Source organism: Arthrobacter sp. Leaf234 (assembly GCF_001422665.1).
Lineage (GTDB): Bacteria > Actinomycetota > Actinomycetes > Actinomycetales > Micrococcaceae > Arthrobacter_D.
Window position 1 is genome coordinate 112,452 of record NZ_LMLU01000005.1, and the last position, 221,847, is coordinate 334,298.

215 protein-coding genes, 1 pseudogene and 2 riboswitches (2 of these 218 running past the window's edge) are annotated in these 221,847 nt (G+C 69.5%); of the genes and pseudogenes, 108 read left to right on the forward strand and 108 right to left on the reverse strand.

Features of this window, described 5'->3' with window-relative positions:
- A protein-coding gene (locus tag ASF21_RS08370) for a TM0106 family RecB-like putative nuclease (protein WP_055769627.1) crosses the window boundary here: on the reverse strand, positions 1 to 2,078 show its 5' portion. 1,552 nt of this gene lie to the left of the window's left edge; only the first 2,078 of its 3,630 coding nucleotides appear in the window; the start codon lies at positions 2,076 to 2,078; its stop codon lies off the left edge, out of view.
- A 155-nt stretch (positions 2,079 to 2,233) separates the two neighbouring features.
- On the opposite strand from ASF21_RS08370, the gene ASF21_RS08375 reads away from it, so the two are divergent.
- The 9 genes from ASF21_RS08375 (at position 2,234) to ASF21_RS08415 (ending at position 6,204) form a co-directional block, all read left to right on the forward strand.
- A complete protein-coding gene (locus ASF21_RS08375; RefSeq protein WP_055769630.1) occupies positions 2,234 to 2,707 on the forward strand; it encodes an Asp23/Gls24 family envelope stress response protein in 474 nt (157 codons plus the stop codon).
- A gap of 88 nt (positions 2,708 to 2,795) precedes the next feature.
- Positions 2,796 to 2,978, forward strand: a complete 183-nt coding sequence (locus ASF21_RS08380) for a DUF2273 domain-containing protein (RefSeq protein WP_055769632.1) — start codon at positions 2,796 to 2,798, stop codon at positions 2,976 to 2,978.
- Positions 2,979 to 2,983: 5 nt separating this feature from the next.
- Positions 2,984 to 3,403, forward strand: coding sequence for an Asp23/Gls24 family envelope stress response protein (locus ASF21_RS08385; RefSeq protein ID WP_055769634.1), 420 nt, complete (start codon positions 2,984 to 2,986; stop codon positions 3,401 to 3,403).
- Complete coding sequence (locus tag ASF21_RS08390) at positions 3,400 to 3,960, forward strand: DUF6286 domain-containing protein (RefSeq protein WP_055769636.1); 561 nt, start codon at positions 3,400 to 3,402, stop codon at positions 3,958 to 3,960. The genes ASF21_RS08385 and ASF21_RS08390 overlap by 4 nt, the downstream gene beginning before the upstream one ends.
- Before the next feature lie 57 nt (positions 3,961 to 4,017).
- A complete protein-coding gene (locus ASF21_RS08395) occupies positions 4,018 to 4,623 on the forward strand; it encodes a hypothetical protein (protein ID WP_055769638.1) in 606 nt (201 codons plus the stop codon).
- A 61-nt stretch (positions 4,624 to 4,684) separates the two neighbouring features.
- Positions 4,685 to 4,879, forward strand: coding sequence for a CsbD family protein (locus tag ASF21_RS08400; RefSeq protein ID WP_055769639.1), 195 nt, complete (start codon positions 4,685 to 4,687; stop codon positions 4,877 to 4,879).
- 117 nt (positions 4,880 to 4,996) lie between these two features.
- A complete protein-coding gene (locus tag ASF21_RS08405; protein ID WP_055769642.1) occupies positions 4,997 to 5,455 on the forward strand; it encodes a DUF3817 domain-containing protein in 459 nt (152 codons plus the stop codon).
- Between the two features lie 7 nt (positions 5,456 to 5,462).
- Positions 5,463 to 5,942: a hypothetical protein gene (locus ASF21_RS17150; protein WP_082471375.1), complete on the forward strand. Its 480-nt coding sequence runs from the start codon at positions 5,463 to 5,465 to the stop codon at positions 5,940 to 5,942.
- The gene (locus tag ASF21_RS08415) at positions 5,935 to 6,204 is read left to right on the forward strand and encodes a DUF3253 domain-containing protein (protein ID WP_055769644.1); all 270 of its coding nucleotides are present in this window, start codon (positions 5,935 to 5,937) and stop codon (positions 6,202 to 6,204) included. The genes ASF21_RS17150 and ASF21_RS08415 overlap by 8 nt, the downstream gene beginning before the upstream one ends.
- A 104-nt stretch (positions 6,205 to 6,308) precedes the next feature.
- Here ASF21_RS08415 and ASF21_RS08420 read toward each other — a convergent pair whose 3' ends face one another.
- From ASF21_RS08420 to ASF21_RS08440, 5 genes are all read right to left on the reverse strand, one after another.
- A complete protein-coding gene (locus tag ASF21_RS08420) occupies positions 6,309 to 6,545 on the reverse strand; it encodes a hypothetical protein (RefSeq protein WP_157365816.1) in 237 nt (78 codons plus the stop codon).
- A 123-nt stretch (positions 6,546 to 6,668) separates the two neighbouring features.
- The gene (locus tag ASF21_RS08425) at positions 6,669 to 7,661 is read right to left on the reverse strand and encodes a glycoside hydrolase family 43 protein (protein ID WP_235498726.1); all 993 of its coding nucleotides are present in this window, start codon (positions 7,659 to 7,661) and stop codon (positions 6,669 to 6,671) included.
- Positions 7,658 to 8,548, reverse strand: a complete 891-nt coding sequence (locus tag ASF21_RS08430) for a carbohydrate ABC transporter permease (protein ID WP_082471376.1) — start codon at positions 8,546 to 8,548, stop codon at positions 7,658 to 7,660. The genes ASF21_RS08425 and ASF21_RS08430 overlap by 4 nt, the downstream gene beginning before the upstream one ends.
- Positions 8,545 to 9,522 (reverse strand): carbohydrate ABC transporter permease, encoded by a 978-nt coding sequence (locus tag ASF21_RS08435; RefSeq protein WP_082471377.1) that lies wholly within the window; start codon positions 9,520 to 9,522, stop codon positions 8,545 to 8,547. Before ASF21_RS08435 ends, ASF21_RS08430 begins: the two co-directional genes overlap by 4 nt.
- Before the next feature lie 5 nt (positions 9,523 to 9,527).
- The gene (locus ASF21_RS08440; RefSeq protein ID WP_055769648.1) at positions 9,528 to 10,841 is read right to left on the reverse strand and encodes an ABC transporter substrate-binding protein; all 1,314 of its coding nucleotides are present in this window, start codon (positions 10,839 to 10,841) and stop codon (positions 9,528 to 9,530) included.
- A gap of 170 nt (positions 10,842 to 11,011) precedes the next feature.
- On the opposite strand from ASF21_RS08440, the gene ASF21_RS08445 reads away from it, so the two are divergent.
- From ASF21_RS08445 to ASF21_RS08455, 3 genes are read left to right on the forward strand one after another with little or no spacing between them, the layout of a single operon-like run.
- Positions 11,012 to 12,040 (forward strand): LacI family DNA-binding transcriptional regulator, encoded by a 1,029-nt coding sequence (locus ASF21_RS08445; RefSeq protein WP_055769650.1) that lies wholly within the window; start codon positions 11,012 to 11,014, stop codon positions 12,038 to 12,040.
- 42 nt (positions 12,041 to 12,082) lie between these two features.
- The gene (locus ASF21_RS08450; RefSeq protein WP_055769652.1) at positions 12,083 to 13,918 is read left to right on the forward strand and encodes a glycoside hydrolase family 2 protein; all 1,836 of its coding nucleotides are present in this window, start codon (positions 12,083 to 12,085) and stop codon (positions 13,916 to 13,918) included.
- Positions 13,915 to 14,781 carry a phytanoyl-CoA dioxygenase family protein gene (locus ASF21_RS08455; protein WP_082471378.1) on the forward strand — a complete coding sequence of 289 codons (867 nt, stop codon included), beginning with the start codon at positions 13,915 to 13,917 and terminating at the stop codon, positions 14,779 to 14,781. Before ASF21_RS08450 ends, ASF21_RS08455 begins: the two co-directional genes overlap by 4 nt.
- 109 nt (positions 14,782 to 14,890) lie before the next feature.
- On the opposite strand, the gene ASF21_RS08460 is transcribed toward ASF21_RS08455, so the two are convergent.
- Genes ASF21_RS08460 through ASF21_RS08470 form a run of 3 tightly spaced genes read right to left on the reverse strand, consistent with a single transcriptional unit; the run spans position 14,891 to position 17,044 of the window.
- Positions 14,891 to 15,919, reverse strand: coding sequence for an isopenicillin N synthase family dioxygenase (locus ASF21_RS08460; RefSeq protein ID WP_055769655.1), 1,029 nt, complete (start codon positions 15,917 to 15,919; stop codon positions 14,891 to 14,893).
- 44 nt (positions 15,920 to 15,963) lie between these two features.
- A complete protein-coding gene (locus ASF21_RS08465; protein WP_055769657.1) occupies positions 15,964 to 16,398 on the reverse strand; it encodes a YkvA family protein in 435 nt (144 codons plus the stop codon).
- Positions 16,399 to 16,402: 4 nt separating this feature from the next.
- On the reverse strand, positions 16,403 to 17,044 hold the full coding sequence (locus ASF21_RS08470) for a TetR/AcrR family transcriptional regulator (RefSeq protein WP_055769659.1): 642 nt from the start codon (positions 17,042 to 17,044) through the stop codon (positions 16,403 to 16,405).
- A gap of 66 nt (positions 17,045 to 17,110) precedes the next feature.
- Between ASF21_RS08470 and ASF21_RS08475 the strand changes: the two genes are divergently transcribed.
- From ASF21_RS08475 to ASF21_RS08485, 3 genes are all read left to right on the forward strand, one after another.
- Entirely contained in the window at positions 17,111 to 17,986 is an 876-nt protein-coding gene (locus ASF21_RS08475) for an ATP-binding cassette domain-containing protein (RefSeq protein ID WP_055769661.1), read from the forward strand.
- Between the two features lie 3 nt (positions 17,987 to 17,989).
- A complete protein-coding gene (locus ASF21_RS08480; RefSeq protein WP_055769663.1) occupies positions 17,990 to 20,332 on the forward strand; it encodes a YhgE/Pip family protein in 2,343 nt (780 codons plus the stop codon).
- A gap of 105 nt (positions 20,333 to 20,437) precedes the next feature.
- On the forward strand, positions 20,438 to 20,758 hold the full coding sequence (locus ASF21_RS08485; RefSeq protein WP_055769665.1) for a putative quinol monooxygenase: 321 nt from the start codon (positions 20,438 to 20,440) through the stop codon (positions 20,756 to 20,758).
- Between the two features lie 10 nt (positions 20,759 to 20,768).
- Here ASF21_RS08485 and ASF21_RS08490 read toward each other — a convergent pair whose 3' ends face one another.
- The gene (locus ASF21_RS08490; RefSeq protein WP_055769667.1) at positions 20,769 to 21,323 is read right to left on the reverse strand and encodes a GNAT family N-acetyltransferase; all 555 of its coding nucleotides are present in this window, start codon (positions 21,321 to 21,323) and stop codon (positions 20,769 to 20,771) included.
- A gap of 211 nt (positions 21,324 to 21,534) precedes the next feature.
- A complete protein-coding gene (locus ASF21_RS08495) occupies positions 21,535 to 23,340 on the reverse strand; it encodes a bifunctional metallophosphatase/5'-nucleotidase (protein ID WP_055769669.1) in 1,806 nt (601 codons plus the stop codon).
- Positions 23,341 to 23,500: 160 nt separating this feature from the next.
- Between ASF21_RS08495 and ASF21_RS08500 the strand changes: the two genes are divergently transcribed.
- Entirely contained in the window at positions 23,501 to 24,490 is a 990-nt protein-coding gene (locus ASF21_RS08500; RefSeq protein ID WP_055769671.1) for an alpha/beta hydrolase, read from the forward strand.
- A gap of 110 nt (positions 24,491 to 24,600) precedes the next feature.
- Here ASF21_RS08500 and ASF21_RS08505 read toward each other — a convergent pair whose 3' ends face one another.
- The 5 genes from ASF21_RS08505 to ASF21_RS08525 form a co-directional block, all read right to left on the reverse strand.
- Positions 24,601 to 24,981, reverse strand: a complete 381-nt coding sequence (locus tag ASF21_RS08505) for a hypothetical protein (protein WP_055769672.1) — start codon at positions 24,979 to 24,981, stop codon at positions 24,601 to 24,603.
- A gap of 165 nt (positions 24,982 to 25,146) precedes the next feature.
- Positions 25,147 to 25,710 carry a dihydrofolate reductase family protein gene (locus ASF21_RS08510; RefSeq protein WP_055769674.1) on the reverse strand — a complete coding sequence of 188 codons (564 nt, stop codon included), beginning with the start codon at positions 25,708 to 25,710 and terminating at the stop codon, positions 25,147 to 25,149.
- Between the two features lie 241 nt (positions 25,711 to 25,951).
- Entirely contained in the window at positions 25,952 to 26,839 is an 888-nt protein-coding gene (locus ASF21_RS08515; RefSeq protein WP_200914802.1) for an alpha/beta fold hydrolase, read from the reverse strand.
- A complete protein-coding gene (locus ASF21_RS08520; RefSeq protein WP_235498727.1) occupies positions 26,836 to 27,687 on the reverse strand; it encodes an SDR family NAD(P)-dependent oxidoreductase in 852 nt (283 codons plus the stop codon). The genes ASF21_RS08515 and ASF21_RS08520 overlap by 4 nt, the downstream gene beginning before the upstream one ends.
- Positions 27,684 to 29,198, reverse strand: a complete 1,515-nt coding sequence (locus ASF21_RS08525; RefSeq protein ID WP_055769676.1) for a flavin-containing monooxygenase — start codon at positions 29,196 to 29,198, stop codon at positions 27,684 to 27,686. Before ASF21_RS08525 ends, ASF21_RS08520 begins: the two co-directional genes overlap by 4 nt.
- Positions 29,199 to 29,267: 69 nt before the next feature.
- Between ASF21_RS08525 and ASF21_RS08530 the strand changes: the two genes are divergently transcribed.
- The gene (locus ASF21_RS08530; RefSeq protein ID WP_082471380.1) at positions 29,268 to 30,353 is read left to right on the forward strand and encodes an AraC family transcriptional regulator; all 1,086 of its coding nucleotides are present in this window, start codon (positions 29,268 to 29,270) and stop codon (positions 30,351 to 30,353) included.
- Positions 30,331 to 31,311 (forward strand): LacI family DNA-binding transcriptional regulator, encoded by a 981-nt coding sequence (locus ASF21_RS08535; protein WP_055769678.1) that lies wholly within the window; start codon positions 30,331 to 30,333, stop codon positions 31,309 to 31,311. The genes ASF21_RS08530 and ASF21_RS08535 overlap by 23 nt, the downstream gene beginning before the upstream one ends.
- 130 nt (positions 31,312 to 31,441) lie before the next feature.
- On the opposite strand, the gene ASF21_RS08540 is transcribed toward ASF21_RS08535, so the two are convergent.
- Positions 31,442 to 33,355 (reverse strand): hypothetical protein, encoded by a 1,914-nt coding sequence (locus tag ASF21_RS08540; RefSeq protein ID WP_055769680.1) that lies wholly within the window; start codon positions 33,353 to 33,355, stop codon positions 31,442 to 31,444.
- A 243-nt stretch (positions 33,356 to 33,598) separates the two neighbouring features.
- On the opposite strand from ASF21_RS08540, the gene ASF21_RS08545 reads away from it, so the two are divergent.
- Together ASF21_RS08545 and ASF21_RS08550 are read left to right on the forward strand one after the other, a co-directional pair.
- Positions 33,599 to 33,913, forward strand: coding sequence for a DUF6457 domain-containing protein (locus tag ASF21_RS08545; protein ID WP_055769682.1), 315 nt, complete (start codon positions 33,599 to 33,601; stop codon positions 33,911 to 33,913).
- Complete coding sequence (locus ASF21_RS08550; protein WP_055769684.1) at positions 33,910 to 34,311, forward strand: pyridoxal-phosphate dependent enzyme; 402 nt, start codon at positions 33,910 to 33,912, stop codon at positions 34,309 to 34,311. The genes ASF21_RS08545 and ASF21_RS08550 overlap by 4 nt, the downstream gene beginning before the upstream one ends.
- 25 nt (positions 34,312 to 34,336) lie before the next feature.
- Here ASF21_RS08550 and ASF21_RS08555 read toward each other — a convergent pair whose 3' ends face one another.
- Both ASF21_RS08555 and ASF21_RS08560 read right to left on the reverse strand, forming a co-directional pair.
- Entirely contained in the window at positions 34,337 to 35,641 is a 1,305-nt protein-coding gene (locus tag ASF21_RS08555) for an MFS transporter (RefSeq protein WP_082471381.1), read from the reverse strand.
- A gap of 260 nt (positions 35,642 to 35,901) precedes the next feature.
- Positions 35,902 to 38,316 carry an FdhF/YdeP family oxidoreductase gene (locus ASF21_RS08560; RefSeq protein WP_082471382.1) on the reverse strand — a complete coding sequence of 805 codons (2,415 nt, stop codon included), beginning with the start codon at positions 38,314 to 38,316 and terminating at the stop codon, positions 35,902 to 35,904.
- 247 nt (positions 38,317 to 38,563) lie between these two features.
- Between ASF21_RS08560 and ASF21_RS08565 the strand changes: the two genes are divergently transcribed.
- The 3 genes from ASF21_RS08565 to ASF21_RS08575 all read left to right on the forward strand — a co-directional run bounded on the left by ASF21_RS08565 (position 38,564) and on the right by ASF21_RS08575 (position 42,071).
- Complete coding sequence (locus ASF21_RS08565) at positions 38,564 to 39,139, forward strand: MarR family winged helix-turn-helix transcriptional regulator (RefSeq protein ID WP_082471383.1); 576 nt, start codon at positions 38,564 to 38,566, stop codon at positions 39,137 to 39,139.
- Positions 39,139 to 41,055 carry an MFS transporter gene (locus tag ASF21_RS08570; protein WP_200914803.1) on the forward strand — a complete coding sequence of 639 codons (1,917 nt, stop codon included), beginning with the start codon at positions 39,139 to 39,141 and terminating at the stop codon, positions 41,053 to 41,055. Before ASF21_RS08565 ends, ASF21_RS08570 begins: the two co-directional genes overlap by 1 nt.
- A 281-nt stretch (positions 41,056 to 41,336) precedes the next feature.
- Positions 41,337 to 42,071 (forward strand): glutamine amidotransferase, encoded by a 735-nt coding sequence (locus tag ASF21_RS08575; protein WP_055769686.1) that lies wholly within the window; start codon positions 41,337 to 41,339, stop codon positions 42,069 to 42,071.
- Positions 42,072 to 42,083: 12 nt separating this feature from the next.
- On the opposite strand, the gene ASF21_RS08580 is transcribed toward ASF21_RS08575, so the two are convergent.
- From ASF21_RS08580 to ASF21_RS08590, 3 genes are all read right to left on the reverse strand, one after another.
- A complete protein-coding gene (locus ASF21_RS08580) occupies positions 42,084 to 43,088 on the reverse strand; it encodes a class C sortase (RefSeq protein WP_235498728.1) in 1,005 nt (334 codons plus the stop codon).
- 9 nt (positions 43,089 to 43,097) lie between these two features.
- Complete coding sequence (locus tag ASF21_RS08585) at positions 43,098 to 44,588, reverse strand: SpaH/EbpB family LPXTG-anchored major pilin (protein WP_055769687.1); 1,491 nt, start codon at positions 44,586 to 44,588, stop codon at positions 43,098 to 43,100.
- Positions 44,589 to 44,686: 98 nt separating this feature from the next.
- Positions 44,687 to 49,060, reverse strand: a complete 4,374-nt coding sequence (locus ASF21_RS08590; protein ID WP_055769689.1) for an LPXTG cell wall anchor domain-containing protein — start codon at positions 49,058 to 49,060, stop codon at positions 44,687 to 44,689.
- 443 nt (positions 49,061 to 49,503) lie between these two features.
- On the opposite strand from ASF21_RS08590, the gene ASF21_RS08595 reads away from it, so the two are divergent.
- From ASF21_RS08595 to ASF21_RS08610, 4 genes are all read left to right on the forward strand, one after another.
- The gene (locus ASF21_RS08595; protein ID WP_235498729.1) at positions 49,504 to 50,805 is read left to right on the forward strand and encodes a CapA family protein; all 1,302 of its coding nucleotides are present in this window, start codon (positions 49,504 to 49,506) and stop codon (positions 50,803 to 50,805) included.
- Positions 50,806 to 51,289: 484 nt separating this feature from the next.
- A complete protein-coding gene (locus tag ASF21_RS16785) occupies positions 51,290 to 51,475 on the forward strand; it encodes a hypothetical protein (protein WP_157365817.1) in 186 nt (61 codons plus the stop codon).
- Positions 51,476 to 51,604: 129 nt separating this feature from the next.
- The gene (locus ASF21_RS08605; protein ID WP_414826619.1) at positions 51,605 to 52,822 is read left to right on the forward strand and encodes an NAD(P)/FAD-dependent oxidoreductase; all 1,218 of its coding nucleotides are present in this window, start codon (positions 51,605 to 51,607) and stop codon (positions 52,820 to 52,822) included.
- A gap of 102 nt (positions 52,823 to 52,924) precedes the next feature.
- A complete protein-coding gene (locus ASF21_RS08610) occupies positions 52,925 to 53,161 on the forward strand; it encodes a hypothetical protein (protein ID WP_055769694.1) in 237 nt (78 codons plus the stop codon).
- Between the two features lie 69 nt (positions 53,162 to 53,230).
- On the opposite strand, the gene ASF21_RS08615 is transcribed toward ASF21_RS08610, so the two are convergent.
- Positions 53,231 to 54,130: a serine hydrolase gene (locus ASF21_RS08615; RefSeq protein ID WP_055769696.1), complete on the reverse strand. Its 900-nt coding sequence runs from the start codon at positions 54,128 to 54,130 to the stop codon at positions 53,231 to 53,233.
- A gap of 157 nt (positions 54,131 to 54,287) precedes the next feature.
- On the opposite strand from ASF21_RS08615, the gene ASF21_RS08620 reads away from it, so the two are divergent.
- Together ASF21_RS08620 and ASF21_RS08625 are read left to right on the forward strand one after the other, a co-directional pair.
- A complete protein-coding gene (locus ASF21_RS08620; protein ID WP_055769698.1) occupies positions 54,288 to 55,289 on the forward strand; it encodes an acetamidase/formamidase family protein in 1,002 nt (333 codons plus the stop codon).
- Positions 55,290 to 55,339: 50 nt separating this feature from the next.
- On the forward strand, positions 55,340 to 56,101 hold the full coding sequence (locus tag ASF21_RS08625; RefSeq protein ID WP_055769699.1) for an SDR family NAD(P)-dependent oxidoreductase: 762 nt from the start codon (positions 55,340 to 55,342) through the stop codon (positions 56,099 to 56,101).
- A gap of 134 nt (positions 56,102 to 56,235) precedes the next feature.
- Here ASF21_RS08625 and ASF21_RS08630 read toward each other — a convergent pair whose 3' ends face one another.
- Entirely contained in the window at positions 56,236 to 57,069 is an 834-nt protein-coding gene (locus tag ASF21_RS08630) for an alpha/beta fold hydrolase (RefSeq protein ID WP_055769701.1), read from the reverse strand.
- A 96-nt stretch (positions 57,070 to 57,165) separates the two neighbouring features.
- On the opposite strand from ASF21_RS08630, the gene ASF21_RS08635 reads away from it, so the two are divergent.
- Positions 57,166 to 57,744 carry a TetR/AcrR family transcriptional regulator gene (locus ASF21_RS08635; protein ID WP_055769703.1) on the forward strand — a complete coding sequence of 193 codons (579 nt, stop codon included), beginning with the start codon at positions 57,166 to 57,168 and terminating at the stop codon, positions 57,742 to 57,744.
- On the opposite strand, the gene ASF21_RS08640 is transcribed toward ASF21_RS08635, so the two are convergent.
- Together ASF21_RS08640 and ASF21_RS08645 are read right to left on the reverse strand one after the other, a co-directional pair.
- Positions 57,745 to 58,038 (reverse strand): GNAT family N-acetyltransferase, encoded by a 294-nt coding sequence (locus ASF21_RS08640; protein WP_055769706.1) that lies wholly within the window; start codon positions 58,036 to 58,038, stop codon positions 57,745 to 57,747.
- 81 nt (positions 58,039 to 58,119) lie between these two features.
- Positions 58,120 to 58,479, reverse strand: a complete 360-nt coding sequence (locus ASF21_RS08645; RefSeq protein ID WP_055769708.1) for an STAS/SEC14 domain-containing protein — start codon at positions 58,477 to 58,479, stop codon at positions 58,120 to 58,122.
- Between the two features lie 130 nt (positions 58,480 to 58,609).
- On the opposite strand from ASF21_RS08645, the gene ASF21_RS08650 reads away from it, so the two are divergent.
- From ASF21_RS08650 to ASF21_RS08675, 6 genes and pseudogenes are all read left to right on the forward strand, one after another.
- Positions 58,610 to 59,368, forward strand: a complete 759-nt coding sequence (locus tag ASF21_RS08650) for an SDR family NAD(P)-dependent oxidoreductase (protein ID WP_055769711.1) — start codon at positions 58,610 to 58,612, stop codon at positions 59,366 to 59,368.
- 97 nt (positions 59,369 to 59,465) lie between these two features.
- Positions 59,466 to 59,579, forward strand: a riboswitch (SAM riboswitch).
- A gap of 36 nt (positions 59,580 to 59,615) precedes the next feature.
- Positions 59,616 to 60,989 (forward strand): annotated as a pseudogene (locus ASF21_RS08655) (LLM class flavin-dependent oxidoreductase); the annotation flags it as partial.
- A gap of 151 nt (positions 60,990 to 61,140) precedes the next feature.
- Positions 61,141 to 62,184: a methionine ABC transporter ATP-binding protein gene (locus ASF21_RS08660; RefSeq protein ID WP_082471384.1), complete on the forward strand. Its 1,044-nt coding sequence runs from the start codon at positions 61,141 to 61,143 to the stop codon at positions 62,182 to 62,184.
- Positions 62,181 to 62,885 (forward strand): methionine ABC transporter permease, encoded by a 705-nt coding sequence (locus ASF21_RS08665; protein ID WP_055769713.1) that lies wholly within the window; start codon positions 62,181 to 62,183, stop codon positions 62,883 to 62,885. The genes ASF21_RS08660 and ASF21_RS08665 overlap by 4 nt, the downstream gene beginning before the upstream one ends.
- Positions 62,886 to 62,983: 98 nt before the next feature.
- The gene (locus tag ASF21_RS08670; protein WP_055769715.1) at positions 62,984 to 63,910 is read left to right on the forward strand and encodes a MetQ/NlpA family ABC transporter substrate-binding protein; all 927 of its coding nucleotides are present in this window, start codon (positions 62,984 to 62,986) and stop codon (positions 63,908 to 63,910) included.
- A gap of 176 nt (positions 63,911 to 64,086) precedes the next feature.
- On the forward strand, positions 64,087 to 64,740 hold the full coding sequence (locus tag ASF21_RS08675; protein ID WP_055769717.1) for an SDR family oxidoreductase: 654 nt from the start codon (positions 64,087 to 64,089) through the stop codon (positions 64,738 to 64,740).
- Positions 64,741 to 65,168: 428 nt separating this feature from the next.
- Here the strand turns inward: ASF21_RS08675 and ASF21_RS08680 are convergent, their stop codons facing one another.
- From ASF21_RS08680 to ASF21_RS08690, 3 genes are all read right to left on the reverse strand, one after another.
- Entirely contained in the window at positions 65,169 to 65,714 is a 546-nt protein-coding gene (locus tag ASF21_RS08680) for a heme-degrading domain-containing protein (RefSeq protein ID WP_055769719.1), read from the reverse strand.
- Positions 65,715 to 65,828: 114 nt separating this feature from the next.
- Complete coding sequence (locus tag ASF21_RS08685) at positions 65,829 to 66,821, reverse strand: peptidase (RefSeq protein ID WP_157365818.1); 993 nt, start codon at positions 66,819 to 66,821, stop codon at positions 65,829 to 65,831.
- Between the two features lie 214 nt (positions 66,822 to 67,035).
- Positions 67,036 to 67,992 carry a hypothetical protein gene (locus ASF21_RS08690; protein WP_055769721.1) on the reverse strand — a complete coding sequence of 319 codons (957 nt, stop codon included), beginning with the start codon at positions 67,990 to 67,992 and terminating at the stop codon, positions 67,036 to 67,038.
- Between the two features lie 236 nt (positions 67,993 to 68,228).
- Here ASF21_RS08690 and ASF21_RS08695 point away from each other — a divergent pair, with 236 nt between their 5' ends.
- Positions 68,229 to 68,705: a hypothetical protein gene (locus ASF21_RS08695; protein ID WP_055769723.1), complete on the forward strand. Its 477-nt coding sequence runs from the start codon at positions 68,229 to 68,231 to the stop codon at positions 68,703 to 68,705.
- Positions 68,706 to 68,815: 110 nt separating this feature from the next.
- A complete protein-coding gene (locus ASF21_RS08700; RefSeq protein ID WP_055769725.1) occupies positions 68,816 to 69,685 on the forward strand; it encodes a Rieske 2Fe-2S domain-containing protein in 870 nt (289 codons plus the stop codon).
- A 64-nt stretch (positions 69,686 to 69,749) separates the two neighbouring features.
- Here the strand turns inward: ASF21_RS08700 and ASF21_RS08705 are convergent, their stop codons facing one another.
- Positions 69,750 to 70,985 carry a saccharopine dehydrogenase family protein gene (locus tag ASF21_RS08705; RefSeq protein ID WP_055769728.1) on the reverse strand — a complete coding sequence of 412 codons (1,236 nt, stop codon included), beginning with the start codon at positions 70,983 to 70,985 and terminating at the stop codon, positions 69,750 to 69,752.
- Positions 70,985 to 72,544 carry an APC family permease gene (locus ASF21_RS08710; protein WP_055769730.1) on the reverse strand — a complete coding sequence of 520 codons (1,560 nt, stop codon included), beginning with the start codon at positions 72,542 to 72,544 and terminating at the stop codon, positions 70,985 to 70,987. The genes ASF21_RS08705 and ASF21_RS08710 overlap by 1 nt, the downstream gene beginning before the upstream one ends.
- A gap of 99 nt (positions 72,545 to 72,643) precedes the next feature.
- Between ASF21_RS08710 and ASF21_RS08715 the strand changes: the two genes are divergently transcribed.
- Complete coding sequence (locus ASF21_RS08715; RefSeq protein WP_055769732.1) at positions 72,644 to 73,186, forward strand: TetR/AcrR family transcriptional regulator; 543 nt, start codon at positions 72,644 to 72,646, stop codon at positions 73,184 to 73,186.
- 142 nt (positions 73,187 to 73,328) lie between these two features.
- The gene (locus tag ASF21_RS08720; RefSeq protein ID WP_055769734.1) at positions 73,329 to 73,820 is read left to right on the forward strand and encodes a hypothetical protein; all 492 of its coding nucleotides are present in this window, start codon (positions 73,329 to 73,331) and stop codon (positions 73,818 to 73,820) included.
- Positions 73,821 to 74,054: 234 nt separating this feature from the next.
- Here ASF21_RS08720 and ASF21_RS16790 read toward each other — a convergent pair whose 3' ends face one another.
- Together ASF21_RS16790 and ASF21_RS08725 are read right to left on the reverse strand one after the other, a co-directional pair.
- Entirely contained in the window at positions 74,055 to 74,228 is a 174-nt protein-coding gene (locus tag ASF21_RS16790) for a hypothetical protein (RefSeq protein WP_157365819.1), read from the reverse strand.
- A gap of 112 nt (positions 74,229 to 74,340) precedes the next feature.
- Positions 74,341 to 74,664 carry an NIPSNAP family protein gene (locus ASF21_RS08725; protein ID WP_055769736.1) on the reverse strand — a complete coding sequence of 108 codons (324 nt, stop codon included), beginning with the start codon at positions 74,662 to 74,664 and terminating at the stop codon, positions 74,341 to 74,343.
- 252 nt (positions 74,665 to 74,916) lie between these two features.
- Here ASF21_RS08725 and ASF21_RS08730 point away from each other — a divergent pair, with 252 nt between their 5' ends.
- Positions 74,917 to 75,213, forward strand: coding sequence for a hypothetical protein (locus ASF21_RS08730; RefSeq protein WP_055769738.1), 297 nt, complete (start codon positions 74,917 to 74,919; stop codon positions 75,211 to 75,213).
- Positions 75,214 to 75,290: 77 nt separating this feature from the next.
- On the opposite strand, the gene ASF21_RS08735 is transcribed toward ASF21_RS08730, so the two are convergent.
- The 3 genes from ASF21_RS08735 to ASF21_RS08745 form a co-directional block, all read right to left on the reverse strand.
- The gene (locus ASF21_RS08735) at positions 75,291 to 75,992 is read right to left on the reverse strand and encodes a GntR family transcriptional regulator (protein ID WP_055769740.1); all 702 of its coding nucleotides are present in this window, start codon (positions 75,990 to 75,992) and stop codon (positions 75,291 to 75,293) included.
- A 5-nt stretch (positions 75,993 to 75,997) separates the two neighbouring features.
- Positions 75,998 to 76,951, reverse strand: a complete 954-nt coding sequence (locus ASF21_RS08740; protein ID WP_055769742.1) for a hydroxymethylglutaryl-CoA lyase — start codon at positions 76,949 to 76,951, stop codon at positions 75,998 to 76,000.
- 82 nt (positions 76,952 to 77,033) lie between these two features.
- Entirely contained in the window at positions 77,034 to 78,266 is a 1,233-nt protein-coding gene (locus tag ASF21_RS08745) for a CaiB/BaiF CoA transferase family protein (protein WP_055769744.1), read from the reverse strand.
- 346 nt (positions 78,267 to 78,612) lie between these two features.
- Between ASF21_RS08745 and ASF21_RS08750 the strand changes: the two genes are divergently transcribed.
- Genes ASF21_RS08750 through ASF21_RS08760 form a run of 3 tightly spaced genes read left to right on the forward strand, consistent with a single transcriptional unit; the run spans position 78,613 to position 83,357 of the window.
- Positions 78,613 to 80,709, forward strand: a complete 2,097-nt coding sequence (locus tag ASF21_RS08750) for a hydantoinase/oxoprolinase family protein (RefSeq protein WP_055769747.1) — start codon at positions 78,613 to 78,615, stop codon at positions 80,707 to 80,709.
- Positions 80,710 to 80,712: 3 nt separating this feature from the next.
- Complete coding sequence (locus tag ASF21_RS08755) at positions 80,713 to 82,584, forward strand: hydantoinase B/oxoprolinase family protein (protein WP_055769749.1); 1,872 nt, start codon at positions 80,713 to 80,715, stop codon at positions 82,582 to 82,584.
- Positions 82,584 to 83,357 carry an isochorismatase family protein gene (locus ASF21_RS08760; RefSeq protein WP_082471385.1) on the forward strand — a complete coding sequence of 258 codons (774 nt, stop codon included), beginning with the start codon at positions 82,584 to 82,586 and terminating at the stop codon, positions 83,355 to 83,357. Before ASF21_RS08755 ends, ASF21_RS08760 begins: the two co-directional genes overlap by 1 nt.
- A gap of 53 nt (positions 83,358 to 83,410) precedes the next feature.
- Here the strand turns inward: ASF21_RS08760 and ASF21_RS08765 are convergent, their stop codons facing one another.
- The 3 genes from ASF21_RS08765 to ASF21_RS08775 form a co-directional block, all read right to left on the reverse strand.
- Positions 83,411 to 84,964 carry an LTA synthase family protein gene (locus tag ASF21_RS08765; protein ID WP_055769751.1) on the reverse strand — a complete coding sequence of 518 codons (1,554 nt, stop codon included), beginning with the start codon at positions 84,962 to 84,964 and terminating at the stop codon, positions 83,411 to 83,413.
- A 199-nt stretch (positions 84,965 to 85,163) separates the two neighbouring features.
- On the reverse strand, positions 85,164 to 86,717 hold the full coding sequence (locus tag ASF21_RS08770) for a sulfatase-like hydrolase/transferase (RefSeq protein ID WP_055769753.1): 1,554 nt from the start codon (positions 86,715 to 86,717) through the stop codon (positions 85,164 to 85,166).
- Positions 86,718 to 86,926: 209 nt separating this feature from the next.
- Positions 86,927 to 87,724, reverse strand: a complete 798-nt coding sequence (locus tag ASF21_RS08775) for a nitrilase-related carbon-nitrogen hydrolase (RefSeq protein ID WP_055769756.1) — start codon at positions 87,722 to 87,724, stop codon at positions 86,927 to 86,929.
- 135 nt (positions 87,725 to 87,859) lie between these two features.
- Here ASF21_RS08775 and ASF21_RS16795 point away from each other — a divergent pair, with 135 nt between their 5' ends.
- From ASF21_RS16795 to ASF21_RS08790, 4 genes are all read left to right on the forward strand, one after another.
- On the forward strand, positions 87,860 to 88,033 hold the full coding sequence (locus ASF21_RS16795) for a hypothetical protein (protein ID WP_157365820.1): 174 nt from the start codon (positions 87,860 to 87,862) through the stop codon (positions 88,031 to 88,033).
- Between the two features lie 26 nt (positions 88,034 to 88,059).
- Positions 88,060 to 89,493 carry a purine-cytosine permease family protein gene (locus tag ASF21_RS08780; protein WP_055769758.1) on the forward strand — a complete coding sequence of 478 codons (1,434 nt, stop codon included), beginning with the start codon at positions 88,060 to 88,062 and terminating at the stop codon, positions 89,491 to 89,493.
- Entirely contained in the window at positions 89,490 to 90,587 is a 1,098-nt protein-coding gene (locus tag ASF21_RS08785) for an alcohol dehydrogenase catalytic domain-containing protein (RefSeq protein ID WP_055769760.1), read from the forward strand. The genes ASF21_RS08780 and ASF21_RS08785 overlap by 4 nt, the downstream gene beginning before the upstream one ends.
- A gap of 86 nt (positions 90,588 to 90,673) precedes the next feature.
- On the forward strand, positions 90,674 to 91,288 hold the full coding sequence (locus ASF21_RS08790; protein ID WP_055769763.1) for a TetR/AcrR family transcriptional regulator: 615 nt from the start codon (positions 90,674 to 90,676) through the stop codon (positions 91,286 to 91,288).
- A 24-nt stretch (positions 91,289 to 91,312) separates the two neighbouring features.
- On the opposite strand, the gene ASF21_RS08795 is transcribed toward ASF21_RS08790, so the two are convergent.
- Together ASF21_RS08795 and ASF21_RS08800 are read right to left on the reverse strand one after the other, a co-directional pair.
- Complete coding sequence (locus ASF21_RS08795; protein WP_055769765.1) at positions 91,313 to 92,683, reverse strand: ammonium transporter; 1,371 nt, start codon at positions 92,681 to 92,683, stop codon at positions 91,313 to 91,315.
- A 124-nt stretch (positions 92,684 to 92,807) separates the two neighbouring features.
- Entirely contained in the window at positions 92,808 to 93,506 is a 699-nt protein-coding gene (locus ASF21_RS08800; protein WP_082471462.1) for a TetR/AcrR family transcriptional regulator, read from the reverse strand.
- Positions 93,507 to 93,706: 200 nt separating this feature from the next.
- Between ASF21_RS08800 and glnT the strand changes: the two genes are divergently transcribed.
- The 3 genes from glnT to ASF21_RS08815 all read left to right on the forward strand — a co-directional run bounded on the left by glnT (position 93,707) and on the right by ASF21_RS08815 (position 97,060).
- Positions 93,707 to 95,068 carry a type III glutamate--ammonia ligase gene (gene glnT / locus ASF21_RS08805; RefSeq protein ID WP_055769767.1) on the forward strand — a complete coding sequence of 454 codons (1,362 nt, stop codon included), beginning with the start codon at positions 93,707 to 93,709 and terminating at the stop codon, positions 95,066 to 95,068.
- Between the two features lie 6 nt (positions 95,069 to 95,074).
- Entirely contained in the window at positions 95,075 to 96,070 is a 996-nt protein-coding gene (locus tag ASF21_RS08810) for an alpha/beta fold hydrolase (protein ID WP_055769768.1), read from the forward strand.
- 105 nt (positions 96,071 to 96,175) lie between these two features.
- Positions 96,176 to 97,060, forward strand: coding sequence for an NAD-dependent epimerase/dehydratase family protein (locus tag ASF21_RS08815; protein ID WP_055769770.1), 885 nt, complete (start codon positions 96,176 to 96,178; stop codon positions 97,058 to 97,060).
- A gap of 223 nt (positions 97,061 to 97,283) precedes the next feature.
- On the opposite strand, the gene ASF21_RS08820 is transcribed toward ASF21_RS08815, so the two are convergent.
- From ASF21_RS08820 to ASF21_RS17435, 8 genes are all read right to left on the reverse strand, one after another.
- The gene (locus ASF21_RS08820) at positions 97,284 to 98,984 is read right to left on the reverse strand and encodes an HNH endonuclease signature motif containing protein (RefSeq protein WP_055769772.1); all 1,701 of its coding nucleotides are present in this window, start codon (positions 98,982 to 98,984) and stop codon (positions 97,284 to 97,286) included.
- Between the two features lie 189 nt (positions 98,985 to 99,173).
- Positions 99,174 to 100,052 carry a GntR family transcriptional regulator gene (locus ASF21_RS08825; protein WP_157365821.1) on the reverse strand — a complete coding sequence of 293 codons (879 nt, stop codon included), beginning with the start codon at positions 100,050 to 100,052 and terminating at the stop codon, positions 99,174 to 99,176.
- A gap of 20 nt (positions 100,053 to 100,072) precedes the next feature.
- The gene (locus ASF21_RS16800) at positions 100,073 to 100,216 is read right to left on the reverse strand and encodes a hypothetical protein (RefSeq protein ID WP_157365822.1); all 144 of its coding nucleotides are present in this window, start codon (positions 100,214 to 100,216) and stop codon (positions 100,073 to 100,075) included.
- Positions 100,217 to 100,313: 97 nt separating this feature from the next.
- Positions 100,314 to 101,339: a 4-hydroxythreonine-4-phosphate dehydrogenase PdxA gene (gene pdxA, locus ASF21_RS08830; protein ID WP_055769777.1), complete on the reverse strand. Its 1,026-nt coding sequence runs from the start codon at positions 101,337 to 101,339 to the stop codon at positions 100,314 to 100,316.
- Complete coding sequence (locus tag ASF21_RS16455) at positions 101,336 to 101,884, reverse strand: nucleotide-binding domain containing protein (RefSeq protein ID WP_082471387.1); 549 nt, start codon at positions 101,882 to 101,884, stop codon at positions 101,336 to 101,338. The genes pdxA and ASF21_RS16455 overlap by 4 nt, the downstream gene beginning before the upstream one ends.
- Positions 101,885 to 101,887: 3 nt before the next feature.
- Positions 101,888 to 102,634: a four-carbon acid sugar kinase family protein gene (locus tag ASF21_RS08840; protein ID WP_055769782.1), complete on the reverse strand. Its 747-nt coding sequence runs from the start codon at positions 102,632 to 102,634 to the stop codon at positions 101,888 to 101,890.
- The gene (locus ASF21_RS08845) at positions 102,631 to 103,275 is read right to left on the reverse strand and encodes a 2-keto-3-deoxygluconate permease (RefSeq protein ID WP_268753682.1); all 645 of its coding nucleotides are present in this window, start codon (positions 103,273 to 103,275) and stop codon (positions 102,631 to 102,633) included. Before ASF21_RS08845 ends, ASF21_RS08840 begins: the two co-directional genes overlap by 4 nt.
- Positions 103,167 to 103,589, reverse strand: coding sequence for a 2-keto-3-deoxygluconate permease (locus tag ASF21_RS17435; protein ID WP_268753683.1), 423 nt, complete (start codon positions 103,587 to 103,589; stop codon positions 103,167 to 103,169). Before ASF21_RS17435 ends, ASF21_RS08845 begins: the two co-directional genes overlap by 109 nt.
- An 88-nt stretch (positions 103,590 to 103,677) precedes the next feature.
- On the opposite strand from ASF21_RS17435, the gene ASF21_RS08850 reads away from it, so the two are divergent.
- The 4 genes from ASF21_RS08850 to ASF21_RS16465 all read left to right on the forward strand — a co-directional run bounded on the left by ASF21_RS08850 (position 103,678) and on the right by ASF21_RS16465 (position 111,435).
- On the forward strand, positions 103,678 to 105,645 hold the full coding sequence (locus tag ASF21_RS08850; protein WP_235498824.1) for a type I restriction-modification system subunit M: 1,968 nt from the start codon (positions 103,678 to 103,680) through the stop codon (positions 105,643 to 105,645).
- Positions 105,642 to 107,000: a restriction endonuclease subunit S gene (locus ASF21_RS16460; RefSeq protein WP_082471388.1), complete on the forward strand. Its 1,359-nt coding sequence runs from the start codon at positions 105,642 to 105,644 to the stop codon at positions 106,998 to 107,000. The genes ASF21_RS08850 and ASF21_RS16460 overlap by 4 nt, the downstream gene beginning before the upstream one ends.
- A gap of 2 nt (positions 107,001 to 107,002) precedes the next feature.
- The gene (locus ASF21_RS08860) at positions 107,003 to 110,104 is read left to right on the forward strand and encodes a type I restriction endonuclease subunit R (RefSeq protein ID WP_055769788.1); all 3,102 of its coding nucleotides are present in this window, start codon (positions 107,003 to 107,005) and stop codon (positions 110,102 to 110,104) included.
- A gap of 569 nt (positions 110,105 to 110,673) precedes the next feature.
- Entirely contained in the window at positions 110,674 to 111,435 is a 762-nt protein-coding gene (locus tag ASF21_RS16465; RefSeq protein WP_082471389.1) for a pentapeptide repeat-containing protein, read from the forward strand.
- A gap of 105 nt (positions 111,436 to 111,540) precedes the next feature.
- Here ASF21_RS16465 and ASF21_RS16805 read toward each other — a convergent pair whose 3' ends face one another.
- The gene (locus tag ASF21_RS16805; protein ID WP_157365823.1) at positions 111,541 to 113,142 is read right to left on the reverse strand and encodes a P-loop ATPase, Sll1717 family; all 1,602 of its coding nucleotides are present in this window, start codon (positions 113,140 to 113,142) and stop codon (positions 111,541 to 111,543) included.
- A 215-nt stretch (positions 113,143 to 113,357) separates the two neighbouring features.
- Here ASF21_RS16805 and ASF21_RS08865 point away from each other — a divergent pair, with 215 nt between their 5' ends.
- Together ASF21_RS08865 and ASF21_RS08870 are read left to right on the forward strand one after the other, a co-directional pair.
- Positions 113,358 to 114,023, forward strand: coding sequence for a dihydroxyacetone kinase subunit DhaK (locus ASF21_RS08865; RefSeq protein WP_235498730.1), 666 nt, complete (start codon positions 113,358 to 113,360; stop codon positions 114,021 to 114,023).
- The gene (locus tag ASF21_RS08870; RefSeq protein ID WP_055769790.1) at positions 113,914 to 115,746 is read left to right on the forward strand and encodes a GAF domain-containing protein; all 1,833 of its coding nucleotides are present in this window, start codon (positions 113,914 to 113,916) and stop codon (positions 115,744 to 115,746) included. The genes ASF21_RS08865 and ASF21_RS08870 overlap by 110 nt, the downstream gene beginning before the upstream one ends.
- Before the next feature lie 72 nt (positions 115,747 to 115,818).
- Here ASF21_RS08870 and ASF21_RS17550 read toward each other — a convergent pair whose 3' ends face one another.
- Complete coding sequence (locus ASF21_RS17550; protein WP_414826624.1) at positions 115,819 to 116,154, reverse strand: alpha/beta fold hydrolase; 336 nt, start codon at positions 116,152 to 116,154, stop codon at positions 115,819 to 115,821.
- Positions 116,155 to 116,352: 198 nt separating this feature from the next.
- Here ASF21_RS17550 and ASF21_RS08875 point away from each other — a divergent pair, with 198 nt between their 5' ends.
- The 3 genes from ASF21_RS08875 (at position 116,353) to ribA (ending at position 119,005) form a co-directional block, all read left to right on the forward strand.
- Positions 116,353 to 117,663 (forward strand): ISL3 family transposase, encoded by a 1,311-nt coding sequence (locus ASF21_RS08875; RefSeq protein WP_055769792.1) that lies wholly within the window; start codon positions 116,353 to 116,355, stop codon positions 117,661 to 117,663.
- Between the two features lie 254 nt (positions 117,664 to 117,917).
- Entirely contained in the window at positions 117,918 to 118,376 is a 459-nt protein-coding gene (locus ASF21_RS17555) for a DUF4231 domain-containing protein (RefSeq protein WP_414826625.1), read from the forward strand.
- Positions 118,376 to 119,005 carry a GTP cyclohydrolase II RibA gene (gene ribA, locus ASF21_RS08880; protein ID WP_082471391.1) on the forward strand — a complete coding sequence of 210 codons (630 nt, stop codon included), beginning with the start codon at positions 118,376 to 118,378 and terminating at the stop codon, positions 119,003 to 119,005. The genes ASF21_RS17555 and ribA overlap by 1 nt, the downstream gene beginning before the upstream one ends.
- A gap of 116 nt (positions 119,006 to 119,121) precedes the next feature.
- Here ribA and ASF21_RS08885 read toward each other — a convergent pair whose 3' ends face one another.
- Positions 119,122 to 119,913, reverse strand: coding sequence for an alpha/beta fold hydrolase (locus ASF21_RS08885; protein ID WP_055769796.1), 792 nt, complete (start codon positions 119,911 to 119,913; stop codon positions 119,122 to 119,124).
- A 103-nt stretch (positions 119,914 to 120,016) separates the two neighbouring features.
- Between ASF21_RS08885 and ASF21_RS08890 the strand changes: the two genes are divergently transcribed.
- Complete coding sequence (locus ASF21_RS08890) at positions 120,017 to 120,517, forward strand: SRPBCC family protein (RefSeq protein ID WP_055769798.1); 501 nt, start codon at positions 120,017 to 120,019, stop codon at positions 120,515 to 120,517.
- 24 nt (positions 120,518 to 120,541) lie between these two features.
- Here the strand turns inward: ASF21_RS08890 and ASF21_RS08895 are convergent, their stop codons facing one another.
- A complete protein-coding gene (locus ASF21_RS08895; RefSeq protein ID WP_055769801.1) occupies positions 120,542 to 120,979 on the reverse strand; it encodes a GlcG/HbpS family heme-binding protein in 438 nt (145 codons plus the stop codon).
- Between the two features lie 172 nt (positions 120,980 to 121,151).
- Here ASF21_RS08895 and ASF21_RS08900 point away from each other — a divergent pair, with 172 nt between their 5' ends.
- The 5 genes from ASF21_RS08900 to ASF21_RS08920 all read left to right on the forward strand — a co-directional run bounded on the left by ASF21_RS08900 (position 121,152) and on the right by ASF21_RS08920 (position 125,320).
- Positions 121,152 to 122,015, forward strand: coding sequence for a class II fructose-bisphosphate aldolase (locus ASF21_RS08900; RefSeq protein ID WP_055769803.1), 864 nt, complete (start codon positions 121,152 to 121,154; stop codon positions 122,013 to 122,015).
- Between the two features lie 2 nt (positions 122,016 to 122,017).
- Positions 122,018 to 122,833, forward strand: coding sequence for an HAD-IA family hydrolase (locus ASF21_RS08905; protein ID WP_055769805.1), 816 nt, complete (start codon positions 122,018 to 122,020; stop codon positions 122,831 to 122,833).
- Complete coding sequence (dhaL, locus tag ASF21_RS08910) at positions 122,830 to 123,462, forward strand: dihydroxyacetone kinase subunit DhaL (RefSeq protein WP_055769807.1); 633 nt, start codon at positions 122,830 to 122,832, stop codon at positions 123,460 to 123,462. The genes ASF21_RS08905 and dhaL overlap by 4 nt, the downstream gene beginning before the upstream one ends.
- Before the next feature lie 47 nt (positions 123,463 to 123,509).
- Complete coding sequence (gene dhaK / locus ASF21_RS08915) at positions 123,510 to 124,505, forward strand: dihydroxyacetone kinase subunit DhaK (RefSeq protein ID WP_055769809.1); 996 nt, start codon at positions 123,510 to 123,512, stop codon at positions 124,503 to 124,505.
- Positions 124,506 to 124,579: 74 nt separating this feature from the next.
- A complete protein-coding gene (locus tag ASF21_RS08920; protein WP_055769811.1) occupies positions 124,580 to 125,320 on the forward strand; it encodes a hypothetical protein in 741 nt (246 codons plus the stop codon).
- A 7-nt stretch (positions 125,321 to 125,327) separates the two neighbouring features.
- Here ASF21_RS08920 and ASF21_RS08925 read toward each other — a convergent pair whose 3' ends face one another.
- The gene (locus ASF21_RS08925) at positions 125,328 to 126,035 is read right to left on the reverse strand and encodes a hypothetical protein (protein WP_055769813.1); all 708 of its coding nucleotides are present in this window, start codon (positions 126,033 to 126,035) and stop codon (positions 125,328 to 125,330) included.
- Between the two features lie 189 nt (positions 126,036 to 126,224).
- Between ASF21_RS08925 and ASF21_RS08930 the strand changes: the two genes are divergently transcribed.
- On the forward strand, positions 126,225 to 126,839 hold the full coding sequence (locus ASF21_RS08930; RefSeq protein ID WP_055769815.1) for an NUDIX hydrolase: 615 nt from the start codon (positions 126,225 to 126,227) through the stop codon (positions 126,837 to 126,839).
- 93 nt (positions 126,840 to 126,932) lie between these two features.
- Here ASF21_RS08930 and ASF21_RS08935 read toward each other — a convergent pair whose 3' ends face one another.
- Together ASF21_RS08935 and ASF21_RS08940 are read right to left on the reverse strand one after the other, a co-directional pair.
- Positions 126,933 to 127,703, reverse strand: a complete 771-nt coding sequence (locus tag ASF21_RS08935; protein WP_082471392.1) for a hypothetical protein — start codon at positions 127,701 to 127,703, stop codon at positions 126,933 to 126,935.
- 255 nt (positions 127,704 to 127,958) lie between these two features.
- Positions 127,959 to 128,642, reverse strand: a complete 684-nt coding sequence (locus tag ASF21_RS08940) for a class F sortase (RefSeq protein ID WP_055769817.1) — start codon at positions 128,640 to 128,642, stop codon at positions 127,959 to 127,961.
- Positions 128,643 to 128,900: 258 nt separating this feature from the next.
- Here ASF21_RS08940 and ASF21_RS08945 point away from each other — a divergent pair, with 258 nt between their 5' ends.
- Positions 128,901 to 130,361 carry an excalibur calcium-binding domain-containing protein gene (locus tag ASF21_RS08945; RefSeq protein WP_268753684.1) on the forward strand — a complete coding sequence of 487 codons (1,461 nt, stop codon included), beginning with the start codon at positions 128,901 to 128,903 and terminating at the stop codon, positions 130,359 to 130,361.
- Between the two features lie 73 nt (positions 130,362 to 130,434).
- Here ASF21_RS08945 and ASF21_RS08950 read toward each other — a convergent pair whose 3' ends face one another.
- Both ASF21_RS08950 and ASF21_RS08955 read right to left on the reverse strand, forming a co-directional pair.
- Positions 130,435 to 131,337 (reverse strand): aldo/keto reductase, encoded by a 903-nt coding sequence (locus ASF21_RS08950; protein ID WP_055769821.1) that lies wholly within the window; start codon positions 131,335 to 131,337, stop codon positions 130,435 to 130,437.
- Between the two features lie 18 nt (positions 131,338 to 131,355).
- Positions 131,356 to 131,916: a GNAT family N-acetyltransferase gene (locus tag ASF21_RS08955; protein ID WP_055769822.1), complete on the reverse strand. Its 561-nt coding sequence runs from the start codon at positions 131,914 to 131,916 to the stop codon at positions 131,356 to 131,358.
- A 98-nt stretch (positions 131,917 to 132,014) separates the two neighbouring features.
- Between ASF21_RS08955 and ASF21_RS08960 the strand changes: the two genes are divergently transcribed.
- The 5 genes from ASF21_RS08960 (at position 132,015) to ASF21_RS08980 (ending at position 135,996) form a co-directional block, all read left to right on the forward strand.
- A complete protein-coding gene (locus tag ASF21_RS08960) occupies positions 132,015 to 132,866 on the forward strand; it encodes a helix-turn-helix transcriptional regulator (protein ID WP_055769824.1) in 852 nt (283 codons plus the stop codon).
- Positions 132,867 to 133,011: 145 nt separating this feature from the next.
- Entirely contained in the window at positions 133,012 to 133,587 is a 576-nt protein-coding gene (hxlB, locus tag ASF21_RS08965) for a 6-phospho-3-hexuloisomerase (protein ID WP_055769826.1), read from the forward strand.
- Between the two features lie 47 nt (positions 133,588 to 133,634).
- On the forward strand, positions 133,635 to 134,258 hold the full coding sequence (gene hxlA, locus ASF21_RS08970; protein WP_055769829.1) for a 3-hexulose-6-phosphate synthase: 624 nt from the start codon (positions 133,635 to 133,637) through the stop codon (positions 134,256 to 134,258).
- Between the two features lie 147 nt (positions 134,259 to 134,405).
- Positions 134,406 to 134,597 (forward strand): hypothetical protein, encoded by a 192-nt coding sequence (locus ASF21_RS08975; protein ID WP_055769831.1) that lies wholly within the window; start codon positions 134,406 to 134,408, stop codon positions 134,595 to 134,597.
- A 7-nt stretch (positions 134,598 to 134,604) separates the two neighbouring features.
- The gene (locus ASF21_RS08980) at positions 134,605 to 135,996 is read left to right on the forward strand and encodes an amidase (protein ID WP_055769832.1); all 1,392 of its coding nucleotides are present in this window, start codon (positions 134,605 to 134,607) and stop codon (positions 135,994 to 135,996) included.
- 38 nt (positions 135,997 to 136,034) lie between these two features.
- Here ASF21_RS08980 and ASF21_RS16810 read toward each other — a convergent pair whose 3' ends face one another.
- Complete coding sequence (locus ASF21_RS16810; RefSeq protein ID WP_157365824.1) at positions 136,035 to 136,730, reverse strand: DUF6318 family protein; 696 nt, start codon at positions 136,728 to 136,730, stop codon at positions 136,035 to 136,037.
- A 175-nt stretch (positions 136,731 to 136,905) separates the two neighbouring features.
- Between ASF21_RS16810 and ASF21_RS08990 the strand changes: the two genes are divergently transcribed.
- Together ASF21_RS08990 and ASF21_RS08995 are read left to right on the forward strand one after the other, a co-directional pair.
- A complete protein-coding gene (locus ASF21_RS08990) occupies positions 136,906 to 138,138 on the forward strand; it encodes an amidohydrolase (protein ID WP_055769836.1) in 1,233 nt (410 codons plus the stop codon).
- The gene (locus ASF21_RS08995; RefSeq protein ID WP_055769838.1) at positions 138,135 to 139,544 is read left to right on the forward strand and encodes an amidase; all 1,410 of its coding nucleotides are present in this window, start codon (positions 138,135 to 138,137) and stop codon (positions 139,542 to 139,544) included. The genes ASF21_RS08990 and ASF21_RS08995 overlap by 4 nt, the downstream gene beginning before the upstream one ends.
- Before the next feature lie 18 nt (positions 139,545 to 139,562).
- Here the strand turns inward: ASF21_RS08995 and ASF21_RS09000 are convergent, their stop codons facing one another.
- The 7 genes from ASF21_RS09000 to ASF21_RS09030 form a co-directional block, all read right to left on the reverse strand.
- Positions 139,563 to 139,931, reverse strand: coding sequence for a PH domain-containing protein (locus tag ASF21_RS09000; protein ID WP_055769840.1), 369 nt, complete (start codon positions 139,929 to 139,931; stop codon positions 139,563 to 139,565).
- Positions 139,932 to 140,020: 89 nt separating this feature from the next.
- Positions 140,021 to 141,181 (reverse strand): hypothetical protein, encoded by a 1,161-nt coding sequence (locus ASF21_RS09005; RefSeq protein ID WP_055769842.1) that lies wholly within the window; start codon positions 141,179 to 141,181, stop codon positions 140,021 to 140,023.
- 36 nt (positions 141,182 to 141,217) lie between these two features.
- Positions 141,218 to 142,045: a nuclease-related domain-containing protein gene (locus tag ASF21_RS09010; protein ID WP_235498731.1), complete on the reverse strand. Its 828-nt coding sequence runs from the start codon at positions 142,043 to 142,045 to the stop codon at positions 141,218 to 141,220.
- Between the two features lie 173 nt (positions 142,046 to 142,218).
- Entirely contained in the window at positions 142,219 to 143,082 is an 864-nt protein-coding gene (locus ASF21_RS09015; RefSeq protein WP_235498732.1) for an ABC transporter permease, read from the reverse strand.
- On the reverse strand, positions 143,072 to 144,139 hold the full coding sequence (locus ASF21_RS17315) for an ABC transporter ATP-binding protein (protein ID WP_235498733.1): 1,068 nt from the start codon (positions 144,137 to 144,139) through the stop codon (positions 143,072 to 143,074). Before ASF21_RS17315 ends, ASF21_RS09015 begins: the two co-directional genes overlap by 11 nt.
- Positions 144,075 to 145,271 (reverse strand): LolA family protein, encoded by a 1,197-nt coding sequence (locus ASF21_RS17030; RefSeq protein ID WP_055769846.1) that lies wholly within the window; start codon positions 145,269 to 145,271, stop codon positions 144,075 to 144,077. The genes ASF21_RS17315 and ASF21_RS17030 overlap by 65 nt, the downstream gene beginning before the upstream one ends.
- A 220-nt stretch (positions 145,272 to 145,491) precedes the next feature.
- Positions 145,492 to 145,752, reverse strand: coding sequence for a GlsB/YeaQ/YmgE family stress response membrane protein (locus ASF21_RS09030; RefSeq protein WP_055769848.1), 261 nt, complete (start codon positions 145,750 to 145,752; stop codon positions 145,492 to 145,494).
- Positions 145,753 to 145,943: 191 nt separating this feature from the next.
- On the opposite strand from ASF21_RS09030, the gene ASF21_RS09035 reads away from it, so the two are divergent.
- Positions 145,944 to 146,426, forward strand: coding sequence for a PGPGW domain-containing protein (locus tag ASF21_RS09035; RefSeq protein WP_082471396.1), 483 nt, complete (start codon positions 145,944 to 145,946; stop codon positions 146,424 to 146,426).
- 110 nt (positions 146,427 to 146,536) lie between these two features.
- Complete coding sequence (locus ASF21_RS09040) at positions 146,537 to 146,941, forward strand: four-helix bundle copper-binding protein (protein WP_055769852.1); 405 nt, start codon at positions 146,537 to 146,539, stop codon at positions 146,939 to 146,941.
- Between the two features lie 37 nt (positions 146,942 to 146,978).
- Here the strand turns inward: ASF21_RS09040 and ASF21_RS09045 are convergent, their stop codons facing one another.
- The 7 genes from ASF21_RS09045 to ASF21_RS09075 form a co-directional block, all read right to left on the reverse strand.
- Positions 146,979 to 148,208: a helix-turn-helix domain-containing protein gene (locus tag ASF21_RS09045; protein WP_055769854.1), complete on the reverse strand. Its 1,230-nt coding sequence runs from the start codon at positions 148,206 to 148,208 to the stop codon at positions 146,979 to 146,981.
- A 102-nt stretch (positions 148,209 to 148,310) separates the two neighbouring features.
- Complete coding sequence (locus tag ASF21_RS09050; RefSeq protein WP_055769856.1) at positions 148,311 to 149,009, reverse strand: glycosyltransferase; 699 nt, start codon at positions 149,007 to 149,009, stop codon at positions 148,311 to 148,313.
- Positions 149,006 to 150,373, reverse strand: coding sequence for a bifunctional PIG-L family deacetylase/class I SAM-dependent methyltransferase (locus tag ASF21_RS09055; protein WP_055769858.1), 1,368 nt, complete (start codon positions 150,371 to 150,373; stop codon positions 149,006 to 149,008). The genes ASF21_RS09050 and ASF21_RS09055 overlap by 4 nt, the downstream gene beginning before the upstream one ends.
- Complete coding sequence (locus ASF21_RS09060) at positions 150,367 to 151,416, reverse strand: acyl-CoA dehydrogenase family protein (protein ID WP_157365826.1); 1,050 nt, start codon at positions 151,414 to 151,416, stop codon at positions 150,367 to 150,369. Before ASF21_RS09060 ends, ASF21_RS09055 begins: the two co-directional genes overlap by 7 nt.
- Positions 151,417 to 151,558: 142 nt before the next feature.
- Positions 151,559 to 152,827, reverse strand: coding sequence for an MFS transporter (locus ASF21_RS09065; protein WP_055769859.1), 1,269 nt, complete (start codon positions 152,825 to 152,827; stop codon positions 151,559 to 151,561).
- A complete protein-coding gene (locus ASF21_RS09070; protein WP_082471398.1) occupies positions 152,824 to 153,438 on the reverse strand; it encodes a TetR/AcrR family transcriptional regulator in 615 nt (204 codons plus the stop codon). Before ASF21_RS09070 ends, ASF21_RS09065 begins: the two co-directional genes overlap by 4 nt.
- A gap of 154 nt (positions 153,439 to 153,592) precedes the next feature.
- Positions 153,593 to 154,042 (reverse strand): hypothetical protein, encoded by a 450-nt coding sequence (locus tag ASF21_RS09075; protein ID WP_055769861.1) that lies wholly within the window; start codon positions 154,040 to 154,042, stop codon positions 153,593 to 153,595.
- A 291-nt stretch (positions 154,043 to 154,333) separates the two neighbouring features.
- Here ASF21_RS09075 and ASF21_RS09080 point away from each other — a divergent pair, with 291 nt between their 5' ends.
- On the forward strand, positions 154,334 to 155,716 hold the full coding sequence (locus tag ASF21_RS09080) for an MFS transporter (protein ID WP_055769863.1): 1,383 nt from the start codon (positions 154,334 to 154,336) through the stop codon (positions 155,714 to 155,716).
- A gap of 126 nt (positions 155,717 to 155,842) precedes the next feature.
- On the opposite strand, the gene ASF21_RS09085 is transcribed toward ASF21_RS09080, so the two are convergent.
- Positions 155,843 to 156,748, reverse strand: coding sequence for a LysR family transcriptional regulator (locus tag ASF21_RS09085; protein ID WP_055769865.1), 906 nt, complete (start codon positions 156,746 to 156,748; stop codon positions 155,843 to 155,845).
- Between the two features lie 121 nt (positions 156,749 to 156,869).
- Here ASF21_RS09085 and mmsB point away from each other — a divergent pair, with 121 nt between their 5' ends.
- A complete protein-coding gene (gene mmsB / locus ASF21_RS09090; protein ID WP_055769867.1) occupies positions 156,870 to 157,760 on the forward strand; it encodes a 3-hydroxyisobutyrate dehydrogenase in 891 nt (296 codons plus the stop codon).
- A gap of 23 nt (positions 157,761 to 157,783) precedes the next feature.
- Positions 157,784 to 159,268: a CoA-acylating methylmalonate-semialdehyde dehydrogenase gene (locus tag ASF21_RS09095; protein ID WP_055769869.1), complete on the forward strand. Its 1,485-nt coding sequence runs from the start codon at positions 157,784 to 157,786 to the stop codon at positions 159,266 to 159,268.
- A gap of 131 nt (positions 159,269 to 159,399) precedes the next feature.
- Here the strand turns inward: ASF21_RS09095 and ASF21_RS09100 are convergent, their stop codons facing one another.
- From ASF21_RS09100 to ASF21_RS09110, 3 genes are all read right to left on the reverse strand, one after another.
- Positions 159,400 to 160,242 (reverse strand): NAD(P)-dependent oxidoreductase, encoded by an 843-nt coding sequence (locus ASF21_RS09100; protein WP_055769872.1) that lies wholly within the window; start codon positions 160,240 to 160,242, stop codon positions 159,400 to 159,402.
- A 62-nt stretch (positions 160,243 to 160,304) separates the two neighbouring features.
- Positions 160,305 to 160,970: an SDR family NAD(P)-dependent oxidoreductase gene (locus ASF21_RS09105; protein WP_055769874.1), complete on the reverse strand. Its 666-nt coding sequence runs from the start codon at positions 160,968 to 160,970 to the stop codon at positions 160,305 to 160,307.
- A gap of 78 nt (positions 160,971 to 161,048) precedes the next feature.
- Complete coding sequence (locus tag ASF21_RS09110) at positions 161,049 to 162,188, reverse strand: ROK family protein (protein WP_157365827.1); 1,140 nt, start codon at positions 162,186 to 162,188, stop codon at positions 161,049 to 161,051.
- Positions 162,189 to 162,393: 205 nt separating this feature from the next.
- Here ASF21_RS09110 and ASF21_RS09115 point away from each other — a divergent pair, with 205 nt between their 5' ends.
- Positions 162,394 to 164,028 (forward strand): glycoside hydrolase family 13 protein, encoded by a 1,635-nt coding sequence (locus tag ASF21_RS09115; protein ID WP_055770725.1) that lies wholly within the window; start codon positions 162,394 to 162,396, stop codon positions 164,026 to 164,028.
- A gap of 372 nt (positions 164,029 to 164,400) precedes the next feature.
- Positions 164,401 to 164,934 carry a DUF1992 domain-containing protein gene (locus ASF21_RS09120; RefSeq protein ID WP_082471465.1) on the forward strand — a complete coding sequence of 178 codons (534 nt, stop codon included), beginning with the start codon at positions 164,401 to 164,403 and terminating at the stop codon, positions 164,932 to 164,934.
- A 13-nt stretch (positions 164,935 to 164,947) separates the two neighbouring features.
- Here ASF21_RS09120 and opgC read toward each other — a convergent pair whose 3' ends face one another.
- Positions 164,948 to 167,557: an OpgC domain-containing protein gene (gene opgC, locus ASF21_RS09125; protein ID WP_055769876.1), complete on the reverse strand. Its 2,610-nt coding sequence runs from the start codon at positions 167,555 to 167,557 to the stop codon at positions 164,948 to 164,950.
- Positions 167,554 to 169,626, reverse strand: a complete 2,073-nt coding sequence (locus ASF21_RS09130; protein ID WP_082471399.1) for a glycosyltransferase — start codon at positions 169,624 to 169,626, stop codon at positions 167,554 to 167,556. The genes opgC and ASF21_RS09130 overlap by 4 nt, the downstream gene beginning before the upstream one ends.
- Positions 169,627 to 169,900: 274 nt before the next feature.
- A riboswitch (cyclic di-GMP riboswitch) is annotated at positions 169,901 to 169,975 on the forward strand.
- Positions 169,976 to 169,990: 15 nt separating this feature from the next.
- On the opposite strand from ASF21_RS09130, the gene ASF21_RS09135 reads away from it, so the two are divergent.
- A complete protein-coding gene (locus ASF21_RS09135) occupies positions 169,991 to 171,310 on the forward strand; it encodes a glycoside hydrolase family 16 protein (RefSeq protein ID WP_055769878.1) in 1,320 nt (439 codons plus the stop codon).
- A gap of 50 nt (positions 171,311 to 171,360) precedes the next feature.
- On the opposite strand, the gene ASF21_RS09140 is transcribed toward ASF21_RS09135, so the two are convergent.
- The 3 genes from ASF21_RS09140 to ASF21_RS09150 form a co-directional block, all read right to left on the reverse strand.
- Complete coding sequence (locus ASF21_RS09140; RefSeq protein ID WP_055769880.1) at positions 171,361 to 172,044, reverse strand: NADPH-dependent F420 reductase; 684 nt, start codon at positions 172,042 to 172,044, stop codon at positions 171,361 to 171,363.
- A gap of 79 nt (positions 172,045 to 172,123) precedes the next feature.
- Positions 172,124 to 172,876 carry a response regulator gene (locus tag ASF21_RS09145; RefSeq protein ID WP_055769882.1) on the reverse strand — a complete coding sequence of 251 codons (753 nt, stop codon included), beginning with the start codon at positions 172,874 to 172,876 and terminating at the stop codon, positions 172,124 to 172,126.
- On the reverse strand, positions 172,873 to 174,465 hold the full coding sequence (locus ASF21_RS09150; RefSeq protein WP_235498734.1) for a sensor histidine kinase: 1,593 nt from the start codon (positions 174,463 to 174,465) through the stop codon (positions 172,873 to 172,875). Before ASF21_RS09150 ends, ASF21_RS09145 begins: the two co-directional genes overlap by 4 nt.
- A gap of 218 nt (positions 174,466 to 174,683) precedes the next feature.
- Here ASF21_RS09150 and ASF21_RS09155 point away from each other — a divergent pair, with 218 nt between their 5' ends.
- From ASF21_RS09155 to ASF21_RS09175, 5 genes are all read left to right on the forward strand, one after another.
- On the forward strand, positions 174,684 to 175,691 hold the full coding sequence (locus ASF21_RS09155) for a Bug family tripartite tricarboxylate transporter substrate binding protein (RefSeq protein WP_055769886.1): 1,008 nt from the start codon (positions 174,684 to 174,686) through the stop codon (positions 175,689 to 175,691).
- A gap of 3 nt (positions 175,692 to 175,694) precedes the next feature.
- Positions 175,695 to 176,237: a tripartite tricarboxylate transporter TctB family protein gene (locus tag ASF21_RS09160; RefSeq protein WP_055769887.1), complete on the forward strand. Its 543-nt coding sequence runs from the start codon at positions 175,695 to 175,697 to the stop codon at positions 176,235 to 176,237.
- Positions 176,230 to 177,849 (forward strand): tripartite tricarboxylate transporter permease, encoded by a 1,620-nt coding sequence (locus tag ASF21_RS09165; RefSeq protein ID WP_082471400.1) that lies wholly within the window; start codon positions 176,230 to 176,232, stop codon positions 177,847 to 177,849. The genes ASF21_RS09160 and ASF21_RS09165 overlap by 8 nt, the downstream gene beginning before the upstream one ends.
- Positions 177,846 to 178,241 (forward strand): universal stress protein, encoded by a 396-nt coding sequence (locus tag ASF21_RS09170; RefSeq protein ID WP_055769889.1) that lies wholly within the window; start codon positions 177,846 to 177,848, stop codon positions 178,239 to 178,241. The genes ASF21_RS09165 and ASF21_RS09170 overlap by 4 nt, the downstream gene beginning before the upstream one ends.
- Positions 178,242 to 178,501: 260 nt before the next feature.
- Complete coding sequence (locus tag ASF21_RS09175) at positions 178,502 to 179,098, forward strand: GAF domain-containing protein (RefSeq protein WP_082471401.1); 597 nt, start codon at positions 178,502 to 178,504, stop codon at positions 179,096 to 179,098.
- 18 nt (positions 179,099 to 179,116) lie between these two features.
- On the opposite strand, the gene ASF21_RS09180 is transcribed toward ASF21_RS09175, so the two are convergent.
- Positions 179,117 to 179,533 (reverse strand): VOC family protein, encoded by a 417-nt coding sequence (locus ASF21_RS09180; protein ID WP_055769893.1) that lies wholly within the window; start codon positions 179,531 to 179,533, stop codon positions 179,117 to 179,119.
- Positions 179,534 to 179,641: 108 nt separating this feature from the next.
- On the opposite strand from ASF21_RS09180, the gene ASF21_RS09185 reads away from it, so the two are divergent.
- Positions 179,642 to 180,661: an LLM class flavin-dependent oxidoreductase gene (locus ASF21_RS09185; RefSeq protein WP_055769895.1), complete on the forward strand. Its 1,020-nt coding sequence runs from the start codon at positions 179,642 to 179,644 to the stop codon at positions 180,659 to 180,661.
- Between the two features lie 12 nt (positions 180,662 to 180,673).
- Here ASF21_RS09185 and ASF21_RS09190 read toward each other — a convergent pair whose 3' ends face one another.
- Together ASF21_RS09190 and ASF21_RS09195 are read right to left on the reverse strand one after the other, a co-directional pair.
- Complete coding sequence (locus ASF21_RS09190; protein WP_055769897.1) at positions 180,674 to 181,294, reverse strand: sigma factor-like helix-turn-helix DNA-binding protein; 621 nt, start codon at positions 181,292 to 181,294, stop codon at positions 180,674 to 180,676.
- Positions 181,291 to 181,578 (reverse strand): hypothetical protein, encoded by a 288-nt coding sequence (locus tag ASF21_RS09195; RefSeq protein ID WP_055769899.1) that lies wholly within the window; start codon positions 181,576 to 181,578, stop codon positions 181,291 to 181,293. Before ASF21_RS09195 ends, ASF21_RS09190 begins: the two co-directional genes overlap by 4 nt.
- A gap of 416 nt (positions 181,579 to 181,994) precedes the next feature.
- Between ASF21_RS09195 and ASF21_RS09200 the strand changes: the two genes are divergently transcribed.
- A complete protein-coding gene (locus tag ASF21_RS09200; RefSeq protein ID WP_055769900.1) occupies positions 181,995 to 182,366 on the forward strand; it encodes a hypothetical protein in 372 nt (123 codons plus the stop codon).
- A gap of 79 nt (positions 182,367 to 182,445) precedes the next feature.
- Here ASF21_RS09200 and ASF21_RS17035 read toward each other — a convergent pair whose 3' ends face one another.
- Complete coding sequence (locus ASF21_RS17035) at positions 182,446 to 183,165, reverse strand: GAF and ANTAR domain-containing protein (RefSeq protein ID WP_055769902.1); 720 nt, start codon at positions 183,163 to 183,165, stop codon at positions 182,446 to 182,448.
- A 240-nt stretch (positions 183,166 to 183,405) separates the two neighbouring features.
- On the opposite strand from ASF21_RS17035, the gene ASF21_RS09210 reads away from it, so the two are divergent.
- The gene (locus ASF21_RS09210) at positions 183,406 to 184,146 is read left to right on the forward strand and encodes a GAF and ANTAR domain-containing protein (protein ID WP_055769904.1); all 741 of its coding nucleotides are present in this window, start codon (positions 183,406 to 183,408) and stop codon (positions 184,144 to 184,146) included.
- Positions 184,147 to 184,242: 96 nt separating this feature from the next.
- Here the strand turns inward: ASF21_RS09210 and ASF21_RS09215 are convergent, their stop codons facing one another.
- The 3 genes from ASF21_RS09215 to ASF21_RS09225 all read right to left on the reverse strand — a co-directional run bounded on the left by ASF21_RS09215 (position 184,243) and on the right by ASF21_RS09225 (position 186,846).
- Positions 184,243 to 184,953, reverse strand: a complete 711-nt coding sequence (locus ASF21_RS09215) for a GAF and ANTAR domain-containing protein (RefSeq protein ID WP_235498735.1) — start codon at positions 184,951 to 184,953, stop codon at positions 184,243 to 184,245.
- A gap of 119 nt (positions 184,954 to 185,072) precedes the next feature.
- Complete coding sequence (locus ASF21_RS09220) at positions 185,073 to 186,041, reverse strand: hypothetical protein (RefSeq protein ID WP_157365830.1); 969 nt, start codon at positions 186,039 to 186,041, stop codon at positions 185,073 to 185,075.
- Between the two features lie 61 nt (positions 186,042 to 186,102).
- Positions 186,103 to 186,846, reverse strand: coding sequence for a DUF429 domain-containing protein (locus ASF21_RS09225; RefSeq protein ID WP_055769909.1), 744 nt, complete (start codon positions 186,844 to 186,846; stop codon positions 186,103 to 186,105).
- A 342-nt stretch (positions 186,847 to 187,188) separates the two neighbouring features.
- Here ASF21_RS09225 and ASF21_RS17155 point away from each other — a divergent pair, with 342 nt between their 5' ends.
- Complete coding sequence (locus ASF21_RS17155; protein WP_191931883.1) at positions 187,189 to 187,344, forward strand: hypothetical protein; 156 nt, start codon at positions 187,189 to 187,191, stop codon at positions 187,342 to 187,344.
- A 106-nt stretch (positions 187,345 to 187,450) separates the two neighbouring features.
- On the opposite strand, the gene ASF21_RS09230 is transcribed toward ASF21_RS17155, so the two are convergent.
- Together ASF21_RS09230 and ASF21_RS09235 are read right to left on the reverse strand one after the other, a co-directional pair.
- Positions 187,451 to 187,684 (reverse strand): hypothetical protein, encoded by a 234-nt coding sequence (locus ASF21_RS09230; protein ID WP_055769911.1) that lies wholly within the window; start codon positions 187,682 to 187,684, stop codon positions 187,451 to 187,453.
- A 100-nt stretch (positions 187,685 to 187,784) separates the two neighbouring features.
- Positions 187,785 to 188,231, reverse strand: a complete 447-nt coding sequence (locus ASF21_RS09235) for a hypothetical protein (RefSeq protein ID WP_055769913.1) — start codon at positions 188,229 to 188,231, stop codon at positions 187,785 to 187,787.
- A gap of 83 nt (positions 188,232 to 188,314) precedes the next feature.
- On the opposite strand from ASF21_RS09235, the gene ASF21_RS09240 reads away from it, so the two are divergent.
- Positions 188,315 to 189,127, forward strand: a complete 813-nt coding sequence (locus ASF21_RS09240) for an SDR family oxidoreductase (protein ID WP_055769915.1) — start codon at positions 188,315 to 188,317, stop codon at positions 189,125 to 189,127.
- Positions 189,128 to 189,236: 109 nt separating this feature from the next.
- On the opposite strand, the gene ASF21_RS09245 is transcribed toward ASF21_RS09240, so the two are convergent.
- Complete coding sequence (locus ASF21_RS09245; RefSeq protein WP_055769917.1) at positions 189,237 to 190,934, reverse strand: amidohydrolase; 1,698 nt, start codon at positions 190,932 to 190,934, stop codon at positions 189,237 to 189,239.
- A 161-nt stretch (positions 190,935 to 191,095) separates the two neighbouring features.
- Positions 191,096 to 192,070 carry an aldo/keto reductase gene (locus ASF21_RS09250; RefSeq protein WP_055769919.1) on the reverse strand — a complete coding sequence of 325 codons (975 nt, stop codon included), beginning with the start codon at positions 192,068 to 192,070 and terminating at the stop codon, positions 191,096 to 191,098.
- Positions 192,071 to 192,264: 194 nt separating this feature from the next.
- Between ASF21_RS09250 and ASF21_RS09255 the strand changes: the two genes are divergently transcribed.
- The 3 genes from ASF21_RS09255 to ASF21_RS09265 all read left to right on the forward strand — a co-directional run bounded on the left by ASF21_RS09255 (position 192,265) and on the right by ASF21_RS09265 (position 196,657).
- On the forward strand, positions 192,265 to 194,295 hold the full coding sequence (locus ASF21_RS09255) for a putative bifunctional diguanylate cyclase/phosphodiesterase (RefSeq protein ID WP_055769921.1): 2,031 nt from the start codon (positions 192,265 to 192,267) through the stop codon (positions 194,293 to 194,295).
- 66 nt (positions 194,296 to 194,361) lie between these two features.
- Positions 194,362 to 195,687: an AI-2E family transporter gene (locus ASF21_RS09260; protein WP_162237526.1), complete on the forward strand. Its 1,326-nt coding sequence runs from the start codon at positions 194,362 to 194,364 to the stop codon at positions 195,685 to 195,687.
- Complete coding sequence (locus ASF21_RS09265; RefSeq protein ID WP_055769926.1) at positions 195,680 to 196,657, forward strand: D-2-hydroxyacid dehydrogenase; 978 nt, start codon at positions 195,680 to 195,682, stop codon at positions 196,655 to 196,657. Before ASF21_RS09260 ends, ASF21_RS09265 begins: the two co-directional genes overlap by 8 nt.
- On the opposite strand, the gene ASF21_RS09270 is transcribed toward ASF21_RS09265, so the two are convergent.
- Entirely contained in the window at positions 196,654 to 197,607 is a 954-nt protein-coding gene (locus ASF21_RS09270; protein ID WP_200914804.1) for an NAD-dependent epimerase/dehydratase family protein, read from the reverse strand. The two genes, ASF21_RS09265 and ASF21_RS09270, sit on opposite strands and share 4 nt — an antisense overlap.
- Before the next feature lie 123 nt (positions 197,608 to 197,730).
- Between ASF21_RS09270 and ASF21_RS09275 the strand changes: the two genes are divergently transcribed.
- On the forward strand, positions 197,731 to 198,483 hold the full coding sequence (locus tag ASF21_RS09275; RefSeq protein WP_055769928.1) for a TetR/AcrR family transcriptional regulator: 753 nt from the start codon (positions 197,731 to 197,733) through the stop codon (positions 198,481 to 198,483).
- A 42-nt stretch (positions 198,484 to 198,525) separates the two neighbouring features.
- Positions 198,526 to 199,785 carry a glycosyltransferase 87 family protein gene (locus ASF21_RS09280; protein ID WP_055769931.1) on the forward strand — a complete coding sequence of 420 codons (1,260 nt, stop codon included), beginning with the start codon at positions 198,526 to 198,528 and terminating at the stop codon, positions 199,783 to 199,785.
- Here ASF21_RS09280 and ASF21_RS09285 read toward each other — a convergent pair.
- A complete protein-coding gene (locus ASF21_RS09285; RefSeq protein ID WP_055769933.1) occupies positions 199,772 to 200,623 on the reverse strand; it encodes an SDR family oxidoreductase in 852 nt (283 codons plus the stop codon). The genes ASF21_RS09280 and ASF21_RS09285 overlap by 14 nt on opposite strands.
- A 202-nt stretch (positions 200,624 to 200,825) precedes the next feature.
- Between ASF21_RS09285 and ASF21_RS09290 the strand changes: the two genes are divergently transcribed.
- On the forward strand, positions 200,826 to 201,323 hold the full coding sequence (locus ASF21_RS09290; protein ID WP_055769934.1) for an SRPBCC family protein: 498 nt from the start codon (positions 200,826 to 200,828) through the stop codon (positions 201,321 to 201,323).
- 242 nt (positions 201,324 to 201,565) lie between these two features.
- Here the strand turns inward: ASF21_RS09290 and glsA are convergent, their stop codons facing one another.
- The 3 genes from glsA to ASF21_RS16820 form a co-directional block, all read right to left on the reverse strand.
- Positions 201,566 to 203,380, reverse strand: a complete 1,815-nt coding sequence (gene glsA, locus ASF21_RS09295; protein ID WP_055769937.1) for a glutaminase A — start codon at positions 203,378 to 203,380, stop codon at positions 201,566 to 201,568.
- Between the two features lie 45 nt (positions 203,381 to 203,425).
- Positions 203,426 to 203,890, reverse strand: coding sequence for a hypothetical protein (locus ASF21_RS09300; protein WP_055769939.1), 465 nt, complete (start codon positions 203,888 to 203,890; stop codon positions 203,426 to 203,428).
- Positions 203,891 to 203,960: 70 nt separating this feature from the next.
- A complete protein-coding gene (locus ASF21_RS16820; protein ID WP_157365831.1) occupies positions 203,961 to 204,107 on the reverse strand; it encodes a hypothetical protein in 147 nt (48 codons plus the stop codon).
- A gap of 39 nt (positions 204,108 to 204,146) precedes the next feature.
- Between ASF21_RS16820 and ASF21_RS09305 the strand changes: the two genes are divergently transcribed.
- The gene (locus tag ASF21_RS09305) at positions 204,147 to 204,818 is read left to right on the forward strand and encodes a pentapeptide repeat-containing protein (RefSeq protein WP_055769941.1); all 672 of its coding nucleotides are present in this window, start codon (positions 204,147 to 204,149) and stop codon (positions 204,816 to 204,818) included.
- A gap of 124 nt (positions 204,819 to 204,942) precedes the next feature.
- Here the strand turns inward: ASF21_RS09305 and ASF21_RS09310 are convergent, their stop codons facing one another.
- On the reverse strand, positions 204,943 to 206,367 hold the full coding sequence (locus ASF21_RS09310) for a CPBP family intramembrane glutamic endopeptidase (protein ID WP_055769943.1): 1,425 nt from the start codon (positions 206,365 to 206,367) through the stop codon (positions 204,943 to 204,945).
- Positions 206,368 to 206,371: 4 nt separating this feature from the next.
- Positions 206,372 to 207,112, reverse strand: coding sequence for a YoaK family protein (locus ASF21_RS09315; protein WP_055769946.1), 741 nt, complete (start codon positions 207,110 to 207,112; stop codon positions 206,372 to 206,374).
- A gap of 144 nt (positions 207,113 to 207,256) precedes the next feature.
- Between ASF21_RS09315 and ASF21_RS09320 the strand changes: the two genes are divergently transcribed.
- From ASF21_RS09320 to ASF21_RS09345, 6 genes are read left to right on the forward strand one after another with little or no spacing between them, the layout of a single operon-like run.
- A complete protein-coding gene (locus tag ASF21_RS09320; RefSeq protein ID WP_082471405.1) occupies positions 207,257 to 208,948 on the forward strand; it encodes an ABC transporter substrate-binding protein in 1,692 nt (563 codons plus the stop codon).
- Between the two features lies 1 nt (position 208,949).
- Positions 208,950 to 209,903, forward strand: a complete 954-nt coding sequence (locus ASF21_RS09325) for an ABC transporter permease (protein WP_055769948.1) — start codon at positions 208,950 to 208,952, stop codon at positions 209,901 to 209,903.
- Entirely contained in the window at positions 209,903 to 210,793 is an 891-nt protein-coding gene (locus ASF21_RS09330; RefSeq protein ID WP_055769951.1) for an ABC transporter permease, read from the forward strand. The genes ASF21_RS09325 and ASF21_RS09330 overlap by 1 nt, the downstream gene beginning before the upstream one ends.
- 5 nt (positions 210,794 to 210,798) lie before the next feature.
- Positions 210,799 to 212,607, forward strand: a complete 1,809-nt coding sequence (locus ASF21_RS09335) for a gamma-glutamyltransferase family protein (protein WP_055770743.1) — start codon at positions 210,799 to 210,801, stop codon at positions 212,605 to 212,607.
- Entirely contained in the window at positions 212,591 to 214,249 is a 1,659-nt protein-coding gene (locus ASF21_RS09340) for a dipeptide ABC transporter ATP-binding protein (RefSeq protein ID WP_055769954.1), read from the forward strand. The genes ASF21_RS09335 and ASF21_RS09340 overlap by 17 nt, the downstream gene beginning before the upstream one ends.
- Positions 214,239 to 214,955 carry a GntR family transcriptional regulator gene (locus ASF21_RS09345; protein WP_082471406.1) on the forward strand — a complete coding sequence of 239 codons (717 nt, stop codon included), beginning with the start codon at positions 214,239 to 214,241 and terminating at the stop codon, positions 214,953 to 214,955. Before ASF21_RS09340 ends, ASF21_RS09345 begins: the two co-directional genes overlap by 11 nt.
- A 44-nt stretch (positions 214,956 to 214,999) precedes the next feature.
- Here ASF21_RS09345 and ASF21_RS09350 read toward each other — a convergent pair whose 3' ends face one another.
- Together ASF21_RS09350 and ASF21_RS09355 are read right to left on the reverse strand one after the other, a co-directional pair.
- Entirely contained in the window at positions 215,000 to 216,256 is a 1,257-nt protein-coding gene (locus ASF21_RS09350) for a phospholipase D-like domain-containing protein (protein ID WP_055769957.1), read from the reverse strand.
- Positions 216,257 to 216,305: 49 nt separating this feature from the next.
- A complete protein-coding gene (locus ASF21_RS09355) occupies positions 216,306 to 217,049 on the reverse strand; it encodes an MBL fold metallo-hydrolase (RefSeq protein WP_055769960.1) in 744 nt (247 codons plus the stop codon).
- 221 nt (positions 217,050 to 217,270) lie between these two features.
- Here ASF21_RS09355 and ASF21_RS09360 point away from each other — a divergent pair, with 221 nt between their 5' ends.
- Positions 217,271 to 217,537: a hypothetical protein gene (locus ASF21_RS09360; protein WP_055769963.1), complete on the forward strand. Its 267-nt coding sequence runs from the start codon at positions 217,271 to 217,273 to the stop codon at positions 217,535 to 217,537.
- Here ASF21_RS09360 and ASF21_RS09365 read toward each other — a convergent pair.
- The 5 genes from ASF21_RS09365 to ASF21_RS09385 form a co-directional block, all read right to left on the reverse strand.
- On the reverse strand, positions 217,534 to 218,289 hold the full coding sequence (locus tag ASF21_RS09365; RefSeq protein ID WP_055769966.1) for an SOS response-associated peptidase: 756 nt from the start codon (positions 218,287 to 218,289) through the stop codon (positions 217,534 to 217,536). The genes ASF21_RS09360 and ASF21_RS09365 overlap by 4 nt on opposite strands.
- Positions 218,290 to 218,359: 70 nt before the next feature.
- Positions 218,360 to 218,770 (reverse strand): hypothetical protein, encoded by a 411-nt coding sequence (locus tag ASF21_RS09370; RefSeq protein ID WP_055769970.1) that lies wholly within the window; start codon positions 218,768 to 218,770, stop codon positions 218,360 to 218,362.
- 75 nt (positions 218,771 to 218,845) lie between these two features.
- Entirely contained in the window at positions 218,846 to 219,244 is a 399-nt protein-coding gene (locus tag ASF21_RS09375; protein WP_055769972.1) for a hypothetical protein, read from the reverse strand.
- Positions 219,241 to 219,852 carry an Asp23/Gls24 family envelope stress response protein gene (locus ASF21_RS09380; RefSeq protein WP_055769975.1) on the reverse strand — a complete coding sequence of 204 codons (612 nt, stop codon included), beginning with the start codon at positions 219,850 to 219,852 and terminating at the stop codon, positions 219,241 to 219,243. Before ASF21_RS09380 ends, ASF21_RS09375 begins: the two co-directional genes overlap by 4 nt.
- A complete protein-coding gene (locus ASF21_RS09385; protein ID WP_055769977.1) occupies positions 219,849 to 220,424 on the reverse strand; it encodes an RNA polymerase sigma factor in 576 nt (191 codons plus the stop codon). Before ASF21_RS09385 ends, ASF21_RS09380 begins: the two co-directional genes overlap by 4 nt.
- A gap of 243 nt (positions 220,425 to 220,667) precedes the next feature.
- Here ASF21_RS09385 and ASF21_RS09390 point away from each other — a divergent pair, with 243 nt between their 5' ends.
- Positions 220,668 to 221,537, forward strand: a complete 870-nt coding sequence (locus ASF21_RS09390; protein WP_414826620.1) for a phosphodiesterase — start codon at positions 220,668 to 220,670, stop codon at positions 221,535 to 221,537.
- A gap of 84 nt (positions 221,538 to 221,621) precedes the next feature.
- On the opposite strand, the gene ASF21_RS09395 is transcribed toward ASF21_RS09390, so the two are convergent.
- Positions 221,622 to 221,847: the 3' portion of an MSMEG_6728 family protein gene (locus tag ASF21_RS09395; RefSeq protein WP_055769982.1), read on the reverse strand. 572 nt of this gene lie beyond the right edge of the window; 226 of the gene's 798 nt are visible here — the last part of the coding sequence; its start codon lies beyond the right edge, outside the window — the gene reads right to left on this strand; the stop codon is at positions 221,622 to 221,624.

The following is a 221,847-nucleotide window of genomic DNA, read 5'->3' on the forward strand; positions in this document are numbered from 1 at the left end:
TCGTAGAGGGTGAAGTACGAGCCCCCGGCCCGGAAGTCCGCGCCCGCCTCGAGCCGTGCGGTGACCGACAGGGTGCGCACGGGGTTGGACCGGGCCGTGGGCTTCTCCCAGTCGCTGATCACGTCGACGGTGCGGAAGGGCATCACCTCCCTGGACTGCTCCCACTCCGAGGTCGGTGCTCCGAGGCGGTCGAAGTGGGCCCACCAGAACTGCTTCCGCTCACGCCGGTGATAGCCGACGGCGGCGGCGACCAGGGCCACCGCACGCGGACCGGGCTCCATGGCAGCGGCCGGAGTCAGGCCCGCGAGATAGTCCTGGAGCTGCGTCTCCTCGGCCTCGGGTGGAGCCTGGGGAACGGCATCGGCAGCAGCATCGGTGCTGCTGCCGCCGGCGGGGTCCATCCCGGGTGAATCCGGACCAGCACCGGACGCGGACCGCGACGCCTCCTCGGACTCGGGTGCGAGCCCGAGGAGCCAGTCCCGCAGCTTCAGCGTGGAGAGGCAGTCGTAGCGGTTGTAGTCGCTGATGTCCTCGAGGATCGCCGCAGCCTCCTCGGCGTCACCGGCGTCGCGCGCGGTGCAGTAGGCGGCGTAGGCGACCACGGAGGCGCCCGCGTCCGTCACGTCCCCCGCGCGGAGGGTGGACCCCATGTACAGGGGTTCGAGCTTCTTGATGCTGTAGGACCGCTCGGAGATCCGGAGGCTGTGCCGCACGGTCTCGTAGAGATCCACCAGGACCCCCTCGCGCAGCAGCGTGTCCACGGCGTCCTCACCGATGATGTGCTGGAGCGAGAGCCGGCGCAGGGCGCTCTTCTCATAGGCGGCGTAGTGGTAGATGTGCAGGTCGGGATACTGCCGGCGCCGCTCGTCCACGTAGTCGAGGAACTGCATCAGGGCGGTACGTTCCTCGGCCCGGGAGTGGGCCCAGAAGGGCCGGAAGGGTGGTTCGGCGGAGGCGCCCGGCCCGGCGGCGGGCTGCTCGACGACGCCGAACAGGTACTCGAGGCCCCACCGCCCGTCCGCCGGGTCCTGCCACAGGGGATCGCCCTCGACGTCGAAGAAGATGTCCCCGGGGCTGGGCGCGGGGAGGGCGGCAAGGGTGTGCTCCGGCAGGATCCGGTAGGAGACGGAGTGCTCCGTCCCCTCAGCGTCCCTGGAGGAGACGCTGCCGTCCACGGCTCCCACACCGGTCTGCAGCCGTGCCTGGTCCCGCAGCCGGGTGAGGGACGCGTCGTCCGGTCTCGCGGGCATCGCCGCCAGCTGGTCGATCGTGGTGATGCCCTCACCCCGGAGCCGCGCCCGGCGGTCGCCGGTCATCGAGGCGACGAGCAGCAGGTCCCGCGCGGCGACCACCTGCTCGGCGCAGTAGTCGCACCGACCGCAGGCCGAGTGCCCGCCGTCGCCCCATGCCACCGGCGCGGACCCGCTGCGGTGCGCCTCGACGAGGTCGAGGAAGCGCGCCCGGCGCTCCCGGAAGACGGGCAGCAGGTCCGTGAGGCTGTGGGTGCTCCTCGACCGGTCACCGAGCACGAGTGTCACCTCCGGCGACGTCGGGATGCCGGCTGCCTGCAGCTGGTCCCCGTAGGCGGCGAGCTGCAGCAGCGCTCCCACCTTCGCGTGCCGGGCGAGCTTCGTGTCCCAGACCGCGTACGCTCCGTCCGCCTGGCGCACCAGGAAATCGGAGCGGCCGTGGAACGTGCCGTCGAAGAACGCCGCCTGGAACACCACCGACGCCCCTGAGCCGAGGGCGGTCAGGGACTCCTCGTGCTTGGCCGTGAGGGTGGCGCGATCCATCGAGTCCGCAGGTTCGACGTCGTACACGCCCCGCGGATTACCCGGCGACCAGATGCCGTGGTCGGCCACGAGCTCGTCGAGGATCCTGTGCTCGTGGACGTCGCCGAGGACGGCGGCCCGCTGCAGCATCCCGTCCGGGGCGAAGGAGGCCCGCGGGGCGCGCCCCAGCTTCTCGTCGAGGACGCGCAGCAGGCGGTAGCCGCACTCCGAGGCGGTGACGAGGTCCGTCGCCGAGAACACCAGGTCCCGCCGGTCGGAGCTGCCGTCGGCGTCGAGCAGGAACATGCGCCAGGTCCTTTCGTCGGGAGCGGCCAGTGGATCACGCACCTCCGACCTTCTGTGACGCAGGTCTCGGAACTGGTGCGTGCGGATTGCGGTGGACGGGACGACTTACCTGTGTACGACGCAGCTGAACGCAACGACAGTAAAGGATACGCATCATGGTCGAGACCGCTACCGCCCAGAAGTCCACCACCGGCTCCGAGTCCGCAGCGCCCGTCCGCAAGGGCCCCCTGCAGACCGACAAGGGCAGCACCACCATCGCCGAGACCGTCGTGCAGAAGCTCGCCGGTGTCGCCACCCGCGAGGTGCCCGGCGTCTTCGCGATGGGCAATGCAGCCCGCCGCGCCTTCAACCAGATCACCGAGCGCATCCCCGGCTCGCAGACGAACGTCAGCGGCGGAGTGAGCGTCGAGAAGGGCGAGCGCCAGGCCGCGATCGACGTGAGCATCGTCGTGGAGTACGGCAGCTCGATCGTCGAGGTCAGCGAGAACATCCGTCGCAACGTCGTCAACTCGGTGGAGCGCGCCACGGGGCTCGAGGTCCTCGAGGTCAACGTGAACGTCACCGACGTGCACCTGCCGGGTGACGACGACGAGGACGACTCGTCCAAGAGCGGCACCGAACTCGAGTAGCACCTGCGGCTCCGACCGTGCGGCGGGAGTACCCGCCGCACGGTGCACGGACCGACACCCCCCTCCGCCCACCAGACAGGACAGCATCATGTCGCGCAGCACCATCGGATTATTCGCAGGTCTCCTGCTGGGGATCGTCGCCGTCTTCGGCGGTTTCCTCCAGTTCATCGCCGTTGTCTTCTTCGCGGCGGTGGGCCTGCTCATCGGCCGTTACCTCGAGGGCAGGCTCGACGTCCAGGACCTGCTGAGCCGCCGCAGCTCGAAGGGCTGAGCGCCATGAGTACGCTCGCGGGCCCTGCGCCCGGTGTCCTCGACCCTGCCGGAAGCACGCACGGCGACCCCGCCACGAGGGGCACCCTCGTCACCAAGGAGAAGGTCCTGCGGAAGATCGCCGGACAGGCCGCCTCCGAACTGCCGTTCATCGGCGGACGGAGCGGAGGACTGCTCGGCCTCGGCGCCTCCGGCGACCTCGACGCCCGCCCGCAGGCCGAGGTCGACCTCGACGGGACCACGGCCTTCGTCTCGCTGACCGTCGCGATGCTCTACCCCACGCCGCTGCGTGCGGGTACCGAGCAGCTGCGCAGTCACGTCACGGAGGTCCTTGAGCGCACGACGGCGGTCCACGTGGGCCGTATCGACGTCACCATCGTCTCCCTCGAGACCGGCACGGCCGGTAGGGGAAGGAGCCTCGAATGAGCAGCACACCCACCCGGACGCTGAGGCGCCGCCCCAGCCGTACCGTCCCGGCCACCGTCACGGCGCTGGTCCTGGTCCTCGGCGGGGCCGCGCTCGCGTGGGCCGGTATCGCGGGACTGACCGGTGACACCACCCTCGCCGAGGGCTCGCTCGCGGCGGGTTCCGGTCTCGCCTGGGGCTCGCCCGCCCTCTACGCAACCGTCGCGGTGTTGGCGGTCCTCGGGCTGGTGCTGCTGTTCGCGGCCCTGGTGCCCGGGCGACGCACGCTCCTGACGGCCGGATCCACATGGGGTGGACCCGAAGGGACGACGACGGTACTCAGCCGATCGGCGGTGGAGCGTTTCGCCGCCGCACGGGCGGAGCAGATCGATGGCGTCTCGTCGGCCAAGGGCAGTCTCCGGGGCTCCCGGCTGAAGCTGTCCGTCACGACCTATCTCCTGTCCACAGGTGATCTTCAGCAAACGGTCAGGAACGCCGTCCAGTCTTCAGTAGACGACCTGGGTCTGGAATCCGCTCCGCGGGTCCGAACGAGCATCCGGACGGAGCACGATGACTGACCCGACGACCGACCTGCATCTGCGCACCCTACCCACCGCTTCGGAAAGGACACGGCCATGAGGCAGTCACCCGCCGCACTCAACCGATCCTGGCTCGCCATCATCGGTGTGCTGCTCCTGCTCGGTGCCGCCGCACTCGTCGTGGCCACCGCAGGACTCCTCGACACCGTGATCCCCGGCGCGGCCGCTCCCGAGAACGGGACACCACTGCTCGCCGTCGACCCTGCGGCGACCGCCGCGGCACCCGCCGTCCTCGGTGGCGCCGCCGGCGTCGGCGTCCTGCTGGCCCTCCTGGGGCTGGCCTGGCTCGCGGCGCAGGTCCCCAGGCGTCGTCGGACCCGGACCTACCGGCTCCACGGAGCCGAGGACAACGGGCTCGTCACGATCAACCCGGCCGTCCTCGAGGGAGCACTCAACGCGGACATCGAGCGCCTGCCGGGCGTGGAGAAGTCGCGGAGCGTGCTGCGGGGGAGTTCCACCGCGCCGGACGTCACCATCCGCACCACGGTGGACCACCGTGCGTCCATCGGCGACACGGTACGTTCCATCCGCGGTGGCGCGGTGGAACGCCTCGCCGGATCGCTCGAGGCGATGCCCCGGACCGTCGCCATCATCGTCGACGTCAGCACCTCGACGTCGAGGACCAGGAACGTTACGCAGTAACGCCCGTTCCGGGATTTCCCGGGATCGGAGAACACCAGCAACCCAGCGGAAGGACACGCACATGAGCTTCATCGACAAGGCGAAGAACAAGGCCGAGGAACTGTCGGGCAAGGCCAAGGAGGCCGTGGGCGACGCCACCGACAACCACGATCTGAAGGCCGAGGGCCAGGCGGACCAGGCGTCGGCGACGACCAAGCAGGCCGGCGAGAACGTGAAGGACGCCGCGACGAACGTCAAGGACGCCTTCAAGTCCTGATCCTGTTCGGCTGAAGCCCCGGAGTGGACGGCTCCGGGGCTTCTCCGTGTCCGGCGTCGGGCACGGACGGGGCGGGATGGAAGAATTGGCTGTACCCACCTGAACCAGGAGCAGACCATGAATCCCCGCACGCTCTTCCGTATCGTCGCCGTGGCCGAGGCGGTGACCTGGGCCTTCCTCCTGCTGGGCATGTTCCTCAAGTACGTCACGCGCACCACGGAGGCCCTCGTGCCACCCGCGGGTGCCGTCCACGGCTTCGTGTTCCTCTGCTTCGTGGTGACCACGGTCTTCATCTGGATCAACCAGCGCTGGTCGGTGATGACGGGCCTGCTCGGCCTCGCTTCCGCGATCGTCCCCTTCGCGACCGTCCCCTTCGAGCGGTGGATCGAACGCCGCGGCCGGCTGGGCGGTGGGTGGCGCCTGGCCCCGGGTGCCGAGGCACCCCGGAATCCCGCGGAGCAGGTGCAGGCCTGGGTGCTGCGGAGCCCGATCGTGGCCCTGCTCGTCGCGATCGTCGGGATCTCGGTCGTCTTCACCGTCCTGCTGCTCGTCGGCCCGCCCGGTTCGTCGAGCTGAGGCGGGCATGCTGGATCTCGCGGACACCACCGACGACGAACGCTTCTTCCTCCACAGCGGGCGGCGCTGGCGGAAGACCGATCCCACCCTTCCCGCGGATGTGCGGGCCCGGCTGATGTCCCACCTCGGCCGCGGCCGCTCGGGCGTCCGCACCAGTGCCAAGGGTGACGACGGCGCAGCACTGCCGCGCGCGCGGCGGACCGTGCAGCTCGCGAAGGAGGGACTCGGCGAACGCGGGACCGCCTGGTGGGACCAGACCGCGGCCGAGCGCGAGGCCCGCTGGACCGCCGCCCTCGAGGAACTCGATGCCCTGCACCCGAAACGGCCCGAGCCGGCCGACCGGGTGGATCGCGCGGATCGGGCCCAGCAGTCGAACCACAGTGAGCACCCGGAGCGGGCCGAGCCTCCGAAGCAGCCGGGCCGCGCACAGGGCCGGACCGGGAAGCGCGACGGCGGTTCGGCCCCGCAACATCCCGGGCATGCCTGATCACCCGTCCGAGAGCGAGCTTCGGGCGGAGATCCTCCGCATCGCGGAGCAGCGCGGGCCGGAGAAGACGCTGTGCCCGTCGGACGCGGCGCGGAGTATCGACGGCGGGACGTGGCGGGACCTCATGCCGGCCGCCCGCCGGCTGGCCTTCGACCTGGCCGCGGAGGGGCGGGTGGAGGTCACGCAGCACGGCGAGGGCGTGGACCGCGATGCCCGCGGTCCCATCCGGATCCGCTGGGTCGGCCCGCCCGGATCGGCGTGACCCTTCCCGGGCGGGCGCTCGGCGGGACGGCCGGGACGTACGGAAGCCGCCGTCGGCACCGGTAGGCGCCGACGGCGGCTTCCCGCCACCCTGCCGAAATGCGGCTACGAGGCCTTCGCCGTGCTCCGGCGGACGGCGTAGGTTCCGCCCGCCGCGGCCACGAGGACCAGTCCGCCGCCCAGGGCGATCATGCCGGTGGTGTTCGACGAGGCCTCCCCGGCCACGCCGGTATCCGCGCCGCCGGACAGCATGGCGCCCATCTGGGTCCTGGCCAGGGTTCCGCAGAGCGCGGGGGAGGTGGCGCCCAGGGGGAGGTCCGTCGCAGCCGGCGCCGTCCCCACCGAATCGGTCTCGGCCGTGCAACCCGGGGTGCGCCCCCGGTCCTCATCCTGACGCGGGCCGGCCGCGTGGCACAGCGGCCGGCGGACCCGGTGCATGCCGTGACACCACCCGGATCGCCCGTGTCACTCCTGCGTGAACTGCAGGTCGGAGCCCTGCCACTCGACGGGTTCGGCGTGCATCGACCGGTAGGTGACCGCGGCGTCCCAGCTGTGGAAGAGCAGGTAGGTGGTGCCGTCGGGTGCCGTCGCGAGGTCCTGCCCGCCCGGCCCGATGTAGCGGTCCCCGCCGAACGAGTCGGAGGAGAGGATGGGCTCGGGGGACTTCTCCCACGGGCCTTCCAGTGCCGGGGCGGTTGCATACCCCACGTTGTACGAGCTGTCCCCGTAGAAGTTGCTGGAGTACAGGAGGGCGAAGCCGTCGTCGCGCGGGACCACGGTCGGCGCCTCGACCAGCAGGCCCTCCCAGTCCAGGGTCTGCTTGACGAGCTTCGTGGTCGGTCCTGCCAGCGCCAGGCCGTCGGCCGAGAGCGGTGCCGTCTGGATCCAGGTGTCCTTGTCGCAGCAGTTGCCGTCGTTCTTCCAGACGAGATTCAGGCCGGTGTCCGTGGCGAACGTGCTGGCGTCGATCGCGCCGCCCTCGTCCTCCGGGCACACCAGCATCCGGTCACCGGCCACCGTGAAGGGTCCCGCCGGATCGGTGGACGTCGCCACGCCGATGCACTGGAGGGCGGGCTCGAAGTTCGTCGTGGTGAAGTACAGGACGAACTGCCCGTCCGCCACCTCGGTCACCTCGGGCGCCCAGGTCTTGCCCGGGATGGTCCAGGACGGCAGCTCCGGCAGGGCGTCGTCGTCGAGCATCTCCCACTCGAGGAGGTCGGTCGATGTCGCGACCTGGACGTTCTTCCGGTTGCCGGCGGAGGCGTACGCGTAATAGACGCCGTCCACCTCGAGGATGTCCGGGTCCGCGAACTCCTCGTCGAGAACCCGGGTGGGGTTCGCCTCCTCGGTCGGGGCGGCGTCGTCGGGAGTGTCCGACGGCGAGCAGCCGGCGGTCGCTGCGGCGAGCGCACCGACCGCCAGCAGGCCGAGGACCCGGCGCAGGAGCGGAGGGATCACCCCTTGACCCCGGACCGTGAGACGCCCTCGATGATGAAGCGCTGGAGGAACACGAAGAGCGCGAGGACGGGAAGGCTGGCGATCACGGCACCGGCCATGAGGAGGTCGTACCGGACCGCGTTCGCCGACTGCAGCGTCGACAGGCCGGGGGGCAGCGTCTGCACCTCGGGTGTGAAGAGCACGTAGACGGGCCACAGGAAGTCGTTCCAGTTGCCCAGGAAGGCCAGCAGTGCGAGCGTCGCCATGGCGGGCTTGGCGAGCGGCAGGATGATCCGGGTGAACATCTGGAAGCGGTTGGCGCCGTCGATCCGCGCCGCCTCCTCCAGGTCGTCCGGCAGCGAGATGAAGAACTGCCGCATGAAGAACACACCGAACGCCGAGGCCGCCGTGGGTACGATGATCGCGATCAGCGAGTTCAGCCAGCCGAGTTCGCTGACGAGCAGGTAGTTCGGGATGACCAGGATCACCGGGGGGACCAGCAGGGTGGCGACGATGACCGCGAAGACGATCTTCTTCCCGCGGAAGTTCATCCGTGCCAGCGGGTACGCGGCCAGCGACGCGGTGACCACGACGAGCGCGGAGTGGATGATCGCGGCCAGCATGCTGTTCGCGAACCACCGCAGGACCGGCGTGTTGGTCCCTGGCGCGAGGATCTCCTTGTACGCGTCGAGCGAGAAGGGATTCGGGATCCACGACGGCGGGATCGCTGTCGCCTCGCTCCGCGTCTTGAACGACGTCACGATCATGAAGATGAGCGGGCTGACGAAGATCAGCGCCACCAGCGCGAGGAGGACGATCTTCAGGACGGTCCGGGGCTGGAGCCTGCGCTGCGGCTTCTCCGCAGGGCCGGCCCCCCGGGGGGTGCGTGTCTCGACACTCGAGCTCATCGGGCGTCCTTCCGTTCGCGGAACAGCCAGAAGACCACGAGGCTCAGGCAGATGAGGAAGAGGGTCAGGACGTAGCTCATGGCGGCTGCGCTGCCCATCTGGAAGTTACGGAGGCCCGTGTCCGCGATCTGGTAGATCGCGGTGCGGGTCTCCCTGCCCGGGCCGCCCTGGGTGATCAGGTAGGACTGCCCGAACATGTTCACCGACGCGATCAGCGTGGTGAGGGTCACGAAGGACAGCACCGGCCGGAGTCCTGGCAGCGTCACATTGACGAACTGCTGCCACGGACTGGCCCCGTCCATGCGGGCGGCCTCGTAGAGCTCCGAGGGGATGTCCTGCAGGCCGGCCAGGTAGATGACGGCATTGAAGCCGAGGGTCCACCACACGGTCACCCCGACGAGGGCCACCCAGGCGGCCGGGGTGGAGGTGGTCCAGGCGATGTCGTCCGGCAGGCCGATCAGGCCGAGGTAGTAGTTGACGAGGCCGATGTTGTTGTCGAGCAGGTAGCGCCACATCACGGCGACGACGGCGACGCCCAGGACGTAGGGCGCGAAGTAGATGGCGCGGAAGAAGTTGCGGCCCGGGAACTTCTTCGCCATGAGCAGTGCCACGGCGAGCGGGATGGTGAGCAGGAGCGGCACGCTGAACAGGGTGAAGATGCCGGTGGCGCGCACCGATCCCCAGAAGTTGGTGAACTGCCCGCTGCCGGACCGGAAGAGCTCGGCATAGTTCTCGAGGCCGACGAAGGGCTTGAGCGGGCGCGTGTAGTCCCAGGTGTGCAGGCTGATCCAGGCGCCGAAGACGATCGGGACGAGCACGAAGGCGATGAACAGGACCAGGTACGGGGCCAGGAAGAGCCAGGGCGTGGCTGCCGCCTGCTTGCGGATCTCACGGGACGGCGACGCCGTCCCCGACGGGCGGGGTGCCCCCTTGCGTGCGGGGGCACCCCCTTCTCGTTCCCTCAGCGTGGTCATGGTGCTTACTCCCCGAACGACGCTTTGTTCTCTTCCATGAGCTTCGAGGCGTTGTCCGCTGCCTCGGTCATGGCGTCCTCCGGCGACTCCTCGCCGAGGACGGCCTTGCTGACGGCGACCTCGAGGGTCTCCGTCTGCACGGCCCCGATGCCGGGGACGGCCGGGAGGAACCGCATGGAGTCGATCTGCTCGGCGATGGGAGCCTGGGGGAGGCCCTCGAGGGCGCCGGCGGCACGGACGGACTCACGGGCGGGGATCATGCCCGAACCGGCCCATTCGGCCGAGTTCTCGCTCAGCCACGCGATGAACACCTTGGCGGCGTTCTGCTTGTCCGGGTCCGGCTGCGCCTGGCGGGGGAGGAAGAAGTTGTGCGAGTTGGCCCAGACGGCCTGCTCGTCCCCGATGGTGGGGATGGGAGCCGCCGCGTACGGCAGGCCGGACGCGTCGAGGTCGTTGACCTGCCAGATGCCGTCCCAGGTGATCGACGTCTCGCCGTTCTTGAACGCGACGTACTGCGAGTCGATCGCCACGGACGAGGGGCTGTAGCCGTCCTCGACGATGCTCCGCTGCCAGTCGATGGCCTCGAGGCCTTCCGGCGAGGCGAAGTTGGCCTTGGATGCCTCGGCGTCAAACGGTTCGTTGCCGTACTGCCACTGGAGCGAGAGGTTCATCAGGTGGCTCGGCCACAGGGTCGGCATCCAGAACGGGTTCTCGTAGCCGGCGGCCTGGAGCTTGGTGAGCGCGTCCTCGAAGGACGCGGCGTCGGTGGGGGCCTCGGTGATTCCGGCCTTCTCGAAGTGCTCCGTGTTGTAGTACATGGCCAGGGAGTGGACATCCAGGGGGATGCCGAAGCGCTCGTCCTGGTAGACGCCTGCGTCCCAGACCTCCTTGGTGAAGTCGTCGCCGCTCAGTTCCAGCGTCTCCGCGAGGTCGTCGACCGGGACGATCACGTTGCGCGCGGCCATCGTGGAGAGCTGGTCGAGGTGCATGACGCCGACGTCCGGTCCCTCGCCGGCCGTCACGGCCGCCGGGAGGCGCTGGTAGAAGTCCGCCCACTGCATGGTGTTCGAGCTGACCTTGATGTTCTCGTGCTCGGCGTTGAAGTCCTCGATCATCTGTTCCATGAACGGTCCGTCGCCGCCCGTGAACCCGTTCCAGAAGGAGAGTTCCACCGCGGGTCCGGTGTATTCGCCGGTGAACTCGCTGGCGGCCTCTTCGCCACCGGAGCCGCCGCAGGCGGTCAGTCCGAGCAGCGCGACGGCGCCGATGGCCGTTGCAGCCCTCAGGCGCCCGCGCAGGGATCGCTTCGTATGGATCATGGTGTCCTCCTCGTTGAAAACGTGCACGCCGCGTAGTGAGTGGCGCGGCGTGTGACCGAGCTTACAGCGCTGTAAAAAAACTGTCCAGAGTCCCTTTCCGGTCCTGTTCCGGAGGCGACGGGGCGGATTGCCACCCGTCCTAGACTTGGGGTGAGCCCGAGGAGCAGCAGATGAGAAAAGTCCGACTCGCCGATGTGGCAGCGGTCGCCGGCGTATCGATGAAGACAGTGTCGAACGTCGTCCACGACTACCCCCACGTGACGCCCGAGATGCGGCGGAAGGTCCAGCAGGCCATCGACGAGCTCGGGTACAAGCCCAATCTCACCGCGCGGCGCCTGGCGACGGGGAAGACCGGCATGATCGCCCTGGCCATCCCCGAGATCGACCACCCCTACTTCTCGGAGCTCTCCCGGTACATCGCCGAGGAGGCGAGCGCACGCGGCTACCGGGTGCTGGTCGAGCAGACCCTGAGCAACCCTGCCGCGGAGCGCGCGGTGCTGAACGACCGCGAGGCCGGGGTGGTCGACGGCGTCATCTTCCACCCCGTCAGCATGAACTCGATGGAGGTCGCGAGGCTCAAGCGGGACGTCCCGGTGGTGCTGCTCGGTGAGTCCACCATGCCCGTCACCGCGGACCACGTGATGATCGACAACGTCGTCGCGGCCCAGGAGGGCGTGGCGCACCTGCTGGCGCAGGGCAGGCGGCGGATCGCCTTCCTCGGCGTGGTCGAGGGCGACGTCACCGGATCCACGGACCAGCGGCTCCTCGGCTACCAGCAGGGCCTGGTCGACGCGCGCATGCCGCTCGATCCCCGGTTGATCCTGTCGGTCACCGACTTCACGCCCGAGGAGAGCGCCCGCGCGGTCCGGGAGGCACTGGCGGCGGGGCTCGGCTTCGACGGCCTGGTCTGCCGTGACGACCGCTTCGCCACGGGTGCGCTCTACGCCCTCCGGACCGCCGGCGTGGGCGTGCCGGAGGATGTCGCCGTCGTCGGCTGGGACGACACCGAACTGGGACGCTGGGCCACGCCGACCCTGACGTCGATCGCCCCGGACAAGCGTGAGCTGGCCGCAACCGCCCTGCAGCTCCTGGGCGAGCGGATCGACGGGTACCAGGGCATCGGCCGCCACCGCATCGTCTCCCACTCGCTGATCGTGCGGGAGAGCGCCCCGCTCGCGGCAGCCGTCCTGTCATCGTGAGGTTGCCTTTACAGCGCTGAAAATGTGCGGCAGGATATCGGCATGCGGAATCCAGATGTGTCGACGGCCAGCCTCCAGGACGGGACCTACCCCCGGCCTCAACTCGTCCGCCGACGGTGGGCGGATCTCGGGGGAGAGTGGGACTTCAGGTACGACGACGAGGATGCCGGCGTCGCCGACGACTGGTTCGCCGGGGCGACGCCGTTCCCCCTGACCATCACCGTCCCGTATCCGCCGGAGTCCGTCCGATCCGGCGTGAACGACACGACCTTCCACCCCGTGGTCTGGTACCGGCGGACCCTCACCCGGGCGGACTTGGTCGAGAGCGGGAGGTCCGCAGCGGACGACCGTCTGCTGCTGCACTTCGGTGCCGTCGACTACCGGGCCACGGTCTGGATCAACGGCGCCCTCGTCGGGACCCACGAGGGCGGCCAGAGCCCTTTCAGCTTCGACATCACCGATCATGCGGCTGCCGCCGCCGAGCTGTCCCTGGTGGTGCGAGCCGAGGATGATCCGCACGACGTCGCCCAGCCCCGCGGCAAGCAGGACTGGCTGGAGGACCCCCACGTCATCTGGTACCACCGCACCACGGGCATCTGGCAGCCGGTCTGGCTCGAATCCGTGCCGGCCGCCTTCATCGAGGGCGCCGTCTGGGAGCCGGACGTCCCGAAGGGATCGGTCCGCCTCGAGCTCGAACTCTCGCCGCAGCGGCACACAGCCCGGACCGTGCGCGTGGACCTCAGCTATGCGGGCCATCCGCTCGGCAGCTACACGGCATCGGCCTCGCAGCCCCGTGTCGTCCTCGACTGCGTCATCCCGCACCAGGCCAACGGCCAGGCCTACGAGTCGCTGCTGTGGTCTCCCGAGGATCCCCGCCTCATCGACGCGACGGTGGCCCTGCTCGACGGCGACGGGTCCGTCGTCGACGAGATCTGGTCCTACTTCGGCCTGCGCAGCGTCGGTACCGCCGGGCGCCACTTCCTGCTCAACGACCGCCCCTACTACGTCCGCTCCGTCCTGGAGCAGGGCTACTGGCCGGAGTCGCTCCTCGCGGCGCCCGACGCGCACGCCCTCCGCGAGGAGGTGCAGCTGATCAAGGACCTCGGCTTCAACGCGGCGCGCCTCCACGAGAAGGTCGAGGACCCGCGCTTCCTGTACTGGGCGGACCGGCTGGGCCTGCTCGTCTGGGGCGAGATGGGCAGCACCTTCGAGTTCTCGCCCACCGCCATGGAGCGGGTCTCCCGCGAGTGGGTCAGCGTGGTCCAGCGTGACAGGTCGCACCCCTGCATCGTCACGTGGGTGCCGCTCAACGAGAGCTGGGGGGTGCAGCAGATCGCCCACAGCGCCGAGCAGCGCCACTTCGCCCAGGCCATGTACCACCTCACCAAGGCCCTCGACGGCTCCCGACCCGTCATCTCCAACGACGGCTGGGAGCACGTGGAGTCCGACCTCTTCACGGTCCACGACTACGCCACCACCTACGAGGACCTCCATGCGAGCTACCGGGATGCTGCCGCGTTCGACGCCGTGGCCCGGGGAGTGGGACCGGCGGGCCGCCGGCTGAGCGTGCTGCCGGACCTGCCCCGGACGGAGCCCGTGATGGTGTCCGAGTTCGGCGGGATCCTCTACGCGCCGAACAGCCCCATCGAGACGTGGGGCTACTCCACGGCCGACTCCGACGAGGACTTCGCCCGGCGCCTGCAGGCGCTCTTCTCCGCGCTCTACGACAGCCCGGTCCTCTCGGGCTTCTGCTACACCCAGCTGACCGACACGCTGCAGGAAGCCAACGGACTGACGGACGAGAACCGGAAGCCGAAGCTGCCGGTGGCCGAGATCCGGAAGATCGTCATGGGACCGACCTGGAGGGAACACGCATGAGCGACATCGCAGCAGGGACGCCGCCCCGGGAGATCCCGGTACCGGAGGGCGCGTCCCCCGAGGCGACCGCCGCCGCGCAGGGGCTCTACACCCGCGGGGTGATCGCGCAGCAGGGCGCATTCACGCGCGAGTGGGCCGCGGGGATGCGCGAGGACATCGATGCAGCCCTCGCCGAGGCACTCGCGCGGCCGGACGGCGCCGTGGGCCGTGGCCCGAAGCGACACTACGTGGAGATCCACCCGGAACAGCTGCGCGGCTGGGTGGATCTCGTGGACCACCCGTGGGTCCGCATGGTCAGCGAAGCAGTGCTCGGCCCGGACTACGAGATCGTGGAGCTCGGGTACGACGTCCCCGGGCCCGGGGCGGTCAATCAGCCGTGGCACCGCGACTTCCCCATGCCGGCGGAGACCAGGGAGCACGGGCGGCTCACCTCGCTCGCCTTCAACCTCACCGCGGTGGACACCGAGGAGGACATGGGGCCCTTCGAGGTGGCGCCGGGGACGCAGTGGGACCTGCCGGAGGGCTTCGACCACGAGATGTTCCCGCCGAAGTCCGCCTACCCGCGGTACGAGGCCCTCGCCGAGCGGAAGTATCCGCGCATGGGTGACATCTCGGCGCGCTCCGCGCTGACCATCCACCGCGGCACGAAGAACGAGTCGCAGAAGTCCCGGCCGGTCCTGGTGCTCGGCGTCGACGCGCCGGGAGCCGGGAACGCGGAACACCACTCCATGGCAGTGACGAAGCCGTTCTTCGACGCACTGCCGGAGCGCGTGCGGCGCCACGTGGTGTGCCCGGTCGTCGACGAGCTGACGCCGATCACGCAGAAGCACTCCATCGAGGGCCTCATGATGGGCGAGGCCTGACAGCCTCCCGGAGTACGACGACGACGGCGGCACCCCCGTGGGTGCCGCCGTCGTCGTTCCTGTGCCCCGCGCCGTGGCGGGTCGATCCTCCCTCCGGATGACGCCCGGCCTACCGGCGGGCGAGCTCCGGATGGTGGAGCTCGGTGACGTCCGGGTGCGCGCGGACGCGTCCCTTCAGGACGTTCGAGCCGTACGAGGACAGCATGGGGTTCTCGGGGTCGTCCGAGATGCCGCGGGCGGCGGCACGCAGTTCCGCCGTCAGCGGTACCGGCTCGATCACGGCATCCAGGCGGGGCGACCAGAAGAACGGGATGGCGTAGCGGTCGACGCCGGGGGCGGGTGCGGTGACGCGGTGGACGGTCGCTGCGAGGTAGCCCTCGGTGGCGACCTCGAGCATCTCGCCGAGGTTCACCACGAGGGCGCCCGGGATCGGCGTGACGGGGACCCACTGCCCGGTCCCGTGCGGGAGGACCTCGAGGCCCCCGACGGCGTCCTGCAGCAGAAGCGTCACGAAGCCGTAGTCGGCGTGGGAGCCGACGCCCTGCGAACCGGCGCCCTCGACCACGCCGCCCACGTAGTGCACGAGCTTCGCCATCCACGCGGGTGAGCCCTCGAACGGCCCCGCGAAGTAGTCCTCCGGCAGGTGGAGCGCGACGGCGATGGCCGAGAGCAGTTCAGCGCCGACCCGGGACATGAGGGCGGCCCACTCCATGGCCCGGACCTCGAGCTCCGGCAGTGCCTCGCGCGGCCACAGGTTCGGGCCCTGCAGGAGCCAGTAGGGCTCGTCCGCGGGGTGGTCGGTGACGGGCTCGCGTTCGGGGGAGAAGTCGATCTGCTCCCGGGCGTCCGGTCGGCCGCGCGTGATCTCGGTGCCGAGTCCGGCGTAGCCGCGGAAGTGCGGTGAGGTGCGGTTGAGGATCGTCAGGCGTTCCTCGAGCGGCAGGGCGAAGAAGCGGCGGGTGATGTCGAAGAGGTCGTCGACCTGCCCGGGGGCCGCGCCGTAGTTGACGATGTGGAAGAAGCCGACGGTGTGGGCGGCGTTGCGCAGTTCCTCGATGAAGCCGGGGGTGAAGGAGCCATCGGTGGAGCGTGCGCTGCTGAGGTCGAGTGTGGGGATCTGCCCCGGTGTGTGCTGCATCTGCAGGAGATTACGCCTCGGCGAAAGACGCGCCCGCGTTTCCGTTACGCCGTATTGCGCTCCTCACCCGGGTCCCTGAGACCGGCCAACGCGCGCACCAGGCGGAGGCCGCCGTCGGACCCCGGCCAGTGGCGCCGCAGTGCGTCCGGGCCCGCGGAGCGCACCACCGCGCGGAGCACGACGGCGATCAGGACGAGGTCGTCCGCGTACCCGACGACGGGCAGGACGTCCGGAACGAGGTCGATCGGCAGCAGGAGGTAGGCGAGCAGCCCCAGGAGCAGCAGGCGGCTCCGCCGAGGCAGTGCACGGTCCGCGGCGAGCCGCCGGACGAGCCGGAGGATGTCCGGGGCGAGGCGCAGTGCGTCGGTCAGCGAGAGCACGTCCGGGTGTCGCCGTGCGTAGACCGCGAGGCAGGCGAGGAAGAGGGCGTAGGCCAGCACCAGGGCGACGACGACCGACAGGACGGCGTGCCGGTCCACGGGTTCAGGCCGCCAGGGCGGCGCGGAGGACGGCGGAGATACTGCCCGTGATCTGCTCCTCCGTGACAGCCTCCGGATCGGCTGCGCACTCCACGGCCATGCCGTTGATGGTGGCCAGCAGGATCGTCGCGAAGACGGTGTAGTGCTCCGGGTCGGACGGCGCGCCGAACGGTGCGGCCCGCTCCGCGAGGGTCGTGGCGAGCAGTGAGCGGCGGTTGCGCCGGTGCTCCCTGAACACGGCGCCCACGTCGGGGTCGCGACCCGCCTGGAGTGCGAACTCGACGACGAGCGCATGCCACCGCTGTTCGCGCAGGACGCCGCGGGCGAGATGACGGGCTGTCCGCGCGATCGTCTCGTCGAGCGAGGTCAGGTGGTCGAGCTGGCTGAGGACGTCCGCGGCGGTGTCGGCGAGGCGTTCGCCCAGGAGGGTCGCGAACAGCTCCTGCTTGGACCCGAAGTTCGAGTAGACGGCGCCCTTCGTGTAGCCGGCGCGCTCGGCGATGGTGTCGAGCCGGGCTGCGACGTAGCCGATCTCCTCGAAGACCTCCAACGCGGCCGCGAGCAGTCCCGCACGCACGTCCTCCCGGCGCGGCCGGCGGCGTGGTCGTCCGGCCGTGGTGTCCGGCATGTCCTTCTGCGTGGTCATCTGCCCTCCTGCAAAGACGATACCATTGGTACTGAATACCGAAAGTATTGAAAATCGAAGGATGTCATGACCCTCTTCCCGCTCGCGCACCGGCCGGATGCCTCCGCGGACGCGCCCCCGGCCGTCGTCGTCGACGGCCTCACCCTGCAGGCAGGGAAGCGCACCGTCTTCGAGGGCATCTCCTTCACCGTTCCCGCCGGTGTCCTCGCGGTCCTCGCCGGCCCGTCCGGCGCGGGCAGGACCGCCCTGGCGCTCGCACTCGCCGGCCGGCTCGCGCCCTCCGGCGGCCGCCTCTCGGTGCTCGGCCTCGCCCTCCCGCGCCGGGCCGGTGCCGTCCGGCGGCGGGTCGGGATCGCAGCCAACGCCACGGTGGCGCCGCTCGACGAGACCCTCACCGTGCGGCACCACGTGGCCGAGGCACTCACGCTCGCCGGCCCCTGGTGGAAGCCCGCCGCCTCACCCCGGCAGGTCGACAGGACGATCTCCGCGGCCAATGACCTGCTCGGCGCGCTCGAGGACGCCTTCGGCGATGATCCCGCTGCCGCGTCCCTCCACCAGGCCAGGCTCCATCGCGGCGAGCTGATCCGGGACACCGCGCCGATCGCGCGTTTCACCCTCAGCCTGCTCCTCGCGCTCATCCCCTCTCCCGACCTGCTCGTCGTCGACGACGTGGACCAGCTCCGCACCGTCGGGGAGCGGCGGGCCGCCTGGGGAGCGCTGCTCACCGTCGAGCGCACGGCCCGCGCCGGCTCGGGCGCCCTGACCGTCGTCGCCACCTGCCAGGAGCGGCGTGAACTCGACGACGTCCTCGACCCGACGCATCGGGTGAGCGCCCTGCCCCTTCGGCCCGTCGCCGTGCAGGTCCTGGCGACTCCCGCCGCGCCCGCCCCCACTCCAGCGGCCTCCCTCGCTCCCTCGGAACCCACCCCAGAAACCAGGTGACGCGTGTTCTCCCTGATCCGCACCGAACTCTCCCGCTTCCGCACCACCCTGCTGTCCAGGGCCGCGCTCATCGTGATCGCCGTCATCCCCGCCCTCTACGGCGGGCTCTACCTCGCGGCCAACTGGGATCCGACGGGCAACCTCGAGCACCTGACGGCCGCGGTCGTGAACGAGGACCAGCCCGCACCGGCCACCGGACCCGACGGCTCGGACACCACGGTCTCGGCCGGCGAGGACCTCGCCGCCTCGCTGACCTCCTCCGGCGACGCCGGCTTCACCTGGGTCGCGGTGACCCGGGCCGAGGCGGAGGATGGCCTGCAGGACGGGACCTACGCGGCAACCCTCGACATCCCGGCCGACTTCTCCTCCCGCCTCGCCTCGCTCGGTGGTGACTCACCGGATCAGGCGATGCTCGACATCACCACCGACGACGCCGACAGCTTCATCGTCGGCCAGGTGGGCAACACCGTGGCCGCCACCCTGCAGCGCCAGGTGCAGTCGGGCGCCACCGAGGACTACCTCGACGGCATCTACCTGGGCTTCTCGTCCCTGCACGGGAAACTGGTGGAGGCGGGCGAGGGCGCGGACAAGCTCGCCGACGGCGCCCGCAGTGCGGACGAGGGATCCGCTTCCCTCGTCGTCGGCCTGGGGGACATCGTGGACGGGACCGCGCAGCTGTCCACCGGCAGCGCGCAGGTCGCCGCCGGTGCCGCGGACCTCGCGGCCGGGTCGGGTGAACTCTCAGGTGGCCTGGCCGGCCTCGACGCCGCCACGGCGGACCTCGTCCCGCAGTCCCGGCAGCTCGCCGACGGTGCGGCCGCGGCCTCCGCCGGCGCGGCGACCCTGCGCGACGGCGCCGCACAGCTGGCTACCGGAGCGCAGTCCGTCGCCGACGGCGCCACGGCACTCGCCCCGTCCGCCTCCGCCCTCGCGGACGGCACCCGGCAGGTCGCCGACGGCGTCGGCCAGGTGGGGCAGGGTGCCTCGGCACTGTCGGCAGGTGCCGGCCAGGTCCAGGGCGGCGCCGAGCAGGCGGCCGCCGGGTCGAGGTCGGTGGCGGACGGGCTCGCCCGTCTGCAGCAGACCTTCGACGCGCTCACCGACGCCGAGCGACTCGCGGCACTCCAGCAGCTCGCCGCAGGAGCGGACGCCGCGGCAGTCGGGTCGGAGCAGGTGGCCGCCGGTGCCGGGACCCTCGCGTCCTCGGCGTCGGACCTCGCCGCCGGCGCGGACGCCGCGGCCACGGGTGCGTCCACCGCCGCCGACGGAGCGGGGAGCCTCGCGACGGGCGCGGCGCAGCTCTCCGCCGGCGCCACCGACGCGTCGGCTGGGGCCACGCAGATCGCCCGGGGCGCGGCGGACCTGGCCGACGGAGCGGGTCAACTCGAGGCCGGCACCGCGACGCTCGCCCGGAACACCCCGGCCCTCCGCGACGGGATCGTCGCGGCGTCCGACGGTGCGGATACGCTCGCTGCCGGAGCGTCGACGCTGAGCACGGGTGCGGGCGACGTCGCCGGCGGGGCAGCAGTGCTGGCCGACGGGTCCGGCGAGGCCTACGACGGAGCCACGAGCCTCGAGGGCGGGCTGGGCTCCCTGTCGACGGGCTCACAGGACCTCGCGGCGCAGCTCGGCGAGGGCGCCGGCCAGGTGCCGGACCACGACGACGCGGAGCGGGCCGAGCTCGCGTCCGTGGGCGCCTCACCCGTCTCGATCGAACGGACGCACGCCAACGCGGTGGACGCCTACGGCGAGGGCATGGCGCCCTACTTCATCCCCCTGGCGCTCTGGGTCGGCGGGATCGTGACCTACACCGTGCTCCGCGCCGTCTCGCCACGGGCCCTGGCCTCCTCGGCGGCATCCTGGCGCGTGTCCGCCGCCGGGTACCTGCAGGGCGCGCTGTTCGCCGTGCTCCAGGCCGGGGTCCTGCTCGCGATCCTGCTGGACGGCCTCGGCCTGACCACGCCGCACCCGGTGGGCCTGATCGCCTTCACCGTCCTCACGGCGCTCGTGTTCACGGCGATCCACCAGGCGCTCGTCGGGCTGCTCGGCGGGGTGGGGCGGCTCGTGGCGCTCGTCCTGCTGATGCTGCAGCTGACCTCCGCCGGGGGCACCTATCCCGTCGCGACGGAGCCCGGCTTCTTCCAGGTCCTCAGCCCGCTGCTGCCCATGACGCACGCCGTCACCGGGCTGCGGCACCTCATCGCGGGAGGCGACACCGGCATCGTCTGGGCGTCCGTCGCCCAGCTGCTGATCGTCTTCGTCCTCGCCGCCGCCCTCTCCGTGTACGCGTCGCACCGGCGTCGTTCGTGGACCCTGGAGAAGCTCCACCCCAGCCTGTCGATCTGACAACAGTCCTCCACAGGTGTGCCGTCCGCCTGCGGCGGCCGGCCCGGAGCTTATAGGTTGGAGGGGCATGTCCGAGCAGTTCCTCCACCAGGAAGGCACCATCCCATGATCTTCATCGTCGTCAAGTTCACCGTGAAGCCCGAGTGGAGCGACCGCTGGATCGACCTCACGCGTGACTTCACCGAGGCCACCCGCCGCGAGCCGGGCAACCTCTGGTTCGACTGGTCACGCAGCGTCGAGGACCCCAACCAGTTCATCCTCATCGAGGCGTTCCAGGACGACGCGGCCGAGGCACACGTCAACAGCGACCACTTCTCGCAGGCAATGAAGGACATGCCGCAGGCGCTCGTCGAGACGCCGGAGATCATCAGCGAGCGGATCGCCGCCGAGGGCTGGGGCCGCATGGGCGAGCTGACGGTCGAGTAGCGCCCGGACGTCAGACGGCGTCGGGCGCCACCGCGGGGAGGGCCTGCTCCATGATGAAATCGTCCTCGAAGCGGTCCCCCAGCCGGAAGCGCTTGGTCCCCACCACGTCGAAGCCGTGCTTCCGGTAGAACCGGAGGGCGCGGGCGTTCTCCTGGTTCACGCCGAGCCAGATGCCCGGGAGGCCGGACCCCGCGGCGTGCTGCAGCGTGGCCTTCATCAGGGCCGATGACGAGCCGCTGCCGTGCAGGTCGGGGTGGACGTAGAACTTGCTCAGTTCCGCCGTCGGAGTGAGCGAGAGGGCCGCGAGCACGTCCGCGTCCGACGGCTGATCCAGGACCACCATGCTCCAGCCCATCACCCGGTGCCCCTGGCGGATGCACAGGACGGTGTGCCCCGGCCGGGCGAGCACCTCGGCGAAGCGCTCTTCCGAGAGGTGCGTCTCGATGTGCCGCTGGATCTCCTCCGGTGGGGAAGCGGGCGGGCAGGCCAGGGGGAACGTGACGGCGGCGCAGACGGCGAGGGCCGCCGCGTCGGCGACGGTCGCCGTCGTGATGTCGATGCTCATGCACCAAATCTAGGACGAACGGCAGCAGGACGCGGACACCGGGTCCACGTCCTGCTGTCATTCGTCCACGGCGTCCGTCGGTTCCGGCGGATGCTTGCGCCGGTGCCGTTCGTCCTGCTCCGTTCGTCCCGCTCCGTTCGTTCTGGTCCGTTCGTCCCGGTACTGCGGACGCACGGCACCGGAACGCCGGGGGCGGCGCCGCCGTGAGCGGCTACTCGATAACGGGCAGGCCGTCGCGGGTGAGCTTCCAGTTCTCCTCGAAGAACGTGCTCGGATCGATCGTGCCCTCGGCGATCAGGTAGTCGATGAGCAGCTGACGGATCTCCGTGGTCTGGTTGACGAGGACCGGAGCCGTGGCGATGTGCGGGAAGTTCCCGCCGCCGGACTGCCGGTAGTTGTTCGTCGCCACCGCGAACCGCTGCGCGGGATCGATCGGCGCACCGGCGTAGCTCAGGTCGACGATGCGCTGTCCCACGGGCCGGCTGATGTCGATGTCATAGCTGACGCCGGACATCATGTCGTAGTTGTAGTCCGGCGTGCCCGCGGCATTGGTCAGCGTGGCCGGGTCCACCGGAGCGCCGACGGCGGTCTGGGTGAAGTACTTGGCCGAGTACTCGAGGTAGTCCTTGACCTGGGCGCCGGTCATCTCGACGCCGAACAGGGTGTTCGGGAAGACGTACAGGCCGGCCATGTCGCGGATGGTGACGGGCCCCTCGGGGATCACCGCCGCGCGGTTGAAGGGCGCGACGATGGACAGGACCGGCAGGTCGGCGTTCGGGGTCCCGTCGAGGGCCGTGTCGACGGCCCTGGCCTGGACGTCGTTGACGAAGTCCATGACGGCGGTGTCGCGGAAGCGCGAGTCGGCCGCTGACATGGTCTCCATCGCCGTACCGATGGCCGTGTTGACGTAGTCGATCGTCGTCCGGTGCTGCTCGGCCGCGATCGCCGAGATCTTCGGGTCGGCAGGCACGGTGTTGGAGTTCAGCAGCTCGGAGTTCGCCGACGCGACGTCCCACTGGCCCCGTACCTTGACGAGCTCGAAATCCATGACGGACAGGCGCATGCCCCAGTTCTTCGGCTCGGTGAGCAGGACCTGCTCACCGGTCTGCCGGTTGGTGACGAACCGCTCCGGGATCTCCTGGTGCTCGTGACCGGCGAGGATCGCATCGATGCCCGGCACCTGCTCGGCGATCAGCGTCGACGCGTTCTCGATCGGCAGGTCGCCGCCGTAGGAGGACGTGCCCGAGGGGCCGGAGTGCGAGCTGACTACGACGACGTCCGCTCCCGCGGACTTCATCTCCGGAACGTACTTCCTCGCCTGCTCCACCATGTCGAGGAACTCGAGCTGCCCGTCGACGTTGTTCCTGTCCCAGATGGCGCTGCCGGGCGTGGTCAGCCCGAGGATGCCCACCTTGATGGGCTTCTGGCCCTTGAGCTTGAGCGTCTTGATCACGTAGGGCGTGAAGGCGTCCCCGCCGGTGGTCGCGTCCTTGACGTTGGCACCGAGCAGCGGGAAGTCGAGCTGCTCCTCGTAGGTGCGCAGGAGCGGCAGCCCGTAGTTGAACTCGTGGTTGCCGAGCGTGGTGGAGTCGTAGCCCATGGCGTTCATCGCGGCGGCCATGGGGTGCATCTCGCCGGTCTCGTCCACCGGCTGGGTGGTGGCGTAGTAGTCCGTGAGGGACGTTCCCTGGATGGTGTCGCCGTTGTCGATCAGCAGGGTGGACCCGGCGCCGCGGTCTGCGCGGACCTGGTTCACGAGCGTCGAGATCTTGGCGATCCCGACGTCGTTCCCGGCGGCGTCGTCGTAGTCGGCGTTCTTGAAGTAGTCCCAGTTCTCGATGTAGCCGTGGAGATCGCTGGTGCCCATGACGGTGATCGAGACCGTGTTGTCCTTGGGTCCGCCCTTGCCTCCGCCGGGTGCGGCGGTCGCTGCGGGTGCGAGGGTGAGGGCGGCGGCGCAGCCGACGGCAATGGCCGTGAGTGCGCGACGGTGCCCTCGGTTGAGGCTGTGTGACACGGTGAATCAGCTCCTGTTGGTGTGCGGTGGCGTCAGCATACCGGTGACCGATGACACACTGGTGACCGGGACATGGCGGCGGATGAACGCCCGATGTCCGCCGCCGAGGACCGGCGGCGGACCGGTCCCCCCACCCGCTCGAGGTCAGGGAGGACCACCAGTGACGACGACGCCGGAGTATCAGGACGAGTACCGCGAGGACCTCCTGGGCGCAGGATACGAAGCGCGGACGCTCCCGCTGGCGAGCGACGACGAGGGCGAGGTGGTGGCGACGCTCGTCCGGCGTCGCGCCGCGGGGACCTCGCGCCGGGCGGTCCTATACGTGCACGGCTTCGTGGACTACTTCTTCCAGACGAACCTCGCCGATGCCTGGCTGGAGGCCGGGTTCGACGTCTACGCACTGGACCTGCGCAAGTACGGCCGGTCGCTCCGCGAGCACCAGACGCCGAACTACATCACCGCGCTCGAGCACTACGACGAGGAACTCGACGCTGCTGCACGCATCATCCGGGAGGACGAGGGCCATGACGTCCTCGTGGTGATGGGCCACTCGACCGGTGGCCTCATCACCTCGCTGTGGGCGCACCGGCGGCGCGGCCGCGGGATCGTCGACGCACTCGTGCTCAACAGCCCCTGGTTCGACCTCAACGCGAGCGTGTTCCAGCGCACCGTCGGGACCGCCGCGGTCCACCGGATCGGCGCGCTCAAGCCCCGCACCGTCGTCGGCACGCTCGGGTCCGCGTACGGGCGCTACCTCCACAGCGGCAGCGGAGGGGAGTGGACCTACGACCTCGCGTGGAAGCCGCACGGCGGGTTCCCCGTGGTGGCCGGGTGGTTCGCCGCCGTCCGGCGAGCCCACGCCGAGCTCAACCGCGGGCTAGCCGTCGACTGCCCGGTCCTCGTGGCCTGTTCGGACGCGACGTCGAACCCGGTGAAGGAGCCCGCCAGGATCTCCTCGACGGACGTGGTGCTCGATGTCGCGCACATCGCTGCCCGGTCGCCGCGCCTCGGGCGCCACGTCACGCTGGTGCGGATCCGTGGGGGCATTCACGACCTGGCCCTCTCGCCCGAGCCGGCCCGCTCGGAGTACTTCACGGAGCTCGCGCGGTGGCGGGATACGTATGTGCCGGAGGCCGGCACCGCGCCGTGATCCGTTCCCTGCCGTGAGCCGTTCCGTGCGGTGAGGTGAGGTCAGGTGAGGGGGTGGGTCGGGTGGGGGGTGGGGCGTGTCGTGAGGTGACGCCGGACGACGGCGGCGGCTCAGGCGAAGCGGCGCATCGCGAGGCGTTCGGCGAACGCCTGCTCCTCGCAGAGCGACGAATGCGCCAGGGTGAAGATCCGGGCGTCAGACCGCAGCTGCCCGATCAGGGCGAGCGCCGTGCGGGCGTCGAGGTCAGCGGCGAGCAGCAGTGCCGCCGTCGCCTGGACCCGCCCCGCGCCGGCGGTCGCCGCGGCGCTCCGCAGCCCGGCGACGGCGTCGTGCCACTGGGTGGGATCCGCACTCCGGAAGGAGCGCTCGATGACGAGGATGCGCTCGTCGAGCAGATCGGTGAAGCGCGAGACGAACGACGCCGCTGCGCGCGGCGAACCGATGTCGGCAGCAAGCCGGGAGACTGCTGCCGTGTCGATGATGGGCTGCATCTCGGGTCCTTTCGAACTGTGCGGACCGACGGGTGGACAGGACTCGGGAGGGCCTTGTCCAGGTCCCCACCGGGATGCCCAGTCTTGCGCAGCTACTTGAAGCTGGGGCGCAGGAATACTCGGGTTTTCATCAAGAAGAGGAGGGGAACGTCCGCCGACCCGCCCTCATCGACCGCCGCGGTCGACGTCGTAGGTCAGCACGGCGAACTGTCCCTGCTGCTCCACGGTGCGCAGGACGAGCCGGTCCGCCCCGACCCGGAGCGGCAGCAACGGCGCCCCGCCGGCGAGCGCGGCGGGTGCGACGGCGAGCTGGATCTCGTCCAGCAGCCCGGCGGAGAGGAACTGGCCGGCCAGGTCGCCGCCGCCGACCACCCAGATGTCCCGCGCGCCTGCCGCTTCGCGGATCCGGTCGATCGATGCGCGGACATCGCCGGAGACGAGCCGCACGTCGGCTCCCTCGGGGATCGGCAGGTCCCGGGAGGTGAAGACGAACGTGGGGCGCTCGCCGTACAGCGTCGGCCACTTCCCGGGGTCCTCGATCAGCCCCTCGAAGGCGAGCACCCATGCGTAGGTCGTCGACCCCTCCACCAGGACACCCACGGAGTCGAGGAAGCGCTCGTGGTGTTCCGGCGGCGGGGGTTCCACGGCGAACAACCAGTCCAGCGAGTCGTGCTCGTCCGCGATGAAGCCGTTGATCGAGGTGGCGGTGGAGAAGATGATCCGGGTCATGCGTCATTGCACCACGCAGCTCCGACGATCAGCACGCACGGCCAGGCGTCGCCAGGAGCCCGGCTGCCCTTCGCCGCTGGTCGGCCCGAACCCGTGACGAACCTGCGCCGGCGGGCGTGCCCGGCTGCGCTCCCTCCCACCGACCGGACGCTCCCAGTGGGAACAGTCCATCCTTCCCGCTGACGACCTCCGGTGAGTGGGAGGGACAGCGGCGCCGGGGCGGGCGTGGGCCGCCGTCGGCCTAGTCTGCTGCGGCGTCGACCCGTCCGACGAACTCGCGCACCAGGGCGTCGAACTCCTCCTCCCGCTCGATCTGCGGCATGTGACCGCAGCGCTCGAACAGGTGGAACTCCGCGTGGGGGAACGCCGTGCGCGCGTGGTCGAGGTGCGAGGCCGGCAGCACGCGGTCCTCGTCGCCCCACACCACGAGCGTCGGCTTGTGCTGGGCCGCGACGGTGCGCAGCAGTTCGGTCCGCCAGCGGCGGCGCACCCCGCGGAACGTGCCGAGGTGGCGGGCGACGGCGAGCAGGACGTCGTCGTGCACGGGGTTGCCGCCGACCTGCTGGGCGTGGTCGAGGCGTTCCTCCGTGACGAACCGCTTGTCGAAGAACAGGGCGCGCTCGGTGCGGTAGGCGGCCTTCCGGGACTTGTCCCGCATGAGCCGCCGGCCGAGGGGCCGGATGGCGAGCAGCCGCAGCGCGATGGTGACCTCCTTGCCGAAACCGGCGCTGTTCACGAGGACGAGGCTGCGGACCCGTGCCGGTTCCAGGGCGCTGATCTTCAGGGCCACGGCGCCGCCCAGCGAATTGCCCACCACGTGCAGCGGCCGGTGCTCTCCGAGGGTGTCGAGCCCGGCGATGACGAAGCGGGCCATCGATTCCATGGAGTACCGGCCCTCCGTCCGCTCGGACAGTCCGAACCCCGGCAGGTCCAGGCTGATCACGCGGTGATCGGGGGCAAGCCGTCCGTACAGCCCCTCCCAGTCCTCGAGGCTCCGCCCGATCCCGTGGATCAGCAGCACGGGGGGCCGGGTGCGGTCGCCGTCGTCCCGGTAGCGCACCCACACGCCGTCGACCACCAGCAGGCCGTCGTCGTGCGTGGCGGACCGCTCCACGCGGGCCCCGCTCACCGGCGGATCTTCCGGGCCAGCCGGGCGAGCTTCGTGGCGCGGCGCTCCAGGGTGCCGAAGGACATGGGCGCCAGGCGGGCGACGACGTCGGGGATCTTCGCGCTGAGGCCGATCAGCAGGCGGGGCTTCCGCGCCTTCACGGCCTCGAGCATGAGCTCCGCGGCCTTGTCGGCGGGGAAGGTGAGGAGCTTGTTGAACTCGTCCTTCGCCTTCCTGACATCGACGTCGCTGAGGTTCCCGCCGATCCGCGCGTTCAGCGCGATGCCGGTCCGGATGCCGCCCGGGTGCACGGAGGTGATACCGATGCCGCGGGGCAGCAGCTCGTTGCGGAGGGCCTCGGTGAAGCCACGGAGGGCGAACTTGCTGGCGGAGTAGGCCGTCTGGCCTGCGGGACCCACCAGGCCGAACAGGCTGGAGACGTTGACGATGTGCCCGCCGGGCTTGATCCGCGGCAGCAGGTGGTGCGTGAGCAGGACGGGCGCATGGAAGTTGATGGCCAGCACCCAGTCGAAGTCGTCCATGCTGATCTGGTCGAAGCGTCCGGCCAGGGCCACGCCTGCGTTGTTGATCAGCAGGTCGATGCGCTCCGTCGCTGCGAGGAGGTCAGCGGCCACCCGCTCGACGGCGTCACGCTCGGCGAGATCGGCCACGAACGTCCGCACGCTGCTGCCCGGGAAGGTGGAGCGGATGGAGGAGGCGACGGCGTCGAGCTTCGCCGCGTCCCGGTCGACGAGCAGCAGGACGCTCCCGCGTTCGGCGAGACCGCGGGCGAGGTGCTCGCCCATGCCTCCCGCTGCTCCGGTGACGACGGCGGTGGCGCCGGTGAACTGGAAGGGCTGGATGCTCACGCGTGGATCTCCTGGAGGTCGGGGGCGGGGGTGCCGCTGGGGGGTACGGGGGTGTCGAACACCATGTTCTTCGAGAGTCTGCCGCGCAGGGCCGTCGGGGCGTCGAGCAGGTAGTTCTGCCGCATGATCCACGGCTGGCGGTCGCCCTGCTTCGGGAAGGCGGACACCGCGCGCTGCACGTAGCCCGAGGTCAGGTCGAGGATGGGCCGGGCCGTCATCGCGCCGTCGACCGCCGGGGCGCCGTAGCGGTGGCCATGGCGGTCCATGTACCGGATGAGGCGGCAGACGTAGCGCGAGCTGAGGTCGGCGCGCAGCGTCCAGGACGCGTTGGTGTAGCCGACGCAGAGCGCCAGGTTCGGGACGCCGCTGACCATGAGCCCCCGGTACACCCAGGAGTCGCCGAGGTCCACCGGCCGGCCGTCGACCGTGAAGCGTGCGCCGCCGAGGGGCAGCATCGAGAGACCGGTGGCCGTGACGACGACGTCCGCGTCGAGTTCCCGCCCCGAGGCGAGGCGGATGCCGGTCGGGGTGAAGGTGTCGATGGTGTCGGTGACCACGGATGCCGAGCCGGACTTTAGGGCCTTGAAGAGGTCGGCACTCGGCGCCACGCAGAGGCGCTGGTCCCACGGGTTGTAGGCGGGGGTGAAGTTCTCGCGGACCGAGGCCTCGTCACCGAGGATCCGCTCGGTCTGGGTGCGGATGAGCTTCTTGGCGAGCTCGGGCCGGCGGCGGCAGAGCTGGTAGAAGGCCTGCGTGAACAGGACGTTCTTGGCCCGGGCCAGGTGGTGCGCGGGGCCGGCGGGGAGGCGGCGGCGGACGGCGTCGGAGAACGTGTCCCGGCTGGGCACGGCGGTGACGTAGGTAGGGGAGCGCTGCAGCATGGTGACGTGGGCGGCCTCCTTCGCCATGGAGGGGACGAGGGTGACGGCGGTGGCGCCGCTGCCGATCACCACGACCCGCTTCCCCGCGTAGTCCAGGCCCTCGGGCCAGAACTGCGGGCGGACGATCTCGCCGGTGAAGGAGTCGAGGCCGGCGAAGGACGGCTCGTGGCCGCGGTCGTAGTTGTAGTAGCCGCTGCACAGGTAGAGGAAGCCGCAGGTGAGCTGCCGGCGTTCCGTGCCGCCGTCGTCGTCCGTGTCATCGAGGTCGAGGGTCCAGCGCGCGTCCTCCGAGGACCAGGCTGCCCCGACCAGCTTCGTGCGGAAGCGGATGCGCTCGCGGATGCGCGGATCCTCCGCGGTCTCGCGGATGTAGGAGAGGATCGAGGAGCCGTCGGCGATCGCCTTGGCCTCGGTCCACGGGCGGAAGGGGTAGCCGAGCGTGAACATGTCGCTGTCGGAGCGGACGCCCGGATAGCGGAAGAGGTCCCACGTGCCGCCGATCGCGCCCCGGGCCTCGAGGACGGTGAAGCTCTTGCCGGGCAGGCCGGTGGCCACGCGGTAGGCGGCGCCGATACCGGAGAGCCCGGCACCCACGATGACGACGTCGAGGTGCTCGAGTGCTGTTTCCATGCCTCCATCCTTCCGTCTTACGCTGCACACCGCTTGACTTCGTGCGACAGCTATTTACCCTTGGACGACATGGGCTCTGTCATCCGCTCCGCCGGCATGCGCGGCTTCCGCGACGTCGTCGAACAGTTCGGCGGCGATGCCGAAGCGCTCGCAGCGCAGTTCGGGGTGCCGCTGGACGCGCTCGACGGCGACGACGTGCTCGTGTCCGACGTCGCGATGGCCCGCCTGCTGGAGGGGGCGGCGCGCGCGCTGCCGTGCCCGGACCTCGGCCTGCGCATCTCCGCGTACCAGGACATCGGGATCCTCGGCCCGCTCGCCGTCGCGGTCCAGAACTCACCGACCGTGGGGGCGGCGCTCGAGTGCGCGTCGCAGTTCCTGTTCCTCCACAGCCCCGTGCTGCGCTTCACCCTCGTGGCGGATCCGGAGGGGCGGCCGGGTGATGTGGGCCTCTGCTACGGATCCTCGGAGGGGACGCCGCCGCGCCAGGCCACGGACGCGATCCTCGCCTTCTCGCACCGCATGATCCGTTTCCTCCTCGACGGCCCGTACGGACTGCATTCGGTGCACCTCTCGCACCTGCCCAGGGCTCCCGCCTCCCGCTACACGGAGTTCTTCGGCGCCGAGGTGCGCTTCGGTCAGGCCGCCTCGCTCCTGCGGGTGCCGCGGAGCCTGCTCGACCGCCCGCTCGCCGGCGTCGACGACACCCTGCGGGAGATCGCCCTCGACTACCTCCACAGCCACTTCCCCGAACCGGGCCGCGTGGTCGCACCCCGGGTCAGGAACGCCATCGACCGCATGCTCGGCAGCTCGCCGCCGCGCATCGACTCCGCCGCCCGGCTCCTCGGCATGCACGCCCGGACCCTGCAGCGCCGGCTGGCCGGCGAGGGCACCAGCTTCGAGTCCCTGCTCGACGACGCCCGCCGCGACGCGGCGCTGCGGCTCCTCACCCGCACGGACCTGCCGCTGCAGCAGGTCGCGGGGCTCGTGGGACTGTCGGAGCAGTCGGCTCTGACCCGGTGCGTCCGCCGGTGGTGCGGCACGACGCCGAGTGGTGTGCGGGCGGGCAGCGCGGGAGTCTCGGAGGCCCCCACCTACACTGACAGGCAAGGATTCACGGCGGGAAGGGGGAGCGGTGGCAGGGATCACGAGCGCTGACGTGGCCCGCGAGAGCGGCGTCTCCCGCACCACGGTCAGTTATGTCCTGACAGGGCGCGACGGCGTCAACATCTCGGAGGAGACCCGCCGCCGGGTCCGGGAGACCGCCACCCGCCTGGGGTACGCGCCGTCGGCCGCAGCCCGGGCGCTGCGCACCGGGCGGAGCGACCTGGTGCTCTGCATCCTGCCGGACTGGCCCGTGGGGCCCGTCATCGAGACCCTGCTCGACGCACTGGCGGACGAGCTCTCCGGCCGCGGTCTCTCCGTGCTCGTGCACCACGGACGCGGCGCACGGCCGCTCGCGGATCTCTGGCGGGCCGTGACCCCGAGGGCGGTGATCGGCTTCGCGCCCTTCGCGGAGGACGACCTGCTGGCCATGCGTCAGGGCGGCATCCAGGTGCTCGGGACGCTCGGTGAGGACAATCAGCCCCACCCCGATCTGCCGTCCGAGAGCCAGCTGCGGATCGGTGCCCTGCAGGCGGAGCGCCTGATGATCCGAGCGACCCGGCTCGGGTATGCCTGGCCGGCCGACCCACGTCTCGCGGTCTTCGCCCGTGACCGCCTGCTCGGGGTCCGGCGGATCTGTGCCGAGCTCGGTCGTCCCGAGCCCGTCGTCCTCCCCGTCGGGCTCGACGTGGGTTCCGCGGCCGAGGCCGTCCGGGCCTGGCGTGGGCTCGGCATCACGGGTGTCGCGGCCTACAACGACGACGTCGCCCTCGCGGTCCTCGCCGGGACGCGGGCCGAGGGCCTGTCCTGTCCCGACGACTGCGCGGTGGTGGGCGTCGACGACATTCCGGCCGCACGGCTCGCTGCTCCCGCGCTGACGACGGTCTCGCAGTCCATCGAGGTGCAGGCGCGGTATCTGGCGGCCCTGGTCGTGGCGGACCTCGACGGCTCGGGGGAGAACCCGGGCCATCCGGGCCACGGCCTGCATCTCGTGGAACGGGACTCCGCCTGACCCTGCGCACCGGGGGTGACGTAGCCGGGTAGGGCGACCTACGTGCACCGCCACTACCGACAGGTGCGGACGCATGCCACACACAGGAAGGGCCGGAGCAATGCCCCGGCCCTTCCTGTGGTGCGACGCTCTACGGGTAGCGCACCAGGTAGCTCGGGGTGCCCGTGTTCGCGTTGCTCACGGGCGCTCCGGTGGTGTTCACCACGTGGTCGATCGTGCCGGCACCGAGGTTGACGGTCAGCACGTGGTTCAGGACGACGCCGGCCGTGTCCGGCACCTCGAACCCGCGGGTGGCGTGGATGGTCGGGTCCACGTTGGTGAAGATGTACGAGCCGCCACCCCACAGGGTGTGCTGCTTCACGCCGTCGGCCACCTTGTAGCCCGCCCAGCCGAGGACGCCGTCGTGCTGCCACGCCGCCTGGTTGGGCGGGTCGTAGGGCAGCTCGTTCTGGTAGAGCACGGTGCGGCCGCGCTCGCCGTTCCAGATGGTGTTGTACTCCTGGTAGTGCTCCACGAACAGGCCCGTGGCCGTGACGTCGTCGCCGTTGATGATGACGCCGTTGCGGCCCGTGCTGACGTCCCAGCCGAACGCTCCCTCGTTGCCGTGGTCCGCGCGCCACACCCAGATGTGGTCGATCAGCACGTTGTCGCTGTTGACCTCGAGACTGGTGTCGGCCTTGCCCACGTGCGGGCCGCCGATGCGGAAGTAGACGTCGCTGAGCGTCGTCGGGTTCGCCGGATCGTTCTTCGTCGCCCCGTTGTTGCCGTTCTTCGTCCCGATCTGCAGGAGGACGGGGGAGTTGACGGTGCCGCCGTCGATCGTGACACCGGCGATCACCACGCCCGGCACATCGGCGACGCGCATGGGGACGGCGCCGTTCACGGCGGTCAGGGTCGCGTGGCCGAGGCCGAGCACCACGGTGTCGGCCCGCTTCACCCGGATGGTGTCGGCGATGTCGTAGACGCCCGGCGTGAGGAGGAGATGCTTGCCGCGGGCCAGGGCGTTGTTGATGGCCTGCACGGAGTCGCCCGGGCGGGCGACGAAGAACTCGGAGAGCGGGACGGTGCGGCCCGGCGTCACGCCGTCACCCCACGAGATGCCGCGGGAGTTCGTCTCGGCCGAGGGCACGCGCACGCTGTAGGTGCCGCTGCCGTCCGCGAAGAGGTAGGGCTTCTCGCGGCTGACCGGGGTCTCGTCGAGGGTCGTGTACGGGGGCGTGGGGAAGCTCTCGTCGGTCGGCGCTCCCACGGTGCCCGAGAACACCTGGTTCCAGACGCCGTTGGACCAGCTGTCGATCTCCGCGTTGCGCGTCAGCCACTGCTGCTGGGAGCCGTTGACGATGTCCCCGGCCTTCGAGTCGGCGAGGTAGCCACCGCTCGCGAACTGCGGACCGGCCGTGCAGTAGTCCATGAGGGAGAGCGTGCCGCCCGTCACGTTCACGCGGCGCAGGGAGACGGCCTGCGAGACCGCCCAGAAATTCGCGGTCGCCCGGCAGCCGTCCTGCCCCGCCCCGTTGACCTGCAGTGTCAGGTTGGAGAGCGTGCGCCAGAAGTTGTTCAGCGCGATGCAGTTGCTCGTGCCGTTGTCCTCGAGGCAGCGGTTGTAGACCTCGATCTTGCCGTTGATGGTCACGTCCGACGGTGACGCGCCGAGCCCGGCGACCTCCGTGTAGTAGCCGACCTTGAACTGCAGCGGCTCCGCGTCGGTGCCGTAGGTGCCGGGCAGGAACAGGAGCGCCTCGCGTCCGGTGCCCATCTCGTCATCGATCTGGCGGGCGTTGACGGCGTCGACCTCCGCCTGGATCTCGCTGACCGGCATGCTCGGATCGAAGATCGTCACGTTCGGGCCGAAGTCGGGCGACGACGACGGCGGGGCCTTCTTCGCCGTCACCGGCATGCTCTGGGCCGGGGCCGGGGCCTGTGCTGGGGTGGTGGGTGGGGCGGCGATCGCGGTGGCTCCCGTGCTGGTGGCCAGGAGCACGGATGCTCCGAGCAGAGCTGCGAGCCGGGTGCGTCCGGTCCTGGTGGGGCGGGGGATGGTCATGCTGAACGGTTCCTCTCCGTCGAGGTGGTCCTGCCGAGGGCGGCGAAGCGACGATGGTGAATCGTGTCACCAGGCCGTGAGGGAATTACATCCCCGGCGCGCGGTGAAGTCAAGGAAAGTTCGGATGCCGCCCGTGACGGTCGGTCATTGAAGGGTTGCGCAGCCGGTGGTAGAGCTTGGGGGAGCGACGCCGGCGCAGTCGGCTCGCGTACGCGTCCGACAGCCCCGACCCGAGGAGACACCATGGCAGCGCCCGACGACGAAGAACGCAGCCTCAGCGAGTGGAGCCGGACCCTGGCACAGGCCCTGCAGGTCCTGGACCTCGAGGTCGATCATCCGAGGATCGTCGAGGTCGCCGAGCGCTCCTCGCGCCTACTCACCCCGCACGCCGGAGCCATCAGTGCGTTCATGATCGGCTATGCGGCGGGCACCGTGACCACGGACGGTCGGGACGAGACGAGCGCCGCCGTGGAGAAGGCCGCGAAGACCGTCCTGACGGTCATCGAGAAGGACGAGGAGACGAGCGAGGAGGAAGGCTGGACCGGCTCGGCACAATGACGACCGCTGAGCGGCAGGAGCAGACACCGACCCGCGCCCGGCTCGGATCCTGGCCGACGCCCCTCGAGCCTGCGCCCCGTCTGTCCGCCGCTCTCGGACTGAATCCCGACGACCTGTGGATCAAGCATGACGACCTCAGCGGGTTGGGAGGGGGAGGCAACAAGGTCCGGAAGCTCGAGTGGACCGCCGGCACGGCCCTGGCTCGCGGGGCGGACGTCCTCGTCACGACCGGCGCGGCGCAGAGCAACCATGCGAGGCTGACCGCGGCGGCCGGGGCGAAGCTCGGCGTCGGCGTCGACGTCGTGCTCGTGCTCACCGTGACGGACGGGACCGTCGTCGTCCTCGAGCGGTTCCGGCTCGTCGGCCTGGCGCCGGCAAAGGCCGGGCAGCACCGCTGATCTACCCGACTGCGGGAGGCCCCGGTCAGACGCCGGCCGGCGCCGCCGATCGGGACCGTGGCAGGCGCGCGAGCGTCCAGGCCAGCAGGACAGCCACCAGCACGGCCGCGGCCAGCCCGAGCCCCGAGTAGCCCATCAGGACGAGCGCCGGTCCGGCAAGGGCTCCGCCGGTGGCACCGGCGAGATTCATGAGCAGGTCGGAGGTGCCCTGGACGGGCGCGCGCTCGCCGACATCGACCGCTCCCGCCAGCAGTGCCGACGCCGACACCACGCTCGCCGACCAGCCGAGGCCGAGGAGGATCAGGCTGACCGTCACGGCCACCTCCGACTCCGCACCCCGCCAGGCCACCAGCAGGGCTGCCAGGAGGAGGATCTGCCCGCAGAGGATCCCGCGAGCCGCGCCGGCGCGGTCCGCGATCCAGCCGAACACCGGTGACAGCGCGTACATCCCCGCGACGTGCAGGCTGATCGTCAGCCCGACGACGGACAGACCGGCGCCGTGATCGTGCAGATGGATGGGCGTCATGGACATCAGGGAGACCATCGCCGCATGGCTGACCATGAGGGTCACGACGGCGAACCGTGCGCCGCTGTTACCCGCCAGGACGGCGAAGCCCCGCCGCTTCAGGGGCACCGGGGTGTCGGCGCGACGATCGGCCGCCTGGCGCCTGAGTGCGGTCAGGAGGGGATCGGGCCGCAGCCCCACCGTGTACACCAGGGCCGCCGCGACCTGGGCGGCGGCGGTGAACACGAATCCGCCGCTGAGCGCGGGGATCCCGAGGAACCCGGCGACCACCTGGCCGGGCTCGAACAGGTTGGGACCGAGGACGGCGCCGATGGTGGTCGACCAGACCACGAGTGAGAGGCTCCGCCCACGCGTCGATTCGGTGGCGAGGTCGGTGGCCGCGAAACGCGCCTGCAGGCCGGTCGCGGATCCCGAACCCAGCAGGACCAGTGCGACGAGCAGCAGGGGGAAGAGGGAGAGATACGCCGCGGTGATCGCGAGCAGCGCCCCGCAGCAGGCGAGGACGGAGCCCGTGGCGAGGGAGACGCGGCGTCCCCGCCGTTGGGCGAGGCTCGCGAGGGGGACGGCGGCTGCAGCGGCTCCGAGGGTCGCCATCGTGGCGGCCATACCGGACCACGCGCTGGATCCGGACGTCTCGGCGGCGAGGAGGGCGCCGAGGGACAGCGTGGCACCTGCACCGAGTCCGCCGAGGATCTGCGCGACGACGAGGACGCGGACCACATGCCGCTGGGCGACGTCGATCCCGGGGGCCTTCGCCGGTGGATCGTCGTGCCGCCGGTCCGCGTGCCGGTTGTCCTGCCGCATCCGCCCGCTCCTCCTGGTCGCCGTGACCGGAGCAGTCTATCCGCGCCGACAAGGCCCCCCACGGCCGAGGCGCTTGCACGGCGACCTGCACACCGGAGCGCCGACCGGCCAGGCCAGGCACGGCAGACCTGGCGCACCGACACGCACATCCGTGCGCGCCGACCTACCCGGCCCGCCACGGCAGGGCCGGCGCAGCGAGCACGACGTCCGGCCGCCGTCGGACCATCCCCTGAAGGGCGTCCGACGGCGGCCGGGTCGGGTCAGGCGTTCGCCGCCTCCGCCACCTTCGCGGGCGTGGTGTCAGCGCCCGTGAAGCCGTCCGGCTCCGGCTTGGGTGCCGGAGCGGTGGCAGCGACATCGTGCTCGGTGGGAGCCGTGTGGGAACTGGGCTCGAACCGCACGATGATCTGCTTGGAGATGGGGGTGTTGCTGCCCTGCGCCACGCGGTCGAGCGGCACGAGGACATTCGCCTCCGGGTAGTACGCGGCGGCGCAGCCGCGCGCGGTCGGGTACGAGACCACGCGGAAGGCCCGCACCACGCGGTCGATGCCGTCGTCGTACACGCCGTGGATGTCGACGTTTTGGCCGTCCTTCAGGCCCAGTTCGCGGATGTCCTCCGGGTTGATGAACACCACGTGGCGGCCCTTGTGGATGCCCCGGTAGCGGTCGTTGTGGCTGTAGATGGTGGTGTTCCACTGGTCGTGGGCGCGGAGCGACTGGAGGATCAGCGTCCCCTCCGGGCGTTCGAGGTACTCGAGGTCGTTGACGGTGAGTACCGCCTTGCCGGTCGGCGTGTTGAACGTGCGCGAGTCGCGCGGACCGTTCGGCAGGATGAAGCCGCCCTCCTGGCGGATCTTCCGGTTGTAGTCCTCGCAGCCCTCCACCACGTTGGCGATGTGGTCGCGGATGAGGTCGTAGTCCTTCTCGAAGCCCGCCCAGTCGGCGTCGATCTTCCCGTCGATGGTGGCGCGCGCGAGCCGGCTGATGATCGCCGGTTCGGAGAGGAGGTTGTCCGAGACCGGCTCCACGCTGCCCCACGAGGGGTGGACGGCGCAGACCGTGTCCTCCACCGAGACGAACTGCTCGCCGGTCTCCTGGCGGTCGATCTCCGTGCGGCCCTTGCAGGGGAGGATCAGCGCCTCCTTGCCGGTGATGAGGTGGGAGCGGTTGAGCTTGATGGAGATCTGGACGGTCATGTCGGTGTTCTCGAACGCCTTCTCAGCGACCTGGGTGTCCGAGATGGCCGAGACGAGGTTGCCGCCGAGGGCCACGAACGCCTTGATCTCGCCGTCGCGCATGCGCTTGATGGTCTCGACGGCGTCGGCGCCGTGCTCGCGCGGCGGCTCGAATCCGAACTCCTTGCCGAGGGCATCCATGAACGTGGGCGGCATCTGCTCCCAGATGCCCATGGTGCGATCACCCTGCACGTTGCTGTGCCCGCGGATGGGCGAGGCGCCGGCCCCGGGCTTGCCCATGTTGCCGCGCAGCAGCAGGAGGTTGATCATCTCCTTGATGGTCGCGACGCCCTTCTTCTGCTGCGTGATGCCCATGGCCCAGGTGATGATGACCTTCTCCGAGGCGATGTAGCGCGCGGCGAGCTCGTCGATCTCCTCGGAGCGGAGTCCCGTGGCTTCGAGGACCGTGGTCTCGTCGAGCTTCAGGAGGTAGTCGCGGAGCTCGTCCAGCCCCTCGCAGTGCTCCTCGAGGAACGCATGGTCGAGGACGGTGCCCGGGTTCTTCGCCTCGGCCTCGAAGACACGCTTGGACACGGCCTGCAGGAGCGCCATGTCTCCGCCGAGCCGCACCTGCAGGAACTGGTCGGCGATCTCGGTGCCCTTGCCGGCCACCCCCCGGACCTTCTGCGGGTTCTTGTAGCGCTTGAGTGCCGCTTCCGGGAGCGGGTTGACGGCGACGATCTGTCCGCCGTTGCGCTTGCAGTTCTCGAGCTCGGTGAGCATGCGCGGGTGGTTGGTCCCGGGGTTCTGGCCCATGACGATGATGAGGTCGGCGTTCTCGTAGTCATCGAACGTGACCGTGGCCTTGCCGATGCCGATGGTCTGCCCCATGGCCCAGCCGGAGGACTCGTGGCACATGTTGGAGCAGTCGGGGAGGTTGTTGGTGCCGAAACCCCGGACGAACAACTGGTAGAGGAACGCGGCCTCGTTGGAGGTGCGGCCGCTGGTGTAGAAGGCGGCCTCGTCGGGGGAGTCGAGGCTCTTGAGCTTGCTGCCGACGATCTCGAAGGCCTCGTCCCAGCTCACCGGCCGGTAGTGGTCCTCTCCGGCAGGCTTGTACACGGGTTCGACGAGGCGTCCCTGCATGCCGAGCCAGAACTCCGAACGCTCCCGCAGCTCGCTGATCGAGTGCTCGGCCCAGAAGTCGGAGGAGATGATGACGGGTGCGGCCTCCCACGTGACGGCCTTGGCGCCGTTCTCGCAGAACTCGAACGTCTTGCGCTTGTCCGGGTCCGGCCAGGCGCAGCTCGGGCAGTCGAAGCCGTCCTTGTGGTTCATCTTCAGGACGGTCCTCAGGGTCCGCTCCACCCCCATGTGCTCGATGGCCGGCTTCATGGAGTAGTACACACCGGGGATCCCCGCGGCCCAGTCCTTCGGCCGCTTCCCGACCCGGAGGTCCTTCTCGTCGAATTCCTCGACCACGGGTTCCTTGCGCGTCATGGCGACCGTCCTTCTCCGCGGCCCCGGCGGGGGCCTTCCTCGGCAGGCGGGTGACCTGCCTCGATTGTCGGGCTTGTACATCAGGCCTAACAGTGTTGCGGTGCAGGCCGCAAGCCTCGGGATGCCCGCTGTGCATCGCTTGACGTGCTCTCCGCCGTTCGTGACACCATTTGTTTAGTTGACCTAACGAAACGGGAAGAGTACCGTTACTTAGAGCAACGAACTATATGAGGGTCTGGAGTCCGCGATGTCGGTAGCGCATCACACCGCTGCAGAGCTGGTGCACAACATCTTCGACCTGCAGCGAGCCCTCCGGGGCGTCACCACGGCAGGCATGAAGTACTCGGAGCTGGGGCCGGCGCACACCGGTGTCCTGTTCTTCATCGGGGAGGGCGGTCCACTGAGGGCGTCGGCGCTCGCGTCACGCCTCGGGATCGGGCCGTCCGCCCTCAGCAGGCAACTCGCGGACCTGGAGCAGTTCGGCTTCGTGGTCCGCAGCCCGGATCCGCTGGACGGCCGGGCCTGCCTGCTCTCGCTCTCCGAGGACGGCCGGACCTACCTCGCGGACACGTACGAGCGGCGGGCCGAGACCCTGCGGGAGATCCTCTCCGACTGGACCGAGAGCGAGGCGGAAGCGGCGTCGTCCTCCGTTCAGCACCTCACCGAGGCATTCCGGACCGCGACCGCGCAGCACGGCGGGGGAGGGCATGCGACGACCGCCGATCCCCGCCGCTTCCCCCGCACCACCACCGAATCGAGCACGGGCAACGACGGCCGTCACCACCTGGACCCAGCGTCCGAGAGCACGAAGGAAGATCACTGATGGCCACCCACTCCGCCACGGCGACGACGGCCGAGGCCGTACCGCAACCCGCGCCGCATCCCCACAAGGCCGCCGACCCCATGAGCCACAAGCAGATCCTGCAGGCCCTCACCGGCCTGCTGGCGGGCCTGTTCACCGCGATCCTCAGCAGCACGATCGTCGCGAACGCCCTGCCCACGATCATGAGCGACCTCAACGGCTCGCAGACGGATTTCGCCTGGGTGATCACGGCTGCGCTGCTCGCCAACGCGGCCACCACGCCCATCTGGGGCAAGTTCGCCGACCTGTTCGACAAGAAGATGCTCGTGCAGGTGAGCATCGTGATCTTCGTGCTCGGCTCGGTGCTCGCGGGCTTCGCGCAGACCATCCCGCTGCTCCTCACCGCCCGCGTCATCCAGGGCGTGGCGATGGGCGGGCTCACGGCACTGGCACAGGCCATCATCGGCACCATCATCGCCCCGCGTGAGCGCGGCCGGTACTCCGGCTACATGGGTGGCGTGATGGCTGTCGCGACGGCGGGCGGACCGCTCCTCGGCGGATTCATCGTCGACTCGCCGCTGGGCTGGCGCTGGACGTTCTTCGTCTGCGTCCCCCTGGCGATCATCGCCCTCGTGCTGCTGCAGCTGACCCTCAAGCTCCCCGACACGCGCCGTAAGGCGCGGATCGACTGGCTCGGATCCATCCTCCTGACCGCCGGCGTGAGCCTGCTCCTCATCTGGGTGTCGTTCGCGGGCAAGGAGGGCTACTACGCGTGGTTCTCCCGTGAGACCGCCCTCATGGTGGGCGGCAGCGTGATCCTCCTCGCGCTCCTCATGGTGGTCGAGACCAAGGTGGCCGAGCCGATCATCCCGCTGAAGATCATCTCCGAGCGCACCACGGCCCTGGCCATCGTCGCCTCGATCGCCGTCGGGATCGCGCTGTTCGCCAGCTCGAGCTATCTCGGCCAGTACTACCAGGTGGCCCGCGGGGCCACCCCCACCGAGGCGGGCCTGCTGACCCTCCCCATGATCGCGGGCAACCTGATCGGCTCCATCGGCGCCGGGCAGCTCGTCACCAAGTACGGCAAGTGGAAGCGCTACCTCGTGGCGGGTTCCCTGTTCCTCATCGCCGGTCTCGGTTTCGCCGGCACCATCGACCACCTGACGGAACTCTGGCTCGTCGGCATCTACACCTTCGTCTTCGGCCTGGGCCTCGGCCTCATGCTTCAGAACCTCGTCCTCGCCGTCCAGAACACCGTGGCGGTCAAGGACATCGGCTCGGCCAGCGCCTCCGTCGCCTTCTTCCGCTCCATGGGTGGAGCGGCGGGAGTCGCCGTCCTCGGTGCCGTCCTCGGCACGCAGGTCACCACGAAGACCACGGAGGGACTCGCCGCGGCGGGCGTCCCCAGCACGGGCGGCGCGGCGGGCGGCTCGCTGGACCTCGTCGACCTGCCCGCGCCGATCGCCGAGATCGTCCGTGCGGCCTATGGGGACAGCACGGCGTTGATCTTCACGATCACGGCGGTCATCGCGGTCCTCGGCCTCATCTGCGTCCTGTTCATCCGGGAGACGCCGCTGCGCCGCACCGTCGACTTCGCGCAGGCTGCCCCCGCAGGTCCCGCGGCGTCGATGTCCCCTGCGGCCACGGGCACCACGCCCGCCGTCGCCGGCGGCTCGGCGGACACCGCGACGACGCAGGCGGACACCGCGGCAGCGGGTAGTCCCGCGTCGCCGGTCATCGCCGGACACGGCACGGGGACGCCGTCCGGCGGCGGCGCCACCACGGCCGACGACGAAGATGTCGTGGCACTGCAGCCGTCGCACGGCCGGCACAGCGCCGGGCCGGTCGCGATCCTGAAGTCCGACGTCGACCGCGTGGCGCGCGAGCTGTCCGAACTCGAAGCGGGATCATCGGCACGAGCTCACGCACAGCGCTAGTCCACGGTGCGAAGGGAGAGGTCATCGGGGAGACCCGGTGGCCTCTCGCCGTCCCGGCCGAGGCGTTTGCCGGACGGGTCCTCGGGGGAGTTCCGCGTGTCCCGCTCCGAGGACGGGTATCGCGTCTCGGGTCCGCCGGGTGTGGCCTTCCGGGCGCGACGGGCGGGTGCCCCGGAGATCGCGTCCGACGGCGGCAGCGCGGAGCTGGGGTAGGAGTCCCCCCGTCGGGGCCACGCCCGGCCCCGGGCCGGCGGTGTGCGGGTGGCCAGTAGCATCGAGGGGTGAAACCCTTCCTGCTCCTGGCCACCCGCGCCGAGGACTTCGCCGCCGACGCCGAGTACCGCAGCTTTCTCCGGTTCGGCGGACTCGCGGAGGGCGAGCTCCGGCGCATCCGTCTCGAGTCCGGGCCGATGCCCGAGCTGGACCTCGCGGACTACTCCGGCATCTTCCTCGGTGGCAGCCCGTTCAACTCCTCCGATCCGGCGGAGTCGAAGAGCGCCGTCCAGGTGCGCGTCGAAGACGAACTGGGGGCACTGCTGGACCGTGTGGTCCCCGAGGACTTCCCGTTCCTCGGAGCCTGCTACGGCGTCGGCACCCTCGGCCGGCACCAGGGGGCCGTCGTCGACACCACCTATGCGGAGCCGATCGGCTCCGTCGAGATCACCCTGACGGACGGCGGCGCGGCGGATCCGCTGCTGGCCGGGCTGCCGCCGTCGTTCGCCGCCTACGTGGGACACAAGGAGGCGTGCGCGGCGCTGCCGTCCTCCGCCGTGCTGCTGGCCTCCTCGCCCACCTGTCCCGTGCAGATGTTCCGTGTGGGACAGAACGTGTACGCGACGCAGTTCCACCCGGAACTCGACGTCGAGGCGCTCGTCGGACGGATCAGCACGTACCGCCACGCGGGCTACTTCCCGCCGGAGCAGGCGGACGAGTACATGGAGCGTGCCCGCGCGACCGTCGTGGACCAGCCCGAGGCGATCCTGCGCGCGTTCGTCACCCGCTACGCGCGCAGGTGAGGCGGCTCCGACTCACGGTCGACGGCCGCGGACCTGCAGCTGCACCGGCCGTGGTGGCCGCCCCGATGCCCACACATACGTGGTGGTAGCGACGACGACGCCGCCCGCGATGTACATCCACCACGGGAAGCCGGGGATGTCGGGAGCGTCACCTGCGGCGTCGATGTCGGCCTGCGGGGTCGGCGAGATGCGTTCACCGGTGACGAGGATACGGTGGCTGTTGATGCCCAGCGGGGTGCAGGTGACGAGGGTCATGAGGTCCTCACCGGGTTGGATCAGGAGACTCTCCGTGTCCCGGGGGTCGACGACGAGGGTTTCCACGACGCGGTAGGCGAGTGTCTCGCCGAAGACCTCGATGGTGAACGTGTCGTCCACCTGGACGTCGTCGAGGTTCGTGAAGAGCTCCGAGGTCGCGAGGCCCCGGTGCCCGGTGATGACGGAGTGGGTCGAAGGGCCGCCGACAGGAAGCGCCGTGCCCTCGAGGTGGCCGATCCCGCGCTCGAGGACGTCGTCGCCCGTCCCGTGGTAGATCGGCAGGTCCACGGCGATCGAGGGGATCCTGATCCGCGCCATGAGGCCCTCGGAATCGCCCCTGAGCATCGAGCGGTAGTCCTCCTCGTTGCCGGAACGGGGATCCTGCGCCAGCGGGAGACGCTCGTTCGCGGCCACGTCGGCCCCGCTGCCGCCCAGGCTCTGGTTGTACCTGCGCGCATCGGCGAGCCTCTCCCTGAGGGTCTCGGCGCCGAGGTCGTTGATGCCCTGGGTCAGTTTGTCGATCTCGTGCGACTGCTCGACGGAGCTGAACCAGCCGGCCGCGGTGGGGTAGAGGAGAAGCGCCGCTCCGGCGATGACAGCCAGGGCAACCAGCAGGGGGAGCAGGCGCAGTCGCCACCCACGGCGACGTTCCCGTGCACGGTGCGCTCGCATGGGCTCCGTGGCGTCGACGATCGCCTCGCTGTTGTCCCCCTCGACGTCAGAAGGCGGGGCGCCCTGCTGACGCCCCGCCTTCGACTTCACGCTGCTACGTTACGCCGTGGCCGGCACAACGGACGCGCGGCGCCGCGCCGCGACGATCGCGGTTCCCAGGGCGAGCGTGAGCAGGCCGGTCCCACCGACCGTGAACCAGAGGGCACCGTCACCACCCGTGAGGGGCAGTGCGAAGGCCGGAACCTGGTCGTGCTCGAATTCGACGTAGTTCTGGACAGGGGCGGTGGTCGAACTCGGGCCGGCGACGACCTGCGTCTGGACCTGGTTCGGAGCGGGGATCTGGAACCCGCCCGGCGGCGTGATCTCACGGACGTAGTAGTTGCCCGGCGTGATGATCGGGATCGCGACGAATCCGTTCGCGCCGGTCGTCCAGTTCTGGATGCCGTCGATGAACACGGCATTCTGGCCCAGGTTGGCGTCGTTCTGGTTGAGGAACACCTGGTACACGGCACCTGCGAGGGGTGTCCGCACCCCGTTCTCGCTCTGGAACGAGAACACGGTGAGCTGGCCGATCGGGGTGCTTCCGGTGACCGTCTCGGTGCTCCCGTTCACGACGCTCGTGGCCGTGTTGGTGATGATGCCGCGGGCGGGGATCGTCACTGCGCGGCTCAGCACGGTGAGCGTCACGTCACCGTTCGGCAGCGACCTGAGTCGGGTGAGGCCGGCGGGGGTGAACGAGGCGGTGAGATTGCGCGTGGCCTGGTCGTAGGCGAGCGTGTACTCGGTTCCGGCGGCGAAGTTCTGGACCACGCCGGCTGCGTTGGTCACCTGCACGCTGGTCGGGGCGATACCTGTCGGACCTGACTCCAGGTATTCGAGTTCCACCGGGAGGCTGTCGGTGAGCGTGAAGACGTCCAGGGTGTCACCTGCGGCCAGGGTCGGGATGCCCGAGTTGATCGCCCAGCGGATGAGGTCAGGGTTCCTCGCCTCCACCGAGTTGGCAGGTGCCGGGACGCGGGTCTTCGTCAGATCGGTCACGGAGTTCTTGGGATAGGCGTGCACGTCGTAGATCCACTGGTTCGACGGCGCGCCACCCGGCCCCGTCGGGAACGGCAGCGTGACGAGGAACGGTGCAGCCGGGTTGGTGGCGCCTGTCGGCAGCACGGTCTCGGTCACGAGGTAGAGCCCGACGGGCAGGGTGTTGAAGACCGCCACACCGTTGGTGCCGGTGGTCGCGGTGAAGGTGTCGGGGAGGGTCACACGCGAGGCTGCCGTTGCCGGGGTGAGCGAGGAGACCTGCGTCCAGCCCTCCGGTGTCGTGAGATCGACACCCTGGACCAGCGCAGCGGTGAAGGTGGCGCCGGCAAGCGGCGTGCCCGGGACGGAGACCTCCTGGCCGGTACCGATGTTCTGGCCGTTGTCCGCGCCGAGCGCGAACTTGTGGATGGTCAGGGTTCGGGGCGTATCGGGATTGATGTTGCCCGCCTGGGTGACGGCGGTCGCCGGGGAGACGGCGACGAACGCTGCCGCCGTGCTCAGCGCCAGCACGCCGAGCGCGGCCGAGAGCCGCCGGAGGATGGGAATGGACACGAGATATCTCCTATGAGTGAGGTGATGCGAGGGTGAGACCAGGAACTGAAGGTCAGGATCAAGAGCAGGAACAGCGGACAGGAAAGTGAGTGTGCGCATCAGCGGAAGGCGCCCCGCATCCGTCGACGGCTGTTCCACGCCATGAGGGCGAGGGCCGCGACGAGCAGCGCTCCTCCTCCGATGTAGAACGCGTCGGCGCTGGTACCGCCCGTGAGCGGCAGCGTGGTCGGCGCCACCGGGGCGTTGACGAAGCGGTAGACCGCCGTCTGGCCCGCTGGTGGAGCGGAAATGGTTCGTGCGGCCACCGGGACCCAGGTCGAGCCGGACAGGCGCTCGAGACGAAGTTCCTGGTAGGCGAGCTTGCGGGTGGGGTCGGTGGCGGCTTCCGACAGCGTGTAGCCGTGGCCCGGCCGCACGTCGAAGGTGCTCGCGGGGTTCCCGGATGCGACGTACTCGGCGCCGGGCCGGGTCTCCGTCGTGAGGGTGGCACCCGGCAGGGCGGCTGGGGTCGCCGTGACCTTCCAGTCCGCGGCCTGGAACCCCGGCCGCGGGTCGATCACCTGTTTGAGGATCGTGAGGGCCGCCGTCGCGTTCGTGACGGTGCAGGTGATCGCGGCACCGGCTGCCGGGGTGACGTCTCCCGACGCCGTGACGGTGACGTTGGCACCCGCTGGGGTGCGGCACCGCCAGGTGCCGGTCTGCACGTAGGTGGGCGGACCACCTGCTTCGGCCAGTCGGTAGGCCGTGCCCGGGGTCACCGGGACATTCGACGCCGCACCCGATCCGGAGCGCCCGGAAGGGCCGGGCAGGGCGCCGGCGGGGCCCGTGGCGCTGAGGGTCCAGTCGGTCGGCAGCGCGGAGCCGAACGTCACCTCCTTCACGAGCGTCAGGAACGCCGTGGGCCGGTTCACCAGGGCGCAGTCGATCGCCGCACCGGGAGCTATGCCCGTGAGGCTGGCGCTGACGGTCTGCCCCGCGGCAGCGTCGGCCGGCGCGAACGTGGTCGGGACGGCGCTACCGTTCACCGTGCAGGAGCCGCTGACGAAGGCGAAGCCCTCCTGCTGGACCTCCGACACCACGACGGTTGCCCGTGACGCCGTCGACGCGTACAGCACCTGCCAGGTGGCCTGCCCTGCGGCGTCGGTCTGCTGTCTGGGGACCTCGCTCGGCAGGGCCGTCGCGCTACCCGTGGTCGCCGTCGCGGTCGTCCCCACGGTCCAGTCGACCCCGGGGCGGGTGAGGCCCGAGGCCTCCCGGATGGTCTTCGTGATTCGTACACTCGTCTCGGCGACGGGGCCGGGAGAGTTGACGAAGGTGCAGACCACGTTGACGCCCAGACCGTTCGGCATCGTGACGGTACCCGTGGTGGCGTTGCCGGCAGTCAGCCGCACCCCGCCCGCGAAGCAGTCGTAGGAGGCCCTGTAGCCGGAGAGCGCCGAGCCGGAGCCGGCGGCCATGGTCTCGGAGATGGTGATCGTGCTGCCCCCAGCCGCAGGGAAGGGACCGAGCTGCTCGGCCTGGCGCCCGGTCGCGGCTCCGGACGTCGTCGCCGACGCGATGGTCGACAGCGGCGACCCGGTGGCCGCGGTCAGTGTGAACTGATCGCTCGAGGCCTGACGTGCCACCACGTTCTTCTGGACCGTGAGGGTCGAGGGCGTCGTGCAGCCGGCGAGGTCGGTGGAGTTGACCAGGACGCGCGGTGTACCCGGGACACGCTCACCCGTGGTGGCGTCGAACTCGTAGGCACTCCCCGCGTTGCCGATGTAGAGGGTACCGCGCGGCGAGAATGCGACGCCATTGGCGGCGGCGAAGGTCGCGTCCGTGCCGGTCAGCGGTTTCGGCGTCGATTGGCTGACCGCCAGCGCGCCGCCGTTCGCCGCGGTGAGCGTCGCCCTGGAGATCGTGTAGACCGTCGCAGACGTCGTGGTGGTGCTCGCAGGCGCTCCAACCACGTAGAGGTTGCCGACGGCATCGAAAGCCATGTCGCCGTTCGCCGATGCACTGGCAGCAGCGAAGGAGCCGACGTACGCGAATCGGGTGGCGGTCGGGTTGCTCTCGGTGAAGCTCCAGATGTGGAACCGGCTGTTGTTGAACTTCCCGAAGAGATAGCGGCCACTCGAGAGGTCGACGGCACCGGCGACGATCGCGCCGTCAACCACTGTGCCGCCCGTGGCCACGGTGGTGTACGACGTGGTGGGGAGCTTCACGAATCCGCCGCCCGGGGTCCATTTGAGGACCGAGAGGACGTCGGTGGAGTCTGCCGACCTGTCGAGCGCGTACGCAAGAGAGCCGCCCGCGCCGACACCGAGTGCGTTCGCCGATGTGACGCTCGCCCAGGTTCCGATGGACGCGGGAGCACCTCCTGCGGCGATGTCCGCCTGCTCCAGCGTGCCGGTGGCCGTGATCGAGTAGAAACGGTTGGTGTCGCAGAAGAGGCGCTGGGTCTGCACCGTGTTCGTGAAGGTGCAGGTGACCTCCGCCCCGGCCTCGGCAGGGATGGTGATCGTGCCCGCGGCTCCTGCCCCGGAGGCGATCACGGTGCCGGCGCGGGTGCACTCGTAGGCGTTGGAATAGCCGAGACCCGCGTTGTTCGCCGAAGCCTCGGAGATCGTATAGGTGGCGCCCGGGCGCACGGTGGCGCGCGTGATCTGCGCCGACTGCACCCCGGTGGCCGTTCCGGTGGTGGTGGCCGATGCCAGGGTGTTCGTCCCCTCCCGGAGTGACAGGACGAACTGATCGGCCGGCGTCGTCCGCGTCGGGAGGTTCTTGCGGACCGTGATGGTCGTCAGGGGATCGACCACGAGGTCGATGGGCGCCGAGGGGACGAGTCCACTGGCGCTCACTGTCCCGCTGGAGAACGTCCCCGGCTGCGCTGCGACGACGGCGACCTGGATCGTGCACGAGCTGCTGCCGGCGGCGAGGTCCCCGCCGACGGACGTGATGCTTCCCGACCCTGCCGCGGCGGTGACCGCAAATGCCGTTCCCCCGATGTCCCTGCACGTGCCTCCGATGGCCGGGGCCGTTGCCACCCTGAGCCCTGCCGGGAGTGTGGCGGCGAAACCCCAGTCGGTCTTCGCGTAGAGATCGGCGGTGTTGGTGATCGTGTAGGTCAGGATGGTCGGCGTCGTCGCCGTTGCCGGCGTTGGGTCGTAGGCGACATCCAGCGCAGGCGTGACATCGAGCACCCTGACGTCGTCGACACCGAAACCGCCGCCCGTACCAGCCTGGGAGTTGACGAGCTGCACCCTCGCGGAGGAGATCTGCGCAGGCGTCAGGAGCGCGGTGTTCGTGCCGGTGAAGGTCGCCGCTCGAACGGAACCGGTCAGCACGGGATCGGTGGCGCCGGCAACCGGGGCGAGAGCCGGTGATGTGTAGAAGACATTGCCTGTGCCGGCGCAGGGGACGACCGGGGCAGCGAACCCGGTCAGGAGAGTGACAGGTGTCGCGGCTCCGGTGACCAGGTTCAAGGCGAGCGAGGCATTGCTCGTGCCGCACCGCGTGCCCGCAGCATCCATCGCGAGTGAGTAGTAGCGGGCGTTCGGAGCGCCGAGACCGATCCCTGCAGTCGACTGGAGGACCGTTGTGCCGCCCGCGACCGTGGTGTACGGCAGCGACACGAGCGCGTGGTTGCTCCGTGTGGTGGCGGTGGAACCGTTCGCCGCCGCGGTGGCGGAGCCGCCGGGTACGCCGGCCTGGACCTGTCCGAGGACGTCCGCGATGCGTCTGGCTTCCCGGGCTGCTGACGACCCTCCGGTGGTCTGGGACGGGCAGAACGCGGTGTTCGGGTAGGGCGCTACGTAGTTGAGGAGGATCCCCGTGCAGTTCGTCCCGGTCGCCCACCCGCTCGAGATCGTGTACCGATTCGCGGCATAAGCGGTGATCCCGCTGGGAGCGTTCGTCAGTCCCTGCTCGAAGGTGTCGATCCACGCCGGGCGGGGGGACTCGGGTACTCCGGCGGCCAGGAGTCCGACGTCGGCGGACCTCCCGAAGGACTCCATGCGGGCCACGCCCGACGGCGCCTTGCTGTCCCCCGGCGCAGGCTCGTCGATTTCGGCGCTGTCGTCCGGAGCCATGCCGGGGTCGGCGCCAGGTGCGGGTTCCGGCACAGGTTCCGGTGAGGGGGCGGGCGCTGGAGCGACGGACTCGTCCGGCTCCGGCTCCGGCTCTGCGGACGGTGGTCCGGACGTCGGCCCGGACGTCGGCGTGGCCGCCGGGCTCTCGACACCGGAGGAGCCCTCGGGAATCGGCGGGGCGGGCGCCATCACGCCCGCCTCCTCGACGGGTTCGGGTGGCGACGTGGCTTCCCCGGACAGGTGGGCGGACACCGCGTCTGCCGGGCCGGGTGGCTGGGCTGCAGCGGGTCCCCAGCCGCCCGAGACGATGACGAGTGCGACCACGGCTGCGACGATGCCGAGGGGACGACGGGATCCCGAGCGGGCAGCGTCGGGCTTCGGTCGCTTCGGCTTGTCCACGGGGACAGTGCGCCTTCCGGTGACGGGGTCGGGGGTCGGTGACAGGGGCCGGCGCGAGAACCATCGGGGGCGCGCTGGAAGGACAGGCGAGACCGAAGGACGCCGAGACCGGGACCGAGAATGAGACACAGATGAAACCCCCACGCGCACGCTAGGGGTCATCCGACAGCCCGGGCAAGGCATCGACTCCGTCTTTCCGGCATCCTGCGGATCTCCTGAGCATCGGGAGCCGGAGAGCCGGGGAGCCGGGGAGCCGGGGACGGGAGCCGGAGCCGGTCAGATGCCGCTGGTCGGCCGGAGGCCGTCCGATGCGAAGTGACGGCGCCATGGTGTTCAATGGCGGCTACGGAAACAGACCGGCTGGCTCCGCCGTTCATCCCCGGAGCATCGAGGCCGGTCCGGCCCGGCGTCGACGCCGGGCCCGCACCCTGGAAGGTGGTGGCGTGACATACGGACCGATGACAGGAGAGCGCCGGCCGTCGCGGGTGGGCCCTACGGCCCCGGCCTCGGCGCTCCTGGTGGCGGCGCTGGTGCTCGCCGGCTGCTCGTCCCCGCCGAGCGGCACCGATGAACCGACATCGGGCGCCACGACCGCCACGCCATCGTCCTCCGGGTCCGCCCGTGCCTCGGCCGGTCCGGCGCCGAGCCCGTCGGCGACAGTGTCCGCCGGACCAACCGCTGATGCACCGGCGACGATCGCCTGCGACGGCTGCCTCGACGTCGTCGTCAGCGGTGATCTCCTGGTGCACCCGCAGCTGTGGGACCAGGCGGCCGTCGATGCGGCCGTCACGGGGAAGGGCGCGCTGGACTTCGAGCCACTCCTCGCCGGCCAACGGCCCTACCTGGCGACGGCGGACCTCGCCATCTGCCATCTCGAGACGCCGGTCGCCGGTCCCGACGGCCCCTTCAGCGGCTATCCGCAGTTCAACGTCCCGCCCCAGATCCTGACGGCAGCGGCCGACGTCGGCTACGACGCCTGCACCTCCGCGAGCAACCACTCGATCGACGCGGGAACCGAGGGGCTGCTGCGGACCCTGGCGGCGCTCGACGCTGCCGGGCTCGAGCACACCGGGTCCTATGCCACGGAGGAGGACGCGGCGAAGGTGCTCATCCTCGACCAGCCCGAGGCGCGTGTCGCCGTCATCGAGGCGACCTACGGCCTCAACGGGCTCGTGCCGGACCAGCCATGGCGCGTCGACATGCTCGACGCCGACGTCATGATCGCCAAGGCCCGAGCAGCCCGAGCAGCCGGGGCAGACGTCGTGCTCGGCGCCGTCCACGCGGGCGACGAGTACGTGCCGACGCCGAACGCGCAGCAGGTGGAGATCGCCCATGCACTGGCCGACAGTGGAGAGTTCGATCTCCTCTACGGACACCATGCACACACTGTCCAGCCGATCGAGAAGTACAACGGCACGTGGATCGTGTACGGCCTGGGCAACGGCGTCACCGAACTCTCACCCGTGTACGACGTCAACAACGAGGGGATCACCGTCCGGGCGAGTTTCAGCAGGGACGACGCCGGCGCCTGGTCCGTCTCGGACCTCGTCTGGCTACCGTCACTGATCGAGCGTGACCCCTACCGGTGGTGTGCGCTGGCGCCGGACCGTCCGCCGGGGGAATGCTCGTCGCCCGAGCGGGAGGCTGCCTCACGGGAACGGACGCGATCGGTCGTCGAGTCGCTCGGCGCCCGGGAGGACGGAGCGCGGCCATGGGACCTGTCCGAGGAAGCGGGCTCCCGATAGGCGTCACGACGGGCGGTGCCACCGCCCGTTGCGGTGATCCTGAGCGAACACTGCGGGTCACGGGGGCTGGCCCTTCCTAGACTGATGCCATGGGGACAGGGACACGGTGATGCCGGGCGATGACGACCGCCCTCGTTCTTCCATGGACGAACCAGGCGCCCGGCGCGCGGCCGAGACCGCGGAGTTCCTCCGCCGGGAACTGACCCACGCCCAGGTCGAGCTGTATCGGTTCGAGCGGTCACGGTTGCAGCCCGTCGGAGGAGCTCACCTGGCCTGGCCCGGAGCAACCGGTCGGGCCACACCGTCCGGTAGCGCCAAATCCTCCGGGCGCACCCCATCGTTCGGGCGCACCCCATCGTCCGGTAGCACCCCATCGTCCGGTTCGCATCCTGACGGCACCGGCACCGGCACCGGCACCGGCACCGGCTCTTCCGTCGCGGCTGCGGCCCCCGTCGTCGTTCCCGCCGCGCCCCGACGTCGGAGCGTGCGCACCCTCCATGTCGTCGGACGTCGGCGCGGCACCGGGCTCGCTGTATGGCTGATGATCCTCTACCTCCTGCTGACCGTGCTGTCCCTCGCACCGGCGGACGAGAACGGCGCCCGGCCCGCCCACGGGCCGAGCGTCGTCGGACACGCAGAAGGTCCGTCCGGGGACCTTCCTGCGCACTGACGGATCTTCCCTGCCCGGTGTCGGTGACGGGCGGTACTGTCGGGAGGACAGGCCGCGCAGGGTGAAACGGAAGAGGTAGCTGTCATCGGTTCCAGGACGAACGCCGCGCCCGCGGGCCGCACGGTCCCCGTGGTGCCCACCGCCGGGGAGAAGCGCCACCACCAGGTCCTCATCATCGGCGGAGGCAACGCGGGTGTGTCCCTCGCCGGGCGCCTCCTGCGGTACCACGTGAAGGACGTCGCCGTCGTCGAGCCGCGCAGCCGCCACCTCTACCAGCCCCTGTTCTCCCACATTGCCGGCGGGACGGCTGATGCGTTCGAGGCCGTGCGGTTGCAGTCGGCGGTCATGCCCCAGGGCGTGGTCTGGATCCAGGACAAGGCCACGGACGTCAGCACCGGCACCAGCACGGTGCTGCTCGAGTCCGGTTCCGCCGTCACCTACGACCACCTGGTCGTGTGCCCCGGCATCCAGAACGACTGGACCTCCATCCCCGGACTCAAGGAGGCGATGGAGGGACCGTACGGCGGATCGAACTACGAGTACGAGCTGGCCCCGAAGGCCTGGAAGCTGTTCAAGGACCTCAAGCGCGGAACCGTCGTGTTCACGCAGCCGCCGGGTCCGGCATCCTGCGACGGCGCCGCCCAGAAGCCGATGTACCTCGCCTGCGACCACTGGCGCCGGCAGGGCGTTCTCGGGGACATCCGCGTGGTCCTCGCCGTCGCCACGCCCACGATCTTCGGCATGGACATCATCGACGAGGAACTGAATCGCAAGATCGACGAATACGGCATCGAGGTCCGGTACAGCACCGAACTCGCGTCCGTCGACCCGTCGGGCCGCACCGTCGGGCTCACGAACACCGCGACCGGAGCATCCGAGACCATCGCCTACGACGTGCTGCACGCCGTTCCCCCGCAATCCGCTCCGGAATGGTTGAAGACCACCGACCTCCCGGCCCCCGGCAATCCCGGCGGTTTCGTCGAGGTGGATCCCCTCATCCTCCGGCACCCCCGTTTCCCGGCCATCTGGTCCCTCGGCGATGCCGCGTCCACCCTGAACTCGAAGTCCGGAGCCGCCCTGCGCATGCAGACGAAGGTTCTCGCGAAGAACCTGAAAGCCGTCCTGAAGGGCAAGAAGCCCACCGCGCAGTACAACCAGTACTCGGCCTGCCCGTTCGTGGTCAGCAAGAACACCGTGGTGTTCTCCGAGTTCGACGACAAGTACGCGCCCATGCCGACCGTGCCGGGCTGGGACAACCTGGCGCGTGAACGGCGCCTCACCTTCATCGCCGAGCGGGTCCTGCTGCCGAAGGTGTACTGGAACCTCATCCTGCGCGGACGCGCCTAGGAACCACCGACCCCCGGCCTTCCTCCGGTACAGGGCCGGGGCGGCAGCAGGGCCGTAGGCTTCAGCCATGACCAGGGGGAAGCAGTCAGGCAGGGCCGTGCGGTGATCGAGGTGATCGGACTCGTCGCCAGGATCGTGTTCGAGCTGGTGATCGAGTCCTTCCCGTATTGGGGGTCCTCCGACCGCAGGACCTACCGGAGGTACCGGCGCGAGCTGCCGGCGGGGAAGAAGCTCCTCACCCGGAGGGAATGGCGTGCCGCCGAGCGTCCGGTGGGACCGCGCGGGCGGGCGACGGACCCCGAGGGCCGAACCGATGACCGGGCGCACGGGCAGGAGTAGGCCGGTGGCCACCGGCCAGGACTACCGTCCGGCCGGAGGCCCGGGGCGAGGCTCGTGCCTCGCCGATCCTCAGCTGCCCGTCGGGAACAGGGCGGCCTCGGCGGTCCGGGTCACCGCGCGGATGAGCTCGGTCTGCTCGGACGTGCTGCCCTCCTCGGGTGCCTCCGTGTAGACCACGAGGGCGACGGTGGATCCGCGGTAGGTGAGGAGTGCCGCGTCGTGGAGCTCGCCCGCGACCTGCCCGTACTTGTGCTGCACCAGGACGTCGGGGCGGGACCCGGCCGGGATGAGATCCTCCTCGTTGGTGTCCTGCATGGAGCCGAGCAGCTCCGTCGTGTGTTCCTCGTCGAGGAGTTCACCCGCGGAGAGCCGACGCAGCACCAAAGCCATGTCCGCGGCGGTCAGCAGATTCTCCTCCGGGTCGTACTCGACACCGAGCGACGAGGCGTACGCCGTGAGCTCGGAGTGACCGACGGCGTCCATGAGCAGGAGCCACGCGTCATTGCTGCTGGTGTTGACCATGGCGTGGAGCTGGAAGGCGGCATCGTAGTCGCCGAGGGGTTCGTCCAGGCGCGCTTCCCCTGTCTCCACCCGGTGGTAGTAGGCGGCCGCGGTGATGATCTTCGCCGTACTGGCGGCGAAGAACGGATCGCGGTCCCCGAATGTCCGCGTGACTCCGCCCGACACATCGGCAAGGGCTACTCCGACGCGGTATTCGCCCGCTTCGTCGAGGATCGCCGCCATGTCCTGGTCCAGCGACGGCGGTGCGGCAGCCACCGGTGCGGTGGGGACGGCGACCGGCTCCGACACGCCCGGTCCGTCGTCGCCCGACGCCCGGATGAGGGGCACGAGGACCGCCACGGTGGCGAGCGTGAGGGCGGTGGCTCCCCACAGGGTGCGTCTCCGCCGGACCCGGGTCGAGGGTCCCCGGCGTGCGATGGCGTGACCTCCGGGACGGCCCTGCATCATCCTGTCCCTCCTTCCGGCGGCGCTACGTCGTGTGACCACGGGCTGAGCGCACCTCGATCACGTCCGGCCGATCGTCTCCGCCTGCTGCAAGCCTACTGACCGGTACGGCCCGCGCCGGACCCTTGTCGGGGTCGGGGCCGCCCCGTAGCATCCGGTCATGGAGATCATCGAGTACCACCCGCGGCGGGACCAGCTCGTCTACACCTTCGGCGGCAGCGCCCCCGTGCTGAGGGTGCAACCGGGTACCGCCCTGCGGCTCTGGTCCGAGGACGCGTTCAACAACGCCCTCACCTCGATCGACGACGTCAGCGGGGAGAAGGTGGACCTCGACTTCGTCAACCCGCAGACGGGGCCGTTCTACGTCGAGGGCGCGGAACCGGGGGACACCCTGGCCCTCCACATCGCAGATCTGACGCCGGCCCGGTCCTACGGCGCCTCGGCCACCATCCCGTTCTTCGGCGGCCTGACCAGCACGGACCGCACCGCCACGCTCCAGGAACCGCTGCCGGACATCACGTGGATCTACCACGTGGACACCGAGCGGCGGACGGTGGGCTTCCAGTCGCGACGCGGGGATTTCGAGGTCGCCCTCCCGCTCGAGCCGATGCTCGGGACGGTCGGGGTGGCACCTCCCGGAGGCGAGGTGCGGTCCAGCTTGGTGCCGGAACGGTTCGGCGGCAACATGGACGCCCCGGACGTGAAGGCGGGCACCACGGTGTACCTCGGCGTGAACGTCGAGGGTGCCCTGTTCTCGATCGGCGACGGCCACTACCGGCAGGGCGAGGGTGAGGCGTGCGGCACGGCCGTCGAGGGGGCCATGCACTCGACCATCATCGTGGACCTCGTCAAGGGCGGTGCGCCGGCGTGGCCGCGCATCGAGACCGACTACCACTGGGGCGCCGTCGGCTCCTCGCGTCCCATGGAGGACTCGTGGCGGATCGGGCAGGTGGAGATGGTGCGCTGGTTCGGTGATCTCTTCGGCCTGCACCAGCTCGATGCCTACCAGCTGCTGACGCAGACGGCCCTCGCGCCGATCGCCAACGCCGTCGACGCGAACTACAGCGTGGTGGTCAAGGCGCCCAAGGCACTGTTCCCCTCCGCCGACGCCTACGGGGGCCTGCACGCACACCTCCGGCGCCAGGCCGTAGACCTGCGCTGACGTCCCGCGCCCGGACACCCGTCCGGCGCCAGTCCGACCGAAGGAGCACCATGGACCTGCAGCTGACCGGCACCACCGCCCTCGTGACCGGAGGCACGAAAGGCATCGGCAGGGCCATCGTCCGGTGCTTCGCCGCGGAGGGGGCGAACGTCGCGTTCTGCGCACGGGACGCCGCCGAGGTCGCGGCGACCGAGCAGGCGTTCGCGTCGTCGTCGGGCCGCGTCAGCGGCTCCGTGCTCGACGTCGGCGACGGGGTGGCGGTGGCCGGCTGGGTGGACGCCGTGGCGGCTGACTTCGGGGGGATCGACGCGGTGGTGAGCAACGTCAGTGCGCTCGCGATCGAGGACACGGAGGAGAACTGGGAGGCGAGCCTCCGGGTCGACCTGCTCGGGACGGTGCGCCTGGTCAAGGCGGCCCTCCCTCACCTGGCGAGGAGTTCGACGCCGTCGATCACGGCGATCTCGAGTGTGTCCGGCCGTGAGGTGGACTTCGCCTCCGGACCCTACGGCACCGTGAAGTCGGCGCTGATCGCGTACATGGCGGGCCTCGCCTTCCAGCTCGCCGGGCAGGGCATCCGGGCGAATACCGTCTCGCCCGGCAACACCTACCACGAGGGCGGTGTGTGGGAGAGCATCGAGGGCGGTAACCCGGAGCTCTTCGCCACCGCGATGGGGCTCAATCCCACGGGTCGGATGGGCACGCCGGAGGAGGTGGCGGACGCCGTCGTCTTCCTCGCCAGTCCCCGGTCCAGCCGCACCACGGGCGCCAATCTCCTGATCGACGGCGGACTCACCCGCGGCATCCAGTTCTGACGGGCGCGCCCTGCACACCCGACCGGATGCAGGGGGACGCCGGCAGCCCGGACCGGATTCAGCGGGCCGGGCGGTGGCGCCGCCGGTGACGTGCGCCGGTCACGGGACCGGCGCACTGTCCCCTCGGTCAGGGCCTACGTGGCGAGGAACGGGAGGAGGATCCCGTTGATCTCCGCACCGTGGGTCCAGAGCATGCCGTGGGGCGCACCCTCGATCTCGACGTACTCGGCGGCGGGCAGGCGCTTGGTGAACTCGCGTCCCGTCGCGTCGATGGGCAGGATGCGGTCGTCGGTGCCGTGCGCGATCAGGGTGGGGACGGTGATCTTCTCGATGTCGGCGCGGAAGTCCGTCAGCCAGGAGTCGACGACGGCGAAGGACGCGTACCAGGACGAGCCCGAGGCCACGTTCCAGGCGTTGCGGAGGGCTTCCTCGCTCAGGCGGTTGCCGAGGAAGGTGTCGGTGTTGAAGAAGTCGGCGTAGAAGTTCGTGAACCAGGCGTAGCGGTCCTCGATGGCGGCGGCGCGGATGCCGTCGAACACGGTCGAGGGGACGCCCGTGGGGTTGTCGTCGGTCTGCAGCAAAAACGGTTCGAGCGAGGCGAGGAAGACGGTTTTGGCGACACGGGCCTCGCCGTAGGTAGCGATGTACCGGCCCACCTCGCCGGTGCCCATCGAGAATCCGACGAGCACTGCGTCGTTGAGGTCGAGGATCTCGAGCACCGTGCTGAGATCGGCGGCGAAGGTGTCGTAGTCGTAGCCGGTGGTGGGCTTGCTGGACCGGCCGAAGCCCCGGCGGTCGTACGTGATGACGCGGTATCCGGCGTTCAGGAGGGCCGCGGTCTGCTTCTCCCAGGAACCGCCGTCGAGCGGGTAGCCGTGGATGAGCACGACCGGCTGGCCTGTGCCGTGGTCCTCGTAGTACAGGTGGAGGTCCGTGCTGTTCTCGGTGCCGACCTTGATGAAAGCCATGATCCGTTCCCTTTCCTCGAGCGGCGAGAACGACCGTTCTCTCCTGCTGTCCACAGCGTATAGAACGATCGTTCTCACAGCAAGTAGAATGGCTGGATGACTTCTGACGACGTGCGGACGCGCATCATCGCGACCGCCGATGACCTCTACAATGCGCGCGGTATCCAGTCCGTCGGCATGGACGAACTGCGGACGGCCGCCGGGGTCTCGCTCAAGAAGCTCTACCAGGAGTTCCCCTCGAAGAGCAGCATCGTCATGGCCGTCCTCGAGCGGTGGCACGCGTCATGGACCGAAGGGCTGGATGCGCGGGTACGGCAGGCCGACGCACCGAGGGACCGGCTGCTGGCGATGTTCGACTACCTGGCCGAGTGGTTCGGGCAGGACTCGTTCCGCGGCTGCGGCTTCATCAACAGCTTCGCGGAGCTGGGTGCCGTGAGCCCGGACGTCGCCGAGTACGCCCGCAGGCACAAGGAGTCCTTCCAGGTCTACGTCGGCCATCTGGCAGCGGACGCAGGAGCGCCGTCGGATCTCGCCCCGCAGCTGTCGATCCTCGCCGAGGGTGCACAGACGACGGCGGCGATCGCCGGCACCCCGGATGCCGCCGGCCACGCACGGAGGGCTGCCGAGGTGCTCGTTGACGCTGCGCTCGCGCACCCGTCACGTCCTACCGGCTGATCAGCCGACCAGGTCGCGGTACTCGGGGTGGTCGTCGATGAACGCGGCGACGAACTCGCACTCGGGCACCACCGTCAGGTGCCGGTTCCGTGCGTCGTCGAGCGCGTGGCGGATCAGGGTGCTGCCGACGCCGCGGCCCTCCACATCCTCGTCGACCACGGTGTGCGTGAAGACGATGGTGTCACCGGAGAGCTCGTAGGCGGCGATGCCCGCCGGATCGCCGTCGAGTGCTGCCTCGTAACGGCTCTTCGCCTCGTTGTCGGTGACGTCCAGGCCGGGGTGCTCGCTGCTCATGCAGCCACTCTGGCACCCGCGCCGACAGGCGGTCAACGGCACGACGGCGGGCGTGCGCGGATCCGCTCCTGCTCCCGGGAGCTAGGCCGGAGCGTGCGACGAGCTCGATTCGAGGAGCCAGGCGACGGCGTCGGTCTCCGACGTGAAGTACCGGGTCGTCGTGGGGGAGCGGTGGGAGAAGCCCGACATCACCTCGTCGACGACGTCCTGGCCGACCAGCGCCACCCTGGAGAACCCGCGGTAGCTGCTCATGCCGATCCGGGCCTCGGGAGTGATGCCGGTGATGCCGTGCATGTGGACGAGCAGCGGAAGGGCCGTCGGTCCGTGGAACTCGGCGAGGGCCGCGGCCGCAGCGACCGCGTACGGGTGGGTGATCTCGACCCCGCGTCGCCAGCGCAGTCTCAGGATCCCGCGGTCGAAGTTCGCGGTGAACGGGTCCATCGGAGTCCTTTGATCGGCGGCTGGGGTCATTGATCCGCCAGCGTAGCAAGACGCACCCCCGGATCGCTCCGTCCGTTCACAGGTGACCACTCCGCCCTGCCGGAGCCGTGCAGGTTGTACCCTCCTGTGCATGACACTGAGCATTCTGGTGACCGGCGCCAGTCGGGGTATCGGCGCAGCCATCGCCCTGGACCTGTCCGCGCGGGGGCACCGCATCGCCGTGCACGCGGGGCGGGACAGGGCGGCGGCGGAGGCCGTCCGCGACCGACTCCCCGGGGCGGGTCACACCGTCGTGGTCGGTGATGTCGGTGATCCTGACGCATGCCGGCGCATCGTCGACAGCGCCGTCGACGACCTCGGCGGGATCGACGTGCTGGTCAACAACGCGGGCATCTTCGAGGCGCATCCCGTCGACGGCACGTCCTTCGAGGAATGGCAGCAGGCCTGGCGCCGCACGCTCGACGTGAACCTGCTCGGTCCGGCGAACCTCGCCTGGCTCGTGGCGCGCCACCTCCTCGGACGCCCCGCAGGTCCGGAGGGCGGACGCCTCATCAGCGTCGGGTCGCGGGGCGCGTACCGCGGCGAACCCGCCACGCCCGCCTACGGTGCGAGCAAGGCGGGGCTGCACGCACTGACGCAGTCGCTCGCCGTCGCCCTCGCGCCGCACGGGATACTCGCAGCCGCCGTCGCGCCCGGGTTCGTCGAGACCGACATGGGCCGGACCGTCCTCGACGGGCCGGGCGGGGACGCGGTGCGCGCGCAGAGCCCGTTCAACCGTGTGGCGACGCCGGAGGACATTGCCCGGACGGTGGGCTGGCTCGCCACCGACGCGCCGCTCTGGGTCAGCGGGACCGTGGTGGACGCCAACGGGGCGTCCTACCTGAGGTGAGGCGTGCCCGGCGGGCCGTCCACCACAGGGCCTCGTGACGTTCTGTGACGACGGCCGATGGACGCCCGCAGGGCCTCGCCCTTAGGCTCGGGAGCAGAATCAAGAGTTCCAACGCAAAACCCTGGTTTGTTGGACGGCAACCCTCTCGCTGTAGCGGGGTGCCCCAGGTGAGGATTCGGCCCGTCATGCACCGTGCGGGCAAGTATGGCGCTTCCTTCCGGCAGTGCCCCCGACATGAGGATCCTTCATGACCTCTGCACCGCGCCGTATCCGCTTCAACGCCTTCGACATGAACTGCGTGGGCCACCAGTCGCCCGGTCTGTGGCGTCATCCCGAGGACCAGTCCTGGCGCTACAAGGACCTGCGCTACTGGGCGGACCTCGCGCAGACACTGGAGAAGGGCCTGTTCGACGGCATCTTCATCGCGGACGTCCTCGGCACCTACGACGTCTTCGGCGGCTCCAACGAGGCGACCCTGCGCCAGGGGACGCAGACGCCGGTCAACGACCCTTTCCTGCTCGTCTCCGCGATGGCCCTCGTCACGGAGCACCTCGGCTTCGGCGTCACGGCCGGCACTGCCTACGAGCACCCGTACCCCTTCGCGCGGCGCCTCTCCACCCTCGACCACCTGACCGACGGCCGCGTGGGCTGGAACGTCGTCACCGGCTACCTACCCTCCGCGGCCCGCAACATGGGCCACGAGGACCAGCTGGAGCACGACCAGCGCTACGACCACGCCGACGAATACCTCGAGGTGCTCTACAAGCTTCTCGAAGGCTCCTGGGAGGACGACGCCGTGGTCCGGGATCGTAGGACCGGCGTCTTCACCGATCCGGCGAAGGTCCACGAGATCCAGCACGACGGCACGTTCTTCACCGTTCCCGGCATCCACCTCAGCGAACCGTCGCCCCAGCGCACCCCCGTCATCTACCAGGCGGGGGCCTCCCCTCGGGGTATCGCCTTCGCGGCAGGCAACGCGGAAGCGGTCTTCGTCGGCTCGCCCACGAAGGCCCTCCTGAAGGACGCCGTCCGCAGGATCCGCGACGCCGTCGAGGCCGAGGGGCGCGACCGCTACTCCGTACGCATCTACACGATGCTGACCGTCATCACGGACGAGACCGAGGAGAAGGCGCACGCCAAGCACGCCGACTACCAGCAGTACGTCAGCTACGAGGGCGCGCTCGTCCTGCTCTCCGGCTGGCTGGGCATCGACCTCAGCGTCTACGACCCCGACGAGCCGATCGGCACTGTGCAGTCCAATGCCATCCAGTCCGCGGTGGCGAACTTCCAGAAAGTGAACGACGACGGCCTCCCCTGGACCGTCCGCGACATCGCCGCGTGGGCCGGTATCGGCGGGCTGGGGCCGAGGGTCGTCGGGTCCGGCGCGCAGGTGGCCGACGAGCTGCAGTCCTGGGTCGAGGAGACGGACGTGGACGGGTTCAACCTCGCCTACGCCATCACGCCGGGCTCCTTCGAGGATGTCATCACCCATGTGGTGCCCGAGCTGCAGAAGCGCGGCGCGTATCCGACGGCCTACGCGGAGGGGACGCTCCGCCAGAAGCTGTTCGGCAAGGGTGACCGGCTTCCCGCCGAGCACCGCGGTGCAGGCTACCGGCTCCAGCCCGCCCGCCCTGACGCACCCGTCCCGCCGCACCTCCGCGACACCCCGCTCCCGCTCGCCCCTGGCGCACCCGTCCGACCGCACATCCACGGCGCCCGCGACGCTTGCACTCCAGCCCATCCCGACCCGCTCGACCTTCCCGAGGAACCCCATGATCTCGCTGAGACACCTGACCAAGACCTACGGCCGCGGCGACGCCGCCGTCACCGTGCTCGACCACCTCGACTTCGAGGTGCCCACCGGGCGGATCGCCGCCGTGGTCGGCCCGAGCGGTGCCGGCAAGAGCACCCTCGCGCAGTGCATCAACCTCCTCGAACGCCCCACGTCGGGGTCCGTCGTCGTGAACGGTGAGGACCTCTCCGGCCTGCCCGAGAAGCGCCTCCGCGACGCCCGGCGCCGGATCGGCACCGTCTTCCAGTCCTCGAGCCTGCTCAGCCGCCGCACGGCCGCCGAGAACATCGCCCTGCCCCTCGACTTCCTCGGAGTGACTCCGCAGGAGACGAGGAGCCGGGTCGGTGAACTGCTGGAGCGCGTGGGACTCACCGACAAGGCGGGCCACTACCCGTTCCAGCTCTCCGGCGGGCAGGCCCAGCGCGTCGGCATCGCCCGGGCGCTCGCGCTGCGTCCCTCCATCCTCCTGGCCGACGAAGCCACGTCCGGGCTGGACCCGGACACCACGCGCTCCGTCGTCGGACTCGTCCGCGAACTGCGCGACGACCTCGATCTCACGGTCGTGTTCATCACCCACGAGATGGACACGGTGCGGCAGGTCGCCGATACCGTCGCCCGGCTCGACCACGGGAGAATCGTAGAGCAGGGCAGCCTCGTGAACCTGCTGACCTCGCACGGCTCCCGCCTCGGGCGCTCGCTGCAGCCCCGTCGCGGCCACGCGGGACCGGAAGCCGGCACGCGGACCTGGTTCGTCACCTACGATTCCACCACCGTGCCCGGCGACTGGATCCAGCGCGTGACCGCCGACCTCGGCGCGAGCGTGCACCTCCTGGGGGCGTCGGTCGAGACCGTGCACGGCGTCAACACGGGCAGTGCGACGCTCGGCATCGGAACGGACGACGACGCCCGCGTCGTGGCGGCGCTCGCCCGGTGCGGACTGAGCGGCACTCCCGACCACTCCGCCGCATCCTTCGGTCCGACCGACGAGCGGATCCTCGCCGGAGCCCTCGAGGACGCGGCATGAGCGCCGTCGTCCTGCCGCGCGCCGACGTCCCCCTCGGGGACCTGCCCGCCCTCCTGCTCCCCGCCTACGGGCAGACCGTCACCATGGTGGGCATCGTCATGGCCGTGGTCCTCGCGATCGGGACCCCCCTCGGTGTGCTGCTCCACAACGCGGCTCCCGGCGGGCTCCACGAGCGCCCGGCACTGCACACCCTGCTCAGCTGGATCATCAGCATCGGCCGGTCGCTGCCCTTCCTCATCCTCATGGCGGCGATCGTGCCGTTCACGCGCTTCGTCACGGGTACGAACATCGGCATCGCCGCAGCGGTCGTGCCGATGTCGCTCGCGGGCATCGCCTTCTTCACGCGTATCGTCGAGAACGCCCTGCGCTCGGTGCCGCCGTCCATCATTCAGGTGGCACGGGCCGCGGGCGGGTCCCACCTCCAGATCATGCGGTCCGCGCAGTTCGGGGAGGCCGTCCCCGCGGTGATCGGCGGCCTCACCATCCAGGTGATCGCGATGATCGAGTACTCGGCCATCGCGGGCACCATCGGTGCCGGGGGCATCGGCTACGTCGCCGTCACCTACGGCTACCAGCGGTTCGACAACACCGTGATGCTCGCGACGATCGTGATCCTCGTCGTCACCGTCGCCCTCGTGCAGGTGGCCGGCGACCGCCTGGTCCGGTTCACCACGCCGCAGAAACGGCTCCAGCGCGCCTGACGCCGCGGCGTCGTCGGCTCCATCCCGCTCCACCGCCACCCGGTTCCCCTGCTCCACCCGACACCGCGCCCTCCGGCGCGCCCAGAAAGGCCTCCACCATGTCCGAGAACACCCCTTCCCCCTCCGCCGGCACACCGACCCCCGAGGCCGATCACGGCTTCACGCTCCGCACACGGCGCAGGGCCCCGTGGATCGCGGGAGGCGCCGTCGTCGTGCTCGCGGCCGGTGCCTTCATCGCCGTACCGCTCCTGAATCCCGCGGAATCCGCAGCCGAGACGGAGGGCGCCACCCTCCTCGTCGCCACCGCCGAGGGGAACCACGCCGAGCAGGCGCTCATCGAGTTCATCGACCGCGAGGTCGCACCGAAGTACGGCATCGACATCGAGTTCACGGGGCTCAGCGACAGCAACACCATCAACCGGGCGGTGAGCGAGGGCGAGGTGGCAGCGACCGTCTACCAGCACGAACTGTGGCTCGGGCAGGTCCTCGAGGCCAACCCGGACTTCCGCGAGACCGCGGTGGCGCCGGTGTTCCGCTGGGGCTTCGGCATCTGGTCGGACAAGTACACGAGCGTCGACCAGATCCCCGACGGCGGCACCATCTCGCTGTACTCCGACCCCGCCAACGAGGCCCAGGGGCTGTGGCTGCTCGAGCGGGCCGGCCTGATCACCCTGAAGGACGGCGTGGACAAGTGGGCGGCCACCCAGGACGACATCGCGACCAACCCCAAGAACCTCACCTTCACGCTCCTCGACTTCGGGGCGCAGTCGAGGGCGCTCCCGGACCTCGATGCCGCCGTCGGCTACACGGAGTACTACACCGCGGCGAAGGTACCCCTGGAGAAGCAGATCTTCGCGCCGGCGGCGCCGGACGAGTTCGCCTCGCAGCTGACCGTCGGCACCGACTACCTGGAGACGGAGAACATCCAGAAGCTCACCGAGGCCTTCGCCGACCCTGCCGTCCAGGAGTTCCTCACCACGGACCCGAGCGTGAAGGACCTCCTGCTGCCGATCGACGCCTCCTGAGCGCTGCGTCCGGGGACCGCGCGTCCCACCGTGCCAGAGCCCGGGCGCGGGAGGCACGGCGTCCGCGTGATGGGGATACGGGTGCGCTCCGGGCTGAACCCCCCGGAAGCGGTGGCTTCGGCGCGGGGTGGGGACTAGCGTCGGGACCAGACAATCAATCGATCGAAGGAGTTCCCATGTCACGCGTAGCCATCATCGGCGGGCACGGCAAAGTAGCGCTGCACCTCACGAAGATCCTCACGGACCAGGGCCACCAGGTCAGCTCGATCTTCCGCAACCAGGACCACGCCGCCGACGTCGAGCAGGCAGGCGCCACGCCCGTCGTCGCCGACCTCGCGGAGCTCTCGGTGCAGGACATGGCGGACGTCTTCAGCGGGCACGACGCCGTGGTCTGGTCCGCCGGATCCGGTGGCAGCAGCCCCGAGGCCACGTACGCCATCGACCGCGACGCCGCGATCCGGTCGATGGACGCCGCCGAGCAGGCCTCTGTGGGCCGGTACGTCATGGTGTCCTACCTCGGGGCGGGCAAGGACCACGGCGTGCCCGAGGACAACAGCTTCTTCCACTACGCCGAGTCGAAGGCCGCCGCCGACGAGCACCTGCGCAACTCGAAGCTGGCCTGGACCATCCTCGGTCCCGGCTCCCTGACCACAGATCCGGGGACCGGCACCATCGAGGTGTCCGACAAGCCCCAGCAGGATTCGGTGCCCCGCGAGGACGTGGCCCACGTGGCCGCCGTCGTGCTCGGGGACCTCGGGACGGTGGACCGGACCATCCAGTTCAACAGCGGTCCGACGCCGATCGCCGAGGCGATCGAGGCAGCCATCTAGGGCGCGCACCACCGAACGATGACGGCGCCGGGCCTGGTCCGGCGCCGTCGTCGTGTGCCGGGCCTGTGTGTTCCGGGCTTGGTCGCCGCGTCCTTCCCGCATCAGCCGGCCTGGCTGCCCTGTGACTGGCGTCGCGACGGGGCAGGCCGCAGCGGGTAGACGCCGCTGCTTCGTGCATGCCTTTCACGCCCCGAACCGCGTGTCACGGCGCGACACGCCGCGAAGGACCGGCCTACCGACCGAAAGGCGTGCACGAAGGCACACCCGGAGGCTGATTCGGGGCGGGTGGGACGACGACGGCGGCCGAGAGGCCGCGCGCGAGAGCGCACCCCGGAGGTTGACTCGGGGCGGGCGGACGGGCGGACGGGACGACGGCGGCGGCTGGGAGTGTGCGCACGAGGGCATACCCCGGGCGGGGAGGAACCCGGTTAGAGCCCGTCGGCGGCGTGGAAGGTGCGGAGCGCCTCGACCACGAGCTTGTGGTCCTCGAGTTGCGGCAGGCCGGACACCGTCACGGTGGCCACCGGTCCCACCCCGCGGATGTACAGGGGGAAAGAGCCGCCGTGGGCCGCGTGGGTCGTCGGGTCCACCATCGGGTTGCCCTCGAAGCTGCCGCCGTTGCGCCGTGCCCTCAACCCGACGAGCAGTGACGGCACCAGGTAGCGGGCAGCGGTGCGGCTCTTGGCGTCGAGCCAGAAGTCGTTGTCGGGTGTGGCGCCGTCGAGCGCGGCACGGAAGAGGATGTGGTTCGGTTTGCTGATGCCGATGGCGATCGGCAGGTTCCGGCCGACCCCCATCTGGACGAGGAGCTGACCGAGCGCCACCGCGTCGTCGTTGGTGAAGCGGGTGAACTGGAGCTCGGCAACCTCTCCCTCGACCTTCGCGATGAGCGCTTCGAGTGCTTCCGCGGGCTGGTCGCCGCCTCCGTCGGGATCGAACGGACGGAGGACTGTCGAGGGGGCATCATTGCTCATTGGCCAAATCTACGTGGTCGGGAGTGGTCGGCGGAATCGCCGGCGGCGGACGATCTCCGGTGGTCTTGACACCGCGCGGAAGCGGCGTCCGTGCGGCTCGGACGGCGGGCGGGGTCAGTGTCCGGGCGCGCAGGGTCCGGACCCGAGGAGCGCGAGGCCGGCCCGGTCTCCCGGGCCGAAGGACACCAGCCCGGTGTTCGCCGCGTACATCAGCTCGCGCGGATCATCCACGTGGTCGAGCCCGACGACATGGGCGAGTTCGTGCATGAGGGTCGCGCGGACGAGGTCCCTTCCCGCGGGGTACGCCAGCATCCCGGTCGCATCGGGTGCGTCGATCTGCACCTGCCCACCGACATAGACGAGCGGCTCTCCGGGGACGTACGCGTACTCACTGCCACCCAGTCCGGCGATGTCGCCGGCGAGCTGGGGAATCTCCGCGGGGCTCGTCCAGGTGATGAGGACGGGGGCCCAGGTCCGGCCGTAGAGCTCTGGCTGGTAGAGGTCGCGTTCCTCGGACGGCCCCTCCGTCGTCAATCCGTCGTCGACGAAGTGCAGCCCGGTGGCCGCGGACACCTCCGCCACGGCTTCCTGCACGAGCCCTTCCGTCCCCAGCGGCGCATTGTCCGGGCGGACGACGTAGTGCACCGGGCGGCACGGGTCGACAGCCACCCAGTCCTGCGACTCGGTGGGCGACGGGAGGAGCTGATAGGCGCCCGATGCCGGAACGAGCGGTGGTACGCCGAGCGGACTGTCCTGTGCCTCGACGCCCCGGGGTGGCACATTCGCTCCGGGCAGGTAGGGCAGGGCGATCGGCAGGACGAAGCGATCGAACAGCGACGGCGTCGCGTACAGGAGGGCGAGGAGCAGGACGACCCCGATCGCGGCGGTGGAGGACCGGGTTCGGGACGCCCGCCGTCGTGATCCTCGGAGCCCGGCCCGCCTGCTCCGCCGGGAGTCGGTCGCAGGAGCGCGCCATGGGTGAGGATCACTCGCCACGCCCACGGCGTCGTCCAGCGCCCACTGCGGGACCCTGCCCGAGGGTGAGCGCCGCAGCTTGCCGGCCCCGTCCCTGCGCTCGTGGTACCAGTCCCGATCCATCGCACCCATGTGCAGCCCCCATCCTGTCCCTCCCATGCTGAGGGAGGTCGTGGACGTGGGCGGACGGCAGGGCGGGTCCTTGGGCAAAGCTGCGGCAAGGCTGAGCGGAACGACGTCGGCCCCGCCTCCTGCTGTGCGGCAGTGATCCGCGCGATCCCGGGAACGACGACGGCCCCGCCTCCTGCCGCACGGGCAGGTGACGGGGCCGTCGGCCGGGATCGGCCTAGGAGGTCGTGATGTCCCTCGTGGCGTAGTCGAAGCGGAACGTGACCGACGTGTCCGAGAGCAGGTGCAGTTCGTGGTTGGCGCCGTCGCGCACGCCGAACCGGCCGTAGTTCTCGTCCCAGCCGCCGTTCACGAGGATCTTGAACTGATAGGTGCCGGCGGGCAGCTGCAGCGTCTGCTTCCAGAGGTTCTCGGTCGGCTCCCACACGAACTGCAGCTCGCGGAGGTCCGTGCTCCAGTGGCCCGCCTCGCCGAACAGCGGATCGAAGTCGCCGGAGAGTGCGACGGACTGCGGCTGACCCTGCCAGGCCTCGTCGGCCGGGGTGCGGGTCGGTACCTGCTCGGTGGCGACGTCGGGGGAGACCTCGAGGGTCGGGGCGACGTCGGGCGGGGTGGGGTCCTCGGAGTTCGTGGCGTCGGCGGGGGCGAGGTCCGCCATGGTCTCCGAGATGTCCGACTCCTCGGCTGTCGCGGGCGGCTCCGATCCCTCAGCCGACGCCGTCACGCCCGCCTCCGGGTCGGCCTGGACGGCCTGCGCGTCCTCGCCGAGGGACTCGGGGGACTGCGGCGCGTGCGTGACGGCCGGGGCCTGCTCGGGCACGGGGGCGCCGCTGATCATGGCGTTGATGAACTGGTCGGGATCGGCGAACGCGTGGACCGCGCGGATGCCCTCGTCGGTCGCCGTCCAGCCGGAGCGGCCCTTGACCAGCCAGCCGGCCTTCACGAGCTTGGCCGTCGCCGTCGTCAGGGCCTTGTACCCGCGGGGGACGCCGCCGGAGAGGAGCTCTGCCTCCTTGGCGTCGAAGGGGACTGCCGCCACAGCCTGCGACATCACGTCGCTGGGCGCGACGCTGTTCCCGGCGTCCTGGTGCTCGGCGAGCAGGGCGAGGGTGGTGCGCAGGCGGACGTTGGTGCTGTTCCGGGGGGCGATGACGATCTCCTTCGTGGTGTTCATACGGCGTGCTGCGGTCCATCATGACCGCGGGTCCCCGCGCGCGGTGAGGAATCTGTGGAGCGCATGCTCCTACCCAGGCGGATCGCGGCGTGCTAGGACTGCGGACGGCAGCACATTGATGGTATCGAAGGAACCCCGCCCGGTGCGCCCCGGGGCGCCGGATGACGGCCCGACATCCGGGGGCGACGCCGTGGACCCGGCCGTGCCATCCGGTGGGACGGTGCTAGGTTCGCGGGATGGCAACCAGACCAGCGATCAGGACGAGACCCGGACGGACGGCGCCCACCTCGCTGCCCCGCACCATCGCGCGCTTCGTGCTCGGGGCGTTCCTCCTGTTCGCGGGGACCGCCCATCTCACCGTCGCGCGGTCCGAGTTCGCCGCGCAGGTGCCGTCCTGGCTGCCCCTCGACACGAACGTCGTGGTGATCGCGTCCGGCGTCGTCGAACTGCTCCTCGGTGCGGCGCTCGTCGCGCTCCGGCGGTACCGGGTCGTCGTCGGGTGGGTGGTCGCCGCGTTCTTCGTCGCGATCTTCCCGGGCAACATCGCCCAGTACGTCGAGGGTGTGAGCGCCTTCGGCCTGGACACCGACGCGGCACGCCTGACGCGGCTGTACTTCCAGCCCGTGCTCGTCCTCTGGGCGCTCTGGTCCACGGGCGCCTGGCGGGACCGTGCGGTCCTGAGCCGGACCGGGCGGAACCGTCCGCGGCCCTAGGGTACGCGGCCCGATCCGGCAAGAGCCCACCACCCGCCGGTGTTCATCAGTATGCTTCCCATATCAGCTGGTGGTGTTCGCCGCCCGGACCTGCGATATGGGAGAACTCCATGAAGACACTCCGTCCCCTCCAGTCCATCGACAAGCTCGAGAACGCTGCCGCACTGGATCCGGTGGCCAACAAGGTCCGTGACGTGGTGCAGGCCGTGCTCAAGCCCGGTGCCCTGCGTGATGTCCTGCACGGTGTGCCCATCGGCCACCCGCTGCACCCCCTGATGATCCTCGTCCCGACCGGAAGCTGGCTCTCCGCGGCGGTCCTGGACCTGATCCCGGGATCCAACAAGGCGTCCGCCGTCCTCATCGGCACCGGTGTCGCCAGCGCTGCCCCCACGGCGCTCGCCGGCTGGGCCGACTGGTCCGAAGGCCACGAGCAGCAGTTGCGCGTCGGGATCGTGCACGCGACCGCCAACCTGATCGCCGTCGGCCTGTACACCGGCTCGCTCGTCCAGCGGCTGCGCGGCAGGTCCGGCAAGCTGCTCTCCTACACGGGCCTCGTGGTCGTCTCGGCCGGTGGCTTCCTCGGTGGGCACATGTCCTACCGGCAGTCGCTCGGCGCCAACCACAACGAGGACGTGCCGCACCGCATCGAGGCCGGCTGGCACTCCATCGGGTCCCTCGAGGAACTGCAGGAGGGCATGCTCGAGAAGCGCGTGCTGGGCGAGATCCCGCTCGTCGTCTTCCGCCGGGGCAGCGAGGTCTCGGTGCTCTCCAACACCTGCAGCCATCTCTCCGGGCCGCTGAACGAGGGCAAGGTCACGGTCGACGACGGCGATCCGTGCGTCGTCTGCCCGTGGCACAACAGCGGGTTCTCCCTGAAGACCGGTGAGGTGGTGCAGGGTCCTGCGACCTCTCCTCAGCACTCCTTCGAGACGCGGGTGATCGCCGGCCAGGTCGAGGTGTCGCTCCCCAACGCGGGCTGACGTCCGCGCTCGGTCGGATCCCGACGGCGGCGCGGGCGGAAGCGCTCGCCGCCGTCACCCCGGGTCAGGCCGCGTCGGCGTCGCGCTCCTCGAGGCCCCACGGCGAGCCGTAGCCGGCGGGGGCGTCGGCGGCGAGCAGGTCCAGGAACGGCTGGGCGTCGAAGGCCTCCGGGCCGAGGACGCCCGATCCGCTCCAGGTACCGGAGGCCAGGAGTTCCAGGGCGATCACCGGGTTGACGGCGGTCTGCCAGACCACGGCCTGCGAGTTGTACTCCGCCATGGACCACGCGTTGTCCACGACGTGGTAGAGGTACACGGCCCGGGGGGCGCCGTCCGTCCCGGTACCCGTCACGTGGACCCCGGCGCAGGTCTTGCCCTTCATGCGGCTGCCGAGCGTCGCCGGATCCGGCAGCGCGGCGGCCACGACGTCGCGTGGCGCCACGGACACGCCCTTCACGTCGAGGGGTGCGGTCGAGTCCAGCCCGAGGGTGTGCAGCGTCCGGAGCACCGTGATGAATTCCTCGCCGAGCCCGTACTTGAAGGTGACCCGGCGGGCCTTTGTCCAGCGCGGCATGAGGATCACCTCCTCGTGCTCCACATTGACGCACTCCACCGGACCGATCCCCTCGGGGAACTCGAACACCTCCGGCTCGCTGAACGGGGCGGTGGTGAACCAGCCACGCTCCCGCTCGAAGATCACCGGTGGATTCAGGCATTCCTCGATCGTGGTCCAGATGGAGAACGACGGCGCGAAGTCGTACCCCTCGACGGTGAGATTGGCGCCGTCGCGCACCCCGAGTTCCTCGATGGAGGAGAAGAGATGGTCCTCCGCGTAGCGCGCGAAGACGTCGGAGAGGCCCGGTTCCACGCCCATACCGACGAGCGCGAGGCGGCCGGCGGCCTCCCATTGCGTGGACGCGGCGAACTGCTCGTCGCCGAGCATCACCCCGGTCTGCTCGTGCGGGTGGTCCGGGTGCGGTGTGGACAGGCTCATCGCCATGTCGAGGTACGTGGCGCCCGCCTCGAAGCAGCCCTCGAAGATCGGCATCACGAAGCGCGGGTCCACGGCGTTGAGGACGTGCGTGATGGAATGCTGGCGGACCACGGCGGCGACGGCGGACGACGACGACGCATCGATCTCCGCGGCGACCAGCCGGGGGTCGCCGAGTTCGTCGACGAGCGCCTGCGGGCGGGCGGGGTCGTAGTCGGCGATCACGAGGGCGTCGAAGAACGGCCGCCGGACGGCGATCCGGGCGGCGGCCGAGCCGACGCCGCCGGCGCCGATGATGAGGATGCGCATCAGGAGAGTCCTCCGTCGATGGAGCGTCGGTAGATGTCAGGGGAATCGGGGACCAGGACGGGGGAGTCCTCGGTGAGGGTCTTCCCGGCGAAGAACGGGCGGGAGGAGGGGCGGGTGCGCCAGAGCAGCATGAGGACCAGGCCGAGGGCCAGGGATCCGATGCCCACCACGAACGTCCCGCCGATGCCGAACAGGACGCTGTACCCGTAGTCGACGTCGGCCATGTCGATGGCGGACTTGATGAAAGCCGCGGTGAGCATCAGGGCCCCGAGCAGGGGGAGCAGGAAGCGGAAGACCACATTGTGCCGGGAGTCGAAGAGCTCGCGGCGGAAGTACCAGACGCAGGCATAGCCCGTGATGGCGTAGTAGAAGGCGATGGCCAGGCCGAGCGAGAGGATCGAGTCGGCGAGGATGTTCTCGCTGATGATCGTCATGACGATGTAGTACGCGATCGCGGCGATGCCCATGACCAGTGTGGAGAACGACGGCGTCCGGAACCGGGGGTGGACGATGGCGAAGCGCTCGGGCAGGGCCCGGTACACGGCCATCGACAGTGTCCCGCGGGCCGTCGGGAGGATGGTGGTCTGCGTGGAGGAGACGGCCGAGACCAGCACGGCGATCACGAGCAGCCAGGACCACGGGCCGAGCACCACGTCCTTGAGTGCCAGAAAGACGTCGTCGGCGTTGGCTTCGTTGCCGAGGCCCACGCCGTCCTCGCCCACGCCCGCGTACATCATCGCCGCGACGGTGACACCGACATACGTCACCAGCAGCAGGACGGTCGAGATCAGGGCGGCGCGGCCCGGAATGCGCCGGGCGTCCTTCGTCTCCTCGTTGAGGGCCAGGCACGCGTCCCAGCCCCAGTAGATGAAGAGCGCCAGGAGGATCGCCTCGGTGAAGCCCTCGACGCTCTCGAAGGCGAAGGGGTTGAACCAGTCCGCCGACGGCGCCGTCGCGTTCTCCGCGGTTCCGTTGGCCACACCCACCAGTGCGAAGACCACGAAGAGGGCCAGCGCGAGGTACTGCACGGCCAACAGGATGTTCTGGAGGCGGGCACCGATCTCCACGCCGCGATAGCTCACATAGGTCATCAGGGCGATGAACACGACGCCGGTCGCCGTGACCACGAGCGGATCCTCGGCGAGTGACCCGTCCCCGACGAGCAGCCAGAGGTAGATGCCGCCGATCTGCGCGAGGTTGGCCAGCACGATGATCCCCGCGACGGCGACGCCCCACCCGGCCATCCAGCCGGCCCAGGGGCCGAAGGCCTTCGTCGCCCAGGTGAAGGACGTCCCGCAGTCCGGGACGGCCTCGTTGAGTTCACGGTAGGCGAAGGCGACGAACAGCATGGGGATGAACGCCACGATGAAGGCGATCGGCGCCTGGGCGCCGACGGCGAGGACCACGAAGCCGAGGGTGGCGACGAGCGAGTAGACCGGGGCTGTCGAGGCCAGGCCGATCACCACCGAACCCCACAGTCCGAGTGTCCCGGCGGCGAGCCCCTTGCCCTGGGTGTGGGGGTCGCCCGAAAGGGTGTGGTCGGCGGGGCTGAGCGGCATGGCGACCTCGACTCCTCGGCGGCGTCGGTCCTCCGACACCGTGATGCAGCACACAATACCGACCAGTCGGTTTTCTGACCAGCCCCTAGACTTCCCCTCATGCGCCTCGCCCCACGGACCCCCCAGCGACTGCTCGACGCCTACGAGGACCTGCTGGTGACAGAGGGGGAGCGCGGTGCGACACTCGATGCCATCGCGCAGCGCGCCGGCGTCTCCAAGGGCGGCCTGACCTACCATTTCCGCTCGAAGGACGAGCTGACCGCAGCCCTCTTCGACCGGTTGCGCGTCCTCGTCGAGGAGGATCTCGGGATCATGCGCGCGGCTCCCGCCGAGGCCGCGCGGTACTACATCAGGAGTTCGCTCGACATCGCGAGCCCCCTCGAGCGCTGCAACGTCGCGGTGACGCGGCTGGCACAGGGTTCCAACTCCGGGGCCAACGAGCTGCTCGCCTGGTGCCGCGTCCAGTGGTTCGACGTCCTGCTGCAGGCCCTCGGCGACGAGGACATGGTGCACCTGGTGATGCTGCTCGGCGACGGCATCTACTTCACCGCTTCGCTCAGCGGGACGGGCGCCATGCCGTCGGAGACCGATCCTGCGACGATCGACCGCATCATCGGCCTGATCGACACCATCACGCCCTGATCCCGCGGCTGGACGTCCCGCCGTGGACTGCGGGACCGGGGTGTCCCTCCGATCGTCACACGCAGGGCGAGGCGCGTTCACCCGGACGCCATGTTCGGTTCGTAGACAGGGATGGACCCGTCCGTCCTGACCCGGGAGCAGCATGCCGTCACCCACCTCCACCTCTCGCATCACCGCCCGGCGCGCGGCGATGCACCGCACCGCCGCGCGAGCAGCTGCCGTGCTCGCGGCCGTCATCGTCGGCGGCGCGGGCCTGCTCGCGCTCCCGGCCAGCGGCGCCGTCGTTCCAGCCGTCAGCTCCTCGGCCCAGGCCGCTGTCCTGACGCTCGGGGACACGGGTCACGACAAGAGCATCGGGTCCGATCAGGATCTTGGCGACGACCGGAGCGTCGGCTCAGCTGGGAACGTCGTTCATGAAGGGAGCGTCGGGTCCGACGCAAGCTTCGTTCATGACGGGAGCGTCGGGTCGGATGACCGGTCGGACGACGACGTGGTGTTCAGTCCGACGGGCGAACTGGCGTCGACCGGGGCGAGCGGACTCCTGCTGGCAGCAGCGGGCGTCGTCTTCGCCCTCCTCGGCGTCCTGCTCCTGGTCCTCCGGCGCCTGACCCGCGGTGACGCCACGACCGCCTGACCCTTGATCCACGACGTGGACCGGCCGAGACCGAACCCGAGGGCGCAGAGGGCGCGATGGTGCGTCGTGCAGCGGCACTGCGAACTCCGCGGCGACGTCGATCCGCCCGTAGTTCTTCCAGCGCCTCGCCGGGGCATGGATGGTCGTGTGGGTCCGGGTCCTGCGTAGCCGTGGCCCCGGACACGACGATGCCCGGCACCGAAGGCGCCGGGCATCGCGATGAATGGGGATGGGTCAGTTCGTGGCCATCCGGCGGCGGACGACGAAGGCGCCGCCGACGACGGCCAGCACGAGGCCGCCGCCGAGGGCGAGGGCCGCGGAGTCATCGCCCTGCGGGGCCTGGGCGACGCCGGTGTCAGCGCCACCGACGGGCATCTGGCCCATCTGCTGCGGCACGGTCGGCGTCATGACGGGCGGGGCGACCGGGGTGTTCGCAGGTGGCGGCTGCTCACATGAGGCGGGGACAGCTGACCTCAGGAAGAGGTTGCAGAGCGCAACTACATGGCCTATGCGGTCGGGATTACGGCTTGAGGAGCACCGGCACCAGATCGGTCGCGTCGAGCATGACGGCCTCGATCTTCTCCGTCAGCGAGCCGTCGATCTCGGACGCCGCCTTCGCGTCGATCCACCGTTGGTCCGTGCCGAACGCCGTCCAGTTCGCCTTCGGATCGCCGTCGTGCTGGAGGAGGTAGATGAGGACCTCGGTGTTGTCGACGGGCGTCCAGTAGCCGAGGCTCGTCATGTTGTGCTCGGTTAAAAGGTCGATGGTGACGGAGCGGAAGCGCTCCATCAGCGCGTCCATCCTGCCGGGTGTCGCGGTGTAGGTGCGCAGTTCGTAGGTCATCCCTTGATCCTGTCGCAGAAGGAGTTCTACGTCGAGCCGGTCGCTGAAGGATGGGACTCTCTGCCCCGGCAGTGTTGCCTGAGGCCCCCGTCCTTCCCCCGGTGGCCCGCGCTGAGTAGAGTTCGCCGCACGGGCCCCCGTGGGCTCGTCGGGAGCAGACCTGCGCTGGGCAGAGTCGTGGTGTGCGACCACTGTTGAACGTGTGTCTGCGGCCTGGAAGCAAGGACACTTCTCCAGAGATCGAGGCACGTCATGTACAAGACATCACTGTTCGGCGCCGTCGTGTGCGTCGTCGCACTTGCAGGTGCAGGAGCCGCTCCTGCGTCGGCCCAGGGCCAGGTGGAGCGAGGCCCCGCGCACGCCAATTCCATCTGTTCGTACTCGGGCCAGAATGACGAACCCGACGCGGACTTCCCCGAGGGCGGTCGGGTCCAGTCCTACGGGCAGTTGGTCAAGGCCGGCCTGAAGGGACAGGTCCCGAGCCCCGGGATGCTGTGCAACGGGCACCTGTTCCCCTTCCCTGAGGGGTTCGGGCCGGAGGTTCCCTAGTCCATCGACACGTCGGCCCCCGGTCTCGGGGCCGGTGTGCCGGCACTGCGGACCAGACTGCCTCGTATGCGCGGGAGCTACCGCGTCGAGGGGTTCGCGCCCGCCGCGTTCCGCGCCGCGAGGATGTGGGTGCGCATCACGGACTCCGCCCATTCGCCGTCGCGCGCCTCCGCCGCGGCCACGAGCTCCGCGTGGTGCTGCATCGATCGACGGAGCGCCTCGCCGCTGTACTTGCGGAACGTGTGCGCGACGACGGCGGGCCGCATGACGGCCTGCAGCGCCGTCGCGACGTGCCGGTTGCCGCACCGCTCGATGAAGATCCCATGGAACGCCGCATTGAGGGCGCTCAGCCCCTCCATGGCGCCGCCGTCCGCGACCACGGCCTCCATGCGCTCCGACAGCGCTGCGAGCTCGACGACGTCCTCGTCGGTCAGGTTCGGCACCGACAGCAGGACGGCGTGCGGCTCGAAGCCCGCACGGACGTCGTACAGGCCGGCGACGTCCTCGGGAGAGAAGTCCACCACCTGCGCGCCCTTGTTGCGGCTGAGTTCCACGAGCCCCTCGGCCGCCAGCCGGCTGAGCGCCTCCCGGATGGGCGTCCGGCTGACCCCGATGCGTTCGGCGAGATTGGCCTCGCGCAGCCATGACCCGGCGGCCAGCTCCCCGGAGGCGATCATCGACCGCAGCCGGCCGTAGGCGCTCTCGTCCCGCGGGGTGTCCCGCGGGGCGTCGGTCAGCGGTGCGGGGGGAGCGGGTGCAGCGGCAGCAGTCGTCTCCATGCCCGTCACGCTATCGCGTCGGGCCACGACGCGGCGGCCAGCGAGGCGCGGGTACCACCCCTCGACACGAACGACGACGACGCCCGCCCGGTGAGCTCGACGATCCGGTCCGAGGCCAGCATGTACCGGTCGAGGTCGATGCCCGTGGCGATGCCGAGCCCGTCGCACAGGTGCACGAGGTCCTCCAGGGCGGCGTTGCCCAGCACCGACGGATCGCCCGGGAACCACAGGTCCCCGCCGAGCCCGGCGAAGGATCCCTCGAGCCAGGTGGCACCGGCGAGCATCGCCGCGAGCGCGTTGGCGGGCGCGAATCCGTTGCGGTTGTGCAGGTGCACGCCGAGGTCCAGTCCGGGGTAGAGGCGCCGTACCTCGGCGATGCCGTCGTACATCTCGCCCGGCTCCTCCTCGCCCGAGGTGGCCGCCAGGTACACGCCGTCGGCCCCGGCCTGCACCGCGGCGCGCACCACGCGGAGGCGCTCATCCCGCGTCACGGGCCCGCGGGCGGGAGCGAAGAAGGCGCAGGCGACGGCGACGACGAACCGGATGCCCGAGCGGTCGGCGAGCGCTCCGATGCGCTCGACGTCGGCGAGGATCTGGTCGACGGTGAAGCGCTGGTTCCGGAGGCTCACCTCCTCGTCGGCGGACACGACGACGACGAGCTCGTCCAGTCCGCAGTCCACGGCGCGTTCGGCGCCCCGGAAGTTCGGCGCGAGCCCGCGGTACCGGACGCCGTCGATCCTGGGGACGGCGGCCATGACCTCGGCGGCGTCGGCGAGCTGCGGGAGGACTTTCGGGTGCGCGAAGCTGACGGCCTCGATCTCGCGGACCCCGGCATCGATGAGGAGCTGCACCAGCTCCACCTTCTCCGCTGTCGGCACCATCGCGGGCACCGACTGCAGGCCGTCACGCAGCCCCACCTCGACGAGCCGGATCGACGACGGCAGACCGGGGATGCTCATGCACGCCCCCGCTCGGGCAGGGAGGTGAGAGCTGCGCGGTCGGCCCCGACGTCGACGACCCGGCGGTGGTGCAGTGACGTGCTCATGCGAGCCCCCGCCCGCGCAGGGAGGCGAGGGCGTCGTCGTCGACCCCCACCTCCGCCAGGACCGCGGCCGTGTGCTCCCCGAGCGCCGGCCCGGGCCAGCGGACCGTACCCGTGGTGCGGCTGAGCCGGGGGAAGACGTTCTGCTGCGCGACGGGGCCGAGGACGGGATGCTGCACCTCGGTGATGGACTCCCGCGCCAGATACTGCGGGTCGGTGAGCATGTCGACGGGGCGGAAGATCTTGCCGGCGGGGACACCGTGCGCCTCGAGCGCGGCCTCGAGGACGGCAGCGTCCTGGGTGGAGGTGTAGCCGCCGATCAGGGCGTCGAGCTCGGCCTGCCGTTCCCCGCGGGCGCCGTGCGTCGCGTACCGGGGATCCGTGGCGAGATCCGGCTGCCCGATGGCTGCGGCGAGCCGCCCGAACACCGTGTCCTGGTTGGCGGCGATCAGCAGCCAGGAGCCGTCCGCGGTCGGGTAGACGTTGCTCGGCGCGACGTTCGGGAGGATGGCGCCGGTCCGCTCGCGCTGGTAGCCGGAGATCTGCCACTCGGGGACGAGGGACTCCATGACGCCGAGCACCGCCTCGTAGATCGCCGAGTCGACCATCTGCCCGCGGCCGCTCACCTCGCGCTCGCGGACCGCGGCGAGCGCCCCGATGGTCGCGAACAGGGCCGCCAGCGTGTCCCCGATCGAGATGCCGACCCGCGAGGGCGGCGTCGAGGGATCGCCGACCACGTAGCGGAGGCCGCCCATGGCCTCACCGATGGCACCGTACCCGGCCCGCTGCGCGTAGGGTCCGTCCTGGCCGAACCCGGAGACGCGCACCATGATGAGGCCCGGATTCAGGGCGGCGAGGTCGGCGTACCCGAGGCCCCAGCGCTCCATGGTGCCGGGACGGAAGTTCTCGATCAGGATGTCCGCGCCGGCGATCAGCTTCCGTGCGAGGTCCTGGCCCTCCGCCTCGCGCAGGTTGAGGGTCACGGACCGCTTGTTCCGCCCCACCACGGACCACCACAGGGACTGCCCCTCGGGGAGCTGCCGGCCCCACTGGCGAAGGGGATCACCCTTGGCCGGGTCCTCGATCTTCACGACGTCGGCCCCGAGGTCACCGAGCATCTGGCCGCAGAACGGGCCGGCGAGCAGCTGTCCCAGCTCGACGACGCGGAGGCCCGCGAGTGGTCCGGTCGACGCCGGTGGCTGGTCGGGGGAGGGAGTCTTACTGGCGGTCATCGGCAGGCCTCCGGGGCATCGGAATGTCCGGACAGAGTGGCCGAACGTATACAACTTTGCACTCACACGCCGAGATGGCAAGGGATGATCCACCCTGTTTCAGAAAGTTGTATGCAACCCATTGACGCTCCCGCCCGACGCTCCTACGCTTTCACCAGCGGACGGCGTGACGCACGCCACTTCGTGCCGGAGCCCCCCTTCTCCTGCACGGGTTCGTGCGACACCACCCGTCCGCGAGTGCACCACCAGCCCTGCGCGACGCGCCGCGTCCCCCATCCGGCGCGTCGCGCAGCCCACGGCCCCGTCTAGGCAGCACCCTGATCCACCCCCACCCAGAGGAGACCTGATGGCGTTTCGGCTCGGCGTAGACGTGGGCGGCACGTTCACTGACATCCTCCTCATCAATGAGGCCACCGGCGAGACCCACCGGTACAAGACGGCGTCGACGCCCGAGGACCAGTCCATCGGGGTGCTCCACGGCATCGAGCAGGCCTGCCGCGCCGCAGGGGTCCCGACGTCGGAGGTGACGGAGGTGCTGCACGGCACCACCGTGGCCACGAACGCGATCCTCGAGCACAAGGGTGCCCGCGTGGGCCTCGTGACCACCAAGGGTTTCCGGCAGGTGCTGCAGATCGCCCGGTCCTTCGTGCCCGGCGGCCTGGCCGGCTGGATCATCTGGCCCAAGCCCGAGCCCCTCGCCGACCTCGAGGACACGGTCGAGGTGAACGAGCGCGTCACCACCAGTGGCGAGGTGCGCATCGAGCTCGACGACGACGACGTCCGCACCCAGCTACGGAAACTCAGGAAGCGCGGCATCGAGGCCCTGAGCATCAGCCTGATCAACTCCTTTGCGAACGGCAGCCACGAGGCGCGGATCGCCGAACTCGCCGCCGAGGAACTGCCCGGCGTCCCCGTCTCCGTCTCCTCGGTGGTGCTGCCCGAGCTCCGCGAGTACGAGCGCACCATCACCACCGTCGCCAACGCGTACGTGCAGGGCCAGGTCTCGCGCTACGTCGGCAATCTCGAGGACAAGCTCACGGCGGCCGGCATCGAGGGCCACCTCTCCATCCTCAGGAGCGACGGCGGACTCGTCTCCGGGAGGGTCGCCGCCGACAACCCCGTGTCCCTGCTGCTCTCCGGCCCGGCGGGCGGCGTGACCGGCGCCGTCTGGGCCGCCGAGCAGGCCGGCTTCAAGAATCTCCTCACCTTCGACATGGGTGGCACGTCCACCGACGTCGCCCTCGTCCAGGACCTCACCCCGCGGATCGGCCGCGAGACGACGGTCGGTGACCTGACGGTTCGCGCCACGTCGGTGGACGTCCGGACGGTCGGCGCCGGTGGCGGGTCGATCGCCCACGTCCCGCAGCTGACCGGTGCGCTCCGGGTCGGTCCGCAGTCCGCGGGCGCGGTGCCCGGTCCGGCGTCGTACGCCAAGGGTGGGACCGAGCCGACCGTGACGGACGCGAACGTGGTACTCGGCTTCCTGCCGTCCCAGCTCGCCGGGGGTGAGATCGGCCTCGACGTCGAGGCCGCCGGCACTGCGGTGAAGACCATCGCGGAGGCGATCGGCCTCGACGGCGTCGAGAGCGCGGCCGAGGGCATCATCGACATCGTCAACGAGAACATCTACGGCGCCCTGAAGCTCGTCTCCACGCAGCAGGGCTTCGACCCGCGGGACTTCGCACTCGTGGCCTTCGGCGGCGCGGGTCCGCTGCACGCCAACGCGCTCGGCAAGCTCACGGGTGCGTGGCCGGTGATCATCCCGCCGTCGCCCGGTGTGCTGTGCGCCTACGGCGACGCGACCACGAGCCTCCGCGACGAGTCCGCCCGGACCCTCGTGCGGCGCTTCAGCGAGCTCGACGACGCCCAGGTGCGCGGTGTCCTCGAGGACCTCGCGGCCACGGCGAAGGAGTCGCTCCTCGCCGCGGGCCTCGCGGAGGAGGACCTGACCGTCACCTACTCGGCGGACCTCCGCTACCACGGGCAGGGGTTCGAGATCCCCATCCCGGTGGACCTCCGGACCTTCAGGGACAGCGGCGACGACGGCGGCCTGACGGCGCTGCGGGCCTCCTTCGACACCGAGCACGAGCGGCTCTTCGCCTTCCTCCTCGACAACGAGCACGAACTCGTCACGGCCCGTGCCACGGTGAGCGGACCACGTCCACAGGTCGCGAGCGTCACGCTCGACGCCGGACCGGCCGACCCGCTGCCGGCGCTTCGCAGCACGCACTCCATCTTCGTGGGCGGTGAGCACCATGAGGCCTCCATCTACGACCGGCACCTCCTGAAGGCCGGGAACGTGATCACCGGTCCCGCGGTCGTCGCCGAGATGGACTCCACCACGCTGGTGCTCCCGGGGCACGCGGCCACGGTGCACCACCACGGGAGCCTGCTGATCAGGCCGATCGAGAACGACGCAGCAGCAACCACGAGTGAGGACTGACCCATGGCCCAGCTGATCGAGACCGCCACCTCGGAGCTCACCGCGGTGGACGTGGACGTGGTGACGCTCGACCTCATCGAGAACGCGCTCCGCAGTGCCCGCTACGAGATGGACGAGACCCTCTTCCGCACCGCGCTCTCCCCGGGCATCCGCGAGCAGCACGACGAGTTCCCGCTCATCGCCGACCCCGAGGGCAAGATGATCGTGGGACAGTTCGGGCTCTCCATCCCCGACTTCCTGGCGAACTTCAGCGGCACCATCGAGGAGGGGGACGTCCTCATGACGTCGGACCCCTACTCGTGCGGGGCGGCGATCAGCCACGCGAACGACTGGCTCGTGGTCATGCCCATCTTTTTCGAGGGGCGGATCGTCGGGTGGGCGTCGCAGTTCGGGCACATGACCGACGTCGGCGGGAAGACGCCCGCGTCCATGCCGACGGACGCGCGGACCATCTTCGAGGAGGGCGTGATCATCCCGCCCTTCAAGCTGTACCGGAAGGGCGAGCGGGACGACACGGCGCTCGGCATCATCCTCAACCAGGTGCGGAAGCCGGACTGGAACCGGGCGGACCTGAACGGGATCGTCGCGGCGTGCCGGACGGCGTCGCGCCGGGTGCAGGAGATGTGCGTGCGGTTCGGGGTGGACACGTACACCTCCGCACTGAACGCCCTGCTGGACCGGAACTACCGGGCCATGAAGGCTCTGCTGGCGCTGGTGTTCGAGGAGGGCAAGCCGCTCTCCTTCACCGACTACATCGACGACGACGGCCGCGGCTACGGTCCGTACGAGCTGACGATGACCATCACGCGAACCGGCGACAAGGTGCTGATCGACCTCACCGGCAGCGCCCCGCAGGCGCAGGGGCCCATCAACTACTACATCAACGAGAACCTGATCCGGATGTTCTTCGGCATCTACATGATCACCGTCGCGGACCCGCAGATCCTGTGGAACGACGGCTTCTACCCGCTCGTGGACGTGGAGATCCCGGAGAACTCGTTCTGGAAGCCGGCCTACCCGGCGGCGCTCAACGGCCGCAACCACGGCATCGGCCGCCTGTTCGACCTCTTCGGCGGGCTCCTCGGCCAGGCCAACCCGGACCTGCTGAACGCCGCCGGCTTCTCCTCATCACCGCACTTCATGTACTCGGGGAACTACAGCGAGGGCGAGCGGAAGGGGGAGTGGTTCCAGCTCTACTCGATCGGGTTCGGCGGGATCCCCGGCCGTCCCGTGGGCGACGGTCCCGACGGCCACTCGCTCTGGCCCTCGTTCGTCAACATCCCCTGCGAGTACCTCGAGAGCTACTACCCGCTCATCATCGACCGCTGGGAGACCATCCCGGACAGCGGCGGGGCGGGCCTGCACCGCGGCGGCAACGGCGTCGACGTCGCCTACCGGTTCCTCGAGGCCGGCACCATCGCCATCCACGACGACCGCTGGCTCACCTACCCGTGGGGCGTGAAGGGCGGCGAGCCCGGCGCGCGCGGGACCAAGTGGATCGACCGGGCGGACGGCACCCGCGTGGTGCTCGCGTCCAAGGTGCACGACGTCGCCGTCGGCACGGACGACGTCCTCCACTTCGTGACATGGGGCGGCGGCGGCTGGGGCGACCCGCTGGCCCGCGATCCGGAACTCGTGTGCAAGGAGGTACGGCGCGGCCTCGTCACGCGGGCCGGTGCCCGCACCTACGGAGTGGTGTGCGACGACGACGGCGACCTCGATGCTGCTGCCACGTCCTCGCTGCGCGCCTCGATGCGCGAGGGTCGTGAGGAGCCGCTGCCGCTGTTCAACCGGGGCGATTCCATGGAGAACCTCCTGGCCAACAGCCTTGCCGAGACCGGGCTGCCGGCACCGACCCCACCGCTGGCGGTGTAGTGGCTGCTGCAGCCGACCCTTCCGGTTCCACGCCTGCGGGGTCCGGGGAGTCGCCGCCGTCGGGCTCGCTCTCGGGGTCACCCGCTGCGGGGGCCGGCGATGTATCGTCCGCCGGGTCGTCCGCCGGGTCGTCCGCCGGGTCGTCCGCCGGGTCGTCCTCCGGGTCGTCCTCCGGGTTCTCCTCCGGCTTCGACGGGACGCTGACGCCGGGGCCGCGCCGCGCGGTCATCGCCGTCGACCTCATGCGGGCCTACTTCGACGACGCCAGTCCGCTGTGCCTGCCGTCGTCGTCGTGCCTCCACGGAGCCGCAGCCGTCCTGGCAGCCGCACGCGCGGCCGGGTATCCCGTCTTCCACACGGTGGTGCGCTTCGACGACGCCGCGCACGGGGGAGTGTTCCTCCGGAAGGTGCCCGCTCTGCATCTGCTCATCCGGCCGGCGCCGGACGGGGTGCCGCCCCTGGGCGAGCTCATGCCCGGGGTCGCGCCGATCGAGGGGGAGACGGTGCTGGTCAAGCAGTCGGCCAGCGCCTTCTTCGGCACCGACCTGGCAGCGCTCCTCCACGAGGCAGGGGTGGACACCGTCATCATCATCGGCGTCAGCACGAGCGGCTGTGTCCGGGCGACGGCGGTCGATGCGATCCAGCACGACTTCGTGCCGATCGTCGTCCGCGATGCCGTCGGCGACCGGGACGACGCGGTGCAGCGGGCCACACTGTACGACCTGCAGGCCAAGTACGCCGAAGTGGTGGGCCTCGACGAGCTCACCTGGTGAGGCGGCTCTCCCCGGCCGGTCACTGCGGCCGGCAGGTCAGCGGGACCCCAGGATCAGGACGTGCCCTCGGCCGCCCACGCCCTCGCGTAGAACGGGAGCGAGAGCGAATCCAGGAGGATGTCGTAGGCCTTCGGAGCGAGGGCCTGGGACGAGTTCGCCGGGATCTCCGGTGTGAAGACCGAGACGCCGAGCCCGGCCGCACCGTCCTGCAGGGTCAGCCCGGCGGCCTCCAGGAGCGTCGGGTACAGGCTGAACTGGTCCGCGTTCTGGCGCAGCGGGACGGGCCCGCTGCCGCCCGGGATCCAGATGCGGTTGAAGATGGAGCGGGTGGGATTGCCGTCCAGCTGCTCGTGCAGCGGATCGGTGGGGGGTGATCGCCGGAGGTGGTCGCCCACGATCACCACGGCGGTGTCCTCGAGATAGCCCTGGTCCCTCATGTGGTTCACGAGCCCTGCCACCTGGGCCACGGAGCACGAGTTCACGGAGAGCACGTCGATCTCGGTGTCGACCTGGCAGTAGTCGTAGATGTGGGACGGCTCGTGGGTGTCGAGCGTCAGCATCGAGAGGTTGAATCGCTGTCCGGTCCGTTCCGACTCGGCGTGCAGCCGGTCGACCTCCAGCTTGGCCTGGTTCATGAGGCTGCCGTCGCTCAGCCCCCAGTCCTCGCGGAAGGCCTCGGGCGGTTCGTCGGAGGCACGCCAGTCGTTGAGGTCCTTCACGTCGGTGTAGCCGTGCGTCCGGAGGTAGGTCCCCTTGCCGGCGAACGCGGCGTTGGCGCCGGTCAGGAACACGCTGGTGTAGCCGTGATCCTTCAGCACATCGCCCGAGCAGGTCAGGCCGCCGAGATAGGTGGGGGTGTCGGTGCCGAGGTCGTTGGTCAGGGGCTCGCTCGCGGCGGCGCCGGTGGCCTTCAGCGGTACCCCGCACTCGGACGCGACGATGCCGGACATGGTCCATCCGCCACCGCGGTACTGCCGGAGGGATCCGGTGTTCACCCAGCCCTCGGACGGCTGGGTCACCTCCTTGATGGGAGCGAAGGCGTCCTTCTCGAACAACCGCTCGTCCTCGAGCGTGGCCTCTCCCGATTCGAGGTAGACGACTACGAGGTTCCGCGCATTCTCGTCACTGGTGACGACCGGCTCCACGTAGTAGTCGCCGAGGTCGGCGTCGGAGTTGGCCGCAGCGATGTAGTCGGCCACGCCCACGGTGTTGGCGAACGCCGTCGTACCGCTCACGACGACGACCCCCACCAGGGCGACGGCCAAAGCCCGGGTCCTGGCGGCGGACGCCGCCCGGCGCATGTGGCGACCGGGCAGATCACGGGGGTGGCGCCACCGGTAGTGCAGGAATCCTATGGCCGCGCTGATCAGGATGGGGGCGACACCGATGCCGAAGATCCCTATCCAGACGATGGAACCGCCACCGCCCTCGGTCTCCACGGACACGAGGTTGAGCATCATCTGGCTGACGGAGATGTCGCCCCAGTAGTGGCGGATGCCGAGGCCGGCGATCAGCAGCACGAGGCCCGCCCACAGCAGGAGGTAGAGCAGCGCGTAGGCCAGGGCAACAGCGATCGGTCGGGCCGACTGTCGAATGCTCCAGGACATCGCTCCACCTCCTCTTCAACATGTCCGCGGACGTCGGCTCGCCACAGTGGCAGAACTCTCGGGGGACCATCGGATCCTAGTGGCGCTGCGTCGTTCGTTCAACAACCGTTCGAGTGTCGTTAATCATCTGTTAGCTCCGCAGGTGACACGAAGGCATCCGGTGCGCAGCCATCCGGACTGTCCCGCCACGGGAGCGTGCCTACGGTGCCACAGCTTCGTCCGCCCACGCGTCGGAGTAGAAGGACGGCGAGTTCGAATTCAGGAGCTCGGCGTAGAAGTTGTCGTCCAGCGCCTGCGCGGAATCCACCGGGATGTCCGGCGAGAAGGCCGAGACGCCGACGCCGGCCTCGCGGTCCTGGAGCGTCAGGCCCGTGGCCTCGAGCATCGTCGGGTAGAGGTTCAGCTGGTCGATGCCGGAGCGCGGTGTGAGCTCGGCGCCGCCCGGGATCCAGATGCGGTTGAAGACGGTGCGGTTCTCGTGGTGGTCCAGCTGCTCGTGGAAGGCGTCGCCGGCGCTCATGTGCTTGAGGTGGTCGCCCATGATCACCACGGCGGTGTCCTCGAGGTAGCCCTGTTCCTCCATGTGGTCGACGAAGCCGGCCACCAGCTCCATGGAGCAGGCGAACACTGAGGTGACCTCCTGCTCGGTGTCGACCGAGCAGTAGTCGTACACGTGGACCGGTTCATGGGTGTCGAGCGTCAGGACGGAGAGGTTGAACGGCTGGCCCGTCTGCTTCGACTCCGCATGCAGCGAATCGAGCTCCTCGCGGGCGTTGGCGAGCAGGCGCTCGTCGCTGAGGCCCCAGTCGGGGCGGAAGTCCGAGGTGGATTCGCCGACGGCGCGCCATTGGGCGAGGCCCTTGATCGAGGAGTAGCCGTGGCCCCGGAGGAAGGTGTCCTTCGCGGCGAACGAGGAGTTCGCGCCGCCCAGGAAGGTGCTGGTGTAACCGTGCTCGCCCAGGACGTCGCCGAGGCAGGTGGCGCCGCCGAGGTAGGTGTCGACGTCGCTCTCCGGCACGGCGGCGCGGCCGCTGCTCTCGTCCGACGCGCTGCCACCCTTGAGGGGGATACCGCACTGGGTCCCGACGAGGCCGGCCATGGTCCAGCCGCCGCCCTGGTACTGCTGGAGGTCCTCGATGGTCTGCCACCCGTCGGCGGCCTGCGTGACGTCCTTCAGCGGCGCGAAGGCGTCCTTCTCGAAGAGCTGGTCGTCGGCGAGGGTCTGCTCACCGGACTCGAGGTAGATCAGGACGAGGTTCCGCTTGTCCTCGTCGCTGGTGACGACGGGCTCGGCGTGGAAGTCCTGGATGTCCCAGTCGGAGGTCGACGCCCGGATGTAGTCGGCGACGCCCACGGTCGTGGAGAACGCCGTCGTGCCGCCGACGACGACGGCCGCCACCAGTGCGGTGGACACGGCGCGCTTGACGAGGGGCCCGCGGGACGGGCGTCCGCCGTCGTCCGCCTGGCGGCGCTTCCGACGCCGGAGGAACTGGACGAGCGCGATGCTGCCGGTGATGAGGAGGGGCGCGACGCCGATGGCGAGGATGCCCCTCCACAGGAAGTCACCGCCGCCATCCGTCTCGACGGAGACGAGGTTGAGGCGCATCTGGCCCACGGAGATCTCGCCCCAGTAGTAACGGATGCCGGCGGCGGCGATGAGGAGGGTGAGGCCGGCCCAGATGAGCAGGTAGACCAGCAGCCGTCCGACGACGACGCCGACCCGTCGGGTCACGCCGGGGATTCGGGACTGCATGGCAACACCTCACGTTCCAACCATCAGGTGCCTGCCGGGCACCACTGACGTCCGACCTTTCGCAAAGGGTGGACAAGACTAGTGCCCTAGGGTACCCGTTCAACCTTGGTTCATCCTGTGTTCACGGGTTCGGTGGTATAACCGGTGCCCGAAGTGGAAGCGGGATCGTCAGGTCGACGGCGTCGAATCGAGTCGACGGCGTCGCCCGATCAGGCGTAGAGGTCCGGGCGGCGGCAGGTCAGGTAGGTGTTGAGCTCCCGGGCGCGGAGGACCTCGGCCCGGGACACCTCGGCGATCAGGAGTTCGTCACCCTGCCCGGCGAGGCCCAGGAAGGTGCCGTACGGACTGGTGATGCAGCTCATCCCGGTGAAGTCCGGAGCGGTGTGGTTGGCGTAGGCGATGTAGAGGCCGTTCTCGAGGGACCGCGCCGGCACCAGGAGGGTCGAGATGCGCTCGGCGTTGTAGGTGGCGTGTGCGGGGCGATTGCCGACGTCGCCCGTGGCCGGGACCGCCGTCGGGATGAGGAGGAGATCGGCACCACGCTGCGCGGTGTTCCGTGCGTACTCCGGGAACTCGATGTCGTAGCAGATGCCGAGGGACACCGTCAGGCCCAGGAGGGGCACGAGTTCCGGGATGTCACTTCCCGGGAGGAAGGCCGACTGTTCCTCGGCGCCGAAGAGGTGCGCCTTCCGGTAGCGGGTGAGTTCGGCTCCGCGGTGGTCGAACAGGGAGGCGCTGATGTACCGACCATGCGCTGTGGCGTCGACGGTCGAACCGACGACGGCGATGCCGCGGCGCTGCGCAATGGACGAGAGCCCAGCGCGGATGCTCGGCCCGTCCGAATCGGCCACGCGCTCGGGGGCGTAACCCGTGGCGAACAGTTCCGGGGTGACGAGGATCTGGACCCCCTGCCCGGCAGCCCGTTCGGCGGCGCCGTCGATGCGGCGCAGATTCTCCTCGACGGCACCGGCGGTCCCGGTGGCCTGCAGTACTGCCAGAACCGGCATGATCCGTCCCTCCGGGTACCGCCCCGGACCTGTGGTGCACGCCACATGATCCGGGACAAAACCATTGACAGCCCTCATGATAGGCACAACTATTGAGCCGAACCGAATGACATTCGATTATTGGAGGCGGTATCAATGGACTCAGCAGATGCGGTGCCCGAGGACGGTTTGCACCGTCGGCTCACCGAGATCTCGCACGAGGAGCAGGGGCACCCCTCCCGCGCCGCGCTCTCGGCGAAGGACCTCGTCCTCTACATCGCGGTGACCCTCGGGATCACCGCGATCGGCTTCCTGGTCCTCGCGCTGTGAGCGGCAGCACCAGCAGGGACGGGGCTGTGGAGGCGGACACTTCCAGTGGATCGCTCGGGTCGCTTCCGCTGCTGCGGAAGGAGCGAATCTGGAACGGCGCCGATTTCACCGGCGTGAACATCAGCCTCGCCATCGCGACGTGGGCGTTCCTCGTGGGCGGGTCGACGGCGCTGCTCGTCGGCTTCCAGCAGGGCATCGCGGCGATGGTCATCGGCAACGCGATCGGGCTGGGCTTCATGGTCCTCGCGAGCGTCGTCGCCAGCCAGCGCTACGGCGTGGAGCAGTACACGATCCTCCGGCCGGTCTTCGGGATCGTCGGCGTGGGCATCCTGGTCTTCACCGTCATCCTCATCACCGAGATGGGCTGGTCTTCACTGCTGGCCATCATGGTGGGCCGAGCGGTCACCCAGGTGTCCAATTCGGCGTTCGGCACCGGCTTCGACCCCGAGAGCCTGATGGTCACGTTCTTCGCGCTCGTCGCCATCGCCGTGTCCTGGTGGATCCTGTCGCGCGGCCCCGTGACGATCGGCCGGTTCAACAAGTTCATCGCGCCGGGCCTGATCGTCGTGACCGTCTTCCTGATGATCTTCCTCGTCCTCAACACCTCCTGGGACACGCTGCTCACCGCCGCCCCGCTCGCCCCGTTCGAGGACGACCGCCTCAACTTCGCCCTCGCCGTGGAGTTCAATGCCGGCGTCGGCGTCTCCTGGTACCCCGTCATGGGTTCGCTCGCCCGGCTGACCAAGACCCCTAAAGCAGCCCTCTGGCCCTCCTACCTCGGGCTGCTCGGCGCCACGCTGATCGCGCAGGTCGTGGGGATGGCCGCAGCACTGACCCTCGGGGACTCGGACCCGACCGTCTGGATGCTGCCCTTCGGCGGACCCGTGCTCGGGGCGTTCATCCTGCTCTTCATCGCGTTCGCCAACATCACCAGTACGTCGTCGATCGTCTACTCGACCGTCCTCGCCATCCGGCAAGCCAGCGGCAACCTGCTCTCACGGGTCCGGTGGGCGTGGCTCTGTGCCGCGTTCTTCGTGCTGCCGGCCATCCTCGCCTTCTTCCCGGGATTCATGTACCAGCGGTTCATGACCTTCGTGACGCTCAGCGGAGCCTTCCTCGCGCCCATGTGCGGTGCGATCATCGCCGACTACTTCCTGCTGCGCCGCCAACGGGTGGCGCTCGAGGATCTCTACCGGCACCGCGAGCAGAGCGCCTACCACTTCTCCGGTGGGATCAACTGGGCAGGGCTCGGGGCCGTCGTCGTCGGTGCTGCCTTCTACCTCGTGATCTACAACCCGGTCACCCTCACCACACTGCCCGTCTTCAGCTACATCACGGCGTCGCTTCCTTCCGCGATCGTCGGTGCGCTGGTCTACCTCGTGCTCGCGCGCGTCCTGTACGTGGGCCGCGGCGTCGGCGACTACGCTCCCACCACCACGAAAGTCGAGGGCCGTTCATGAGCCGCACGTCCCGAGCAGCCGTCCACCGCAGCGGCAGGCCGGATCTCGACCTGACGACCGTCGACGTCGCCGATCCCGTACCCGGAACCGTCCTCGTCCGCATGGGTGCCTCGGGTGTCTGCGGGTCCGACCGGCACGTGCTCGACGGCGACTGGACGCTGCCCTCGCCCACGGTCATGGGCCACGAGGGCGCAGGAACCGTCGAGGCGATCGGCGACGGCGTCACCGACGTCGAAGTGGGCGACCACGTGATCCTCTCGTGGTTCTACCCCTGCCGGCGCTGCACCGCCTGCCTCTCCGGGAAGTCCTACGTCTGCTCCGGCAGCCGATCCGAGGAGTGCCTCCTGCCGGACGGCAGCACCCCGCTCTCGCTCGACGGCGAGCGCGTGTTCCCCTACCTGACCGTCGGGTCCATGAGCGAGTATGCCGTCGTGCCCGAAGCCGGCGCGATCCGCGTGCCGAAGGACGTCCCGTTCGACGTCGCCAGCCTCATCGGGTGCTCGGTTGCCACGGGCTTCGGCGCCGTGGTCAACGACGCCTGCGTGGAGGCGGGCACGTCCGCCGTCGTCGTCGGCACCGGGGGCGTGGGCCTCTCCATCATCATGGCGCTGCGGCTGGTCGGTGCGAACCCGATCATCGCCGTCGACCTCAGCGAGGAGAAGCTGACTGCCGCCCGGGACTTCGGGGCGACCCACACGCTCGTGCCCTCCGCGGACCTGGTGGAGGAGATCGGCACGCTGACGGGGGGAGGCGCGGCCTATGCGTTCGAGGCGATCGGCCGGGTGCAGACCATCGAGTCGCTCCCGTCGCTGATCGCAGCGGGTGGCAAGGCCGTCATCGTAGGGCTGCCGCCCGAGGACAGCCCGGTGTCGATCGACGCTCTGGCGCTCGCGGAGAGTGGCAAGTCGCTCATCGGCTCGAACTACGGGTGCACGGTACCGGGGCGGGACTTCCCCCGGCTCGCGGAGCTGTTCCTCGCCGGTAGGCTGCCCGTCGACCGGCTCATCTCGGACCGCATCGGGCTCGACGACGTCAACGAGGCCTTCGAGGCGATGCGGCGGGGGGAGCGCGCGCGGAGCGTTATCGTCTTCTAGCGACGGCTTGTCGGGCGACGACGGCGTTTTCCGCCTCGCGACCCGGAACATTACTCGGCGGCTCGGCCGCTTCTGTCAGGGGGACCATGGGGCGGCCACGCCAGGCGATTCTGTCGCCGGAGAAGATCTATAGGGCTGCACTGGACCTGGTGGACGAGTTCGGCGACTTCACGTTGCCCGGGCTCGCGAAACGGCTCTCGGTCAGTCCGTCGTCGATCTACCACCATGTGCAGGGGCGGCCGGAGATCATCAACGGGATCCGGTCGGTCATCGGTGCCGATGCCCTCGCGTCGGGCGACTTCTTCACGGCGGGAGCCGACTGGCGGGACAGGGCAGCGGCGTGGGCACGAAGCTATCGGAGGGCCCTGGGGCAGCACGCGAAGTGCATCCCGCTGCTCGTCGGAGAGGCCGTGACGGACCACGCGACACTCGAGATCTACGAGCACCTCGCCGCGCTCTTCGTCGAGCAGGGCTTCTCCGCCAATGACGTGGTGGTCGCGGTGACGGTGCTCGACAACTTCATGCTCGGATCGGCCCTGGACGTGGCTGCGCCCGAGTCGGCCTGGCTCGCCGATGCCGAGGCCCAGCCCGCGCTGCACGCCGCGTTCGCCGATGCATCCCTGGCCGGGCCTCGCTCAGATCTCAGCTTCGAGGTGGGGGTGGCGGCGATCATCGCGCACCTGGGGACGCTGGTGGCCTGACCGGCACCAGCGCCCCGGGTGCCGTCACGGATGACGCTGCGGCTCGACGTTGTCCGCGACATCGGACTCCACGCGCGGGTCGGCCTCCAGCTCATGCAACTGCTCGGCGTGGCCACGGGGTGAGTGGGCCTTGTCCGAACCGTTCTCGTAGGCGTTCTCGGCGTGGAGCGCGAGATCGAGCCCGCGTGCTTCGACGTCGCCCGGGACCCGGATGCCCATGGTCCTGTCGAGGACCTTCGCCAGCGCCCAGGTGACGGTGAAGGTGTAGGTGAAGACGGCCAGGATGGCGATGGCCTGGCGGCCCAGGAGATCGAAGCCACCACCGTAGAGCAGGCCCGTCGCTCCACTCGGGGCCTCCGGCGTCGCGATGAGGCCGATCAGCAGGCCGCCCACCACGCCCCCGATGAAGTGCAGGGCCGTGACGTCGAGCGCGTCATCGAAGCCCAGCTTGTACTTCAGCGACACGGCGAAGTAGCAGACGGCACCCGCTGCGGCGCCGATGGCCAGGGCGCCGAGGGGCGTGACCGCACCGCACGACGGCGTGATCGCGACCAGCGCGGCGATGGCGCCGGAGGAGGCGCCGAGCGTGGTGGCGTGACCGTCCCGGAGGCGCTCGACCAGAAGCCACACGCAGACGCCGGCGCAGGTGGCGGCGACCGTGTTGAAGACCGCGACGGCCGCGTTGTTGTCGGCGGCACCGAGGCCGCTGCCGTCGAAGCCGATCCACCCGGTGAACAGGAGCCCTACGCCGAGCAGTGTGAAGGGCAGGTTATGTGCCTTCGGCTGGACGGGCCAGGTGCGGCGCTTGCCCAGGACCAGCGCCAGTGCGAGGGCTGCGACGCCCGAGTTGACGTGGATGGCCGTGCTTCCGGCGTAGTCGATGGCGCCGAGGGTGTCGGCGATCCAGCCGCCCTGCACGGCACCGTCCGCCGAATCGAAGGCGAAGACCCAGTGCGCCACCGGGAAGTACACGAGGGTGGCCCACAGGCCGGCGAAGACGAGCCAGGCGCTGAACTTCATGCGGTCGGCGGCGGCGCCGGCCACGATGCCCGCGGTGAGGCCGGCGAACATCAGGTGCAGGGCGGCGAGGGCGAGGGGTGGCAGGGCGGCGTCGTCGGGGGCCGTGAGCAGTTGGCCCAGGCCGGCGTACTCGAGCGGGTTGCCGAGCAGGCCCAGCCCGCCGAGGGACGAACCGAAGACCGCGGAGTAGCCGAAGGCCACCCACAGAACTCCGACGACACAGAAGGAGCCGAACACCATGAGCATCATGTTCATGGTGGTCCGACGGCTGACCATCCCGCCGTAGAAGAGGGCGAGCCCCGGAAGCATCAGTGCGACGGCGACGACGGCGGTCAGAACCCACGCCGTGTTGCCCGCGATTGCAGCAGTGTCCATTCGATTCTCCATGACGGCTAGAAGCAGGCACCCCGCGGTGGCCGCAGGTAGCAGCGTTTCGATACGCTATCTAAATGCTCGGGGCATGCCTTTTCGATGCCATATCGATATCGTTACGGCCGCGTTAACTCTCCGTCGAGAGGTCGACGCTTGCGGACAGGGCGGCCGCCTCGATCCGGACCGCGGGGAGATCGTCGGGGGCCCGGAGGAGCGAGGCGAGCGTGGTGTCGGCACTCAGGGCGGAGACGTCGTCGGCCGTGTAGGTGCGCAGGCCGGGGAGTGGTTGGCGGTAGTGGCGCTGAAGGCCCTCGTTGAGGCTCAGCGCGGCGGTCGCGGCCGCCTCCGGGTCGACGTCCCTCAGCTCGCCGGCGTCGATGCCCTGCCGGATGATCGATGCGGCCAGCCGATGCAGTTCGCTGTAGTCCTCGAAGAAGGCGCCGAAGTTCTGCGGTTGCGAGCGTGCCACGCGTTCGAACTCGTAGAAGTCCAGGGGAGAGGCGCACAGCTGGACGGCGTCCGCGTGGAGTACCGCATAGAGCCTGGCTGCTGCGGAGCCCGGTGCGGGTTCCAGCGCCTCTGCCACCTGGAGGGAGCCGCGATTCTCCTCGAGGAGGGCCTGCAGGATGTGCTCCTTGCGGGCGAACCAGTAGTAGACAGAGGACTGCCGCAGCCCGGCGCTGCGGGCGATCTCGCTCATCGTCGTCTCGGCGTATCCCTTCGCGACGAACAGTGCCGTCGCCTCGCGGATGATCTCCTGGCGGGGGGATTCGCCCGTCGATCCGCTCAGGCGGGGACGGCCCGCCGTCGCTCCGGTGGTCTTCATCGCTTCCATTCCTGCTCCTCGTGTCATCCGGCGTGCGGCCCGACGGCAGACTATGTCGCCGATCCGTCGGGCAGGCGCGCCCGGCCCGGGTTTTACGCTGCCGTAACAATATCGACACTCTATCGAAATTGCTCGGCGCCAGACTTTCCATAGCTTATCGAAATACTGGTGGGCGTCCCGGAACCGAACAGGAGATCGTCATGAGCGTCACAACAGCGGAAGCAGCCGTCGAGACCGTCCAGCGCAGGCTTCGGGAGGCGGGCGTCAAGTATGCGATGTCGAGCTTCGTGGACCTCCACGGCAACATCAAGACCAAGTTCGTCCCCCTGGCTCACCTGCCGCAGATGGCCGCGGGATCGGAGCTCTTCACCGGCGCGGCACTGGACGGACTGCCGCAGGACATCAGCGACGAGGAGCTCTCGGCGCGGCCCGATCTCGACAGCGCCGTCCAGCTGCCCTGGCGCAAGGACGTCGCGTACTTCTCCAGCGACCTCTACCACGAGGGCCAGCCGTTCGAGGCGGCTTCGCGGAACATCCTCAAGCGCCAGCTGGAGGCAGCCAGGGAGCTCGGGTTCACGTTCAACCTGGGCATCGAGACCGAGTTCTTCGTCCTCAAGGACACCCCCGCCGGCCCCGTGGAGGTCAGCGACCGGGACAACCTCAGCAAGCCCTGCTACACGGCGCCCGCCGCGCTGGACAACTTCGAGTGGCTCACCGAGATGGTGGAGGCGATGAACGAGATGGGCTGGGGCGTCTACTCCTTCGACCATGAGGACGCCCAGGGCCAGTTCGAGATCGACTTCACGTATGCCGACGCCCTCACGATGGCCGACCGCGCCGTCTTCTTCCGCCTGATGGCCAACGAGATGGTCCGCAAGCACGGCTACTTCGCCACCTTCATGCCCAAACCTTTCGCCGACCGCAGCGGGTCCGGCGCGCACTTCAACATGTCCCTCGCCGACATCAAGAGCGGCGAGAACCTCTTCGAGACCGACGACGACCCCCGCGGCTGCGGCATCTCCGCCCTCGGCTACCAGTTCATCGCCGGCGTCCTCAAGCACGCGCCCGCCATCTGCGCCGTCATCGCACCCACTGTGAACAGCTACAAGCGGCTGGTCCGGAAGGGCAGCATGTCCGGGTCCACGTGGGCGCCGGTGTTCGTGAGCTACGGCAACAACAACCGCACCAACATGATCCGGGTGCCCCTCGTGGGTGGACGGGTGGAGTGCCGTGCCGCGGACATCAGCGGCAACCCCTACCTGGGTGCCGCGATCATCCTCGCCGCCGGGCTGGAGGGCATCCGCGAGAACCTCGACCCGGGGGAGCCACATACTGAGAACATGTACAACTACAGCGAGGCGGAGATCATCTCCAACGGCCTCGGCCTGCTGCCCCGCAGTCTGGGGGAGGCCATCGAGGAGTTCGCGGCCGACAGCCTGTCCCGCGAGGTCTTCGGCGAGAAGATGTACAACGCCTACATCGACTACAAGAGCCAGGAATGGGACGAATACCAGGCACACGTCTCCGAGTGGGAGACCAAGCGCTACCTGAAGTTCTTCTAGGTCGCCATGCTCGCTGACTTCGACCTCGGCAGGTTCGGGCTTGTCTCCGGCTCGGATCTGCCCTCGGCGCGCCTCGCCTACGAGACGCACGGGAACCTGAACGACGACGGCAGCAACTGCATCCTGCTGCCCTCCTACTACACGGGCACGTCCGCAAGTTATGCGCCGTGGATCGGCCCGGGCCGACTGTTCGATCCGGCGGACTGGTTCATCGTCGCGGTCAACCTCTTCGGGAATGGAGTGTCGACGTCGCCCTCACGGGCCCATCCCGACGTCGCCGGGGCGAACTTCCCCGACGTCGACATCGCCGACAACGTGATCGCCCAGCACCGGCTCCTCACCCAGCTGGGCGTGAGGCGGATCCGCCTCGTCGCGGGCTGGTCGATGGGGGCCCTGCAGGCGTACGAATGGGCGGTCCGGTACCCGGACCTGGTGGTTGCGATCCTCCCGATCGCCGGAGCGGCACGATGCTCACCCCACAACCTCGTCTTCCTCGAAGGGGTGAAGACGGCACTGCTGGCCGATCCCGCGTTCGGGGAGGGGCGCTACGTCACACCACCGGTAAAGGGGCTCCGCGCGTTCGGCACGGTCTACGCGGGGTGGGCGTACTCGCAGGCCTTCTTCCGCGACGGGATGTACCGAGAGCTCGGGTATTCATCAGTGGACGCGGTGATCCAGAGCTGGGCCACCGATCATGAGCGGGAGGACGCGAACGACCTCCTCGCCATGCTCGGCACCTGGCAACGGGCCGACGTCGGGAAGTACCACCCGGGCGGGTTCGCGGGGGCAATGGGAAGCATCACGGCCCGGGCGATCGTGATGCCCGGCAGCACCGACCTCTACTTCCCGCAGGCCGACAGCGAGCGGGAGGTGGAGCTTCTCCAGCATGGGGAGCTGCGTCCGCTGGTGTCCGACCTGGGTCATGTCGCGGGGCGTCCGGGTGTCCGGGAGGCCGAGACTGCGCAGATCGCCACCGTGGTGCGGGAGCTGCTGCGAGGGTGACTCCGTCGGGTGGATGACCGCGGCGTCGTGTATAGGTGAGGACATACGTTCAGAGGTCATCCGTGGCCTGATGCTCGTCACAGCCGTCACCCTCAAGGAGAGTTCATGAAAGTCCTGATCACCGGAGCACACGGCAAAGTAGGCCGAGCCACCACCCAGGCGATGATCGACGCCGGGCACGAGGTCATGACCACCGATCTGACCCGCCCGGGCTTCGACCGCAAGCCCGAGGGCGCCCCGAAGTACACGATGGCCGACCTGACGGACGCGGGCGAGGCTTATGCCGTCGTGCGCGGCGTGGACGCCGTCGTCCACATCGCTGCTATCCCGGAGCCGACCGGCAACCCACCCCACGTGGTCTTCCAGACCAATCTGATGGCGACGTTTAACGTCCTCGAGGCCGCCATCAGCTTCGGGATCAAGCGATTCGTGTACATCTCGAGCGAGACCGTGCCGGGCTTCTTCTTTCCGGAGCGGGATTTCCTCCCCGACTACGCTCCCGTGGACGAGGAGCACCCCATCCGTCCCCAGGATCCGTACGCACTATCAAAGCATTTCGGTGAGCAGCTGATGGACGCGGCCGTTCGGCGGTCGGACATCCAGTGCATCTCGATCCGCCCGTGCTGGGTGCAGTTCGAGGGCAACTACGAACTGAACCTCGGCCCGCAGATCCGCGACAGTTCCGTGTTGAGCCCCAATCTGTGGAGCTACATCGACGCCTACGACCTGGCCGACGCCATCGTGCTCGCCACGGAATCGGACCTGCCGGGTCACGAGGTGTTCTACATCGCGTCGCCCGACAACGTGGGGGGCTACGACTTCGCCGAAGTCCTCGCGCAGTACTACGGCGACCAGATCGAACTCCGTGAGCTGAGCCGGCCGGACGCCTCAGGCATCTCGAGCGCGAAGGCACAGCGGATGCTGGGCTGGACGCCCAAGCGTTCGTGGCGCGACTACCTCGATGCGGACGGCAAGGCCGTTCAGCAGTAGTGCCTGGTACGACACAGGGCGGGACTGGCGTCCCGCCCTGTGTCAGGTCTCGACCGCGCACCCCCTCTCAGTGGGTCCGGTCGGTCCCACGCCTGGCCGCGCTGTCCCTCGCGGGGAAGCTGCCCGTGGACCGGCTGATCTCGCACCGCATCGGCCTCGACGAGGTCAACGAGGCGTCCGACGCAATGCGTCGCGGCGAGCGCGCCCGGAGCGTCATAGTGTTCTAGCCGACGACGACGGCGGAGGTGGCTGGGGCGGCCGTCGTCGAGTACAGCAGCGGGGCGCTTGCAGCAGACCGTCCGCGTTCGGCGCCACGAAGCTGCTCGTGGACGGCGTCCTCCACCTGCCAGTAGGTATTTCTTCGGGGACTCCGATTCGGGTCAAGGTATCCCGGTGGAGTGAACCAAGGGATTCCGTACTTCGGTTCGACGTTCCACTTCCCTTCGTGAATCACATGATGATGCCGCGAGCACAGGAGGACGCCTTGGCTGATACTCGTTGTGCCACCTTTGGCCCAGGGCGTTATGTGGTGGGCCTCGCACCAGGTTGCCGGAATGGAGCAGTCCGGGAACGCGCAGCCCTTGTCTCTCGCAACGAGTGCCCGTCGCAGATGGGCGGGGAAGAGGCGTTGTGCCCGCCCGATGTCGAGGATCTGACCTTGTCCGCCGAGGACCATCGGAATGATGTCTGCATCACAGGCCAGCGTGCGGATGCTCCGTGCGCTCATCTGCTGCCCGAACACAGCGTGGCCGGCACGCTCCATCTGGCCAACGAGGTCGGAATAGCTGATGGTCACCATGACCTGGGGCCGGTGTCCGGCTGCTGCGGGAAGCCTGTCGGTCGACAAAGCGATCCTGCAGGCTGCGACCAGCCCGTCGAGGAGGCTTTGCGGGCGTGTCGGCCGATCTGTATCGCCCGCGCGGATGTCGGCCACGCCGTCATCGCCGGCTTCGCTCTGGCGCCTGCCCGTGGCGCTCCCACCGACGCCACACTCTTCGTTCTCGGCGGCCATCATGTCGGCTCTGTCTCCACCGATGATCGGGTCCCCGGTGTTCTGAAGGGTAATCACATTCCTCCTCGGATTCGTCGCGGTGTTCATGACGGTGACCAGATGCTCGAACTGCTCGTCGGTGGCGCCGATCTCCAGAAGATGCAGACCGTTGCGTCTGCCCTTGAGGAAGACACCCTGCCGTGCCTTGAGGACCTTTTCGGTGGGTTCCAGCCCGTCCTGGTTGAGCACGCCCTCCCAGCGTCGCGCGAGGACCCGCAGGAGGTCTTCGTCCGATTCGACTGCTTGCCGCGTGAGGTGCTGCTCCATCGAAGCGAGTTGCACCGGCGTTGCGAAGGACCGCACCCGTTGCACCGCCTCATGGACGATCGAAGCAGCGCGTCCGCTGACCTGGCCCGCGCTCGTTGCAGCACCGAGGGTGCTCATCGACGCGGGAGTGGCAGAGCCGATTGCAGTGACGCCGGGCAGGAGACTTGCCGCGAGCCTCAATCGGCGGTTCGCCTCAGTGCGGCTGATGCCGAGCCGGGCCCGCAGGAAGTCAGCACAGGTCCTGAATTCGGGGCGGAACCCATCATTGTTCCGCTGTTCGGCGCCTGCTGAAGTGCTGCCGCCGTCGTTGACGTCGTCCTGCACTGTCGACAGGCTTTGCTGCGCCCGCACGCGGAGGGATCCAGCGGCCTCCTGCTCCCCGGCGCCGGTGACTCCGTGTTCCTGCGCAGCTCCAGCGGCAACGATCTGGAGATGATCGATGACCTTCGAGAGCTCTTCGATGTCCACGAGTGCTCGCACGACGTCGTGCCTGCTGAGAAGGAGGTGACGCCCCTTCAGTTCCCGCGCGAAAGCGAGCAAGTCCGACCGCATCGACTCCAGGGAGGTACCAAGTCCGTCGGAATGCTCGAGCGGTGCGATGTCCATGCCTCATTTTATCGAACACGCGTACTATTACAGTGGGCCCGGACTCTTTGTGGAGGAGGAGTCGAGCACTCTTCCTCCACCGCCGTCGGCTGTCATCGCCGGTCGTGCCAGCGAGTCGGTGTACCGGAAAATCGCCGAGCCGTGGCGCCATCAGGCACATCTTGCTCGTACAGCCTGGGCTGAAGCCGATCAGCGCTCCGTGGTCGAGAGACCATCCGCGAAGCGCATGAGCTCTGCGCCCAGCCGGCGGGCGCGGTCGGCCAACGCCTCAGCGGTATCAACAGCAGACGGCGCCGGGCTGCCCGCCGGAACCTGCGCGACGGGCTCCCGCTGGATGTCGATGTCGAACACCACATGGTCCGGGTGGTGCCAGGTCGAGAAGACCTCGACCGGCCGCCCGTCCTGATCGAAGCTCGTTCCCTCCAGCAGGAGTACGGGGGACGACGCTTCCAGCTGCAGCAGCCGCAGCAGGTCGCCGTCGCCCGGAACCGCCCGGATCTGCCGCTTGCCGGAGGTGATGCGCACTCCGTACTTCTCACCGAGCACCTCATGGAGGGACGCATCGTGTAGGGCTTCCGCGGTCAGGTCGGCGAATGTCGGTGCCGGTAGCCACGTGTGGATGACGGCGATGGGCACGCCGTCGGCCGTCCGCAACCGCTCGAGGAAGAGGACCTGCGGCGTCGCGAGGACCGCGGTCGATGGATCGGCGTCCTGCAGGGACAATGACAGCACTTCAGTACCGACGCTCGCCCCGGTACTGCCCAGCTGTGCCGATAGCCCTGAGGTGCGGTGCACCAGCCGGTGGTGTTCCCGCCGGGGGGCAACGGTGCTGCCGCGCCCGCGGCCGCGCTCGATCAGCCCTTCATCGGTCAGTGCACCGAGGGCCTGGCGCACCACGGACCGGGACACGCCGTAGCGCACCTGAAGCTGCGCCTCGCTGGGCAGCGAGGTGCCCGGCGGCAGTGAATGGTTCAGAATCTGCGCTCGCAAATGCCCTCGGAGCTGCAGGTGCAGCGGCTCGCTGCTCCCCGCGTCGAGGAGGCGGCCAGGGGTGTCAGGTGTGTCCATCTCGACCACTGTCCCTGCCGTCAGGACGCAGAGTCGGACTCATCCGCCTGCGCCGGATTGTCGTCGTCGTGCTCTTCGAGGACCTTGCCGTCGTGGACCCGCTTGAGCTCGATGCCCTCGAGGTAGCTGGGGATGGGTGGGTCGAGGTCTTCGTCGCTGGTCATGATTCCGATCCTAGGCGTCCGGAGAGGACAAGCCGCGACGGCGTCGGTGGCTTGTCCTCTCCTGGTCGTCGGGCACGGTGGTTCACCGCGGGAAGACCTACTTCTTCTGCGCGGTCCGCCAGACGTGATCCCACCCCGGGGCCAGCGCGGCGGCCCGGCGCATCGACAGCACGAGGCTCGCTTCACGGGCGATGCCCTGCCCGGCGATGTCGAACGCCGTGCCGTGGTCCACCGAGACGCGGACGACGGGCAGGCCGACGGTGATGTTCACGCCGTCGTCGCCGTAGACCGCCTTGAAGGGTGCGTGGCCCTGATCGTGATAGCAGGCGATGACCATGTTCCACTTACCCTTCACCGCGGCGGGGATGAGGGCGTCCGCGGGGATGGGCCCGTGCACGTTGATGCCCTTCTCGCGGGCGGCGGCGACGGCGGGGGCGAGGATGTCGGCGTCCTCGTCGCCGAACAGGCGATTCTCGCCGGCATGCGGGTTGAGACCGGCGAGGCCGATCGGCTCGTCCGGGTTGCCGAGCGCCTTGGTGAACGCACTCACGAGCTCGATGACGTTGCCGGTGCGCTCCGGCGTGACGTCCTCGATGGCCTGCCGCAGGGAGACGTGGGTGGTGAGGTGGAAGAAGTAGAGATCGCCCGCGGAGAGGACGAGGCTGAAGTTCTCCACGCCGAACTCGTGTGCGAGCAGCTCCGTGTGGCCGGGCCACTTGTGCCCGCCGGCATGCATCGCGGCCTTGTTGAGCGGCGCGGTGACGATGCCCTGGACCTTGCCCTCGCGGGCCAGACGGCAGGCCTCGACGACGAAGCGGTAGGAGCCGTCGCCGGCGGCGGGGCTGAGCTCGCCGAGCGTCACGTCGGCCAAGGACGGGCCGGTCTGCAGGAGTTCGATGATGCCGGGCTCGTTCGTCGCGTCCTCGATCGAGGACAGCACGCGGACCTTGTCCGGATCCCCGCCCACGTTGGTGACGCCCTGGCGCATGGCGGCCTCATCACCGATGACGACGGGCCTGCACTCCTGCCGGACGTCGTCGTGCCCGAGGAGGGATTTCGCGGTGATCTCCGGTCCGATGCCGGCGACGTCGCCGAGGGTGACGGCGAGGGTGGGGATGCTCACGAGGATGCCTCCGTTGAGTGGGCGAGGGTGGTGGTCAATGTCCGGGTGAGTTCGGTGACGGTATCGAGCAGGGCCGTGACCGGCCCGAAGCCGCCGGCCTTCGTGACGACAATCTTTCCAGCCGCGGTGCCGCCTTCGACGACGCCGACCGGGATGCCCTCCTGGATGGCACCGGTGATGCGCAGTGCCTGGGCGCGCGTGGCGTCGAGGACGGCGCGGGCTCCATCGCCGCCGACGAGCACCAGGGCGCCGACGGACGCGCGGGCCAGGGCCTGCTGCACCACCGACGCGAGACTGTTCGCGATGGCGGCGCCGCTGAGGGTCTCGGAGCCACCGACCGCCTCGGGTGAGGTGATGACGACGACCTGCGGCAGGGACTCCGGGACCTCGAGTTCTCCGGCCGCCCACTGGGAGAGCCGGTTCGGCTGGTCGAGCAGCGATTCGTCGGGCTGCAGGATGCGGAGCTCGGCCGGGTCCAGCTGGGTGCGCAGGTGGTCGGTCTGGGCACGGGCGACGTCGTGCAGCGAACTGACGACGACGACGATCCGCTACCCCTGCGCGGCGGGTCCCGCTTCGGCTGACGTGTGCACTGCTCCGGCGTCGGCCCAGGCGGCTGCCATCGCTGCGGCGAGGCCGGCCGACCCGGCGGGGATCGCCGTCGGGCCCACGACGACGAGCGCGGCCGCGAGGGTGCGGAGGTCGTCATCGGACGCCGCGTTGACGACCACGACGCCGCTACCCGCCGCGTCCCGAAGGGCCTGTGCATCCCGGTCAGCCGAGCCGCTGAGGCTGATCGTCGTCGTGCCGGGCAGGAGCTGCGAGAACTCGCTCGTCGGGACCGGCGTGACCGGGTCGCGGCCCGCGGGGGAGTCCTCGACCGGTCCGCCGTGGACGCGCAGCAGGCCGTCCTCGATGGTCCGCCCCATGGCCGGGTAGGCCGGGCATACGACGGCGAAGCAGCCGGGGTGCTGCTCCTGCCACGCGTCGAGCGCTCCGGCCACCTGCGCCTGGACGCTGCCGCGCATGGTGGAGTCGATCTTCAGGTACAGGCGGTCGGCTCCCGCGGTGACGAGGTTCCTGATGGCGCTCGCCGTCCCCTGACGGGCGGTGGCGGAGTCCAGGGCGCGGGCGTCGGTGTTCACGGCCAGTGCGCTGCCCGGAAGTACCGAGTCCGGGAGCAGTTCGCCCAACAGCAGGCGGGAGGACCAGCCGGTGCGGGAGAACTGGACCACGGAGTCGGTGGCGCCGGTGACGTCGTCGGCCGCAATGCCGACGATGGGTGCGGAAGGTGTCACGGCCGGTCGTCGTCCTGCGTCCGACGAGGACGGTCGGTCGGCGCCGACGGGTCACCTGCGGGTGGGAGCTCGGAGGCGGACGTCGGGGTGACTGCTACGGCGTCGTCCGTATCCAGCCCGCCTTGGCGCTTGAGCACCCAGGTGGCCAGCAGCGGGGCGAAGATCGCGGTGACGAGCACGGCGGAGGCGACCTGCGCCGTCGCGACCTCGACGAACGGGGAGAAGCTTGGGTCCGCTGCGGCGACGATCGCCGGGGTCGCGATCGAATTGCCGGCCGTGGTGGCGGAGGCGATGCCGATGCCGGACTTGGCGCCGCGACGCAGGACGAAGCGGTAGCCGATGTAGACGAGGGCGCCGGTGATGAGGGTGGCGGCGATGCCGACGAAGATGCCGCTGATGCCGCCGGCGATGACGTTGCGGAGGTCGATGCCGGTGCCGAGGGCGAAGGCGAAGAACGGGATAACGATGTTCGGTACGGGCCGCATGACCTCGGTCCACTTGGCGTCGAGGTTGCCGACGATGAAGCCGAGGATCAGGGGGATGACGGCGGCGAGGAGGGTGAGGAAGGGGATGTTGCCGAGGCCGGACATGCCGAGGAAGAGCAGGGTGAAGAAGGGGCCGTCGTTGATGGCCGAGGCCATGTAGGCGCCGCGGTCGCGGTAGTCGTCGTAGCGGCCGGTGAAGGCGAGCCAGGGCCGCCGTTGCTGTTGTCGAAGGATGCCAGCAGGGCGAGGATCGAGATGCCGAGGATGCCCTCGACGCCGACGACGAGGCCGAGGCCCGCGACGAGGGCGGCGGGGATGATCGTCTTGAACAGCAGGACCACGCCGGTGGTCGCGAGCACGGGACCGAAGGCCTTGGCGGTGATCTGCATGCCGGTGGCGAAGGTCAGGACGGCGATCAGCGGCAGGGACGAGTCGGCGAACAGGGCGGTGGTGAAGCTGCCGCGCTTCATCACGAGGTCGATCGCGCTCCCGTGTACCCGCAAACTCCGCCGGTACGATGACGGTAAGCGCCAGCAAACAGAACCATTGGGGAGAGCCTTGCCATCTGCAGGAACCAACAACTATGCCAACTTCATCTGGAACATCGCGGATCTCCTCCGAGGCTCCTATCGTCCGCACCAGTACGGCTCTATAATTCTTCCGTTTACCGTCCTGCGCCGCATCGACGCCGTGCTCGCGGAAACAAAGGACGCTGTCCTCGAGGAGTACGACGCGAAGAAGGACGGCGCCATCCCGTTGACCGTTCTCCTGCCGCGCAAGTCGAAGCATTCGTTCTACAACACCTCCCGTTACGACTTCGCCAAACTCACCAGTGACGCCGACAACATCCGCGACAATTTGCTCGATTACATCCGCGGGTTTTCGGACAACGTCCGGGACATCTTCGAGAAGTACAAGCTCGAGGAACGCCTTGAGGAACTCCACGACCACAACCTGCTCTTCCTCATCGTCCAGCAGTTCGCCGCCGTGGATCTCCACCCCGATACGGTGTCCAATGCCGAGATGGGTCTGATCTTCGAGGAACTCATCCGGAAGTTCGCCGAGACCTCGAACGAGACTGCTGGCGAGCACTTCACGCCCCGCGAGGTCATCCACCTCATGGTGGACCTGCTCTTTGCGCCCGATGACGAGGACCTCCACCAACCCAACATCGTCCGCTCCGTCTACGACCCGACGGCCGGGACCGGCGGCATGCTCTCCGTCTCGGAGGAACGGATCCGCGACGGCAACCCCGATGCCACGCTGATGCTCGCCGGGCAGGAGATCAACCCCGAGTCGTACGCCATTTGTAAGGCGGACATGGTCATTAAGGGCCAAGACGTCGGCGCGATCGTTCTCGGCGACACCCTGATCGACGACGGGCACCTCGGCAAGACCTTCAACTACTGCCTCTCGAACCCTCCATTCGGCGTGGACTGGAAAAAGGCCCAGCCCACCGTGGAGAAGGAACACCGTGAGCAGGGCTACGACGGCCGCTTCGGCCCCGGTCTGCCGCGCGTCTCCGACGGCTCGCTGCTGTTCCTGCTGCACCTAATTAAGAAGATGCGTCCGGCGCGTGACGGCGGTGGCCGGGCGGCCATCGTGCTCAACGGCTCACCACTTTTCACCGGCGGTGCTGGCTCGGGTGAATCCGAGATCCGCCGTTACGTGCTGGAGCACGACCTCCTTGAGGCCATCATTGCCCTGCCCACGGACATGTTCTACAACACCGGCATCGCCACCTACGTCTGGGTGCTCACCAACCGAAAGGTCGCCGAGCGCAAGGGCAATGTTCAGCTGGTCGACGGCACCGGTTTCTTCGAAAAGATGCGCAAGAGCTTGGGGTCCAAGCGCAAGCAGCTCGGGACGGTGGACATCGACCACATCGTGAAGTTGTACGGGAACCACGCGGACGACGGTGAGGGGTACAGCAAGATCTTCGACAATCAGGACTTCGGCTACCGCACCATTACGATCGAACGTCCGTTGCGTCTCAACTTCACTGCAACGCCAGAGCGCGTCGCAGAGGCACTTGCGGTAAAGGCCATCGCTAAGCTCGGTGAGGGTCAGGTCGCGGCGCTGCGCGAAGTCCTCGGCGGCATGGACCAAGAAATGATCTGGAAAAGCCGAGACAGCTTCATCGCGGAGCTCCGCGCAGCTGTCCGCAACGCTGGCCTGGCTCTGACCCCGGCACAGTACAAGGCGCTGGCTGCCGGTCTTGCCATGCATGATGACGACGCCGGCATCTGCACCGATACAAAAGGTCAGCCCGAGTCCGACGCCGACCTGCGCGACACAGAGAACGTACCGCTCCACGAGGACATCCACGAGTACTTCGAGCGTGAGGTGAAACCCTTCGCTCCGGATGCCTGGATTGATGAGGCCAAGACCAAGGTGGGCTACGAAATTCCCTTCACGAGGCACTTCTACAAGTACCAGGAGCCCCGTCCGCTCGAAGAGATTGACGCCGACTTGGATGCTGTTCTCGGCCGCATTCGTGCGCGTCTGGAGAAGGTGCACGTGTGACGACGCTGAAGCCGTATCCGGAGTATGTGAAGAGCGATATTGGGTGGGTAGAAATACTGCCCAGCCACTGGGAGTCTGGGTCGTTGCGTCGATTGGCGAATATATATGCGGGAGGAACGCCTGACCGCAGCCGTCCAGACTTCTGGCAGCACGGGTCCGTGCCTTGGATAAATTCAGGAGCTGTCAATGATTGGGTAATTACAAAACCTTCCGCGCTGATAAGCGAGGAAGCAGTACGGTTGAGTAGTACCCGCTGGGTGCCCGCTAAGTCGGTCGTGATTGCCTTGGCCGGGCAAGGCAAAACAAAGGGCCTACCCGCAAGATTAGAAATCCCTACAACGTGTAATCAATCGATGGCAGCAATTGTTCCAAACAAATTTGCTAATTACCGATTCCTCCAGTTCTGGATTCTGGCCAATTATCAATCGGTGCGGAACCTTGCCGGCGGGGATCTTCGCGATGGTCTGAACCTTCAGCACATTGGATCAATCGGCGTGCCGATTCCTCCAATCACAGAGCAACAAGCCATTGCTTGTTTCCTCGACCATGAAACGGCTGAGATCGACGAGTTCATTGCTGACCAGCAACAGCTGATCCGCCTTTTGAACGAGCGACGGGCCGCCACCATCACTCAAGCGGTCACGAGGGGCCTCGACGACCGTGTGTCAGTCGAATACGGCGGTATCGACTGGCTGGGCAAAATTCCGCAGCACTGGACGCGCAGTACTTTATCCCGATTAGGCATGTCCCAAGAATCGGGTACGAGTGTGAACGGCTACGGCGACCCAGCTGAGGACGAAACGATCGGTGTTTTGAGGACAAGCTGTGTGTCTAAGGGATACTTTGATTCTCGTGAGAACAAGACAGTTGTAACTGATGACATACCGCGGGTTTCTTGTTTAGTGCGCAAAGGGGCGTTGATAGTTAATCGTGCTAATACACCCTCATTAGTCGGCAGTGTCGGTTATGTCGATTCGACACACTCAAACCTCTACCTGTCCGATAAGCTTTGGCAAATCGACTTCTCGCTCGCCCACAATCGATTCATCTACTGGTGGAGTAAGTCTCCCGCTTATAAGGCGCAACTGCAATTCCACCGGGTCGGTGTCAGCGTCAGTATGCAGAACCTAAGTTTTGCCGATTTTAGGCATTTCGACATCGCACTCCCAAGCGTAGCGGAGCAGCAAAACATTGTTGACTACCTTGATCTTGAGACTGCGGAGATTGACGCAACCATTGCCGACGCGAAGGAAGCCATAGAGCTTTCGAAAGAACGCCGCGCGGCCCTGATCTCGGCCGCCGTCACGGGGAAGATCGACGTCAGGGACCACCCGGCAGCGAAGGGGGCCGCATAACCATGGCGCTCTATAACGAGAAGGAGTTCGAGCGCGAACTATGCGAGTACCTCGCCGCGCACGGCTGGCTGTACTCCGAGAACGGCACGGGCTACGACAAGGAACTCGCCCTCTACCCGGAGGACGTCCGCGCCTGGCTCCACGAGACCCAGCCCGAACAACTGCGGAAGATTGTTGACCCGAACGAGAACCAGCCGGCTCAAGACAAGGCCTTCAGGCGCATCCTCGAACGCCTGGTCAAGGTCCTTGACACCCCGCTGGAAAACGGCGGCGGCACGCTCGCGGTGCTGCGCAACGGCCTCAAGGTGACGCCGTCGGCGTTCTCCATGTGTCAGTTCAAGCCGGCGGACAAGCTGAACCCGAAGACGATCACCGACTACTCGAAGGTCCGCCTGCGTGTGATGCGGCAGGTCTACTACTCCTCCGGCAACCAGAACAGCATCGACCTGGTGTTCTTCGTCAATGGTTTGCCCGTGGCCACGATGGAGCTCAAAACCGATTTTTCGCAGACGGTGCGGGACGCCGTCGAGCAGTACAGAACCGCTCGCCTGCCCGTCGACCCGGCGACCCGACGCGTCGAACCGCTGTTGTCCTTCGGGCACCGCGCGCTGGTGCACTTCGCCGTCTCCAACAGCGAGGCGTTCATGACCACCCACCTGCAGGGAGCGCAGACCCGGTTTCTGCCCTTCAACATGGGCGACAATGGGCATAAGGGCAATCCCGACAATCCGCAGGGCTCGGCTACCAGCTACCTCTGGGAGCGGGTGCTGCAGCGTGATTCTTGGTTGACCATCCTGGGCAAGTTTATCCACCTGCAGGTGGACAGGAGGACAGACCCGATCACGGGCAAGACGATGGTGGACAAGTCCCTGCTCTTCCCGCGCTTCCACCAGTGGGAGGCCGTGAACCAGCTTGCTGAGACCGCTGCCGCTGAGGGCCCTGGCCAGCGGTACCTGATCCAGCACTCGGCCGGCTCGGGCAAGACCAACTCCATCGCCTGGACGGCGCACCGGCTCAACTCCCTGCACACCGCGTCCGGAAGTAAGGTCTTCGACTCGGTGATCGTCATCAGCGACCGCAAGGTCCTGGACGGCCAGCTGCGGGACGCAGTGCAGCAGTTGGAGAAGACGCAGGGCGTCTTCGAGGCCATCACCTCGACCGGCGGGTCGAAATCGGCCGCGCTGTCCGAAGCGCTCTTGGCCGGCAGGCAGATCATCGGGGTGACGCTGCAGACCTTTCCCTTCGCGCTGGACGCTATCGAGAAGGACACGGGCCTGGCCGGGCGCACCTACGCGATCATCGCCGACGAGGCGCACAGCTCCCAGTCCGGGGAGGCCGCCAAGACCCTGAAGAAGGTCCTCACCTCTGTGGGCGCGGGATCCAAGGAAGCGGACGACGACGTCGACGTTGATGCCGAGGACGTCCTCGCCGCGGAGATGACCAATCGGGCCGAGAGCCGCAACATCTCGTTCTTCGCCTTCACCGCGACGCCGAAGGCGAAGACTCTTGAGCTGTTCGGGCGAAAGGACGGCACCGGCATCCCCCAAGCGTTCCACGTCTACTCGATGGAGCAGGCCATCGAGGAAGGCTTCATCCTCGATGTTCTGAAGAACTACACCCCGTACAAGCTCGCGTTCAAGCTGGCGCACAACGGGGTGGACTACGACGCCGACAACGCCGTCGTCGAGAAGTCCGAGGCTGTGAAGCAGCTGATGCGGTGGGTCAAGCTGCACCCGTACAACATCACTCAGAAGGTAGCGATCGTCGTCGAGCACTTCCGCTCGAACGTGCGCCACCACCTCGCCGGCCGGGCGAAGGCCATGGTCGTCACGGGGTCACGGAAGGAGGCCGTCCGCTACAAGCTCGCCATCGACAAGTACATCGGGGAGAAGGGGTACAAGGACCTTGCTGCGCTGGTGGCGTTCTCCGGCGAGGTGACGGATCTGGACTCGGGGCCGTCTGCTTTCACCGAGACCACCATGAACCCCGGTCTGAAGGGTCGCGAGCTGCCGAAGGCGTTCGACACTGACGAGTTTCAGGTCATGTTGGTGGCCAACAAGTTTCAGACGGGGTTCGACCAGCCACTCCTGGTCGCGATGTATGTGGACAAGAGGCTGTCCGGTATCTCTGCTGTTCAGACCCTGTCTCGACTGAATCGGGTGACGACTGGCAAGGACCAGACCTTCGTGCTGGATTTTGTGAATGATCCGGACGAGATCCTTGCCGCGTTCCGCCAGTACCACACCACGGCCGAGCTTTCCGGGGTGACGGACCCGGATATCGTCCATGACCTGCAGTCCAAGCTCGACGGGGCCGGCATCTACGACCAGAGCGATGTCGAACGTGCCGTGCAGGTGTGGATCGGCAAGGCCAGCCATGAGGAGCTCACGGCGTCGGTAGCCCCGGCGAGGTCGGTTTTCCGTACGCGCTATCGGGCAGCGGTCGAGGCCAAAGACACGCCAGCGCAGGATGCCCTCGAGCTGTTCCGCAAGGATCTCGGCACCTTTATCAGGGCTTACGACTTCCTCTCGCAAATCATCGACTACCAGGACACCGATCTCGAGAAGCGCTCGGTCTTCTACCGGCTGCTCATCCGCGTGATACGCGCGGACAACCAAGACCGGGAGACCATCGACCTGTCCGATGTGGTGATGACGCACTACAAGCTGCAGAAGCAACAGAAGGCGGATTTACGCCTCGCCGAAGGGGACCCCGAACAGCTTGAGCCGATGAGGCAACCCGGGTCCGGCATGGTGCACGATCCAGACAAGCTGCGGTGGACCGAAATTATCGAGCAGGTCAACGGATTCTTTGAAGGCTCTGGTCTGTCCGACGCCGACCAGCTCTCGGTGGCCGAGACCGTCTTGAAGAAGGCCCTCGAGAACGAGACACTGCGTGGCCAGGCGCAGGCCAACGGAAAGGTCGACTTCTACTCCTCACCCAAGATCCTCAGCAGCGTCGAGGACACCATCATCGAAGCCGGCGAGCAGCACGCCAAGGGCATTGGCTGGCTACTGTCGTCGGACAGACTGCTCGGGTTTATCGATGTTCTGCGGACCATGGGGATGTATGAGCAGTTCAGAGCGGACAACGTCGCTCAATAGAGCCGGCGTGTCGCTCTCCGGAGGCCTACACCGTAGCCACCCGCTACGACCCGCTGGCTTGCCTACTTGGAGCGTGTACAGCGGCGGGCCCGGGGCCGCGGCGCCCAAGCGGATCGATCGCGCGGACAGCGGCCCTGCGGTCCTCCGGGACGAGAGGCTTCCGCTTGTTCGCTGCCTGCGGCAGTGGCGGCCTGTCGATCCGCTCCTTCGGGGTTCGGTAATAGTACCCGTAGGGGTTCTAACGGAGAGCGAAGAACACTCAGATCTACTAGGTAGGGACGGCACCGATTCAGCGCGGAAGATTGGTGTTCCTGATCCGACCTCATCTACAGGGTGTGTGATGAACCAAATCAACCAAGTCGAGCGCTCTGCGGCGAATTCAGTATACGAGAATGAAAATTCCTGGAATAAGGTGAAATACACTCTTTGGTCGGCTCAAACGAAGAACTTGGAGGCCCTACTCGCCACTTTGTAGGTACTCATGAGTTCTGACCGGATACAGCCGAGGAATTAAGATTCAAAGTACTATTCAGGTCGACCGATTAATAAGCTTGAGCTAAGCTTGAGCAATGACTCGTCGCAATCAAGCCGGTGCTACTCAAGGAACGGAGCAGGGAGGGGGTGCAGAGGCCTGGTACGTTCTTGCTTGGAAGTTTCCGGTAATTCGTGAGCTTCTCGTGGCGCTCGCTGTCGGAGGCCTGGTCAGCGGCGCCGGCATCTGGGCTCAAATGCACATCGACGATCGGCGATCTGCCACCGAGGAGCGCCGGGAGAACCTCCGGTTCGTTCGTGAGTTGTCTGTAAATGGCGAGAGAGGTAAGCCTTTAGTAGGGATTGATTTGCTGGGGCAGCAACTTACGGGTCTCGACTTACGGGGAGCCCGGTTAGACGGCGCCGTATTATCAGAGTCGAGCCTACAATTTTCTCGCCTGGATGGAGCCAATCTGGAGAACACCGTGGCCGTTGGTGCACAACTTTGGGGTACACAGCTACCGAAAGCGAACCTGACTGCGGGCGATTTTAGCAGCGCGGATTTTGATCAAGCCAACTTGCAGGAGGCGCTACTGATTAAGGCCGTATTCTCAGGGGCAAATCTGAGGTCAGTTAATCTTTCGGGCGCTGATGTGAGCGGGGCAGACTTTGAAGGCGCCGATCTGCGAGGTGCAAATTTCGGCGAGACCGGCGTAGATGGAATCTGCTACGACGACCAAACAAGATGGCCAATCGGTTTTCTCATACCGGACAACACTCCCCAGAATTGTCGGTCAGTGAAGGGAGATCGGGATGGCGATGGGCAGTTCGATCAGTGGACTCACACAAGTGGGTCATAATAGAGCGTGCGCCTATAAAGAACCATCAACTAGCCCACACTTTCGTCTAGATGACCTACAGGAGTGGACTTTGTGTTGTCTCTCGTTTCCTACTAATTCCGTCATTTATGCGATATCTAGGGCGCGGTGATAAGTACGGTGCACGTAAGCGAAGCGCATTCCGGAAAGTCGGCCAGCGACGTCGAGGTATCTAGCGTCCGATGTTGCGAAGGTCGGGGCCCCTGAATTGACCGCACAACCAACGAAGCCAACCTTATAGAGAAATTTGATCAAAGGGCCGTACATCTTTTCTCGGCTCGTCTCTCCTGGTGCCCACGCGCCCTCGCTCAGATTCATAAGCCAATCCGATTCACTCATTGGATAATCCTGAGATAGCAGCATCGCATCGCTTAGCCGCTGTTCAAACTCCGGAATTTCCATCCTTGTGCTGGCTCCTCTGAAAACCTCGAGAACTTTGTCGATACCGGGATAAGTTGCTTTCCATTCATCGCGAAAGGCTAGTAGACGCCCCGCAGAATAATTGTATTCTGCATGCTTGATATGTTCCCATGTGATGTATGGAGTCCCGCTGGCCGCTGATATGCATTCATTAGCAAAGGATATAAGGTCGCGCGGTCTTAGTAGTGTGCGGTCGATTATGTACTGGAACGGGTCTCCCATTCGTTGGTTCTTCGAAGGTAGGATTTCCGCCAGCTTCGTGATGCTGTGGTGGCGCTCGTTAGCAACGACTTGTACGCGGCGATCAATCAATTCCTTGAGATCTGCGGGCGTCCAGCTCAAATTGAGAATTAGGGATCGATACTTTTCTTCCTGGCCGGCGCTGCGGCCGAAGTCTATCTGTTCGAGGAGGTTCGTTCTCAGGGCGACAACAACCTTTAAGTGCCTCACTTTCTGTAGATCATGGACCACTCGAAAGAGGGAGCGAATAAGATCATTCTTTGTGTCTGATTCTACCCAGTCTAGATCAAGATCATCAATGATGACATACATATGATTATGGTGAGAGTCGAGAATGTCTTCGTCGAGCACTTCGATCATCTTATTCATTTTAGTCAACTGTGACTGATTGACAACTCGCGTGAATCGGTCGACATATTGCTTCTTTTCCTCTTTGGTGTACGCAGATGATTTCAGTGCGCCAATGCGAGCGTCAATCGGAGTGAAGTCAAATCCAAGTCCGGCTTCCAGCTCGATGTTGCGGCTGAGCGACTCGGTTATGTCGCGGACTCGTTCATCTGCTTCATTCCAGAACTTGTCCTCAAACTCACTGAAGTACTCTAGGGCTCGCTTTTTGCCTGAATCCTTAGTTATTCGCTCCTTCAGCGACTCTATGAAAGTCGCCTTTTCATACTGCCCCTCGATACGGTACCGTTTGCGAATTATTTCGACGAGTAAGACGTGCTTCCACAATGCGCGCCAAAAAGAATCTATCTCGACGTCCAATGAGCGAAGGTACTTAAATACTTGCTGATCGGTTATGTATTGGAGTGCTAAATTCTCCGGGCTTAATCGAATTATGTGCTCCTTATTCGCTCGCTCAAGCGTGGTAAGGGCCGCTGATTTTCCGCTACCGGTTCTACCTATCACGAAACACCTCGGGTCCTGTAGTGACTCGATCGCTTCGTAGTCTCCTGTCAGTTGAAAGGCTGCCGACAATAACGGGTCTGCTTCAGCTTGCGCCCCACCGAGGTTGAAGGCGCTGCTCAAATTCTTCTTTTCCTTTGGCGTTCTATCCTTCTGCGTTCTAGTTGCCATAGCTGGTTCTGTTCCCCTCGGTGTGCCTGTATCTTCTAGCTTCAGTCGGATCATACGCTGAGATCAGGGGAGGAAGTAGAGACCGCGTTTATCGTCGTAGCGTCTACGCTCGCGAAGTTTGCAGTCCGCGGTGGTCCCTTCTGGCCGTTATTCGAAGTACGGCGAGGATGTTTGTCGATGATCCGCAGCAGTTCGTCCCGGAGATGCTCGAGGGCCCCGCGCTCGCCAACCCGGACACGCTGAAGTACGTGCCCGAGTACAACCTGATTATGCGCGCCGACGGCCCGGACGAGAGCAAGGTGTCCATCATCCAGGGCTCCGGTTCCGGGCACGAGCCGGCCCACGTGATGATCGTGGGTAAGGGCATGCTCGACGCCGCGTGTCCGGGTGACGTGTTCGCGGCACCGCCGTTCGACTACGTGTACGAGACCGCCAAGCTCATGGCGTCGCCCAAGGGCGTGCTGCTGCTGGTGAACAACTACACGGGCGACAAGATGGTGTTCGAGATGGCCGAGGAGATGTCCTCGGCGGACGGCATCGAGGTGAAGACCCCGTTCATCAATGACGACGTCTCCGTGGAGGACTCCACCTACACGATCGGGCGCCGTGGGGTGGCGGGCAACTTCTTCGTCATCAAGGCCGTCGGCGCCGCCTCCGAGCGGGGCGCTATCCTGAAACCCCGAGCGCAGCGTCGTGCCCGGTTGCAGGAGACAGGTGCCGTACATGCAGCAGCTTCCTACGCCCAGCAACACCCAGAACCAGCAGAACCACACGCAGCCCTCCCAGCTCGACCGCATCACCGAACTCGCTGGCGACCTCGCCGGGCAGTTTGAACTGGTCCCGCTCCTCGAGCGTGTCCTCGGGCACGCCGCCGCTCTGCTCGGGTGCGAGAGCGGCTCCATCTCGATCGTCCACGAAACCGAGGGCTACTACCGCAAGGAAGTGGACCAGGGCGTCGGCTGCCGTGAGGGCCAGACCTTCCCCCTGACGGAAGGCCTCACCGGGCAGATCGTGAATACCCGCGGCACCGTCATCCTCGATCGCTACGCGTCCGTGCCGATTGGCCACATCGACCCGGCAGACCCTCGGTGGGGGAGCGCCGTCATCGGCGTCCCCATCACCTGGGCCGGCACGATCATCGGTACGTTCGCGATCTTCAGTGACGGTCCCGGCCGCGTCTTCAGCTCCGGCGACGCCTCGCTCGTGGAACTGTTCGCAAATCACGCCGCCATCGCTATCATGAACTCTCGGCTCCACCAGGCCGCCGCTGCAAAAGAACGCGAGGCCGCGGTCGCAGGGGAACGCGAGCGCGCCGTACAGGAGGTCCACGAGACCATCGGCCGGTCCCTGGGCTCGCTCCTGCTGCACCTCGACCGCGCGGACAAGGCGACGCCGGGCGGATCGCCCTCCACCCAGCACATCGACTCCGCCCGGGTGCTCGCCCACGAGGCGCTCTTCGAGACCCGCCGCACCGTGCTGGGACTTGGGCCCTCCAGCCTCGCGGACCGCTCGCTGGAGGAAGCGGTCCGCCAGGAACTCGACCGGGTGAGCGCGAACGAGACGATGGACGTGACGCTCCTCGTGACCGGCACTCCTCATGAACTGGCGCCCGTCGTCGCCCATCAGCTCTTCATGATCATCCAGGAGGCCGTGGCCAACGCGGTGGCGCATGCCCGCGCAACCGCGTGCCGGGTGGGCATCTTTTACGACACCTCCGGGATCACGGCCGTCGTCGAGGACAACGGCCGCGGGTTCGAGGGGCAGGAGAGCACGGACCTGAAGGGCAGTCGGCTCGGTCTGCACGGCATGGCAGCAAGGGCCCATTACCTCCGGGGCGAGCTCCACGTGGAGTCGACGTTGGGTTGGGGGACGAGCATCCGGGCGCAGGTGCCGTACTCCTCCAACGGCGACGCCTCCCGCGAACGGTGGAAGGTCCTCGTTGCCTGCACCCAGCCCCTTCTTCGGGCCGGGCTCGTCCGGCTGCTCGAGACGTCCGAGCCGTCGGTACAGGTACTCGGCGAGTTCGGGACGCTCGAGGACCTCACGGAGTCGGTGTCTCTCCTGCAGCCGGACATGATCGTCCTCGACGAGCACCTGCTGGCCCGGTATGCCGATGCCCGGGTGGCGGAGGCTGACACTGTCGAGCGGCCGGTAGTCGCCGTCGTCGATCATCTCGCGGACGAACTCCTGGCGGCCGCCGCGTCGTCGGGCGTGCGGGGCTTCCTCTCGTTGTCCTCGACGCCGGCGGAGGTGGCGCGTGTCGTCGTCGCCGCCGCCCGCGGCGACGCCCTGCTGGACGGGGCGATGTTCACACGGCTCACGGTAAATCGCGCGGCGGACACAGGCGAGGTGATATCACTGACGGCCCGCGAACTCGAGGTGCGGGACCTCCTGGCCGAAGGGCTGGCTGACAAGCAGATCGCCACGCGGCTCGCCATCTCGGTGAAGACGGTCGAGAAGCATGTGAGCGCCATGCTGCGGAAGACCGGGGCACGTAACCGCACCATGCTGGTGGGCCTGCAGCACCAGGGTCAGGCAATCGCGAACTCCAGATAGACGGCGACGCCGGCGGAGGCCTACGTACTGACGCGCCATCAGCACCCTCGCCAAGTGCAGCACAGAGGATGGTTACGAAGCCCCCGCGGCGGTGGCGTCAAGGATGAACCGGGCGGTCTCCTGCGGCTGGTCCCAGTGCGGAAAGTGCCCGCACTCCTCAAAGACGTGCAGGGTGGCGTCCGGATAGAGCGACATGGCGACGGCGGCCTCACTGAGCGGGGTGACCCTGTCCGACCGGCCCCAGCCGAACGCCAGCGTGCCCTTGATCGTCCCCTGGGACGCGCCTGCCTGGCGCGGCCCGTGCGCGAGCGACCTGCGTGCTTCGTCGAGACTGGGCGAGGTGGCAAATCCGCGGAGCTCCGTGCTGCTACCAAAATTGTTGGATCGGAACCGGCGTCCGGTGAGCAGGACTCAATTAGTAAGGAGCCGATCGTCAATTAGAACAAGTCATCAGATCAATCAAGCTTGAGCAGTTGAGATTTGTGGCTCTTCGTAATTGAGAGTGCAGGCGGGGTGTAGCCGGGGCTGGGCGCGTCGGTGACGGGATAGAGGTCGAGGCCTTCCGATGATGGAAGTTCCTACGCTCGCCATCCGAAAGACCTCGACGTGCTCAACGCTACCTTCGTCCGCCCTGACCTCACCACGTTCTGCCGTCTCGATGAGCTCGGCCTCGAAGCAATCGGGCAACATCTTCGGCCTGACGAAGCAGTGATCGAGTGCCGCGTTGCTCACGCTGATCCGTGGTGCCGGAAGTGCGGGGCCGAAGGCCGACCGCGCGACACGATTACCCGGCAGCTGGCGCACGAGCCGTTCGGGCACCGACCCACCACACTGCTGGTACGCGTGTGCCGCTACCGGTGCGCCGGGTGCGGGTCCACGTGGCGGCAGGACACGGACGCAGCCGTTGAGCGGAGAGGGAAGATCTCCCGCCGTGGACTGGCATGGGCGCTCGAGGCGGTCGTGGTCGATCACCTGACGGTGTCCCGGGTCGCTGCCGGGCTCGGGGTGTCCTGGCATACGGCGAACAGCGCCGTCCTTGCGGAGGGCAAGCGCCGGTTGATCGACGACCCGCACCGGTTCGATCGGGTCACCGCGATCGGCGTCGATGAGCATGTTTGGCGGCACACCCGGCGGGGCGACAAATACGTGACCGTCATCATCGATCTGACGCCGATCCGCGCCAAGACGGGCCCGGCACGGTTGCTGGACATGGTCGAAGGCCGCTCCAAGCAGGTCTTCAAGCAATGGCTCGCAGACAGGCCACAAGCTTGGCGGGACGGGGTGGAAGTCGTCGCCATTGACGGGTTCACCGGGTTCAAGACCGCGACCACGGAGGAGCTCCCCGACGCGGTCCCGGTGATGGATCCTTTCCATGTGGTCCGCCTCGCCGGGGATGGGCTCGACCGGTGCCGGCAACGCGTCCAGCAAGCCACCGCAGGGCATCGGGGTAGGGCCGGGGACCCGCTCTACCGGGTCCGACGGACCTTGCACACCGGCGCGGATCTGCTCACCGACAAGCAGAACACGCGCCTCGATGCTGCCTTCGCCTTGGAAGAGCACGTCGAGGTCGAAGCGACCTGGGGCATCTATCAGCGGATCGTCGCCGCCTACCGCGAGCCCGACAAGAAAAGAGGGAAGGAACTCATGAGAGCCGTCATCAATGCGGTCACCAGCAGCGTCCCGGCCGCCTTGGTCGAGGTCCGCAGGCTCGGCCGGACCCTGAAACACCGCGCCGCGGACGTCCTCGCGTTCTTCGACCGCCCCGGCACCAGCAACGGCCCCACCGAAGCTATCAATGGGCGCCTCGAACACCTCCGCGGCTCAGCCCTGGGCTTCCGAAACCTCACCAACTACATCGCCAGATCACTGCTCGAATCAGGCGGCTTCAGACCCCGCCTGCACTCTAAATTGCGATGAGCCAGATTTGTGCGCTACCTAAGCCGAGGCGATTCGTCGGCGTCAGGAAGTGGCGGCGAACGGTGCACCATCAAGACAGGATCGAATGATGATGCTGCCGCACCGAGTTGACGCGCTGCAGAGCTGGAGGGGCGAACCCAGGGCACTCGCGCTGAGCGGATTTGGTAGCCCACAGCGGGGCTTCAGCCAAGATTACTTCCAATGTATGCACACCAGGAACTGGCAGTATTGGTCCAGTGACAACTACACCTGGAGTGAGACCCCCCGATGACGCCGCCGCCGAGTGCGACGCGGTTGCGACATCCATCGGTAAGAAGGCCGACAAGAATAAGCGAAGGGCACGCGCGCTCACCCTTGCCATGACTCTCAGCACTGCATTCGTCCCTGTGCTCATTCTGGCGGGCGGAGACAACTTCTGGTTGGGGAAGGTCGCCCCGAGCGCTCTCGCAGCGGTTTCTGCAGTCCTAGCTGCCCTTAATCAGTTCGACCGCCCGCACCAACGCTGGGTCCTGTATCGGAGGTATCAACGCCTTCTGCAGGTAGAAGGCAAGCGATACCGCTTCAAAGTCGCTCCATACGACGGCGAAGACCGCGACCTCCACCTAGGGAAGACGGTCGCGCAGCTTGAGATAGACCTGCAATCGGAGTGGGAAGGTCTTATCCCAACCCGGGAAGAAATCGCTTCAGGCACTTCGTCGATGGGAACTACGTGATGACATCACAGTTCGAACACGCCTCATGTGCTTTTAAAAGCCACTACGGACTGGGGAGGCTCCATGTGTATTCATTCGGTCCGCATGAGGAGGACAACATCCTCTGCATCGAGGTCCCACCCAGCGAAGCGGTGCACGATGACTCAACCCTCGTTCGCGTTCAGAGCGCCTGCTACACTGCCGAAATTTTCCGTAGCACGGATTGCGACTGCCATGAACAACTTCATGTCAGTCTGGAAAAGGTCTTCCGGGACGGTGGATTGGTTGTCTACATGATCTGTGATGGCCGGGGAGCTGGGCTTTTGACCAAGATTCGCGGGCTCGCCCTCGGGGACAAGTTCGGGTTGGACACACATGACGCTTATCTGCAGCTCGGAGTCCCAGTTGACCCACGCGAATATGAACGCGTGGCTCAAGTGCTCAAGGATCTTAAGGTGCAGGACGTTCAGCTGCTCACCAACAATCCTCGGAAGGTAGACGGGCTCCGGGGCGAGGGACTGTTGGTCGAGCGTGTTCCGCTGGAGATTCCCCCTACACGGGACTCGTTTCCATATCTACAAACGAAGCAGCAAAAGATGGGGCACTTGTTTAAATTTCCGGGGCGAGCAGGGCCCGCCACCGCAGGCTGATAGAAGGTTCGAGGCCGGTAGAACGAGTTATTGATCCCAGCCGCGGAGGGTAGAAGAAATAGTCCTAGCCGTTAGGCTTGCGAGCACGCCAGCCATGCATGCGGCTCGGAGGAAGGTTACGAAGACCCAGCGGCGGTGGCGTCGAGGATGAACCGGGCTGTCTCCTGCGGCTGGTCCCAGTGCGGGAAGTGCCCGCAGTCCTCGAAGACGTGCAGGGTGGCGTCCGGATAGAGGGACATGGCGACGGCGGCCTCACTGAGCGGGGTGACCCTGTCCGACCGGCCCCAGCCGAACGCCAGCGTGCCCTTGATCGTCTCTTGGGGTGCGCCTGCCTGGCGCGGCCCGTGCGCGAGCGACTTACGCGCTTCGTCGAGACTGGGCGAGGTGGCGAACCCGCGGAGTTCCGTCAGCACGAGGTCCGGGTCGAGCTTCCAGGGAGCCGCGGAGAACTGGGCGAGCAGCGCCGTCCGGCCCGCAGCGTGCTGGACGAGTGACAGGAGGACAGGCTGGAGGCGCCGTACCAGGGCGATGGACGCGGTGATGCTGCCGTTGAAGATGCGCACCTGCGTGTCGTTCCAGAATCCTCCGGGATCGAGGGCGACGACGTTGCCGGCGTGGCCCCGCCGCGCCAATTCGACCGCGATCCGCGCACCCATCGAGCTGCCGACAATATCGGCGTCGCGCAGGTCCTCCTGCTCGAGGAACTGCTCGACGGCATCCGTGAGGGTCGCGATGGTCACTTCGCCCGCGAGCGGCTCGCTGCTGCCGAACCCGGGGAGGTCGATGGCGATGATTTCGCGCTGTTCCTGCAGCAGGGGGAGGACGGGGTCCCAGGTGCGGACGCTCGAGCCGAGCCCGTGCACGAGGACGAGTGGCCTTCCGGTGCCGGTTCGTTCGGTGCTCAACATGTTGGGTCCTTTCGTAGCCGGCGCGAGAGGCCAGTCTATGCGGGCACGAATCGCTGCAGCCGATCCCCGCAGGACGAGGGGATTCTTCTGTGAGAATGGGCGCATGAGCCAGACAGAGATCCGCCACCACCAGGAGTCCGTCACGATCCAGGCGTCGGTGGACAGCATCTACGATCTGGTCTCCGACATCACCCGCACCGGCGAGTGGAGCCCGGTGTGCACGCGGTGCTGGTGGGAGGACGACGCCGACGCGGGCCAGGTCGGTGCCTGGTTCACAGGGCGCAACGAGCTTCCGCACCGCACCTGGGAGACCCGGTCGCAGGTCGTGACCGCGGAGCGCGGCCGTGAGTTCGCCTGGGTGGTCGGCGGCGATCGAGTCCGCTGGGGCTACACGCTGACGCCGGCCGGCACCGGGACCACTCTGACCGAATCCTGGGATTTCCTGCCGGGCGGCATCGCCATGTTCAAGGAGAAGTTCGGGGACGATGCGCCCGCTCAGATCGTCGATCGGACCCGGCAGGCGCTCGACGGCATCCCGAACACGCTCGCCGCCATCAAGCGCATCGCCGAGTCCGGCACGTCACGCGAGATTGACCGGTCCTAGCGCACTGACCCTGCGACACCAGGGTCAGGCGACCGCGAACTCCAGATAGGCGGCGGCGCCGGCGGAGGCGACTTCCTGGTCCTGCTCGATGGTGCCGGTGGAGACACCGATGGCGCCCATGATGTTGCCGTCGCGCACCAGCGGGATGCCGCCCGGAAACACCGCGAGACGACCACCATGGGCGTCGCTCAGCCCGTAGATGGGACCGTCCTGCCGGGTGACACCCTGCAGGTCGCCGGTCTCGCACTGGAACGCGATGGACGTGTAGGCCTTGTTGATGGCAATGGTGATGCTGCCGATGTTCGCGCCGTCCATCCGCACGTGCGCCTTCAGGTTCCCGCCGGCGTCGACCACGGCGATGTCCATCGGCTGGCCGATCTCCTCGGCCTTCGCGGCCGCGGCGTCGATGACGAGGCGGGCCTCTTTGGACGTGATGGTTTCGAGTACTGATCCGGGAGTCATGGGGGTCCTTCGTCGTCGAAGTGGGTGGCCGGGCAGCCGCGGCCCACTCAACCACGCGCGTCGGTCGCTGACGAGGTGGTGATTACCCCCAGGGGGAGGGCGGGAGAACCCCCATATCCAGCGCGGCCCCGCCCACCTAGCGTGGGGGTCAGCCTGACCAGGAGGAATCACTATGGCCGTTGTACCGCTGAAGGACATCGTCGACCCGGCATTCGAGGCACGCTACGGGGTGCCCGCCATCAACATCTTCAACGACCTGACCATGGAGGGCGTGCTCGCCGGAGCCGTGGAGGCGAACTCCCCGGTGATCCTGCAGACTTCCGTTAAGACCGTGCGCTCCATCGGCTCGAGGGTGCTGTTCGACATGTGGCAATCGATGACGCGCGGCATCGAGGTGCCCGTCACCCTGCACCTGGATCACTGCCCCGACCGCGCGGTGGTCACCGAATGCCTGAAGGCCGGCTGGAACTCGGTGCTCTTCGATGCGTCCAACCTCCCGGTCGAGGAGAACCAGCGCCAGACCGTCGAGGTCGTCGCCGAGGCCCGCAGCTACGGCGCCCAGGTGGAGGGCGAGATCGAGGCCATCACCGGCGTCGAGGACGACCACGGGTCCGACGAGGTCTCGAAGCAGCAGAGCCTCGAGGTGGCGCTCGCGTTCATCGACGCCACCGGGATCGACGTCTTCGCCCCGTCGATCGGCAACGCCCACGGCAGCTACAAGGCAGCCCCTGTGCTCGACGTCGACCGCGTCACCCAAATTGTCGAGGCGCGGAACGTGCCCATCGCCCTCCACGGCGGCAGCGGACTCAGCCCCGAGCAGTTCGCCGACCTCATCGCCCGGGGCTGCGCGAAGGTCAACATCTCCACGGCCCTCAAGGAGACGTACATGCAATCCAGCCTGGTGTTCCTGAAGCAGGCGGAGCAGAACAACAAGTGGGATCCGCCGTCGCTGTTCAAGCACACGCGGGCCGACATCGTCGCGATGGTCACCGATCTCTGCGGCCAGTTCGGCTGCGCGGGCAAGGGCGGCCGCTGACCATGCCGGCCCTGATCTTCGACTGCGACGGCGTGCTCGCCGACACCGAGCAGTACGGCCACCTCCCCGCCTTCAACCAGACCTTCGCCGACTTCGACGTGCCCGTGCAGTGGAGCGTCGAGGAGTACGCGGAGAAAGTGAAGATCGGCGGCGGTAAGGAGCGGATGCGGAGCATCCTGACACCCGATCTGGCCGCCTCGCTCGGCCTGCAGGACGACGACGCCGTCGATGCCGCGATCCTCTCCTGGCACAAGAGGAAGACCGAGGTCTACAAGGGCCTCGTCGAAAGTGGCGTCATGCCCGCCCGGCCGGGCATCGCGCGCATCGTGCAGGAGGCGCACGACGCCGGGTGGACCCTCGCCGTCGCCTCCACCTCCGCCGAACCCGCGGTCCGCGCTGTCCTGACGCACGCGGTCGGGGAGTCGCTCGCCGCGCACTTCTCGGTGTTCGCCGGAGACGTGGTGCCCGCCAAGAAACCCGCACCCGACATCTACCTGACGGCCCTGAAGGAGCTCGGGCTATCCGCGGACGACGCGATCGTCGTCGAGGACAGCGGGAACGGGCTGCGCGCAGCCGTCGCCGCCGGACTCCGGACCGTGGTGACCGTCAGCGGTTTCACGCGGGAGGAGGACTTCACGGGCGCCTCGCTCGTCGTGAGCTCCCTCGGGGATCCCGACGGCGAGCAGGCCGAGGTCCTGGCGAGTCCCGCCGGCGTCGAGCCCTCCGGCGTCGTCACCCTCGCCACCCTGCAGGAGCTGCTGTCCGCGCCCGCCCCGCACGGCGCGGCTCACCCATTCACCGAAACGGAGACCCCATGAGTGCCACGAACCTCGCCGACGTCGAATACGCCGTCCACTCCCTGGCGCAGACCGCCGTGAATAAGGAGAAGGAATTCGGCGACCTCGACGCCGTGGTGGGCGACGGCGACCTCGGATACTCCCTCGCCCGCGGCTTCGAGAAAGTCCTCGCGGACTGGGACTCCTTCAAGCGCGACGACGTCGCCACGTTCCTGCAGCAGATCGCGCTCGCCATCTCCAGCAGGATCGGCGGGACGTCCGGGCCGCTCTGGGGGACCGCGTTCCTGCGGGCTTCTGCCGCAGCGAAGGCGGCGGACACGATCGACGGTGCCGCCGTCGTCGCCATGCTGCGCGGAGCCACCGACGGCATCAAGGCCCGCGGCAACGCGGACCTCGGCGACAAGACCCTGCTCGATGCACTGATCCCGGCGACCGACGAGCTCGAACGGCAACTGGCAGCCGGTGCGTCACCGGAGGACTGCCGGACGGCGTTCGCGACGACGATCCGCGAGTGCGCGGATGCGACGTCGACCCTGCAGGCCAAGCGCGGCCGCGCCAGCTACAGCGGGGAACGCAGCATCGGTTCACCCGACGCCGGTGCGGTGGCCGTGGCCATCATCGTCGAAGGCATCGTGGCCGACTGGCCCTGAGGTTCATCCGTCCGTCCAACCCCTACTCACAACGATGTGGAGTCCCCATGAAGAAGTTCGTCAACGATCCGCAGCAGTTCGTCCCGGAGATGCTCGAGGGCCTGGCGCTCGCGAACCCGGACACGCTGAAGTACGTGCCCGAGTACAACCTGATCATGCGCGCCGACGGTCCGGACCAGAACAAGGTGTCGATCGTGCAGGGCTCGGGGTCTGGGCACGAGCCGGCGCACGTGATGATCGTGGGCAAGGGCATGCTCGACGCCGCCTGCCCGGGTGACGTGTTCGCGGCTCCGCCGTTCGACTACGTGTACGAGACGACCAAGCTCATGGCCTCGCCGAAGGGCGTGCTGCTGCTGGTCAACAACTACACGGGCGACAAGATGGTGTTCGAGATGGCGCAGGAGATGTCCTCGGCCGAGGGCATCGAGGTGAAGACGCTCTTCATCAACGACGACGTCTCCGTGGAGGACTCGACCTACACGATCGGGCGCCGCGGGGTGGCGGGCAATTTCTTCGTGATCAAGGCCGTCGCTGCCGCCGCGGAGCGCGGAGCCGACCTCGACGAGGTCATCCGCATCGGCGAGAGGGTCAATTCGGTGACCCGGACTATGGGCGTCGCGCTCACGGCGTGCACGCCGCCGGCGAAGGGCAGCCCCTTGTTCGAGCTCGGCGAGGACGAGATCGAGATCGGCGTGGGCATCCACGGGGAGCCGGGGCGCCGTCGGGGAAAGATGATGCCGGCCAACGAGATCGTCGAGGAGATGCTGGCGCCGGTGGTGAAGGACCTGCCGTTCGGCGACGGCGACCGCGTGGCCCTCATGGTCAACGGACTCGGCGGCACCCCGATCAGCGAGCTGTACCTGCTGTACGGGCAGGCGCACAAGCGCCTCGCGGAGCAGGGCATCAGCGTGGGCCGCAGCTACGTGGGGGAGTACTGCACGTCCCTGGACATGGCCGGCGCGTCCATCACGCTGGTGAAGCTCGACGACGAGATCGAGTCGCTGCTCACGGACCCGGCGGAGATTCCCATTCGTACGTTCTAGGTTCCAATGCACGACGGCGGGCCGGTCACCTTCGGGTGGGCGGCCCGCCGCTCTGCGTAGGAGAGGATGCTCCTATGGAGTCTGCTGAGCTGCCGCCGTCGATGATCGCCCGCCTGCTCGAGGAGATCTCATGGGAGAAGGCGACGAAGTACCGACGCGGCGGGCGCGGCATAGAAAACGTTCTGACGGCCGAGGTGCTGATCGCCCTGGATCTTTTGCCGCGCAGCCACTTTCTCGCTGCCGTGATCGATTCTTGTAGTGGAGCAGTGGCAACTCGGAAACGACTCATCGAGCAGACCGAGCAGGCGGAGATCTCGCTCCTGTCCGGGGATATGTCCATCAACCCGTCGGAAGCGACGGCTTCCACGTTCATCGTCCAACCCGACGCTCTGATCACGTCGGCGGGTGTCTTCACATTCGTGGAGGCGAAGCGGATCAGGACCAGCGCTTTCCAGCCGGAACAGCTTGCGCGGGAGCTCGTTGCGGTGATGAGCAACGCAGGTGATCGGATACCTCTGCTGTTCCTCCTGGGCGTCGAGCCTCCCGTGGCGGTCAAAGGGCTGGGCAAGATGCCACTGCACGACGCGATACAGCTGCACCTCCCGGCAGTCCTCGAGCGTGCCGGGGACATCGGTACGAGCGAGGAGGAACTGATGACCAAGGTGGCCGACGTCGTCTGCTGGATTTCCTGGCCGACCCTGGCGGCGACAGTCGAAGCACAGCTGGCTTCATTCTCGTGCGGGGATGACAGCACCGACGCTTCAATACAGCGAACAGGCAAGCAGCTGTTGAGCGCTATCGCCTGGCACTCCTAGCTCTCACTTAGTGAGTCAGGCGCTCCTTCTGGGCTACGGAGCCCGTCGATTCCATCGATGCTGTGTCTGCGTTGGCTCGCGTGGGGTCGTTGCGGATGAGGGCGCGATCGAACATCTGCCACTCATAGTCGAAGAGGTAGTTGTGACTGTTGCCGGCCAGATTCCACCGCTCGTTCGAGAACGACACCTTGATGAAGGAGCGATTGCCTCCCGGAGCTGGAATCTCGGGAGCGGTGTGGATGACGGTCGAGTCCAGGCGCATGAGGACCCTGTCGCCGTACGTCAGTTGGCGGATGTCGTTGTTGCCGTTGATCTGTTCTTCGAATTGTTGGGTCGAGCGGATGTGGTCGTCGCTGATCTGCTCGAAGGGTCCTTCGGCGAATATGGTCGGGTAGCGGTCGGTCCAGACGTAGTTGATGTCGGGCTTGGCGAACGCGTCGGAGTGCCAGCCGGGTCGGTTCAGCGGGTTGCCCGGGGTGGCCCAGCCGCGGCGGGCGGTGAGGTAGACGTAGTCCCACTGGTTGTTCCGTTGCTGCTCGATCGTGATCGCCTGTGTGATCATCTCCGATGCGAACCCCAGTCGGCGTGGAACGCGTACATCCCAGACCCCGTCTCCTTCCGGCATCCGGATCGGGAGATACATGTAGTGCATGTATTCCTCGAACTCCGGGTCGAAGAGTCCCACGATCTCAGGGGGGTGACCATAGATGTTCACAGGACACCTCTGTAACCGGCCGCGAACCACAGGGCGCCCTGCGTGCCCGTGCGCGCTCGGATGGCTCGTCGAGTTGTCCTGGCTTCGTTGCGACTGTCCATCGCGTCTCCTTACTCTTCCGTAGAGTTAGCGCAGTAATGCTCTAACTCGTCTTTGCTGACATTAGCGCACTTCTGCTTCAATTGCTACATGAGTGCCTCAAGTTCGGATCTGAGCACGTACCCGCGCCCGTCCCTTGCGGTGGATGCCGCAGTGCTGACCGTCCCGCCTGACAGGCCGCTGTCGATCGTGCTCATCGAGGACGCTCACGGGCGCCGGCTCCCGGGTACCTTCGTGCACGAGCGTGAACGGCTGGAGGATGCCGTTCGTCGGGGGCTGGCCGCGAAGACGGGCATCGAGGGCGTCGAGTTGGAGCAGTTGCACGTCTTCGATGCGCCCGATCGCGATGATCGTGGCTGGGTGATGTCCGTGGCGTACTTGGCCGTCGCGCCCTGGCCGGCGATCCGCCCACTTACGCTCGTCGTCCCCGTCGCCGAGAGGGGCGCACTCGCCTTCGATCATGACCAGATCGTGGAGCGGGCATTGCTCACCATCAGGCAGAACTACCGTGAACGCCCTGACCCTTACCGCCTGATCGCCGAGCCGTTCACGATGCGTCAACTCCACGACCTGCACCAGCAGGTCGCCGGCGAGATGCTGATGCGGGACAGCTTCCGCCGCGCAATGTCGCCCTACCTCCGCGAAACAGGGGACCTCGCCATAGGAACCGTCGGGAAACCAGCACGCCGCTTCATCCATCGATGAGTTCAGCAGGAGCCGGCTGTGTGATGACCGGACCCACACAATTGCGGTCACCGTGGTGCAACAGTGATTGGACCTACCGGATTGTGGTCCCGGTCAGAAGTCCTCGCCCGCCAGCACGTCCACGTGCACGTGGTCGACGTGCCGGAGGATCTCGTTCGCCGGCGCGGGGGCGTCGTAGGGGTGCCACCCGCCCCGGGCGATGCGGGCGCTCCAGAATCGGTCGTCGAAGATGACGTACTGAATGTTCAGCTCTTCGGCATGGGCCACGAGCCAGTGGGAGAGCACCCAGCCCTGACGCCGGTTCTCTTCGGACACGGGACGGAAGAACACATCGATGGCGCGCCCGTCGTAGTGCGTCGATTCTCCACCGTGCCCTGAGCCGACGCCGCCAGGCTCGAATCCGCCGAGGCTCTGCTCGCCGAACACCTCGGCCATGGATGTCCGCACCTGCTCGGCCCTCGGCGTCAGGCCCGACGGCGTCAGCTCCTCCACCTGAAGGTCCGCGTCCACGCTGCCCCGGCAACTGAGGACCGGCCCGGCGTCGTCCACGGGCCCGTCGGCAAGAGCCTGCAGAACGCCCTCCTCGACGTCCTCAGGCGCCGTAGCCTCGATGCCTCGCGCCTGCTGCGCTACCGCTGTCGTCGTTTGTTGGGCCTGGTCGCGCGTCAGCCCGACCTCGCCGTCCGGCGTCTTCACCGTGCACTCCGGTCCACCGAGGAGTGGACCGCTGCCGGCGCGCAGCCCGCCGACGAGCCCCGAACCCAGCAGTACGAGCACCGCGGCGACGGCCGCGAACACGACGAGCCCGAACAGCAGGGCCGTGGCAGCGCGCCGTCGGCGCCGCACCGCGCTGCTACTGACCACAGCTGGCACCAACTTCAGGAAGGACCGGGGAGGCACCGCACGCCGTCGCGCCTCGGCAGGTACGTGCTGTCCTGATCCAGCTCACCGACGCCAACCCTTCCGTTGCGATGCCGTGAATCGCCCGTCCGTCGGGAAGAGCGTCTGAAGGGTTAAGGGACGGGAGACCCGGAAGGTTCCTTGCAACGGATCAATGTCGGAGGAGTCGAGGACCGAGAAAAGAGGACCTGCCGGGCCACCCGCCTGCCAGCCAGCGGGTCAGGTCACCTCCAGGGTCGCGTAGACGACGTAGTTGTCATCGAACAGGCCGGTCTCCGGGTCGTACCCGTCGCAGGTGATCAGGCGCAGTTCCGCCCCGTTGGTGTTGCCGTAGACCTGGATCGTCGGAAACTCGTCCTTCGCGTACTGCTCGCCGCGCTGGACGACGAATGTCGCCACGGAGCCGTCCTTTCGGGTCACCTTGATCGTGTCGCCCTCGCCGAGGTCGCGGAGGGAGGCGAAGACACCCGCTCCGCCATCGGTGGCGTTGACGTGCCCGAGGACGACGGCGGGGCCGCGCTCGCCTGGCGTAGGCGACTGGTTGTACCAACCCGCGGGTGATCCCGGCTCGCCGGGTGGGACCTCGAGGGACCCGTCGTCCTGCAGCCCGAGCGACATGAGGTCCGTAGTCGTACCGGTGGACGGCAGGCTCAAGGTAACAGGCTCGGACCGTGGCAGAACCTCCGGCAGAGCGTCAGGAACGGCAGCGGGAGGGGTCGCGGCGTCGGGCGTCGGCACACCGGCCGTGGCCGTCGCCGTCGCCGTCGCGGATGCCGACGGCGGCGCCGGCGCGGGGGAGTTTACGACAGTTGCCTGCTCCGTGGCGCAGCCTGCCAGGAGAAGAACGGCGATCGCCGCGGAGACGGCGAAGCGCCCATGGCGGACGAAGGAGGAGTCGATCATCGCCTCATTCTCTACGACGCGGCTGAACGGTGCGTGTGTACGGATGGTCCGGGGTACAGAGCTTCATCTCAGGCCGATATCCACCTACGCCCTCGTGTCCAATATTCTGCGCGCGTTCATGCCTGAACGGACGTTCTACACTTCAGACTGTCGCGTCATCACTCGATGACAGCGCCTTCTCACGTACACCAATGGGGTTCCATGCTGCCGTCTTCACCTCCGCCTGCCCACAAGCCGTCACCCACGGGAGGCTTCTACGTGCAGAGGTCCACCGCTGTAGTTGCGGGTGTCGCCCTGTTCCTCGTCGTGATCGGCCTCATCGTCGGCGGTCTGAGCGGGGGCATCATCATGGCGGCCCTCGTCGCCCTCGTCACCGGCCTCTACACCGCCGTGACGAACCGGCCCTCCTGGGCGCGCCTGAACGGGCGCAAGGCGGGCGCCATCACCGCTGGCGCGAGCGTCGTTGCGCTCCTCATCGGCGGAGCGATCGCCCCGGCCGACGAGTCCGTACCGACCGCGGTCGCCGAGCAGACCCAGGAGGCTGCGCCGGAGGCAACGCCGACGACGGCCGCCTCGACAGCCCCGGCAACGCCGTCGCCCTCCGCGAGCCCGACGCCCACGCCGTCGCCCACTCCGACTGCGACGGCCGCCGACGTGGCACCCCTCGACGGCGACGCCGTCGTCGATGCAGCAGGGACGCCGCGTGCGCCGGCCGAGCAGCCGGCCGCGAACACGACGGCGCTGGCACTCCTCGAGACCCTGGCCATCAAGGGGCGTGCGCCGAAGACCGGCTACGACCGCGAGCAGTTCGGCCAGGCTTGGCTCGACGTCGACCGCAACGGCTGCGACACCCGCAACGACATGCTGAACCGCGACCTGACGGACATCGTCCACACGAACTCCGTGCCCTGCAAGGTGCAGTCGGGCATGCTGGCCGACCCGTACACCGCGACCACGATCGCGTTCCAGCGCGGGCAGGCGACGAGCACGAAGGTGCAGATCGACCACGTCGTGGCCCTGTCCGACGCCTGGCAGAAGGGTGCGCAGCAGCTCACCTTCGACCAGCGCGTCGCGTTCGCCAACGATCCGCTGAACCTGCAGTCCACCGATGGACCGACGAACCAGCAGAAGGGCGCGGGCGACGCCGCCACCTGGCTGCCGCCGAACAAGGGCTACCGCTGCGAGTACGTCGCGCGGCAGGTCTCCGTGAAGGCGACCTACACCCTCTGGGTGACGCAGGCGGAGCACGACGCGATGGCCCGCATCCTGTCCGACTGCAATGGCATCCTCGCGCCGACGAACCAGGTGGCGCCGTCGGTGACGCAGCCGCCGGAACCGGTCGAGACCGCGCCATCGCCGGAGCCGGTGCCGGAGGCGCCCGTCGTCGCGCCTGCGCCGGGGCCGTTCGCGAACTGCAGCGAGGCCGCAGCAGCCGGCTTCTCGAACATCCCTATCGGCTCAGCCGCGTACTCACCGGACCAGGACGGCGACGGCGACGGCGTCGCCTGCGAGGGCGGAGCGTCGGAGCCGGTCGCTCCGGCACCTGTGTCGGTAGCGCCCGCTCCGGTGGCACCTGCTCCCGTCGCGCCGGCGCCCGCGCCCGTCTATGCCAACTGCGACGCGGTCCGCGCAGCGGGTGCAGCCCCGATCTACGCCGGCACGCCGGGCTTCCAGCCGAAGTTCGACCGGGACGGAGACGGCATCGGCTGCGACAGCTAGCCCGACCTCACTGCGAACGACGGCGGGGCAGTCACCGAGAGTGACTGCCCCGCCGTCGTCTGCACGGGACGAGCTACATGCTCCAGAGCTCCGCGTGCACATCCGTCTCGTCTGACCAGCGGCGCTGCAGGGCGAAGAGCTCGTCGACGACGTCCCGCGGCAGGGGCTCGATGTCCCGGCTGAAGGAGAGGAGCTCGCGGAGGTTCTCCTCGCGGCTCGCCGAACCGACGGTCGAGACGACCTGCGGCGTGCTGTGCGCGAAGCGCAGGCAGAACTCCGCCCAGCTCGCGACGCCCGAGCGCTCGAAGATGGGAGCCACCTCGACGGCACGCTTTTGGAGGTACGGCTTCCAGGCGGCGCCCGGGACGTCACGCAGGGTGTGGACGGGGGCGCCGGCGACGGTCCGCATCGAGATGATCGCCTTGTCCTGCGCGAGCAGCTCGTCCCACAGCTCGTTCGACGCGAAGCGCTGCAGCGGGTTGAGGTAGAAGATGTAGCCGTCGATCAGCCCGTCGAGGTGCCCGGCCCGGAGCGCTGCGAGGGGAGCCTCCGACGTCCAGGGGAAGATCTCGAGGACGAAGCGTCCCACCAGCCCTTCGTCCCTGATGCGCTGCAGCTCGGCGAGCACCGGCCCGCCGGTCCGCATGTCGTCGGCGAACGCCCCGACGCCGGTGAGCTGGCCGATGTCGATCGAGCTGATCCCCAGCGGCTCGATGTTCTCCGCGATGGTCGCCCGGACGTCGTCGGCCGTCCCGCCGCCCAGCTTCACGATGACCGGCGGGACCTTCGTCCGGTCCTCGTCGAACGCGGCGCCGAGGACCTCGAGGGCGTGGTCGTACTGCCGGGAGGTGTGCAGCCACAGACCGGCGCCGATGGCGGTCCGGGCCATATGGGCCTGCTGGTCGCGGGGGACGTCGTCGTGCCCCAGCCGGGTGGTGCCATAGATGTACGGAGGGAGGTCTGCGAGAGGCTTCATTGCCTCAGGCTACCGGCCTCAGCCGCGCGGATCGGTGCTGAGGATCGACATCATGAGGGCGTCCACCCACTCGCCGTCCCAGCGCAGCGCGTCCCGCATCCGCCCCTCCGCGATGAAGCCGATCGTGCGGTAGGAGCGCATGGCGCGTGCGTTGAACGCGTACACCTCCAGTGCGACCCGGTGCAGTCCGATCACCTCGAAGGCATGGGCGACCACGGCCCGTCCGGCCTCCGTGCCGTAGCCCTGGCCGAGCGCGCCGGGACCGTTCAGGGCGATCCGATAGCCCATCGACGCGTTGTCGCGGTCGAGGTCGTTCAGCACCACCTCCCCGAGGTACTGGCCCGTGTCACGCCGCACGACGGCCCAGTCGGCGCGGTCGTCGGCGGCAGCCACGGTGTCGAGCCACGCGCGGATCTGTTCCTGCGTGAATCGCGCGTGCGTCCCCGTCAGGCGCAGGGTCTCCGGATCGTCCACGCCCGCCCAGAAACCATCGACGTGCCCGGCGTCCTGGGGTTCGAGGCGTAGGCGCGGCGTCTCGAGGGTCGGGAGCCGGGTGAAGTCGTAGTCGGCGATCGTCATTCCTCGATTGTCGGCCCGATCGAGGGATGGACGGACATCGCCGCAAGCGCGCCCTGCGGAATCGAACCGACGGGCCCGGGTGCGGCAAGATGGAAACCATGGACCGGGCCGCAGAGATCTCCGCTTTCCTGCGCTCGCGTCGCGCACGGCTTTCCCCGACCGAGCTCGGGGCGCCGTTCGACGGCAGGGTGCGCCGCGTGCCGGGGCTGCGCCGCGAGGAGGTGGCCCGGCTCGCCGGGATGAGCCCCGACTACTACATGCGGATCGAGCAGGGCCGCGGTGGCGCGGTGTCCCTGGAGATCATCGACTCGATCGCCCTGGCCCTCCGCCTCGACACGGTGGAACGCAATCACCTCCTCAACCTCTGCGGAACGCCCACGCCGCACCACACGCCCGGGCTGGAACCCCAGCGGGTCCGGCCCGGGCTGTACGACCTGCTCGCCGTCATGGAGTCGGTACCCGCCATCATCCTCGGGCGGCGCACCGACGTCCTGGCCAGCAATCGCCTGGCGCGGGCCCTGATGACCGACTTCGAGGCGCTGCCCGCTCCGCACCGTAACTACGCCCGCTTCATCCTGCTGGACCCGAAGGCCCGGGAGCTCTACCAGGACTGGGAGCAGGTGAGCGAGCAGACCACCGCGATGCTCCACCTGGACGTCGGGCGCTTCCCCGACGACCGCCAGCTCGCCGAGCTCATCCGCGCCCTCCGCGAGGGCTGCCCCGAGTTCACCCGGTTCTGGGACAACCAGAACGTGCACGAGAAGGACCAGGGGGAGATCCGGTTCAACCACCCGAGCGGCGGGAAGTTCGTGCTGCACTACCAGACCCTCCTGGTCCCGGGCGAGGCGGACCAGAGCGTCTGCACCTACTACGGGGCGCCGGGCTCCAGCAGTGAGGCCGCGCTGGCGCGCCTGGCCGGGCTGACGACGTCGTCCCCCGCTTGCGCCTGATCGCCGCGCCGGTGTGGCGGGGACCATGTGCCAGGCTAGCCCTGCGCAAACTAGGTCCAGCGGGGTAGGTCTCGGGCGGGTCGACGGTCCGGGGGAGTGATGGACTGGGATCCGGACGAACCCCCCAAAGGCAGGAGACCCACCCGTGACGACAGCATCGGACACCCCGTCGGTCCGGGACGCCCTGCGCCTGGTGCAGGACGAGCTCGCCGGAGCGGCGGACGGCCTGCAGGACGACCAGCTCGCCGCACTCGTCACCGAGATCCAGCAGGCGGGGCGCGTCTTCGTGACGGGAGGCGGCCGCAGCGGGCTCGCCCTGCGTATGCACGCCATGCGCCTCATGCACCTCGGCCTGACCGTCCATGTCGTCGGAGAGACGACGACGCCGGCCATCGGTTCCGGTGACCTGCTGCTCGTCGCGTCCGGCTCCGGCACCACCGCGGGAGCCGTGGCTGCAGCGGAGACCGCGGTGTCCGTGGACGCCCGCGTGGTGGCGCTCACGACCGACGGCGGGTCGACGCTCGCGGGCATCGCCCACTCCGTGGTGGTCATCCCCGCCGCGCAGAAGACCGACCACGCCGGCACCGCGTCCCGCCAGTACTCGGGCAGCCTCTTCGAGCAGGCCCTGCTGCTGGTGCTCGATGCCACGTTCCACACCCTCTGGAAGGTCGACGGCATCCCGGCCGAAGACCTCTGGCCCCGGCACGCCAACCTCGAATAACGCGCGCCACCCCTGATCCTCCATCCCCAGCCAGCAAAGGAAACACCATGAAACTGCAACTCGCCATGGACGTACTGACCGTCGACGACGCCCTCGAGCTCTCCGGCAAGGTCGCCGAGTACGTCGACATCATCGAACTCGGCACGCCACTCGTGAAGAACGCCGGACTCTCCGCCGTCACCGCGATCAAGGAAGCCCACCCGGACAAGATCGTCTTCGCGGACCTGAAGACCATGGACGCCGGCGAGCTCGAGGCCGACATCGCGTTCAAGGCCGGCGCGGACCTCGTGACCGTGCTTGGTGTCGCCGATGATTCCACCATCGCCGGAGCCATCAAGGCCGGGAAGGCCCACGGCAAGGGTGTGGTCGTCGACCTCATCGGCGTCGACGACAAGGCGGCCCGCGCCCAGGAGGTCACGGAGCTCGGCGCGGAGTTCGTCGAGTTCCACGCAGGGCTCGACGAGCAGGCACAGGACGGCTACGACCTGAACACCCTGCTGACCGCGGGCAAGGAATCCGGCGTCGCCTTCTCCGTGGCGGGCGGCGTGAAGCTCGCCACCGTCAAGGACGTGCAGTCCTCGGGCGCGGACGTCGCCGTCGTCGGCGGGGGCATCTACAGCGCCGACGATCCCGCGCAGGCCGCTAAGGACCTGCGCGACGCGATCAGCTGATCCGCCCGTCCATCACCGGATGGCAGAGGACGAATGAAGGACCGGTCCCCGAGGGGCCGGTCCTTCGTCGTGTTCCCGCCCGCTCGGATGTGATCCTGCCCGCGACGCGCGACGTGATCGCTCCGGTGCACCGGCTACGGTCGAGGTATGAGCGAATCCACCCCTGACCAGGCCTTCGTGCGGGCCATCGCCCTGCAGGCCCGCCTCGACCTCCCCGAGGAGCGCGTCGCGGATCTGGCGGCGGCCGCCGCACCGATCCATGCCCGGCTCCGCACCCTCTCCGCCGTCGACCTCGGCGAGACAGCACCGGCCGTGTCCTTCGACGCGTCGTGGGACTGAGGCACCGATGCAGCCCTATGAACTGAACCTCACGGAGGCCTCCGCCAGCATCTCCTCCGGCGAGCTCTCGCCGCGGGAACTGACCGAGTCCGCGCTCGCCCGCATCGAGGCCGTGGAGGGGCGCGTCCATGCCTTCGCCACCGTCACTGCGGAGATCGCGCTCGCCCAGGCGGACCGCGCCACCGTCGAGATCGCCCGGGGGACCTACCGCGGACCGCTGCACGGGATCCCCGTGGGCATCAAGGACCTGATGAACACCGCAGGGACCGCCACCACCGCCAGCTCGAAGGTCCGCGCGCAGTTCGTGCCCGATGCCGACGCGGCCGTCGTGGAGGCCGTCGGGCGCGCGGGGATGGTCATGGTGGGGAAGACCCACACCCACGAATTCGCCTACGGGGGAGTCACACCCACCACCCGCAACCCCTGGAACCTGGAGCGCATGGCGGGTGGCTCCAGCGGCGGGTCCGCCGCAGCGGTCGGCTACGGGGGAGTGCTCGCGGCCCTGGGCTCCGACACCGGCGGGTCCATCCGGATCCCGGCGTCGTTCTGCGGGACAGTGGGCCTCAAGCCGACGTTCGGCCGGGTCTCCCGCGTGGGCGTCGCCTCCCTGGCCTGGTCCCTGGACACCGTGGGGCCGCTGACCCGCAACGTCACCGACGCGGCACTCGTGCTGAACGCCATCGCCGGCCACGACCCGCGCGACCCCGGGTCCGCGCGGACGCCCGTTCCCGACTTCACCGAGGGGCTGGAGGACGGCGTGAACGGTCTCCGCATCGGGATCCCGACCAACTTCTTCACGGAGGACCTCGACGGCGAGACGGACGCGGCCGTCGCAGCAGCGGTGCGGGTGCTGGAGGGCCTGGGGGCCGTCGTCGTGCCCGTCGTGGTCCCGCAGGCCGAGCACCTCGGTGCGGTGATCACCGGGATCATGATGCCCGAGGCCAGCGCCTACCACCGGCGGGCGCTGCGCGAGACGCCGGAACTGTTCACCGAGGAGGTCCGCAGCCTGCTGGAGGTGGGCGAGACCATCCTCGCGACCGACTACATCGACGCCCTCCGCTTCCGGCAGTCGATGAAGGACGCGTGGAAGGACATGATGCGGGCGGTGGACGTCGTCGTCGCCCCGACCGTCCTCACCCCGGCGCTCCCCGCACAGGACACCGAACGCTTCCGGCCGGACGGCACCAGCGAGGACGCCAACGTCGAGTTCGGCCGGCTGTCCATCCCGGCGAACCTCCTCGGGTTGCCGTCGCTCCAGGTGCCGTGCGGGTTCTCCACCGCGGGCCTGCCGCTGGGCGTGCAGATCATGGGCAGGCCCTTCGCCGAGCAGACCGTCCTCGCCGTCGGCCGGGCGTACGAGCTGGTCACGGACACGGTGGGGAGGATCGCTCCCCTCTGATCGGGGCCGATCAGCGCGAACTCCGTCCGCCGCGGTGCCTAGCCCTCCGGTGACTCGGTCGCGGGTGGTGCCGTGTAGTCGATCAGCTGCCAGGCGCCATCGACATAGCGCGCCGTCACGGTGTGCGGGGAGTTCGGGCTGGCCTCGCTCGAACCGAGCCACCCCTCGCCGGAGAAGTAGAAGATCTCGCCCTGCGTGGTGGTGATCTCCGCGGTGTAGGTCCCGGCGGCATCCGGGACGAAGTCGGTGGAGAAGTCTGCCAGGGTGGTGGCTCCTCCGAGAGCCCACCCGAGCTGATAGATCTGCGCCATGGCGGTTTCGGCATCCGCGCAGAAGGTGCACGCGGGGTCGCTGACGGCTCGGAGTGGCTCGAGGTCGTTCGCCTCGTAGGAGTACGACAGCAGACTCAGCCAGTGCGAGGTGAAGGCCTCGAGCCCCTCGCGTGACTCCTCGTCCGCTTCCGCCGGCATTGCTGGAATCGGCAGATTCGCGGCGGGCGCGGCCGACGACGCCGGCCTCGGCTCGGCGCGGGCAGCGGTGGGTTGCGCCGAGGCGTCGGGCGGTGCTGTCGCCGGTGCCGTCGACGTGTCCGGAGAAGCCGTAGCCGTCGTCGCCCTCGCCTCGCGCGGTTCGTCCCCCGTCCCTGCCGACGCGTCGCAGGCCGTCAGCGACAATGCGACACCGACGGCAAGGGCGAGCACGGAGCTGCGAGCCCGACTGAACGTGATGGACATACGATCTCCTCCTGCACGACGCCAGAGAAGGAGTCGAAGCCATCATGGCCTATCGGGGAGGGCCACGCGTCACCGTGGACGCAGTGTCGAGGTCGGAGTTCCGGGGCCCGCTCTCGCGTCGGGGAACCACCACCTGATGTACTCGTGCACGGGCCACGTCATTCGAAAGGACACCATGACCATCGACACCGCCGTCTTCGACCTCTCCGATGCGCACACCACCGCGATGCACGAGCTGTACCGGCACCTGCACGCGCACCCCGAGCTCTCCATGCAGGAGACGCACACCGCGGCCTTCATCCTCGAGAAGCTCACGCACCTCGGACTGGAGACGTTCATGTGCGGAGGAACCGGCGTCGTCGGGATCCTGCGCAACGGCGACGGACCGGTGGTCGGCTACCGAGCCGACACGGACGGCCTGCCCATGCAGGAGGACACGGGCCTCGACTACGCGAGCACGTCGACGGGCACCCTGGCCGACGGGACGGACGTCCCGGTGATGCACGGCTGCGGCCACGACACGCACATCACCGTCGGCCTGACAGCGGCACAGCTGCTGACCGAGCACCGCGAGGCGTGGGCCGGCACGGTGGTGTTCATCTTTCAGCCCGGTGAGGAGATCGGTGAGGGCGCCGAGGCGATGGTCGAGGACGGGCTGTGGGACAAGGCGCCGAAGCCGTCCATCATCTACGGGCAGCACGTCTGGCCCGGACTGGCCGGGACCGTGAACATCAGCAAGGGTACGGCGATGGCGATGGCCGACTCCTGGCGGGTCACGGTGCACGGCAGGCAGGCCCACGGTTCGCAGCCCGAGCAGTCGATCGACCCCATCGTGCTCGGCGCCCACATGGTGGTCCGCATCCAGACGATCGTCTCGCGGGAGGTGCACCCCATGAAGTCGGCCGTCGTCACGATCGGCACGTTCCACGGCGGGCTCAAGGAGAACATCATCCCCGCCTCGGCGGAGTTCACCCTCAACGTGCGGACGTTCGATCCCGAGGTGCGGGACCGCGTGCTGGCCTCGCTCCGGCGGATCATCAGCGCCGAGGCCGCGGCGTCCGGTGCGCCGGAGCCGACCATCGAGGAGATCACCAGCTTCCCCCAGTGCTACAACGACCCCTCGTCCACCACGGACCTGATGGCCGTGCTCGGCGAGGTGCTGGGCGAGGACGCCGTCATCGAGGCGCCGCCCGTCATGGGCAGCGAGGACTTCGGCCTCCTCGCCGAGGCCATCGGCGTCCCCAGCGTCTACTGGTTCTTCGGCGGGCACGCGCAGGACAGGCTCGACGCCGGCACCCCGCCCGGCAACCACTCGCCGTTCTTCGCACCGGTGATCGAGCCGACCCTGACCACCGGCGTCCGCGCGGCGATGACCGCGCTGCTGTCCAGGGTGGGAACGACGGCGTGAGCGCTGCGCTGCACGAGCTGTCCGCCGTCGAGCTGACCGGTGCCATCCGCCGTCGCGAGGTGTCCGCGCGGGAGGCGCTCGACGCACACGTCGCGCGGATCGACGCCGTCAACGGGTCGATCAATGCGGTCATCACGGAGGACCGGGAGGGTGCGGCGGCGCTCGCGGCCGCGGCGGACCGGCTGACGACGTCGGGCGCTGATCTTCCGCTGCTCCACGGCCTGCCGATGACGCACAAGGACACCCATAACACGCGGGGACTGCGGACCACACAGGGGTCGGCGATCTTCAAGGACTTCGTGCCGACGTTCGACGACCTCATCATCAGGCGCCTCAAAAAGGCCGGAGTCGTCACCACCGGCAAGACCAATGTGCCGGAGTTCGCCGCCGGATCGCACACCTTCAACGAGGTCTTCGGGACGACCCTGAATCCCTACGACACGAGCCGCAGTGCCGGGGGTAGCAGCGGGGGAGTGGCGGCGTCGATCGCGGCACGCATCCAGCCGCTGGGCGAGGGCAGCGACATGGGCGGGTCACTGCGCATCCCGGCGTCCTTCTGCAATGTCGTCGGCTACCGGCCGTCCATCGGCGTGGTGCCGTCGCTGCCCACGCGCAACGCCTGGGCGTGGCTCTCGCGGCACGGGCTGATGGCGCGCGACGTCGACGACATCGCCCTGGGGATGACCGCGATCGCCGGGTCCGATCCGGCGAGCCCGTTCGGCTACCCCGTCACCGGCTCCTTCATCGATCCGCTGCAGCGGGATCTCACGGGCCTGCGGATCGGGTGGTCACCGGACTTCGGTCTCGGCGTGCCGGTGGACCGCGAGGTGCTCCGGGTGCTCGAGGGGCAGCTGCAGGTCTTCACGGACCTCGGCGCGACCGTCGAGGAGGCGGCCCCGGACCTGCGCGACGCCGACCAGGTGTTCGGGACGACGCGCGCCTTCGACTTCGTGCTCGGACTCGGTGAACTGGCTGCGAAGCACGGTAACGCGATCAAGCTGGAGATCCGGTGGAACATCGAGCAGGGGCGGAAGCTGACGGCGCAGGACCTGGTGGACGCAGCCCTCGCCCGGACCCGGCTCGACACCAGCGTGCGCCGCTACTTCGGCAGGTACGACGTCTTCGCAAGCCCTGCCGCGCAGGTGATGCCCTTCGACGCGGTGTCGCGGTACCCGACGTCGGTCAACGGCGTCGACTTCGCGACGTACCTCGACTGGATGCGCTCGGCGTGCCTCGTCTCGGCAACCGGCCTGCCGGCGGTCTCGGTCCCGGCAGGCTTCAGCGAGGGCGGCCTGCCGGTCGGGCTGCAGCTCGCGATGCCGTACGGGAGCGACGTCGGACTCCTGCAGGTCGCGTACGCGTTCGAGCAGGCGACGGGCTGGGCGAAGCGGGCGCCGGCCCTGTAGGAGCTCCGTCACGACAGCTCATCGGTTGATGATGTGCCAGAGGATGACGTCGTGGGCGTGCTTCGCCTTCTCGTCACCCCGGAAGTCGGCCTCGAACGCCTTGGACCCCGCGGAGACGGCGATGGACGAGCTCGACGCGAACTTGCCGAGCATCGACTTGTTCGTCAGCATCGACACGGCCTGGATGTTCCGATAGGGCACTGACGTCAGCGCCACCTTGTTGCCGACGAAGCTCTTGTCCTGCAGGATCACGCGCTGGTTCGTCAGCCCGATGAATCCCGTGCCGACACCGATGCAGTCGTACACCGCGATGACCTGCTCGCCCTGCAGCAGGCCCGCGAGGATCATCTGGAGCTGTTCCGGCCGGTCGTGGACGATCTGGTTCATGCGGTTCCCCCTCGATGTGTCGGACTCGATGCCCGCCGTCCTGATCCTAGGCGTACTCAGGGTGGGCTGCCTCGTACTCCTCTCCTGGCTCACGTGCGGCGTGCGAGCCGGACGACCGACGGGTCCACCGGATCCTTGACCACCCCGACTCCTGCCGCCGCCGCCTGCGCGAGGCACCACGTCACGAGGCCGCCGAGGGCAAGGCTCGCGAGCTTCCTGTCCCGGTCGAGGCGCTGCCCCACAAGCGCACCGAATTGCCCCACGTGCACTCCGCTCGCGCGTAGCTGCCCGTCCTGCAGGGCAGCGAGGAAGGCCGCACGGACATGCTCGGGACCGGCCGACGGTGGGACGTGCTGCACGACGTGGCGTCGCAGGTGGCCGCTGACCGAGGTGGTCCTCCTGGGCGTTCCGGCGGCGGGAGGTGCTGCTGGTGGCGTGGCCACAACGGCCGGGGCACCCGCCGGCGCCTTCGGTGCGGCAACCGCTGCTGCCGGTCGCACCGGAACCGCGGCTGCCTCCGGGGCGGGTGCTGCTGCCGACGTGAGCTCCTGCTCGGCGAGCGCCGCGAGTTCCAGATGCAGCGCCGCCAGTTCGCGGTGGATGGCAGCGACCCTCGACGGCGGGCCCGGCGTACCGGTACCGGTCGCGAGCTTACGGCGGATCACGGTCGAGACGGCGCAGCGGAACAGTGCGGCCAGTGTCTCCGCGAGCGCGGTCCTCCCCGCGTCGGCCGCGACCACCAGCGGTACGGGCGAGGAGCGGCTCTCGATGGTCCGGGCCAGTTCCTCGAGCGATCCGTGCACCGCCCCGAACCGCAGGCGCTCCTCCTGCGTCGCCGGCCCGACCTGCGGCGAGTAGACGCTCTGGAAGGGGTTGATGGAGACGAGGTCAGCGGACGGGAAGTGGTCCTTCGCGACGACCTGCCGGAGGACCCTGCGGACCGCGTCGAGTTGCCGCGCCACCTGTTCGACCGGGTTCGGCACGCCGGCACCGGTCACGAGGACCCACGGCTCGCCCACGTCCCGCACCCGGGAGACCGCCGCCGGGTACCGTTTCCACTCGCTGAGGATGAACGTGCCCCTGGTCGCGTTGTAGAAGAGCCAGTCCACCTCGGCGACCGGGAATCCCGGCGCGTCGACCCGACAGTTGCTGAACGCCCAGACGTGGTCGCCGAGAAGCTGATGCAGGCGGTGCACGTCTGCCGGAGCGGCCGTATGGGCGGCAGTGTTCGTCGAGGGGAAATGGAGCACGGGTGTCTTTTCGGCGGGAGGGGAGGGGCGGACCGGTCAGAACGGCGGCAGGACGCCGGCCACGGTGGCGAGGGCGGCGGCCGGCATGGCCAGGAGCCAGCCGATGCGCCGCCGTCGTGCCTGGTGCACCAGGTGCTGGAGGGCAGAGAACCGGGCGACGACGTCGGCGGGCGAGTGCAGCTCCGGTGGCGTGCGGCGCCAGGTGGACGGCTGGGCCGCTGCCGCTGCGAGGATGGCGACGTGGTCGGCGGTCAGGACCACGGGGCGACGGGTGAGCCAGCGGAGGAGCTGGTCGGAGGTCAGGACGGTGACGCTGCTGTGCTTCTCCTTGACCGTCAGCCTGCGGGCTCCGACGACGACGATCGCCGCGTCCACGGTGACCTGATGGCACACCGCTGCGGCCAGGAGCTTCGCGGCCCTGGTGGCTTCGTGCTCGGCGTTGCGGACGTGCGGCTGCCGCACACCGTTCACCATGAACGTGCCCTTCGCCGTCCAGATGGCCTGGCCCGCGTGATGCTTCGTGTTGAGCGTGTAGACACCGGTGGGGCCGATCACCACGTGGTCGATGTCGGAACCCTTCTCGCCGACCGGCACGGCGTGGAGCGCCCGCCAGTCCGGGCCGAGGGCTGCCAGGCGCCGCCCGACGGCGCGCTCCCCGAGCGCGCCCTGGTACCAGGGCCAGGCGGAGGCTCCGAGCGGGCTGGCTCCGAAGAGGCGCTGCAGGCGTCCACGGGCCGGCTGCCCGGACTGGAGGGCCAGCACTTCCTCCATGACCGACTGTCCCGGCTCCCGCCGCATGAGGAGGCCGACCGTCTTCCCGGTCATCAGCCCCGGGTGCTCCTCCATCGGCTCGGCAATGCTCATCGCCTGTTCCTGCCCGTTCGATCGGTTCCCGACGGGACCCGTCCAGCCCCAAGGTGACCCGGGCGGTCTAAGCCCCGCCCGGGTCACCTTGAATCTATCGGGGAGTCCTCAGGGCGGATCCGTCACGAGCTGCCGTGGGACGGCAGGATTGCCTCAGGGTTTCCGCAGCCCCGTCAGCTCAGGATGTCCTTGGTGCTGAACCGCCCGTAGGCCAGCGTGCCGAAGACGGCGATGTACCCGGTCTGCAGCACGGCGTTGTCGATGAAGGAGGACCAGACGATGGGCTGCCGCAGGAAGTCCGCGAAGCCCAGCCAGTAGTTCGTGAACAGCCAGGGGTGAAGCCATTCCAGTTGGGGCAGCGCTCCGAGGATCTGCGCGACGGCCGCGAGCGCCGCGGTCGCCGCCATCGCTCCGACCGGGATGGTGGTGAGCGTCGAGATGAACAGGCCGATGGCGCTGAGTCCCATGAGGGACACCGTAACGTAGAGGGCGAGCAGCAGGAGCCGCCCGAAGTACCCGCCGATGCCCACGGTGTCGCCGGACAGCAGCGTCACCGGACCCACGGGGAACAGCAGCGCGCCGATGATGGCGCCCGTGATCACGACTGTGAGCGTGGCGACGAAGCAGAACAGGGCCGCGCCGGCGTACTTCACGAGCAGCAGCCGGATGCGCCCGGCAGGAGCGACCAGCAGGTACCGCAGGGTGCCGAGGTTCGCCTCGCCGGCGATGGTATCGCCCGCCACGACCCCGATGGTCAGCGGGAGGAAGAGCGGGATGGCGACGGTGAGCGCGGTCAGCGACACGAACAGGCCGTTCTCCGTGATGCTGTTGAGGAAGGCGGGTCCGCGGCCGCTGGCCGAACCATCGGAGGACACGCGGACGACGACGGCGATCAGGATGGGGATCAGCGCGAGCGCCCCGATCATCGCCCACGTGCGGAGCCTCCGGAACAGCACGGTGACCTCGGACAGCACGAGCGTGAGCCCGAGCGATCCTCCGGCGCGAGGTGGGCGGGTGACTGCGGATTCAGCCGGCAACGTCGAACCCCTCTCCGGTGAGTGCGACGAAACGGTCCTCGAGCGAGGCACCGCTGGCTTCGAAGCCGCGGACCCGCACGTCGGCACGCACGAGTGCGGCGTTGACGGTCTCGGGCAGGAGCCCGGGTACCGAGAGTTCGGCCGTGATGACATCGTCGCGTCCGTGCGGTTCGGGCGTCAGCCCGAGTCCGCTGAGGACGCGGTGCGCGTCCGCGAAGTCCGGCGTGGCCACGCGGACGCGAGCCGTGCCTGCGGACCTGAGCTCGTCGAGGGTGCCCTGGGCGACCAGCTGACCGGCGCTCATGACCGCGATGCGGTCGCACATCTGCTCGACCTCGGCCAGCAGGTGGCTCGAGACGAAGATGGTGGTGCCGTCATCGGACAGGGACCGGATGAGGCTGCGGACCTCCCGGGTGCCCTGCGGATCGAGTCCGTTGGTCGGCTCGTCGAGGATGAGCAGGTCCCGCGGGGCGAGCAGCGCGTTCGCGATGCCGAGTCTCTGCTTCATGCCGAGGGAGTAGGCGTGCGCCCGCTTCTTCGCGGCATGGCTGAGGCCCACCCGTTCGAGGGCGGCGTCGACGCGGGCGTTCCGGGTGGCGGGCGAGGTGTGGCGGTCCGCGGCGTCGAAGCGCTGCAGGTTGGCGCGCCCCGAGAGGAACGGGTAGATGGCCGGGCCTTCGACCAGGGCGCCGACCCGCGGCAGGACCGCCCGCGCATCCTTCGGCATGACGCCGTCGAGCAGGCGGATCTCCCCGCTCGATGCGGCAGCCAGTCCGAGGAGCATGCGGATGGTGGTCGTCTTGCCTGAACCGTTCGGGCCGAGGAAGCCGAAGACCGAGCCACGGGGAACGGCGAGATCGACGCCATTGACGGCCTTCTGCCTGCCGAAGACCTTGGTCAGACCGAGCGTCTCGATCGCGAGGGTGTCCCCGCTCACGAGCGGGCCCGCACTGTCCGTGCGGGCCCGCTCGAGAACCTCGGTGGTGCTCCGGTCACTGCTGGGCGGCGGCGACGAGCTGGTCGACCCCGACCGCGCCTGCGAGGATTCGGCCGTCATCGGTGACGAGCACCGAAACGAGCGAGGTCTGCAGGGCCTTGCCGCCGTCCACCTCGGTGAGTGCCTGCTGCAGGAGCGCCTGGGCTCCGGCGACTTCCTCGGGGTCCATGCCGGGCTTGATCTCCATGATCTCGCCCATTCCCGCGGCTTCCCCGTCGCCGAGGTCCAGGCCGAGCTGACCCGCACTGCCGGCGGGCAGCTCCACGATGGTGCTCCAGTCCTCGCCGATGACGGTCGGCTGCTCCGGCGTCTCGGCCGGTGCTCCCTCTGCCTCCAGCTTCGCCCGGGCCTCGTCCGCGGTAGGTGCTTCCGTGACGGTGGCTCCGGCAGGAGGCGTGAAGTCGAAGATGCCGGCATCAGGGGTGCTGAAGTCGACGGCGCTGAAGCCCGCCGTGAAGGCCGGATCCTCCTGGCCCTTGGCCTGGACGGTGACGCTCAGCGGCACACCTGTCTCGGCGTCGACGCTGACGGCGATGGAGCCGATCAGTGTTGCAGGGTCCTCAGGGGTGAGCAGGAGCTGGTACGCGCTGCGTCCCGCGACGCGGCTGGTGCCGTCCACGGCCACCTCGGTGCTGGGGTCGATCCTCGCGAGGAAGGTCTGGGCCAGTTCGGCGGGTGTGCGGGGGACGTTCTGCAGCTCCGGGTATTCAGCAGCTTTCTGCTGCAGCTTCGCTTCGAGCTCGGCCTTCGCGGCGTCCTGGTCCGGCAGCACGGCGTGCGTGGCCTCGTTGGACTGCGAGTCGTAGTACCAGGCGTCGGTGGTGTTCACGACGACGTCCCGCTGCGCGAGCTGATCGAGGACCTGCACACGTGCCTTGTCCGGACCGTCGACATACACCTGCGCGGTGTGGTCGCCGGTCAGCAGTTCGAGGGCCATGGAGGTCGGGTCCGAGCTGGAGGTCCCGCCCGGGGGAGTAGCCATGCCGATGTCCGGGAGGCCGAGGTCCGAGGACTGTTCCACCGTGCCGGAGTAGGCGTCGTCACTGCTCGTCGCGACGAATTCGAGCAGCTCCTGCGCGGTCTTCGCGGGGAGTTGCGGTTGGGCTTCGGCCACTGCGGACCCACTTACGGCGGCAGCGACGATGACGACTGGGACGATGCCGGCGGGGAGCCAGCGCCAGTTCTTGTTCATGATTGAGCCTTCCGAACGTTTCTGTGCCCCATCTGGTGTCAACGCTACACCTGCACTGTGACAGTTCTCGGGGCACGTGTACTGGGTGAACGAGCGGGAGGGCCGAGGCGTGCCGGCATCCGCCGGACGGCGTTGCACGGCGCGGAATGCGGCGTCGGCGGCGGACCGGTGACACGAAGAAGGGGCGGCCGGAGCCGCCCCTTTCGTGCCGCGATGGGCCCTAGCGCGTGACGCGGCGGCGACCGGCGAGGGACTCGGCGACGCCGATGAGCAGCACGGCGGCGATCACGGCGAGGACGAAGCCCAGGACGTTGAGTTCGAAGATGCCGCCCGTGTTGAAGAACTGCGCGATGAGCCCGCCGATGATGGAGCCGACGAGGCCGAGCAGGAGGGTCGCGAGCAGCCCGAGGTTCTGCTTGCCCGGCTTGATGAGGCGGGCGAGTGCCCCGATGATGAGGCCTGCGACGAGGAATCCGATCATGATGTTCTCCTTCTGTAGCGGCCCGCCCTGCGGGCGGGAAGTCTGCGAGTGATCGTGCCGGTCACGAACCCTGATGCCGAACCACTTCCTCGAGGGGGGAGCAACCCGGTGCCGAGCGGTGTCGGAGTCCTTGCCGCGATCTGGTGTCCCCTCAACGATAGAGGAATGCACAGCTGGCTGAGTACTTCGTGATGGCACGATCTCCTCGACAACGGCGCGGGCGCGGGTCCGTGTTCGCCGGACGGACGCGCCCCCACGGCGTCGGCCGCATCCTCGGCCTGGTGGTCGGATGGCTGCTGGTGGTCGTCGGCCTCGCGGCGCTCGTGCTTCCCGGGCCCGGCCTCCTTGCGCTCGTGGCAGGCCTCGCGGTGCTCGCCCAGCAGTACGAATGGGCGCGGCGCTGGTTGCAACCCGTCAAACGCAAGGCCTTCGCCGCAGCGGCGCAGGGCGTGAAGAGCATCCGGAACATCGTCATCAGCTTCCTCGGCGCCCTGGTGCTGGTGCTGCTCGGTGTCCTCTGGGGTCTCAACCCACCGGTGCCCGCCTGGTGGCCGCTCGATGAACGGTGGTGGTTGCCCGGTGGCTGGAGTGTCGGCTCGAGCCTGATCCTCTCCGGGCTCCTTGCTGCGGCCTTCATCGTCTACAGCATCCGGCGCTTCCGCCCTGTGGGCTGACGATCACCGGTCGGTCCCGATCCGAGGATCTGGTGGCGGAACGGAAAGTAGTAAGCGTACTGTCGAATGCGTGTCCGGCCGGGCACGAGACCGATCCGAAGGAGTCTGCCATGACGAACGCCGGTGCGATGCTCGACACCTACCCGCAGGACCGCGACGGCTTCGACCGCGATCTGCTGGTCGCCTGCCTGGAAGCGTGCTTCGACTGCGCCCAGACGTGCTCGGCCTGTGCGGACGCCTGCCTTGCGGAGGACATGGTGGCCGAGCTGCGGACATGCATCAGGACCAACCTCGACTGCGCCGACATCTGCGTGACGACGGGGCGCATCCTGTCCCGCCACACGGGGTACGACGCGAACCTGAGCCGCGCCGTCCTCGAAGCCTGCCGTGCGGCCTGCACGGCCTGCGGTGACGAGTGCTCGCAGCACGCGGACATGCATGAGCACTGCCGGATCTGCGCCGAGGCCTGCCGTCGCTGCGAGCAGGCCTGCGAGGCCCTGCTCGCGTCGATGTAGGCGACAGCCCGTACGGCCGAACGACCGAATCGTCGCTTCAGGCGTCGAGCGCTCGTATCTGGTCCGTCAGCTCACGGGCCTTCTCGTCGGCACCGGCTTCCCCGTGCAGGCGGGCCGCCTCCCCGAAGTGGTGCACCGCCTGCCTGCTGGAGCCCAGGGCTGCGTAGTACATCCCGAGGCACTCCTCCAGGTCTGTCAGGGTCTCGAAATCCAGAAGCTCCCTTTGCCCCGACACCGTCCCCAGGAAGCGGCCGGCGGTGTCGAGGTCGCCCACCAGCAGAGCGTACCGGGCGAGCGCGAGTGCGAGTTCGAGCCGCTGCGCCTCCGTGCCGATCACCGTGAACCCGAGCTCGGCGAAGTCCAGGGAACGGCGGACGGACGCGTCCGCGAGACCTGCCTGCAGGTGCAGGGTGGCACTCGATCGGTGGAACTGGGCCCACGCGGCCAGATCGGCCTGCGGCAGGAGGAGCCGTGCGGCGAGTGCGTGGTATTCGCGGCCCTTCTCGATGTTCCCCCGGCGGAAGGCGATGTTGCCGACGGCCCAGGCTCCCCGGGCGATGAGCAGTGACGGCACCGTCACCGAATCGGGTGTCAGGTCGAGGCCGGTCGCGACGTCCCACGCGTCGTCGAGGTCGCCCTTCACCGACAGGGCGGCGATGAGGATGAACGTCGCCTGGAAGCGGACGGACGCGTCATGGTCCGCCAGGTGTTCGACGATCTGCACGGCCTCCTGCGCGAGCGCCACGGCCTCGTCGAGCCGTCCGAGGCTCCGCGCGATGATCGAGAGACGTCCTAGGACGATCGAGGACATCTCGGGTGTCGGGGCCAGCAGGGACGAGGTGTGCATGCGCCGGAGTACGGCCTCGGCCTCCTCGAGGCGACGCCGGGAGATCAGGGACTGCGCCTGGAGCATCGACATGTCCCACCAGGCCGGTGCGTTCTGCTGTTCGTGGGCGATGACGGCGGCGTGCTCGGCCTCCGAGGCGGCGAGGGAATCGTCCTGCAGGTCCCGGGCGTAGTTCGCGGCGAACATCGCGGTCGCGAGCGCGGGCTGGTCATCCGCGGCAGGAGATTCCACCCACCAGCCCAGCGTCTGCACGTCCATGCCGAGCTGTGCGGCGAAGTGCCGCACCATGTCCGGCGTCGGCTGGCGTTGCCCCTGCTCCAGCAGGGAGATGAAGCTCGGGGAGTAGACCTCGGCCCCCAGTTCGGCCTGTGTCAGCCCTTTGGCGCCGCGCGCCTGGCGCAGCATCTCCCCGAATCGCATGACCGTGTTCTTCCCCCCGAAGTGCCCCGCAACCCGCTCCGTACGGCGGGCCGCTGATGACAGGTCCTGTCTAACAGATCCCCCGGACATTCAGGAAAAACGTCAGACCGCCCGCACGCCGAGGGCTCCGAGGTAGGTCGAGAAGCCGGCGGGGACGCGTCCCACGGTGCGCGACGACGTCGTGACCTGCAGCGCCCCTGAGGCGGTCCACCGCGCCCCGGCTTCCCGGGCACGGTGCACGAGATCGACGTCCTCGTCCTGGGCCAGCGCCCGGAACCCGCCGATGTCCTCGTAGGTGCTGCCGCGGACACCGAGGTTGGCGCCGTGGACGTGGTGGTGCCCGTCGTCGGGTGTGTACGCCTTCGACCAGAGCTGCAGGCGGTCCGCGTTGTCCGCGGTCAGGGTGGGGCGGACCGTGCCGAGGACGACGTCGTGCGTGGAGCCGAGGCGGTGGTGGCCGACCAGCCAGTCGCGCGGGACGAGCGTGTCCGCGTCGGTGTTGGCCAACCACATGCGCGCAGGCTGGCTGCGGGACCGGGCGAGGGCGTAGCGCACACCGGCAGCGCGTGCCGCACCGACCGAGCCGAAGTTCCCGGCGATGACGGAGACACCGGGCATGCTGCGGGCCGCGGCCTCGGAGCGGTCGGTACAGCGATCGAGCACCACCGTGACCGAGACCAGGACGCGGGGGACGGTCCGCAGGAGATGCACGCGCGCGGTGTCGATCGCGGCGAGGCACGCGGGCAGCCACTGCTCCTCGTCGCGCGCGGGGACGACGACGGCGACGTGGCCGGGGATCACAGCAGGCCTTCGCGGCGTGCCACGGAAACGGCCGGCGCGGGGACGAGGACCTCCAGGAGGAAGTCCTCCTCGGTGTGGAGGGCCAGCGTCGCCAGGCCGGACTGCCGGCGGACGCGCTCGTGCACCGCGTCGCCGTCCAGCTCCCAGCCCTCGATGGGGTGGCGCCAGTGGCACAGGACCAGGACGCCGTCCTCGTCGAGGGAACCGAGGATCAGCCGGAGGACGTCGTCGAGCTGGTCCGACGAGAGGAAGTACCCGGTCTCGGACAGGACCACGAGGTCGAAGGGTCCGTCCTCCCGCGGCCAGTCGCGGGGCACCGTGGCGAGGCGGGCCGAGGCTGCGTCCGCCAGGACGAGCGCCTCGTTGGTGCGCCGGACCGCGGTCTCGCTCGTGTCGAGGGCCAGCAGGTTGTCCGAGATCGCCGCGAGCTCACGGGTCAGCGCCCCGACGGAGCAACCGATCTCCAGCGTGCGGGAGAAGCGGCTCCGCGGCAGGCTGGCCAGGGTCAGGGCGCGCTTGCGCTGCTCGTAGAACCGCTCGGCCACCTCCCAGGGATCGGCGTGGTCGCGGTGCAGCCGCTCGAAGGTGGAGCGGCCCTCGGTCACGAAGAACGCCTCGACGTTCCGGCTGAAGTGCTCCAGCACATCGGGCGTCAGCAGGACCTCGTCGCCTGGCGCGTCCGAGAGCGGCTGGGTCTGGGAGACGTGCGTGGCGAGCGCGGACTCCTTCCGGGTGTGGTCCTCCGCGCCGAGCGGCAGCAGGAGGATCCCGTCGAGCTCCTCCTCCTGCTCCTCGACGGACCCCCAGTGCCAGAGCCAGATCGGGTACTCGAGCAGGGGGATGTCGCGTTCGGTGCACACCCCTGCCGCCGCCCGGCCCGCGGCGTCGTGGTCGGGATGCCCGTCACTGCGCCATGGGGCGGCGACGAGCGTGCGGGTGTCCTCGCCGTCGGCGAGTTCGCGCCCCAGCACGGCGGCGACGTCGTCGTCGGCCACCCCGCCGTCGGGCAATCCCTCGAAGGACACCCGGGCGGCGGGTGCGAGCACCTGGACGGCGTTCAGGACCTCCTCGCGCCGCACCTCGGCCAGCCGCGCCGGGGTGTGCGTGGGGGAGTCCGGGTGCGAGCCCTCCCCGTCGGTGAGGACGACGACGTCGCACCGGACGCCGTCGCGCGCGAGCCGCGCCAGGAGGCCGCCGGCGCCGAGGGTCTCATCGTCCGGGTGTGCTGCGAGCAGGAGGAACCGGGCCGGGAGCCGGCCGTCGAACAGGGCTTCGACCTGCAGGTCGCCTGCGGTGCGGTCGTGCTCCCACGTGCGCCAGTGCGATTCCGGCGTGCCTGCGCCGTCGTGCGTGAAGCTCACCATGCCGGACCTCCCGCCGCCGCGCGTTCGAGGACGCGCCGGCCGAGGGCTGCGTCGTCACGCTCGGCGTGGTGCTGGCGGAGGTAGAGGTGCAGGTCCGCGACGCGCCCGGCGTGGCGGTCGTCGAAGGCCAGCGGCGCGGGGCCGAGGCCGTGGGCGGCCGCGTCGAGCACGAGCTCGGCGCAGCGGAAGGCGGTCGCGCGGACGCGGGCCGCGAGGAGCGCTCCGTCCTGTCCGGTGGCGCGGCCGGCGTCCACCTCGTCCGCCGCCCGGGTGAGCAGGGTGCGCGTCTCGTGCAGGGCGGCGTCCACCCGGCCGAGGTGCATCAGCGCGATCTGGTCGGGGGTGCGGCGCCGGGCGGCGTCGAGCAGGGTGCGGGCGATGCCGAGGGCTCCGCCGTACCAGCAGGCCGCGACGCCGATGCCGCCCCAGGCGAAGCCGTCCCGCGTGAGGTACCAGTCGGTCCCGCCGATCGGTGTGGCCGTGACGCCGTCGAAGCGGACGGGCGCGCTCGTGACGGTCGGCAGGCCACGGCTGATCCACGTCCCCGCCGGCTCGGCCGTGACGCCGGCGCTGCGGAGGTCCACGGCGAAGGCCCGCCGGCCGCCGTCGTCCAGGTGTGCCGTGACGACCGCGCGGTCGAGGTGTCCGGCGAGGGAGCACCACGGCTTGGTGCCGGTCAGGGTCCAGGCGTCGCACGTCCCCGAGGTGGCGGTGAGGGCGAGGCCGGGCTGCTCGGCCGCGAAGACGCCCCAGGTTCCGTGGCCGCCCGGAGCGGCCGCGTCGGGCAGTCCGGCCTGGTCGAGGATGGCGAGTGCATCGAGGTGGGGTTCGACGACGCGGGCCACGGTGAGGTCCGCCGCGGCGAGGGTGGTCAGCAGCTGCCAGGTCACGGCGGTGCGGCCCGAGCCGGGGAGGGGCACCGCGGCGCCGAGGTCCAGCGCGAGCTCGAGGGTCCGGGGGAGGGAGTCCCGTACGGCCTCGACCCTGTCCGTGAGGAACCGGAGCGAGGGGTCCGAGGTGTCCGCGGGCGATCCGGCCGTCACGCGAGGAGGTCCTGACTGCACCGCTGCGCCTGCGGCCCCGCTCGGCGGCGTCACGGACGTGGGATTCTCGGGGACCCGGCGGGGATGCGCAACATATTCGAAGTGTACTGACGTTCCCCGGAAGTGCTTGCGCCGTACGGCATCAGCGGTGGGGGTGTACCCTCCGCGGCAGCACGCCGGAGGCGAGCAGGGTGAGGATCCCGGCGAGCGGCACCACCACCAGGCCCACGCGGAGCGAGGAGACGTCCGCGATGGCCCCGACGATCGGGGGTGAGAGAAGGAACCCGAGGCGCATGAGCCAGCTGATGACGGTCAGGCCCGTCCCGGTACGCAGGCCCGGCAGTTCGTCCGCCGAGTGCATGGCTGCGGGCACCAGCGTGGCGACGCCGAGCCCGGCGAGGCCGAAGCCGAGGATGGTGAGCGGCACGGACGGGACGAGGAGCGCGATACCCATGCCGGCCGCCGTCAGCACCCCGCCCGCCTGGGCCACGGCACGCTGTCCGAACCGGTCCACGAGGCGGTCCCCGAAGAGCCGTCCCACGAACTGCAGCCCAACGAGCGCCACGAAGCCGAGCCCGGCGACGGTCGGAGTCGCCTCGAGGGAGGTGCTGAGGTAGACCGCGGCCCAGGTGCTGCCGGCATCCTCGACGAGGGCTCCGGCGATCCCGATGACCACGAGGGCGGCCAGGATGCCGGCGGTCGCGGGGGATCGCCGTCGGGCCCGCGCACCACCGGCACCCTCGGTGCCGGTACCTGCCGCGTCGGCGGTGCCGGATGTGTCCGCAGGGTCCGCAGGGTCCTTCGGGTCCGCGGGCTCGGCGCCGGGCAGGAGATGGCGGTAGCTCACGAGGGTCAGGGCGCTGAAGAGCACGAAGGACACCGTCAGGTGGAGTCCGCGCGGAACGGCGAGACCCGCCGCCGCCGCGCCCATCAGCCCGCCGATCACCGCGCCGATGCTCCACACGGCATGGAAGGAGTTGAGGATGGAGCGCCGGTACAGCTTCTGCACGCGGAGGCCGTGGGAGTTCTGGGCGACGTCGGTGATCGCGTCCATCGCCCCGGCCAGGAACAGGGTGACGGTGAGGACCGCCCAGGAGGGTGCGATCCCGGCGAGGAGGATCGACAGCCCGATGAACCAGGTCCCTGCCGTGGCGACCCGGGAGGACCGGAAGCGGCGGACCAGGGCGCCCGAGGCCAGGCCCGCCGTGATCGCACCGAGCGGGAACGCGGCCACGGAGATGCCCAACGCCGCGTTGCTGAGGTCCAGGCCGTCCTTGATGGCCGGGTAGTGCGGCAGGATGTTCGCGAACAGGGCGCCGTTGGCGAGGAACAGGGCGCTGACGGCGAAGCGCGCGCGGGCGAGGCGGCGGGGTGTGTACTCCGTCTCCTGCGTCGGGGTGGTGGCGCTCATGGCCGGACGATCCTCAGGATCGCGGCGCGGACCGTCCCGACGCCCATGGGGTCGAGGGAGAGGGCGCGGTGGAGCGTGGTGCCCTCGATGAGTGCGTCGAGCATGAGTGCGGTCTCCGGATCGAAGTGGGTGTGCAGGGCGGCGCGGCTGCGCGCCATCCAGGCGTCGGTGATGCTGCGGAACGCGGGACGCCGGGCGGCCAGCGCATACAGCTCGAGGCTGGCGAGCATGGTCTCCGGCGACGTGAGGGTAGTGCCGGTGATGAGCCCGACGACGGCCTCGGCGGCGTCCGCCCTGCTGGTGGCGGCGGAGAGTGTCGCGTCGAAGACGTCCGCCGTCCGCTCGGCGAGCACGGTGAAGGCCGCGTGCAGGAGGTCGTCCATGCCGTCGAAGTGGTAGGTCATGGAGCCGAGCGGCACATCTGCGGCAGCGGCGATGCGGCGGTGCGTGGTGCCGGCGACACCGTGCTCGGCGATGACGCCGAGGGCCACGTCGATGAGCCGCTCGCGGCGCTGCGGGTCGTGGCGGCGGGCACGCGTCGGGTCGCCTGCGGCAGGAGCGGCTGGTGCCCCGCGGTCCGCAGACCTGTGCGCGGCCGGACCGGGCGTCACGGGGCGAGCCTGCGGATGCTGCGTCCGTCGTCCTCGATGAATTCGTGCCGGGTCATGCGTTACCTGCCGTCGTCGATGCCGATGGGTACGATCGTATGCATCATGCGTACAGATGTACACACCAGTCTTGCGAGGTGACGACGGCAGGAGCGGCTCAGGCCTCCGGGGGGAGCGCCTCGTGGTGTTCCTTGCCCTTGGTGCGGCGGTCCTCCTTCATCTCCGCCTCGAACAGGTGCCGCTTGCCCTGGACCAGCGAGTCGCGGGCTTCCTTCTCGAAGGACTTGAACTCGGAGTAGTAGTGGTCGTCGTAGTCCTCCATGATCTGGAACGTCCACCGGCCCTCGATCACGTTGCGGCCGATGATCTCGGTGGCCAGCTTGTCCGCGATCTCGGTGTGGCCCGCCTTCCGGAACAGGTCCTCGGCATCGGACAGGTTGAGGTCGGCCTTGCCGGTGAGGCGGTGGAAGCCGTAGAGGTAGCCGCGGGCGTGCTCCACGACCTCCAGGGCTTCGGAGAGCTTTCCGAGGGCCTCGACGGTGAGGTCGGAGACGCCCTCGGGGCGCTGGTGGGTTGCATCGGGACCGGGGGTGTCAGGGGTAGCCATATGCGTACCGTACCCAGAAGCTCCGACACTCACACGGGTGCGGCCGAGCCGGTGCACATGGCGCATCGGTTGCCGTGGTCGACGCCGGTGCGCCGGGAGCGGGCCGGACGGCGATGGTGACCCCTCCTGTGCGTAAATGCAGAAGTGGTCTGCACTAATCGGCGTTGATCAGCCCCCTGGGCAGCGCGATACTCATAACGCCCCGATGTGTGCTCCGTCACAGTGCGCATCGGCCAGCGGAGGCCGGTCACGGCCGGCCGTGTCAACGAAGACACCGAAGGAGCAGCCCGCATGAGTTCAGCGCAGCACACACCACCGCAGCGGCAGGAGCCCGACGTCGAGCAGTCGGGTCTCAAGAAGGTCGTGGTCGCCTCGATGGCCGGCACCGTGGTCGAGTGGTACGAGTTCTTCCTCTACGCCGCGGCGGCCACGCTGGTCTTCGCCACCGTCTTCTTCCCGAGCGCCGATTCCGAGCTCGACGCGATCATCGCCGGGTTCCTGACCTACGCCGTCGGCTTCGTCGCCCGGCCCATCGGCGGGATCGTCTTCGGGCACTTCGGCGACAAGTACGGCCGCAAGCAGCTGCTCCAGGTCAGCATCATCCTCGTGGGCGTCTCCACCTTCCTCATGGGTTGCCTACCCACCTTCGACCAGGTGGGCTACTGGGCTCCCGGACTCCTCGTGGTGCTGCGCTTCATCCAGGGCTTCGCGGTGGGCGGCGAGTGGGGCGGTGCCGTGCTGCTGGTCGCCGAGCACAGCCCGAGCAGGAGCCGCGGTTTCTGGTCGAGCTGGCCGCAGTCCGCCGTGCCCATGGGCAACCTGCTCGCCACCGGCGTGCTCTTCGGTCTGTCGGCCGTCCTCGACGAGGCGTCCTTCCTCGGCTGGGGCTGGCGCGTGGCCTTCTGGCTCTCCGCCGTGATCGTGATCATCGGCTACTACATCCGCACCAAGGTCAATGACGCCCCGATCTTTCTCGAGGCCCGCAAGGAGGTCGTCGACGAGGCCAAGGGCTATGGCGTCGTCGAGGTGTTCAAGCGCTACCCGCGCGGCGTCTTCACCGCCATGGGCCTGCGCTTCGCCGAGAACATCCTCTACTACCTGGTGGTCACCTTCAGCATCACCTACCTCAGCACAGTGGTCGGGGAGGACCGTACGCGGATCCTGCTGCTGCTGCTCGTCGCGCACTTCCTGCACTTCTGCGCCGTGCCGATCGTCGGCCGGTACTCCGACCGCTTCGGCCGGAAGCCGGTGTACCTCGCCGGCGCCGTCCTCGGTGCGACCTGGGGCTTCTTCGCCTTCCCGATGATGGACACCGGCAATGACCTGATCATCCTCGCGGCCGTGACGATCGGGCTCTTCTTCCACGCCCTCATGTACGCGGGACAGCCGGCCATCATGGCCGAGATGTTCCCCACGCGCATGCGCTACTCCGGGGTGTCGCTCGGATACCAGGTCACCTCGATCGTCGCCGGCTCACTCGCTCCAATCATCGCCGCGACCCTGCTGCGGGACTACGGCTCCTCGACACCGGTGGCCATCTACCTGCTCCTGGCCTGCTGCGTGACGATCGTCGCCGTGCTCCTGCTGAAGGAGACCCGCGGCATCTCCCTGCTCGACGTGGACGAGGCCGACGCCCGCGGCACGGCGGACCTCCTCGCCGCCTCGAAGAAGTAACGGTCCGACGGCCATGACACGGGACGACGACGGCGGCGGGCCCGCGCCGTCGTCGTCCCGTGCCCTGAGCGGCATGACGGTGATGCTGCGATGTGGGCGCCCGAGGTGTCGGTGCGTGCCGAGCGGTCAGGCGGCCAGTTCGTCCGCGCGCTCGCCGATCTCCCGACGGATCGCCGCGACCGCGACCTGCACGGCTGCGGACCGGAGCGACTCCGGTCTCGCCACCGCCCAGATGGGCAGCTGACGGTGGAAGCCGTCGTGGAGCACCGGCAGCAGCGCGGAGCCGGCGGGCACCATGAAGCTCGGCAGCAGGCCGATCCCCGCCCCCGCGTGGACCGCCTCGACCTGGGCGAAGATGCTCGTCGACTGGAAGGACGAGACGGGCAGGGGCAGCTGGGAGGAGCGGTGACCGAGCTCCTGCACCTGGAGCGCCGACTCCACGTAGGAGACGAAGCTGTGGTGCCGGATGTCCTCGAGCCGCTCGGGCAGGCCGCGCCGCTCCGCGTACGCCGGCCCGGCATAGAGGCGCAGGAAGTAGTTGGTGAGGAAGATGGGCTCCGCCGTCGCGGTCTCGGTGCGTCCAACTACCACCTCGAGATCGACGCCGGAGCGGTTCTGGCTGGCCTTCCGCGTGGCACTGAGCATCTCCACGTCGAGCCGCGGGTTCTCCTGCTGCAGCCGCACGAGCGCGGGGGTGACGAAGCGGGCGCCGAAGCCGTCGGGCGTGCTGATGCGGAGCATCCCGGTCAGGGCGTCGGACCTGGAGCGGCGCGCCTCGAGGTCCCCGAGGCTCTGCTCGATCGCCTCGGCGGCGGTGACGGCGTCCGCTCCGAGCGCGGTGAGCTCCCAGCCCTGCGGAGAGCGCTCGAGGGTGCGTCCACCCAGCTGCCGGTCGAGGGCGACGATCCGGCGGGAGATCGTGGTGTGCGTGGTGCCGAGTGCTTCCGCGACGGCGTTGAAGCGGCCCAGGCGGGCGACGGTCAGCAGGATGAGGAGATCGTCCGGACTCGGCAGGCGGCGGACGTCGACCATGGTCCTCCTCCGTCCGCGCCTGTGCAGAAACGTTCACACCGTCTGTGATTTCTTCCCTTGATCGCACTGTAACAGCGGGAGAGGCTGACATGGAGACACCCACGAGCAAAGGAGCTTGGACATGGCAACGATCGGCTGGATAGGACTCGGGAACATGGGCGGTCCGATGACCGCCAACCTGGTGCGGGCGGGCCACACGGTGCAGGGTTTCGACCTCAGCGCCGACGCCGTCGCGGCGGCAGTGGCGGAGGGCGTGACGGCGGTGGAGGGGATCGCCGGGGCCGTCAAGGGCGCGGACGTGGTCTTCACGATGCTGCCGAAGGGGGACCACGCACGGGCGGTCTACCTCGGTGAGGACGGTGTCCTCGCGCACGCGGACACCTCGACCCTCCTGATCGACTCCTCGACGATCGACATCGAGTCCGCAGCCGCGCTGCACGAGGCCGCCGCGGAGCGGGGCTTCCGGTTCGTCGACGCCCCGGTCTCGGGCGGCATCAGCGGGGCGAAGGCCGCGACCCTGACGTTCATGATCGGCGGCGAGGACGGCGCGGTGAAGGAAGCCACCGGATTCATCGAGCCGATGGCGAGGAACATCATCCCGACGGGCGGGGCCACCACCGGGCAGGCCGCCAAGATCTGCAACAACCTGATGCTGTTCGTCAACCTCGCCTCGACCGCGGAGGGAGCCGTGCTCGCCGACCGCCTGGGCCTCGACAAGCAGGTGTTCTGGGACATCGCGTCCGTGTCTTCCGGGGACAGCTGGGCCCTGCGCACCTGGTACCCGGTGCCCGGCGTCGTCGACACGGCGGCGTCGAACAACGACTTCGCCCCCACCTTCACCACCGAACTGGCGAACAAGGACATCGGACTCGCCATCGCCGCTGCGCGGGGCACCGATACGCCCCTCGAGATCGGCGAGCACGTCCAGCAGCTCTTCCAGCGCCTCATCGACCAGGGCGAGGGCGGCAGGGACTGCTCCATGATCATCAAACTCGTCGACGGCTCGCTCTGATCCCCCCGAGAGGACTCACCCCCATGCAGCAGATCCCGCACTACATCAACGGAGCACGCGTGGCCGACGCCGAGCGCTTCGGTCCCGTGTTCGACCCCGCCACGGGCCGGCAGGAAAAGGAAGTGGCCCTGGCCTCGCCGGCGCGCGTGGACGAAGCGGTCCGGGCTGCCGAGGCGGCCCTTCCCGGCTGGCGGTCGGCGAGCCTCGCGAAGCGTGCCGCGGTCTTCTACCGGGTCCGGCAGCTGCTCACCGAGCGGAAGTCCGAGCTCGCGGCGATCCTCACCAGTGAGCACGGCAAGGTGCTCTCCGACGCCGAGGGGGAGATCTCCCGCGGCCTCGAGAACATCGAGTTCGCCACGGGACTCGGCCACATGCTGAAGGGCGAGCGGTCCGAGCAGGTCTCCACGGGGGTGGACGTGCACTCGATCCGCCAGCCCGTCGGCGTCGTCGCCTGCATCACGCCCTTCAACTTCCCGGCGATGGTCCCGCTGTGGATGATCGGCAGCGCGATCGCCTGCGGCAACACCGTGCTGCTGAAGCCCAGCGAGAAGGATCCGTCCTCGTCCGTGTTCATCGCCGAGCTGTTCACCGAGGCGGGACTGCCGAACGGCGTGCTGAACGTGGTGCACGGTGATCGCGAGGCCGTGGAGACCATCCTCGACCACCCGGGCGTGAAGGCGGTGAGCTTCGTCGGCTCCACCCCGATCGCGAGGACCATCTACACGCGGGCCGCCGCCAACGGGAAGCGCGTCCAGGCGCTGGGCGGTGCGAAGAACCACATGGTGGTCCTGCCCGACGCGGACCTGGACATGGCTGCCGACGCCGCGATCTCCGCCGCCTACGGCTCCGCGGGGGAGCGCTGCATGGCGATCAGCGTCATGGTCGCGGTGGGTGACATCGCGGACGATCTCGTCGAGGCGGTCCGCTCGCGCATGGCCGGCCTGAGGATCGGGCCCGGCACCGACCCGTCGTCCGAGATGGGACCGCTCATCACCGCCGAGCACCGCGACCGGGTCGCGTCCTACGTGACCGGCGCATCGGCCGAGGGCGCCACGGTGGTCGTCGACGGGACGCAGCAGGAGTTCGGCTCGGACGGCTTCTTCATCGGCGTCTCCCTCGTGGACCACGTGAAGCCGGGCATGAAGGTGTACGACGACGAGATCTTCGGCCCCGTGCTCTCGGTGGTCCGGGTGGCGACGTACGCCGACGCCGTCCGGCTCGTGAACGAGAACCAGTACGGCAACGGCGTCGCGATCTTCACGCGCGACGGCGGTGCGGCGCGGCAGTTCGAGGTCGAGGCCGAGGCTGGCATGGTGGGCGTCAACGTCCCCATCCCGGTGCCGGTGGGCACCTACTCCTTCGGCGGCTGGAAGGACTCCCTGTTCGGCGACACGCACATGTACGGCCCGGACAGCATCCGCTTCTACACGCGGGGGAAGGTCGTCACCACGCGCTGGCCGGACCCGTCCACGTCGGCGATCGACCTCGGCTTCCCGCAGGTCGACTGAGGCCTCGGCGGACGGGACGCAGGTTCTCTCGGACGTGCGTCCCGCCCTTTGAGGAACCCCGCGCGGGTAGCGAGCCATCGCTGCCAGCAGGGGCAGACATGCCCTTATGAGAGCTCGGACCGGGCGGACGGCTACAGCTCGGGCTTCGCGATCACCGCGATGTCGTCGTCGCCCGCGCCGGCGCGCTGTGCCTCGGTGAGCGACTGGAGGACGGCCGTGACCGCGGGCAGGGGATCGGGCGTGGAGCGCAGCATGAGGCGCGCATCCTTCGCCAGGAGATCCGCGGAGAACTGGGTGTCGCCGAAGGTCCCGCCCGTGATGACGGGGCCCTTCATCCCGGCGATCACGCCGAGGCCCGTGCCCTTCAGCAGGTCCAGGACCGCCGCGGCGTCGAGCCCGTTCGCCTTGCCGAGGCGCAGGGCCTCGACCAGGCCCTGCAGCGTGATCCCGAGGGCGAGGTTGGCGAGCAGCTTCCCGGTCGCGGCGTCCGACGGCGTCGCCACGCGCCGCAGGCGCTCGGCGTCGGCCCAGAGGGCAGCGAGGGGCTCGACGACGTCGATGTCCTCCACGGCGCCCCCGAGGAGGACGCCCAGCTGCCCGGCCCGGGCCGGCGCGAGGCTCCCGATCACGGGTCCGTGGACGTAGCGGACGCCGGCGGCGGTCGCGTAGTCGGCGAACTCGCGGGCGTCCTCGGGGGAGACGGTGGTGACGTCGAACCAGACGGCCTCGGCCGGGATCTCCAGGCCCGAGAGCACCACCTCGCGGACGGTGTCCGGACCGAAGAGGACCGTCATGACGACGTCGGCTTCCTGCACCGCGGCCTCGGGGGAGTCTGCGTGCGTGGCGCCGGCGTCACGGAGGCGCTCAGCGGCGGCGGGCGTCCGGTTCCAGACCGTGAGGTCGTGGCCGGCCTGGAGCAGGTGCACTCCGAGCTCGTGTCCCATGCGGCCGATGCCGAGCAGTGCGATCTTCATGAAGTCCTCCGGGTAGGGGTTCGTCGGGGTGGTCCGGGCCGCCGGTGCGGCGTACCGGCCGGTCAGTCGGCGCTGACCTGGTGGCGGAACGTGGAGCGCTGGGTGTGGAGGTCCCAGAGGATCCCGGCGAGGACCGCAGGGTCCTTCTCCGGATCGCCCTCGATGATACGGCCGCCGATGATGAGCTGCGACACCTGGATCCCCTCCTCGCCGAGCACCTCGTTCAGCAACTGGGCGTAGGCGGCCTGGCCGGCGAACGCGATCGAGGTGCCGGTCACCGCGCGGCCCGGCTTCACGGCGGATCCGCCGTTGACGAAGAGGATGGTCCCGCGGTTCTCGCCGAGGAAGCGCATGCCGGGCACCACCTGGTGGACGGCGGCCACGGGTCCGTAGATGGAGAACTCGATGGGCCCCTTGAGGTCGGCCGGCGTGGTCTCGAGGACCGGCCGCATGAAGTCCTTCTGCGGCAGCGGGCTGTACTGCAGGACCTCGATAGGACCGAGCGTCTCCGTGGCTGCCTCGAGCGCTGCGGTGATGGACGCGGGATCGCGCACGTCGGCGGCGAATCCCCGGGCGTGGATGCCCTCCTTGCCCAGGTCCTCCGCGAGGGAGTCGAGCTTGCCCTGACTGCGGGAGATGAGGGCCACGGCCATCCCCTCGGCTCCGAAACGCCGTGCCACGGCGGCTCCGAGGCCGCGTCCTGCTCCGATGATCGCAATAGTTGTCATGTGGGTGCAATTGATCAGGAGGCTGAATAATTCCGCGCGGACCGAGGCCCGCGTCCCGTCGCGAGCGGGGGAGCGCGATCAGTGCAGGGTGCCGAGGATGGTGCGCTGGATGACGACGGCGGACGCGCCCCGCGCCCACTGGGCGAAGTCGGTCGGCTGGCGGCTCAGCCGGATCGGGACGGCCTCCGGATCACGGTGATAGGCGATCGAGGCCTGCACGGCCGGTGCTGCGACCTCGGCGAGGTCCATGCCCTCGCCGGAGAGCACCACGAGGTCCACCATGGTCAGGTTGGCCACCGCCGAGATCAGCAGTCCCAGGGCCGTGCCCGCGGAGCGCACCACGCGGTCCGCGACGGGATGTCCGGCCACCGCCAGCGCGAGGATCTCGTCGTAGCTCCGCTGTTCCCCGGTCGACGCGGTGAACTGCGAGCGGATCGCGCGGATGGTCAGGACGGCGGACGAGCAGCCGAGGTGTCCCTCGCTGCAGCGCGGTCCGGAGGGATCCAGCGGGTAGTGCCCCGCCAGGCCGAGGCCGGCGTCGGGAGGGGCGATGACGGTGTCATTGATGACCAGTCCGTACCCCACGCCCGCTCCGACCGTCAGGACGGCGAAGTGCTTCTCCCCACGGCCCGCGCCGAACCACTGCTCCGCGATGGTCAGGGCGACGACGTCGTTCTCGACGACGACCGGCAGGCCGGTCCGCTCGTGCAGGAGATCGGCGAGGGGGACGTCCCGCCAGCCGAGGAACGGAGCCCGGAGGACCTCTCCGCCCGCGCCCACCTTGCCGCCGATGCTCACGCCGATCCCGCTGAACCCGGAGAGCGGGCCGAGATCGGCGATGGCCTCCACGATGGTGTCGAGGACGTCGCCGACCCCGTGGTCGGGCAGTCTGCGCTCGCCGGAGGCGACGACGTCGGCCTTCAGGTTCGTGGCGACCACCGCTGCGGAGTCGCCGGTCAGTTTGACGCCGATGAAGCGGTGCGCATCCGGGCTGATCTCGAGGGGCCGGACGGGCCGTCCTATGGCCGCCGCGGTGGCTTCCTCCGATTCGCGCAGCACGCCGGCCTCCAGCAGCGGCCTGCTGAGCCGGGTGAGGCTCGCGACGGACAGGCCCAGGCGGGCCGCGAGGTCCGCCCGGGAGATGGGCCCGCGAACGAGCACCTCGCGCGCGAGGGCCCGGGCCGGGCTCTGGAGCGACAGGGACATGAGCGCCTGCATGGCATCACTTCCTTAAGGCTCGGTTCCTCGTTGACAGTATCTTTATTTCTACCGTAGAAATAAAGAGGGGAAGTCAATCGCCTTCCTCCGGAAAGCCGTTTCACCACCGAGAGGCCAGACCCACGTGACTTCGACCGTCAACCCCGATCTCGACTCGGCCGTCGATGCGACGGCGGACTTCGCCCCCGCTGCCCTCGACGAGCGCATGCAGGACCCGAACTGGTGGCGCCAGGCCGCCGTCTACCAGATCTACCCGCGCAGCTTCGCCGACTCCAACGGCGACGGCATCGGTGATCTCAAGGGCATCACCTCGCGGATCCCCTATCTGAAGTCCCTCGGCATCGACGCCGTCTGGCTCAGCCCGTTCTATCCGTCCGCCCTCGCGGACGGCGGCTACGACGTCGACGACTACCGCGACGTCGACCCGAAGCTCGGCACGCTCGAGGACTTCGACGAGATGATCGCCGCCCTGCACGAGGCCGGCATCAAGCTCATCGCGGACATCGTCCCCAACCACACCTCCAACCGGCACGCCTGGTTCCAGGAGGCCCTCGCCTCACCGAGGGGCTCGGCCGCACGCAACCGCTACATCTTCCGCGACGGGAAGGGACCGGACGGCGCCGAGCCGCCGTCGGACTGGGATTCCGTGTTCGGCGGCCCCGCCTGGGAGCGCACCGAGGACGGGCAGTGGTACATGCACATCTTCGCCCGCGAGCAGCCGGACCTGAACTGGGACAACCGCGAGGTCCGGGACGATTTCCTCACCACCCTCCGCTTCTGGTCCGACCGCGGGGTGGACGGCTTCCGCGTCGACGTGGCGCACGCCCTCACCAAGGACATGACCGAGCCGCTGCCGCTGAAGGCCGCGCTCGGCTCCGAGAGCGAGAACAACAACGGGCAGCACCCCTTCTGGGACCGCGACGAGGTCCACGAGGTTTTCGCCGAATGGCGGGCGGTGTTCAACGAGTACACCCCGCCGCGCACGGCCGTGGCCGAGGCCTGGGTCCATGCCGAGCGCCGCGCCCGGTACGCCAGCCCCGAGGGACTGGGCCAGGCCTTCAACTTCGACCTGCTGCAGGCCGACTGGAACCCGGCGCAGTTCCGCGAGATCATCACCAGGAACCTCACCGAGGCGACCTCCTCCGGGGCATCGTCCACCTGGGTCTTCTCCAACCACGACGTCGTCCGGCACGCCACCCGCTACGGCCTGCCGGCCGCCGGCCCGGACAGCACCCCGGCGGAGACCAGCAGGAACTGGCTGCTGAGCGGCGGCACCGCACCCACGCTCGACCGCGGGCTGGGGGAGCGCCGGGCGCGCGCGGTCTCGCAGCTCATGCTGGCCCTGCCCGGCTCGGCCTACGTCTACCAGGGCGAGGAGCTCGGGTTGCACGAGGTCGCGGACATCGCCGACGAGGACCGCCAGGACCCCACCTTCTTCCGCAACACCGGCGTCGACGTGGGCCGCGACGGCTGCCGCGTCCCGCTGCCCTGGACGAAGGACGGTACGTCCTTCGGCTTCGGCTTCGACGGGGCGCACCTGCCGCAGCCCGCCTGGTTCGGGGAGTACGCGGTCGAGGTGCAGGAGGGTGACCCCGGATCGCACCTCAGCTTCTACCGCCGCGCGCTCGACCTGCGGCGCGAGCTGCAGGGCGACGAGGACTTCACCTGGGAGGACGGGACCGTCGCCGATGTCCTCCACTTCACCCGGCCCAGCGGCTGGCAGAGCATCACCAACTTCGGCTCGGCGCCGGTGGACCTGCCGGCGGGACGCGTGCTGCTGAGCAGCTCGCCCCTCGAGGACGGGAAGCTCCCCGCGGACACGACGGCCTGGCTGGTCTGACGAGCGGACCTACGACGGCGGGTCACCCCGGCTCCGGGGTGGCCCGCCGTCGTCGTGTGCGCCGTGCCCCGGGGCAGACGTGCGGGCTGCCGGATCCGCTCCGCCGGGCTCGACGCGCCACGTCCGGCTGCCGGATCGCGGGATGGCTGCCGGGCTGATGCGCCTGCCGGGCGTACACCCTCGGAGGGCAGGACGCTCGTCTGCGGGACGGTTGCACAGCGTGCGGCGTCCTCGGAATACTGGGATGCGAGGCACGACGGCGGACCGACGCGGGAGGGCAGCGGCATCAGCAGGTCGAACGAGCACGAGGAGCGCCTGCGCAAGGCCGCCCAGTACCGCGCCGCGCACGAGGGCGGCGACGCCGCGGACGCCATGGCCGAACTCGACCGCCAGCACGACGACGGCGGTTCCGCGGACAGCGGGATGGCGCCCCTGCGCCAGGGTGAGGACGAGGTCAGACGGGCCCGGCTGATCGTGGACCGCGCGATCGCCCGCGGCGAGTTCGACAACCTGGCGCTCGCCGGCAAGCCCATCCCCGGGCTGGGGGAGGCCCATGACCCGGACTGGTGGGTCAAGGGCCTCATCCAGCGGGAGAACATCACGGGGCTCGGACCGCGGGCCATCCTGCTCCGTACCGAGGACGCCGAGCTCGACGACCGCCTGGACCGCCAGTACACCGAGAAGCAGGTGCGGGACATCCTCGAGGACTTCAACTACCGCGTCGTGGACGCGAGACGCCAGCTGCTCGGCGGTCCGCCCGTCATCACCGGACTCCGCGACGTCGACGCCGAGGTGGAGCGCTGGCGTGCGCGCCGGGACGCCGCCCGCCGCGCCGCCGAGGCAGCCGCTCCGCCCGAGCCCCGGAGGACGTCCTTCTGGCGGAGGGTGTGGCGCGGCTCGACCTAGGCCGGAGCCGGTATCAGTTGGGGATGACCGAGAACAGGACCTTCTTCTTCACCATGGCCCAGATGATCAGGGTGACCGCGGCGTGGATGACCAGGCCCTGCCAGAAGCTGGTGCGGTCCAGTCCCGGCAGGTTCCCGACCGCGAGCACGAAGAACACGTGGACGATGAACACGTACAGGCTGGACTGCCCGAGCGGGATGTAGAGCCAGCCGAAGGCCCTGTTCAGCGGCTTCCAGAAGGAGGTCAGGATGGCGTGCGCCGCCACGACGAAGAACGCCAGGTCGATCAGGCGCCCCGGCTGCATGAAGACGCGGACGTACCCGGCATCGTACAGGCTCTCGTAGAAGCCGGCGGGGATGAACGGGAGCTGCAGGCGGAACGTCGAATCGAGCCAGAGCAGGCCGAGGCCGAGTGCGTAGAGGCCGAGCAGCGTGCCGATGAGGATCTTGCCCCAGCTCCGGCTCAGCGTGTCGATGATGCGGCGGCGGTAGAAGCCGATCACGATGCCGTGCACGAAGATCACCTGCCCGGTCAGCAGTGGGAACACGTCCTGGAACTGCGAGTCGAGCACACGGACGTGGACGATGCTGTCCAGCACGTACAGGGCCCAGCTGACCAGGAGCAGCAGCCACCACAGCTTCCTGCGCAGCAGCTCGACGAGCAGCGGCACCGAGAGGGTCAGCACCACGAACAGTCCCATGATGTTGAACGTCCACGGCCCCATGCTGAGCAGCAGCAGGTCCTGGATGGCATAGCCGGGCGGTGGGTAGTCGAAGAGGCGTGCCGCGTTCGGGTAGAGGTCGTAGACCCGCCCGACGGCGCCCTCCCCGGTGTCCCCCGTCCCGCGGTCGGTGAAGGTGGTGATCACGGAGGCGTCGATGAACGGCACGAGCGAGAGCAGGTAGACGGCGATCACGACGCCGAGGGCGGTGAGGTAGAGGCGCAGGGCTCGCTTCATGTTGCCCTTGAGGGCGGCCATCGGACCGAGCTTCCGGACGGCGATGGGATAGACCATCCCCATCACGACGCCGGAGAGCAGCACGAACAGCTCGGCCCCGGTGATCGCGCCGACGATGTTGAGCGCCACGAAGGACCACGGCCCCGCCACCTCGATGTGCGTGACGACGACGGCGGTGATGATCCAGCCGCGCAGCAGGTCCAGGCGCATGTCCCGCGGGTTCTGCTCGTTCGGGTAGCGCCACTGCGGCACGACCTTCCGGGCCAGGCCCGCGAGGAGCACCAGCAGGAACAGCCCGACGACGGAGGCCACCAACCAGCTCATCGCCGTGTTCGTCGAGGCCCCGGACTGCCAGACCTGCGACGTCGACTCGTTGGCGTCCTCCTGCCGGATGACGTCGGTGACGGGTCCCAGGCGGAGGTCCGCGGAGATGCCGAGCGTGTCCGTGAGCGCCGCCGTCGCCCCGTCCTCGACGCCCAGGCGCCAGTCGACGATGTGGCCCTCGGCCTCCGGTTCGGGCCTGGACGCTTCGAGCCAGGCGACCATCCCGAGCTCGGGGTACTCCGCGGCGATCGTGGGATCGAACAGCTGGTCGAGCCAGGCGGCCTTGATGTCGGCCTCGGGCGCACTGTCGGCGTCCTCGGGATCGAAGAGGGCCGCGGTCTGCACCAGGAACCGCTTGTCCTTCCCGGCGGCGTACACCTTGGCGAAGTCGATCGTCGGGGCACCGGGTGCGATGCCGTAGGTGCCGGCGAGCTGGTCGGCGAACTTGTCCGGCTCGGGGAGCACGGAGGTCTCGATGGCCCCGGAGTACTCGCGGGTGCCGTCGGCACTCGTCGTCGGGCCCTGCTCGTAGCTCCCGAAGTGGTACATCGACAGGCCCACCCAGTCCACAACGTCGTCGCCCGGGTAGTACGGGGCGTACGGGTCGTCGCCGCCGTCGATCAGGCCGTTGCCGTTCGTGTCGAGGGCGGTGACGGAGCCGGCCTCGAGCCCCTCGACGGCCCCGTACGCCTCGGTGAACGGGTAGCCGGCGGCGTAGGACGGTGCCCAGACCAGGGCGGCACCCGGTACGCGCCCGTGCACGGCGCCCGCCACGGCCCGGAAGGCGTCGACGTAGGCGTCCGGCTGCTGGCCCCAGCTGTGCCAGGTGCCGTTCATCTCGGGTGCGAAGCGGAGGAAGAAGGAGGTGCGGAACTCGTCGCCGATGCGCGCGAGCGTGTCCGCGAGGAGCTCGGCGTCCGCCGTGGTCAGTTCCTCGAGCGGCCTCGAGGGTTCGAGCGTCACGACGGCGAGCGCACCGAGCGGTGCGTCCTGGCGGGCGAGATCTGCGAGGTCCCGCTCGGCCTCGGCGTCGAGCGGATAGGCCACGGGCCGACTGAAGAACGACGGCGTGATGCCGGTGCGGTCGGCGTAGGCGCGGGCGTTGTCGGCGGACCAGTCGAGCTCCGGGCCGAAGTACCGCCCCTTCGCGAGGCCGGTCGGGTCCTCGACCGGGAGCTGGTCGGCCCCCGCGCTGATGGTGGCATCCACCGTGGCGGCGGGCTGGTTCCCGGCCAGGGCGTGGGCAGGGGTGCCACCGCCGAGGATCCCGGTCACCAGGACCAGGAGGAGGACCAGGGCCCGCAGGCCGGCGGCTGTCGCCGTGGTCACCGTCGCGCTCACGCCTTCGCGTCCTGCCGGGCCTTCGCCTCCGCGATGTCCGCCTGGTAGTGCTCGTATCCGCGGTAGCGGACGGCCTCGATGATGACGCTGAAGATCACCAGGTCGAAGACGACCCAGACGATGTTCACCGAGGTGCCGAGGATGTCGGCCTGTCCCACGAGCATGCGGACGACGCCGATGATCACGGCGGCGACCAGCAGGCCCATCGCCCACAGCTGGGGTCTCACGAGGTCCCAGCGGAGCTGGTGGTCCTGCTGCAGGGTCTTCGGCGTGACGGCGAAGTCCAGGCTCCGGCCGAGGTAGACGTTGCCGAACGCCGAGGTGATGGACCGGATCCAGATGGGGAACAGGGCGAGCGAGTACTGCTGCCCGCGCCACGTCTTCACGCCCTTCCCGACGACGGCGAACAGCAGCTGGTTGACCAGCAGGAACGGGATCAGGCGGATGAAGAACTCCGTGCTGATGGAGCTGACGGGGAGGATGCCGAAGATCAGGTAGATGATCGGCGCGGCGATGTAGATGATCGCGGCGAAGCCCGAGAGGTAGCTCCACATGGTCGCCCCGTACATCAGTTTCTGGGCGATCGTGAGGCCCTTCTGCGCGAAGGGGTTCTCGCGGAACAGTACCTGGATGGTGCCCTGCGCCCAGCGCAGGCGCTGGGTGAGCATGGAGTTCAGGTCCTCGGGCGCCAGTCCGTCGGCGAGTTTCTCGTGGTGGTAGGCCGTCTCCCACTTGAGGGAGTGCAGGCGCATGCACGTGGCCATGTCCTCCGTGACGGAGATGGTGGCCATGGGCATCACGGCCTGCGCCTCGCCGCCGCGGTCCGCGTTGACCGACTCGATGAGCACCCGGACGGCGTCGATCGCGGCGAGGGGCGACCAGGAGCGCTGGGCCAGCTGGTCGAGCGCGGCGTCGTCGACGACGGCGAGCCCGGGCGTGCTGATGGAGGCGTCCTGCAGTCCCTCCTCCAGCCCGATGATGTCGAGGTCCGCGAGGGAGGCGAGGTCCTCGTGGAAGGCGGCGATGTCCGCGGCGACGAGCCCGCGGGTCACGGCCTGCATGCGCTGCTGGAACTCGTAGGTGACCTCGGAGATGCCGTGGCCCTTCCCGAGGCGCCGGCGCACGCGCCGGATGTCCTTCGCCACGAGGTCGAGGGCTTCCTCGACCCGCTCGGAGTCGGGGCCCAGGCCTTTCTTGGCCTTGGCGATGACCTTGTCCGAGGTCTTCAGCGCCTTGTGGAGGGCCAGTTCGATCTCCGTCACGTACCGCGTGACGCCGAGCTGCATGAGGGCCTCGCGGCGGATGATCGCGTTGGACCCGCAGAAGAACGCCGCGTTCCAGCCGTCCTTGCCCTGCTGGATGGGTCCATAGAACAGGGGGGCCTGGCTGCCCAGGGGATCGGAGTCCGGGACGTTGACGAAGACCTGCGGCGTCTGGACCAGGGCCATCTTCTCGTTGGTGAAGTAGCCGAGCGTCCTGTCGAGGATGAGCGGATCCGGGATCTGGTCGGCGTCCAGGATCACGAGGAATTCCCCGTCCGTGGACATCAGGGCGTTGTTGAGGTTGCCGGCCTTCGCGTGGCGCGGCATGTCCTTCCAGTCGGCGGAGCGCGTGATCCAGCCGATGCCCTCCGCCTCGGCTGCTGCGCGCACCTCGGCGCGGTTGCCGTCGTCGAGGATCCACGTCCGGTGCGGGTAGCGGATGGCCTTGGCGGCGCGCGCCGTGGTGAGGACGAGGTCCAGCGGCTCGTTGTAGGTGGTGATGAAGACGTCCACGGTGAGGCCCTCGGGTGCCTCGGGCGGCGTGCGCTTCTTCAGCCTCCACACCGTGAAGCCGAACAGCAGGGAGTCGATCAGCGAGTAGGTCTCCGCGAGGATCAGCGGGATGGCGATCCACCAGGCGTCCCAGTTGATGGAGAAGAGCCACCGCCACGCGATGTAGTTGATGCCGAGCACCGCGGTGACCAGCACGATCGCCCGGACGAGGAGCGTCCTGCCCTTCGGGAGGTCGTCGCTCGCGGCGCGGCGCCGGGTGCGCGCGGACAGCCCGGTCGTCGGAGTGTTCCCCATGCTTCTGTGCTCTCCATCTGCTGCGCACGCGCTGAGGCGCGTCGCTTCGGTGACTTGTGTGCGCCGGGCCGGCCGCACTGAGACGCTCACCGGGCCACGAGGGACCGTGCAGCATGCACCAAAGGTACCCGAGCGTGCTCCTGCTGCCACGTCGGGCATGGACTTGCGGCAATGCTGGGCACAATCTGCGCCGGCGCGTGGTTCCGGCCGCATGCCGGTGCGGGAGGATTGAACGGTCGGCAGCGCGAGCGTCGGCACCGCCGGGGCAGCCGCCCGGTGAGAAGGGCAAACCCGGTGCGAGCCGGAGACGCAAAGCCACGGGGCCCCAGGGGTCAGCCGGGCTACCGAACCAGAAGGCCTGTGCATGCTCCGTCGTCCAGCACTCCGTTCCGCTCTGAGCGGGGTCCTCGCGGCCCTCCTGCTCGCCGTCTCCGTGCCCACGCCGGTCGTCGCCGCGGACACGACCCCGATGGCTGCCGTTCCCGGTCCCGTGGGTGATTTCGCCTGGAAGGGCCTCAATTGGGAGAAGCGCTGGTGGAGCGGCGCACCGAACTACAACAAGCAGTTCGACCCCGCCAACGTCAGCAGCCCTGACGCCGACGGCCACGTGACCATGACGCTCTCGAATCCGACCGGCGCGGCCACCATCGGGGCCGAGTTCAACACGACCCGCCACGGTTTCGGCTACGGCACCTACAGCACCACCATCGAGAAGGACCTCACCACGCTCCAGAAGGAGGTGGTGTGGGGATGCCTGTTCACCTACGACCCCGCCGTCGCCCCGGGCTACAACGAGATGGACCTTTGCGAGGCCAGTTCATGGGGCGGTGGCAGCAACTACGGCCAGGTGTGGCCCATCACGCAGGGGCACGGCTACTGGTTCGACGCGAGCAAGGGACCCGGGGTCGGCAACGACACGGCGATCTTCGGCGTCACGGACCACCCGATCCTCACGCATCGCCTGGTGTGGGAGCCGGACAGGCTGACGTTCGAGACCTTCGCGGGGGAGGGCTACGGCGGCCCCCTGCTCAAGCGCACCGTGATGCAGGGCCCGAACGTCCCCGAGCCGGCCCGGGAGACCATCCACTTCAACCTCTGGGTGACCGACGGCGGGGGAGGGGATCCCGCGGCAGTGAAACCGGAGAAGGTGGTGGTGAGGGACTTCTCGTTCACGCCGGCGCCGGTGACGGCTCCCACCCCGTCGCCGACCGCTCCTGCGCCGTCGCCGTCCGCAAGCCCGTCGGCGACCCCGACGAAGCCGGCGCCGTCGCCGTCCGCGAGCCCGACAGCCGCACCGACGAGGCCGGCGCCGTCGCCGTCCGCGAGCCCGACAGCCGTACCGACGAGGCCGGCCCCGTCGCCGTCCGCGAGCCCGACAGCCACACCGACGAAGCCGGCCCCGTCGCCGACCCCGACGAAGCCGTTGCCGAAGCCGAAGCCGAAGCTGACCGTCCAGCCCAAGGCCATCACGCTCTCGGCCAGGAACACCACGGCGCACCGCCTGTACGCGACGACGCTGACGTGGTCCCGGGCTCAGGGGTCCACGGTCACCCTGGTGGCGGACGGGAGCCGCCGCCCGGTCGTGAACTCGGGCCGGGTGGCGACCTCGTCGAAGACACCCTCGGCGCGGTACCAGATCTGTGACGCGTCCCGCTGCTCACCGATCGTCCTCGGCGGGCGCTGACGCCACGGCCGACCAGGCGGTCGGCGACGGCTGACGGTCGGGCACCGGAGCTACATGTCGGCGTAGCGCCTGGCCTGCCCGAGTGCTTCGCGCATGGCGTCCGCGGAGAGCTGGGGCCCGTAGGCGGCCGTGTCCCGCTGGAAGCGCCAGCCCTCGGTAAGCGGTCCGGCATCGACGGTGTCGAACCCGAACTCGTCGAGCAGCTCGGTGACGGCCTGCTTCGCGTCGGAATCGTCCCCGGCGATCGGCAGGGCGCGGCGGTCCGGGGTCCCCGCGGGCGTCCCGTCCGTCGTCAGCTGCGCGAAGTGGATGTTGTTGAAGACCTTCACCACGGAGGAACCGGGCAGGTGGCGCTGCACCAGCTCGCTCGTCGTCGTGCTCTCGTCGTCGAGCTCGGCGATGTGGCCGTCGCGCTCGGGGTAGTAGTTGCACGTGTCGATGACCAGCTTGCCGGCGAGTGGCTGCACGGGAACCGCGCCGATGTCCTTCAGCGGGATGGTGACGACGACGACGTCGCCCTGCGTCGCCGCGTCCTCCGCGGTGCCGGCGCGGGCTCCGTCACCGAGGTCCGCGACGAGGTCCTGAAGCGTCTCCGGACCACGGGAGTTGCTCATGATCACCTGGTAGCCGCGCTCCACGGCGAGGCGTGCCAGCTGCGAGCCGATGTTGCCGCTGCCGATGAAACCGATGGTGCTGCGGGGTGCGCCCGACGGTGCTGCCGTATTTTCTGTCATGCCTTGCACAACCCCCTCCAGCGGTGGATATTCCTGCCGGACGTCCTGCCCGGGGCAGCGACGACGCCGAGCCCGCAGGTCAGCCCTGCCCGCCGTCCGTCCACACGTAGAACTTCTCCGGCCGCCCTGCGGATCCGTACTGCGGCACGATGCGCGCCTGCCCGCGTGAGACCAGGAACTCCAGGTAGCGCCGGGCACTCACCCGCGCCATCCCGAGGCGGTCGGCCACATCCGACGCCGACGTCCCCCGGCCGTGCCCCCGGAGGTCCAGCATGACGGCGTCGAGCGTCGGCGCGGAGAGCCCTTTCGGGGTGACCAGCGTGGCCGTACGGGCGGTGCCCGGGACCGCGCCGGTCGGCGACGTCGTGCGCAGGAGCTGATCGATCCGCCCCTGGTCGAGGGCAGAGGCACCCTCCGACGCATGCGAGTGGAGCTCGCGCCGGTACTCCACGTAGTGGTCCAGGCGCTGGTTGAGCACGGCGGCGCTGAACGGCTTCACGAGGTAGTGCAGCACGCCACCCGCGACGGCGGCCCGCACGGTGTCGAGCTCCCGCGCCGCGGTGATGGCGATGACGTCGAGCGGCTCCCCGGGCCGGTTCCGCAGGGCGCGCAGCACGTCGATGCCCGTCATGTCGGGGAGGTGGATGTCGAGCAGGACGAGGCGGGGTCGCAGCAGCTCCGCGAGCTCCAGCGCGCGCGCACCCGTGTGGGCGGCGCCGACGACGTCGAAGGCGCCGTGCGCGAGGAGGAACCCCGTGTGGATGCCGGCCACCTCGTGGTCGTCGTCGACCACGAGCGTCGGGATCAGGGGTGCTGCGGGTGGGGTGCTCATGGCACCTGCAGGGTGGTGCGCGGGGCGTCGACGAGCGAGGGTGCCAGCCAGACGGTGAACTCCGCGCCGCCGAGCTCGGCGTCGTCCACCACCACGTGCCCCGACCGTCGCCGTGCGATGCGGTCGACGAGGGCGAGCCCGAAGCCCCGCGTCCCCGTGTGCCCGCCGTCCTTCGTGGAGTAGCCGGAGGAGAAGATGCCGTCGACGTCCCCGGGCGCCACACCCGGCCCGTTGTCCGCAACCTCGATCCGGACGGCGTCGGGCTCGGTGTGCAATAGGACCGCGATGGCGCCGTCGGTCCGCCCGCTCCCCGTGACGGCCTCCATCGCGTTGTCGATCAGGATGCCGAGGACGGTGACGACGTCGGTGGTGCCGTCGGGCTCCAGCGTCGAGGTGTCGTCGATCGAGAGGGTGATGCCCTTCTCCGCGGCGATGGTGCTCTTGGTCATGAGCAGGCTCGCGGCGTCCGGGTCCTGGATGCCCGGCGCGATGGTGCCCGACACGAGGGAGCCGCCGTGCCCGGAGCGGGAGATGAAGTCGACCGCCTGGTCGGTGCGCCCGAGCTCGAGCAGACCGGAGATGGTGTGCATCCGGTTGGCGAACTCGTGCGCCTGCGCACGGAGGGCCTGTGTCACGTCGCGCTCGCCGTCGAGGTCGGTGAGCAGCTGGTAGAGCTCGGTGCGGTCGCGGAGGATCATCACGCGGCCCACGCGCGTGCCGTCCACGAGGGCGTCCGAGGTACGGGCGAGCAGCACGCGCTCGCCGGACAGGACGGTCTCGTCGGTGTCCGCGGGGTCGGTCAGGAGGCGGGCGAGGGCCGGCTCCATCACGTCCTCGGCGCGCAGCCCGGTAGCGGCGTCGTCGAGCCCCAGCAGCCGCTTGGCCTCGTCGTTCAGCAGGGCGATCCGGTGGTCCTCGTCGACAGCCACCATGCCCTCGCTGATGCCGTGGATCATGGCGTCCCGCGTCTCGAGGAGCGAGGCGATCTGCTCCGGCTCGAGACGGTAGATCCGCCGCCACACGAGCCGGGAGATCCAGATGGCGCCGGCGGATCCGACGAGGGCCGCGACGATCAGCCAGGCCAGCAGGCGGGGCAGGTCCTCGTACAGGTCGGCGTCGAGCTCGGACTCCAGCGTGCCCACCGACGCCGTGCCGATGATCTCGCCGCCGTCACCGTAGATGGGGACCTTGACGCGCCAGGACGTGCCGAGCGTGCCGGTCTGGGTCCCGACGAAGGTGTCACCGGAGAGGGGGATGGAGGGATCGGTGGACACGAGCTGCCCGATGAGCTCGGGGTTGGGGTGCGAGTACCGGATCCCGTCGGCATCCGTGACCACCACGTAGGTCACCCCGGTGGACTGGCGGATGAGATCGGCGATCGGCTGGATGGCGGCGCTGGGATCGGGCTGGTCGAAGGCCTCCACGACGGACGGCAGCTGCGCCACGGACTGCGCGACGCCGACCATGCGGTCCTCGTACTGCTCGCGGATCTGGAGACGCTGCATGGCGACGGCAGTGGACCCGGCGACGGCGACGATGACGAGCACGATGGTCAGCTGCAGGAAGAACAGCTGAGATCGAAGCGACATCGTCCTGATCATCCTCACAGTGTGACACGCTGCGTCGCGTCACACCCGGGCCGCCCTGCCTCGTGGACCGACTCCCGTGACCACAAAGACCAATACGAGCACTACGACCGCATTCTTTACCGCTGCGCAGGGGCCTTCCTACCCTGAGGACAGCAGTGGTGATCCGCATCACATCTCCCGCTCGGCACGAGCGACCACATCTCAAGGAAGAGAACATCATGACGATCGATCGCACAACGGCGCGCCGTTCGACCCTCACCGCCCTGGCCCTCGCCTCCGCCCTCGCCCTCTCGGCCTGCAGCTCCATGACGGAGAGCACGACGGCGGGCGAGGAGAGCGGCGCCATCGAGAAGCTCAACATCGTGGTCCCCGCCGATCCCGGCGGAGGATGGGACCAGACGGGCCGTGCCATGGAGGCGGACCTCAAGGAGAACGACCTCGTGGGCAACGCCTCCGTGGTCAACGTCGGTGGTGCCGGTGGCACCAACGGCCTCGCGCAGCTCGCCACGGAGACGGATCCCAACACGCTGATGGTGATGGGCTACGTCATGGTCGGCGCGGTGGAGACCAACAACGCCGCCAACCGGATCGAGGACACCACGCCGATCGCCCGCCTGACCGAGGAACCCCTCGTGATCGTGGTCCCCGCGGACTCGCCGTACCAGACCGTGCAGGACCTGCTCGACGACATCGAGTCCAAGGGCCAGGGCGTCTCCATCACGGGCGGCTCCGCCGGCGGAGCCGACCACATCCTCGCCGGGTCCGTGCTGAAGGAAGCGGGCATCACCCCCGACAACCTGAACTACATCCCGTACTCGGGCGGCGGCGAGTCCCTCGCGGCGCTCCTCGGCAACAAGGTGAACGCCGGGATCTCGGGTGTCGGTGAGTACGCGGAGCAGGTGAACGCAGGCAAGCTGCGCGCCCTCGCGGTCTCCGGCGAGGAAGCCGCCCCGCAACTGCCCGACACCCCCACCCTCACCGAGGAGGGCATCGACCTGGTCCTCACCAACTGGCGCGGCGTCGTGGCGCCCGGGAACATCGACGACGCCCAGGCGGAGAAGCTGACGCAGTTGGTCACCGACCTCCACGAGACCGAGACCTGGACGGCCACGCTCGAGGAGAACAACTGGTCGGACGCCTTCCTCGCCGGCGAGGAGTTCCAGACCTTCCTCGATGAGGACATCACCAGCGTCAAGACGACCCTCACCGACATCGGGCTGCTCTAGGCCATGAGTACCTCCGTACAGAACGCCCCCGGGAGCGGCACGGCCGCCGCTCCCGGAGCGCCGGTCGGTGAGCTGGTCTTCGCGCTCATCATCGTGAGCATCGGCGTGGTCGGGTTCGTGGCGGGCGCCGGTATCCAGACCCCGCCGTCGGCCAGCGACATCGGCCCCCGTGCCTTCCCCTTCGCCGTCTCCGCCCTGCTCGTGGTGGTCGGAGCGGGCCTGGTGCTCCAGGTCCTGCGCGGCCACCGCGGTGCGGCCGACGAGGGCGAGGACGTGGACCTCGAGGCGAAGACCGACTGGCTGACGGTCGGCAAGCTCAGCGGGTTCGTCCTCCTGCACGCCTTCCTGATCGTGCCGCTCGGCTGGCCCGTCGCCGCCGCGCTCCTGTTCTTCGGTGCCGCCTGGTCGCTCGGAGCCCGCCCGTGGTGGCGCAACCTCATGACCGCGATCATCCTGGCGCTGGTGCTGCAGTTCGTCTTCGGCGGGCTGCTCGGCGTGTCCCTGCCGCCCGGCTTCCTGGAAGGGTTCGGTGTCTTCGGTGGATAACTTCTTCCTGCTCATGGAGGGCTTCGCCACGGCGATGCAGCCCATGTACCTCCTCTACGCGCTCGGCGGCGTCCTCGTCGGCACCGCCGTCGGCGTGCTGCCGGGTATCGGGCCGGCCATGACCGTGGCCCTGCTGATGCCCATCACCTACAGCCTGGAGCCGACGGCGGCGATCATCGTCTTCGCCGGCATCTACTACGGCGGGATGTACGGCGGCTCGACGACCTCCATCCTGCTCAACACCCCCGGGGAGTCGTCGTCGATCGTCACGGCGCTCGAGGGCAACAAGATGGCCAAGGCCGGCAGGGGAGCGGCAGCCCTGGCGACGGCGGCGGTCGGTTCCTTCGTGGCCGGCACCATCGCGACGGTGCTGCTGAGCTTCGTGGCCCCCTATGTCGCGGCCTTCGCCGTGCAGATCGGCCCCGTCGAGTACGTGGCCCTGATGGTCGTCGCCTTCCTCACGGTGGGCGCGCTGCTCGGGTCCTCGGTGCTGCGCGGACTCGCCTCGCTGGGGCTCGGCCTGTTCATCGCCCTCGTCGGGTTCGATGCGCTCACCGCCCAGCAGCGCTACACCTTCGGTAGCCCCTTCCTCGCGGACGGGATCGACGTCGTCCTCGTGGCGGTCGCGCTCTTCGCCGTCGGCGAGGCGCTCTACGTGGGTTCGCGCCTGCGCCACGGCCCGATCAAGATCATCCCGGTGACCGGCGGCTGGACCAGCTGGCTCCGCAAGGAGGATCTGCGCCGCTCGTGGAAGCCCTGGCTCCGCGGCACGGCGATCGGCTTCCCCGTCGGGACCATCCCCGCCGGCGGTGCGGACGTCGCGACCTTCCTGTCCTACGCCTCCGAGCGCAAGCTCGCCAAGGGGAAGAACAAGAAGGAGTTCGGCAAGGGCGCCATCGAGGGCGTCGCCGGTCCGGAGGCCGCCAATAACGCGGCAGCCGCAGGTGTGCTCGTGCCTCTCCTGACGCTCGGCATCCCGACCACGGCGACCGCCGCCATGATGCTGGTGGCGTTCCAGCGCTACCAGATCCCGGTGGGCCCGCAGCTCTTCGAGTCCAACAGCACGCTGGTCTGGGCGCTCATCGCGAGCCTCTACGTCGGCAACCTGATGCTCCTGGTGCTCAACCTGCCGCTGGTCGGCATCTGGGTCAAGATCCTCCAGATCCCGCGGCCCTATCTGTACTCGGGCATCCTGGTGTTCGCTGTGCTCGGTGCGTTCTCCGTGAACTTCACGCCGATCGACGTCATCATCCTGCTGATCGTCGGCATCCTCGGGTTCTTCATGCGCCGCTACGGCTACCCGATCGCGCCGATGGTGGTGGGACTCATCCTCGGGCCCATCTTCGAGAGCCAGCTGCGGCGCTCGCTCGCGATCTCGCAGGGTGATCCCGTGGCGCTCGTGCAGTCGCCGGTCGCGGCCACCATCTACGTGGTGCTCCTGGTGATCTTCGCGCTGTCCATGCTCCTGAAGCGCCGGCAGCGCCAGTTCGAGGCGATGGTGGCGGCGAACGCCGACGCCCCCGACGTCGTCCGTGGTTCCGCCACGGCACCCGAGACCGCCGTCGCTCCCGTGACGCGCGCATCCGACACCCGAGAGGACACCGACCGATGAGCAGCATCGTGGTGGGCTACGTGCCCAACGCCCTGGGCGAGGCCGCCGTCACGCAGGCGGTGGAGGAGGCGCGGCGTCGCGGCGCCGAGCTCGTGGTGATCAACACCACCCGGGCGGACCGCCTCGTCAACCCGGCGTACGCGGATTCCGAGGACGTCTCCAAGCTCGAGGGCATGCTGAACGCCACGGGGGTGCCCTACTCGATCCGGCACAGCATCTCCGAGGCCACGGCGGCCGAGGAGGTGGTCGACGTGGCGGAGGAGATCGATGCGGAGCTGATCGTGATCGGACTGCGCCACCGGACACCGGTGGGCAAGCTGATCATGGGCTCGACGGCGCAGACGATCCTGCTCTCCGCCCGTTGCAACGTGCTTGCGGTCAAGCTGCCCTGACGCCCTGCCCTGACGCACTGTCCTGACGCACGGACGGACGACGCCGGCCCCTCCTCGGAGGCGGCCGGCGTCGTGCTGTGGCGGGCATCACAGGTTCTCCACCGTGCGGATCGGGTGTCCGGCAACGACCTACCTGTAGCAGGACGGGCCCCATCCGCCCCCTCGGGGCCCGTCCTGTCTTCCACGCTTGTGCAAACGTTCGGTAAAGCTTTGGTCCGGAGGGCCCGAATGACGCCCTGGCTTGATGCGGAGCAGGCAGGATGAAGATATCCCTCCCCACTTGCGGGACCTGGTCTCACCCCATCGAGCGGATCCACCTTTTGCCCTTCTCCCCACCCCCCGGAGCGCCCGTCGCCCTGGACCCGTCCATCACCCTCCCCTCGCGGCGGGAGTCCGAGCGCCAGCGCCTGCGCTCCCTGCGCCGCACCGGGCTGCTCGACTCGCCGCAGGAGGAGCGGTTCGACCGCCTGACCCGCGATGCCCAGTCCTATTTCGGCGTGCAGACCGTCATCATCTCCTTCATCTCCGAGGACCGTCAGTTCCTGAAGTCCTTCGTCGGAGACCTGCCACGCACCATCCCCCGGGACCTCGCCCTCTGCGACACCACGATCAAGCAGGACGGACTCCTGCTGATCCCGGACATGCGGATCGACCCGCGGTTCAGCACCCACCCCTTCGTGGTCGGGGAGCCCTTCGCCCGCTTCTACGCGGGCATACCGCTGCGCGGTCCGAGCGGCTGGTTCGTGGGAAGCCTGTGCCTCGTCGACACGGAGCCCCGCCACCTCTGCGCCAGGGAGCGGGCGTATCTCGGCACGCTGGCGGACCTGGCCGAGATCGAGGTGAACGCGGGCGCCTGAAGCCCGGACCGCTACCCGTCAGGCCTGCGGAGCGAAGAGTTCGAGGGCGATGTTGTCCGGGTCCCGGAACTCGAGGATGCAGCCCGCGCCGATGTCCTTCACGCCGCCGTGCGCGATGCCCCGACCGTCGAGGAACGACGCGGCATCGTCGAGCACGGAGCGGTCGGCGACGGTGAAGGCGAGGTGGTCGAGCCCCACACGGTTCTCGCTGAAGCGGTCCTCGGCCACCGGCCGCAGGCCGAGCAGGGTGTCGCCGAGCTGGTAGATCACGCCGCCGTACAGGAACCCGAGCTGCTCCCGGGTCGCGTCGTCCGCGTCGTCGGGTACCTCGAAGGCCACGGGCAGCCCGAAGACGGCGTCGTAGAAGGCACGGGAAGCATCGATGTCGGTGACCGTGAGGCGGACGTGGGCGTAGGCCTTGATGGGGATCGTCATGATCGGAGTCTCGCATGCTCCGCCCGGTGGATGCTCCCGCGTCCACCCACCGGACAGCGCGGCCGCCGGCACGGGAATGCGCGACGCCCGCGGTGCGCTTCACCGGGTATGAAAAAGATCGGGTTCCTGTCCTTCGGCCACTACCAGGACGTGCGCGGCTCGCTGGTCCCCACCGCGCAGGAGGCCCTCGTGCAGGCCGTGGAGCTGGCCGTGGCCGCCGAGGAGCTCGGCGTCGACGGCGCGTACATGCGTGTCCACCACTTCGCGCCGCAGTACTCGGCACCGTTCCCGCTGCTCGCAGCCATGGCCGCGCGGACGAGGACCATCGAACTCGGCACGGGCGTGATCGACATGCGCTACGAGAATCCGCTGTACATGGCGGAGGAGGCGGCCGTCACCGACCTCATCAGCAACAGGCGCCTCCAGCTCGGCATCAGCCGCGGTTCCCCGGAGACCGCACTCGAGGGCTCCCGTGCCTTCGGCTACCAGCCGGAGGAGGGTGGCACCGACGCCGACCTCGCGCGGGACAAGGCAGCGCTGTTCCGCCGGGCCATCGCGGGCCACGGCATCGCCGAGCCCAATCCCCGGATGTCCGGCAGCACTGCGCGGCTGCCGGTGGACCCGCTCTCGCCCGGTCTGCCCGAGCGCATCTGGTGGGGGTCGGGCACCAGGGCCACGGCACAGTGGGCGGGTGAGCAGGGCATGAACCTGATGAGCTCCACCCTGCTCACCGAGGACACCGGGGTCCCCTTCGACGAACTGCAGGCCGAGCAGATCGACATTTTCCGGAAGGCCTGGGCCGGGGCAGGGCACGGCTGGACGCCGAGGGTCTCGGTCAGCCGGAGCATACTGCCGATCGTCAGCGAGGCGGACGAGTACTACTTCGGCCTCCAGGCCCAGCGCGAGTCCCGTGACCAGGTGGGCATCCTCGACGGCGCCCGGTCCCGCTTCGGCCGCAGCTACATCGGTGCGCCGGACGTCATCGCCGAACAGCTCGCCGCCGATGCCGCCGTGCAGTCCGCGGACACCCTCCTCGTCACCATCCCCAACCAGCTCGGTGTGGATTTCAATGCCGCCCTGCTCGGGAACATCGTCTCCCTCGTGGGGCCGGCGGCCGGCCTCCGCTGAGAGGCACGGCGGTCAGCGGGGCTTCCGCGGGAGCAGGGTCGGGCGTGGGGACCCCGGGGGTCGTGCGACGTCCATCCCCTGGTGCAGCCGGGCGAGGGCGGTGCTGACCCGGAGGCGCAGGGTGGAGCGGTCGACACCCAGTTTCCTAGCCGCATCGGCATGGGTCAGGCCGCCGAAGTAGGCGAGTTCGAGCGCCTCCACCTGCTCGGGCGTCAGCAGGGACAGCGAGCGCCCGGCCGCCCCGGCGGCGATCGCGGGCAGCAGGGGCTGCTCGTGTCGGGCCCGGGCGCTCGGGGCTGCGGCCGCCCTGGCGCCGTCGACCGCGCAGCGATGGGTGAGGCTGACGAGCCAGCTCTCGGCCGAGCCCAGCGTGCGCCGGTAGGTGTGGGCGCCGGCCCAGATACGGACGTAGATGTCCCGCGTGACCTCGGCGCTCGCTGCCTCGTCCGCGAGGATGCGGCGCACCAGCGCGTAGACGCTGCCGGCCGTCCGGCGGTACAGCTCCTCGAAGGCCCGCCGATTACCCGTCGCGACCCGCTCGATCAGGGCACCGAGGTCCGGGCGGGGGAGCTGGACGCCGGTGGCGTCCCGGCCGGGGAAGGAGATCCGGACCCTGCGCACCGGCGGCTTCATTGCGCGAGGCCGGATCCGATCAGCCGCCCGGCCTCTCCTGGCCGGGACAGCCGGTCCACCTCACGCAGGGCATGGAGTTGCTCATCGCAGCGGTGGATGTCACCGACGGCCCGCGCGAGTTCCCAGGCGGCGCCGTCGCGCTCCTCCGCCCGGAAGGGATCGGCGAACACGTCCGCGCAGGCGCAGCGCAGCGAGAACATCGTCTCGAGCAACCGGGCGCGGGTGTCCTCGAGGAGCGTCAGCTGCTCCTGCTCGGCGGCGGGCAGGGCGTTGTCGAAGTACATGTGAGACCTCACCGGCGTCGACCGTGCCGGTCCTTCCAGCACGGAACGTGCTTCGATGCGGATGCGTGGACGCCGGGGCGCCTGTGCCCAGAGTAGGCAGGGCCTGCGCGAAGAGGACAGTCCGACGCTCCCGGCGGCGATTCCCGATGCCCAAGCGTTACCGACCGCCACCACCGCCACCACCGGCGCGACCGTTCCGGCGGGCAACATCCCACCGTCCCACGGCTCCCGCCCGATGACCAGAGCGCGGCGAATTCCCTTGCCCGGCGCGGAACGCCGGCCCTACTCTCGGTCGGGGACGGAGCTCGCCGGCACCGCGCCGCAGGCGGGCTCCCGGCCTGTTCCGGAGCGTCCCTGCGCCCACCCGGGCGAGCATCGAGGCGTCCCGCGGAAGCTTTGCCACCGCGACCGCCACGGTGTCCAGCACCGCTGCGCGCTCCTTCGGCGGCGGCACCATCTACTACCCGAGCACGACGACGGCGGGCACCTTCGGCGCCGTGGCGATCTCACCCGGGTACATCGGCGCGCAGAACGACAGCGTGGCGCCCGTCGGCCGCCACGCCATCCCCTTCTACAACGGCCTCACGAACCTGTCCCGGAAGGCGTACGTGGAACTGCGCGGAGCATCGCACTACGCACCGAACACGAGCAACACCACCATCGCGGCGACGAGTATCTCCTGGCTCAAGAGGTTCGTCGACGACGACCTGTGGTACTTGCAGTTCCTCTGCCCGGCACCCGGCACCAGCACGGCGGTCTCCGACCACCGGACACCCTGCGGGTACTGACGGCTCCCGATCCCAGCCGGCCGACCGGCACGAGCATCAGCAGGACCGCCCCCGCCACACGGCGGCGGCGGTCCTGGTGTCAGGCGGCCGGGGTACCGGAACCGCCCGTCAGCTCCAGCGCGATGTCCGCCACCGATCGTCGGCCCTCCTCGGCCCGGGACACCAGTTCCCGGAAGGCCGACCGGTCGTCGATGCCGAGTTGGGCCATCAGGATGCCCTTGGCCATGCCGATGCGGTCCCGCAGCTGCAGGGCGGCGGAGAGCTCCGAACGGATCTGCTGCGGCGTCTCGGTCGTCTGGACATGGCTGAGCAGGGCGGCGGCCGGGACGGCGAAGCGCGTCAGGGCCCGCTCCGTGGTCTCGTCGAACGCCCCGGCGTCCATCGAGTAGACCTTCATGGCCCCGATCGTCGTGCGGCCCTGGATGAGGGGCACGCTCTGGCACGAGCGGACCGACATCGCGGCGGCCGCTGCGGCCCAGCGGGCCCAGCGCTGGTCCGGCGCCAGGGTGTCGTCCGTCCTCACAGGGCTCGAGGTGGACCAGGCACTGAGGCACGGCCCCTCGGAGAGTTCGTACTGCAGTTCGTCCGCGCGGCGGACCAGGGTGTCGGTGGCACCGGTGCTGGTGCGCTGTCCCTGATGGATGAGGGATACCCCGGCGCCGGACGCGCCCGGGATGAGGTCGCGGGCTGCTTCCGCGAGGAGGTCGATGGCGTGCTGCACCGTCTGTTCCGTGAGGAGGAGGCCGCGGACGCGACCGAAGACGACGGCTAGTTCGTTGAGGTTGGGCTCTGAGTCCAAAGGAGACCTCGAAATGTCCTGGCGCCGGATGTCCCGGCTCTCTTCGGCGCCCCCTGCTGGACAAGGATCAAGATAGCGATTCCGGGGGTGGTCAGGCAAATCCCGGGCGGCCCGACACGCGGTCCGGTCTAGCCCGGAAGGATCCCGCGTCGGTAGCATGGTCCGCAGTTGTTGAGCAGCCGGCAGCTTTGTTGTTCGTGGTGCCCGTGCCCGGGCGCCCGAATCATGAGGGGGTAGGCGATGGGGAACGACGTCGGAATCCGTCCGGAGACGGATCTGCAGGGCTTCCTGCAGGACCTCGTGGTCGTCAGTGCGGGTCTCGACGATTTCCTCGAAGGATTCGTGGAAGCGACGTCGGCCGCTTCCGGGTTCGGACCCCACGACACGACCACGAGCGTCGCACTCCTCAGACCGCGGGCCCATCCCCTCCTCGTCGGATCGACGAGAGATGCACGGCGTCTCGCGCGGCTCGAGGTCCACCTGCACGACGGGCCCTCCGTGCGGGCCGCCGCGAGCGGCCGCACCGTGGAGGTGCCGGACTTCTCCTTCGCCGGTGAGGATCCCCTCTTCGGATCCGCCGCGCTCCGTCATGGGGTGCGCTCGGCCTTCTCGACGCCGATCGCCGTCCAAGGGCCGGAACGGGCGGTGATCACGTCCTACTCATCGAGGCCCTCGTGCTTCACCGACGAACACCGCTGCGCTGCGGAGCGACTGGCCGCCGCAAGCGCCACGTCGCTGGGGCTGGCGTTGCGGCTCCCCCGGCTGAGGGACCGCGCCGATCACCTCGCGGCCGCCATGGAGTCCCGCACCACCATCGATCTCGCCGCGGGGGTCCTGATGGTCCAGAACAGGTGCAGCCAGGAGGAGGCCATCGAAATCCTTCGTGCTGCCTCGAGTGCGCGGAACATGAAGCTCCGTGAGCTCGCCCGGAACGTGCTGATCAGTACGGTCGACGCCCCCGTCTCCACGCACTTCGACTGAATCCCCCTGCGTCCGGCCGCTGCGCTCCGCCGTCGGTTCGGCGGCGCACAGCCGGGGCGCGGAGCGGATCGGGGGCTGTTCAGGGGGTTCCGTCGGTCAGGGACGCTCCGTCGCCGACGCGACGACGCGCTCGGCGACCAGTCGCAGCTTGACGTTCCGGCTGCTCGATGCGCGCTGCAGGATGGCCAGGGCATCCGCCTGCGAGCACTTGTTCTGGAACATGATGATCCCGACGGCGGTGTTGATGGTCTGCCGCGAGGACAGTGCAGCCTCCAGGTCGTGCCGCTCGTCATCAGCGGATGCTGCGCGCACGGCGAAGCGGAGGGAGGAGGACGCGGCCTCGGCCAGCGCCTCCGCGGCCCTGATGCCCGCCGGGTCGAACGCGTCGACCCGGCTCGAGTAGAGGTTGAGTGCGGCCATGCCGCTGGTCTCGAGGGCGAACGAGACACCGAGGATGGAGCGGATGTGATCGGTGTCGAGCCTTGCGAGATAGGCGGGCCAGCGCGAGTCCGTCGACGTGTCGCGGCAGTACACGGATGACTGCGTCTGGGCGGCCTGCAGGCACGGTCCCTCGTGGAACCGGTTCTGGAACTCGTCCGCACGGCGCGCCACGTCGTCACTCGCGGCCAGGGTCCCGGCCCTCTTCCGACGCACGAGCGTGATGGCGCAGGAGACGTCGCCGGTGGAGGACAGGCGCTGCGCAGCCATCACCGCGAACTCGTCGAGGAACTCCTGGATGCCTGCGGTCTCTGTCAACAGCGCGAACAGATCGTCGTTGACGTCGCTCAGTACTTCCTGTTCGGTCACGGTTCCTTCCTGGCGTCGCGGGGCCCATCCCGTTCGACACATCCTACGCCGCGCCTCCGGTTCGGGGCCCGGTCCCGGATCCCGTGGGCCGGCACACCGTAGCCCGATCCCGCCTCCCATCATGGATCGAGGTCGGCGAGCGAGCTCCTGGCAGTCCTGTCGGCCTGCTCGGCACCCTCGAGCGCTTCCTGCGCGGACTCCTGTTCACGACGCCGTTCCGCTGCCTCCTCATCGAGGTCCGCCAGCTCCCTGCGCAGTGCGCCGATGCGGTCCTCGAGGTCCTCGAGGGTAGCTGTCAGGCCGTCCCTCCGCGTGGCGATCCGCTGCACGGCCCGCTCCGTCCGGGCTGCCTCGTCCTGGGCACTCTCGAGGGCGTCCCGGGCCGCCCTCGCTGTAGCCTCCGCGACCCGCCGGCCGGCGGCGGACCGCTTTTGGGGCGATGCCCGTCCCGGCCGGCGGGCGTCCTCGGCGCCGCCCCTGCCGCGACTGTCCGTGCTGTCGTCCGCGTCGTCCGTGTCGTTCGCGTCGTCCGTGTCGTTCGCGTCGTCCGCGTCGTCCACCGGGCGCGCCGGGGCGTCGAACGGGCCGCCGACCGCGCCGTCCAGGTCCACGGCCTCCCACCCCGTGGCTTCCAGCGTCCGGACGAGCCGCCCGGTCAGGACCGCCTCCGCCGCAGCGGGATCGGCGAGTGCCGCCCGGAGCGTCTGTTCGACGTCGGGCAGGGCGGCAGGTCCGACGTCGTGCCCCGCCTCGGACGCCGCGTCGAGGGATTGCCGGGCGACGGCGGCGAGGAGGCGCTGCCGCTGCTGCCCGAGGGCATGGAGCTGCGCGCGGTCGGGACTCGACTGCGCCTCCCTCAGGGACGCGGCGAGCTCGAGCACCTGCTCCACCTCCTCCCGACGGCGGGAGACGAGCAGGTTGACGAGCCACGCGGCGGACGAGGGCTTGGGGAGCTTCCTCAGGGTAGCGGCGAGGTCCTTGTCACCGCCCTGCGCGGCCTCCTTCGCGGCGAGGTTCCTCGCGGCGACGAACCCGTCGAGGGGGAGTGCGTAGAGGGCTGCAGCCCTGCCCACCAGATCCATGCTCAAGCGCTCCTCGTCTCCGATGTGTCGGGTGGTGCGGTCGGGTGTGGTCGGAAGTCCGGCCCGGTCAGGGCGCCAGGTCCTCCAAGCGAGCCACGGGCAGCGCGATCCAGCCCTCGCGGCCCGCCTGGTCGCGGTACTCCTCGGGGACGGGATGCGTCAGCCCGAGGGCATGGGCCCGGGCTGCCAGCGCGGCGATCACGGCGTCGAACGCATCGTCGGAGACCTCCATCAGGCGCCGGTCCTCCGGTCGGAGGAGCAGCCACGGCGCGCGCTCGAGGACGCGGGCCAGCAGTGCGGCGCGGATGACCGCGTCGTTCTTGTAGCCCTTCGTCCCGAAGTCCCACCCGCGCAGGGTGGCTCCGGGATAGACCTCGACGGCGGTCCCGACGCCGGAGCGGTCGACGGGCGTCCCCAGGGCGGCGCCCACCGCGTCGAGGAGCACGGCGCAGTGCATGGCGGTCAGACCGAGGCGGTCCGTGGCGACGCTCAGCGGCCACCTGCCCGTGATCTCCCGCGTGGCGCGGTCCGTCGCGCGGTAGGAGAGCCGGCGTCGCCAGGCCATCCCCTCGTCGAGGCCCGCGTCCACCCGCTCCCCGGCGGCATGGCGCGTGATGAACGTGACGAAGTCGTCCGGCCAGCCGAAGGCGCAGTCGATCCCGAGACGCTCGACGTCCGGGGCGACGGCGGCGATGGCCTCGTCGGCGATGCCGAGCTCCACGTGGACCGTGACGGAGGTCCCGGACCAGTCGAGGACGGCCAGGGCCGTCCCCCGGGATTCGGCGGCGAGATCCACTCCGGCTGTGAGCACCCCCGATTATAGGCATCGAAGCGGCACCTGACGACGGGGATCCGGCCCTGTGCCGACCCGACGGGCAGGGGGTCGGATGGATACGGCCCGCCGGGCGTGGACGCCGTCCGACGCATCCCAGCAGATCCCGTCTACGCCCCGGCTCGCCCGAGCGCCGACGTCCTCGGGCGGCGCGGAGGGCGGGCTAGCCGCCGGCGCGCTGTCCGTCACGTCCTCCCGGCGTACGGCACGCGTGTGGCGCCGCGTGTCCGGGCGGTGTGTACTGGGCTGATCGCCACTCCGGCAGCCGGTACCGTCCGCATCGGTCCGGCGCCGAACCCGACGCATGGAGAGGACGTACCGATGGAAGCCCGTTGCCCCAGTTGCGGTTCCGCCCTGATCGAACTGAGCGAGGACCAGTGGCCTGCGGAAGGGCCCGTACCGGCGGGAACGCTCGCCGTGTACCAGTGCGAGCGGAACCACCGCATCACCGTGGGGGAGACACAGGTCTCCGCCTGACCGGACCGACGGGGCAGCCGGAGGTCTCGCAGCCAGGCGTCGTCCGGCCATCACGTCGACGAATGATCAGTCGGTCGCCGTCAGGGACCCGTGGTCATCGTGCGGATCAGGGTCCGCCGGTCCTGGCGTCGTCGATCAGGCGGGTCAGTTCGTCGCGGAGTGCGCGCGCCTCGTCCACCGAGAGTTCGAGCTGCTGGTCCTGTTCCACCCAGCCGATGTGCACCATCGGATTCCCGTCCGGACCGGGAGAGGGCGAGAGTCCGACGGCGAGCGCCCGGCCTCCCGTGTGCGTCACGTCGCCGACGATCAATTCGCCGCCGTCGTCCTCCGCTACTGCCATGGTGCCTCCCGGTCGTCGCGTCCTGCTGTCCGTGTCCCCCATGCTAGGCGCGCCCCGCACCACTGTGTCCAGCAGGAGATGTGCGCGGCGGGTGGACGGGTCATCCGGCGTCGGCGGGCCGGACCGCCAGGTTCGGATGCAGTAGCTCGAAGCCCTCGTCCGTGAGGTCGTTGCGGTCGACGTCGTCGGGCAGGAGGACCGCGGTCACCCGGCTGTCGCGGATGGTCGCGCCGGCTGCCCCGCGGGCGAGCGGTGCGCACTCGAGCCCCACACCGATCCCTTCCTCGATCAGGAGGCACACCGTGTCCTCGTCGCTGTTCCCCTGCACCGGCCGTGCCGCGAAGTACTCGACGCCGTCGCGCTCGGCGAGGAAGCGGGTGGTCGCGAGGTCGATCCCGTCGAGGTCCGTCCGGATGGTCAGCCGGTCCCGATCGGTCTGCTCCTGATCCAGGAGGCCGAGCACCGGGCCCGAGCAGGCCGCCAGGCCGAGGACGGAGAGACCGATGCCTGCTGCCAGGAGGCGGGAGCGGGGGACCGGACGGTGCATGGGACTCCTTGGGCGACGGGACGGGATGGGGACCGCCGGACGTGGTCCCAGCCTAGCGAAGCCCACCGACCTAGGCTGGGCGGATGGACACCACCTACCCCCTCAGCGGGCGCTCCTTCGTCGTGACCGGGGTGAGCCGCCGCAAGGGCATCGGCCACGCCGTCGCCGCACGCCTGGCCGACCTGGGCGCCGGCCTGTTCCTCCACCACTACGCGCCCCACGACGAGGAGCAGCCGTGGGGCTCGGATCGACTCGAGGACGTCGTCGACTCCATCGGCACACGGCTCCGCGGGGGCGCCTCCCTCGCGCACGGCAGTGTCGACCTCGCGGAGGACGACGGCGCCGAGCGGCTCATCGAGCTGGCCGGCGCCTCGCTCGGACACCTGGACGGTCTCATCTGCAACCACGCGCGCAGCGGCGGGGACGGCACCCTCGACGAGATCACAGGCGAAGCCCTCGACGCCCACTGGCGGGTGAACACGCGGTCCACCATCCTCGCCACCAGGTTCTTCGCCGACCAGCACGACGGCCGAGAGGGCGGGCGCGTCATCTGGATGACGTCCGGGCAGGTGGCGGGCCCCATGCCGTCGGAGATCGCCTACGCGGCGTCGAAGGCCGCGCTCGCAGGGCTGACGGCGTCGGTCGCGGACCGGCTCATCGAGCGGCGGATCGTCCTCAACACGGTGAATCCGGGACCGGTGAACACGGGCTATCTCGACCCGGACACCGCGGACCGGCCGCTCGAGACGCTCCAAGCCGTGCTGGCGCACTTCCCGGGCGGGCGCTTCGGGGAGCCGGACGATCCCGCGCGGCTCATCGCGTGGCTGGTGAGCGACGAGGGCCGGTGGATGGTGGGCCAGGTGCTCAGCTCGGAGGGCGGCTTCCGCCGCTGGTGACGCCGGCAGCGCCGGGCTGGTCGCTGGTGACGCCGGCAGCGCCGGGCTGGTCGGTGGGGAGGGCGACGACGGCGGACGCCGCCCGGGCAGCAGATCGACGGGGCATGGTTCATGCCCGGTGGGCTGCCCGCTCGAACACCACGCGGCCGCCCACGATCGTCAGGTCCGCGCGGAGCCGGTGCAGGGCGGGACCGTCGGGCCCGAACGGATCGGCCGAGAGGACCGCGAGATCGGCCGGTGCCCCCGGCCGCAGCACGCCCGCGGGCGAGCGCGTCACCCGCGCCGACCCGGCGGTGTAGGCACTCAGCGCCGTCGTGAGGTCCAGGGCCTCCGCGGGGACCAGCGGTCCGGTGTCGCCGTGGTCCGGGTGCGCCCGATGCACCGCGACGTGGATCGCCTGCCAGGGATCGGCGTCGGAGACGGGCCAGTCCGAGCCCATCGCCAGGGGTGCTCCGCCCGCGAGCATCGACGCGAACGGGTACTGCCACCGCGCGCGCTCCGCCCCGATCAGCGGGACGGTGAGGGAACGCATCTGCTCGTCGCTGCAGGCCCAGAGCGCCTGGGCGTTGACCGTGACCCCGAGGTGGCCGAAGCGGGGGACGTCGTCCGGGTGCACGAGTTGCACGTGCGCCATCGTGTGCCGGGGCTCCCAGGATCGCGATCCGCCCGGCGTCGGGTGCAGGACCACCGCGGCGCGGCCGACGGCGTCGAGGGCCGTCCGCACGGCCCGGTCCCCGATGGCGTGCAGGTGGAGGTCGAAGCGGGCCGCCTCCAGGGCCTCGGCCGCGGCGTCCAGTACCTCGGGTGGGAGGTACGTGGGGCCTCGGTCCGTCCCGGTCCGGCCCCCGCACGTGCACCCGGCGCTTTCGTAGGGCTCGAGCATGGCAGCGGTGCGGTTCTCCGGGACGCCGTCGACCATGATCTTGGCGCTCGACGTCGGGAACCCGGCGGCGGCGTTCAGGTCCCGGCGGGCACGGAACGAGTCGACGAGGCCGGGGAGGTCCCCGAGCGTGAGGCCGCGGGGCACCCAGAGAGCACCCGAGGCCCGTCCGGTCAGGCGGCCGGAGGCGGCGAGGGAGCGGTACGCCGGGGCGGCGTCGGGGTAGCCGGCGTACTCGCCGATGATCGCCTCCTGCCACCCCGTGACGCCGAGAGCGTGCAGGTGCGCCTGACCGTGGAGGATGCCCGCTTCGACGGCCTCCCGGGTGATCGGCGGGAGCAGCCGGGCCACGAGCGACATGGCGCCCTCGTGCAGGATCCCGCTCGCCGAGCCGTCCGGCCTCCGGCCGATCCTCCCGTCCGCCGGATCCGGGGTGCGGTCGTCGATCCCGGCGAGGTGAAGCGCCGCGGTGTTCACCCACGCGCTGTGGTGGTCGCGGTTGATGAGGTAGACGGGTCGGTGGGGGACGGCGGCGTCGAGCACGGATGCGTCCGGGAACCCGCCGTCGTAGTGTCCCTTGTACCAGCCGGCGCCGGTGATCCAGGGGGAGTCGCCGGGATCGGTGGAGCGGGCATACCGGGACACCTCGGCCTGCACCTCGTCGGCGCCCCCGCAGTGCCCGACGTCGCACGCGAGCGCCTCGATGCCTCCCATGAACGTGTGGGCGTGCGCGTCGATGAGACCCGGGCTCACGAGGCGGCCGTGCAGATCCACGATCTCGGTGCGGGATCCGGCGGCGGCTCGGACCGCTGCCTCCGGTCCGACGGCGGTGATCCTGCCGCCCTCGACGGCGACAGCGGTGGTGGTGGGGTGCACGGAGAACCCGTCGAACACCCGGCCACCCCGCAGGACGAGGTCAGCCGTCACGGCGCCCGGACTCCTGTGGCGCCGCGCCCGGCGCGTTCCGGCCGATCGGCGTCGTGCGGCCCGTGCCGGCTGCCGGCCGCGATGGACGTGCCCTCGTCGCTCGTCCTTCCGCCGGTCCGTCGGCCGGCACCACCGGGGTGAGGTGCAGCATCCGGGAGCGGCTAGTAGCCGACGAGCGGATGCGGGACGTAGTGCTCCTCGAGGGCACGGACCTCGTCCTCGGTCAGCTCGATGTCCAGGGACGCGAGGGCGTCCTCGAGGTGGTGGGGCTTGCCGACGCCGACGATCGGGGCGGAGACCACCGGGTTCCGCGACACCCAGGCGAGGGCCACCTGCGCCCGCGTCACCCCGCGGTCCGCCGCGACGGCCCCGACGGCGTCCGAGACGCGGCGGTCGGCGTCGAGCGTGCCGTAGAGGGTCTTACCGAACTGGTCGGATTCGGACCGCGACGTCGTCTCGTCCCAGCGCCGGGCGAGCTTGCCGCGGGCGAGCGGGCTCCAGGGGAGGACGCCGATGCCCTGGTCCGCGCAGAGTCCGTACATCTCGCGTTCCTCCTCGCGGTTGATCAGGTTGTAGTGGTCCTGCATCGACACGAAGCGGGACCAGCCGTTCATGCGCTGCAGGTACAGGGCCTTGGAGAACTGCCACGCGTACATGGAGGACGCACCGAGGTAGCGCACCTTGCCGGCCTTCACGACGTCGTGCAGTGCCTCGAGCGTCTCCTCCAGCGGTGTCGCCGGGTCGAACCGGTGGATCTGGTACAGGTCCACGTAGTCCGTGCCGAGGCGCCGCAGGCTGTTGTCCAGCTCCGCCATGATCGCCTTGCGGGAGAGGCCCGCGCCGTTCGGGCCCTCGTGCATGCGGCCGTGCACCTTCGTGGCGATCACGATGTCCTCGCGGCGGGTGAACTCGGCCAGCGCCCGGCCCACGATCTCCTCGCTCGAGCCGTCGGAGTAGACGTTGGCGGTGTCGAAGAACGTGATGCCGGCGTCGACCGCCGCCCTGATCAGGGGGCGGCTCTCCTCCTCGGGCAGAGTCCAGGCGTGGTTGCCGCGATCCGGCGTTCCGTAGCTCATGCAGCCGAGGGCGATGGGGGAGATGTCGAGTCCGGTGGAGCCGAGTTTCACGGAGCGCATGGGTGACTTTCTGCCGACGTCGGGGATGTCCTCCCCACCCTAGTCCCGGGGATCGGCGAGCGGTGCGCGAGCAAGCGCGGGTCAGGCGCCCATCACCCATTCTGGGTCAGGCGGCTACGATCCTTGCTAGGAGGCCGCCAGGCCACGGACCGCGGCCGGGATCACCGTGGCACTGCGCAGCGGGAGGGCGGAACATGCACGGGGTGAACGGGCCGCACTTCGGCGAGGGCAGGGTGCCGGAGGATCTGCTCATCCAGGCGATGGCCGCCACGTCCGAGATCTCGCTCATCGCCGACGCCGACCAGAAGATCCTGCACGTTTCCGACTCCTTCGTGAACATCACCGGGTACGGCCGTGAGGAGGCCCTCGGGCGCAATTGCCGCATGCTGCAGGGCCCGGGCACCGACCCGGAGACGACGGCGGCCATCCGCCACGCCCTCACCGCCGGCACGCCCTTCAACGGGGAGATCCTCAACTACCGCAAGGACGGTTCTGCCTTCTGGAACGCGCTGCGCATCACGCCGCTGCGGTCCGCGAGCGGCGCCGTCACGCATTTCGTCAGTGTCCAGCGGGACATCAACACCAGGATGGCGCTTCACGAACAGCTGCGTTTCCAGGCCCTGCACGACCAGGTGACGGGTCTGCCCAACCGCACGGCCATGGGGGAGCGCATCAGGCTGCTCCTCGGGTCCGGCACCGCGGGGGAGCACGTCCCCGCCATCGGGCTGATCGACCTCGACGACTTCCGCGACATCAACAACAGCTACGGTCACGAGGCCGGCGACGAGCTCCTGCGGGAGTGGGCGCTGCGGCTCCAGGGGCTGCTCCGCGACGGGGACGTCCTCGGCAGGATGGGTGGCGACGAGTTCCTCGTGATCTTCAGGGACATCCCGCCGGCGGACGCGGACGCTGCCTTCCGCCGGTTGCTCGAGCCTCTGCTCGAGATGGCGGGGACGCCCTTCCTGGTCGGCGGCAGCGACGTCACGATCGGGATGAGCATGGGGATCGCCCTGCTGCCTGCCGAGGGCGCCGATGATGCCGACGTCCTCCGTGCGGCCGACGAAGCGCTCTACGCCGTGAAGCAGCGCAAGGCCGACCGCGTGCAGTGGTGGGAACTCGGGGCCGCCGTCGGAGGGGAGCCGGACCCGGACGTCACGGGCGACGACGGTCCGGTAGGACCGCCCGAGGAGATCGGGCGGTCCTACCGGCGGGCCCTGGACACGGGTGTCGTGGTACACCTCCAGCCGGTGGTCGACCTCAGGAAGGGGGGCGTCCACCTCTTCGAGGCGCTCGCACGGCTGGAGCTGCCGGGCGGTCGTCTCGCCGCGCCCGGTGAGTTCCTGCCCCACCTCGACGCCGCCGATCTCGACCGGCTGTTCTCGCGGGTGCTCGACGAGTCGCTGGACCGTTTCAGCGCCTGGTACCGCGACGGGGTCTGCGACGGGATCTCGGTGAACCTGCCGCCCTCCGTGCTCCTGCGCCCGGCCCTGGTCGGCGACCTGGCATCCTCGCTCGCCCGGCACGCCGTGCCCGCCGGATGCCTCACGCTGGAGCTGCTGGAATCGGACAGCGTCGACTCCGAGGCGCAGAGCGAGGTGCTGCAGGAGATCGCCGGGCTCGGCGTCGGTGTGGCGATGGATGATCTCGGAGCCGGCTACAGCAGTCTCAAGCGTCTCTCCACGCTGCCGTTCACCACCATCAAGCTGGACCGTGATCTCCTTGCAGGCATCCACACGCGCCCCACGGATGCGCTGAGCATGATCGCCACCCTGATCCAGATGGGCCGGGACTTCGGGATGAAGGTGGTGATCGAGGGCATCGAGGACCGCAGCGTCGCCGAGGCCGTCACGGTGCTGGGTGCCGCCCTCGGGCAGGGGTACTACTTCTGCCGGCCCATCCCGGCCGCCGAGGTGCCCGCCTTCGCCGGCCGCTTCGGCGAGGCCTTCCACCCCGATCTCTTCCGGACCCACCTCGGAGCGCTCGCCTACCACTGGCAGTTCGCGCGCCTCGGGTCCCCGCACCCGCGCGAGCTCGCCGACTGTCCGCTCAGCCACTTCCTGTCCGCGGTCGGCTCGCCGACCGACGTGGAGCGCTGGCACGCACAGCAGCATGACGGGCGCGCCGTGCACCTCGGCGCCGGACAGCTCATGGTCGACTGGCTCGTCCAGCAGGTCCGGCTGACGGCCGAGCAGGTCAGCGCCCTCCCGGTGGCCGGCGCATCCTGAGTTGCAAGGGGTCACGCCGCCCTGCGCGGTGAGCCCGCAGCCGCCCGCTTAGGGCAGGATGGCTACGTGACAGAAGCAGACGCCGGTAGCCCGGACACCGAGACCCCATCTCCACGACGGTCTGCGCGGCGATGGAAACCCGCGCCCCGGCCTGTCCCCGCGGCACACGGCTCCTCCGTCGCCCGCCGCTTCAGGCCGCACGCCTTCGCCGACGGCCTCAAGGTGAGTGCCGCGTGGACGGCGCGTTCCATCATCGTCCTCGCCGGGCTGGTGGTCCTCTGGTACCTCACGAAGGCACTCTGGTCCATCGTCCTGCCCACGCTCTTCGCCCTCCTGCTCGCCTCGGTGCTCTGGCCCGTCAACAGGTTCCTGCGCCGCGGCCTCCCGAAGGTCCTCGCCGCACTCGTGACTCTGCTGGGGTTCATCGGGATCGTCGTGGGGATCGGGGCGCTGACCATCCCCGCGATCGCGAGCGGCGTCACGGACCTCTCCGGACTCGCGCGGGACAACATCGCCGACCTCGCCGCGTTCGTGGCCGGGCCGCCGCTGAACCTCGACACCCCGAACCTCGACAGCATCGTGGACACGGCACTGAGCCAGGTCCAGGCCAACGTGGGGAACATCGTCAGCGGCATCACGACGGGCCTGGGCGAGCTGACGTCCGGCACGGTGGTGGTGCTGCTGGCCCTCGTCTTCACCTTCTTCTGCCTCAAGGACGGCGACCGCTTCATGCCCTGGGCGGCGCGCTGGACCAATTCGACGGCGTTCGGCCATGCGTCCATGATCGCGAGCGGGACGTGGAGGGCCCTCTCCTCCTACATCTTCGCGCAGGCCACGGTGGCTCTGGTCGATGCCGTGTTCATCGGGCTCGGCCTGGTGCTCCTCGACATCCCGCTCGCCATCCCGCTGGCCGTGCTGGTGTTCTTCTCCGCCTTCATCCCGGTGGTCGGGGCGATCGTCTCCGGGCTCGTCGCGACGCTCGTCGCGTTCCTCGCCTACGGCTGGGTGAGCGCGCTCGCGGTGCTCGGTCTCGTGGTCCTGGTCCAGCAGCTCGAGAGCAACTTCATCCAGCCCCTGCTCGTGGGGCGGACCCTCGAGATCCATCCCGCCGTCGTGCTCGCCTCGGTGACGGCCGGCGGCACGCTCTTCGGGATCATCGGGGCGTTCCTCGCGGTCCCCACGACGGCGGTGGCGATCGTGGTGCTGCGGTACCTGCGCGACCAGTCGATCGAGAACAGACCGGCGACCGGCGTCGCCTCCGGGGACCCCGACGCCGTTCCGCCCGCGCCGAGCACGGCGTCCGGCGAGGGCCCGGCCGCGACGGCATCGGACGACGAGCCCAGTGCCCCGGCGGGGCCGGTGGGGCACCGCTCGGAGCAGTCCGGTGGCTAGGCGGCCGGTCGTCGCAGTCCTCGAGGGAGCCCGCCCGGTGCGCGGGCTCGAGCGCGTGGCCGGACTCGCCGACGTCCGCATCGCGCAGGCCGGGGACCTGGACCGGGCGCTCGACGGCGCGGAGGTGCTCTACCTCTGGGACTACTTCTCGGGAGCGCTGCCCGCGGCCTGGCACGCCGCGGGCTCGCTGCGCTGGCTGCACGTCGCGGCGGCCGGGGTGGACAGGCTGCTGTTCCCCGGGCTGGTGGCCTCCGACGTCGTCGTCACCAACGCCCACGGCATCTTCGACCAGCCGATGGCCGAGTACGTCCTCGGCGGCATGCTGCACGCGGCTAAGGGGTTCGGTCCCCTCCGCGACCGGCAGAACGAGGGGGTCTGGGCGTGGCGTGAGGGCAGGAACATCGCCGGGACCCGAGCCCTGGTGGTGGGCGCCGGCAGCATCGGCCGCCACACGGCCCGCCTGCTCCGCGCGGTCGGCGTGCGGGTCGAGGGGGTGGGTCGCACCGCGCGCGGGGACGACGCCGACTTCGGCCGCGTGCACGCCTCGAGCGACCTGGAGCGGATCGTCGGGGACGTCGACTGGCTCGTCCTCGTCGCACCGCTCACCCCGGCCACCGAGCATCTCGTGGACGCCCGGGTCATCGACGCGCTCCCGTCCTCTGCCGTGCTGGTCAACGCCGGCCGCGGCCGGCTCGTCGACGAGGACGCCCTCGTGCGGCGCCTGACCGCGGGAACCCTGGCGGGAGCCGTGCTCGACACCTTCGCCGTCGAGCCGCTGCCCGGGGACCACCCGTTCTGGTCCCTGCCGTCGGTGCTCGTGACGCCGCACATGGCGAGCAATGCCGATTCCTGGCTGGATGATCTCGCCGCTCAGTTCGAACGCAACTTCCTGCTGTGGGCCTCGGGGGAGCCGCTCCCCGGCGTGGTCGACAAGGCCCTCGGGTACGTACCGTCACGCCTCGTGCCCTAGGCGGCTGATCCGGCCACGGCCAGGTCCTCCCGCCACCACCGGACGGTCTCCGCGGCACCCTGTTCGAGGGGAGTAGGGGCGAGCCCGAGGAGCCGCTCGGAGGCCGAGGAATCCATGACGAAGGGCCGGTCGAACTGGTACGCCAGCTCGGCGATCTCCCGCATGGACGGCAGTACGGTGCCGAGCGCCCGCAGCAGCCACCCGGGAATGCCCCTGAGCGGAGGCACGACGACGCCCGCCGCCAGGGCGAACGCCTCCGCCATCGCGCGCTGGGACAGCGCCGGGAGGGTGGGTGCGTGCAGCATCCGGTCCGCGGCGCGGGGCAGGCCGGCCGCGGTGATCATCGCCGCCGCGAGATCGGGCACGTACGTGAAGGAGTGCGGTGCCCCGGGATCGCCGACCAGCTGGATCGCCTTGCCCGCCAGGATGGCCGGGATAATCCGTTCACCCGCGTGGGCCATGCGGGCCCGCGGACCGTAGAAGTCCGAGGCGATCACCGAGACCGTGCACGCCGGCGAGGCCGCCCGCGCCGCCAGGAGTGCAGTCCGGACGCCGCGCTTGCCTCCGGTGGCCGCGCGCTCGCCGTCCTCGGTCATGACCGTGTCCGGGTGGCTGTAGGAGTAGAGGCTCTCCGGGAACACGACGACGGTGCCCGCGCGATGTGCCGCGTCGAGCACCACGGCCTCGGCGGCGGGCAGTTCGCGCCGCCAGGATCCGGCGGTGTAGGCGCTGCCGTGGATGCAGTGGAAGACGGCGGCGGCCCCGGCGATGGCCGAGGCCAGTGCCGCGGGGTCCGAGGCGTCCGCCCGCAGCTTCTCCACCGACGGGTGGTCGGGACCGCTGCCCGAGCGGGTGAGGAGACGGACGGTGTCTCCGCGCTCGGCGAGCTGCTCGGCGATGGTCCAGCCGACGGGTCCTGCTCCGGTTACGACGTAGAGCGTCATGATCATGCCTTTCCTGAATGGAAGTGAGAGCACTGCTCTCAGAACCAATGTGCGCGTCCTCCCCGTCGAGGTCAAGAGCACTGCTCTCATCAGTTGACGGTGCTCTCTCCCGCATGCAAGGCTGGCGCCATGCCAGGAACACCGAGGGCCCGGGCCCGGGAGCAGACACTCGGGGACATCACCAGCATCGGGCGCCGCCACCTCGGCGAGGTCGGCGCCGCCGCGCTCTCCCTGCGCGCGGTGGCGCGGGAGCTCGGCGTCGTCTCGTCCGCCGTCTACCGGTACGTGGCCAACCGTGACGAGTTGCTGACGCTCCTCGTCGTCGATGCCTACACCGAACTGGGGGACGAGGTCGACGCCGCGGTGGAGGCCGCGGGGACGGCCGCCGCCGACCGCTTCAGGGCGCTAACGCAGGCGGTGCGCGCCTGGGCCGTCCGCGAGCCGTCCCGCTATGCGCTGCTCTACGGCAGTCCCGTCCCCGGGTACGCCGCTCCGGCCGAACGCACCACCGGCGAGGGCACGCGCGTGGTCACGCTGCTCGCTCTGATCATCGACGGTGCCTGGCGATCGGGGGAGCTCGACGACACGGCCGAACCCGTCGCGCCCGTGCTCGCACCGGATCTGCGGGCCATCCGCGACCAGCTCTCACTCGCCGTGCCGGACCGGGTGATCGCGGCAACGGTGCAGGCCTGGTCCGCCCTCTTCGGTGCCGTCTCCTTCGAGGTCTTCGGCCAGTACGGTCCCTCCACCTTCGCCGACCCGGCGGCGCTGTTCGACCTCGTGGTGGACCGGATCGCCGTCCAGCTCGGCCTCCGGCGGCTGACGCATCCCGCCCCCGCCGGGAGCAGGCGGAAAGATTGGCGCACGCCGCGCACCGGGTGAGAGACTGGCCGCTGCCGCCACCACCCCGACCAGGAGCAACCCGTGCGCATCCGCCTGCCCCGCCCGGAGACCCGGAACACCGCCCGCTCGGTCTGGCTGTTCTTCGCGGTCATCCACGCGGGCTTCCTGGCCCGGCTGCTGCCGTTCATCATCGGCGGGGGAGTGCTCAGTGACATCCGCTTCTACCGCGAATGGGCCTACAGCGCACTGAACGACGGCGTCTGGGAAGGCATCGACACGGCGTGGGTGTACCCCGTGGGGGCGCTCGCGACCATGGTGCTCGCCGCGGCCTTCGGTCCGTTCCTCTACCAGCTGGCCTGGTTCGCGCTCTTCGCCGGGCTCAACGCCCTGGGAACCGCCGCCCTGCTGCGACGCGGCACGCCGTCGTCGTTCACCGCCGCGTACTGGTGGCTGACCGCCACCGCGCTGCTCGGCCCCGTCGCCGTCGGCAGGATCGACGGGCTGACGGCCCCGCTCGTCATCACAGGGCTCCTCGTCGTCGCCGCCCGCCCCTTCGTGGCCTCCCTGCTCCTCAGCGCCGCCACCTGGATGAAGGTGTGGCCCGCCGCCGTGGTGCTCGCGGCACTCGTGGTGGTCCGTGACGGCAGGCTGCGCATCGTGGGGGCCGGCCTCGCCCTCACCGCCGCGATCGCCGCAGCGGTCACGGCCTTCGGGGACGTCCGGAACCTCACCGGCTTCCTCAGTGCCCAGGGCGCCCGCGGCATGCAGCTCGAGGCCCCGCTCAGCACCCCCGGTGTCTGGCAGGCCATCACCGGTTCCTCGGGCGCCTACTTCTTCGAGGACGAGGTCATCAACACCATGGAGGTCCGGGGCGCGCTCAGCGGCGTGGTCGGCGACCTCATGACACCGCTGCTGGTCCTGACCGTGCTGGTGGTGGCTGCCGCCCTGGCCGTCGCCCTGCACCGCGGGGCCGCCGCCGGGAGCCTGCTCGCCACCGGTTCGCTCGCCCTCGTCGCCACGCTCGTGGTCTTCAACAAGGTCGGCTCGCCGCAGTTCATGCTGTGGATCGCGGCGGTGATCGCCGCAGGGCTGGTCCTGGACGGCGTGGCGGGCTGGCGGTACCCCGCCCTCGCGATGCTGGCCACGGCCGCCCTCACCACGCTGGTCTACCCGGTGTTCTACGACGCCCTGCGCTACGAGCTCAACCCCGCTGTCGCCGTCCTGCTCACCCTGCGCAACCTGCTCGTCGTGAGTATCTTCGTCTGGTCCCTCGTGCGCCTCGGACGGCTCGCAGCCGGCATGCGCACGGCGGGGCCCGCACCATCCGTCAGGGGTTCCTGACGCCCTCCCCGGCGAGCACGGCTCGATACCCCTCACGGTAGGTCGGGTAGGTGAACGAGAAGCCCGACGCGCGCAGGCGCCTGCTGTCCACGCGGCGGGCCCCGCCCCGGACCGGACCGCCGGAGCCGTCGCCCGCCGGCGGCTCCGGGAGGGTGAGCTCGGCGGCGAGGAAGCGCAGCACCTCGCCGAGGTCGACGGGCAGTTCGTCGCTGCCGAGGTAGATCCGCTCCGGTTCCTCGACGTCCAGCACGAGGTGCACGATCGCGGCGGCGGCGTCGTCCCGGTGGATCCGGTTGGTCCACTGCACCTCCTGCGGCAGGACCGCGCTGCCGCCGGTCACCTGGTCGATGAGACGCGTGCGCCCCGGACCGTAGATACCCGAGAGGCGCAGCACCGTCCCGTGGTCGGTCCGTGCGAGGAGGACGTCCTCGGCCTCCTTCACGAGGCGCGCGGTCGGGGCGGTGCCCTCCGCGGGTGAGTCCTCCGAGACCCATCCACCGCCGAAATCCCCGTACACGGCGGTGGAGGAGACGAAGAGGACCCGGCGCGGGGTGACGCCGTCGCGCTCGAGGGCATCGAGCACATTGCCGGTCGCGTCCACGTAGGCGCTGCGGTACGCCTCCTGCGTCCTGCCGCCCGCCGCGGTGGCGATGACGACGACGTCGGTATCAGCCGGGACCGGGGGCAGCGGCTGCGTCAGGTCGGCGCGCACCCCCTCGATGCCGGCCGGCAGGCGCTCCGGCGAGCGGCGCCAGCCGACCACGCGCTCCCCCCGGGCGGCGAGCCGCAGCCCGACCTCCGTGCCCAGGTCCCCGCATCCCGCGATCAGTACCGTCATGCGCCGTCCGTCCTTCCGTCACGGGCCTGGTTCGGCCATGTCCGACCGCCAGTCTAGGGCGGTGCCGACCGTGGCGGTGCCGGTCGGGGCGGTGCCGGTCGGGACGCCGGCGGGGAGGGAAGGGGAGGCGCCGTAGACTGGCCCGCGGCGCCCCGCTCCCACCGGGCCGGTCCGGCCAGGTATCCGAGCGAGGGGGGAACGCATGGGACGGGTGATCTCGGTCCAGGACAGCGTGGTGATCGCGCAGTCGCCGCAGGTGCTGTACGGCATGGTCAGCGACGTGGTGCGGATGGGCGAGTGGAGCCCGGAGAACAGGGGAGCGGTGCTCGCGGCACCGGGCGTGCCCATCGGGGTCGGGACGGTGTTCGACGGCGCCAACACGCGGGGACGGGTCAGCTGGACCACCCGCTGCACCGTGACGGCCGCGGAGCCGGGCCGGGAGTTCGCCTTCCGCGTCCATGCGATCGGCGGGCGGACGCGGCGGCTGCCCGCGAGGATCGCCGCATGGCGCTACACCTTCGAGGAGGGCGACGGCGGCACGCTCGTCACCGAGACCTGGACGGACGACCGACCCTGGCACGATGCCGCGGCACGCGCCTTCGACTATGTCGCGACGGGTGGCACGACCTTCGCCGCCTTCCAGCGCGGCAACATCCGCCGGACCCTCAGGAACCTGAAGGCCGCGGCCGAGACCGTCTGAGGTCCGCCGCATCCCGGGACGTCCCGGCATGCAGGAGGCAGGATCACCGTGACAGTGATCCTGCCTTTTTCGGAGCCAGTGCTCAGCGGCTGCTTCGCCTGGTCGCCGTCCGCAGCTGGATGATCCGCACCGCACCCACGAGCGCGACGATGGCCCCGCCGCCGACGGCGGCGATGAACAGAGCCAGGCCGAGGGCGATGGATCCCTCGAAGCCGAACGGCGCCAGGACGCAGGCCGGGTCGTCAGCCGCGGATGCGCACCGCGGTCTCCCGGAGGTAGAGGTCCACCCGTGTGTAGGCGTCCCGGGTCAGGGCCTTCCACAGTTCCACGGCGAGCGGCGGATCCTCCTTCTCGATGCTCCTGATGGCCTGCGCCGTGAGGACCTTCACATGGACGTCCTCGAGGGCCTTCACCGTGGTCTCCTGCCGGTCGTCGCTGCCGAGGGCCAGCTCCCCGAAGGTCATGCCGGCGCTCAGCGTGGTCAGCCTGAGCCGCTCGCCGGAAGGACCGGGTACCGACGTGGCGATCTTCCCGGACAGGATGAAGAAGACGCCGCCGAAGCTCTGCCCGACGCGGCGCACCACGTGCCCCTTCTCGTAGGTCCTGTCCTCCATCCGCAGCGTCAGTGCCTCGACGGCCTCCTCGGACAGCGGGCTCAGGGCGGGGCACTGGGCCACCTCCACCCGTGCGGGCAGGACCAGATCGCCGCCGTAGCGGGTGATCAGCTCGTTCTCGCACCACTCCACGGCGGCCGTGCGCGTGTCGAAGGTCGGCACGGCCCGGTCGACGTCCTTGAAGGTCTCGGCGAGGGTGCTTTCGCCGTCGATCAGCACCAGCTCGCAGTCCACCGCCTCAAGGTTCGCCCGGACCTCGCCGAGCAGGCGCAGCGACACGTCCGCCACCTCGTCGACGCGCCGCAGGTCGAGGATCACGACGTCGACGTCGTCGTCCAGCCCGCTGAGCTCGCGCACCATCGACTCGGTCCCCGCGAAGAGCAGGTCCCCGTTGAGCTCGATCACCATGGCGCGGTGGCCGTGGTCGCGGAGGACCTCCATGGCCTCGTCGGTCCTGCGGATACCCGACGGCGCCGCCGTGATGTCGTAGGTGGCCCGGATGGCCGAGCGCCCGGCGCGCGCGGCCCGGACGAAGTGCAGTTCCATGTCGCGGGAGAGCCGCTGGCTGGTGGCCATCCCGCGGACGCTGCTCCCGTGCTCGTCCAGGGGCGGGGAGTACACGGCGAGCCCCACCTGGCCGGGCAGGACGGCGATGGTGCCGCCGCCCACCCCGCTCTTCGCCGGCATGCCGACGGTGCTGATCCACGAACCGGCGTCGTCGTACATCCCGCACGTCGTCATCACCGAGAGGACGCGCTCGACGGCGAGGATGTCCATCGCCTCCACCCCGGTGAGCGGATTCCGGCCCGAATTCGCGAGCGTCGCGGCCATGACGGAGAGGTCGACGCAGTTGACCATGACCGAGCACTGGCGGAAGTAGTCCTCGATGACCGGCGTCGGATCGTCCTCGATGATGTCGAAGGAGCGCAGGAGGTAGGCGAGGGCGCGGTTCCGGTGCCCGTGTTCCAGCTCCGACCGGAAGATCTTCTGGTTCACGCCGAGCTGGCGGCCGGCGAACGCCGAATAGGCGTTCACGATCCGCTTGAACCGGGTGTTGCCGCCGCGCGACTGCACCAGCGACGTGGCCGTCAGGGCTCCGGCGTTGATCATCGCATTCGACGGGCGTCCCGTCCCGGGGGCGAGGGAGACCTCGTTGAAGGAATCCCCCGACGGCTCGACGTCCACCTTCGCGTCCACCGCCTCCATGCCGAGGTCCGCGAGGGCGAGCCCGTACGTGAAGGGCTTGGAGATCGACTGGATGGTGAACTCCTCGCGCGTGTCACCGACCTCGTACATGTAGCCGTCCACGGTGGTCAGGCAGATGCCGAAGTTGTCCGGATCGACGTTCGCCATGGCGGGGATGGTGCTGTACGGCTTGCCGTCCCGCAGCTCGGAGATCTCCCGGTGGATGGTCCTGAGGTACGTGTCGATCGGCGATTCCATGCTTCCCAGCCTACGGGCGCGGCCGGTGGCGGACTGCCCGCCCGGTCAGCGCGTGCGCAGGGTGTGCCGGATGGAGAGGACGAAGAGCTGGGCGACGGCGGTCGCCAGGCCGAGGAGGATCAGCGGCGGGGCCGCCAGCACCGTGGTGTTGAACCAGGGGTTGACGTACATCCCGTTCGCCTGTCCGTTCATCATGGCTTCGTCGAAGGCCCTCTGGTACATGCTCGGCGCAGCGAAGAAGTACACCCCGAGCGCGGTGAGGACGGCGGCCGCCACCCAGATCCAGACGTCGAGAGGATTGCGGGGTCGTGGCTCCTCGGTCTCCCGCGCGGTGTCCGGTCCCACCTCGACGATCCCCGGGATGGCTGCCTCGTCGGGCGGGGCGACGGGAAGGGCGGGAGCGGGAGGGGCCTCGGAGGTCATCCGCGGCACCGCATCGGTGGCGCCGCCCCGCTGGTAGATGCCCTCGTAGCGGGGATCGTAGGTGCCCTGCAGCCGGTCCGTGCTCATCGCTGTTCCTCCCCCTGGACTGCCGAATGCTGTCCAGTAAAGCACGGCGGCTGATCGTCGCGCCCCGCCCTCACCTGCGCGCGGCGAGCTCGTCGAGCAAGCGCTCCTCGGCGTCGTGCGGGGTGACGCAGAGGAGGACCGCGATCCAGCCGATGAGCGCGCCCCCGTTGCCCGCGCTGCCCGATCCGACACCGGCCCGTGATTGGATCAGGATCACCTGCCCAGCCGGTGGAGCGGGTCAGGACCGGAAGGAACCATGCCACCCCGATCAGCACGCACGTCGACCGAAGCCCCTCGCCTCGCCCTGCACGCACCGTCGAACCTCACGCGGGTCGATGCCCCCGTCCTCCTCGACGGCGAGCACCGGGAGGGCGAGTTCTACGCGCGCGCCGTCCTCGATGCGGGCGACCTCGCGGGCATCACGCTGCAGGAGTGCCTGCTGCAGAATGTCTCCCTCGACGGGACGGAACTGCGGGGCGCGCGCTTCCTCGAGTGTTCCTTCGAGGATCTGTTCGCGCCGGTGTTCCGGGCCTCCCGCACCAGCTGGCGGGAGACGTCGCTGCGCGGTTCGCGCTGGGGATCCGCCGAGCTGTACGACAGCAGGTTCGACGCCGTGCACCTCGACGGCGGGAAGCTCGACTTCGTGAACCTGCGCGGTGCCCGTCTCACGGATGTCCTGATCAGCGGGTGCATCATCGGCGAACTGGACCTCACGGGCTGCACGGCCACGCGCGTGGCCCTGCAGGACTGCACCGTCGGCACACTCACGCTCGACGGCGCCCGGCTCAGGGACACGGATCTGCGGACGAGCAGCTTCCGCACCATCAACGGTATCGACGGGTTGCGGGGAGCGACCATCGACGACGGGCAGCTGCTCCTCCTCGCGCCGTTCCTCGCCGAGAGCATGGGTCTCCGGGTGGAGGGCTGACGCCGGTGCCGGAGGTGCCGGCGGGCGTCGTCAGGTAGGGGCGGCGCCGGGCTCGTCCCCGGACCGATGGCCGTCGTCCTGGGCCGGCGCCCGGCGTCGTGCCGGTGGGCGTCGCGGGGCAGGGTCAGCGTCCGGGCTCGTCCCCGGACCGATCGCCGTCGTCGTCCCGGGCCTCCTGGCCGTCACCAGAGTCCGGGCGCGCCGCGGACGCGCCCGAGGTCGCCGCGGGGTAGCCGGGACCGGACGGGTAGGGCGTGCCGGCGGGGTAGCCCGGACCGCCGGGATGCGAGGGTCCGGACGGATGACGGTCGGCGGTGTAGTCGCGCCCCGGTGCGGGCTGCGCAGCGCCCGCCCGCGGGCGGTCGACGGGCGATCCGAACGGGTCCTGCCACACCGGGCGCTGCAGGGGTGCCGGCGTCGGCTCGGCCGGATGCTGGACCAGCGGGGCGGCGGAGGGGGCAGTGATCGGGGCGTCGACGTGCCCGTCGGTCCCGTGCCGGCCCGTCCCGTACTGGGTCGGGTCCCAGGATCGGACCTGGGCCGGGACCCCGGCGACGGCGTGCATCCCCCCGGGGAAGCCGGGGTGTGCGTCCTGGCCGGCTCCCGCGGGTACGGGGTCGGGCCGGGCCGCCGTGGGACCGGCCGCACCGGGGCGTGTCCGTCCGATCCCGCGCCGGTTCGCCAGCCGCACGATCACGGCTGCCGTGACGGCCATGGTCGCCACCGAGACGACCAGCCCGCCCACCGAGCCCTCGGTGTTGTTCACGTCCACCACCCCGACGGCGCCGAGGACGAAGATGGTCATGTTGTTGATCGCGTGGACGGCGATCGCCGCCTCCAGTCCGCCTGTACGCCAGGTGATCCACCCGGCGAAGAGGGCGAAGACCGCGACGTCGGCCTGGCCGAGGGGATCGTACCCGTGACCGAGCACGAAGAGGGGGATGGGGAGGAGGATCGCGAACGCCGGATGCCGCAGCCAGCCACCGATCGCCTGCATCAGGTATCCACGGAACACGTACTCCTCGGCGGCTGCCTGGAACGGGACCGCGAGCAGGGAGAGCGCGAGCATGATCCAGAGGACCGACGTGTCCTGCTGAGCGGACGGCGCTGGGCCGTCCTCGGGGAACACCACGGTGAGGAGGGCCGAGACGAGCAGGCTCGCGAGGAAGACGGCGATCGCCGTGACGACGCAGGTCACCAGCCAACGCCAGCGGATCCGCCCCGCCACGGAGGAGAGCAGGCCGATGGGCTTCGGGCCGATGATGAACGTCGCCATGCCCAGGGCGGGGATCATGAGGATCAGGGACACCAGGGTGAAGGCGAAGATCACCGGGTTGCTGAGATCGAGCGCCTCCGCAGCCTCCATGATCCGCTGCGTGTCGGCGGAGGTCGCGAGCGCCGCGACCACGCCGACGACGAGCAGCAGTACCGTGAGCGCGAGGTAGAAGGCCAGTCCGAGCAGCCCGGTCAGGAGCGGTTTCCACCACCGGTACTGCGGCCATGAACGGGCGAGGCGGTGGTAAGCGTAGTGCTGGTCGAGCTGATCCATACTCCTACCGTAATGCGGTTTCCTTGGCGTTCTCCGCCGTCGCCGAGCGGCGGTCCGTCCGATGGCGCAGGTGCCCCACCAGGGTCACGACGCCGGACAGCAGCGCGGACACGGCGATGCCCAGCCACAGGTCCACCGTCAGGGTGAGCGCCCCGACGACGGCACCGGCCATGATGAGCGCGATGGCGGAGAAGCGGCGCGCCCAGAAGGGACTCCTGCCGCCGGCCAGCCGGGAGTCGGACGCGAGGCCCGTGATGGTGGAGGTGACGACGACGGTGGTGATCTCGGCGACCTTGAGGCGTTTCGCCGTGGCGGCCTGGATGCCCATCGCGGTGGCGAGCACCGACGTCGTGATGCTGCCCAGGATCTCCGCGGCATGCACGTTGACGAGGGCCACGTAAACGGCGAGCGCGGTGAGTCCGAGCGTCACCGTGAGCAGCGTGCTCGAGGTGCGCCCCGACCAGCCCTCCGGTCCCTTCCGCAGCACGCGCCCGGCCAGAGCCGCGCCGACCATGAAGAAGACGAGGGCGAGGGCGGGCCGGAGGATCGGGAGGTCCGCCCCGCCGGCGAAGGCCATCCCGAGGAGGACGACGTTTCCCGTCATGTTCCCGGTGAAGACGCGGTCGAGCCCGAGGTAGCCGACGGCGTCGATCACGCCCGTCGAGAAGGTGAGGACGAGCATGAGCCACAGGTGCAGGCGGTCCGTCGCGACGCGCGGGTTCTTCTTCGCCTTCTTCTTCGCCATGAATTCCCTTGGTAACAGTCTTGAAACGAATGTATACGAAGCTTATCGTCGTACGAGCGATTGTATTCAATCCTTTCGCCCGTGCAGAAGCTGTATCCCGCAGCGCAGCAGCAGTTCCGTCCCGTCCGTTCGTGAGGAACCCCCATGCAGCACCAGAACCAGCACCTGCAGGCCCGCAGTGCGCGCGGCAGGAGGTCCGGCAGAGCCGCCGGACTCCTGGCCGCTGCCGCCATGGCGGTCACGGCCCTGACCGCCTGCCAACCGATCCAGCCCCTGCCGGCAGCGCCGGTCCGCGAGGACGTGACGGGCGTTCCCCTCGGGGATGCCATGGTCCGGGAGGGCGGTGACCTCGTGATGGCGCTCTCGGCCGAACCGGACCGCCTCGACCCGACGACGTCGTCCTCCCTCTACACGCGGTACGTCATGCAGACCATGTGCCAGAAGCTCTACGACATCGACGCCGAGGGGGAGATCGTCCCGCAGCTCGCCGCCGCGCTGCCGGAGGTCTCCGAGGACGGACTCACGGTCACCATCCCGGTCCGCACGGACGCCGTGTTCGCGGACGGCGTCCCGTTCGACGCCGAGGCCGTCCGGACCACGCTCGAACGCCACCTGACCCTCGAGGGCTCGACCCGCAAGAGTGAACTGGGCCCGATCACCGGGATCCGCGCGGTCGGCGAGGACCGCGTCGAGATCAGCTACGAGCGGCCGTTCGCTCCCCTGACCGCCGCGCTCGCCGACCGCGCCGGGATGATGCTCTCGCCGCAGGCCATCGCCGAGAACGGGGCGGACTTCGGCGTCAGCCCGGTCTGCGTGGGGCCGTTCAAGTTCGTGGACCGCGTGCCCCAGACCTCGATCACCGTGGAGCGCGATCCGCTCTACTACGACGCCGAGGACGTCCACCTCGACACCATCACCTACCGCATCATCACGGACGCCAACATCAGGGCCGCGAACCTGCGCTCCGGCGACGTCCAGGTGGCGGACACCATCTCCCCGCAGGACGTCGACGCGCTGCTCAAGGAGGACGGCGTGGGCGTGCTCCAGGTCGGCTCCCTCGGCTACCAGGCCCTCACCGTGAACGTCGGTAACGTGGACGGGGCGGGGGAGCCGCCCGGCACCATCGACACGCCCATCGCCCAGGAGAGCGCCATCAGGATGGCGCTGTCCATGTCGATCGACCGTGAGGCACTGGTCAACACCGTGTTCAACAGCTGGTTCGAACCCGCCTGCTCCCCGGTGTCCCCGGACAGCCCGTACTCCTCCGCACTGAGCGAGGCCTGCCCACCCTACGACCCGGAGGGCGCGCGGCAGCTGCTCGAGGACGCCGGCGTCGAGACCCCGTACCCGCTGGAGATGCAGGTCACCAACACCCCGGACACCCTGCGCTTCGGCCAGGCCCTGCAGGCCGCGGTGGCGGACGGCGGCTTCGACCTCACCGTGGTGCCCGTGGAGTACTCGACGCTCCTCGACGTGCAGTCGCAGGGCGATTTCGAGGCGCTGCAGCTCGGCTGGTCCGGGCGGATCGACCCGCACGGCAACATGTTCAACTTCCTCTCGACCGGTGGCGGCAACAACTACTCGGGCTACAGCAACCCGGAACTGGACGAGGTGCTCACGAGTGCGGCGCAGATCAACGACGTCGAGGGCCGCGCGGAGCTCTACGGCAAGGCCGTCGAGCTCGTGCAGCGCGACAACCCGATCATCTACCTCTACCGCCAGCGGAACCTGACCGCCTACAGCACCGACGTCGTCGGCGTCGAGACCTTCACGGACGGCGTGGTCCACCTGAGCGACGCCGCGTTCATCGAGCCCACCGACGAGACGGAGAACTGACATGGGCCGCTACCTCCTCACCCGGCTCTGGCAGTCGGTCGTCACCCTCGTCCTCGCCTCCCTCGTCGTCTTCATCGGCGTGCGCCAGCTGCCCGGGGACCCCGCCCTCGCCATGGCGGGGGAGGAGGCGACGCCGGAACAGCTCGCTGCCGTGCGCGCCGACATGGGACTCGACCAGCCGCTCGTGACCCAGTACCTGGCGTTCGTGCGCAACACGTTCAGCGGCGACTTCGGTGAATCGACCCGCACGGGGACCCCGGTCACCGAACTGATCGCCACCACGCTGCCCGTCACGCTGTGGCTCTCGGCCTACGCGATCGTGGTAGCCATCGTGATCGGCATCCTCTTCGGGGTGATCGCGGAGCGGTTCCGTGGCCGCTGGCCCGAGTGGGTCGCCAACGCCTTCGCCCTCGTCGGCCTGTCCGTGCCGAACTTCTGGCTCGGCATCCTCGCCATCCTCTACCTCGCGGTGACGCTCGGCTGGTTCCCCGCCTCCGGCTACGTCGACGTGCTCTCGGATCCGCTGCGGGGGCTGTACTACCTGACCCTGCCCGCCCTGATCCTCGGCACGGGTCTCGCCGCGGTCATCATGCGCCAGACGAGGGCGTCGATGATCGAGACCATGACCACCGACTACGTGCGGACCGCGCGGGCCAAGGGGCTCGGCCGCGGGCGGGTCCTCGTGCGCTACGGCCTGCGGAACTCCCTGATCGTCGTCGTGACCATCGTGGGTCTCCAGCTCGGCGGCCTCATCTCGGGCGCCGTCGTCACCGAGCGGATCTTCGCCCTGCCGGGCTTCGGCAAGCTCACGCTCGACGCCGTCTTCACCCGCGACTATCCCGTGATCCAGGCCGTGGTGCTCATCATCACCGTCAGCTACATCCTCATCAACCTCGCCGTGGACATCCTGTACTCGGTGGTCAATCCCAAGATCCGCGTCGGAGGAGCCAACTGATGGCCGTCGAAACCCTGCCCCCGAAAGCGGGAGGCGCCGGCCTCGGCTCCGGCCGCGGCCGCATCCTGTCCTCCCTCCGGCACAACCCGCTGGGCATCACGGGCGGCATCATGCTCGTCGCCGTGGTGCTGGCCGGACTGCTCGCCCCGCTCCTCGCGCCTTACTCGCCGTCGGAGGTGCACTTCGACACACCCTTCCAGCGGCCGCTGACCGAGGGCTTCCCGCTCGGCACGGACGATCTCGGGCGGGACATCCTCTCGCGCCTGCTCTTCGGCATCCAGACCTCGCTGCAGGTCGGTGTGCTCTCGGTCCTCCTCGCCGTGGTCATCGGGACGCCCCTCGGCCTGCTCGCGGGCTACTCCCGCGGGTTCGACGCCGTGATCTCCCGTCTCACCGACGTCACCCTCGCCTTCCCGTTCCTCATCATCGCCGTCGGACTCGCCGCCATCAGCGGGCCGAGCCTCGGCAATGCGGCGATCGCCCTCGGTATCGCCCAGATCCCCACCATGATCCGGGTGGTCCGTGGCGAGACGCTGCGCATCAAGGAGAGCGACTTCGTGCTCGGGGCCCGCACCATGGACGCCTCGCCCACCTGGATCATGCTGCGGCACGTGCTGCCCAACGCGACGTCCGCCATCATCGTCCAGGCCACGGTCATCATGCCCGTCGCCGTGATCGGGGAGGCACTCCTGTCCTTCCTGGGGCTCGGCATCCAGCCGCCCACGCCGAGCCTCGGCATCATGCTCTCCGACGCCCAGCAGTACATCTTCCGCGCGCCCAGCGCGGCGATCTTCCCGGGCATCGCGATCGCGCTGATCTGCCTGGCCTTCAATCTCTTCGGCGATGCCCTGCGCGACGCCTTCGACCCGACGAACACCACCCGGAAGTGACCACGATGACGTACACACCCCCTCCCTCCTTCACCACCCGGCCCACCCTGCAGGGGACGTTCGGCATGACCGCCTCGACGCACTGGCTCGCCACCGCATCAGCCCAGGCCGTGCTCGAGCGCGGCGGCAACGCCTTCGACGCCGCCGTGGCCGGGGCGTTCGTCCTGCACGTCGTTGAGCCGCACCTCAACGGCCCCGGCGGGGACATGACGGGGGTGTTCGCGACCGCGGCGGAACCCGGCAGGCCCGTGGTCCTCATGGGCCAGGGCCCCGCACCCGCGGCCGCGACCCGTGAGCACTACCTCTCCGAAGGCCTCGAACTCGTCCCCGGCGCCGGGGCGCTCGCCGCTGCGGTCCCCGCCGCCGTCGACGCCTGGCTGGTCCTGCTCCGCGACCACGGGACCTGGGAACTGGAGGACGTCCTGGCCTTCGCCGTCGGGTACGCGCGTGACGGCCACCCGATCGTCGGGCGCGTCGGCGCGACCATCGCCGCCGTCGCCGACCTCTTCACCGAGCACTGGCCCACTTCGGCCGCGCTGTGGATGCCCGAGGGCCGGCCGCCACGGGAGGGCGAGGTCATCCGCAACGAGGCCTACGCCCGCGTGCTCGGGTCACTGGTCGCTGCGGCGGCCGACGGCGGGACGCGCGAGGAGCGCATCGACGCGGCCCGGCTCGAGTGGCGGACCGGCCTCGTGGCTCAGGCCGCCGCGGAGTTCGTGCGGACGCCGCACCGGCACTCCTCCGGACTCGACCACGCCGGAGTAATCACCGTGGAGGACTTCGCAGGCTTCGAGGCGGGCTACGAGGAGGCGACCACCCTCGAGTTCCGCGGGCACACCATCGCGAAGACCGGGCCCTGGGGCCAGGGCCCGGCCCTGCTGCAGACCCTCGCGATCCTCGACGGATTCGACGACGAGCGCCTGGACCCCTCGACGGCGATCGGTGTCCACACCATCCTCGAGGCGCAGAAGCTCGCGATCGCCGACCGTGAGGCGTACTACGGTGACGCCGACGTGCCCATGGAGTACCTGCTCTCGGCGGAGTACGCCGCCGAACGCCGCGCGCTCATCACCGACGAGGCCTCCCGGGAGTTCCGGCCGGGCACGGTCCCGGGCGTCGAGCCCTTCACGCCACCGCTCCGCACGGGCTACACGCCGCCGGCGCTGGCCGACGGCAGCGGCTTCGCCGGGGTCGGGGAGCCGACGGTGTCGCGCAGCGGCGAGACCCGCGGGGACACCTGCCACATCGACGTCGTCGACGCGCACGGCAACATGGTCTCCGCGACACCGAGCGGCGGCTGGCTGCAGTCCTCGCCGGCCATCCCCGAGCTCGGCTTCTGCCTGGGTTCGCGCCTGCAGATGACCTGGCTCGAGGAGGGCGGCCCGTCCACGCTGCAGGCCGGGAAGCGGCCCCGCACCACGCTCACCCCGACCCTCGTCCTGAAGGACGGACGGCCCGTGGTCGCCCTCGGGTCCCCGGGCGGGGACCAGCAGGACCAGTGGCAGCTGCTGTACCTCCTGCGGACGATCGTCGGCGGGTACTCGCCCCAGCAGGCCGTCGACGCGCCGTCCCTGCACACCACATCCATCCCCGGGTCCTTCTGGCCCCGGACCTGGGAGCCGGGCGGCGCCGTGGTCGAGGACCGGCTCGGCGAGGACGTGATCGCGGACCTCGAACGCCGCGGCCATGTCGTCACGCGCGCAGGGGACTGGTCGCTCGGCCGCCTCTCCTCCGTCACCAAGGACCACGCGACCGGCGTGCTGTCCGCCTCCGCCAACCCCCGAGGAGCACAGGGCTATGCTGCAGGACGCTGAGAACATCCTGGAGGTCTCCGACCTCGACGTCACCTTCGGCGGGACCCCCGTGCTGCACCGCATCGGGTTCTCGATGCGGCGCGGGGAGCGCGTGGCGATCGTCGGCCAGTCCGGTTCGGGCAAGTCGACGGCCATCGGCGCGATCCTCCGCCTGCTGCCCGGGAGCGGACGCATCACCCACGGGTCGATCATCCTCGGCGCCGGACGGACGCGCGGTGGAGTCGAGGATCTGGCGACGGCGACCGAGCCGGTCATGCGGAGCATCCGGGGCCAGCGCGTCGGACTCGTGCCCCAGGACCCCATGTCCAACCTCAACCCGGCCATGAAGATCGGTCCGCAGGTCGCCGACGCCCTCGTCGCCAGCCGCCGCGATCTCGGGGCCGAGGGGAAGCTGGACCGCGGCGAGGTGAAGAGGCGTGCGGTCGCCCTCCTCACGGAGGCGGGCATCCCCGACGCCGAGCGGCGGTACGGCCAGTACCCGCACGAGTTCTCGGGCGGCATGCGCCAGCGCGTCCTCATCGCCATCGCCCTCGCGGGCGAGCCCGAGCTGCTGATCGCCGACGAGCCGACCTCGGCCCTGGACGTCACGGTGCAGCGCCAGATCCTCAACCACCTGCAGTCGCTCGTGGACGCGCGCGGCACCTCCCTGCTGTTCATCACGCACGATCTCGGGCTCGCCGCGGACCGCACCGACCGCATTATCGTCATGTCCGAGGGCCGGATCGTGGAGGTCGGGACGCCCCGGCAGATCCTCCTCGACCCGCAGGAGGAGTACACGAGGCAGCTGGTCGCGGCTGCCCCCTCGGTCGCGGCGGCGCTCGACGCCGACCCCCTCGCCGAGACTCCGGCCGCACGGAGCGAACCCATCCTGGTGGTGCGCAACCTCGTGAAGGAGTTCGCCCTGCGCGGGCAGCGCGGCGGGACGGTGCGTGCCGTGAACGACGTCTCCTTCCAGGTGGAGCGCGGCACCACCACGGCGGTGGTGGGCGAGTCCGGTTCGGGCAAGACCACGGTGGCGCGCATCATCCTCGGGCTGGAGTCGGCGTCCTCCGGGGAGGCCCTGATCGACGGCGCGTCGCTCACCACCACGCGGGGCGCACAACGGCGCGCGCTGCGCCGCACGGTGCAGCCCGTGTTCCAGGACCCCTACGGATCGCTCGATCCGACCTACAGCATCGAGCGGCTCATCGACGAGCCGCTGCGCATCTTCGGCGTCGGGGACCGGGAAAGCAGGCGCGAGCGGGTCGCGGAACTCCTGGACCAGGTGGCGCTGCCGCGCGGGGTGGCCCAGCGCCGCCCGAACGAGCTCTCCGGAGGCCAGCGGCAGCGCGTCGCGATCGCCCGGGCCCTCGCGCTCGAACCCGAGCTCCTCATCTGCGACGAGGCGGTCTCGGCGCTCGACGTCCTCGTCCAGGACCAGATCCTCACGCTGCTCGCCGACCTGCAGGACCGGCTCGGCCTGACCTACCTGTTCATCACGCACGATCTCTCGGTGGTGCGGCAGATCGCCCACGACGTCGTCGTCATGAGATCGGGTGACGTGGTGGAGAGCGGTACCGTGGACGAGGTCTTCAACCGCCCTCGGGCGGACTACACGAAGGAGCTTCTTGGAGCCATCCCGGGCGCGGCGTTTGCGGCCTGAGCAGGATGCCGCGGCCCCGCAGCGCGTCCTCGACGCGATCCGCCGCGACATCATCTTCGGGACGCTCCTGCCCGGCGTCCGGGTGACGGAGGCGGCTCTGGCCACGAAGTACGGTGTCTCTCGCGTCCCCGTCCGCGAGGCGCTGCGGGCCCTGGAGGCCGAAGGCTTCGTGGAGTCGAAGCCCTATGCGGGGTCCACGGTCGCGGAGATCCCGCTCGACGACGCCGAGGACCTCTTCGCGGTGCGCGGCGTCATCGAGTCCACCATCGCGCGCCGGGCGGCGCGCCGCGCGGCCGCGCAGTTCGCCGCGGACGCGCCCAGCACGCAGTGGTGGTCGGCGCGCCGGGCCCTTGCCGACATCCTCGACGACGGCGACCGCGCGGTGGCCGCCGATGCCCTCGCGGACCTCCCCGAACTCAACATCCGCTTCCACCTGGGCGTCGCGGAACTCAGCGGCAGTGCCTCGCTCGCGGCCCTGCTGCGCCAGATCTCGGGGAAGATCGAGTGGCTGTACGCGGCGGACGTGGACAACCGCGGCAAGCAGTCCTGGGGTGAGCACCGGCTGATCATGGCGGCCATCGACGCGGGCAGCGAGGCGGAGGCCGAACGCCTGATGGCCGGCCACGTGGGCTCCTCGCACCGCGGGTACATGGAGCGGTTCGCCGCGCCGCGGGACGCGGACGGCGGGACCGCCCACCGGGGCTGAGGCCGCGCCGCGCCGCGACGCGGGAAGCCCCGCGGGTGCTCCGGCTACAGGAACGGGCGCAGCGGCGCGAGGATCGCCTCGCTCACGCGGGCCACGAGGTGCCGGCTGTCCCATTCCTCCTTGCTGAGCACGCGGCTGTTGGAGGTGTCCACCTCGAAGATCCGCTCCATGGTCGCGGCGAGGGCGCGGTCGAAGATCTCGAGGTTGATCTCGTAGTTGCCCGTCAGGCTCAGGCGGTCGATGTTGGCGGTACCGACGGTGCTCCACTCGCCGTCGATCGTCGCGGTCTTCGCGTGGATCATGGAGTTCTGGTACAGCAGGATCTGGACGCCCGCGTCGATCAGGGAGGAGTAGAACCCGCGCGAGAGCCAGTCCGAGACCACGTGGTTGGAGTCCTCGGGCAGGATCACGCGGACGTCCACGCCCCGGCGGCTGGCCCGCAGCAGGGCGTCGAGGATCTGCCGGTCCGGGATGAAGTAGGCCGTCGTGATGAAGATGTGGTGCCGCGCCCGGTTGATCGCGTCCAGGTAGATCCCCCGGATGGGGAACACGAGGTTCGCGGGGATGTTGTTCACGGCGCGGATGCGCGGCTCCCAGAAGGATGCACTGAGATCGGGGAGCTCGGGCCTGCGCGGGATGGCCCGCAGGTTCCAGAACCCGACGAAGGCCTCGCGGAGCTCCCAGACCGAGGGGCCGCGGATCTCCAGGTGCGTGTCCCGCCATTTGGTGGCGTAGAGGGAGCCGATGTTGTAGCCGCCCACGAAGCCCACCTCGTCGTCGACCACCAGGACCTTGCGGTGGTCCAGCCCGGTGCCACGGATGTTCGTGAAGACGATGGAGGGCCGGAGCACGGGGAAGCGGTAGGCATTGACGCGTGGATGCCAGGCGTAGAAGAACGGGTTGACCACGAGGTTCGCGAACCCGTCGTAGATCACGAAGACCTTCACTCCGCGCTCCGCAGCGCGGTTCACGGCGTCGCGGAAGCGCGCACCGACCTCGTCACCCTTCCAGATGTACGTCTCGAGGAGTACCTGGTGCTCGGCCCGGTCGATCGCGGCGATCATCGCGTCGAAGAGGTCCTCGCCGTACGTGTAGACCGTGGTGTCCGTGTCGGCGATCCTCGTGTGGAACGTCCCCGGTTGCGGGAAGCCCGGCCGCTTGCGGCGCTGGCGCTTCTGGTAGGTGTCCACGGCGACCAGGCCCGCGATCACCACCGCCTGCGCCGAGAACAGGCCGAGAGCGGCCCGCTTCATCGTGACCCGGGCGAAGCCCATCACCGTCTTCTGCTTGAACCAGCCCATACATCCAGCGTATCGCCTCGTCGGTACCGGCCCGCCGGGGGCGGCCGGATCAGTGCCCGCCGACCTCGAGGGCCTGCGCGACGGCGGTGTCGACGCCCGCACGCCAGGGGAAGCCGTGCCCCGGGAGCACCGTCCTCGCCGCAGTGGCCCGCAGCGCCTCCAGCGACCGCAGCGCCGTGGCGGTGTCCGCGGTCGCCGCGCGCGCGACCACCTGCGGTCCGGGGTGGCCGGTGTACGGATCGAGCGTCACGAGGGCATCACCGCTGATCACGGCGTCGCGGTCGGAGAAGTGGAGCCCGCAGTGACCCTTCGTGTGACCGGGCGTCGGCACGAGCAGCGGCGCGCCGGGCAGCGCCGCGGCCGCCTCGGGGGTGAGTGGGAGGGTGTCCGCCACGCCCTCGACCATCAGGGCGCCGGCCGCGGTCATCCGGGCGAGGCCGGGGACGGCGCGGGGATACCGGAGCGGATACAGGAAGGGCGTGCGCTCGCGCTCGTAGCTGTAGGGGTGCGCCGCGATGCGGGCGTCGTCGGGATGGCAGTACACGGGGATCCCGTAGCGCGACCTCAGGTGCTCGGCGGTGCCCACGTGGTCGAAGTGCCCGTGGGTCAGGACGATCGCCCGGAGGTCCCCGACGGGACGGCCGATCCGCTCCATCGCCTCCAGCAGCAGGCCCTTCGAGCGCGGCAGGCCCGTGTCCACGAGCAGCACGCCGTCGTCGTCCTCCACGAGGTAGACGTTCGTCCTCGCGTGCTCGAGGTAGTGGATCCCCGGGGCGATGTCCGTCCTGATCATGCTGTGCCTCACTCGTGCTCGTGGTGTGCCGGTCCCTGGTTCCGACCCTAGGCAGGCGGTGGCGTGGCGACAAGGAGGACGATGCGGCGCTGCCGGGGTTTCCATCGGCGCCCGCAGTGGCTACCTTGGGGACAGCAGGACGGGCACGGCACCCGAGCGCGGCAGCGGCGCGACCGAGGGCCGGGAGGCCGATCCTCGGGAGGCACAGGATGACGACGGGCATGAGCCAGCAGGAGCAGCAGCGCCTGACGTGCGCCGCTTTCCGCTCGACCGCGCTGTCGACGTACGACCTGTGGCTGCGGTACTTCAGCCTCGGCGGCAACGCCGGTGAGGAGGAGGTGGACGCCTACCTCTACAGCTCCCTGTTGCTCCCGCCCTTCGAGCGGGACGTCCTCGCGCTCGCCGTCAACGAATTCATCGCCGACCAGCCCCCGGCGCCCCCGGGCGCCGGCGGCATGGAGGGCCCGACGGCGCCCGCCGCCGGCTAGAGCAGGGTCTGCTGTTCGGCGTCCGCCGTCACGTCCCCCGGCAGCGGGTCGATGAGATCGGGGCCGTTGTTGCGCACGGAGCCGACGCGGGATCCCACGAGCCGGGGCAGCAGGTGCGGGTCGGGGATGGCGTCCAGCAGTTGCTGCACCGCGGGGCGCGCATCATTCCGGGGGTCGAGCCAGTCGCCGCGCAGGTCGGCGGGGACGATCACCGGGGTGCGGTCGTGGATCTCACCCAGGGCGTCGCTCGCCGGTCGGGTGATGATGCTGCAGCTGACCACCCAGGTGCCCTTCGGGTGTTCCTCGGACGCCGTCGCCGGGTCACGCCAGAACTCGTACAGGCCGGCGAATCCGAGGTGCCCGCCGTCCGGGCCGTGCAGGTAGATGGGGGTCTTGGTGCCGTCGTCGTTCTTCCGCCACTCGTAGTAGCCGTCCGCCGGGACGATCCCGCGGCGCTTGAGGGCCGCGGCGCGGAAGGAGGGCTTCTCGAGGAGGGTCTCGCTGCGGGCGTTGATCATGCGCGAGCCCACGGACGCGGACTTCGACCAGGACGGGATGAGTCCCCACCGGGCCGGTTCCAGCCATCGGGTCAGTTCACCCGTCTCCGGGTCGAGGCGTTCGACGACGAGCTGCACGGTGTCGGTGGGAGCCACGTTCCAGGACGGCTCGATCTCGCCCTCGACCGCCTCGTCCACCTCGAAGGCGTCGATGAGGTCGGCCTTGTTGCCGGCGATCACGAATCGTCCGCACATGGCGCCCGGGTCCTTCCGTCGTCTGCCACGCCGGTGGCCCCGCGGGTGAGCGGGCCACCGGCGGGGGTGCCTACTTCTTCTTGCGGTCCAGCAGCAGTGCGAGGGCGATCCCGACCATCCAGATGTCCTTCGCGACGGACGTGCCGTCCTGCGTGGGACGGACACCGTCCTCCTGCGTGAGCTCCGGGGTGCGGAAGTACATGGTCATCATGCCGGCCGAGAAGGCCAGGAGCCCGACGCCCGCGAGCCGGCTGGGGATGAACGGTGCCAGCAGCGCCGAGCCGACGGCGATCTCCGAGGCGGCGAGGACCTTGCCGAACTGCTGGGCCTCGAGCTGGCTGAACTGCGGGAAGGCCTTCGACGCCATGGCCTGCAGGTAGCCGGCCGAGCCCTCGTCGAGGCTCGTCTTGCCCAGGCCGGAGTTGAGGATGAAGGCGCCGGTGGTGAGGCGGAGCGGTACGTGGCTGGGGCGGAAACCCATGGTGGTGCCTTTCGTCGGAGGGGAGTTCGGGAGCATGGTCCGCCTGTGAGCCTACGGCCGCTACGGTCGGGGCCGCTAGTCCTGTCCGGGGGGTCCGGCGACACCACCGGCCCCAGGGGTGCCCGCGACGTCGGGGAGGTCCGCACCGGCCATGAAGGCGCAGAGCTGGACGCGCACTTCCGCACCCTCCGCCCGGTCACCGAGGGCGTGCCGGACGGCGGTCGCGACGCGCCGCACGAGCGCAGGGCCCGGATACTCGGACAGCCCGGCGAAGCGGATGTGCACCACGAGGGTGCCGGCCTCCTCCCGGAGTCCCACGAGTCCCTCCCCGTCCGTGGCGGCCACCGTGCGGGCACGGCCCGCCTCGAGGATGGTGCGGAGGGCGGAGTGCGGGGGATAGAGGCCCGCGACACCCTCGGTCGCCATGACCTGCGCCTCGATCGCGCGGGCGAGGTCCGGGAGGTCGGTGGTCATGGCTGGTCCTCTCCGGCGCCATCGGTCCCGAACAGGTCGGTGACCGTGATGTCCACTCCCTGGAGATCGAGCTCGGTGTGGGTGGTGAGCGCCTCGGCGACGGCGGAGCGCAGCGCGTCCACGAGGGTGGGGAGGCGATACCCGTGCAGGGCCGTGACACTGAGCTCCACGCGGGTCTGCGCACCGGGCTCGGTGATGTCGCCGTGCAGGCGGCACTTGCCGATGGTCACGCCGTCGATGCCGTCGCCGGTCCGCCGGATGAGGGCGACGACGGCACCCTCTGTCTCCGAGAGGCCGTCATCGGGATCGTCCGAGGCGACCGGGATGGAGCGGCCGGCACGGGTCTCCAGCCGGAGGTTGGAGAGGATGTCCTGCAGCCAGCCGTCGGACTCGGCGGCGATGCGGGCGTCGTCCTCCGCGAGCGACCGCGTCAGGTCCCCGAGCGAGCGGAGGCTCGCGAGGCCCGACTGGCACTGGGGACACTGCCGGTAGTGCCCCTCGTAGGGCGAGCTGCCGGTGGCCAGGTAGTCGGCGAGCTCGTCGATGGAGTGGCCGCAGTCGTCCGCGGGGGAGTGATCGCCGACCCCGCGCGTGTCGTCCTCGCTCATCGCCACCCCTCCATGTCCCTCATCAGCCTAGCGCGGGCCCGGGCGAGGCGTCCTCGGACGCTCTCGCTGGTCAGGCCGAGCTGCTCCGCGATCTCGTCGTAGGAGAGACCGCCCATCTCCTTGAGGACCCAGCACTGGCGCTGCTCGGCGGGCAGTGCCTCGAGGGAGCGGGCGAGGGCGTCGAGCCCCGACCCGGAGATCGTGGCGCTCTCGGGGGTGGGGGAGCTGTCCGAGACCTCGGCGAGGGAATCGGCGTCGGCGTGCTCGCGCCGGCGCCGCACGATGTCGATGCTCCGCCTGCCGCAGATCCGCATGAGCCAGGACTTGACCACGGAGCCGTCGCGGAGTTCCCCGAGGTGGTCCCACGCGTGGATCAGGGTCTCCTGGACGGCGTCGTCCGCGTCCGCCGTCGAACCGGTCAGGCGGACCGCGTAGCCGCGCATCATCGGACCGTAGCGGCGCGCGAGCACCTCGAACGCGGCGGTGTCGCCGTCGGTCGCGCGTTCACACAGCACCACGTCGGGCAGTGCGTCCAGCTGGATGTTCCGTTCAGGAGGTGTCACCCTCGGCATCTCCCTCGACCTCGATATGCCCCTCCTGCCCAGTGAACCGCACTTCGGTTGAAGCTCAAACTCACCGGGCCGGATCGATGCAAGTTTCCACAATGTTTCTCGACCTGCCGCGCTGAGTTCACGATCTTCGCCGGCGGCTCTGCTTTGATGACAAGCAGCGAGCGAGACCCATCGGCTATCGGAGTAGGTTTCATGGTCCCCCGGACTGCAGAACACCCCCGGCATCAGCACTTCATCCTCCACATGAGCGACACGCACCTGCTCGGGGGTGATGCGCCCCTCTACGGCGCGGTGGACAGCGAACTCCGGCTCCGCGAGGTCTTCGAGGACCTCGAGCAGTCAGGGGCACGGCCGCAGGCCATCGTGTTCACGGGGGACCTCGCGGACAAGGGCGAGCCGGGCGCCTACGCGAAGCTCCGCGCCATCGTCGATCCAGCAGCCGCCCGCCTCGGCGCCACGGTCATCTGGGCGATGGGGAACCACGACGACCGCGCGGCCTTCCGCCGGGGGCTGCTCGACGAGGAACCCTCGGCCGGGGCGGGGGCACCCGTGGACGCGGTGCACTTCATCGACGGGCTCCGCATCATCACGATGGACTCCACCGTCCCCGGTCACCACCACGGCGAGTTCAGCCACGAGCAGCTCCGCTGGCTCGCGCGCGAGCTCGTGGTACCTGCTCCGCACGGCACCATCCTGGCCCTCCACCATCCGCCTGTCCCGAGCGTGCAGGATCTCGCGGTGCTCGTGGAGCTCCGGGACCAGCGTTCGCTCGCGGAGGTGGTCCGCGGCTCGGATGTCCGCACCATCCTCGCCGGGCACCTGCACTACTCGACCACGGCGATGTTCGCCGGCGTGCCGGTCTCGGTGGCCAGTGCCACCTGCTACACCCAGGACCTGCTGTTCGACGGCGGCGGATCGCGCGGGCGGGACGGCGCCCAGTCCTACAACCTCGTGCACGTGTACGAGGAGACGATCGTCCACTCGGTGGTGCCCGCGGGCCGCCACGCCTCCGTCGGTGAGGTGGTCCCCCGCGAGGAGACACGACGGCGGCTCGAGGCGCACGGCGTGGTCATCGCCGAGGGCGGCCGCACCCGGCACCTCACCTCCGCCTGACCGGCGGCGTGCGCGGCCGTCTGCCCGGGTGGCCGTCCCGGCGAGCGCCCAGCCGATGACTCGACCAGCAGGCCGGCCGTCGGCTCAGCCCAGCGAGGCAGGAAGACCCACACTGAACAGGGTCCTGGGGTCCTGCAGCAGCGCGGGCGGTTCGATGTCCGAGCGGCGCAGCCAGCCGCTGAGCCGGGCGGCACGGATCAGCCCGTCCTCGTGCATGAGCACGGGGCCCACGTGCCCCGTCCGGAAGTGCTCGCCGTCCGGGTCGGCGATCGCCACGGCGTCGCCGTCCTCCACCGCCTCCTCGAAGGTG

What these genes read in the sequence shown, in the direction of transcription:
- ASF21_RS08770 (WP_055769753.1), bottom strand. Translation starts at nt 86,717, where the DNA reads ATGCAGTCCCGAATCCCCGGCGTGACCCGACGGGTCGGCGTCGTCGTC.
- ASF21_RS08785 (WP_055769760.1), top strand. Translation starts at nt 89,490, where the DNA reads ATGAGCCGCACGTCCCGAGCAGCCGTCCACCGCAGCGGCAGGCCGGAT.
- ASF21_RS16810 (WP_157365824.1), bottom strand. Translation starts at nt 136,730, where the DNA reads ATGTCCATCACGTTCAGTCGGGCTCGCAGCTCCGTGCTCGCCCTTGCC.
- ASF21_RS09355 (WP_055769960.1), bottom strand. Translation starts at nt 217,049, where the DNA reads ATGATCAGGACGGACATCGCCCCGGGGATCCACTACCTCGAGCACGCG.
- ASF21_RS09040 (WP_055769852.1), top strand. Translation starts at nt 146,537, where the DNA reads ATGACGAACGCCGGTGCGATGCTCGACACCTACCCGCAGGACCGCGAC.
- ASF21_RS08825 (WP_157365821.1), bottom strand. Translation starts at nt 100,052, where the DNA reads ATGGACACACCTGACACCCCTGGCCGCCTCCTCGACGCGGGGAGCAGC.
- ASF21_RS08540 (WP_055769680.1), bottom strand. Translation starts at nt 33,355, where the DNA reads ATGACCATCCCCCGCCCCACCAGGACCGGACGCACCCGGCTCGCAGCT.
- ASF21_RS08790 (WP_055769763.1), top strand. Translation starts at nt 90,674, where the DNA reads ATGGGGCGGCCACGCCAGGCGATTCTGTCGCCGGAGAAGATCTATAGG.
- ASF21_RS09095 (WP_055769869.1), top strand. Translation starts at nt 157,784, where the DNA reads ATGCAGCAGATCCCGCACTACATCAACGGAGCACGCGTGGCCGACGCC.
- ASF21_RS09300 (WP_055769939.1), bottom strand. Translation starts at nt 203,890, where the DNA reads ATGAGCACGGACCGGCTGCAGGGCACCTACGATCCCCGCTACGAGGGC.
- ribA (WP_082471391.1), top strand. Translation starts at nt 118,376, where the DNA reads ATGACATCACAGTTCGAACACGCCTCATGTGCTTTTAAAAGCCACTAC.
- ASF21_RS09305 (WP_055769941.1), top strand. Translation starts at nt 204,147, where the DNA reads ATGCCACCCCGATCAGCACGCACGTCGACCGAAGCCCCTCGCCTCGCC.
- ASF21_RS09185 (WP_055769895.1), top strand. Translation starts at nt 179,642, where the DNA reads ATGAAAAAGATCGGGTTCCTGTCCTTCGGCCACTACCAGGACGTGCGC.
- ASF21_RS08565 (WP_082471383.1), top strand. Translation starts at nt 38,564, where the DNA reads ATGTCGGTAGCGCATCACACCGCTGCAGAGCTGGTGCACAACATCTTC.
- ASF21_RS08470 (WP_055769659.1), bottom strand. Translation starts at nt 17,044, where the DNA reads ATGACCACGCAGAAGGACATGCCGGACACCACGGCCGGACGACCACGC.
- ASF21_RS08670 (WP_055769715.1), top strand. Translation starts at nt 62,984, where the DNA reads ATGTCCGAGAACACCCCTTCCCCCTCCGCCGGCACACCGACCCCCGAG.
- ASF21_RS09285 (WP_055769933.1), bottom strand. Translation starts at nt 200,623, where the DNA reads ATGACGGTACTGATCGCGGGATGCGGGGACCTGGGCACGGAGGTCGGG.
- ASF21_RS16800 (WP_157365822.1), bottom strand. Translation starts at nt 100,216, where the DNA reads ATGACCAGCGACGAAGACCTCGACCCACCCATCCCCAGCTACCTCGAG.
- ASF21_RS08765 (WP_055769751.1), bottom strand. Translation starts at nt 84,964, where the DNA reads ATGTCCTGGAGCATTCGACAGTCGGCCCGACCGATCGCTGTTGCCCTG.
- ASF21_RS09100 (WP_055769872.1), bottom strand. Translation starts at nt 160,242, where the DNA reads ATGAAGATCGCACTGCTCGGCATCGGCCGCATGGGACACGAGCTCGGA.
- ASF21_RS08795 (WP_055769765.1), bottom strand. Translation starts at nt 92,683, where the DNA reads ATGGACACTGCTGCAATCGCGGGCAACACGGCGTGGGTTCTGACCGCC.
- ASF21_RS09035 (WP_082471396.1), top strand. Translation starts at nt 145,944, where the DNA reads ATGGCACGATCTCCTCGACAACGGCGCGGGCGCGGGTCCGTGTTCGCC.
- ASF21_RS09080 (WP_055769863.1), top strand. Translation starts at nt 154,334, where the DNA reads ATGAGTTCAGCGCAGCACACACCACCGCAGCGGCAGGAGCCCGACGTC.
- ASF21_RS09170 (WP_055769889.1), top strand. Translation starts at nt 177,846, where the DNA reads ATGAGCAGCATCGTGGTGGGCTACGTGCCCAACGCCCTGGGCGAGGCC.
- dhaK (WP_055769809.1), top strand. Translation starts at nt 123,510, where the DNA reads ATGAAGAAGTTCGTCAACGATCCGCAGCAGTTCGTCCCGGAGATGCTC.
- ASF21_RS08980 (WP_055769832.1), top strand. Translation starts at nt 134,605, where the DNA reads ATGCAGCCCTATGAACTGAACCTCACGGAGGCCTCCGCCAGCATCTCC.
- ASF21_RS08445 (WP_055769650.1), top strand. Translation starts at nt 11,012, where the DNA reads ATGAGAAAAGTCCGACTCGCCGATGTGGCAGCGGTCGCCGGCGTATCG.
- ASF21_RS09210 (WP_055769904.1), top strand. Translation starts at nt 183,406, where the DNA reads ATGGGGAACGACGTCGGAATCCGTCCGGAGACGGATCTGCAGGGCTTC.
- ASF21_RS09150 (WP_235498734.1), bottom strand. Translation starts at nt 174,465, where the DNA reads ATGTCGCTTCGATCTCAGCTGTTCTTCCTGCAGCTGACCATCGTGCTC.
- ASF21_RS08710 (WP_055769730.1), bottom strand. Translation starts at nt 72,544, where the DNA reads ATGCCGCTCAGCCCCGCCGACCACACCCTTTCGGGCGACCCCCACACC.
- ASF21_RS08725 (WP_055769736.1), bottom strand. Translation starts at nt 74,664, where the DNA reads ATGACCTACGAACTGCGCACCTACACCGCGACACCCGGCAGGATGGAC.
- ASF21_RS08650 (WP_055769711.1), top strand. Translation starts at nt 58,610, where the DNA reads ATGACACTGAGCATTCTGGTGACCGGCGCCAGTCGGGGTATCGGCGCA.
- ASF21_RS09135 (WP_055769878.1), top strand. Translation starts at nt 169,991, where the DNA reads ATGCTCCGTCGTCCAGCACTCCGTTCCGCTCTGAGCGGGGTCCTCGCG.
- ASF21_RS08930 (WP_055769815.1), top strand. Translation starts at nt 126,225, where the DNA reads ATGAGTGCCTCAAGTTCGGATCTGAGCACGTACCCGCGCCCGTCCCTT.
- ASF21_RS09195 (WP_055769899.1), bottom strand. Translation starts at nt 181,578, where the DNA reads ATGTACTTCGACAACGCCCTGCCCGCCGCCGAGCAGGAGCAGCTGACG.
- ASF21_RS08920 (WP_055769811.1), top strand. Translation starts at nt 124,580, where the DNA reads ATGGAGTCTGCTGAGCTGCCGCCGTCGATGATCGCCCGCCTGCTCGAG.
- ASF21_RS08680 (WP_055769719.1), bottom strand. Translation starts at nt 65,714, where the DNA reads ATGAGCAATGATGCCCCCTCGACAGTCCTCCGTCCGTTCGATCCCGAC.
- ASF21_RS09385 (WP_055769977.1), bottom strand. Translation starts at nt 220,424, where the DNA reads ATGCCGAGGGTGACACCTCCTGAACGGAACATCCAGCTGGACGCACTG.
- ASF21_RS09230 (WP_055769911.1), bottom strand. Translation starts at nt 187,684, where the DNA reads ATGGCAGTAGCGGAGGACGACGGCGGCGAATTGATCGTCGGCGACGTG.
- mmsB (WP_055769867.1), top strand. Translation starts at nt 156,870, where the DNA reads ATGGCAACGATCGGCTGGATAGGACTCGGGAACATGGGCGGTCCGATG.
- ASF21_RS08385 (WP_055769634.1), top strand. Translation starts at nt 2,984, where the DNA reads ATGAGTACGCTCGCGGGCCCTGCGCCCGGTGTCCTCGACCCTGCCGGA.
- ASF21_RS08440 (WP_055769648.1), bottom strand. Translation starts at nt 10,841, where the DNA reads ATGATCCATACGAAGCGATCCCTGCGCGGGCGCCTGAGGGCTGCAACG.
- ASF21_RS08475 (WP_055769661.1), top strand. Translation starts at nt 17,111, where the DNA reads ATGACCCTCTTCCCGCTCGCGCACCGGCCGGATGCCTCCGCGGACGCG.
- ASF21_RS08485 (WP_055769665.1), top strand. Translation starts at nt 20,438, where the DNA reads ATGATCTTCATCGTCGTCAAGTTCACCGTGAAGCCCGAGTGGAGCGAC.
- ASF21_RS09235 (WP_055769913.1), bottom strand. Translation starts at nt 188,231, where the DNA reads ATGCACCGTCCGGTCCCCCGCTCCCGCCTCCTGGCAGCAGGCATCGGT.
- hxlA (WP_055769829.1), top strand. Translation starts at nt 133,635, where the DNA reads ATGAAACTGCAACTCGCCATGGACGTACTGACCGTCGACGACGCCCTC.
- ASF21_RS08395 (WP_055769638.1), top strand. Translation starts at nt 4,018, where the DNA reads ATGAGGCAGTCACCCGCCGCACTCAACCGATCCTGGCTCGCCATCATC.
- ASF21_RS08755 (WP_055769749.1), top strand. Translation starts at nt 80,713, where the DNA reads ATGGCCCAGCTGATCGAGACCGCCACCTCGGAGCTCACCGCGGTGGAC.
- ASF21_RS09335 (WP_055770743.1), top strand. Translation starts at nt 210,799, where the DNA reads ATGACGTACACACCCCCTCCCTCCTTCACCACCCGGCCCACCCTGCAG.
- ASF21_RS09320 (WP_082471405.1), top strand. Translation starts at nt 207,257, where the DNA reads ATGCAGCACCAGAACCAGCACCTGCAGGCCCGCAGTGCGCGCGGCAGG.
- ASF21_RS09250 (WP_055769919.1), bottom strand. Translation starts at nt 192,070, where the DNA reads ATGCGCTCCGTGAAACTCGGCTCCACCGGACTCGACATCTCCCCCATC.
- ASF21_RS08570 (WP_200914803.1), top strand. Translation starts at nt 39,139, where the DNA reads ATGGCCACCCACTCCGCCACGGCGACGACGGCCGAGGCCGTACCGCAA.
- ASF21_RS09045 (WP_055769854.1), bottom strand. Translation starts at nt 148,208, where the DNA reads ATGCGATTCGGGGAGATGCTGCGCCAGGCGCGCGGCGCCAAAGGGCTG.
- ASF21_RS08700 (WP_055769725.1), top strand. Translation starts at nt 68,816, where the DNA reads ATGAAGACACTCCGTCCCCTCCAGTCCATCGACAAGCTCGAGAACGCT.
- ASF21_RS08490 (WP_055769667.1), bottom strand. Translation starts at nt 21,323, where the DNA reads ATGAGCATCGACATCACGACGGCGACCGTCGCCGACGCGGCGGCCCTC.
- ASF21_RS08990 (WP_055769836.1), top strand. Translation starts at nt 136,906, where the DNA reads ATGACCATCGACACCGCCGTCTTCGACCTCTCCGATGCGCACACCACC.
- ASF21_RS08455 (WP_082471378.1), top strand. Translation starts at nt 13,915, where the DNA reads ATGAGCGACATCGCAGCAGGGACGCCGCCCCGGGAGATCCCGGTACCG.
- ASF21_RS09010 (WP_235498731.1), bottom strand. Translation starts at nt 142,045, where the DNA reads ATGAGCATTGCCGAGCCGATGGAGGAGCACCCGGGGCTGATGACCGGG.
- ASF21_RS08685 (WP_157365818.1), bottom strand. Translation starts at nt 66,821, where the DNA reads ATGGGTGCGATGGATCGGGACTGGTACCACGAGCGCAGGGACGGGGCC.
- ASF21_RS09375 (WP_055769972.1), bottom strand. Translation starts at nt 219,244, where the DNA reads ATGACCACCGACCTCCCGGACCTCGCCCGCGCGATCGAGGCGCAGGTC.
- ASF21_RS17150 (WP_082471375.1), top strand. Translation starts at nt 5,463, where the DNA reads ATGCTGGATCTCGCGGACACCACCGACGACGAACGCTTCTTCCTCCAC.
- ASF21_RS09290 (WP_055769934.1), top strand. Translation starts at nt 200,826, where the DNA reads ATGGGACGGGTGATCTCGGTCCAGGACAGCGTGGTGATCGCGCAGTCG.
- ASF21_RS08645 (WP_055769708.1), bottom strand. Translation starts at nt 58,479, where the DNA reads ATGGACCCGTTCACCGCGAACTTCGACCGCGGGATCCTGAGACTGCGC.
- ASF21_RS09340 (WP_055769954.1), top strand. Translation starts at nt 212,591, where the DNA reads ATGCTGCAGGACGCTGAGAACATCCTGGAGGTCTCCGACCTCGACGTC.
- ASF21_RS08740 (WP_055769742.1), bottom strand. Translation starts at nt 76,951, where the DNA reads ATGAGCATCCCCGGTCTGCCGTCGTCGATCCGGCTCGTCGAGGTGGGG.
- ASF21_RS08435 (WP_082471377.1), bottom strand. Translation starts at nt 9,522, where the DNA reads ATGACCACGCTGAGGGAACGAGAAGGGGGTGCCCCCGCACGCAAGGGG.
- ASF21_RS08870 (WP_055769790.1), top strand. Translation starts at nt 113,914, where the DNA reads ATGCAGCAGCTTCCTACGCCCAGCAACACCCAGAACCAGCAGAACCAC.
- ASF21_RS09130 (WP_082471399.1), bottom strand. Translation starts at nt 169,626, where the DNA reads ATGGGGAACACTCCGACGACCGGGCTGTCCGCGCGCACCCGGCGCCGC.
- ASF21_RS09120 (WP_082471465.1), top strand. Translation starts at nt 164,401, where the DNA reads ATGGCCGAACTCGACCGCCAGCACGACGACGGCGGTTCCGCGGACAGC.
- ASF21_RS08510 (WP_055769674.1), bottom strand. Translation starts at nt 25,710, where the DNA reads ATGACCCGGATCATCTTCTCCACCGCCACCTCGATCAACGGCTTCATC.
- ASF21_RS08405 (WP_055769642.1), top strand. Translation starts at nt 4,997, where the DNA reads ATGAATCCCCGCACGCTCTTCCGTATCGTCGCCGTGGCCGAGGCGGTG.
- ASF21_RS09325 (WP_055769948.1), top strand. Translation starts at nt 208,950, where the DNA reads ATGGGCCGCTACCTCCTCACCCGGCTCTGGCAGTCGGTCGTCACCCTC.
- ASF21_RS08975 (WP_055769831.1), top strand. Translation starts at nt 134,406, where the DNA reads ATGAGCGAATCCACCCCTGACCAGGCCTTCGTGCGGGCCATCGCCCTG.
- ASF21_RS09310 (WP_055769943.1), bottom strand. Translation starts at nt 206,367, where the DNA reads ATGGATCAGCTCGACCAGCACTACGCTTACCACCGCCTCGCCCGTTCA.
- ASF21_RS08800 (WP_082471462.1), bottom strand. Translation starts at nt 93,506, where the DNA reads ATGAAGACCACCGGAGCGACGGCGGGCCGTCCCCGCCTGAGCGGATCG.
- ASF21_RS08720 (WP_055769734.1), top strand. Translation starts at nt 73,329, where the DNA reads ATGCCGTCACCCACCTCCACCTCTCGCATCACCGCCCGGCGCGCGGCG.
- ASF21_RS09350 (WP_055769957.1), bottom strand. Translation starts at nt 216,256, where the DNA reads ATGGGCTGGTTCAAGCAGAAGACGGTGATGGGCTTCGCCCGGGTCACG.
- glsA (WP_055769937.1), bottom strand. Translation starts at nt 203,380, where the DNA reads ATGGAATCGCCGATCGACACGTACCTCAGGACCATCCACCGGGAGATC.
- ASF21_RS08525 (WP_055769676.1), bottom strand. Translation starts at nt 29,198, where the DNA reads ATGGAAACAGCACTCGAGCACCTCGACGTCGTCATCGTGGGTGCCGGG.
- ASF21_RS09390 (WP_414826620.1), top strand. Translation starts at nt 220,668, where the DNA reads ATGAGCGACACGCACCTGCTCGGGGGTGATGCGCCCCTCTACGGCGCG.
- ASF21_RS09155 (WP_055769886.1), top strand. Translation starts at nt 174,684, where the DNA reads ATGACGATCGATCGCACAACGGCGCGCCGTTCGACCCTCACCGCCCTG.
- ASF21_RS08630 (WP_055769701.1), bottom strand. Translation starts at nt 57,069, where the DNA reads ATGGCTTTCATCAAGGTCGGCACCGAGAACAGCACGGACCTCCACCTG.
- ASF21_RS08950 (WP_055769821.1), bottom strand. Translation starts at nt 131,337, where the DNA reads ATGAAGCCTCTCGCAGACCTCCCTCCGTACATCTATGGCACCACCCGG.
- ASF21_RS08745 (WP_055769744.1), bottom strand. Translation starts at nt 78,266, where the DNA reads ATGACCGCCAGTAAGACTCCCTCCCCCGACCAGCCACCGGCGTCGACC.
- ASF21_RS08665 (WP_055769713.1), top strand. Translation starts at nt 62,181, where the DNA reads ATGAGCGCCGTCGTCCTGCCGCGCGCCGACGTCCCCCTCGGGGACCTG.
- ASF21_RS09190 (WP_055769897.1), bottom strand. Translation starts at nt 181,294, where the DNA reads ATGAAGCCGCCGGTGCGCAGGGTCCGGATCTCCTTCCCCGGCCGGGAC.
- ASF21_RS08865 (WP_235498730.1), top strand. Translation starts at nt 113,358, where the DNA reads ATGTTTGTCGATGATCCGCAGCAGTTCGTCCCGGAGATGCTCGAGGGC.
- ASF21_RS09110 (WP_157365827.1), bottom strand. Translation starts at nt 162,188, where the DNA reads ATGCAGGCGCTCATGTCCCTGTCGCTCCAGAGCCCGGCCCGGGCCCTC.
- ASF21_RS08810 (WP_055769768.1), top strand. Translation starts at nt 95,075, where the DNA reads ATGCTCGCTGACTTCGACCTCGGCAGGTTCGGGCTTGTCTCCGGCTCG.
- ASF21_RS08615 (WP_055769696.1), bottom strand. Translation starts at nt 54,130, where the DNA reads ATGATGCAGGGCCGTCCCGGAGGTCACGCCATCGCACGCCGGGGACCC.
- ASF21_RS09365 (WP_055769966.1), bottom strand. Translation starts at nt 218,289, where the DNA reads ATGTGCGGACGATTCGTGATCGCCGGCAACAAGGCCGACCTCATCGAC.
- ASF21_RS09160 (WP_055769887.1), top strand. Translation starts at nt 175,695, where the DNA reads ATGAGTACCTCCGTACAGAACGCCCCCGGGAGCGGCACGGCCGCCGCT.
- ASF21_RS09175 (WP_082471401.1), top strand. Translation starts at nt 178,502, where the DNA reads ATGAAGATATCCCTCCCCACTTGCGGGACCTGGTCTCACCCCATCGAG.
- ASF21_RS09240 (WP_055769915.1), top strand. Translation starts at nt 188,315, where the DNA reads ATGGACACCACCTACCCCCTCAGCGGGCGCTCCTTCGTCGTGACCGGG.
- ASF21_RS08895 (WP_055769801.1), bottom strand. Translation starts at nt 120,979, where the DNA reads ATGACTCCCGGATCAGTACTCGAAACCATCACGTCCAAAGAGGCCCGC.
- ASF21_RS09105 (WP_055769874.1), bottom strand. Translation starts at nt 160,970, where the DNA reads ATGACAACTATTGCGATCATCGGAGCAGGACGCGGCCTCGGAGCCGCC.
- ASF21_RS08690 (WP_055769721.1), bottom strand. Translation starts at nt 67,992, where the DNA reads ATGAACACCACGAAGGAGATCGTCATCGCCCCCCGGAACAGCACCAAC.
- ASF21_RS09115 (WP_055770725.1), top strand. Translation starts at nt 162,394, where the DNA reads ATGCAGGACCCGAACTGGTGGCGCCAGGCCGCCGTCTACCAGATCTAC.
- ASF21_RS08390 (WP_055769636.1), top strand. Translation starts at nt 3,400, where the DNA reads ATGAGCAGCACACCCACCCGGACGCTGAGGCGCCGCCCCAGCCGTACC.
- dhaL (WP_055769807.1), top strand. Translation starts at nt 122,830, where the DNA reads ATGAGTGCCACGAACCTCGCCGACGTCGAATACGCCGTCCACTCCCTG.
- ASF21_RS09360 (WP_055769963.1), top strand. Translation starts at nt 217,271, where the DNA reads ATGAGCCAGCAGGAGCAGCAGCGCCTGACGTGCGCCGCTTTCCGCTCG.
- ASF21_RS09330 (WP_055769951.1), top strand. Translation starts at nt 209,903, where the DNA reads ATGGCCGTCGAAACCCTGCCCCCGAAAGCGGGAGGCGCCGGCCTCGGC.
- ASF21_RS08640 (WP_055769706.1), bottom strand. Translation starts at nt 58,038, where the DNA reads ATGAGCAGCGAGCACCCCGGCCTGGACGTCACCGACAACGAGGCGAAG.
- ASF21_RS08635 (WP_055769703.1), top strand. Translation starts at nt 57,166, where the DNA reads ATGACTTCTGACGACGTGCGGACGCGCATCATCGCGACCGCCGATGAC.
- ASF21_RS09255 (WP_055769921.1), top strand. Translation starts at nt 192,265, where the DNA reads ATGCACGGGGTGAACGGGCCGCACTTCGGCGAGGGCAGGGTGCCGGAG.
- ASF21_RS08415 (WP_055769644.1), top strand. Translation starts at nt 5,935, where the DNA reads ATGCCTGATCACCCGTCCGAGAGCGAGCTTCGGGCGGAGATCCTCCGC.
- ASF21_RS09180 (WP_055769893.1), bottom strand. Translation starts at nt 179,533, where the DNA reads ATGACGATCCCCATCAAGGCCTACGCCCACGTCCGCCTCACGGTCACC.
- ASF21_RS09370 (WP_055769970.1), bottom strand. Translation starts at nt 218,770, where the DNA reads ATGGGTTTCCGCCCCAGCCACGTACCGCTCCGCCTCACCACCGGCGCC.
- ASF21_RS08430 (WP_082471376.1), bottom strand. Translation starts at nt 8,548, where the DNA reads ATGAGCTCGAGTGTCGAGACACGCACCCCCCGGGGGGCCGGCCCTGCG.
- ASF21_RS08860 (WP_055769788.1), top strand. Translation starts at nt 107,003, where the DNA reads ATGGCGCTCTATAACGAGAAGGAGTTCGAGCGCGAACTATGCGAGTAC.
- ASF21_RS09055 (WP_055769858.1), bottom strand. Translation starts at nt 150,373, where the DNA reads ATGGTGAGCTTCACGCACGACGGCGCAGGCACGCCGGAATCGCACTGG.
- ASF21_RS08505 (WP_055769672.1), bottom strand. Translation starts at nt 24,981, where the DNA reads ATGCAGCCCATCATCGACACGGCAGCAGTCTCCCGGCTTGCTGCCGAC.
- ASF21_RS08660 (WP_082471384.1), top strand. Translation starts at nt 61,141, where the DNA reads ATGATCTCGCTGAGACACCTGACCAAGACCTACGGCCGCGGCGACGCC.
- ASF21_RS09145 (WP_055769882.1), bottom strand. Translation starts at nt 172,876, where the DNA reads ATGAGCACCCCACCCGCAGCACCCCTGATCCCGACGCTCGTGGTCGAC.
- ASF21_RS08375 (WP_055769630.1), top strand. Translation starts at nt 2,234, where the DNA reads ATGGTCGAGACCGCTACCGCCCAGAAGTCCACCACCGGCTCCGAGTCC.
- ASF21_RS08550 (WP_055769684.1), top strand. Translation starts at nt 33,910, where the DNA reads ATGACGACCGCTGAGCGGCAGGAGCAGACACCGACCCGCGCCCGGCTC.
- ASF21_RS09315 (WP_055769946.1), bottom strand. Translation starts at nt 207,112, where the DNA reads ATGGCGAAGAAGAAGGCGAAGAAGAACCCGCGCGTCGCGACGGACCGC.
- ASF21_RS09000 (WP_055769840.1), bottom strand. Translation starts at nt 139,931, where the DNA reads ATGAACCAGATCGTCCACGACCGGCCGGAACAGCTCCAGATGATCCTC.
- ASF21_RS08900 (WP_055769803.1), top strand. Translation starts at nt 121,152, where the DNA reads ATGGCCGTTGTACCGCTGAAGGACATCGTCGACCCGGCATTCGAGGCA.
- ASF21_RS09075 (WP_055769861.1), bottom strand. Translation starts at nt 154,042, where the DNA reads ATGGCTACCCCTGACACCCCCGGTCCCGATGCAACCCACCAGCGCCCC.
- ASF21_RS16795 (WP_157365820.1), top strand. Translation starts at nt 87,860, where the DNA reads ATGGACTCAGCAGATGCGGTGCCCGAGGACGGTTTGCACCGTCGGCTC.
- ASF21_RS08460 (WP_055769655.1), bottom strand. Translation starts at nt 15,919, where the DNA reads ATGCAGCACACACCGGGGCAGATCCCCACACTCGACCTCAGCAGCGCA.
- ASF21_RS08820 (WP_055769772.1), bottom strand. Translation starts at nt 98,984, where the DNA reads ATGGACATCGCACCGCTCGAGCATTCCGACGGACTTGGTACCTCCCTG.
- ASF21_RS08545 (WP_055769682.1), top strand. Translation starts at nt 33,599, where the DNA reads ATGGCAGCGCCCGACGACGAAGAACGCAGCCTCAGCGAGTGGAGCCGG.
- ASF21_RS08620 (WP_055769698.1), top strand. Translation starts at nt 54,288, where the DNA reads ATGGAGATCATCGAGTACCACCCGCGGCGGGACCAGCTCGTCTACACC.
- ASF21_RS08625 (WP_055769699.1), top strand. Translation starts at nt 55,340, where the DNA reads ATGGACCTGCAGCTGACCGGCACCACCGCCCTCGTGACCGGAGGCACG.
- ASF21_RS09085 (WP_055769865.1), bottom strand. Translation starts at nt 156,748, where the DNA reads ATGGTCGACGTCCGCCGCCTGCCGAGTCCGGACGATCTCCTCATCCTG.
- ASF21_RS09030 (WP_055769848.1), bottom strand. Translation starts at nt 145,752, where the DNA reads ATGATCGGATTCCTCGTCGCAGGCCTCATCATCGGGGCACTCGCCCGC.
- ASF21_RS09065 (WP_055769859.1), bottom strand. Translation starts at nt 152,827, where the DNA reads ATGAGCGCCACCACCCCGACGCAGGAGACGGAGTACACACCCCGCCGC.
- glnT (WP_055769767.1), top strand. Translation starts at nt 93,707, where the DNA reads ATGAGCGTCACAACAGCGGAAGCAGCCGTCGAGACCGTCCAGCGCAGG.
- ASF21_RS17435 (WP_268753683.1), bottom strand. Translation starts at nt 103,589, where the DNA reads ATGAAGCGCGGCAGCTTCACCACCGCCCTGTTCGCCGACTCGTCCCTG.
- ASF21_RS08530 (WP_082471380.1), top strand. Translation starts at nt 29,268, where the DNA reads ATGGGCTCTGTCATCCGCTCCGCCGGCATGCGCGGCTTCCGCGACGTC.
- ASF21_RS08955 (WP_055769822.1), bottom strand. Translation starts at nt 131,916, where the DNA reads ATGACGATCGCCGACTACGACTTCACCCGGCTCCCGACCCTCGAGACG.
- ASF21_RS08555 (WP_082471381.1), bottom strand. Translation starts at nt 35,641, where the DNA reads ATGCGGCAGGACAACCGGCACGCGGACCGGCGGCACGACGATCCACCG.
- ASF21_RS16790 (WP_157365819.1), bottom strand. Translation starts at nt 74,228, where the DNA reads ATGACGCCGACCGTGCCGCAGCAGATGGGCCAGATGCCCGTCGGTGGC.
- ASF21_RS08750 (WP_055769747.1), top strand. Translation starts at nt 78,613, where the DNA reads ATGGCGTTTCGGCTCGGCGTAGACGTGGGCGGCACGTTCACTGACATC.
- ASF21_RS08560 (WP_082471382.1), bottom strand. Translation starts at nt 38,316, where the DNA reads ATGACGCGCAAGGAACCCGTGGTCGAGGAATTCGACGAGAAGGACCTC.
- ASF21_RS08695 (WP_055769723.1), top strand. Translation starts at nt 68,229, where the DNA reads ATGGCAACCAGACCAGCGATCAGGACGAGACCCGGACGGACGGCGCCC.
- ASF21_RS08735 (WP_055769740.1), bottom strand. Translation starts at nt 75,992, where the DNA reads ATGGAGACGACTGCTGCCGCTGCACCCGCTCCCCCCGCACCGCTGACC.
- ASF21_RS08890 (WP_055769798.1), top strand. Translation starts at nt 120,017, where the DNA reads ATGAGCCAGACAGAGATCCGCCACCACCAGGAGTCCGTCACGATCCAG.
- ASF21_RS08730 (WP_055769738.1), top strand. Translation starts at nt 74,917, where the DNA reads ATGTACAAGACATCACTGTTCGGCGCCGTCGTGTGCGTCGTCGCACTT.
- ASF21_RS16465 (WP_082471389.1), top strand. Translation starts at nt 110,674, where the DNA reads ATGACTCGTCGCAATCAAGCCGGTGCTACTCAAGGAACGGAGCAGGGA.
- ASF21_RS08705 (WP_055769728.1), bottom strand. Translation starts at nt 70,985, where the DNA reads ATGCGCATCCTCATCATCGGCGCCGGCGGCGTCGGCTCGGCCGCCGCC.
- ASF21_RS17155 (WP_191931883.1), top strand. Translation starts at nt 187,189, where the DNA reads ATGGAAGCCCGTTGCCCCAGTTGCGGTTCCGCCCTGATCGAACTGAGC.
- ASF21_RS08905 (WP_055769805.1), top strand. Translation starts at nt 122,018, where the DNA reads ATGCCGGCCCTGATCTTCGACTGCGACGGCGTGCTCGCCGACACCGAG.
- ASF21_RS08845 (WP_268753682.1), bottom strand. Translation starts at nt 103,275, where the DNA reads ATGGCCTCGGCCATCAACGACGGCCCCTTCTTCACCCTGCTCTTCCTC.
- ASF21_RS09380 (WP_055769975.1), bottom strand. Translation starts at nt 219,852, where the DNA reads ATGAGCGAGGACGACACGCGCGGGGTCGGCGATCACTCCCCCGCGGAC.
- ASF21_RS08675 (WP_055769717.1), top strand. Translation starts at nt 64,087, where the DNA reads ATGTCACGCGTAGCCATCATCGGCGGGCACGGCAAAGTAGCGCTGCAC.
- ASF21_RS09140 (WP_055769880.1), bottom strand. Translation starts at nt 172,044, where the DNA reads ATGACAGAAAATACGGCAGCACCGTCGGGCGCACCCCGCAGCACCATC.
- ASF21_RS17030 (WP_055769846.1), bottom strand. Translation starts at nt 145,271, where the DNA reads ATGAACAAGAACTGGCGCTGGCTCCCCGCCGGCATCGTCCCAGTCGTC.
- ASF21_RS08400 (WP_055769639.1), top strand. Translation starts at nt 4,685, where the DNA reads ATGAGCTTCATCGACAAGGCGAAGAACAAGGCCGAGGAACTGTCGGGC.
- ASF21_RS08775 (WP_055769756.1), bottom strand. Translation starts at nt 87,724, where the DNA reads ATGCCGGTTCTGGCAGTACTGCAGGCCACCGGGACCGCCGGTGCCGTC.
- ASF21_RS09275 (WP_055769928.1), top strand. Translation starts at nt 197,731, where the DNA reads ATGCCAGGAACACCGAGGGCCCGGGCCCGGGAGCAGACACTCGGGGAC.
- ASF21_RS08940 (WP_055769817.1), bottom strand. Translation starts at nt 128,642, where the DNA reads ATGATCGACTCCTCCTTCGTCCGCCATGGGCGCTTCGCCGTCTCCGCG.
- ASF21_RS08715 (WP_055769732.1), top strand. Translation starts at nt 72,644, where the DNA reads ATGCGCCTCGCCCCACGGACCCCCCAGCGACTGCTCGACGCCTACGAG.
- ASF21_RS08960 (WP_055769824.1), top strand. Translation starts at nt 132,015, where the DNA reads ATGGACCGGGCCGCAGAGATCTCCGCTTTCCTGCGCTCGCGTCGCGCA.
- ASF21_RS08380 (WP_055769632.1), top strand. Translation starts at nt 2,796, where the DNA reads ATGTCGCGCAGCACCATCGGATTATTCGCAGGTCTCCTGCTGGGGATC.
- ASF21_RS08450 (WP_055769652.1), top strand. Translation starts at nt 12,083, where the DNA reads ATGCGGAATCCAGATGTGTCGACGGCCAGCCTCCAGGACGGGACCTAC.
- ASF21_RS08885 (WP_055769796.1), bottom strand. Translation starts at nt 119,913, where the DNA reads ATGTTGAGCACCGAACGAACCGGCACCGGAAGGCCACTCGTCCTCGTG.
- ASF21_RS09270 (WP_200914804.1), bottom strand. Translation starts at nt 197,607, where the DNA reads ATGATCATGACGCTCTACGTCGTAACCGGAGCAGGACCCGTCGGCTGG.
- ASF21_RS17315 (WP_235498733.1), bottom strand. Translation starts at nt 144,139, where the DNA reads ATGACGGCCGAATCCTCGCAGGCGCGGTCGGGGTCGACCAGCTCGTCG.
- ASF21_RS08815 (WP_055769770.1), top strand. Translation starts at nt 96,176, where the DNA reads ATGAAAGTCCTGATCACCGGAGCACACGGCAAAGTAGGCCGAGCCACC.